The organism is Halorubrum xinjiangense (assembly GCF_049604745.1).
GTDB classification, from domain to species: Archaea; Halobacteriota; Halobacteria; order Halobacteriales; family Haloferacaceae; genus Halorubrum; species Halorubrum xinjiangense_A.
This window is the reverse complement of record NZ_CP187140.1, coordinates 2373994-2598033: the sequence shown is the minus strand read 5'-3', so window position 1 is coordinate 2598033 and position 224040 is coordinate 2373994. Positions and strand designations below refer to the sequence as shown.

At 65.1% G+C, this 224040-nt stretch carries 222 protein-coding genes, 1 tRNA gene and 5 pseudogenes (2 of these 228 cut by a window edge); 119 read left to right on the top strand and 109 right to left on the bottom strand.

Annotated elements, in window-relative coordinates:
- On the bottom strand, positions 1-486 hold the start of the coding sequence (locus ACOZ35_RS14260; protein ID WP_424014189.1) for a hypothetical protein. The gene continues 771 nt to the left of window position 1, outside the view; the window shows 486 of its 1257 coding nt (coding positions 1-486); it begins with the start codon at positions 484-486; its stop codon lies beyond the left edge, outside the window.
- Positions 487-723: 237 nt separating this feature from the next.
- Here ACOZ35_RS14260 and ACOZ35_RS14255 point away from each other — a divergent pair, with 237 nt between their 5' ends.
- Entirely contained in the window at positions 724-1647 is a 924-nt protein-coding gene (locus tag ACOZ35_RS14255) for a DUF7260 family protein (RefSeq protein ID WP_424014188.1), read from the top strand.
- 57 nt (positions 1648-1704) lie between these two features.
- Here ACOZ35_RS14255 and ACOZ35_RS14250 read toward each other — a convergent pair whose 3' ends face one another.
- The 3 genes from ACOZ35_RS14250 to ACOZ35_RS14240 form a co-directional block, all read right to left on the bottom strand.
- The gene (locus tag ACOZ35_RS14250; protein WP_424014187.1) at positions 1705-2334 is read right to left on the bottom strand and encodes a TetR/AcrR family transcriptional regulator; all 630 of its coding nucleotides are present in this window, start codon (positions 2332-2334) and stop codon (positions 1705-1707) included.
- The gene (locus ACOZ35_RS14245) at positions 2331-3737 is read right to left on the bottom strand and encodes a tubulin/FtsZ family protein (RefSeq protein WP_424014186.1); all 1407 of its coding nucleotides are present in this window, start codon (positions 3735-3737) and stop codon (positions 2331-2333) included. Before ACOZ35_RS14245 ends, ACOZ35_RS14250 begins: the two co-directional genes overlap by 4 nt.
- 84 nt (positions 3738-3821) lie before the next feature.
- A complete protein-coding gene (locus ACOZ35_RS14240; RefSeq protein WP_424014185.1) occupies positions 3822-4994 on the bottom strand; it encodes a tubulin/FtsZ family protein in 1173 nt (390 codons plus the stop codon).
- Positions 4995-5379: 385 nt separating this feature from the next.
- Between ACOZ35_RS14240 and ACOZ35_RS14235 the strand changes: the two genes are divergently transcribed.
- A complete protein-coding gene (locus ACOZ35_RS14235; RefSeq protein ID WP_424014184.1) occupies positions 5380-7455 on the top strand; it encodes a PGF-CTERM-anchored ABC transporter substrate-binding protein in 2076 nt (691 codons plus the stop codon).
- Positions 7456-7500: 45 nt separating this feature from the next.
- Here ACOZ35_RS14235 and ACOZ35_RS14230 read toward each other — a convergent pair whose 3' ends face one another.
- Complete coding sequence (locus tag ACOZ35_RS14230; protein ID WP_424014183.1) at positions 7501-10059, bottom strand: hypothetical protein; 2559 nt, start codon at positions 10057-10059, stop codon at positions 7501-7503.
- 156 nt (positions 10060-10215) lie between these two features.
- Between ACOZ35_RS14230 and ACOZ35_RS14225 the strand changes: the two genes are divergently transcribed.
- The 4 genes from ACOZ35_RS14225 to glmS all read left to right on the top strand — a co-directional run bounded on the left by ACOZ35_RS14225 (position 10216) and on the right by glmS (position 16457).
- Entirely contained in the window at positions 10216-11646 is a 1431-nt protein-coding gene (locus tag ACOZ35_RS14225) for a sugar transferase (protein ID WP_424014182.1), read from the top strand.
- 510 nt (positions 11647-12156) lie between these two features.
- The gene (glmU, locus tag ACOZ35_RS14220) at positions 12157-13365 is read left to right on the top strand and encodes a bifunctional sugar-1-phosphate nucleotidylyltransferase/acetyltransferase (RefSeq protein WP_424014181.1); all 1209 of its coding nucleotides are present in this window, start codon (positions 12157-12159) and stop codon (positions 13363-13365) included.
- 72 nt (positions 13366-13437) lie between these two features.
- Positions 13438-14613: a sugar phosphate nucleotidyltransferase gene (locus ACOZ35_RS14215; RefSeq protein ID WP_424014180.1), complete on the top strand. Its 1176-nt coding sequence runs from the start codon at positions 13438-13440 to the stop codon at positions 14611-14613.
- Positions 14614-14615: 2 nt separating this feature from the next.
- Positions 14616-16457 carry a glutamine--fructose-6-phosphate transaminase (isomerizing) gene (glmS, locus tag ACOZ35_RS14210; RefSeq protein ID WP_424014179.1) on the top strand — a complete coding sequence of 614 codons (1842 nt, stop codon included), beginning with the start codon at positions 14616-14618 and terminating at the stop codon, positions 16455-16457.
- 140 nt (positions 16458-16597) lie between these two features.
- On the opposite strand, the gene ACOZ35_RS14205 is transcribed toward glmS, so the two are convergent.
- The gene (locus ACOZ35_RS14205; RefSeq protein ID WP_424014178.1) at positions 16598-17002 is read right to left on the bottom strand and encodes a transcriptional regulator; all 405 of its coding nucleotides are present in this window, start codon (positions 17000-17002) and stop codon (positions 16598-16600) included.
- A complete protein-coding gene (locus tag ACOZ35_RS14200; RefSeq protein ID WP_424014177.1) occupies positions 16999-17319 on the bottom strand; it encodes a toxin-antitoxin system TumE family protein in 321 nt (106 codons plus the stop codon). The genes ACOZ35_RS14205 and ACOZ35_RS14200 overlap by 4 nt, the downstream gene beginning before the upstream one ends.
- A gap of 444 nt (positions 17320-17763) precedes the next feature.
- Here ACOZ35_RS14200 and ACOZ35_RS14195 point away from each other — a divergent pair, with 444 nt between their 5' ends.
- The 4 genes from ACOZ35_RS14195 (at position 17764) to ACOZ35_RS14180 (ending at position 19225) form a co-directional block, all read left to right on the top strand.
- The gene (locus tag ACOZ35_RS14195; RefSeq protein ID WP_004598900.1) at positions 17764-18012 is read left to right on the top strand and encodes a UPF0175 family protein; all 249 of its coding nucleotides are present in this window, start codon (positions 17764-17766) and stop codon (positions 18010-18012) included.
- Positions 18013-18188: 176 nt separating this feature from the next.
- A complete protein-coding gene (locus tag ACOZ35_RS14190) occupies positions 18189-18488 on the top strand; it encodes a DUF3368 domain-containing protein (protein WP_424014176.1) in 300 nt (99 codons plus the stop codon).
- 76 nt (positions 18489-18564) lie between these two features.
- Positions 18565-18831 (top strand): NTP transferase domain-containing protein, encoded by a 267-nt coding sequence (locus ACOZ35_RS14185; RefSeq protein ID WP_424014175.1) that lies wholly within the window; start codon positions 18565-18567, stop codon positions 18829-18831.
- Between the two features lie 100 nt (positions 18832-18931).
- The gene (locus ACOZ35_RS14180) at positions 18932-19225 is read left to right on the top strand and encodes a hypothetical protein (protein ID WP_424014174.1); all 294 of its coding nucleotides are present in this window, start codon (positions 18932-18934) and stop codon (positions 19223-19225) included.
- Between the two features lie 29 nt (positions 19226-19254).
- On the opposite strand, the gene ACOZ35_RS14175 is transcribed toward ACOZ35_RS14180, so the two are convergent.
- The gene (locus ACOZ35_RS14175; protein WP_424014172.1) at positions 19255-19935 is read right to left on the bottom strand and encodes a winged helix-turn-helix domain-containing protein; all 681 of its coding nucleotides are present in this window, start codon (positions 19933-19935) and stop codon (positions 19255-19257) included.
- Between the two features lie 246 nt (positions 19936-20181).
- Between ACOZ35_RS14175 and ACOZ35_RS14170 the strand changes: the two genes are divergently transcribed.
- The 3 genes from ACOZ35_RS14170 to ACOZ35_RS14160 are packed head-to-tail and all read left to right on the top strand — an operon-like array spanning position 20182 to position 22582.
- Positions 20182-21177: a hypothetical protein gene (locus tag ACOZ35_RS14170; protein WP_424014171.1), complete on the top strand. Its 996-nt coding sequence runs from the start codon at positions 20182-20184 to the stop codon at positions 21175-21177.
- Between the two features lie 47 nt (positions 21178-21224).
- Complete coding sequence (locus tag ACOZ35_RS14165; protein WP_424014170.1) at positions 21225-22226, top strand: hypothetical protein; 1002 nt, start codon at positions 21225-21227, stop codon at positions 22224-22226.
- Positions 22223-22582 carry a hypothetical protein gene (locus ACOZ35_RS14160; RefSeq protein WP_094583595.1) on the top strand — a complete coding sequence of 120 codons (360 nt, stop codon included), beginning with the start codon at positions 22223-22225 and terminating at the stop codon, positions 22580-22582. Before ACOZ35_RS14165 ends, ACOZ35_RS14160 begins: the two co-directional genes overlap by 4 nt.
- Positions 22583-22892: 310 nt before the next feature.
- Here the strand turns inward: ACOZ35_RS14160 and ACOZ35_RS14155 are convergent, their stop codons facing one another.
- Positions 22893-23423: a hypothetical protein gene (locus ACOZ35_RS14155; RefSeq protein ID WP_424014169.1), complete on the bottom strand. Its 531-nt coding sequence runs from the start codon at positions 23421-23423 to the stop codon at positions 22893-22895.
- Positions 23424-23432: 9 nt separating this feature from the next.
- Positions 23433-24140 (bottom strand): DUF7437 domain-containing protein, encoded by a 708-nt coding sequence (locus ACOZ35_RS14150; protein ID WP_424014168.1) that lies wholly within the window; start codon positions 24138-24140, stop codon positions 23433-23435.
- 461 nt (positions 24141-24601) lie between these two features.
- On the opposite strand from ACOZ35_RS14150, the gene ACOZ35_RS14145 reads away from it, so the two are divergent.
- Positions 24602-25171 carry a DUF7342 family protein gene (locus ACOZ35_RS14145; RefSeq protein ID WP_004598876.1) on the top strand — a complete coding sequence of 190 codons (570 nt, stop codon included), beginning with the start codon at positions 24602-24604 and terminating at the stop codon, positions 25169-25171.
- Positions 25168-25614: a hypothetical protein gene (locus ACOZ35_RS14140; RefSeq protein ID WP_007994977.1), complete on the top strand. Its 447-nt coding sequence runs from the start codon at positions 25168-25170 to the stop codon at positions 25612-25614. The genes ACOZ35_RS14145 and ACOZ35_RS14140 overlap by 4 nt, the downstream gene beginning before the upstream one ends.
- Before the next feature lie 54 nt (positions 25615-25668).
- Here ACOZ35_RS14140 and ACOZ35_RS14135 read toward each other — a convergent pair whose 3' ends face one another.
- Complete coding sequence (locus tag ACOZ35_RS14135) at positions 25669-25881, bottom strand: hypothetical protein (RefSeq protein ID WP_424014167.1); 213 nt, start codon at positions 25879-25881, stop codon at positions 25669-25671.
- Between the two features lie 675 nt (positions 25882-26556).
- Here ACOZ35_RS14135 and ACOZ35_RS14130 point away from each other — a divergent pair.
- The 4 genes from ACOZ35_RS14130 to ACOZ35_RS14115 all read left to right on the top strand — a co-directional run bounded on the left by ACOZ35_RS14130 (position 26557) and on the right by ACOZ35_RS14115 (position 35244).
- Complete coding sequence (locus ACOZ35_RS14130; protein ID WP_424014166.1) at positions 26557-27111, top strand: helix-turn-helix domain-containing protein; 555 nt, start codon at positions 26557-26559, stop codon at positions 27109-27111.
- A gap of 2393 nt (positions 27112-29504) precedes the next feature.
- Positions 29505-30857: an RNA-guided endonuclease InsQ/TnpB family protein gene (locus ACOZ35_RS14125; protein ID WP_424014165.1), complete on the top strand. Its 1353-nt coding sequence runs from the start codon at positions 29505-29507 to the stop codon at positions 30855-30857.
- 952 nt (positions 30858-31809) lie between these two features.
- The gene (locus ACOZ35_RS14120) at positions 31810-32808 is read left to right on the top strand and encodes a hypothetical protein (protein WP_424014164.1); all 999 of its coding nucleotides are present in this window, start codon (positions 31810-31812) and stop codon (positions 32806-32808) included.
- Between the two features lie 72 nt (positions 32809-32880).
- The gene (locus tag ACOZ35_RS14115; protein WP_424014163.1) at positions 32881-35244 is read left to right on the top strand and encodes a hypothetical protein; all 2364 of its coding nucleotides are present in this window, start codon (positions 32881-32883) and stop codon (positions 35242-35244) included.
- 655 nt (positions 35245-35899) lie between these two features.
- On the opposite strand, the gene ACOZ35_RS14110 is transcribed toward ACOZ35_RS14115, so the two are convergent.
- On the bottom strand, positions 35900-36397 hold the full coding sequence (locus ACOZ35_RS14110; RefSeq protein ID WP_424014162.1) for a type II toxin-antitoxin system VapC family toxin: 498 nt from the start codon (positions 36395-36397) through the stop codon (positions 35900-35902).
- Entirely contained in the window at positions 36397-36708 is a 312-nt protein-coding gene (locus tag ACOZ35_RS14105; protein WP_424014161.1) for a hypothetical protein, read from the bottom strand. The genes ACOZ35_RS14110 and ACOZ35_RS14105 overlap by 1 nt, the downstream gene beginning before the upstream one ends.
- 403 nt (positions 36709-37111) lie before the next feature.
- Between ACOZ35_RS14105 and tnpA (ACOZ35_RS14100) the strand changes: the two genes are divergently transcribed.
- The 10 genes from tnpA (ACOZ35_RS14100) to ACOZ35_RS14055 all read left to right on the top strand — a co-directional run bounded on the left by tnpA (ACOZ35_RS14100) (position 37112) and on the right by ACOZ35_RS14055 (position 44485).
- The gene (gene tnpA / locus ACOZ35_RS14100; RefSeq protein WP_424014160.1) at positions 37112-37504 is read left to right on the top strand and encodes an IS200/IS605 family transposase; all 393 of its coding nucleotides are present in this window, start codon (positions 37112-37114) and stop codon (positions 37502-37504) included.
- A gap of 2 nt (positions 37505-37506) precedes the next feature.
- Positions 37507-38817: an RNA-guided endonuclease TnpB family protein gene (locus tag ACOZ35_RS14095; protein ID WP_424014159.1), complete on the top strand. Its 1311-nt coding sequence runs from the start codon at positions 37507-37509 to the stop codon at positions 38815-38817.
- A 78-nt stretch (positions 38818-38895) separates the two neighbouring features.
- Positions 38896-39306: a hypothetical protein gene (locus ACOZ35_RS14090; RefSeq protein WP_424014158.1), complete on the top strand. Its 411-nt coding sequence runs from the start codon at positions 38896-38898 to the stop codon at positions 39304-39306.
- 142 nt (positions 39307-39448) lie between these two features.
- A complete protein-coding gene (locus ACOZ35_RS14085; protein WP_424014157.1) occupies positions 39449-40702 on the top strand; it encodes an RNA-guided endonuclease InsQ/TnpB family protein in 1254 nt (417 codons plus the stop codon).
- A gap of 110 nt (positions 40703-40812) precedes the next feature.
- On the top strand, positions 40813-41025 hold the full coding sequence (locus tag ACOZ35_RS14080) for a hypothetical protein (RefSeq protein ID WP_424014156.1): 213 nt from the start codon (positions 40813-40815) through the stop codon (positions 41023-41025).
- 12 nt (positions 41026-41037) lie between these two features.
- On the top strand, positions 41038-41616 hold the full coding sequence (locus ACOZ35_RS14075; protein ID WP_424014155.1) for a hypothetical protein: 579 nt from the start codon (positions 41038-41040) through the stop codon (positions 41614-41616).
- 207 nt (positions 41617-41823) lie between these two features.
- Positions 41824-42081: a sugar phosphate nucleotidyltransferase gene (locus tag ACOZ35_RS14070; protein ID WP_424014154.1), complete on the top strand. Its 258-nt coding sequence runs from the start codon at positions 41824-41826 to the stop codon at positions 42079-42081.
- A 136-nt stretch (positions 42082-42217) separates the two neighbouring features.
- Positions 42218-42751: a DUF7342 family protein gene (locus ACOZ35_RS14065; RefSeq protein ID WP_424014153.1), complete on the top strand. Its 534-nt coding sequence runs from the start codon at positions 42218-42220 to the stop codon at positions 42749-42751.
- Between the two features lie 77 nt (positions 42752-42828).
- Entirely contained in the window at positions 42829-44184 is a 1356-nt protein-coding gene (locus ACOZ35_RS14060) for an RNA-guided endonuclease TnpB family protein (protein WP_424014152.1), read from the top strand.
- A 37-nt stretch (positions 44185-44221) separates the two neighbouring features.
- Positions 44222-44485 (top strand): hypothetical protein, encoded by a 264-nt coding sequence (locus ACOZ35_RS14055; RefSeq protein ID WP_424014151.1) that lies wholly within the window; start codon positions 44222-44224, stop codon positions 44483-44485.
- A 206-nt stretch (positions 44486-44691) separates the two neighbouring features.
- Here ACOZ35_RS14055 and ACOZ35_RS14050 read toward each other — a convergent pair whose 3' ends face one another.
- The 3 genes from ACOZ35_RS14050 to ACOZ35_RS14040 all read right to left on the bottom strand — a co-directional run bounded on the left by ACOZ35_RS14050 (position 44692) and on the right by ACOZ35_RS14040 (position 46114).
- Positions 44692-45198 carry a twitching motility protein PilT gene (locus tag ACOZ35_RS14050; RefSeq protein ID WP_424014150.1) on the bottom strand — a complete coding sequence of 169 codons (507 nt, stop codon included), beginning with the start codon at positions 45196-45198 and terminating at the stop codon, positions 44692-44694.
- A complete protein-coding gene (locus ACOZ35_RS14045) occupies positions 45195-45563 on the bottom strand; it encodes a UPF0175 family protein (protein ID WP_424014149.1) in 369 nt (122 codons plus the stop codon). The genes ACOZ35_RS14050 and ACOZ35_RS14045 overlap by 4 nt, the downstream gene beginning before the upstream one ends.
- 314 nt (positions 45564-45877) lie before the next feature.
- Positions 45878-46114 (bottom strand): hypothetical protein, encoded by a 237-nt coding sequence (locus tag ACOZ35_RS14040; protein ID WP_424016101.1) that lies wholly within the window; start codon positions 46112-46114, stop codon positions 45878-45880.
- A gap of 385 nt (positions 46115-46499) precedes the next feature.
- On the opposite strand from ACOZ35_RS14040, the gene ACOZ35_RS14035 reads away from it, so the two are divergent.
- Together ACOZ35_RS14035 and ACOZ35_RS14030 are read left to right on the top strand one after the other, a co-directional pair.
- Positions 46500-46838: a hypothetical protein gene (locus tag ACOZ35_RS14035; protein ID WP_424014148.1), complete on the top strand. Its 339-nt coding sequence runs from the start codon at positions 46500-46502 to the stop codon at positions 46836-46838.
- Positions 46839-46928: 90 nt separating this feature from the next.
- Positions 46929-47098, top strand: a pseudogene (locus tag ACOZ35_RS14030) (cell division control protein Cdc6); the annotation flags it as partial.
- A 383-nt stretch (positions 47099-47481) separates the two neighbouring features.
- On the opposite strand, the gene ACOZ35_RS14025 reads toward ACOZ35_RS14030, so the two are convergent.
- From ACOZ35_RS14025 to ACOZ35_RS14005, 5 genes are all read right to left on the bottom strand, one after another.
- Positions 47482-47895, bottom strand: a complete 414-nt coding sequence (locus tag ACOZ35_RS14025) for a type II toxin-antitoxin system VapC family toxin (RefSeq protein WP_424014147.1) — start codon at positions 47893-47895, stop codon at positions 47482-47484.
- The gene (locus ACOZ35_RS14020) at positions 47882-48109 is read right to left on the bottom strand and encodes an antitoxin VapB family protein (RefSeq protein ID WP_424014146.1); all 228 of its coding nucleotides are present in this window, start codon (positions 48107-48109) and stop codon (positions 47882-47884) included. Before ACOZ35_RS14020 ends, ACOZ35_RS14025 begins: the two co-directional genes overlap by 14 nt.
- A 726-nt stretch (positions 48110-48835) precedes the next feature.
- Entirely contained in the window at positions 48836-50092 is a 1257-nt protein-coding gene (locus ACOZ35_RS14015) for a glycosyltransferase family 87 protein (protein ID WP_424014145.1), read from the bottom strand.
- On the bottom strand, positions 50089-50505 hold the full coding sequence (locus tag ACOZ35_RS14010) for a GtrA family protein (RefSeq protein WP_424014144.1): 417 nt from the start codon (positions 50503-50505) through the stop codon (positions 50089-50091). Before ACOZ35_RS14010 ends, ACOZ35_RS14015 begins: the two co-directional genes overlap by 4 nt.
- A 38-nt stretch (positions 50506-50543) precedes the next feature.
- Positions 50544-51305, bottom strand: coding sequence for a glycosyltransferase (locus ACOZ35_RS14005; RefSeq protein WP_424014143.1), 762 nt, complete (start codon positions 51303-51305; stop codon positions 50544-50546).
- Positions 51306-51429: 124 nt separating this feature from the next.
- On the opposite strand from ACOZ35_RS14005, the gene ACOZ35_RS14000 reads away from it, so the two are divergent.
- Entirely contained in the window at positions 51430-52314 is an 885-nt protein-coding gene (locus ACOZ35_RS14000) for an IS1595 family transposase (RefSeq protein WP_424013737.1), read from the top strand.
- A 938-nt stretch (positions 52315-53252) separates the two neighbouring features.
- Here ACOZ35_RS14000 and ACOZ35_RS13995 read toward each other — a convergent pair.
- Positions 53253-54185 carry an NAD-dependent epimerase/dehydratase family protein gene (locus ACOZ35_RS13995; RefSeq protein ID WP_424014142.1) on the bottom strand — a complete coding sequence of 311 codons (933 nt, stop codon included), beginning with the start codon at positions 54183-54185 and terminating at the stop codon, positions 53253-53255.
- Positions 54186-54347: 162 nt separating this feature from the next.
- Here ACOZ35_RS13995 and ACOZ35_RS13990 point away from each other — a divergent pair, with 162 nt between their 5' ends.
- On the top strand, positions 54348-55793 hold the full coding sequence (locus tag ACOZ35_RS13990) for a lipopolysaccharide biosynthesis protein (protein ID WP_424014141.1): 1446 nt from the start codon (positions 54348-54350) through the stop codon (positions 55791-55793).
- 35 nt (positions 55794-55828) lie between these two features.
- Here the strand turns inward: ACOZ35_RS13990 and ACOZ35_RS13985 are convergent, their stop codons facing one another.
- Genes ACOZ35_RS13985 through ACOZ35_RS13975 form a run of 3 tightly spaced genes read right to left on the bottom strand, consistent with a single transcriptional unit; the run spans position 55829 to position 59446 of the window.
- Entirely contained in the window at positions 55829-57028 is a 1200-nt protein-coding gene (locus ACOZ35_RS13985; protein ID WP_424014140.1) for a glycosyltransferase, read from the bottom strand.
- 1 nt (position 57029) lies between these two features.
- Positions 57030-58286 (bottom strand): oligosaccharide repeat unit polymerase, encoded by a 1257-nt coding sequence (locus ACOZ35_RS13980; RefSeq protein WP_424014139.1) that lies wholly within the window; start codon positions 58284-58286, stop codon positions 57030-57032.
- On the bottom strand, positions 58283-59446 hold the full coding sequence (locus tag ACOZ35_RS13975) for a glycosyltransferase (RefSeq protein ID WP_424014138.1): 1164 nt from the start codon (positions 59444-59446) through the stop codon (positions 58283-58285). Before ACOZ35_RS13975 ends, ACOZ35_RS13980 begins: the two co-directional genes overlap by 4 nt.
- A 413-nt stretch (positions 59447-59859) precedes the next feature.
- Between ACOZ35_RS13975 and ACOZ35_RS13970 the strand changes: the two are divergent.
- Positions 59860-60210 (top strand): annotated as a pseudogene (locus ACOZ35_RS13970) (UTP--glucose-1-phosphate uridylyltransferase); the annotation flags it as partial.
- A 189-nt stretch (positions 60211-60399) separates the two neighbouring features.
- Here the strand turns inward: ACOZ35_RS13970 and ACOZ35_RS13965 are convergent.
- Positions 60400-60699, bottom strand: a complete 300-nt coding sequence (locus tag ACOZ35_RS13965) for a winged helix-turn-helix domain-containing protein (RefSeq protein ID WP_424014137.1) — start codon at positions 60697-60699, stop codon at positions 60400-60402.
- A 742-nt stretch (positions 60700-61441) separates the two neighbouring features.
- Here ACOZ35_RS13965 and ACOZ35_RS13960 point away from each other — a divergent pair.
- From ACOZ35_RS13960 to ACOZ35_RS13940, 5 genes are all read left to right on the top strand, one after another.
- Positions 61442-61918, top strand: a complete 477-nt coding sequence (locus ACOZ35_RS13960; protein WP_424014136.1) for a hypothetical protein — start codon at positions 61442-61444, stop codon at positions 61916-61918.
- 47 nt (positions 61919-61965) lie between these two features.
- Entirely contained in the window at positions 61966-64824 is a 2859-nt protein-coding gene (locus ACOZ35_RS13955; RefSeq protein ID WP_424014135.1) for a plasmid replication protein RepH, read from the top strand.
- Positions 64824-65081, top strand: a complete 258-nt coding sequence (locus ACOZ35_RS13950) for a hypothetical protein (RefSeq protein WP_424014134.1) — start codon at positions 64824-64826, stop codon at positions 65079-65081. The genes ACOZ35_RS13955 and ACOZ35_RS13950 overlap by 1 nt, the downstream gene beginning before the upstream one ends.
- Entirely contained in the window at positions 65074-65724 is a 651-nt protein-coding gene (locus ACOZ35_RS13945; RefSeq protein WP_424014133.1) for a restriction endonuclease, read from the top strand. Before ACOZ35_RS13950 ends, ACOZ35_RS13945 begins: the two co-directional genes overlap by 8 nt.
- 128 nt (positions 65725-65852) lie before the next feature.
- Positions 65853-66353 carry a PaaX domain-containing protein gene (locus ACOZ35_RS13940; protein ID WP_424014132.1) on the top strand — a complete coding sequence of 167 codons (501 nt, stop codon included), beginning with the start codon at positions 65853-65855 and terminating at the stop codon, positions 66351-66353.
- 122 nt (positions 66354-66475) lie between these two features.
- Here the strand turns inward: ACOZ35_RS13940 and ACOZ35_RS13935 are convergent, their stop codons facing one another.
- From ACOZ35_RS13935 to ACOZ35_RS13925, 3 genes are all read right to left on the bottom strand, one after another.
- On the bottom strand, positions 66476-67630 hold the full coding sequence (locus ACOZ35_RS13935; RefSeq protein ID WP_424014131.1) for an RNA-guided endonuclease TnpB family protein: 1155 nt from the start codon (positions 67628-67630) through the stop codon (positions 66476-66478).
- 1 nt (position 67631) lies between these two features.
- Positions 67632-68021, bottom strand: a complete 390-nt coding sequence (gene tnpA, locus ACOZ35_RS13930) for an IS200/IS605 family transposase (RefSeq protein ID WP_424014130.1) — start codon at positions 68019-68021, stop codon at positions 67632-67634.
- A gap of 435 nt (positions 68022-68456) precedes the next feature.
- Positions 68457-69704: an RNA-guided endonuclease InsQ/TnpB family protein gene (locus tag ACOZ35_RS13925; protein WP_424014129.1), complete on the bottom strand. Its 1248-nt coding sequence runs from the start codon at positions 69702-69704 to the stop codon at positions 68457-68459.
- Between the two features lie 55 nt (positions 69705-69759).
- Between ACOZ35_RS13925 and ACOZ35_RS13920 the strand changes: the two genes are divergently transcribed.
- The 4 genes from ACOZ35_RS13920 (at position 69760) to ACOZ35_RS13905 (ending at position 71688) form a co-directional block, all read left to right on the top strand.
- Complete coding sequence (locus ACOZ35_RS13920) at positions 69760-70083, top strand: hypothetical protein (protein ID WP_424014128.1); 324 nt, start codon at positions 69760-69762, stop codon at positions 70081-70083.
- Between the two features lie 67 nt (positions 70084-70150).
- Entirely contained in the window at positions 70151-70639 is a 489-nt protein-coding gene (gene mntA / locus ACOZ35_RS13915) for a type VII toxin-antitoxin system MntA family adenylyltransferase antitoxin (protein ID WP_424014127.1), read from the top strand.
- The gene (gene hepT, locus ACOZ35_RS13910; protein ID WP_424014126.1) at positions 70636-71094 is read left to right on the top strand and encodes a type VII toxin-antitoxin system HepT family RNase toxin; all 459 of its coding nucleotides are present in this window, start codon (positions 70636-70638) and stop codon (positions 71092-71094) included. The genes mntA and hepT overlap by 4 nt, the downstream gene beginning before the upstream one ends.
- 123 nt (positions 71095-71217) lie before the next feature.
- Positions 71218-71688: a restriction endonuclease gene (locus tag ACOZ35_RS13905; RefSeq protein ID WP_424014125.1), complete on the top strand. Its 471-nt coding sequence runs from the start codon at positions 71218-71220 to the stop codon at positions 71686-71688.
- 587 nt (positions 71689-72275) lie between these two features.
- Here the strand turns inward: ACOZ35_RS13905 and ACOZ35_RS13900 are convergent.
- Positions 72276-72818 carry a DUF7342 family protein gene (locus ACOZ35_RS13900; RefSeq protein WP_424014124.1) on the bottom strand — a complete coding sequence of 181 codons (543 nt, stop codon included), beginning with the start codon at positions 72816-72818 and terminating at the stop codon, positions 72276-72278.
- Between the two features lie 383 nt (positions 72819-73201).
- Between ACOZ35_RS13900 and ACOZ35_RS13895 the strand changes: the two genes are divergently transcribed.
- Positions 73202-73741, top strand: a complete 540-nt coding sequence (locus ACOZ35_RS13895; RefSeq protein ID WP_424014123.1) for a DUF7342 family protein — start codon at positions 73202-73204, stop codon at positions 73739-73741.
- Positions 73742-74107: 366 nt separating this feature from the next.
- Here the strand turns inward: ACOZ35_RS13895 and ACOZ35_RS13890 are convergent, their stop codons facing one another.
- Together ACOZ35_RS13890 and ACOZ35_RS13885 are read right to left on the bottom strand one after the other, a co-directional pair.
- Positions 74108-74428, bottom strand: coding sequence for a hypothetical protein (locus ACOZ35_RS13890; protein WP_424014122.1), 321 nt, complete (start codon positions 74426-74428; stop codon positions 74108-74110).
- A gap of 514 nt (positions 74429-74942) precedes the next feature.
- Positions 74943-75416 (bottom strand): ArsR family transcriptional regulator, encoded by a 474-nt coding sequence (locus ACOZ35_RS13885; RefSeq protein WP_424014121.1) that lies wholly within the window; start codon positions 75414-75416, stop codon positions 74943-74945.
- A 115-nt stretch (positions 75417-75531) separates the two neighbouring features.
- On the opposite strand from ACOZ35_RS13885, the gene ACOZ35_RS13880 reads away from it, so the two are divergent.
- Complete coding sequence (locus ACOZ35_RS13880) at positions 75532-76326, top strand: hypothetical protein (RefSeq protein WP_424014120.1); 795 nt, start codon at positions 75532-75534, stop codon at positions 76324-76326.
- 62 nt (positions 76327-76388) lie between these two features.
- Here ACOZ35_RS13880 and ACOZ35_RS13875 read toward each other — a convergent pair.
- From ACOZ35_RS13875 to ACOZ35_RS13865, 3 genes and pseudogenes are all read right to left on the bottom strand, one after another.
- Positions 76389-76565 (bottom strand): annotated as a pseudogene (locus ACOZ35_RS13875) (nucleotidyltransferase family protein); the annotation flags it as partial.
- A gap of 81 nt (positions 76566-76646) precedes the next feature.
- Positions 76647-77147, bottom strand: coding sequence for a DUF7529 family protein (locus ACOZ35_RS13870; RefSeq protein WP_424014119.1), 501 nt, complete (start codon positions 77145-77147; stop codon positions 76647-76649).
- Positions 77148-77242: 95 nt separating this feature from the next.
- The gene (locus ACOZ35_RS13865; RefSeq protein WP_424014118.1) at positions 77243-77413 is read right to left on the bottom strand and encodes an HVO_0758 family zinc finger protein; all 171 of its coding nucleotides are present in this window, start codon (positions 77411-77413) and stop codon (positions 77243-77245) included.
- Positions 77414-77530: 117 nt separating this feature from the next.
- Here ACOZ35_RS13865 and ACOZ35_RS13860 point away from each other — a divergent pair, with 117 nt between their 5' ends.
- The 5 genes from ACOZ35_RS13860 to ACOZ35_RS13840 all read left to right on the top strand — a co-directional run bounded on the left by ACOZ35_RS13860 (position 77531) and on the right by ACOZ35_RS13840 (position 84824).
- Positions 77531-80242, top strand: a complete 2712-nt coding sequence (locus ACOZ35_RS13860) for a dipeptide ABC transporter ATP-binding protein (protein ID WP_424014117.1) — start codon at positions 77531-77533, stop codon at positions 80240-80242.
- A 565-nt stretch (positions 80243-80807) separates the two neighbouring features.
- On the top strand, positions 80808-82496 hold the full coding sequence (locus tag ACOZ35_RS13855) for an ABC transporter substrate-binding protein (protein WP_424014116.1): 1689 nt from the start codon (positions 80808-80810) through the stop codon (positions 82494-82496).
- A gap of 28 nt (positions 82497-82524) precedes the next feature.
- On the top strand, positions 82525-83544 hold the full coding sequence (locus ACOZ35_RS13850) for an ABC transporter permease (protein WP_424014115.1): 1020 nt from the start codon (positions 82525-82527) through the stop codon (positions 83542-83544).
- Entirely contained in the window at positions 83541-84470 is a 930-nt protein-coding gene (locus ACOZ35_RS13845; protein WP_004598842.1) for an ABC transporter permease, read from the top strand. The genes ACOZ35_RS13850 and ACOZ35_RS13845 overlap by 4 nt, the downstream gene beginning before the upstream one ends.
- A 3-nt stretch (positions 84471-84473) precedes the next feature.
- Positions 84474-84824, top strand: a complete 351-nt coding sequence (locus tag ACOZ35_RS13840; RefSeq protein ID WP_424014114.1) for a DUF7268 family protein — start codon at positions 84474-84476, stop codon at positions 84822-84824.
- A 23-nt stretch (positions 84825-84847) separates the two neighbouring features.
- On the opposite strand, the gene ACOZ35_RS13835 is transcribed toward ACOZ35_RS13840, so the two are convergent.
- A complete protein-coding gene (locus ACOZ35_RS13835; protein ID WP_424014113.1) occupies positions 84848-85291 on the bottom strand; it encodes a VanZ family protein in 444 nt (147 codons plus the stop codon).
- 115 nt (positions 85292-85406) lie between these two features.
- Between ACOZ35_RS13835 and ACOZ35_RS13830 the strand changes: the two genes are divergently transcribed.
- The 4 genes from ACOZ35_RS13830 (at position 85407) to ACOZ35_RS13815 (ending at position 88614) form a co-directional block, all read left to right on the top strand.
- Entirely contained in the window at positions 85407-86507 is a 1101-nt protein-coding gene (locus ACOZ35_RS13830) for a DUF4330 family protein (protein ID WP_424014112.1), read from the top strand.
- A gap of 125 nt (positions 86508-86632) precedes the next feature.
- Positions 86633-87277, top strand: a complete 645-nt coding sequence (locus ACOZ35_RS13825; protein ID WP_424014111.1) for a hypothetical protein — start codon at positions 86633-86635, stop codon at positions 87275-87277.
- A gap of 47 nt (positions 87278-87324) precedes the next feature.
- Positions 87325-88152 (top strand): undecaprenyl-diphosphate phosphatase, encoded by an 828-nt coding sequence (locus tag ACOZ35_RS13820; RefSeq protein ID WP_424014110.1) that lies wholly within the window; start codon positions 87325-87327, stop codon positions 88150-88152.
- 213 nt (positions 88153-88365) lie between these two features.
- Positions 88366-88614: a UPF0175 family protein gene (locus tag ACOZ35_RS13815; protein WP_424014109.1), complete on the top strand. Its 249-nt coding sequence runs from the start codon at positions 88366-88368 to the stop codon at positions 88612-88614.
- Between the two features lie 475 nt (positions 88615-89089).
- Here ACOZ35_RS13815 and ACOZ35_RS13810 read toward each other — a convergent pair whose 3' ends face one another.
- A complete protein-coding gene (locus ACOZ35_RS13810; protein ID WP_424014108.1) occupies positions 89090-90334 on the bottom strand; it encodes an RNA-guided endonuclease InsQ/TnpB family protein in 1245 nt (414 codons plus the stop codon).
- 254 nt (positions 90335-90588) lie between these two features.
- Entirely contained in the window at positions 90589-90744 is a 156-nt protein-coding gene (locus tag ACOZ35_RS13805) for a hypothetical protein (RefSeq protein WP_424014107.1), read from the bottom strand.
- A gap of 98 nt (positions 90745-90842) precedes the next feature.
- Here ACOZ35_RS13805 and ACOZ35_RS13800 point away from each other — a divergent pair, with 98 nt between their 5' ends.
- From ACOZ35_RS13800 to ACOZ35_RS13780, 5 genes are all read left to right on the top strand, one after another.
- Positions 90843-91250, top strand: a complete 408-nt coding sequence (locus ACOZ35_RS13800; RefSeq protein ID WP_424014106.1) for a helix-turn-helix domain-containing protein — start codon at positions 90843-90845, stop codon at positions 91248-91250.
- Positions 91251-91530: 280 nt separating this feature from the next.
- Positions 91531-91761 (top strand): DUF433 domain-containing protein, encoded by a 231-nt coding sequence (locus ACOZ35_RS13795; RefSeq protein WP_424014105.1) that lies wholly within the window; start codon positions 91531-91533, stop codon positions 91759-91761.
- 180 nt (positions 91762-91941) lie between these two features.
- Positions 91942-92307, top strand: a complete 366-nt coding sequence (locus ACOZ35_RS13790; protein WP_424014104.1) for a MarR family transcriptional regulator — start codon at positions 91942-91944, stop codon at positions 92305-92307.
- Positions 92300-92641, top strand: a complete 342-nt coding sequence (locus ACOZ35_RS13785; protein WP_424014103.1) for a hypothetical protein — start codon at positions 92300-92302, stop codon at positions 92639-92641. Before ACOZ35_RS13790 ends, ACOZ35_RS13785 begins: the two co-directional genes overlap by 8 nt.
- Before the next feature lie 205 nt (positions 92642-92846).
- Positions 92847-94229: an ATP-binding protein gene (locus ACOZ35_RS13780; RefSeq protein ID WP_424014102.1), complete on the top strand. Its 1383-nt coding sequence runs from the start codon at positions 92847-92849 to the stop codon at positions 94227-94229.
- A 115-nt stretch (positions 94230-94344) separates the two neighbouring features.
- Here ACOZ35_RS13780 and ACOZ35_RS13775 read toward each other — a convergent pair whose 3' ends face one another.
- The 11 genes from ACOZ35_RS13775 to ACOZ35_RS13725 form a co-directional block, all read right to left on the bottom strand.
- A complete protein-coding gene (locus ACOZ35_RS13775) occupies positions 94345-94641 on the bottom strand; it encodes a UPF0175 family protein (protein ID WP_424014101.1) in 297 nt (98 codons plus the stop codon).
- 284 nt (positions 94642-94925) lie between these two features.
- Positions 94926-95348 (bottom strand): hypothetical protein, encoded by a 423-nt coding sequence (locus tag ACOZ35_RS13770; RefSeq protein ID WP_424014100.1) that lies wholly within the window; start codon positions 95346-95348, stop codon positions 94926-94928.
- 1 nt (position 95349) lies between these two features.
- Positions 95350-95610, bottom strand: a complete 261-nt coding sequence (locus ACOZ35_RS13765) for an AbrB/MazE/SpoVT family DNA-binding domain-containing protein (RefSeq protein WP_004598831.1) — start codon at positions 95608-95610, stop codon at positions 95350-95352.
- A gap of 109 nt (positions 95611-95719) precedes the next feature.
- Positions 95720-95938 carry a hypothetical protein gene (locus ACOZ35_RS13760; RefSeq protein WP_004598830.1) on the bottom strand — a complete coding sequence of 73 codons (219 nt, stop codon included), beginning with the start codon at positions 95936-95938 and terminating at the stop codon, positions 95720-95722.
- 22 nt (positions 95939-95960) lie between these two features.
- Complete coding sequence (locus tag ACOZ35_RS13755; protein ID WP_424014099.1) at positions 95961-96374, bottom strand: hypothetical protein; 414 nt, start codon at positions 96372-96374, stop codon at positions 95961-95963.
- A 233-nt stretch (positions 96375-96607) separates the two neighbouring features.
- Positions 96608-97081: a hypothetical protein gene (locus tag ACOZ35_RS13750; RefSeq protein ID WP_424014098.1), complete on the bottom strand. Its 474-nt coding sequence runs from the start codon at positions 97079-97081 to the stop codon at positions 96608-96610.
- The gene (locus ACOZ35_RS13745; RefSeq protein ID WP_424014097.1) at positions 97081-97761 is read right to left on the bottom strand and encodes a winged helix-turn-helix domain-containing protein; all 681 of its coding nucleotides are present in this window, start codon (positions 97759-97761) and stop codon (positions 97081-97083) included. Before ACOZ35_RS13745 ends, ACOZ35_RS13750 begins: the two co-directional genes overlap by 1 nt.
- A 238-nt stretch (positions 97762-97999) precedes the next feature.
- Complete coding sequence (locus ACOZ35_RS13740; protein WP_424014096.1) at positions 98000-98296, bottom strand: UPF0175 family protein; 297 nt, start codon at positions 98294-98296, stop codon at positions 98000-98002.
- Positions 98297-98442: 146 nt separating this feature from the next.
- Positions 98443-98586, bottom strand: coding sequence for a hypothetical protein (locus ACOZ35_RS13735; RefSeq protein WP_424014095.1), 144 nt, complete (start codon positions 98584-98586; stop codon positions 98443-98445).
- A gap of 254 nt (positions 98587-98840) precedes the next feature.
- A complete protein-coding gene (locus ACOZ35_RS13730) occupies positions 98841-99581 on the bottom strand; it encodes a hypothetical protein (protein WP_424014094.1) in 741 nt (246 codons plus the stop codon).
- The gene (locus ACOZ35_RS13725; protein ID WP_424014093.1) at positions 99574-101163 is read right to left on the bottom strand and encodes a methyl-accepting chemotaxis protein; all 1590 of its coding nucleotides are present in this window, start codon (positions 101161-101163) and stop codon (positions 99574-99576) included. The genes ACOZ35_RS13730 and ACOZ35_RS13725 overlap by 8 nt, the downstream gene beginning before the upstream one ends.
- Before the next feature lie 171 nt (positions 101164-101334).
- Between ACOZ35_RS13725 and ACOZ35_RS13720 the strand changes: the two genes are divergently transcribed.
- Complete coding sequence (locus ACOZ35_RS13720; RefSeq protein WP_424014092.1) at positions 101335-101784, top strand: acyl-CoA thioesterase; 450 nt, start codon at positions 101335-101337, stop codon at positions 101782-101784.
- Between the two features lie 120 nt (positions 101785-101904).
- Positions 101905-102090: a hypothetical protein gene (locus ACOZ35_RS13715; protein ID WP_007995066.1), complete on the top strand. Its 186-nt coding sequence runs from the start codon at positions 101905-101907 to the stop codon at positions 102088-102090.
- Between the two features lie 85 nt (positions 102091-102175).
- Here the strand turns inward: ACOZ35_RS13715 and ACOZ35_RS13710 are convergent, their stop codons facing one another.
- Positions 102176-103003: an ABC transporter permease gene (locus ACOZ35_RS13710; RefSeq protein WP_424014091.1), complete on the bottom strand. Its 828-nt coding sequence runs from the start codon at positions 103001-103003 to the stop codon at positions 102176-102178.
- Complete coding sequence (locus tag ACOZ35_RS13705) at positions 103000-104055, bottom strand: ABC transporter ATP-binding protein (protein WP_424014090.1); 1056 nt, start codon at positions 104053-104055, stop codon at positions 103000-103002. Before ACOZ35_RS13705 ends, ACOZ35_RS13710 begins: the two co-directional genes overlap by 4 nt.
- 56 nt (positions 104056-104111) lie before the next feature.
- Between ACOZ35_RS13705 and ACOZ35_RS13700 the strand changes: the two are divergent.
- Positions 104112-104569 (top strand): annotated as a pseudogene (locus ACOZ35_RS13700) (hypothetical protein).
- Between the two features lie 18 nt (positions 104570-104587).
- Here ACOZ35_RS13700 and ACOZ35_RS13695 read toward each other — a convergent pair.
- The 4 genes from ACOZ35_RS13695 to ACOZ35_RS13680 form a co-directional block, all read right to left on the bottom strand.
- Entirely contained in the window at positions 104588-105532 is a 945-nt protein-coding gene (locus ACOZ35_RS13695; protein WP_424014089.1) for an ABC transporter substrate-binding protein, read from the bottom strand.
- Between the two features lie 51 nt (positions 105533-105583).
- The gene (locus tag ACOZ35_RS13690; protein ID WP_007995076.1) at positions 105584-105769 is read right to left on the bottom strand and encodes a hypothetical protein; all 186 of its coding nucleotides are present in this window, start codon (positions 105767-105769) and stop codon (positions 105584-105586) included.
- 67 nt (positions 105770-105836) lie between these two features.
- Entirely contained in the window at positions 105837-106103 is a 267-nt protein-coding gene (locus ACOZ35_RS13685) for a hypothetical protein (RefSeq protein ID WP_007995078.1), read from the bottom strand.
- Positions 106100-106750, bottom strand: a complete 651-nt coding sequence (locus ACOZ35_RS13680; RefSeq protein ID WP_007995080.1) for a class I SAM-dependent methyltransferase — start codon at positions 106748-106750, stop codon at positions 106100-106102. Before ACOZ35_RS13680 ends, ACOZ35_RS13685 begins: the two co-directional genes overlap by 4 nt.
- A 125-nt stretch (positions 106751-106875) precedes the next feature.
- Between ACOZ35_RS13680 and ACOZ35_RS13675 the strand changes: the two genes are divergently transcribed.
- Positions 106876-107244: a VOC family protein gene (locus ACOZ35_RS13675; protein WP_424014088.1), complete on the top strand. Its 369-nt coding sequence runs from the start codon at positions 106876-106878 to the stop codon at positions 107242-107244.
- A gap of 58 nt (positions 107245-107302) precedes the next feature.
- On the opposite strand, the gene ACOZ35_RS13670 is transcribed toward ACOZ35_RS13675, so the two are convergent.
- The 6 genes from ACOZ35_RS13670 to ACOZ35_RS13645 all read right to left on the bottom strand — a co-directional run bounded on the left by ACOZ35_RS13670 (position 107303) and on the right by ACOZ35_RS13645 (position 113071).
- On the bottom strand, positions 107303-107584 hold the full coding sequence (locus ACOZ35_RS13670; protein WP_424014087.1) for a hypothetical protein: 282 nt from the start codon (positions 107582-107584) through the stop codon (positions 107303-107305).
- Positions 107585-107814: 230 nt separating this feature from the next.
- A complete protein-coding gene (locus ACOZ35_RS13665; RefSeq protein WP_424014086.1) occupies positions 107815-108849 on the bottom strand; it encodes a hypothetical protein in 1035 nt (344 codons plus the stop codon).
- Between the two features lie 132 nt (positions 108850-108981).
- Positions 108982-109170 (bottom strand): hypothetical protein, encoded by a 189-nt coding sequence (locus tag ACOZ35_RS13660; RefSeq protein ID WP_424014085.1) that lies wholly within the window; start codon positions 109168-109170, stop codon positions 108982-108984.
- A 545-nt stretch (positions 109171-109715) separates the two neighbouring features.
- A complete protein-coding gene (locus ACOZ35_RS13655; RefSeq protein WP_424014084.1) occupies positions 109716-110768 on the bottom strand; it encodes a zinc-dependent alcohol dehydrogenase family protein in 1053 nt (350 codons plus the stop codon).
- Positions 110769-110845: 77 nt separating this feature from the next.
- Positions 110846-111850, bottom strand: a complete 1005-nt coding sequence (locus ACOZ35_RS13650) for an alcohol dehydrogenase (RefSeq protein ID WP_424016075.1) — start codon at positions 111848-111850, stop codon at positions 110846-110848.
- 135 nt (positions 111851-111985) lie between these two features.
- Positions 111986-113071: a TSUP family transporter gene (locus tag ACOZ35_RS13645; protein WP_424014083.1), complete on the bottom strand. Its 1086-nt coding sequence runs from the start codon at positions 113069-113071 to the stop codon at positions 111986-111988.
- 334 nt (positions 113072-113405) lie between these two features.
- Between ACOZ35_RS13645 and ACOZ35_RS13640 the strand changes: the two are divergent.
- The 4 genes and pseudogenes from ACOZ35_RS13640 to ACOZ35_RS13625 all read left to right on the top strand — a co-directional run bounded on the left by ACOZ35_RS13640 (position 113406) and on the right by ACOZ35_RS13625 (position 119687).
- A pseudogene (locus ACOZ35_RS13640) lies at positions 113406-115828 on the top strand (type II/IV secretion system ATPase subunit).
- Positions 115825-117870 (top strand): type II secretion system F family protein, encoded by a 2046-nt coding sequence (locus ACOZ35_RS13635; protein ID WP_424014082.1) that lies wholly within the window; start codon positions 115825-115827, stop codon positions 117868-117870. Before ACOZ35_RS13640 ends, ACOZ35_RS13635 begins: the two are co-directional and overlap by 4 nt.
- 73 nt (positions 117871-117943) lie before the next feature.
- On the top strand, positions 117944-118672 hold the full coding sequence (locus ACOZ35_RS13630) for a hypothetical protein (RefSeq protein WP_424014081.1): 729 nt from the start codon (positions 117944-117946) through the stop codon (positions 118670-118672).
- A 319-nt stretch (positions 118673-118991) separates the two neighbouring features.
- A complete protein-coding gene (locus ACOZ35_RS13625) occupies positions 118992-119687 on the top strand; it encodes a CRISPR-associated protein Cas4 (protein ID WP_424014080.1) in 696 nt (231 codons plus the stop codon).
- Between the two features lie 40 nt (positions 119688-119727).
- Here the strand turns inward: ACOZ35_RS13625 and ACOZ35_RS13620 are convergent, their stop codons facing one another.
- Entirely contained in the window at positions 119728-120216 is a 489-nt protein-coding gene (locus tag ACOZ35_RS13620; RefSeq protein WP_424014079.1) for a cupin domain-containing protein, read from the bottom strand.
- A 323-nt stretch (positions 120217-120539) separates the two neighbouring features.
- Between ACOZ35_RS13620 and ACOZ35_RS13615 the strand changes: the two genes are divergently transcribed.
- Both ACOZ35_RS13615 and ACOZ35_RS13610 read left to right on the top strand, forming a co-directional pair.
- Positions 120540-122111 (top strand): (R)-citramalate synthase, encoded by a 1572-nt coding sequence (locus tag ACOZ35_RS13615; RefSeq protein WP_424014078.1) that lies wholly within the window; start codon positions 120540-120542, stop codon positions 122109-122111.
- A 62-nt stretch (positions 122112-122173) separates the two neighbouring features.
- Entirely contained in the window at positions 122174-122485 is a 312-nt protein-coding gene (locus ACOZ35_RS13610; protein ID WP_121595368.1) for a hypothetical protein, read from the top strand.
- A 30-nt stretch (positions 122486-122515) separates the two neighbouring features.
- Here the strand turns inward: ACOZ35_RS13610 and ACOZ35_RS13605 are convergent, their stop codons facing one another.
- Together ACOZ35_RS13605 and ACOZ35_RS13600 are read right to left on the bottom strand one after the other, a co-directional pair.
- The gene (locus ACOZ35_RS13605) at positions 122516-122893 is read right to left on the bottom strand and encodes a group I truncated hemoglobin (RefSeq protein WP_424014077.1); all 378 of its coding nucleotides are present in this window, start codon (positions 122891-122893) and stop codon (positions 122516-122518) included.
- Between the two features lie 73 nt (positions 122894-122966).
- Positions 122967-124403 (bottom strand): MATE family efflux transporter, encoded by a 1437-nt coding sequence (locus ACOZ35_RS13600; RefSeq protein WP_424014076.1) that lies wholly within the window; start codon positions 124401-124403, stop codon positions 122967-122969.
- Between the two features lie 154 nt (positions 124404-124557).
- Here ACOZ35_RS13600 and ACOZ35_RS13595 point away from each other — a divergent pair, with 154 nt between their 5' ends.
- On the top strand, positions 124558-124965 hold the full coding sequence (locus ACOZ35_RS13595; protein WP_424014075.1) for a gamma-glutamylcyclotransferase family protein: 408 nt from the start codon (positions 124558-124560) through the stop codon (positions 124963-124965).
- Positions 124966-125240: 275 nt separating this feature from the next.
- Positions 125241-126452 carry a threonine ammonia-lyase gene (gene ilvA, locus ACOZ35_RS13590; RefSeq protein WP_424014074.1) on the top strand — a complete coding sequence of 404 codons (1212 nt, stop codon included), beginning with the start codon at positions 125241-125243 and terminating at the stop codon, positions 126450-126452.
- Positions 126453-126861: 409 nt separating this feature from the next.
- On the opposite strand, the gene ACOZ35_RS13585 is transcribed toward ilvA, so the two are convergent.
- From ACOZ35_RS13585 to folP, 3 genes are all read right to left on the bottom strand, one after another.
- On the bottom strand, positions 126862-127932 hold the full coding sequence (locus tag ACOZ35_RS13585) for an NAD(P)/FAD-dependent oxidoreductase (RefSeq protein ID WP_424014073.1): 1071 nt from the start codon (positions 127930-127932) through the stop codon (positions 126862-126864).
- A gap of 122 nt (positions 127933-128054) precedes the next feature.
- Positions 128055-129551 (bottom strand): DHH family phosphoesterase, encoded by a 1497-nt coding sequence (locus tag ACOZ35_RS13580; protein WP_424014072.1) that lies wholly within the window; start codon positions 129549-129551, stop codon positions 128055-128057.
- Positions 129552-129627: 76 nt separating this feature from the next.
- Positions 129628-132243 carry a dihydropteroate synthase gene (gene folP / locus ACOZ35_RS13575; RefSeq protein ID WP_424014071.1) on the bottom strand — a complete coding sequence of 872 codons (2616 nt, stop codon included), beginning with the start codon at positions 132241-132243 and terminating at the stop codon, positions 129628-129630.
- 490 nt (positions 132244-132733) lie between these two features.
- Between folP and ACOZ35_RS13570 the strand changes: the two genes are divergently transcribed.
- From ACOZ35_RS13570 to ACOZ35_RS13555, 4 genes are all read left to right on the top strand, one after another.
- A complete protein-coding gene (locus ACOZ35_RS13570; RefSeq protein ID WP_424014070.1) occupies positions 132734-133777 on the top strand; it encodes an ABC transporter ATP-binding protein in 1044 nt (347 codons plus the stop codon).
- On the top strand, positions 133774-134529 hold the full coding sequence (locus ACOZ35_RS13565) for an ABC transporter permease (protein WP_424014069.1): 756 nt from the start codon (positions 133774-133776) through the stop codon (positions 134527-134529). The genes ACOZ35_RS13570 and ACOZ35_RS13565 overlap by 4 nt, the downstream gene beginning before the upstream one ends.
- Before the next feature lie 88 nt (positions 134530-134617).
- A complete protein-coding gene (locus tag ACOZ35_RS13560; RefSeq protein ID WP_424014068.1) occupies positions 134618-134761 on the top strand; it encodes a DUF7560 family zinc ribbon protein in 144 nt (47 codons plus the stop codon).
- A gap of 97 nt (positions 134762-134858) precedes the next feature.
- Positions 134859-135872: an aldo/keto reductase gene (locus ACOZ35_RS13555; RefSeq protein ID WP_424014067.1), complete on the top strand. Its 1014-nt coding sequence runs from the start codon at positions 134859-134861 to the stop codon at positions 135870-135872.
- A gap of 22 nt (positions 135873-135894) precedes the next feature.
- Here ACOZ35_RS13555 and hisH read toward each other — a convergent pair whose 3' ends face one another.
- Positions 135895-136548 carry an imidazole glycerol phosphate synthase subunit HisH gene (hisH, locus tag ACOZ35_RS13550; protein ID WP_424014066.1) on the bottom strand — a complete coding sequence of 218 codons (654 nt, stop codon included), beginning with the start codon at positions 136546-136548 and terminating at the stop codon, positions 135895-135897.
- Positions 136549-136677: 129 nt separating this feature from the next.
- Here hisH and phnD point away from each other — a divergent pair, with 129 nt between their 5' ends.
- From phnD to ACOZ35_RS13535, 3 genes are all read left to right on the top strand, one after another.
- Positions 136678-137730 (top strand): phosphate/phosphite/phosphonate ABC transporter substrate-binding protein, encoded by a 1053-nt coding sequence (gene phnD, locus ACOZ35_RS13545; protein ID WP_424014065.1) that lies wholly within the window; start codon positions 136678-136680, stop codon positions 137728-137730.
- Positions 137731-137799: 69 nt separating this feature from the next.
- On the top strand, positions 137800-138606 hold the full coding sequence (gene phnC, locus ACOZ35_RS13540; protein ID WP_424014064.1) for a phosphonate ABC transporter ATP-binding protein: 807 nt from the start codon (positions 137800-137802) through the stop codon (positions 138604-138606).
- Positions 138603-139616 carry a PhnE/PtxC family ABC transporter permease gene (locus ACOZ35_RS13535; RefSeq protein ID WP_424014063.1) on the top strand — a complete coding sequence of 338 codons (1014 nt, stop codon included), beginning with the start codon at positions 138603-138605 and terminating at the stop codon, positions 139614-139616. Before phnC ends, ACOZ35_RS13535 begins: the two co-directional genes overlap by 4 nt.
- Positions 139617-139622: 6 nt before the next feature.
- Here ACOZ35_RS13535 and ACOZ35_RS13530 read toward each other — a convergent pair whose 3' ends face one another.
- The 3 genes from ACOZ35_RS13530 to ACOZ35_RS13520 are packed head-to-tail and all read right to left on the bottom strand — an operon-like array spanning position 139623 to position 141057.
- The gene (locus ACOZ35_RS13530; protein ID WP_424014062.1) at positions 139623-140255 is read right to left on the bottom strand and encodes a uracil-DNA glycosylase; all 633 of its coding nucleotides are present in this window, start codon (positions 140253-140255) and stop codon (positions 139623-139625) included.
- A gap of 52 nt (positions 140256-140307) precedes the next feature.
- Positions 140308-140874 carry a DUF99 family protein gene (locus ACOZ35_RS13525; RefSeq protein ID WP_424014061.1) on the bottom strand — a complete coding sequence of 189 codons (567 nt, stop codon included), beginning with the start codon at positions 140872-140874 and terminating at the stop codon, positions 140308-140310.
- A complete protein-coding gene (locus ACOZ35_RS13520; protein WP_424014060.1) occupies positions 140875-141057 on the bottom strand; it encodes a DUF5786 family protein in 183 nt (60 codons plus the stop codon).
- A gap of 132 nt (positions 141058-141189) precedes the next feature.
- On the opposite strand from ACOZ35_RS13520, the gene ACOZ35_RS13515 reads away from it, so the two are divergent.
- Complete coding sequence (locus ACOZ35_RS13515) at positions 141190-141831, top strand: MBL fold metallo-hydrolase (RefSeq protein WP_424014059.1); 642 nt, start codon at positions 141190-141192, stop codon at positions 141829-141831.
- 231 nt (positions 141832-142062) lie between these two features.
- On the opposite strand, the gene ACOZ35_RS13510 is transcribed toward ACOZ35_RS13515, so the two are convergent.
- Positions 142063-142212: a 50S ribosomal protein L40e gene (locus ACOZ35_RS13510; protein ID WP_006629440.1), complete on the bottom strand. Its 150-nt coding sequence runs from the start codon at positions 142210-142212 to the stop codon at positions 142063-142065.
- A 98-nt stretch (positions 142213-142310) separates the two neighbouring features.
- Complete coding sequence (locus tag ACOZ35_RS13505; protein ID WP_004598787.1) at positions 142311-142580, bottom strand: thioredoxin family protein; 270 nt, start codon at positions 142578-142580, stop codon at positions 142311-142313.
- 190 nt (positions 142581-142770) lie between these two features.
- On the opposite strand from ACOZ35_RS13505, the gene ACOZ35_RS13500 reads away from it, so the two are divergent.
- The 3 genes from ACOZ35_RS13500 to hisE all read left to right on the top strand — a co-directional run bounded on the left by ACOZ35_RS13500 (position 142771) and on the right by hisE (position 143965).
- Positions 142771-142932 carry a preprotein translocase subunit Sec61beta gene (locus ACOZ35_RS13500; protein WP_004598786.1) on the top strand — a complete coding sequence of 54 codons (162 nt, stop codon included), beginning with the start codon at positions 142771-142773 and terminating at the stop codon, positions 142930-142932.
- Positions 142933-143018: 86 nt separating this feature from the next.
- Positions 143019-143612, top strand: a complete 594-nt coding sequence (gene pdxT, locus ACOZ35_RS13495) for a pyridoxal 5'-phosphate synthase glutaminase subunit PdxT (protein ID WP_424014058.1) — start codon at positions 143019-143021, stop codon at positions 143610-143612.
- Complete coding sequence (gene hisE / locus ACOZ35_RS13490) at positions 143609-143965, top strand: phosphoribosyl-ATP diphosphatase (protein WP_424014057.1); 357 nt, start codon at positions 143609-143611, stop codon at positions 143963-143965. Before pdxT ends, hisE begins: the two co-directional genes overlap by 4 nt.
- A 6-nt stretch (positions 143966-143971) precedes the next feature.
- Here the strand turns inward: hisE and ACOZ35_RS13485 are convergent, their stop codons facing one another.
- Positions 143972-144361 (bottom strand): hypothetical protein, encoded by a 390-nt coding sequence (locus tag ACOZ35_RS13485; protein WP_424014056.1) that lies wholly within the window; start codon positions 144359-144361, stop codon positions 143972-143974.
- A 602-nt stretch (positions 144362-144963) separates the two neighbouring features.
- Between ACOZ35_RS13485 and ACOZ35_RS13480 the strand changes: the two genes are divergently transcribed.
- The 8 genes from ACOZ35_RS13480 (at position 144964) to ACOZ35_RS13445 (ending at position 160420) form a co-directional block, all read left to right on the top strand.
- Complete coding sequence (locus ACOZ35_RS13480; protein WP_424014055.1) at positions 144964-145899, top strand: glycerophosphodiester phosphodiesterase; 936 nt, start codon at positions 144964-144966, stop codon at positions 145897-145899.
- A 69-nt stretch (positions 145900-145968) separates the two neighbouring features.
- Positions 145969-148299, top strand: coding sequence for a hypothetical protein (locus ACOZ35_RS13475; RefSeq protein WP_424014054.1), 2331 nt, complete (start codon positions 145969-145971; stop codon positions 148297-148299).
- Positions 148300-148411: 112 nt separating this feature from the next.
- Complete coding sequence (gene leuS, locus ACOZ35_RS13470) at positions 148412-151111, top strand: leucine--tRNA ligase (protein WP_424014053.1); 2700 nt, start codon at positions 148412-148414, stop codon at positions 151109-151111.
- A 71-nt stretch (positions 151112-151182) separates the two neighbouring features.
- Positions 151183-152604, top strand: coding sequence for a kynureninase (gene kynU / locus ACOZ35_RS13465; protein WP_424014052.1), 1422 nt, complete (start codon positions 151183-151185; stop codon positions 152602-152604).
- Positions 152605-152711: 107 nt separating this feature from the next.
- The gene (locus ACOZ35_RS13460) at positions 152712-155351 is read left to right on the top strand and encodes a PAS domain-containing protein (RefSeq protein ID WP_424016074.1); all 2640 of its coding nucleotides are present in this window, start codon (positions 152712-152714) and stop codon (positions 155349-155351) included.
- Positions 155352-155463: 112 nt separating this feature from the next.
- A complete protein-coding gene (locus ACOZ35_RS13455) occupies positions 155464-158421 on the top strand; it encodes a DEAD/DEAH box helicase (protein WP_424014051.1) in 2958 nt (985 codons plus the stop codon).
- A gap of 48 nt (positions 158422-158469) precedes the next feature.
- Complete coding sequence (locus tag ACOZ35_RS13450) at positions 158470-159975, top strand: stage II sporulation protein M (protein WP_424014050.1); 1506 nt, start codon at positions 158470-158472, stop codon at positions 159973-159975.
- Positions 159976-160060: 85 nt separating this feature from the next.
- A complete protein-coding gene (locus ACOZ35_RS13445) occupies positions 160061-160420 on the top strand; it encodes a hypothetical protein (protein ID WP_424014049.1) in 360 nt (119 codons plus the stop codon).
- A 602-nt stretch (positions 160421-161022) separates the two neighbouring features.
- Here the strand turns inward: ACOZ35_RS13445 and ACOZ35_RS13440 are convergent.
- The 4 genes from ACOZ35_RS13440 to ACOZ35_RS13425 form a co-directional block, all read right to left on the bottom strand.
- Positions 161023-161412, bottom strand: coding sequence for a DUF6276 family protein (locus ACOZ35_RS13440; RefSeq protein WP_424014048.1), 390 nt, complete (start codon positions 161410-161412; stop codon positions 161023-161025).
- Between the two features lie 124 nt (positions 161413-161536).
- Positions 161537-162235, bottom strand: coding sequence for a V-type ATP synthase subunit D (locus ACOZ35_RS13435; protein ID WP_424014047.1), 699 nt, complete (start codon positions 162233-162235; stop codon positions 161537-161539).
- A gap of 231 nt (positions 162236-162466) precedes the next feature.
- Positions 162467-163195, bottom strand: a complete 729-nt coding sequence (locus tag ACOZ35_RS13430) for a DUF7345 domain-containing protein (protein ID WP_424014046.1) — start codon at positions 163193-163195, stop codon at positions 162467-162469.
- The gene (locus ACOZ35_RS13425) at positions 163192-165279 is read right to left on the bottom strand and encodes a DUF7096 domain-containing protein (protein ID WP_424014045.1); all 2088 of its coding nucleotides are present in this window, start codon (positions 165277-165279) and stop codon (positions 163192-163194) included. Before ACOZ35_RS13425 ends, ACOZ35_RS13430 begins: the two co-directional genes overlap by 4 nt.
- 179 nt (positions 165280-165458) lie before the next feature.
- Here ACOZ35_RS13425 and ACOZ35_RS13420 point away from each other — a divergent pair, with 179 nt between their 5' ends.
- The gene (locus ACOZ35_RS13420) at positions 165459-166610 is read left to right on the top strand and encodes a helix-turn-helix transcriptional regulator (RefSeq protein WP_424014044.1); all 1152 of its coding nucleotides are present in this window, start codon (positions 165459-165461) and stop codon (positions 166608-166610) included.
- A 51-nt stretch (positions 166611-166661) separates the two neighbouring features.
- Here the strand turns inward: ACOZ35_RS13420 and ACOZ35_RS13415 are convergent, their stop codons facing one another.
- The 8 genes from ACOZ35_RS13415 to ahaH form a co-directional block, all read right to left on the bottom strand.
- Entirely contained in the window at positions 166662-168086 is a 1425-nt protein-coding gene (locus ACOZ35_RS13415; protein WP_424014043.1) for a V-type ATP synthase subunit B, read from the bottom strand.
- Positions 168087-168088: 2 nt separating this feature from the next.
- Positions 168089-169852: an ATP synthase subunit A gene (locus ACOZ35_RS13410; protein WP_424014042.1), complete on the bottom strand. Its 1764-nt coding sequence runs from the start codon at positions 169850-169852 to the stop codon at positions 168089-168091.
- Position 169853: 1 nt separating this feature from the next.
- A complete protein-coding gene (locus ACOZ35_RS13405) occupies positions 169854-170183 on the bottom strand; it encodes a V-type ATP synthase subunit F (RefSeq protein WP_006629423.1) in 330 nt (109 codons plus the stop codon).
- Complete coding sequence (locus ACOZ35_RS13400; RefSeq protein ID WP_424014041.1) at positions 170180-171226, bottom strand: V-type ATP synthase subunit C; 1047 nt, start codon at positions 171224-171226, stop codon at positions 170180-170182. The genes ACOZ35_RS13405 and ACOZ35_RS13400 overlap by 4 nt, the downstream gene beginning before the upstream one ends.
- The gene (locus tag ACOZ35_RS13395; protein WP_424014040.1) at positions 171223-171801 is read right to left on the bottom strand and encodes a V-type ATP synthase subunit E; all 579 of its coding nucleotides are present in this window, start codon (positions 171799-171801) and stop codon (positions 171223-171225) included. The genes ACOZ35_RS13400 and ACOZ35_RS13395 overlap by 4 nt, the downstream gene beginning before the upstream one ends.
- A 20-nt stretch (positions 171802-171821) precedes the next feature.
- Positions 171822-172073, bottom strand: a complete 252-nt coding sequence (locus ACOZ35_RS13390; protein ID WP_149799710.1) for a hypothetical protein — start codon at positions 172071-172073, stop codon at positions 171822-171824.
- A 194-nt stretch (positions 172074-172267) separates the two neighbouring features.
- The gene (locus tag ACOZ35_RS13385; protein WP_424016073.1) at positions 172268-174499 is read right to left on the bottom strand and encodes a V-type ATP synthase subunit I; all 2232 of its coding nucleotides are present in this window, start codon (positions 174497-174499) and stop codon (positions 172268-172270) included.
- Positions 174500-174503: 4 nt separating this feature from the next.
- A complete protein-coding gene (ahaH, locus tag ACOZ35_RS13380; RefSeq protein ID WP_424014039.1) occupies positions 174504-174860 on the bottom strand; it encodes an ATP synthase archaeal subunit H in 357 nt (118 codons plus the stop codon).
- Between the two features lie 177 nt (positions 174861-175037).
- Here ahaH and ACOZ35_RS13375 point away from each other — a divergent pair, with 177 nt between their 5' ends.
- On the top strand, positions 175038-176753 hold the full coding sequence (locus ACOZ35_RS13375) for a P-loop NTPase (RefSeq protein ID WP_424014038.1): 1716 nt from the start codon (positions 175038-175040) through the stop codon (positions 176751-176753).
- A gap of 19 nt (positions 176754-176772) precedes the next feature.
- Here the strand turns inward: ACOZ35_RS13375 and ACOZ35_RS13370 are convergent, their stop codons facing one another.
- Positions 176773-177744, bottom strand: a complete 972-nt coding sequence (locus ACOZ35_RS13370; protein ID WP_424014037.1) for a transcriptional regulator — start codon at positions 177742-177744, stop codon at positions 176773-176775.
- A 197-nt stretch (positions 177745-177941) separates the two neighbouring features.
- Here ACOZ35_RS13370 and ACOZ35_RS13365 point away from each other — a divergent pair, with 197 nt between their 5' ends.
- On the top strand, positions 177942-179432 hold the full coding sequence (locus ACOZ35_RS13365) for a TiaS agmantine-binding domain-containing protein (RefSeq protein WP_424014036.1): 1491 nt from the start codon (positions 177942-177944) through the stop codon (positions 179430-179432).
- Between the two features lie 111 nt (positions 179433-179543).
- Entirely contained in the window at positions 179544-179897 is a 354-nt protein-coding gene (locus ACOZ35_RS13360; RefSeq protein ID WP_424014035.1) for a VOC family protein, read from the top strand.
- 9 nt (positions 179898-179906) lie between these two features.
- Here ACOZ35_RS13360 and ACOZ35_RS13355 read toward each other — a convergent pair whose 3' ends face one another.
- Together ACOZ35_RS13355 and ACOZ35_RS13350 are read right to left on the bottom strand one after the other, a co-directional pair.
- A complete protein-coding gene (locus tag ACOZ35_RS13355) occupies positions 179907-180137 on the bottom strand; it encodes a DUF7543 family protein (RefSeq protein WP_424014034.1) in 231 nt (76 codons plus the stop codon).
- A gap of 88 nt (positions 180138-180225) precedes the next feature.
- The gene (locus tag ACOZ35_RS13350) at positions 180226-180420 is read right to left on the bottom strand and encodes a hypothetical protein (RefSeq protein ID WP_424014033.1); all 195 of its coding nucleotides are present in this window, start codon (positions 180418-180420) and stop codon (positions 180226-180228) included.
- A 93-nt stretch (positions 180421-180513) separates the two neighbouring features.
- On the opposite strand from ACOZ35_RS13350, the gene ACOZ35_RS13345 reads away from it, so the two are divergent.
- Entirely contained in the window at positions 180514-181674 is a 1161-nt protein-coding gene (locus ACOZ35_RS13345; RefSeq protein ID WP_424014032.1) for a M24 family metallopeptidase, read from the top strand.
- A gap of 358 nt (positions 181675-182032) precedes the next feature.
- The gene (locus ACOZ35_RS13340; RefSeq protein ID WP_424014031.1) at positions 182033-182335 is read left to right on the top strand and encodes a DUF5789 family protein; all 303 of its coding nucleotides are present in this window, start codon (positions 182033-182035) and stop codon (positions 182333-182335) included.
- Positions 182336-182816: 481 nt separating this feature from the next.
- Here the strand turns inward: ACOZ35_RS13340 and ACOZ35_RS13335 are convergent, their stop codons facing one another.
- The gene (locus tag ACOZ35_RS13335; protein WP_424014030.1) at positions 182817-184052 is read right to left on the bottom strand and encodes a cation:proton antiporter; all 1236 of its coding nucleotides are present in this window, start codon (positions 184050-184052) and stop codon (positions 182817-182819) included.
- Positions 184053-184128: 76 nt separating this feature from the next.
- Positions 184129-184611, bottom strand: a complete 483-nt coding sequence (locus ACOZ35_RS13330) for a cation:proton antiporter regulatory subunit (protein ID WP_424014029.1) — start codon at positions 184609-184611, stop codon at positions 184129-184131.
- Between the two features lie 137 nt (positions 184612-184748).
- Here ACOZ35_RS13330 and ACOZ35_RS13325 point away from each other — a divergent pair, with 137 nt between their 5' ends.
- From ACOZ35_RS13325 to ACOZ35_RS13310, 4 genes are all read left to right on the top strand, one after another.
- Positions 184749-185099 carry a DUF7562 family protein gene (locus ACOZ35_RS13325; protein ID WP_424014028.1) on the top strand — a complete coding sequence of 117 codons (351 nt, stop codon included), beginning with the start codon at positions 184749-184751 and terminating at the stop codon, positions 185097-185099.
- 36 nt (positions 185100-185135) lie between these two features.
- Positions 185136-185972: a hypothetical protein gene (locus ACOZ35_RS13320; RefSeq protein ID WP_424014027.1), complete on the top strand. Its 837-nt coding sequence runs from the start codon at positions 185136-185138 to the stop codon at positions 185970-185972.
- Positions 185973-186070: 98 nt separating this feature from the next.
- Positions 186071-187372, top strand: a complete 1302-nt coding sequence (locus ACOZ35_RS13315; RefSeq protein WP_424014026.1) for a ribonuclease catalytic domain-containing protein — start codon at positions 186071-186073, stop codon at positions 187370-187372.
- An 83-nt stretch (positions 187373-187455) separates the two neighbouring features.
- A complete protein-coding gene (locus ACOZ35_RS13310) occupies positions 187456-188853 on the top strand; it encodes an MmgE/PrpD family protein (protein WP_424014025.1) in 1398 nt (465 codons plus the stop codon).
- Positions 188854-188890: 37 nt separating this feature from the next.
- Here ACOZ35_RS13310 and ACOZ35_RS13305 read toward each other — a convergent pair whose 3' ends face one another.
- The 3 genes from ACOZ35_RS13305 to ACOZ35_RS13295 all read right to left on the bottom strand — a co-directional run bounded on the left by ACOZ35_RS13305 (position 188891) and on the right by ACOZ35_RS13295 (position 192118).
- Entirely contained in the window at positions 188891-189340 is a 450-nt protein-coding gene (locus ACOZ35_RS13305; RefSeq protein WP_424014024.1) for a universal stress protein, read from the bottom strand.
- 182 nt (positions 189341-189522) lie between these two features.
- Entirely contained in the window at positions 189523-190782 is a 1260-nt protein-coding gene (locus ACOZ35_RS13300) for an MFS transporter (protein WP_424016072.1), read from the bottom strand.
- 142 nt (positions 190783-190924) lie between these two features.
- A complete protein-coding gene (locus ACOZ35_RS13295; protein ID WP_424014023.1) occupies positions 190925-192118 on the bottom strand; it encodes an MFS transporter in 1194 nt (397 codons plus the stop codon).
- A gap of 156 nt (positions 192119-192274) precedes the next feature.
- Between ACOZ35_RS13295 and ACOZ35_RS13290 the strand changes: the two genes are divergently transcribed.
- Positions 192275-193477 (top strand): acyl-CoA dehydrogenase family protein, encoded by a 1203-nt coding sequence (locus ACOZ35_RS13290; RefSeq protein WP_424014022.1) that lies wholly within the window; start codon positions 192275-192277, stop codon positions 193475-193477.
- 539 nt (positions 193478-194016) lie between these two features.
- Here ACOZ35_RS13290 and ACOZ35_RS13285 read toward each other — a convergent pair.
- From ACOZ35_RS13285 to ACOZ35_RS13260, 6 genes are all read right to left on the bottom strand, one after another.
- The gene (locus ACOZ35_RS13285) at positions 194017-196284 is read right to left on the bottom strand and encodes a TRAP transporter permease (RefSeq protein WP_424014021.1); all 2268 of its coding nucleotides are present in this window, start codon (positions 196282-196284) and stop codon (positions 194017-194019) included.
- 52 nt (positions 196285-196336) lie between these two features.
- Positions 196337-197401, bottom strand: coding sequence for a TAXI family TRAP transporter solute-binding subunit (locus ACOZ35_RS13280; protein WP_424016071.1), 1065 nt, complete (start codon positions 197399-197401; stop codon positions 196337-196339).
- 190 nt (positions 197402-197591) lie between these two features.
- A complete protein-coding gene (locus ACOZ35_RS13275) occupies positions 197592-199106 on the bottom strand; it encodes an acetyl-CoA hydrolase/transferase C-terminal domain-containing protein (RefSeq protein ID WP_424014020.1) in 1515 nt (504 codons plus the stop codon).
- Positions 199103-199762, bottom strand: a complete 660-nt coding sequence (locus ACOZ35_RS13270; RefSeq protein ID WP_424014019.1) for a MaoC family dehydratase — start codon at positions 199760-199762, stop codon at positions 199103-199105. Before ACOZ35_RS13270 ends, ACOZ35_RS13275 begins: the two co-directional genes overlap by 4 nt.
- 101 nt (positions 199763-199863) lie before the next feature.
- Positions 199864-199992, bottom strand: coding sequence for a hypothetical protein (locus ACOZ35_RS13265; protein ID WP_424014018.1), 129 nt, complete (start codon positions 199990-199992; stop codon positions 199864-199866).
- A 351-nt stretch (positions 199993-200343) separates the two neighbouring features.
- Positions 200344-200415 (bottom strand) — tRNA-Ala (locus tag ACOZ35_RS13260).
- Positions 200416-200674: 259 nt separating this feature from the next.
- On the opposite strand from ACOZ35_RS13260, the gene ACOZ35_RS13255 reads away from it, so the two are divergent.
- Positions 200675-201433, top strand: coding sequence for a DUF120 domain-containing protein (locus ACOZ35_RS13255; protein ID WP_424014017.1), 759 nt, complete (start codon positions 200675-200677; stop codon positions 201431-201433).
- On the top strand, positions 201433-202176 hold the full coding sequence (ribB, locus tag ACOZ35_RS13250) for a 3,4-dihydroxy-2-butanone-4-phosphate synthase (protein WP_424014016.1): 744 nt from the start codon (positions 201433-201435) through the stop codon (positions 202174-202176). The genes ACOZ35_RS13255 and ribB overlap by 1 nt, the downstream gene beginning before the upstream one ends.
- A gap of 305 nt (positions 202177-202481) precedes the next feature.
- Here the strand turns inward: ribB and ACOZ35_RS13245 are convergent, their stop codons facing one another.
- The gene (locus tag ACOZ35_RS13245; RefSeq protein ID WP_424013737.1) at positions 202482-203366 is read right to left on the bottom strand and encodes an IS1595 family transposase; all 885 of its coding nucleotides are present in this window, start codon (positions 203364-203366) and stop codon (positions 202482-202484) included.
- A 307-nt stretch (positions 203367-203673) separates the two neighbouring features.
- Here ACOZ35_RS13245 and ACOZ35_RS13240 point away from each other — a divergent pair, with 307 nt between their 5' ends.
- Positions 203674-204603, top strand: coding sequence for a branched-chain amino acid transaminase (locus ACOZ35_RS13240; protein WP_424014015.1), 930 nt, complete (start codon positions 203674-203676; stop codon positions 204601-204603).
- 91 nt (positions 204604-204694) lie between these two features.
- Here ACOZ35_RS13240 and ACOZ35_RS13235 read toward each other — a convergent pair whose 3' ends face one another.
- Both ACOZ35_RS13235 and ACOZ35_RS13230 read right to left on the bottom strand, forming a co-directional pair.
- Positions 204695-205423 (bottom strand): DUF502 domain-containing protein, encoded by a 729-nt coding sequence (locus tag ACOZ35_RS13235; protein WP_424014014.1) that lies wholly within the window; start codon positions 205421-205423, stop codon positions 204695-204697.
- A gap of 80 nt (positions 205424-205503) precedes the next feature.
- Complete coding sequence (locus tag ACOZ35_RS13230; protein ID WP_424014013.1) at positions 205504-206343, bottom strand: proline dehydrogenase family protein; 840 nt, start codon at positions 206341-206343, stop codon at positions 205504-205506.
- A 135-nt stretch (positions 206344-206478) separates the two neighbouring features.
- Here ACOZ35_RS13230 and ACOZ35_RS13225 point away from each other — a divergent pair, with 135 nt between their 5' ends.
- Positions 206479-207021, top strand: coding sequence for a CDP-2,3-bis-(O-geranylgeranyl)-sn-glycerol synthase (locus ACOZ35_RS13225; RefSeq protein ID WP_424014012.1), 543 nt, complete (start codon positions 206479-206481; stop codon positions 207019-207021).
- Positions 207022-207041: 20 nt separating this feature from the next.
- Here the strand turns inward: ACOZ35_RS13225 and ACOZ35_RS13220 are convergent, their stop codons facing one another.
- Genes ACOZ35_RS13220 through ACOZ35_RS13210 form a run of 3 tightly spaced genes read right to left on the bottom strand, consistent with a single transcriptional unit; the run spans position 207042 to position 207966 of the window.
- Positions 207042-207317 (bottom strand): DUF7521 family protein, encoded by a 276-nt coding sequence (locus ACOZ35_RS13220; RefSeq protein WP_007345831.1) that lies wholly within the window; start codon positions 207315-207317, stop codon positions 207042-207044.
- A complete protein-coding gene (locus ACOZ35_RS13215; RefSeq protein WP_007345830.1) occupies positions 207314-207613 on the bottom strand; it encodes a DUF7521 family protein in 300 nt (99 codons plus the stop codon). The genes ACOZ35_RS13220 and ACOZ35_RS13215 overlap by 4 nt, the downstream gene beginning before the upstream one ends.
- A gap of 2 nt (positions 207614-207615) precedes the next feature.
- Entirely contained in the window at positions 207616-207966 is a 351-nt protein-coding gene (locus ACOZ35_RS13210; RefSeq protein WP_007345829.1) for a winged helix-turn-helix domain-containing protein, read from the bottom strand.
- Between the two features lie 128 nt (positions 207967-208094).
- Here ACOZ35_RS13210 and ACOZ35_RS13205 point away from each other — a divergent pair, with 128 nt between their 5' ends.
- The 5 genes from ACOZ35_RS13205 to ACOZ35_RS13185 all read left to right on the top strand — a co-directional run bounded on the left by ACOZ35_RS13205 (position 208095) and on the right by ACOZ35_RS13185 (position 212624).
- Positions 208095-208778 (top strand): plastocyanin/azurin family copper-binding protein, encoded by a 684-nt coding sequence (locus ACOZ35_RS13205; RefSeq protein ID WP_424014011.1) that lies wholly within the window; start codon positions 208095-208097, stop codon positions 208776-208778.
- A gap of 109 nt (positions 208779-208887) precedes the next feature.
- On the top strand, positions 208888-209070 hold the full coding sequence (locus ACOZ35_RS13200) for an HVO_0416 family zinc finger protein (RefSeq protein ID WP_049905922.1): 183 nt from the start codon (positions 208888-208890) through the stop codon (positions 209068-209070).
- 86 nt (positions 209071-209156) lie between these two features.
- Positions 209157-209315: a DUF7563 family protein gene (locus tag ACOZ35_RS13195; protein WP_004598729.1), complete on the top strand. Its 159-nt coding sequence runs from the start codon at positions 209157-209159 to the stop codon at positions 209313-209315.
- A gap of 106 nt (positions 209316-209421) precedes the next feature.
- Positions 209422-211266: a UvrD-helicase domain-containing protein gene (locus ACOZ35_RS13190; protein ID WP_424014010.1), complete on the top strand. Its 1845-nt coding sequence runs from the start codon at positions 209422-209424 to the stop codon at positions 211264-211266.
- A complete protein-coding gene (locus ACOZ35_RS13185) occupies positions 211263-212624 on the top strand; it encodes a M24 family metallopeptidase (RefSeq protein WP_424014009.1) in 1362 nt (453 codons plus the stop codon). The genes ACOZ35_RS13190 and ACOZ35_RS13185 overlap by 4 nt, the downstream gene beginning before the upstream one ends.
- 155 nt (positions 212625-212779) lie before the next feature.
- Here the strand turns inward: ACOZ35_RS13185 and ACOZ35_RS13180 are convergent, their stop codons facing one another.
- Positions 212780-213100, bottom strand: coding sequence for a DUF7533 family protein (locus ACOZ35_RS13180; protein WP_424014008.1), 321 nt, complete (start codon positions 213098-213100; stop codon positions 212780-212782).
- Between the two features lie 118 nt (positions 213101-213218).
- Here ACOZ35_RS13180 and ACOZ35_RS13175 point away from each other — a divergent pair, with 118 nt between their 5' ends.
- Positions 213219-213845, top strand: a complete 627-nt coding sequence (locus tag ACOZ35_RS13175; RefSeq protein WP_424014007.1) for a riboflavin synthase — start codon at positions 213219-213221, stop codon at positions 213843-213845.
- 619 nt (positions 213846-214464) lie between these two features.
- On the opposite strand, the gene ACOZ35_RS13170 is transcribed toward ACOZ35_RS13175, so the two are convergent.
- Both ACOZ35_RS13170 and ACOZ35_RS13165 read right to left on the bottom strand, forming a co-directional pair.
- Positions 214465-215163, bottom strand: coding sequence for a phosphoglycerol geranylgeranyltransferase (locus ACOZ35_RS13170; RefSeq protein WP_424014006.1), 699 nt, complete (start codon positions 215161-215163; stop codon positions 214465-214467).
- A 52-nt stretch (positions 215164-215215) separates the two neighbouring features.
- Positions 215216-216295: a tubulin/FtsZ family protein gene (locus ACOZ35_RS13165; protein WP_424014005.1), complete on the bottom strand. Its 1080-nt coding sequence runs from the start codon at positions 216293-216295 to the stop codon at positions 215216-215218.
- 74 nt (positions 216296-216369) lie between these two features.
- Here ACOZ35_RS13165 and ACOZ35_RS13160 point away from each other — a divergent pair, with 74 nt between their 5' ends.
- The 8 genes from ACOZ35_RS13160 to ACOZ35_RS13125 all read left to right on the top strand — a co-directional run.
- Positions 216370-217047 carry a DUF7310 family coiled-coil domain-containing protein gene (locus tag ACOZ35_RS13160; protein ID WP_424014004.1) on the top strand — a complete coding sequence of 226 codons (678 nt, stop codon included), beginning with the start codon at positions 216370-216372 and terminating at the stop codon, positions 217045-217047.
- A gap of 7 nt (positions 217048-217054) precedes the next feature.
- Positions 217055-217519, top strand: a complete 465-nt coding sequence (locus ACOZ35_RS13155) for a DUF7311 family protein (RefSeq protein WP_424014003.1) — start codon at positions 217055-217057, stop codon at positions 217517-217519.
- A 108-nt stretch (positions 217520-217627) separates the two neighbouring features.
- On the top strand, positions 217628-219568 hold the full coding sequence (locus tag ACOZ35_RS13150; protein ID WP_424014002.1) for an ATPase, T2SS/T4P/T4SS family: 1941 nt from the start codon (positions 217628-217630) through the stop codon (positions 219566-219568).
- The gene (locus tag ACOZ35_RS13145) at positions 219565-221397 is read left to right on the top strand and encodes a type II secretion system protein (protein ID WP_424014001.1); all 1833 of its coding nucleotides are present in this window, start codon (positions 219565-219567) and stop codon (positions 221395-221397) included. The genes ACOZ35_RS13150 and ACOZ35_RS13145 overlap by 4 nt, the downstream gene beginning before the upstream one ends.
- Before the next feature lie 83 nt (positions 221398-221480).
- Positions 221481-221981, top strand: a complete 501-nt coding sequence (locus ACOZ35_RS13140) for a DUF7283 family protein (RefSeq protein ID WP_424014000.1) — start codon at positions 221481-221483, stop codon at positions 221979-221981.
- A gap of 6 nt (positions 221982-221987) precedes the next feature.
- The gene (locus ACOZ35_RS13135; protein ID WP_424013999.1) at positions 221988-222461 is read left to right on the top strand and encodes a DUF7285 family protein; all 474 of its coding nucleotides are present in this window, start codon (positions 221988-221990) and stop codon (positions 222459-222461) included.
- Positions 222452-223117, top strand: coding sequence for a DUF7284 family protein (locus ACOZ35_RS13130; RefSeq protein ID WP_424013998.1), 666 nt, complete (start codon positions 222452-222454; stop codon positions 223115-223117). Before ACOZ35_RS13135 ends, ACOZ35_RS13130 begins: the two co-directional genes overlap by 10 nt.
- A protein-coding gene (locus tag ACOZ35_RS13125) for a DUF7286 family protein (protein WP_424013997.1) crosses the window boundary here: on the top strand, positions 223111-224040 show its beginning. The gene runs 2301 nt beyond the window's last position; the window shows 930 of its 3231 coding nt (coding positions 1-930); the start codon lies at positions 223111-223113; its stop codon lies off the right edge, out of view. Before ACOZ35_RS13130 ends, ACOZ35_RS13125 begins: the two co-directional genes overlap by 7 nt.

Genomic DNA, 224040 nt, shown 5'->3' with positions numbered 1-224040 from the left:
CAGTGCTGGGAGATGTTTCTCAGTCCGTGACCGGAGTAGGTCAGCAGGAGAAAAATGGGGTTCAAGCGCTTCCGTGGCGTGGTCGGCAGCGTTGTATCCCGCAGTTTCGAGCCGATCAACCATGGTTACTGTCGGCATCTTTGGCTGGTGGATAGTGTCACGAATCCCGGCTACAGTGTCAAGCACATCGTCAATAGCGCTTTTGTACGACTTGATTGCCTGTTGGTACGAGACAGCAAACCAGATCAGATCAGAAACAACTGCCTGAGTCGTCTCAGCTATGGGTTTCCGTGGGCCAGTCAACCCTCCGTTGTCGTCCGTTGAATTGTCAGTAGAGGGCTGATCGGTGCCAGGCTCTGTCGTAGTATTTGAGCCGTCCGTCGATTCTATTTCATCTGGATATCTCACTCCATCTACGCTTAAACAGCCAGCTAAGCTCGAAGCAGCGCCGAGACCAACAAGAACGTTACGGCGCGTTCGTTGCATGTCGCTATATCAGGAAGGCTAGGACTTAAATCACACAGGTAGAACTATAACCATTGTGAGACATAGGTCAGTGAACCCAATCGATGACGAAAACAACACGGTGCCAGATGTGGCACGGTGGGCGAGTTCCGACAGGCGACTCCGAGTGTCGGTAGTGGACTCACAGATAGCGGCTGACATGGAGGCGATCAGGGTAAAAGCGTCTACAACTGTTCAACACTGATCGTACAGGTAATCATGAGACTCCCCCTACCCATTGCTGACCAGCCCGAAGCGTGTGTCAACGTGTGGTATTGTGGGGTAGAACTGCTCACGTCACCACTTGTGGTTGGGATAATCGCAAGCATTGGAGCAGTACTGTTGCTCGTAATGGATGAACTCCAGACAGCGGTTGAAGCGTGTCGGACTGAACGAGAGTGCGTTGTTGCGGAGCGAGACGCATTTCAACAATTTCAGACGCGAATACGACGAGTTGATCCGGTGACAATCGATTCACCAAACGCCTCACAGACAAATATGGGTGACCGGTCACGAGCAATGGACGCACCCTCAAACCCAGGTGATGCGACGCTCAAGTATGTCCTCTCTACGTATGAGCAGACAGTACGGTCCGTTCCGCATTACAGTATTGAAAACGAAGAGACACTTGCTGAAAATCTTGCTGCTGAACTCGGAGAAGACATTGTAACATCATTAGCAACAAACAAGGTCCTCATTCCAGCGGTCCAGCAAGCGATTGTTGATCGAAGTCAAAATGCAATTGACGCACGCGAAGATCTTGTAGATGCAATTACTGATGAGATAGATCTACTCACACATTACCAAACAGAACTGACTACTATCGAGACTCGGCAGCACAACCTCCGGGAACATCTTGACACCGTCCAGACACGTCGTGGTGAAGCGGCATTCGACATCTGGTGTGCGCTTCAAGAACTTGAAACGGAACTGGATGAAATTGCCAAGCAACGACAAGCTGATCTCCGGGATCCGCCGATCGCTGAGCCACCAACTGAGAGCACGTCTGGTGAACAGTTGATGTTTTGTGAGTATCTGTATGCGGAAAGTGATGCGCCACAGTATCCAGTGCTATCAGCGATTGGAGATCTTGGAACAGCCATCCGAACCGATATCGAACAGATCAGAACGAAGTTTGGTTGACATCCTCCCCGAGCTAAAGCGCGAGGCTTTCTCCTCGATTCTCCGTCAGAGACAGGGCTAAAGGGGTGGGTTTCCGCCTCGGTCTGCGATAAGTTCTGAGTCAAGATACGAAATGAGCGATGTGTGCGCCGCCGCGATAGCGTCGCCTCGGTCTGTTGTGAGACGGCTGTACATAACACCGTTAATCGTTGCGAGAATATATTCAGCAACCTGTGAGGCGTTGACATCATGAAAAACATCTTCAGCAATACCACGGTCAATGAGTTCTTGAATAGTGGTCGCCAAATACTCATCAACCTGGGTGAACTGAGCGCGGATACGAGTGTTCGTGAGAGCCTGCGATCGGAAGCCAACAAGCACCGCTTGGAACTGGTGGCTATCCTCAAGTGGGTGCGGAGAGAGGAGCTTGTCAATCAGCTGTTTGAGATCTTGGGCCGGGTTCTGGCTTGCCTCAGTGTTAAGAGATGATTCAAACTGGTCAACAGTAAATTCAAGCAGCGTGACAAGCAAGTCGTCTTTCGAGTCATAGTAATGGTATATCAAGGCTTTTGATCGCTCAAACTCATCACCGATACGAGCAATAGAGAGGTCAGCGTAGCCATGTTTGAGCAATGCTGAGTATGTTGCTTCCATGATGTCTTCTTCTGCGGCGCTCCAGTTCGAATCCGATTGATCGCGTGTCGTCATTCGGTTGATTCTGTCGTCTCAGAGGCAGTATCAACCTCATCAAAGTCGAACTCAACAGAGTGTGAGTCACCATCCGATTGCGACTTACCAGACTGTGTTCGCACGCTATCACCTGTTTCAGTCTGTTCTGGACTGGACGATGTCGTCGCTGAAGTGGTCGTAGCAGAGTCTTGTGTTACAACTGCACGACGCTGAAGTTGGTCGATCTGCGGAACAGAGGTCACATTTGCGAGGACGACAGTTGCTGTGAGCTCTGTCGTGTTTTGGATCGGTTCGTCGCCAGCAAGTACCTCAACCGTCTCTGTTTCGTCTTCGAGAAGGTACCGGCCGGTCTCAAACCCTTTCCGAGAGATCGTATCTGGGGGCCCACTAAGGATGAGCAAAACCCGGTCTGCGGAGGTGATATCACATGGCAGCGTCAGTTTCGATTGTACTGCGCGGCTGATGAGTGTCTTTATTTTTGCTGCATCGACAGGAGTCGATCCAGATGGGGAGGACCGACCAAGCAACCGAAGAATCCGGGCCAAGAGTCCATGGGTTTCACTGTCAATTTCAATCGTGGCACGACCAACAGTCGTTACTCCACCAACAGCAAGGGTACGCGAGATATCAGCAGGATCAATCCGAAGTTCAGACTCAAATGTGGTGTTGGCTTCGCCAGCGCCGAAAACACTCAATAGCCGATCGACAGTCATTGAATTAATCGACTGATAACAGTCAGCAACGGCATCAGTCTCATGACACCAAGTGTTATTATCAACAAGAAACGTCGACTCAGCCTGAGGGACAAGTGTTCGAAGGCCACGGGCAGCAGTCAATGCTCGCTGGTCTGACTCTGTGTCAGCAGGGAGAACGCCAAGTGTGTAGACTGCCGTTTCATAAATGTCGGTGAGTTCATCAAGCAACACACTACCGACACCAGCACCAGTGCCGCCGCCAAGTCCAGCAACAACCATCGTTGCTGCGACTTCGGTTTCATCGATTTTATCGAGTGCCCGTCGAATTTCTGGCCGATCCGCTTTGGCGACTTGTGCGCCAACATCTGGATCGCCACCGACACCATACTCGTTGATATCATATCCACGCGTGCGCGAGTTACTGGAGGTACCTTGTTGACTCGTGGCTGTGGATGTCTCTGATTGTAGTTGGGAATCGTGGGACGAATTTGGGGAGTCAGTAGCAGGTGAGTTCGAGTCTCGTCGAAGTACTGCCGGGTGTGTATCACCGAGGAGAACGTGCTGGTCAGTACTGAGCGCTGTTGTTTGAGAGAGTGGTTGTGACTCAGTATGAAACGCGAGAACGTTTCCATCGGTTACCGGCCGGCCTGTGCGGCGTTCAGCTCGGACAAACTGATCAACGAGTCGGGTGCCACAACCACCAACGCCGAGAAGTGCGACCTTCATTCACACACCAACTGATGCGAGTGATGGTGGCGGCCAACAGAGTGGTGATGCGTCTGTCGGACAAGCGTTTGACGACGTGTTCGCTCAAACAATAGGGTCCAGATCATTGTCGTCATCGGTAATCAGCGACTGAATTTCCTCTTCGCGAACCGCATCCTGTTCTTGAATCTTGTTTTGTGCGTCAACAGCTTGATCTTGGATCTCACTAATTCGTGGTGTATCAGTCACATTGGAGAGTAACACTACTGCCGCAAGCGTTGATGAGTCAGGCCGAGGGTCATCACCAGCAAGCACGTCAACGGTGTCAGCCTCTTGTTCTAGCCATTCACGGGCAGATTCAACACCTTTGCGTGAGATTACATCTGGCGGTCCAGCAAAGACAATCAACGCACGGTCAGCACTCGAAACGTCACATGGAACGGTGAGCCGAGAGTTCGTCGCACGACGCACCAAGCCTTTGATTTTTGCAGCATCTGTTGATTCACCCTGCGAGTCGTCAGCCTCTTTGAAATTGGCCAACAGTCCTTCTTTTGCGGGAGTAACATCAGTAGATGCGTATCCAATCGAAGAGACACCACCAGTGTCGAGTGTTCGCATAATGTCACTCGAATCCATTGCGTTCTCACCCACCTCCGACTCATCAACTTCGCCGGCGGCGAGCAGAGTGACAATGCGTGTCGCAAGTTCTTCGTTCATCTCTTCGTAGCCCTGCTCAATAGTCTGCCCGCGAGAACGCCACGCATCGTTGTCGAACGCGATGAAGTTGTCAACCTTGTTGACGAATGACTGAAGCGAGCGGGCAGCGTTGAGGGCTGGTCGGCCGCCCTCGTATGTGCCAGGTAACACTCCAAGTCCGTACACTGGCTCATCGTACATCTTCTGTAGTTCGTCGATAACAACGGGAGCAGCGCCACTACCAGTGCCTCCACCAAGGCCGGCTGCGACTAAGACGGCATCAACCTCGTGAATTTCAACATCGTCGAAGACGCGCCTGATTTCATCAATGTCAGTTTGCGCAACCTCAGCACCAATTTCAGCATCACCTCCAACCCCGTGTCCACGCGCTTTCTGGTGGGTGTCGCCGATTAACACCCGGCGATCTTCATCGAGATGTTGTGGTTTAGCGAGGTCTGTCCGAGCCGTATTGATGACAAGTGCGTGACGGCACAGATTACGACCAGTCTCAAATTCAAACTCAATCATCTGGTCGATAAGCTTGCTGCCTGCGTTACCGACCCCGATCGTTGCGAGTTTCATTGATTGGTACTCCGTTGAGCCGTATGAAAGTGTGCTGGTTGCGGATGGACCTCATCGAACCCTGAGTACGTGGCTATGGAACAGGCCATTGAATACTGGACCGTATGGCTCGGGACGTATTAATCTGCGTCAGACGGGACTATCGATAGTTGGACTAGATACAAGACAAACATGCCAACGCAAGCAAGATTGGAATAATAAAAACTATATTTCACAAACCCGGCTGCCAACTGTGAAGAACTTGCGAGTGATTCTACTGGCGGTGATTGTGGTGACAGCAGTTGTTGGAGCCTCAGGAACCGCCGCTGGAGCACACCCGGCAGGAGCAGAGTTCGAACACTCAGAGAGTGAAAGTCTGTCTGCCGATTACAGCGGTCAGGAACCGATGCAGACAGCAGAAAATAACACCTGTGAGTTTCCGCTCAACGTGACTGATGCGACAGGGACAGAAATCACGCTTGATGAACAGCCGGATCGGATCACGACAACAAACCCGTCAGCAGCCCAAACGCTCTGGGAGATCGGTGCGCAAGACCGGGTTGTTGGTGTAACCGAATTTTCGGGGTACTTGAACGGGACTGACAGCAAAACGAATGTCTCCGCAGAATTCGGTGTCAGCGTCGAAAAAGTCGTCGCAACCGATCCCGATCTTGTGTTAGCACCTAACGCCTCAGCTGATCAAGTCGCAGATCTTCGTGCACAGAATCTCACGGTCTACCATTTCCCGGCCGCGACCGATACCGATGATATTGCGGCAAAAACAGAGCGCGCAGGCCGTCTTGTCGGGAACTGCGAGGCTGCAACGGAGGTGAATAATGAAATGAACCAGACTGTAGAGAATGTAGAAAGCCAGACCGCTGAGCTTGACCGTCCCGATGCACTGTATCCACTTGGAGGCGGGTATGTCGCTGCTGACAATACCTTCATCAACGAGATTATGCAGATTGGTGGGACTACGAACGTCGCAGCGTCAGAAGCAGATGGATATCCACAACTTTCTGATGAAGTCATCCTTAAAACAGATCCTGAGGTCGTACTTGTAACTGATACAGAGGGCGCAATTCTTGAGAAAGAACCCTACGCCAGCACAACTGCTGGGGCTGATGATAACTATGTAGTTATGAATAAAAGTTATCTAAACCAGCCGGCGCCCCGGAGCGTGATTGAGTCAACAAAAACGCTCGCAGCTGCTGTTGAAGACCTACAAGCCGACAAAACAGAAGATACGACCGATAGTAGTGATACATGTGGGTTCCCGCTTACTGTAACAGACGCGACAGGGACAGAAATTACGCTTGATGAACAGCCGGATCGGATCACGACAACAAACCCATCAGCCGCCCAGACGATCTGGGAGATCGGTGCGCAAGACCGGGTTGTCGGCGTAACCGGATTTGCTGGGTATCTGAATGGAACTGACAGCAAAACAAATGTCTCCGCAGAATTCGGTGTCAGCGTCGAAAAGGTCGTTGCGACTGATCCCGATCTTGTGTTAGCACCTAATGCCTCGGCTGGCCAAGTCGCAGATCTTCGTGCACAGAATCTCACGGTCTACCATTTCCCGGCTGCTACTGATACCGAGGATATTGCCTCGAAGACAGAACGCACAGGCCGTCTTGTCGGAAACTGCGAGGCGGCAACTGACATAAACACTGAGATGAATCAGACCGTGGAGAATGTTGAAAACCAGACCGCAGATCTTGACCGCCCCGATGCACTGTATCCACTTGGAGGCGGGTATGTCGCTGCTGACAATACCTTCATCAACGATATTATGCAGATTGGTGGGACTACGAACGTCGCAGCGTCAGAGGCAGATGGATATCCACAGCTCTCGGATGAGGTAATCCTCCAAACCAACCCTGAATTAATAGTTGTGACAGACTCTGAGGCGTCGATCCTTGAGCGGCAGCCGTATGCCAGCACAAGTGCGGGTGAAAACAATAATTACGTAGTGTTGAACAATAACTACCTCAATCAGCCTGCGCCTCGTAGCGTTATTGAATCAACAAAAACGCTCGCAAACGGTGTTGAAGATCTTCAATCAGAGGATGATAGAGACGAGACAAGTGGAACAGATGGATCCGGTGGCTCAGGTAATGACGAGGATGACGGGAATGACGAAAATGAGCAAGACGAAACAACAGTAGATGCGAATGAAACGGCTGTGGATACGAACGAAACGGCTGTGGATACGAACGAAACGGCTGTGGACGAAAATCAGACAACCACCGATACATCGAGTAAAGAGAATACTACCTCAGCGGAGTTCAATGGCACCTCTAACGATGAGGATGATAAGACTGGGACATCCAATGATGTTGCTAATCAAGAGACTGAGCAAGACGGTGGACCATCCAATACAACTGATGAGGGGACAGAGTCAGAGGTTCCTGGATTCGGAATTATCGTAACCGTGTTAGTGATTCTTGGCTTCGCATATCTGTCGCCACGGGAGTGAGCGAGTAGAGGAGGGGAGGGGAGGCTAGTTCACTGAGATTGCGCGCTACCCCGACTGAACGACTGTTTGATTGCCATTGTGAACAGCGTCATTGGTTACGGTCACAGACTGGGTTCCAACCTGATACTCCCCGGGGTGTGCGACCCGGATTGTTGCGGTTCCGTTCGAGACAGCAGCGTGACGTTCATACTCGAACGTTGTGCCAGTTGCTGTGACTTCACCGGACGAATTGGGTACAGTCACAGTTGTTGTTGCGGTCACCGTCCCGTTTTCGACGCCAACCGAACTGGGCTCTGGCACGGAGATCGTCGCGCCGGGGACAACCGCAAACGTCCGGATCTCCTCAGTGGCAGTGAGTAGCTGGTAATGGCCGGTTGCGGCGGTGTCGTTGACGCCGACGCCGAGCCCATCATAGAGGGTTGTGTAAGTAGACTCTGTTGGTGGTGCGTTTTCGCGTTCAGTAACGACGACGTACCCGACACGATCTTGAAAGCGGTTGTACCACTCGTCTGGGTGTGTAGCGGTAAGGAACTGATCGTAATTGCTTCGTGCGTAGCTGTAGCTGCGGGCTTCACCGTTTACGAAGTAGTTGTACATTCGATTGTCGCCCCACTGGCTCAACACGAAGTTTTGTGGGTACTCACGGTCGACATCCTCGGCGTGGGAATCGGCTGTGAGCGCGGCGTCGAACTGCGCGCGGTCGTGGGTCGTCTGCCCGACGAGCGACGGGACGAGGAGGAGGTTGAACAACAGCACGAGCGCGACCGTCGCGGCGAGGTACCCGCGTAGGCGAGTCCCCTCCGGCAGCGCAAGCGACGTGATCGCGGTCTCTCCACCCGGTTCGCTGTCCGCTCCAGTGCGGCTCGGTCGACCGCGGCTCGATCGGCCGCGAGTCGGCGGGGAGTCAGCGTCGTCGCCGCGACCGAGGGCGGCCACTGGACGCGCGATGTCGATCGCCGACAGGAGGTAGACAAGACCAATCCCCGCGAACGGCGCGATCATGATCGCCAACTGTCCGGCGAAGCGGACCTGAATCGTCGCAAGCAGCGTGTAGTACCACGCGAAGCAGACTAAGACGAGCCAGCCGGGCTCGTAGCGACGCGCGGTTGCCCACGTCGCGACCGCAAGGACTGCGATCGCGAAATAAAATCCGAGGCCGAGTTGGAGCAGCGGCCCGAACACCACCGCGAAGTCCGGACTGAATAGCGAAACCGTTTCGGTGATCCCCTCACGGAAGAACAGGTCGGCGGCGCGCGTCCGAATGCGGTCGATGTCGCCCGGGCGCAGGCGTGCGTAGGCGACGAGTCCGCCGACGGCGACGACCGCCTCGGCCGCGACGAGCGCAAGCGGCGGCAGCGAGACGCGGCGCCACAACTCCCCCAGCCCGACCACGACGAGCGCGCCGCCCGCGACGAGGACGGGCGTGACCGCGGCGATCGACTCATGCCACCCCAGCGCGAGGTGCGCGCCCAGCGCTCCCACGGCGCCCAGCCCGAGCCCGGCAAGCAGGGGGGCGTTGGCGTAGGTCGGAGAGAGGTCCCGCCGAACGTCGAGCGCGACGCGGAGCCCGACGACGGCCGCGACTGGGACGAACGTGAGCGGCGAGCCGCCGTAGGCGTGCGCGGAGGCGGCCACGGAGACAGCGAGCGCGATCGCGACGAGCCACATTCGCGCGTCGCGCGCGTGTGCCCGTGCGGCCGCCTGCGGGTCAGTATCTTCGATCCGTCGCGCGATGTCGACCCCGAGCGCGGTCAGCGTCGCGACGAGCAGCCCGAGCCACAGGTACTGGTGGGCCTGGTGGTCGAGGAATCCCACGGAGGTGTACACGACGTTCACGGGTGCGAGCCCGTAGAACAGCACCGCGGCGAGCGCGACGCGGACGTCGCCGGTGAGCAGGCGCGCGGTGCGGTAAACGAGGTACCCCAGACAGACGGACGCGACGACCGGGAGCCACGCGGCGACGGAGGGCGCGGCGTCGACGCCGCCGAGCAGGACTGTCACCCACCAGTTCGTCGCGTGGGCGAGCGGGCGCGTGCCCGCCGCCCCGCCCATCTCTGCGAACAGCCCCAGATCGAAGATTCCGTCGGCGCGGGCAGCGAGTCGCTCCTGCCAGTAACGGAAGAAGTACGTGTCGTTGGCCGGCGAGACGACGAACCCCTGCTGGAACACCGCGGGCGCGGCCACGAGACGCGCGCCGGCAACCGCGAACAGCGTTCCGACGAGGCCGAGCAGCGTGAGGGCGTCGACGTCGGCCGTCGTGGGGAACCGCGACGATACAGCGTCGCCGCCATCGGCAGTTCCGCCCGTGTCGACGTCGCTCCCCTCGGCGGCTACGGCCGAGTCTTCGCCTGCGGCAGCCGGGCCCGCCTCGATCGCGGCGCGGATCGCGTCCGGATTTGCGAGGCGATAGCCGTCGTCGACGGACGTCGCGAGGTCCCGGGCGACGAGTTCGCCGAACTGGCCGGAGTCGAGGGAGATATCGGCGAACGTCCACGGCTCCCCCTGGGCGTCGCGCTCGACGAGGGTCGCGAGCGCGTCCTCGGCCTCGGGGTGGTCGGCGAGGAACTCGCGTGCGGCCGCCGTCGTCTCCTCAGGCGCGGGCATTGGCTGTCATCTGTCGGGGGCGCCGATTAGCGGTTTCGGTCGCGGGCGGGACGCGGCCGTCGTGGCGGGGGTGTCGTCGCGGGTACTCACTGTCAATTCCCGTTTCCAGGGCGGGAAACATAGTGTTTAACCCGATACATGTGACAGTAGTCGATAATGGATACGGGATGGCGGTACCGCGCCGCAAGCGTGGGGGGCGTCGCCGGGCTGGTCGCGCTCGCGGTGATGCTCGCCAACAACGGGACAGTCCAAGCGACCGCGGCGATGGTCCCGGTCTTCGGTCGCCTGCCCGTGGACCCGCCCGCCGGCGCGGAGTTCGTCATCGAGGTCGCGTTGACCGTCGTGGTGGTAACGGCCGCGTTCGTTCCCCTGTACAAGCCGCGCCCGCGGCGAATCCTCGACATCGTCGCGCTCGCGCACAAGCGCACCTTCGTGGCCGTGTTTGCCCTCGCGACCATCGGCTACTTCGATTACACCTACAAGATGCCGCGGCTCACACTGGTGTTGATCACGCCGCTGCTGGTGGTCGTGTTGCCGGCGTGGTTTATCTGGCTGCGCCGCCCCGAAGCGCGCAGCGAGCGGGCGATCATCGTCGGGGACGACCCCGCACAGATCGCGGAGATCGCGCGTGGCGCCGACCTTCCGCTGCTCGGCTATCTCTGTCCGACGACGGTCCACGCGTTGACCGGCGCGCAGTCGGCAGCCGAGGATCCCGGCGTCGAATCCGCCGGCGTCGCACACGCCGTAGACGGCGGCCGCCAATCGGCCGGACTGGCGCGGTTGGGCGGCCTCTCGCGGCTTGAAGATATCCTCGTGGAGCAGGATATCGACACGGTGGTGCTGGCGTTCGACGAGCCCGACCGCGCAGAGTTCTTCGGCGCACTCGACGCGTGCTACGAACACGGCGTCGCCGCGAAGGTCCATCCGGCCCACGCGGACACGGTACTGACTGACACGCCGGACCCGAACGCGTCGCTCGTCGACGTCGAGATCGAGCCGTGGGACATTCAGGACTACATGTTCAAACGCGGCTTCGACATCGCCTTCTCGGTGATGGGGCTCCTCGTGTTGACGCCAATCATCACGAGTATCGCGGTCGCGATCAAACTCGAAGACGGTGGCCCAGTGTTGTACCGACAGGAGCGGACCGCCGTGTTCGGCGAGACGTTCCCCATCTTCAAGTTCCGGTCGATGACGCCCGAGGGCGAGTCGGCGACGCCGATCGACGACGCGGAGAACGACCGCATCACACGGGTTGGTCGCGTACTCCGCCAGACGCACCTGGACGAGATCCCGCAGCTATGGTCGATTCTGCGCGGCGATATGAGCGTCGTCGGGCCACGAGCGGTCTGGACCGAGGAGGAACACCTGCTGGAAGACGAAGCCGAGACCTGGCGCAAGCGGTGGTTCGTCAAGCCCGGGCTGACCGGGCTCGCGCAGATCAACGACGCGAGCAGCGTCGACCCGCGGGCGAAGCTCCGATACGATCTCCAGTACGTGCGCGAGCAGTCGTTCGCGTACGATCTGAAGATCGTGGCGCGGCAGCTGTGGAAGGTCGGCGAGGACGTGGTGACGGCAGTATTGTGACAGAGGATGAGAGCTTACTGGGAGGGACAAGACCAGCTGTGAGGATGGCGATGGGGTCTGCGAGAATGGAGACAGCAGTTTGTCCGTGAGAACTACACAGGAAAAGATGAGTGTCCTGTGGATCGATCGAACCCTCACACCACGGGGAGTACACTACTCCCGATCGAGCGCCTCAACGACGACCGCAGGAGACCGGAGCAGCCGGTGGACCCGATCGTACCTCAGCGGTGAGGGCTCTGTTTGGGTGACAACCTTCTTGTAGGCATCGCACACCTCCGCACTACGAAACTACGTATCTGTTCCATTTCTTCTGTGAGCACCGCGAGTACACAGAGAACGTGTTTCACGGCGGTGTCTGTCCGCTTACTGCCGGGGCACGCGACGAGGACGACGCCACCGCGCTGTTCGAGGCCGCGCGAAACATCGTCGACCGGGCCGCTACGGATCGGGACTGACGACTCCTGCCGCCGACCGCAGCCGATAAGCCCCGGCCCTTCGTCGGTCTCGGACATGTACGGAGTCGTGCTCGCGGCCGGCCGCGGGACTCGGATGCGACCGCTGACGGACCGCCGCCCGAAACCGCTCCTCCCGGTCGGTGATCGCTCGCTACTCGAACGCGTGTTCGACGCCGCCCGCGACGTCGTCGACGAGTTCGTCGTCGTGACGGGGTACCGCGGTGACGCGATCCGGGAGGCGATCGGCGCGTCGTACCGCGACCGCCCGGTCCACTACGTCGAACAGGCGGAGGCGCTGGGCACGGCCCACGCCGTGGCGCAGGCCGAACCAGTCGTCGACGACGACTTCCTCGTGCTCAACGGCGACGTGGTCGTGGACGCGTCGCTCCCCCTGGCGCTCGCCAACGCGGGCGCGCCGGCCGTCGCGGCCACCGAGGTCCCGGACCCGCGGGCGTACGGCGTGCTCTCGACTGCCGAAGACGGCTCGCTCGCGGACATCGTCGAGAAGCCGGCGGACCCGCCGACGAACCTCGCGAACGTCGGCTGCTACGCGTTCGAGCCGGAGGTGTTCGAGTACATCGACCGCACCCCCGAGAGCGAGCGCGGCGAGTACGAGATCACGACGACGATCGATCTCCTGCTCGGCGACGACCGCCGGATCGACGTGGCGCGATATGATGGGACTTGGCTCGACGTTGGGCGTCCGTGGGAGCTGTTGGAGGCGAACGAGCTGGCGCTCGCGGAGCTCAGCGACGAACGCGAGATCGCCGGCACCGTCGAGGAGGACGTCCACCTCCACGGGCCGGTCATCGTTGAGGAGGGCGCGCGAGTGCGCTCGGGGGCCTACGTCGAGGGACCGGCGCTGATCCGCGAGGGCGCTGACGTTGGGCCGAACGCGTATGTCCGCGGGGCGACCGTGCTCGGTCCCGACGTCCACGTCGGCCACTCGGTCGAGGTGAAGAACTCGCTGCTGATGGCGGACGCCTCTGTCGGTCACCTCTCGTACGTCGGCGACTCGGTACTCGGCCGCCAGGTGAACTTCGGCGCGGGGACGAACGTCGCCAACCTCCGCCACGACGGTGAGAACGTCCGCCTCGGCGTGAAGGGCGAACGCGTCGACACCGGGCGCCGGAAGCTCGGCGTCATCATCGGCGACGGCGCGAAGACGGGGATCAACACCTCGCTGAACGCCGGCGTGAAGCTCGGCGCCAACGAGGCGACCGGGCCCGGAGAGGCCTTGACGCGCGATCGCCCCTCGGAGTAACGTCGCTGTCGGCCGGCGGGGCGCCGCCGCGCCCGCGAGCGATTTAACACCCGGGCGGATGAACGTCGATCCATGAGCGACGACTCCGTGACCGCGGTGATCCTCGCCGCGGGTGAGGGACGGCGGTTAGCCCCGCTGACGAACCGGCGGCCGAAGCCGATGGTCCCCGTGGCGAACCGACCACTGCTCGAACACGTGGTCGAGGCCATTACGGCGACTGACATCGACCGGATCGTCCTCGTCGTCGGCTACCGACAGGAGCGCATCCGGAACCACTTCGGCGACGGCGACGACTGGGACGTGACGATCGAGTACGTCGAACAGACCACCCAGCTCGGCACCGGCCACGCCGTCTTACAGGCCGAACCGGTCGTCGACGGCCCCTTCGTTGTGCTCAACGGCGACCGGATCGTCGACCCCGTGGCCGTCTCGAGGATCCGCGACCGAGTCCGCGAAGGGACTTATCCGACGATGACGGTGACGACCGCCGAACACCCGCGCGAGTACGGGGTCGTGAGCCTCGACGGCGACCGCGTAACGGCCATCGACGAGAAGCCGGAGGGGCTGGTCGAGACGAACCGGATCAACGCTGGCGTGTACGGGTTCTCGACCGACGTGTTCGACGCGATCCGTGAGACGGACGCGCCCGGCGAGCTGGCGATCACAGCGACGCTGAACGACCTCGCCGCGAGTGAGTCGTTGTCGGCCGTCCGATACGACGGCCGCTGGCTCGACGTGTCGAACCTGTGGGACCTGCTCACCGTCAACGCCGGGCTGATCGGCGAGTCTGGAGGGTCGGATCCGGACGGCCCCGCCCTCGGTGACTCAGTAACCGTCGCAGACGACGTGGCGCTCGCGGGCAACGTCCGCGTCGGGCCGAACGTGACGATCGGCGGCAGCACGGCGATCGGGAGCAACGCGACGGTCGAGGCTGGCGCGGTTGTCGAAAACGCCGTGATATTCCCCGACGCGGTGATCGGCGCCGGGGCCGTGGTCCGGGACGCGATCGTCGCCGGCAACGCGCGAATCGGCCCGAACGCGACGATCGCGGGCGGGCCGGCGACGGTCGTCGTCGACGACGCGGTCCACCACGGCGTGGACCTCGCCGGCGTGGTCGGCGACAACGCGACAGTCGGCGCCGGATCAACGCTCACCGACGGCGCGGTCGTCGGCGACGACGTCGACGCCGACGCGGGGGTCGTCATCGACGGTCGCGTCGAATCGGGCGCGGTTGTGCGGAGGGGGTAACCATGTGTGGGATCACCGGCTACATCGGCGACGAGATCGCGTTGGACGACAGCAATGAGGTCGCCCGCGTGGGCGACGTCGTCCACGAGGGGCTCCGGAACCTGGAGTACCGCGGCTACGACTCGGCCGGGGTCGCGCTCGTCAGCGCGTCGAGCGGGCTCACCGTCGCGAAGCGGTCGGGCGAGGTCGACAACCTCACCGTCCCGGACGTCCCGGACGCGACGCTCGGGGTCGGACACACGCGCTGGAGCACGCACGGCCCGCCGACCGACGCCAACGCCCACCCGCACACGGACTGCGCCGGCGACGTCGCGGTCGTCCACAACGGGATCGTCGAGAACCACGAGGAACTCAAGGCGGAGCTGGCCGCCCACGAGTTCACGAGCGACACCGACACCGAGGTCATCCCGCACCTGATCGAGGAGGAACTCGCCGCCGATTCCGAAATAGATCTCTTGGAGGCGGTTCAGGCCGTCGAGGACCGCTTGGAAGGGAGCTACGCCATCTGTGCGGTCCGCGAGGGCGACGACCGGATCGTCGTCGCGCGCCGCGGGAGCCCGCTCGTGTTGGGGCGCGACGACGACGCCACCTTCGTCGCCAGCGACGTGACGGCCTTCTTGGAGCACACGCGCGACGTGACCTACCTCGAAGACGGCGACGTGGCGGCGCTGTCGGCCGACAGCGTCGAGATCTACGCCGACGGCGAGCGCGTCGACCGCGGCGTGGAGACGGTCACCTGGGAGGCCGACGCCGCCGAGAAAGGCGGCTACGAGCACTACATGCGCAAAGAGATCCACGAACAGCCCGAGTCACTTCGGCAGACCATCGCGGGGCGGCTCGACGTCGACGGCGGCGACGTCGACCTCGACGTCTCGTTCCCGCCGGGCTTCCTCGCCGATCTTGAGGAGATCCAGATCGTCGCCTGCGGTACCTCTAACTACGCGGGCCGCTACGCCGCGCAGCTGTTCGAGGAGCTCTCGGAGGTGCGCGCGACGGTCGAAATCGCCAGCGAGTACGAGTTTGGCGCGGGCAGGAGCCCGGACCGAACGCTGGTCGTCGCCGTGACACAGAGCGGCGAGACCGCAGACACGCTCGGCGCGGTCCGCCGCGCGAACGCCGCCGGCGCGCGGACGTTCGCCGTGACAAACACCCTCGGTAGCACCGTCACGCGCGAGGTGGACGACACTGCGTTCATCCGCGCCGGCCCCGAGATCGGCGTCGCCGCGACGAAGACGTTCGCCTCGCAGGTGGCGACGCTGACGATGCTCGCGGTGGCGATCGGCCGCGAGCGCGGCGCGCTGGCCGCCGCCGACGCGCGGCCGGTGGTGGAGGGGCTCCGCGACCTCCCCGGCACGGTCCAGCAGGTCCTCGACGCGGAACCGACAGTGCGCGAGGCCGCGAGCGAGTACGGCGACAGCGAGGCGTTCTTCTTCGTCGGCCGGCAGCTCGGCGTTCCAGTCGCCTTGGAGGGCGCGCTGAAGCTCAAAGAGATCTCCTACGACCACGCGGAGGGGTTCGCCGCCGGCGAACTGAAACACGGCCCACTCGCGCTGGTGACGCCCGACACGCCCGTGCTTGCGGTGCTGACCGACGGCGCGCGCGCCGACGAAACGATGAACAACGTGACCGAGGCGCAGACGCGCGGCGCGCCCGCCATCGGCTGCGTCTCTGCGGGCGAGGAGTACGGCACGCTCGATGTGTCGCTGCCGGTTCCAAACGTGGGAATCGTCGAACCGCTGGTCGCGAACGTTTACCTCCAGCTGTTCGCGTACCACGTGGCGAACGACAAGGGTCGATCGATCGATAAGCCAAGGAACTTGGCGAAGAGCGTGACGGTCGAGTAGCAGCGAGAGCCCACGGTACGTGCGATGAACCGGACCGTGAGAGCTCGCGACGCTGTTCAAATCCGGGCGGTGAGCGGGCGGTGCTATCGCCGGCATCTGCCACGTTCGTCTCCATGAATCGAGGATTCATGCGTTTTGAATCACACCGGGGCAGCATCCCGCTCTGCGGCCTCCCGAAGCGGGAGTTGGATGTCAATTTCATCGTAGGGGACGACGGGACGCTTGGCTCGCCCCTCAGCAACGAACTCGACGACATCATATCTTTCGAGCCGTTCGAGGTTTTCCGAAACTTGTTTGATGTCTCGATCGACGACCCGAGCGGCTTCGCGGATGCTCGCGGGCTCTTCTTGTGCGATCGCCTGAAGGAGGTCGATCGCGCGCGGCGTGAAGACCTGTGCCAGCTGGTCGGTGGTTTCGAAACTCAGGCGGTGGGGAGCGTCCTCTCCAACTGCGTCGCTAGTGAGTGCCTGCTTGAATGCCTCGGCGGTGCGTTGCTGGACAGCACCGATCGATTCAACGGTCACAATGAGTGTGTTCTGTGTCATGGGTTATTGGTATCCTGTGATGGCTTTTCATCGCGCAACTGTTCGACCTCGGTCCAGAAGCGCTCTTGGACCGCCCCGTAGCCGGGAAATCGGTAGTCGTCGTCAAGTCCATCGGACGTGTGTCGTTCGTGGACGCCGTGGGAGTTGTCATACCGTATTAGCGTCGTCTCGTCTTCAGTACCGTAGTGAAGCCGGTACTTGACACCATCCGGGAATTTCTCCGACTCCGGCACGCTCAGCACGCGGACACGGAGAACGGTGCCATCCGCAAAGCGCCGTTCCGTGTCTTCCAACACACCCACGTCGTCGGCTGCCATCGATGTCTGATGTTACTCACCACATCATAGTAAGCGTTGTGGTCTGTGACACCAGATTAGGGTTTCAGGAGGGATGCCATGACACGGCCGCTGTAGTGTGACAAAAGCATCTGAATCCCTGTCGCCGATGGTCTCAGTTCGTGCGTGGAGCGTTCACACCGCCAGAGACGAGGGGCGCCAGGAGAGTCCAACCGAGAACAGCTCCGGTACGCGCGGGTGAAACGGCCACGTGTTGCGTCTCGCGTATGGACGCGGTCATCCCTGCTGCCGGGCACGGCAGTCGCCTCGGCGAGCTGACGGCGGACCGACCGAAGGGACTCGTCGACGTTTGGGGGCGGCCGCTGCTCGTGTGTGTGGTTGGGACACCGTCAAGGCGACAAACACCGTGGTCCAGACGAGTGGACAGACGGCGCTACTAAGTACTATGCCGCTGAATCTAACGACATGAGCAGTATCGATCTCCCGTCGGACGTGCTGGACGCGATCGCGGCACCGCCGGAGGATCGCGAACCGATCGTCCGGCAGGAACTCGCGGTGTCGTTGTACCGGGAGGAGTATCTGTCCTTTGGGAAGGCACGAGAGCTGGCCGGTCTCTCGAAGGCGGAGTTCCACCGGCTCCTCGGAGAACGTGGGGTGGAGCGACACTACACCGAAGAGGATCTCGCGCTCGACGTCAAGTACGCGCGAGAATGACGGTCGTCTCGAACACCTCACCGCTGTTGAATCTGGCACTCATCGAACGCCTTCACCTGATCGACGCCCAGTTCGGTGAGGTGGTCGTTCCGACGGCGGTCTGAAACGAGCTCACAGCCGGGTTCGACGGCCGCGACCGCATCGAAGCGTTCCGCGATCAGGGTGGGATTCGAGTCGTGTCACCGGAGCCGACGGAGCTGCGGACCGAGTTCGAGCGGGAACTCGATCGCGGAGAGGCCGCGGCCATCGCGTACGCCATCGACGTCGATGCGGACAGAGTACTCATCGACGAGCGTGAAGGCCGGGCGACCGCAACGCGTCACGACGTTCCGGTGACCGGCGTCGTGGGGATTCTCCTCCGTGCGTCCGACCGGGGAGAAGTCGACCTCGAAACGGAACTCGACGCGCTCCGCGAGGCGGGCTTTTGGATCTCGGACGCGCTGTACGAACGCGCGCTCGAGATGGACACAGAGTGAGCACCGTCGCTTCCGGCTAGAATACGGGTTTGACGCCAGGGGCAACGTTGAAACGGCCACGCGTGGCGTCTCGCGTATGGACGCGATCATTCCCGCCGCCGGACGAGGCAGTCGGCTCGGTGAGTTGACGGTGAATCGACCGAAGGGGCTCGTCGACGTGGCGGGGCGGCCCCTCCTCGCGTGCGCCTTCGAGACGGTGGTCGACGCCGGGGCCGACGAGCTGATCGTGATCGTCGGGGACGAGGCGCCCCAGATCCTCGACCGGTTCGGTCACGCCTTCGAGGGGATTCCGATTACGGCAAGCCGTTTTGCGCGTTCACCAAACTCTCATCACCGCGCCTGACTGCTGCCCACCACGTCTTCAGGACAGCAATTGTGACAAGTGTCGGTGGTCGTTCGATCCCGATACAGGATTGCCTGTGTGCGTCGAGATCGCTTGGCGGATGAAAGTGCCGTACCGGCTTACTGGTGGTTTCATTCGCCCCTTCGCACCCGAACCTGAATTCCAGTCCGTCCTCCCGGTAATGGTATTTGTAGTCTCCATTCTCCCACCACTGGATATCGAAGTACCCACCTCGCTCGTGGATTCCAGGGGTAACAGTGACCCGTGCCGCTCTGATATCTTCTCCTTCCCGCTGTTTGAACGGGTGACCTTTTTGATACCGGTATCGGACCTTGACGACTCCGTTACCGAGTTGGTGGCGTATCTGCTCTACGCTCTCATCAATTGCTTCTGAATCAATTGGAGAGCCGTTCCCCATCCCCATTATTGGAGTTGGGGCTGATCGCCAGCGGGGGCCGTTGTCTGATTCCCCGTCTGTCTGTCTCTTGGTTCAGTTACGGTGGTTGCCTGTTCTTTTGCTTCTTTGAGGCGGTATGCCGCTCTGAGGTGGCTGAGTTCTCGTTCTGCTGTCCGCCAGTGAGAGACGTCGTCGAGTTCGTTCTGGGTGAGTTCCTTGTCTGAAATCAGGAGTTCCTCTGGATCGGCTGCGTCATATTTGGCTTTGTACGCTGCGAGCTCCTGTTTCACTCGGTGGATTTGATCGACGAGCGTTTCACTCCCGGCGAGTCGCCTGATCTGCTTGAGAAGGTACCACTCCGGGTCTCGACTGTACAGTTTTCCGGAGTCCGTCTGCTGACTTTTGACAATACCTTCGTCAGCAAGCTTGTTGAGTGTGGCTCTGGCTTTTGTTTCTGAGACTAGCGCTGTCTCTGCGATGTCGCCCGCCGATCTCGGAGTCGTCGTTCTATCGATTACCGTGCGAATTCTCTCGTTCGCAGTGGTCTCGTTTTTCCACTCTGCGGCCGCGAAGTCATCGATATCCTCGAAGCCATCGTCAGTAACGGCGAACGGGTCAATATCAGCCACGGTTACCGGATCGTCCGGTAGTTCCGCTTCGGTGGGAAACTCGTCGGGGCCGTCAGGAGGCAGTGGCTCGTCAGGCATACGCTACGCTACGCCCTAAGCACACATATATTTTGCTGGCACAGATATCTGTGCTTTGGGGTTTGGTCTCGATGGTCTCGAGAGCGAGGCCGTGGGGTTGTTGGTGCGAGCGGGGTACGAGGTGACGACGGCTCGGCTGGGTGAACTACCCCACCCTACTCAGCCACTGGCGTGGCTTCGTTGAGGGTGGGGTATTTCACTGATCAAAGAAGGAACGCATTTTGCCCACATACCTGTAGTAGGACTATGACTCACGAGTGCGACGATTGCGGAGCGTCGTTCGAGACACTCACGCGTCTCCGCCTCCACGACTGTGGCGATGTCCAATCAGAGACAACCGTTGGCTCGGCTGATCTCGAGCAGTCACAATCCACAGGTTCATCGCCAGCCGACGAACGAAACGCGTCCATCGCCGAACTTGATACTCTACTCGACCGGTTCTCGGACGGTGACAGAGACGGCCTTCACGACGCAGTCGTCGAGTTCGAGGCGGCGCTCTCGGCTGCACTCGAGGAAGACACCAGTGGCGACACATATCGGGACGTGTTCTGGCCGTACCACGAGCGGGTTAGTGGCGCCCTTGACGAGGCGGCGCGATCAGCGGGCTGGAAATTCCTCGAGAATGTGATCGATACACACGATCCGACTGCGGATGACAAGATTCCGCTTGTGACGCCCACGATCGCGAATGCCGTGGGACGGAATCTGATCCGCACGCGGTTGACCGACGGCGTGTCGGCGATTCCAGTTGCGGCACTCGAATACCTCGATACCATCGCAGTCACTGCCGCCGATACGGCCGATACTGCGCGGGAGGAAGTCCACGCGTACGGGTGGGGAATCGGCCATCCCGACCACTCGGTGGCCGACCATCTCCGCGCCCGCGCCTCAGAAGACATTTTCTCCGTCAACCCGACGCTCGAACACGCGTTCTACGCCGACCAGTACGCGGCGGTCGATCTGCTCGAAACGTTAGTGAGAGATCAGTCGATCGACGGGACGCTCCCTCGCATCACCCGTGACGATATGCCGTATCGTCGCTACCTTCTCGATTGCGTCTACGGGCTGAAGACGGACGACCACTGGCCGGGGATGCCGCGGTACTACGACTGGGACGAGGAATTCGATTACACGTTCGAGCTGGACGAAACAGTCGAACAGCGCATCCGTGATCTCGTCGAAGAGGCCGGCTTCGACGCAAACCTGCCGAACGACTGGACGTTCCGCGATCTCGGTATCTGAGCGAACCACCCTCACGCTTTACCTGTCTCCCGACGATACACCCGGTAATGCCGTTCAGCGTCACATGGCACACGCTTCTTGACGAGTGCAAGGGTCTCGCCGAGGATGCGACTCTGCTCACACCACTCTCTCAGGATCGTTTCCAGATCACCGACGTGCAGGAACACCGAATCGTCGTCGAATTTCTCGACCGTGACGTGGACGAGACACGGCCGCTCCAGCGCGACCAGTTCGAGACGCTCTACGAGCGCATCAGTGACGCTCCCGATGGATTCGATCTTTCGCGGCTCCCGCTCGATGCCGATCCGTATCCCGGCGTATTGAGTCTGCATCCCCGATTCGAGGTCGACGAGAGTGCGGGTGTGATCCGCGAAACCGATGAACCGGCCGGAAGCCAGATCATCAGGGGAGCAGACGACACCGAATCAGCGGAGGAAGTCACCGAGCGCACGGAGCCCGACGTGGATGTCTACAGCGATGCGCTCCTTCTCATCGACGCGCTAGAGCGGAACGATCTCTCCTCGCTCGAGGCGCTCGATACGCCCGCCCTCATCAATCTCTACACCTTGCTCTCGGACATCCAGCGTGATGCCAACGACCTGCGCCAGAACGTGACCAACGTGTTGTTGGATCGGCTGCACCACGACCAGCCCGTTCACGGCCAGTTCGGCTCCGTACAACGAACGGCGCGTCGTAACCGAGACCTCAGAGACGACGAGGAGGTACTGGCTACGCTGGAGGACGCAGGCATCGACCGCGAGCGCGTGTTGAGCGTCGACCGCGACAAGGTCGACGACGCTCTCGACGTGACGGAACTCTCCGAATCGGACGTGTACGACATCGAGGAGACAGAGTATGTCCGGAAGGCGGAAGTGGATGAGGAACAGCGGGAAACTCGATTGCAGGGACTGAAAGACCGGCTCGCCACGAGCGACGACCCCGAGGCCACGGAACTTCGCGAGGAGATCGAAGAACTGGAGAGCCGGATCGAAGAGTTGACACAGTTTAAGACCGGACGAGAGTATCACACCCAGTCGAGAGCAGAATGATCAGCGGACTCCCCGACCGGCCGCTCTTGGCTAGCGAGACACTCACAGTGTCCCACGAGCGTGACGACTTACTTGTGATGCCGGCGACTCCGGACAGTCTTGTCGGAGACGACGGAACGCTTGGCGGTATTCGGGACATCCTCGTGTTCACGGCGAACGTCGTGGCGTCTCTTGCATACACCGACCCGGACGGCTGGACAGTCGTGGCAAAGGCTACTGATCCATCAAAATTTGAAGTCGTCCTCGATTCGCTCATCGAATTTCGGGGCGATAGCCTCGCAGACGAAGACAAAGCCGAAATTGTCGAGACGATCGCCAAAGCCTACGAGACGTTCACGGAACGGACGCCCCGGTGACCACGTCCATCCGGGAACGGACGCACCGACACCCGGAGACGATACGGCACACCCGACCGGCTGGCGAGACATCCTCTCAACGGTGCGTTCGGAGATCGAAGCCGGCCAGCGTGGCTTCTGGACCCGATAGTCCCCGTCGATGGGGTTCGGCGATCGGCGTGTGGCGTCTCGCGTATGGACGCGGTCAGCTAGGACGAGGCCGCCTCGATCGTCCCCTGACCGCGCCAAGCACCGCAGGAACGAGGCGCGCAGCTGTGGTCGCGGGTTCTTAAGTGGCCGAGGGATTTCCGCACAACGGCCATCTCCTGACCTAGATCAGCCGCATCGAGTCGCCCGAATCGTCACCGATGATGTCTTCCAATCCGTGAACCGCGATCGTGTCCGTGTATCCTTGCGCCCGGACGGCGTTCTCGATGCCCTTCTTGGCAGGCTTATCGTCTGTGAGGACGATAACACCCGCCGTTGAACGGTCTCTGACGTACTGGATTGCTAACCCGGCCAGAATCGCATCCGTTTTTTCGACCTCGTGTTCGGGCTGATCGGTTTCGTTCGCAATGGTTCGTTTGGCGATATCGCTCGCGGCGACAGCGTCACCATCCGTCGGTGAGGGTACATCAATAATTGTAGCCCAGCCCTCGTCGAGTGCCGTTCGGACACGGTCTGTCTCTGGCCCTCCAAGTTCACCGATCACGCGCTGAGGGAGTTTACAGACCACGCCAGCACTTTGGACTACACTCCGGAATCTCCGATACTGAGAGTTCGAAGGATCACCTATTGCGTAGAAAATATTCGCGTCGACAAGAACATCCTGGTTAGCAGAGAATGGTGTGTCGGCATTCATTCGACCGACTCACCTATCGAGATCCGACGAGCGGGTCGGGGCATCAGATATTTCGTCAAGGTCGGGGAGATCCATTTCGTCATCCACATCCGGGAACAGATACTCGAAGAACGGATCGTGGTCTCGGCCAACAACCAGTGCCGGTTTGAGTGCGTAGATGATCATCATTGCTTCCGTTTCGCGAACGTCGATATCAGCGGCGACCATCCGCTGGGTTGTCTTGCCTGCGAAATGGAGTCCAGCCCCCCGTAGCGCAGCGATGAGCTTCCCAATACCGTAGCGGTCGATGAAGTATGCGACGTCCTCGTCGACCTCTTGGAGCGCGAGGGCGTGGAGGACGGTTGGTGTGATGACGATCGGGGCGTACTGCTCGACGATGACGATCGGATCGGCAGTCAGTTGCTGGGGGCGCGTCGAGTCATCACGGTCGACGAGGCCGAGGTCGACCAGCCGATCGACGTACTCGTAGGTCGTCGATTTCGAGATATCGAGTGCCTCCATGATCTCCGGCGGGGCAACCGGCCCCCAGTAACAGACGTAGACGTAGACGCGGGCCAGCGCTGGGTTGTTGAGCAGCTGAACGACTGTCTCGAGTCGCGGAGCGTTCCGGGCCAGCGTCTCTGGCTTGAGCGCCTCTTCGTCCATCACGTCTCTCGGTGGCGAGTCCAGCGCGTCGATCCCGCCGTCCGAACGAACGCGATCGTGATCGGAGGTCATACTTGTTAGTCCGAAGTCTATGTACTTCAGACTATCGCCGCAAACGACTGTCACACCGCCCGTGACCACGTCCACCCGGAACCAGAGGTCCCAATTTCCGGCGACGGTACGACACACCCGACCGACTGGCGTGACGTCCTCTCGACGGTGCGTTCGGAGATCGAAGCCCGCCAACGTAGCTTCTGGACCCGGTAGTCCCGGCGATGGGGTTAGGTGACCAGCGTGTGATGTCTCGCGTATGGACGCGGTCATCCCCGCCGCAGACCGAGGGAGTCGACTCGGCGAACTGACGGCGGCCCGACCGAAGGGGTTCGTGGACGTCGCGGGGTAACCCCTGCTCGCGCATGTGTTTGAGACGGCGGTCGAGGCGGGGGCCGACGGGCTGGTCGTGGTCTCCCGCATTTGAAGCGGGATAATCCGTCCAAGAAAGTTTTATCACGCTTTGAGCCGCATGGTGGGATATGGAGGATCCGGGTTCGGATATCCAAGCCGACACCGACGAACGGGCGCCGAACTTCGACGCGCTGACCCCGCCGGAGGAGGTCGTTCGTGGTGATCGAACACGGGACGACTTTTTCGATGCCGTGCTCGGACTCGACGATCCGGCGACAGCAGGCGAAGTTGCCGAGCGTGCAGGACACGGGGTCGACGCCGCACGTGAATACTTGGACTGGTTCGAACGGATGGGCATCGTCACGAAGGTTACGGATTCGCCAGCCACCTACGAACGGAATCAAGAGTACCTGAACTGGCGACGCGTCCAGACGCTCCGAAGCGAATACACAACTGAAGAGTTACTCGACCTGCTACAGTCGGAATCAGAGCGGGCGGACGCACTCGCAGCTGAATTTGACGCCGAGTCCCCGACGGGCATCTCGATCACACAGTATGCCGCAGCAAGCGACCAGTCCATCGAGGACGTCTGGGAGCAGCTCTCGTCGTGGGAAACCGCTCGGCGTCGTGTGTTTCTCCTCGAACGAGCACTCACCCCCGCGTCCGGCGAGGCTACAGATCGCGAATCCGTGGCATGACTGCCGGTGGGGAGGACGAGACGGGGGGTTCAATTTCCGGTGGGCCGATCGATTTCGACCGGCTAGCGGTCATTCGAGAGCGTTTCGCGACGGACGATCGGTTCACCGAAGTTGATGACCAGCCTGGCTTCGCGCCCGAACGGCTGGTCTGTCAGTACAATCGGCAACTCTACCCTGACCAGGTTCGGAGTGCCCGTCTAGAGATTGTCTGGTTCGAAAACGGGGATTTCTCGCTCCACTATCACGAAACCCACGAGACGGGGGCGTTCGATCATCGGTGGGACAGACATCCGTCTGGGCACAACACTCGTGACCACGTCCATCCGGGACCGGACGCACCGACGCCGGGTGACGATACGACACACCCGACCGACTGGCGTGACGTCCTCTCGACGGTGCTTTCGGAAATCGAAGCCCGCCAACGTGGCTTCTGGACCCGATAGTCCCCGTCGATGGGGTTAGGTAACCGGCGTGTAGAGTCTCGCGTATGGACGCGGTTATCCCCGTTGCCGGGCGTGGCAGTCGCCTCGGCGAGCTGACGGCGGAAGGGACTCGTCGACGTTGCGGGGCGCCCCCTGCTCGCGCACGTCTTTGAGACGGCGGTCAAGGCTGGGGCCGACGGGCTGGTCGTGATCGTCGGCTACGAGGCGGTCCAGACCGTCGACCGGTTCGTCGGTGTCTTTGACGACGTTCCGATCACCTACGTCCACCAGCTAGCTGTTTCCCTTCGCAAGTCGATCGGCGAACACTCGAGCGTCTCGTTCCCGGTCGATGCTAGTTCGATCGCACTCAGCGCCTCATTCACAAACCGAGCGCGCGAAAATTCACTGGGGGCGGTCGACAAAACTCACAGACCGCCCCCGGCGGGAACTCACAGACCGCCCCCGGCGGGAACTCACAGACCGCCCCCGGCGGGAACTCACAGACCGCCCCCGGCGAGAACTCACAGACCACCCCGGCGGGAACTCACAGACCACCTCTGATGGAGGCCGGTGCGATCTCCATGTCGGACCGCTGCGAAGCACGGTGTGGGGCATCAATATGACTGTGGGGCTATGATGCTGAAAACCGCAAGAAGGCGGCGACTTCAGGGCATCAGACACCGACTGATATAATACTAATAACGATACGTATCACCCCTGCCGAGAGAACGTGAGTACTGATTCAGGAGGGACCCAAGAGGGGCATAGTAGTTTCCCGACCATTCTAGGCGAACCGGCAGGTGGCGGCCACCGCTAGGGCCCCACCGCTCTATAGCGCTCGCACGGAGCGACACTACCTTTCGACGACCACTTGGAACCCAACGCTGACCCAGCAGACTAGTCAGGCACAGAAACAGTCCTCAACCAACATACTTTAGAAAACAACTGGGAATATCGATGGTAATGAGCGACTCAGGACCCGTCCAACGACACCTCTCCGAGACAGCACTGGATCAGGCACTGAAAGCGGCCGAGAGCGGGGAACGCGCTCGGCGACTCGGATTTATTAAGAGTCTGTATCAGGGAGACTCCGTGTCGGACGCAATTGCTCGAGAGGGACACACAACATCAACGGGGTATCGGTGGCGCAAAAGGTGGAACGAGGGCGGCGTTGACGGCTTACTCCCGGACTATGGCGGCGGACGACCGCCAAAACTGTCACCGGCAGCAGAGACAGCGTTTCTTGACGAGATCGCCCAGCGACAACCAGTCTCGACAGCCACAATCGAAGACATCCTCAAAACCGAGTTTGACGTTGAGTATGCGGCCGACTATCTCCCCCGAAAACTCGAATCGATCGGGCTCACCTATCAACCACCCGCCCGCGAGCACGTCGACCGACAGGAGATTCTTGAGGCGGTTGAATGGGATGACAAAGCCCCTGTTGAAAACACAGGTCGACACCCATACAACGAGCAGTCAAGCCGGACCGAAGCAGGCTGGGCCATCGCGGAGTAATCGGCATTTGGCGGCGTCTCATGGCTCAATTCAGTGTTGAGATGGATCGTTCGAAGGCGCACAGCAAGACCCACGAATACGGTCTGTTGTTCCCAATAGTTTTCTCTCAAATGTACTTCAATCGATTGGAATATAACTATTCTGATATACTCGTACTGATCTACCATGCTCTCCGTTTGGTGCGTCCATAGTGAGAGGGTACTTACATATCGTGTTACTAGTTCGCATTAGGTGGTGGATCCACCACCGGTGGGTCCGCCAACAGAGATTGGTGCCCAGTACTGGTACGGTGTCTTGCTCACGGCCACGTTGATCTGCGACGGGGACGCTTCGATCTGCGATACTGACGTGAGAGCCAATCGGATGGTATCTTCTCACACGATCGGGACCGGCCGATCCGAATCGATTCCACCCGGGCAGCGAGGAGTCACGCAACGACTCGAACCGCGATCCGTTTGCGTGCGGTCGCCCTTGTTGGTCAGTTTCGCGGATCGATTGTGGATCGAGTTCCACTGTGACTCGTCAATGTAGCAGTCGCAGTCATCTGCCGTACCATGAGGAGGTGTCACAACCCTTTGGGTCGGGAGTTCTTCGCGACCACTCCGGCGACGAGTCGGGTGTGTCAGTTACACCTCGTTGAGTGTGTCATTTAGTGGCATACAAGACCCGGAGATCCGATTCCAATTTTCCGACTCGCTGTTGGGATCGGTTTGTGGAGAGCGTGATCGGTTCGGCGGTGGACGTAGTTCGGCGTCGAATAGTGGAGACCGTTTCGGCGGGAGTGCTCTCAGTCTGGGATCGGTGCTGGCTGTCGTGGCAGGCGTGATTCGTCATCGTGGGGGTTCCGATCGTGGCTCGATTGGCGTTGACGTTGGATGTCGCAACTGACGGTCGACAGTACGTCGTCGGGATTGGGTTGGTCGGCCCGATACACATTCCGGCCCGATTGGTGGGTCGTCGATCGACTGCGACCGTATTACCGATTCTTGCTACGGGGATCGTTTCGACTGGAGTTGGCTACTGACAGCGACGCAGTAGTCAGGATCTGTTGGGTATGATACAACAGAGCGTACCCAACTCGAATTTGGTTGGTGGATTGGCAGCGACGTGGCCTGAAGTGTGTTGCGAGCGGTTGGGTTGGTTGCTATCTTGGGTCCCTCCTGAGATGGCTGCCGTCGGCTCCTGGTCACTCCGCAGTGATGGGTCCATATTAGTATTATATCAGTCGGTGTTTGGTGCCCTGAAGTTGCTCTCGTCATGCGATTTTGGTGGTGGCTCCCTCACAGCTCAGTCGGTGCCCTCCAGCGTGCCGTCCAGTTGGGATCGATGGTGTCTCAGTCCGGGGGGCCGGGTCGTATCACAGGCTGTTGTCGACGAGAGATTGACTCAAGAGTTGGGTGTCACTGTCTCAGTATGCGTTGTATTGGTATCGAGAGCATCCTGGCAACCAGTATCGATCCGAACTCATCGGCGTCGTCGCACCAATCCATTCCCACGACTGCTCTCCCAATATCCCAGCGATCCTCAACGGATTCTTCGTCGATCCTCCGGCGATTCTCCGTCCATCCTCCGTCGATCCTCCAGCGATTCTCTGTCGATCCTCCGTCGATTCTCTGTCGATCCTCCGTCGATTCTCTGTCGATCCTCCAGCGATTCTTCGTCGATCCTCTAGCGATCCTCCAACGATTCTCCGTCGGTCCTCCAGCGATCTTCCAACAATCTTCCGACGATCCTCCAATGATCCTCAAGCGATCTTCACGCAAACCACCCGTACTCTCGACGCAAACTCCTGACACACTAGCAGCAATCTGACAGAGATCACGTGTGCTCTCTTGACGAGTCCAGTACAGCTCACGTCACCACGCTAGCAGCACGCACCGGAAGAAGCCCACCTACCAGAGGCCACAGTTTGAATCGCTCACAGACTAACGCTGGACCGTTCATACACTACCCTGAACGCACAGCCAACAGCGCACAACGAGCGCCCACGCAGAGACATGACCAGACGCGAGCCAGGAGCGAGCCCAGCTGAACGATCGGTCTGGACAGCTTCAAAAGAAACTCACGGAGAGCCCATTGCGTCCGTACGAACTGGCGACTGTCAACGCACTCTCTCAACGGATCGCAGCGACTATCTTGATACAGCGAGAGAATCCCGCCGTTCACGGCGGGCGTGAATCGCGTGCGCTCCGGTAAGAAACCGCCACGTTACAACTGGTCCTGAGTCTCCAACGCTTCAAGACCTGCTTCTAGCACCTCTGTATAGGCTCCCGAGAGGTCCAAATCGTTTGCTTCTGCGTAGTCTTTGACTCGGCCACCGAGCGTGTGTGAAATGTCGATGTTTGGGCGCATACGAAAAGACTTTAAGACTAAAAGTATAATAATCTGTTGTCGTGAAGCGTGCCAACACGTTCGTTGTGCGACCGCTCACCGACGACGATGAGCAGGTGCTACGGGACTTGTTGGACGCTTCTGCCGCTCTCTGGAACGAGATCAATTACCAGCGCCTCATGCGCTACAACGACGAAGACGGCTTCGAGGGCGACGTGTGGGACGCCGATACCGGCAAACTCGAAGGGAAATACAAAGCCGTTCTCGGCGCGTCCACCGCCCAGACTGTCCGACGAGCAAACACCGAAGCATGGCGGTCGTTCTTCGAGAACAAGAAAGCGTATCACGACGAATCGAACACGTCGGTTACGGAACACCCGGAACCTCCGGGTTTCCGTGGCAACGAAGACGACGGACGTGTTCTCAAAGGCGTCGTCCGAAAGGACGCCTACACTGTCGAATGGGGCGACCGTTCCCGGCTTGAGATGGTCGTTGGCAAAGAACTCCGAGACAGGCACAACAGCCCGAAAAGTCGTCTTCGGCTCGAAATCGTTGGCGACCCGAACTGGCCCGACTACGAAGACCAAGGCCGACTAGAACTGTGGTACGACGAGACTAATAGCACCTTCCGAGCTTCGCAACCCGTGACTGTTTCTGACGAGACACGGGACACTCCACTGGCCAATGAGAAGGCCGCTCTGGATATTGGCGCAAACAATCTCGTCGCCTGTACCACCACAACCGGCCAGCAGTATCTCTACGAAGGCCGTGAGTTGTTCCAGCGATTCCGCGAGACGACGCGAGAAATCGCCCGGTTGCAGTCGAAACTTAAAGAAGGCCGATACAGTAGCAGACGTATCCGGCGGCTGTACCGGAAACGGACTCGTCGCCGCGACCACGCTCAAGAGGCACTGTGTCGTGGCCTGCTGGAACGGCTGTACGCCGAAGGTGTCGATACCGTGTATATCGGTGGCCTGACCGACGTGTTGGATACACACTGGTCAGTCGAGGCGAACGCCAAGACCCACAACTTCTGGGCGTTCAAACAATTCACCGAGCGACTGGCGTGTACTGCCGAGGAATACGGCATCTCGGTGGAAGTCCGGTCAGAGGCTTGGACCAGTCAGGAGTGCCCGCAGTGTGGTTCGACAGAGCGAACGACACGGCATCAGGACACGCTCACCTGCCCGTGTGGGTTCGAAGGGCACGCTGACCTCACGGCGTCAGAAACGTTCCTAAAGCGGCACACAGAGAAGGCAGTCAGGCCGATGGCACGGCCCGTGCGGTTCAAGTGGGACAGTCACGAATGGCTGGAGTCACCACGCCCTCACGAAAGTCCCAAAGAACAGCGCACAGACCCGAGTACCGTCCACCGTGACGGGAATGTTGCCTCCGGGGATTCTCAAACAGTCTGAGACCCCCACGCCGGCGAGGAAACCCCGTCGTTCACGACGGGGAGGATGTCATCGCATCTTGAAACACCCAACCGCCACCGACAAAGAACGCGATACACACGCAAGCGATCCGAACGGCTGCTACCAGCATACGGTTCCACCCACTCAGACGATCAGCGACGGACGTGCTTGGAACCCAGATCAACCTCAATGAATTCACGACTACGTATCAGAAGATCGTCCAGCGAACACCACAAGTAGTCCACCGCAAGGTACCTCGCACGTTTCGAGACCATGCGCAGTGCGTTCTCCAGTCTAAGTGAGACACCACGCTCCCCCGACGATGTCTCAACAAAACTTCACCGACGACCCTCCGACACTACAACGAAACCTCACCGACGACCCTCCGACACTACAACGAAACCTCACCGACGACCCCCCGACACTACAACGATTTAACCTCTACAACAAACTCACACCTCGACGACCAACCCTCTACGACAAACTCACACCTCGACGACCAACCCTCTACAACAAACTCACACCTCGACGACCAACCCTCTACAACAAACTCACACCTCGACGACCAAACCTCTACAACAAACTCACACCTCGACGACCAAACCTCTACAACAAACTCACACCTCGACGACCAAACCTCTACAACAAACTCACACCTCGACGACCAAACCTCTACAACAAACTCACACCTCGACGACCAAACCTCTACAACAAACTCACACCTCGACGACCAAACCTCTACAACAAACTCACACCTCGACGACCAAACCGCTACAACAAAAAGAGACATCCGCAAGTTCTCGGTGTTTTCTACAGAGATTGTTGGCTGCCTACGTGAGCTATTTATAAGTATCAGTAACCCCCCCTGACTCTAACAGCGATTTTTACATTCCCTATTGATGGTGGTCGTAGGGGGTCGACCCCCAAGACAACGATGAGCAAACACCAACCGATGTCGACGATGGCCGCCGATGTGCTGGCGGAAACCCCAGCCATCGACGATGTCACGCACGCACGTGAGAGCGGCCGCCCGGGCGTACAACTACGCTGCCGGATTAACGGCGAACCGACGGATGTAACCATTGTCACGTCTTCACAGACGCCTCAACGAGCAGTTCGCGCGGCGTCTGCGGCTACCCAGCGTGATGCCCGTCACGTGATCGTGGCCCGAAATAAGCGGCTCGGAGTTCTCGTCACCCACTGGCTCCGATCTCCCGTTGCCGAAGCGACTGGCGACAGTCTTCAGTTCTATACTGGAACGGCAGTACTCGAACGCGACGACGCGGTGGTCGTCACCGCGAGCGAAACTGCTGCGCCAGCGTGGTGGGTCTGCGGGACTACCGCCGACGCGGACCGCGATCGTCGCTACGAGCTGCGGTCTGCTGGGGACGTTCTCGCAACCGCCGTCCTCGAAGATGAGAGTCTCACCCTCAAGCATGGGAGCTGGACCGACGTCGAACAGGAGCGGAGTCCAACGGATCGACCCGCCGTGACACCGACGACAGACTACCAGGCGGCCTCAGAGACAACGACGTGGACGCCGGTGAAACGGCCGCTTACCGTCGAGCCGACAGCACCGCTCACGGAGAGTGCCGTGTATGCGCTCCCGGACGGAGCTGATGACGGCGTCACGACGGTCGCGGGGCCGTCCGAACGCGGCGACGGTGCTGACACCGAAACGAATCGGGAGATAGCTGCGCTCGTCGACCGGGTACTTGCGCAGTACACGGTCGCATCGCCGGGCGCGGGAATCGACTATGACGAGTTTGTTGCGGTGGTTTCGCGCCATCTTGAGGCAGAAGGCTGCTCTCCATTGAATAAGAGTCTGCTCGGTCAGGCACTGGGTGCTAAACCGAGTCTTACAATCGAACGCGTAATGAAAGCTGGCGAACCCCACCGACAGCTCCGAGGGTGCGCGTGGGCTGTCCCTCCGTCGACAGTAGGCGAGTAACGCTGCCGACGGTCGGCTCTCTCGGACGCGAAGACACCGCAAACCGGTATTACAGTATTCAAAACGTATCCAATGGCAACAACCCAATCGACACTAGACGAGGAAACCGAATCAGCGTCGGCTGAGTCGGACTCAGAGCACGACTCGTCCGACTATCACCACAGTATCGGCGTTCAACCAACACTCACTGAAGGCTCCGACAAAGACCGTGAAAATGTCGTCTTCGTGAAAGTTGACGCCTCAATGGCCGAGACGTTCGAGACTGGGCCGGAACGGGGTGCGACGGCGATTTCCGATCTATTCGATGACAGAGAGGTTACAATCGACCAAGCCGAACAGTTCGCCTGGGCCGTCACCGATGGGATGATGTACGCGTTTCGGGCAGATACCCCATCTCGAGAGTCAACGACCCAAGTAACAGTTACAAACCAGCCAGAGAGCGCTGATGCGCTCCCGGAACCGCTCCATACAACGTATCAGAAACTGACCAGCGAACTCCCGGAGTCACTCGATATCCGTATCGGGACACTCCCTTTGGAACTGTTCGGACCGTCGCCGGCGCTTGGAACGCGACTCGTGATGGAGGAGGAAAATCTGAAGCCTGCGCGTCGTGGGAGCGTGTCCGGGGCGGACGCGAACGCCCTCTTCGAGGACCTCGCCGGCGAACCGTTCCTCTATTACGCGCTGTACCGTCGGTCCAGCGGGCTCCCCGAAAGCTACGAATATCAGGTCACGGTCCGGATCTTCCTGTTTAATCCAGCATATAAAATCAGCACTGAAAGTGAGTACGCCGACTGTCTTCGATACGGTCGAAAATGTGACCCTGCGGATTCGTTTGCTGACCTTGGAGTCTCGTCGAGTCTCGCCGTCATTGACGACGGGTACAATGTCTCGCTGTACGATGGGTCGGTGGTGCCCAGTCGAGAGACTGAGCTTCCGGATTTTAGTTCGGGACAAGACCGTATCACCGGGAAAACAGAGTTCACACAGATGCGGCGGGCGCAGTACGGAGCGTTTGATATCCTTGAGGATCGCTGTGCGTATACGAGTCTTCTTGCTCGAAAGATCGATCTTGAACACTACGTCGGGCTGGGCACGGTCGATCCCGGCGTTGATCCCTGGCAGAAAGCCCCACAGGCGACGGGGCTTGATATTGATGCTGTCGGTGTTGACCCCGAGAAACTGCTCCCGGATGAGGTCACAATTGGCGTTACAGAGCCGATTGAAGACGGCGAATTCGATCCTGACCGGACGACGGCCAACGACGGCACTGATGAGCACTGGGAGCGAATTAAACGCGTCGCTGTCGCCTTCGACAACAACGGGTACGACGTGGAAATCGTCACCCAAGACACGGGATCGCGTCCGGATATCTGGATCCGGCGTGACGATGGCGAAATCTTCGCCGTCGAAGTCGAGTACCGAACACGGTCGAAGCCGGGAAGCTTCTATACGAATCTCATCCGGCAGGCAGTCTGGGGGTATAAAACAATCACCGTAATGATACCTCAAACGGACGACGACGGGCGTACCGAGTCACTCGACACGCTCAGCTCGTGGGCGCTGGACAAGCTCATGGCTCCGATGAAACAGCGTGATCCAACGAAAACACAGCTTCACAACTGCTCGGAGACGATTACTGTCGACGGCAAAACAATGCTGTTGCCGGAAGGGGTCTCTGAGTCTCGGTGGTGGTTGACTTGGGACGCGGAATATCTACTCGTTCATGACGGTGAAATACTCGCTCGCGGGGACGCAACAGCGCCGTTTGAGGCGTTTGAGTTCAATCTCCCGCGATACTACAAGGACGACGGCCAGTGGGTTGTCGAAAACAAGTACGGCAAGCCCGTCCAGACATACGACGATGAAGGAGACATCGAACACACCAAAGTCCGTCAGTGCCATCGGCCGGTTGATCTAAGCTATGTCCGATTCGTGGAAGCACTCTACTGTTATGATCCGGACACCGAAGAACTCGTCCAACAAGAAATGACGGCCGAGTGGGACGTCGAGCAAGCCTCAAGCCGAAACGAACGGAGCCATCAACAGGCGTTTGAGACGTTCCTCGTCGAACACGAAACCGACGACCCGATCCTCGAGCGGGACTGCCGGCCGTTCATTAAAGACTGGATCGGACGGCTCAGCACTCACGACCATCCGGGGAATAATATCTACGGAAACTACAGAACAGCCTACTACCCGCGTAAGCGGATCTCAACGGAGTTTGGCATGGAACCGAGCTATCCTGGTGTCTCGTTCCGCTATCCCCGCGGGCTTGTCTCCCCAGACCTGCCTGGGCTCGACACGACGCCACACTTCCCTGGTCACTGGAACATTGCTGCTGAAGACGTGCTCCGGGAGCCGCTCATCTATGGGCTCGATGATCGGAGCGACGTTGAAGCGAAAGCGGAAGACAACCCGGAGACGGATAGCTAGCACTGATAATAAACGAGCTATTGTACTGCTCCTTCCAATGAACAATCACACTACGCCTACCGGTTCGGCGGGCGAGACGGTTGCCATCTCTCAGGACGATGAGCTCCGGTTAAACACAGACGTGTATCACCCTCATTTTACCAGTAGAGAGTACGTTCGGCTCGGAACACATCCGACCGTGGATCTGATTTTCGTGCGCCCGGTTGCCGTCGATACTGTGGACCCATCAGAGGAGGATATTGCGTCCGCCTACAAGATTGATCATACCAGCTACACCGGTGAAGTGACGTGTCGGCGATTTCTCCAGCATCATAACTACCATCATACGGCTACGACGCAGTACGTTGCGGAGTGGTGGCCTGATCACGGTGTCTTATGTGTTGATCTTACTGACCCGGTGCCGATGTCTGAGCAGTCTTGATTTTGTCTCTTTGGCTTTGTTGGTGTCTTCTGTTAACGACGTTCTCGTCGGGAACAGCTGGTTGGCACAGCCATCGACGTTCCTGTTTGACAAGGAAACTGGCGGATTCGCGCCTCAATAACGGGTTACGTCGTAAACTACAATATCCCAACCCAGCGGTGTGGTGCCGTGGGAATCCTCGCGCTTTAGCGCGGGGAGGATGTCAAATCCCGTGCGGCCATCGACGCGCTCGTCTCATACCTGACTGCGATACGGGAGCGTGGTGACGTCGAAAGCATCGTAGTGACGATCGAACGTGAGCACGTGATCGACGTCCAGTTCGTCCATGTGTGCGGCGACGACGAAATCAGTGAACGACGCGTCCAGATCTGTCCACTCGATGAACGTCGCTTTAGCGTCGGCGAAGACGCTCTCGGAGACGGTTTCGAACCGATAGAGGGAACTCTCGTCGAGCGTCGTCAGAAACGAGACGGCGTTCGTCATCGACGCCTGTTTTTTCAGCCGGGTGGCCGCCTCATCGACGATGTGGTCGTTGACGATGAGTCGTCGATACGGGAGATCACCGTCACGAAGGAAGGTCATGAACGCCCGCGAGACGGCGTGCATCCGATCGCGAGGATTGAACAGCGCGTAGAGAAACTTCGGGCCGACGACGACCCGATGTCGGACGTGCCCCGGCCGGAAGTGTTCGGCCGTCACGGTACCGATGGGCGTCTCGACTGGCTCTGCCATTATCGAGACTGCCCAGGAGCGTCGGCGAGCGTGAACGACTCATCGCGTCCGTCCCACTCGTCGATGAGATCCGTTTCAGTGCGGGCGTCGGTCTCAGCCGACTCCGGCAAGGAGTTCTCCTCGAGGGTCTCGAGAACGGTGAACGCCTGATCGTTTGGGTCCGCTCGCTGCTGTCGATCGATCCATTCGACCAGCGCCTCGCGTCCGGCCTCCTTGAGTGACAGTCCGTGTTCGTCCGCGAACGCTCGGAATCGTTCGTATTCGTCCGCGTCCAGCTCGGTTTGAACATGCTTGGTGTCGTTACGGCTCATGAGAGTCGATCGCCGCTCTCAGATAGCGTCTCATGAGATATATAATGATCGCATGAATAGATACATGACATCGGTCGGCGGAGTTCGAGTCAATCGAGTCGAGGTCGGGCTCGACGACGAGCGATCCCGACGCATCGCCGGCAGCTAGCAATGTTTGAGATCGAGGGGCTGGATCTGGCCGGTGCGATCGACGACTGGCGAGCGGAACTCGTCCAGTACGGACTAGACCAGTTGACCGACAATTCCTCGGACCCAGACTATCTTTTTTCAAGGCGAGAATCCCGCCGTTTACCGCGGGCGTGAAGCCGACAACTCCTACACGTTCCACCGTCGGTTACAGGCCGAATACCCCACGACTGCAAATATTTATTAGAATTGGGTATATAGAGATCAGCATGGCCAAATGAAGTACAACCTCGAAACCGGGTCGCACACGGTCCACGCGCTCCAATATCACTTTGTGACCGTCACGAAGTACCGCACAGACCTCCTCACCGACGAAATCGCAGAACGGGTCGGTGAGATTGCCAGCGACATCTCAGAAGACTTCGGCGTGAACATCCAGAACGTCAACGGCGGAAGCGACCACGTTCATATCCTCTTCACAGCGAAGCCAACGACCGACCTCACCAAATTCATCAACTCGCTCAAGGGCGTCACGTCCCGCAAAATCCGTGACGAGAATCCCGAGGTTCGGCAGGCGCTCGACAAGGCGTTCTGGCAACCGGGTTACTTCCTCGCCACCACCGGGCAAGTGAGCATCGACGTACTCATGAAGTACGTGGAGGAGCAGTAGCGATGTCCCCGACCGTCACGAAAACGTTGCAGGCGACGTTCGCGCCACCCACCGCGCACAAGCAGTCGAAACTCAACGACCTGCTCAAAACCTACCGTGACGGTCTGCAGGAAGCGTTCGACGCCGGAGCGAGTACCATGTCGGCGGTGAGCGACATCGTGACGCCCTACGACCTCCCGTATCAGGCCAAGGCCGCTCTCTGCAACTACGTTCCGAAACTCCGCAAGACGTACAATGCCAAGGAGTTGGACGACGGCCACCCGATACGGCTCACGAATCAAGCCGCGAAGTTCGACCACTCTGAAGAACGCGACTACGCGTTCACGTGGTGGGTTCCGCGTCCCGGCCGGGGTACGAACTTCTGGATACCGCTCCGCATCAACCCTGAACAGGAAGATCTCTGGCACGACCTCGTATCGGAGGACGCGAAGGCGGGCGAAATACGGCTTCAACAGCACCGGAAGAACTGGGTACTACACGTCACCGTCGAGTACCCGGTCGAAGAACCAGCGACAAACGGTGACGCCACGCACATCGGCTTAGACATCGGAGAAACCGCCCTCATCACGGGCTGTGCCCTCAAGGATGGTTCTCCGACTGACCCGTTCGTGTGTAGCGGAAGCAGAGCGAAGCATCTCCGCAAAGAGATGCACACGACCCTGAAACGACTCCAAGAGCGTGACGCATCTGAGTGGCGTATCGAAGACCGCTTCTCGCACTACCAGAACGCGCTCACCGACATCGTGGAGAAAGCGTCTCGGCAAGCCGTCGAGTACGCAAAGCAGTACGAGAATCCCGTGTTGGTGATGGAGGACTTGACGTCCATCCGTGAGCGTCTCGACTACGGGAAGTACATGAACCGTCGGCTTCACTCGTGGGCGTTCGCCCGACTGCAAGGGCGCATCGAGGACAAGGCGACGGAAGCAGGCATCCCAGTCGAGTACGTGAATCCGGCGTACACCTCGCAGACGTGTCACTCGTGCCACCGTATCGGTCGGCGGGACTCCCAAGCCGAGTTTCGGTGTCCGAACGGCGACTGCCACGTTTCGACGTTTCAGGCCGACATCAACGCTTCCGCGAATATCGCACGACGGGTTGACCCGTGGGGAGAGAGCGTCCCGCTTGACAAGGCGGAGCGCGATGACTCGCCTCAGGATGGGAGCGGTTGTGACACCGCCACGACTCACCGTGAGAAGAGCGTACCAGCGCAGATGACGCTCACGGCCTACGAAGAGTCGGAACCCTCTGCCAGCGTTCACGAGACGGAGTCTCGTGAGCCAACCAGAACCGACGGTTCTGGTGACGACGACTAACTGGTATTCCCCATGCGTGGGAAGCCTCGCCGTTTACGGCGAGGAGGATGTCACAAGGAGTACTACGAGGGGCCACGTTTGACCAGTGAGGAGGCAGAACGGCTGTTCGGCGACGACGACGGCACGCCAGAAAGCGAGAAGTATCGCCAGCACGAGCCCTCACCGGCTGCCGACGGCGACGAGCCTGTGGAGGCTACATCGGACGCTGCGAGCGATCAGGGAGATGTCGTAGACTCGTCATCTCGTGACGACGAACCGAACACTGCGACTGAGACGGATGGTGGTCCGGAGTCTGCTCCTGATACAGAATCGATCAGCATCACGTTCGTTCCCGCGAGGTGGTCACGTCGTCGGATCCGGTTCGTCGAACGCGACGACGGACCCGGCTGGTGGCGGATTGACGACGAGTGGACCGGCTGTCGCTGGCGGCCAGTTGGTCGTGAACCGGTCACTGAAGTGGAGATTCTAGATATTTTTGCCGGAGAGTAGCTCAGAGAACTTCAACTGAAGCGGTAGCGCGGAGTCCCCTTCCTCAAGGAGCGACCGGAGGGAGCGAGTAGGGAGGGGAAGAGCGCCTTCGTGTTGGTCGCAAGCACGAATCTATAAGTAGCCTATTGATCACATTGAACACGTGGTAGACGCCTACGTACGTCGGACGGCAATCACTCGTCTTGAAGTGACGGACGAGCAACGCGACCTCCTCGAAGAGACGATCTCCGAGTGGAAGCGTGGTTGCCAACTCGCCACGGACATGGCGTGGGGGAAGTGTAACGCCAAGAGCGACGTACAACCTCTCGCCTACGACGACGTCCGCGAACACACCGACCTCGGGAGTCAGCACGCGATTCTCGCCACCCACCAAGCCGCACAAGCCATCACCGGCTGTATCGAACGGAAGGCGAACGACAAGAAAGTGAGTAAGCCCACCTTCACCGCACCCACGGTGAAATACGACACCCGAACCATGACGGTATTTGATGATGATACGGTGTCGCTCTCCACCACAGAGAGTCGCGTCCGGTGTCCGCTTGCCCTCCCCGACGCCGACGATGGCTACCAACGGCAGTACCTCGACTCCGACAACTGGAGCGTCACGGAAAGCACACTCACCGCCCGTGACGGCGACTACTTCTTACACATCGGCTTCCGCCGACCCAAGACCGACACTGAACGGAACACCGCCGAGGACGGAACGGTCCTCGGGGTTGACCTCGGTATCGAAAACCTCGCCGTCACAAGCACCGCCTCTTTTGTCAGCGGGCGGGAGTTAACCCACAATCTCCGAGAGTTTGAGAAAGTACGCGCTGGCCTGCAACAGACCGGTACGCGAAGTGCCCACCGAACGCTCGAACGATCGAGCGGCCGTGAACTTCGCTACGTCCGCGACGTGTTACACCGAGCATCCAACGCTATCGTCTCGGAAGCGCTCCGGTACGAGTGCGACGTGATAGTCTTCGAGAACCTAACTCACATCCGCGACCGCACGGGAGCGTCGTGGGGTCACAGGTGGGCGTTCCGAACGCTGTACGAGCAAGTGGAGTACAAGGCCGAAGCGGAAGGTATCTCGGTGAAGCAAGTCGGGTCGGCGTACACGTCGACGCGGTGTGCCGAGTGTGGGTTCACAGCCGACGAGAACCGCCCGAATCGAACCGATTTCCAGTGTGTGAAGTGCGAGTCGGAAGCGAACGCAGACTACAACGCGGCGAAGAACATCGGGATGCGGTACGTCCGCCGAGGCCAACAGTCGTCTCGGCGGACGGGCGACAGTCAACTCGCCCTGAAGTCTGGAACGGTGACGCCAAGTGGCGGATTCACCGCCCACCCGGACGGGTTCGAGGCCGAGTTCATGGACAAGCCCCACCCTCAAAACACCGAAGGCGTTTAGGGTGGGGTAGTTGACCTGACAAGCCACCGGCCATCACGCCTGTAGCAATTGACACGTGAGGACGCTGCTTGGCCAGAACCTATTTATATTGGGCGATATTCAATTAAGATATGTCACTTCACGGTCCTGACCGGCACTTCGAGGACCACCGCGAGGCTCTCCAAGCCCTAACAAACGGAGAGGTGGATGCGGCGACCGTTCGACGCGAGTTTAGTAACGTCGAAGATATCGAGCGCCTCATTGGCGTCGCCCTCTCGAAGCAGACGGAGCGAAAGTCCCCATCTGAGCTTTCGGACGTAGTTTCTATCGGGTCTGAGGTCTAGCTTTTTGCCTCGATGAGCGGAGTTTTCCTCGTCGACACAGACGCAACGTTAGCGCTCACACATTCTTCAATCGGGCAGCAATTCCTCAGACACTCGCAGAATCTGCGTGTCGCAGAGGGAGTCCACGACGAGATCACTGGCCCTCGCCAGGATGACCCAGACACACAAGATATGGCAGAAAAAGCCGAGGATTGCCTCGAAGCCAACTCCAATGTCGAAGTCGTCTCGACACGGTTCGATGCGTCAATGGGCGCTCACGATTATGGGGAGCAATCGATCAGTGACGTGATCCGATTCGGCGACCCAGATGTTTCGGCAGTATTCTGGTTCGACGATGACGTCACGGGAATTATCAAAAATTCCCCGGATAGTGTCGACTTCTACATTTTCTCGAAAGTCTTCCAACTTCCTCACTGGGGCCTCTCTACGAAACGGCAGGTCACGGAGGTCCTTCGGGTCGCACAAGCCCGTGACTGGACGAGTCGAAACAATCTTCGAGCACTCCTCGTCGAAGAAGGGATCCTCACTGAGTCTCAGTTCCACTATCAAAGACTTCGGAGAGCGATGAAGAGAATATCTTCGGATCTTTGAGAATCGTTGCCTTGTTGGACCCTTACAGGCCGAGCCGGACGTCGACGGGGCCTTTCTCCTTTTGGACGCCGACAACGCCTTCGCAGAGAGCGTCGAACCCGCGGTCGCGGCTGCTGAGGGGGGCCGACACCACGGTCGCTGTCGAGGATGTCTCGCCCGAAGTCGCGACGACGAGGAGTGATCGAGATGGACGAGTAGAGACGGGTGATGGGACTCGTCGAGAAGCCGACCAATCCGTCGTCGACGCTCGTCACGACCGGATGGTACATGCTGCCCGAGGACGTCTTTCACGTCTGTGCGTTGCTCCGGCCGTCGGCTGAGGGTGAGTACCAGCTGAGCGAGGCCGTGGGGTTATTGATGCGGGCGGGCCACGAGGTGGCGACGGTTCGGGTGGGTGAGCACGTGAACGTGAACAGGCCGGAGGACGTTGAGCGGGCGAGCAAGTTGGTGCGTAGGGAGTGGTGAACCTCGGGAGTTCGGAGGATATCCTCGTTCGGGAGCCGAAGTGGAACCACCCAGTTCGTCCGTTCGTCGTGGGCACGTTCTCGCATATAGGAGAGCCGTCCAAAGAAATAATAGATGCCACTCCCTACGACTGGAGATGACTGAACGAGGCCTTGCGTCATGGAGTGACGGGCAGACCGCCCGTGAGCGGGTCAGGGCGATCGCCACGACGCTCACGCAGCCGCGGTCCGTCGACTGGGTACGCGACGAGGCGCAGGTGTCCTCGTGGCAGACAGCCAAAGACGAACTGGAGATGCTCGCCGAGTTCGGACAGGTACAGATCGTCGACGGTGACGACGGGAGTCCCAAGTACGCGCCGAACTACCAGCAGCGGTATTTCACCGAGCTCACCGAGTTGATCAACGACCACACCCGCGAGGAACTCCGTGAGGAGGTCGCGACCGTCCAAGCGCAGATCGACGACTGGAAGACGGCGTTCGATGTCGAGTCACGCGACGAACTCGAAGTGACACTCACCGACGACGCGCTTTCGAGCGACGAGATTCGGGAGCGAAACCGCGTACTCCGTCGGTGGGAACACACCGAGGAGAACAAACGGCTGCTTAAACACGCGCTCGAACTTTACAAAGATAGCAGGCAGAGTGCCCCGGGCCACCGTTCCCGGGGGTGAATGCCGTCGGCTTACTGAGCAAACCACGTGACTGGTGGGGGTTTTAATTTGGAATCGTATGATATAGTAGGTGTACGATGGATGAGCTTGTTGAGACGCTATGCTTCCGCCTTCATATCGAAGACGGGGAACGCTGGCGTCTGAAACAAGCCCGAATGGACGCCCGAGCGTTCGCTAATCACGCGTGGGCGATGCGAGAACTCGGATACTCTGAAGGCGAAATTGTTGACGCAGTCACGCCTACAGAACAATCATTCATCAAAAACAGCGCACAAGCCGTCGTCCGCAAAGCCTGCGACGCCTACGACGCCTACCAAAGCGCACTCTACACGTGGCATAACAGCAGTGATCAAAGCGAGCTGCCGAAGCCACAACCCCCCGCGACCAATTCTCTCGGTGCATTCCCACTCGTTATGCACCACGGTGAAGGGTACGAACTACACGTTCGTGACGACGATCGCGTTGGCTATCGTATCAGCACGCAGCCGTACCAAGAGAAAGTGCGTGGGTTCCTTCGCGGTGCAAACGAGGATCTTGCTCGCGTCAAAACTGCGCTTGATTCGTCGAGTGAGTCAGCAGTGGGCCGGGCTGAGGTTGTGTATCGAGAGGGCGTGTACTACCTACACGTCCCGATACGACAACCAGTCGAACTAGATGTTGCAGAGGATGCAGAGTCTGTCATCGCCATCGACATCAACGAACGCAACATCACCACCACCGTTCTCGATCGACAATCGCGCGACACACTTGCACAACTCACCATCGATTACGGGCAAGTCAAGCAGAAACGCCAGCGGTACTACGACATCAAACGCCGCTGCGAAGAACACGACAAACACAGCGTCGTGGACAATATCGGGAACCACGTGGAGAATTTCACCGAGTGGACTCTCCACCGACTCTCAAAGGTGATCGAACACTACGTAGAATGGTTCCCGAAGCCGGTGGTGGTGTTTGAGTCGCTCGAAGGCATCCGCAACGACATCGAGTACGGGAGTTATATGAACCGACGCTTGCACAAACTCCCGTTCCATGAGTTCAAACGACAAGTCACGTACAAAGCTCACCGACACGGGGCTCCAGTTGCGCATGTTGGTTCTGAGTATAATTCACAGCGGTGTGCGTGCTGTGGAAAGCTCGGAACTCGCAACAGCGGGCGGTTCACGTGCTCGAATAATGCGTGTGCGCTGGAGCAGGATCATTCGGATCGGAACGCGAGTGTAAATACTGCGGTGCGATGGATTGCGAAGACAGAGACTGGCGATGATAGTCATCACAGTGCGGATAACTACCGACCTCGCAAAACCCCGCCTGAAGTGCGGATGCGCCGGGTCGGGTCGGGACGCCACAACATCGATTCTGGTCGCGTGGATGTAAATCGTCCAACCTCATCCCACGAGATTGCCTCGCAGGGAGTGCTTCACACGCCGTGATTTGAGGGAATTACAAAAGCCACGGGCCACCGCGCCCGTGGCCGTTTACCGGATCCAGTGGGTCGACTCCGACCGGGAGCTCATGTTGGGATGGCACCAGGATGAAATCCACATGGACCTCGGCGAGTGTCACTTTCAGCTTGATTACCGTGGTGACACCATCCACCGAACGGAGGCGGCGTTTCTCGACCGGCATCCACGGAATGTGTTTGACCACCGAATCGCCCAGCTCGTGGATGTCGTCGATGGGCTCACATGGACCGACGGTCAACCTGCGGTCCCGAGCGATACTATCGGGTGACCACTGAGGACCCTGAAGGCTTCCGCCGCGATCAGGGTGTGATTTCGTCTGTCTCGAGGACGGCCTCGGTAGGACTCTCTCGATTCTCACTCGCTCACCTGTCTCCGGTTTCTCATGGAGAGAGTCGCTTGGAGAGCAGAGCAAGGAGTCCGGAAGTCGTTTGGCTGCGATAACGTCACCAACCCACCCCTAAAGGATGGGTTAGCTTACCGATACTCCGAAATCGTCCGGTACGGGACGTAGTAGTCCATCTCGTCGATCCACGTCGACAGCCACTCGTCAGCCGTCGACTCATCGATCTTCCCGGCCTCAATAGCGGCCAACAGGACGCCGACCGACCCGACGACGGTCACTCCTTGATCTTTCGCAAACGACCGAGCATCTCCGTCGTCGGTCAGGAGGCGACCGTCATATGCGTCGGCGAGGGCGAACGCCTGCGCTTCGCCAGGGTCGAGGTGGCCTCTGACGACCGCCTCCCTGTTCGCGACCGCGTCCGGGATCGTCGCGACCGGGATCTCGTCGTCGAGTGTATCGAGTGCCGGCCGAAGATACGGATGAGTATCGACGCCGGTTTCGAGTTCCTCGCGAACGACCGGAACGGCACAGATTCCGGAGAGCCCTGTAACCACCCACAGCTGGTCAATATACGAAAAATTCGAGAGGACAGTCGTGTTCAGGACGCTCGGATTCGCCGGAACGCCGTCGCTCGTCATTTCTCCGGGGTGTCCTCGTCATCCAAGTCGGTATCATCGAACTCGAGTTCTGTCGCCGCTTCCACCTCGTAGGCCGCGTCGTCCTCGGTAGCGAGACCGACGCGAAGCGCGACACCGTGTTCGCGGAGGATGTCTCGCATCGTCCACCGGTCGACGGCAGCGAGTCTCGCAGCGTCACCGAGCGTGATCCGCTCGCGCTCGTAGAGGGCGACCGCAGCCGCGATACGTTCGTTCTCGTGATCCTCGAAGTATTCGCGCACGAACTCTCGCAACGCGTCGCTCTTGCCCCCGAACACACCGGCCTCGACGGCACCCTCGATCAGGAGGTCGAGGTCGTCCGGATACGAGCCAGTGATTCGTGCCATCGCTCCACCTCACACCACGTGTTCATACTATTTATGAACTGCGCTAGAACCAGCCACACACGATGTCGCCGCCAATCTCGTACGGGGGAGATTCACCTCTCGCCGTACAACGCTCCGGAACTGCGTGTCATCCTCGAAGAGCGAGTGGCCGGTGGTATGTACGATGACGCAGTGGACGACGACGTGATCGCGCTGTGTGCCGCCATTGCGGCGTAGGAAACCGGGAGTGCTCGTCAGGCGTTGGATGTTCCTTATAAACCCGCTTATATGGCACGGACGAACGGTGAAGAGCGACTGACGGAGGACCACGTTCATCAGGCTCGCGAGAAGCTCGAAGGGAGCCAAGTCACGCGCTCGTACCGGGTTTTGATCGTCTTCGACCGGGCCGGCGTCGCGCCTCGTTGTTCGAGGGACGCGAGCGTTTTGAGCAGCAGGTGGGCGTGCTGGGTCTGGTCGCGAATCCGGTTGCGTAATCGGCCGCACTGGACGAGGTCCTGGGCCTCGACGATATGCGAATCGTCGATGCCGTCATCGCCGCGCTTCTTCGTCACTTCGTCGCCGGCCCTGAAGAGTGAGTAAGTGGATGGGTTGGTGGGATGGGTGCTCGACACCCCGCTGATCGAGTGCTTATCTCATTGGAGTGGCAGTCGGATATCCCACCCCACCGTGTCAAGTGTTCTTGTATAGAATCGAGGATAAATCTCGGAACACACCCCACTATGTCAAGTGTTCGATGTGGGTAACTGAATGTCTCCATGTCCCACCTCACCTCGGGAAGAACACCTGACATGGTGGGATGGGGGTGGCGATGAACACGATGGGAGCACAGTCGGTCTTCAGCATAGCGGGGAGATAAGTCCACTCACACATAAAGACCGTTAATAGCTGTTAACGGTGGTGGGAACACTTATACACACACAGATGGTGTCTCTCTGTATGAGCAGTATGGAGCACGCGGATGACCGCGGGGCGACAAAGGAACTCCGGAAGGAACACCCGAGCGGGTGGCTCTACCTCACACAGCACGATGCGATCCCGATTCTCGTCGACGCGTTGCTCGATCTTCCGCCGAACCGCGAGTTCAACAAAACCGAACTCGCAGCACACGCCGGCGTCACGCGCCAAACTGTTGGCAACTACACGGACCTCATGTGTGAGGTCGAACTCATCGAGGACGTTCCGAACACGTCACCATGCCGGTATCGGGTCGCGGACAGCGATGTCGTCCGCGAGCTCTTCGAGTTGAACAGCGCGCTCAACAGCGTCGGCGAGTAGTCGCTGCCCACGAGGCGTTCTTCAGTACTTTCGTCGGTGTTTGGAATCGGGGGTCGCGGCCTCGTCGACGGGCGGCTTTTCGTGCGCACCAGCCGGTTCCCGGGGCGAGAACTCGGGACCGGCGACGCGTTCGACGAGCTGTCCCGACAGTTCGATCGCATCGGCGGGACGCATCGCGTCGTGTGCGACGAGACCGACCACCTGGAGACGGGAACGCGCTGCTGTACGAACTACCACGCGCGAGAGCAAACGGTCACATCATACCCCACTGCGCCAATTGTTCGACCGGAGTGACGCTCGCGTTCGAGCAGGACACCCCGACGGGGGTCCGCAATATGTACCCACCGTATCGACGTATTGCGGTCGCTTCCGAATCATTTCGGCAGATGCCCGCAGCGACACTGAGATCGTCGCGACCGGACTCCCGTCGTCGAGTGTATCGAGTGCCGGCCGAAGATGCGGATGCGTATCGACGCCAGTTTCGAGTTTCTCGCGTACGACCGGAACGGCACAGATTCCGGAGAGCCATATGACGACAATGACGTCACAAGATATCGGTGACCGGGTCCCAGGGGGTCTTCCCTGCGTCTCCTCGCGGTACGGATTCGCTGCTCGCTCTGTCTGTGCCCGCGATCGGACCACCTTAGAACGTCTCCCAGTCGACGACGCGGAGGTCGTCGATCCGGTCGAAGTGATCGACGTTCGCGGTCAACACCGGGAGGTCCCGTGTTCGGGCAGTTGCGGCGATATACACGTCGTGGAGATCATCGAGCGGCCGACCGGCTTGTCGCAGCGTCGCGATGATCGTCGCGGCTGTCGTCGCGACCGGTCGCGATATCGGGAGCACGTCGAACCGCGAGAGGAGGCGATCGAGATCGTCGATCGCCTGTTGATGTCGGTCTGTCCCTCGTTCGTACTGGAGGTCCACGCCGAGCCGGAGTTCGGTCACCGTCACGATGCTGATCGCGTGTCGGCCCGCTTCGTCTAGAGCAGCGACTTTTCCGTCGACCCCGCCGCGGTCGATATCGACGAGGACGGACGTGTCACAGATCTTCATCGGTGACTCGATCCATCGTTCCCTCGCTCAACCGCTCGATCTCGTCGGCAACCTTGTCAGGCGTTTCGGCGTCGAAGATGCCTTGGCCGGTGACGTCCGAGATCTCACCGCCGTCATCGAGTTTTTCGGCGATCACCTCGCTGAAACTCCGGTCTCCCTTCTCGCGTTTCAGTCGACGGTACACGTCGTCGCTGATCGCGATGTTCTTGCTCATACGTTGGGTATGGGTACCTACAAATAAATTGATAGCGGCGCGGAAGACGTCGCCGAAGTCGACGCGAGCGGGTCGATCGACGAGACTTCAGCGGACGACCTCGCCAGTAATCAATCGCTGAACTGCGAGCAGGCGGGCGAGCAGGTCACTCGCGTCATCGAAGTCTGCGCGCAGTCAGGTATCCCGGCGGACGACGTCGCGGACCTATTACGCGATCGCGCCGAGGCGACCGAGTACCTGTATGAAGGGATGCAACGCTACGCGAGTCGACCGGGCGTCGACGACGCCTGACGGTATGGCGGTCGAATCTACTCTGCTGAGGGGCGTTGCCGTCGCGTTCGGATCGCTCGGGACAGCGATCTACCTGAACCGCCGGCGAATCGCGAGTATCGAATCGTGGGCGTGGGGACGGGAGAGAGAGAGACGAAACCGATGACGGCGTCTCGGGGAAGGCGCAGTCGCTCGACGGGAAGATCGACCAGATCGACACAAAGATTGAGGAACAGCACGGCGAGGTACGGACCGAGGTGCGGATGAACCGGCGGTATTTCGGTATCGCGATGGACAACCTAACCGACGAACTTGACGATCAGCTTCCCGATATTGACCTGGATGTCGACGATGTTGAACCGGACTGGGTTGAAGCCGATTGCAACCACGATGACCGCTTTTACTCCGGTTGAGAGCACCCCTCAACCGATGACTGACGTGCAGAATATTTTTTACTCAGCGACTATAGGGGCGTCTATTGGATTTTACGAGATTGAGTGACTTCTGTTGAGACCTCCAAAGAATCAATAGAGACCCGGTTAGGATTATGAAACCAGCATAGAGGCCTGGTTGGAGGAACACTGCTATCTTCGTAGAAATCCCCGACTGGCCTAAGTAATACATAGTCCATGCATGCCAGTGGCTGAGGGCTATTGCAACAGAAATCCACGGCCACCAATCTAGCCGAGCGGCGAGTAAAACAACTGCAGCTGGTACATAGAATACAAACGCCAACGAATACCCCTCCGGTGCTGTGAGAGGCACCAAGGCTGCCCCCGCCGCAAATGCGGCGCGATCTGCCGATATCGTATTTGATCGGTTGAGACTGAGTAGCGCCACGATCACCAATAGCAGTATTCGTGGAATCCACGACCAGAGACCAAGTATATCAAATGGTTCAAACCAGCCCGCGTGATAAGTGTTGATTGATAGAAGGCTTGTTGCTTGCCCTGTTTTAGATGTCATGAGTACGTGAATGTATTCAATGTGTGATGACACTCCGAAGAATACGACCCCAATTCCAACCAAGAATAATCCAGTAACAATTGCACCGACAAGCCTACGACGAAATGGCAAGAGAACAGCACCAGAGGGGGCTACTGTGGGCTTAATGAACGTAGCAATTGTAACACCCACCCCTACCCAAAACGATCCTTGACCCCGATGAGTTCTTTCCATTGCAACTGCAGAGAGGGTGACTAATCCTGCGAGCAGTGGAGTGATTTGTCCCAGAGCGAACGCATACCAGATTGGTTGGTAAAAGAGGACTAGCGGGAACAGTAGCAATCTTCGAACCCATGTCATTTTTACATATTCTTCAAGCAGTATGATGAGCGCGAGCCAAAATATCCCTGAAGTTGTCACTCCCCAGAGCGTTCCTGCGACAGTGAACGGAACAAATTGATAAATGTTGAAAAGAAGAACGGGTGCTGGTGGATATAAATAAGGCCAGAAGTGTCGGATCTGGTGTGATTGTATAAATCCGAAATCTTGACTCCCATATAATGAAGCTCCATGTTGCCACCTTTCAGCTGCCATCCAGTAGGCTGAGAAATCTGCATAGTGGCCGAGACCGGCGGCAACCCCGTTCAGCTTCATCATTATGGTGCTCACAGGGACAAGTATAATCCCTAAAATTGCTACCAATCCAATAATGAGGGATACTTTACTTTTATCTCGAATTTCAACTACCTCTGGTATATTTCGGATCATAACTCTCTTTTAGCCACGTTCCACGTAATGACGCTCTCAGCGACGTAGTTGATGGTAAGAGCAGCACCAATACCGATAACGTTCGCGATCGTCGGCCAGACATCGGCTCCCAGAATGTAGAAGCGAATCTCTGTACGAGCGGTGAGATACCAGAGAATGACGAATGCGACAGTGAGACCAGTCGCACGGACGGCGTGGGACTTCACCCAGCGCCGGACTACGTTACGGGTACCAAGCGCACCTTCACCGGCAAATGTGTAGCGGTCGTTGAGTGCGAACATCGTCGAAATGGATACTTCTGCACCGATCGCCTTTGCCAAGAGTGGTTGGAAGGCAACGGTTGTGGTCAACACGGCGACGATGATCGTCTCGAGGACCGCACCGACCGCGCCGACCGACACGAACTGTGTCATTCGTCTCGGCGCGTAGAGGGCAGCAGCAGTTCGCTTCATTAGTCGTCACCCAATAGGGGAGACGGCGAACTCCTCTGTACTCGATCCAGTGTCGTATGGATCGGGTGCCCGTCCATCGCTTTCACTCGATGTCGAATCGAGACAAGGGCTGAAGCCATATTGACGGCGGCCGAAAACGGATCGACCGTTGACTCTGGATCGTCACGCCATGTGACTGGTATTTCCTCAATCCGCAGGCCCTTCGCGCCAGCCATCGCGATAAGCTCGAGATCCCACGCGAATCCGGACTCGTATAGGTGCGGTCGAAGTTGCTGCCACGCCTCTGCTGTCAACCCTTTCGCTCCACACTGGTAGTCGTAGGCCGACGTCGGCAGGAGGTGGCGTGCCGTCCAAGCGAAAACATCACCCATACTACGCCGAAGATGTGTTTGGTGAGCTTCGATATTTGCGTCGGGATGGCGCCGTGACCCGATAGCAAGGTCAGTCTGCCTACTTCGGACAGACTCGACTACGTCGGCGACAGAGGCTGCCGGCGTTGCGGCATCCGCATCGGCAAACGCAAGAATATCTGTTGAGAGGAATTCGAACCCTTCTGTAATTGCCCGCCCCTTACCCCGTCGCCCCGAGCACGTATTGATCGAATCTGGTTCGGAAAGCCTATCAAGGGTCTCCTGTGTAGGTGCGTCAAATTCGACGTGGACCGTTCCGCCAATAGTCTCGTGAAGGAGGGTGGTGAAATTGTTGACTGTTTCTGGATCGGCACGATATGCCGGAATGACGATACCAACGGATGCAGGCACTACTTGAAATCTATAGCTAATCATAATAAACCTACGCTCTTCTGTAGGAGATTGTTGATACTGCTGAGCTGTCGCTGTGGAGTCGAAGAGGACAAGGACACCGCGTCAGCGGTGTCCGACACGAATGATTCCGCTGGATGTGTTTGGGTCGGAATCGGTCGCAGCGGACCTGTTACAGCAGGTTCGCTGGCGTGACGGCGTTTCCTGTCCTCGCTGCCGTTCTGACCGAACGGTCAGAAACGGCAGCTATGGGCAGTTTCAGCGGTATCTCTGTAAGGATTGCGGCCGCACGTTCAACGACAAGACCGGCACGATCTTCGCTCACTCGAAGATCGCACTCCGCAAGTGGCTGTTTTCGATCTACGCGTTTTTGCGGTTTAACACGAGTCTCAGGCAGTTACAATGCGAAATCGAGGTCGCCTACAAAACGATTCACAGGCGTGTCGAGCGCTTCGCTGAAGCGCTCGACGCGCCGTCACTCGATCTCCGCGGCCCGGTTGAAATTGACGAGTTCTACGTCTCTGCCGGCTTGAAAGGCCGCGAGCGCGACCAGTGGTCGCGCTCTCGCGGCCTCTCTCGACGCGGGCGCGGAACGTATGATCAAGACAAACCGCCCGTGTTCGTTCTCGTGGATCGTGGCACCGAGCAACGGTACGTTGTGCCGGCGAAATCCGCAGACGAATCGACGATCCGGCTCCTGCTGGCAGACCGCCAGCAGGAGCCTCTCACTGTCTATACAGACGGATTTCGTGCGTACGATCCGCTTACTGAAGACGAGCAATTCGACCGCGAATACGTCGTTCACGGAGACGGTGAGTACGCCGACGAGACGGTCCACGTGAACACCTGCGAGAGCCACGCGTCGCTGGCGCGACGGTGGCTCTCGCCGCATCGAGGCATCTCAAAAGATCGCCTCACACAGTATCTCCGAGCGTTCCAACTCAGACGAGAACTCTACCGCAAACCCGGACGAAAAGCGCTCAAACACGCCGTCAAAGCAACTCTCTGAAATCAACAATGTGCTACACAAGAGCGATAAACCTAACTATCGTCCGAGAATCTACATATGTATTCTTCCAAAGGGAGACACAAAACTCGCGCGGTTCGTCGAACACCTCTCCGGTCCCAAGTTCCCGTTCCGCGAATCAACTGGTGCGTTCCAGAAAACCCGTCGACGAGCCTACAAAGGACGATTCCGAACACCGACAAAAGCACCGAAGTACGCCTCGTGGGCAGCGACCACGTCCCGACGCTGTTAAGCGCGCTGTTTAACTCGAAGAGCTCACCGACGACATCGCTGTCCGCGACCCGATACCGGCGTGGTGACGTGTTCGGAGCTTCCTTGATGAGATCAATCACACACATGAGCGTGACACGCAGCAACAGCGGCACCAATATTCGGTCATCAGTCTGGTTGCTCTAACAATATGACGACGGCGATCAGCAATAGATACAGAACGACAACAGGTATACTTCCGGTGCGACGAATGGGAGTACAGCGACACCAGCCGCAAGTGCTCCACAGTCGGCACGTAACGAGGGTGCTCACGAGATCGCCAATTCAGCAATCACTGTCAGCAGCGCGATCCGAACTATCCATGACACTGATCCCAAAATATCCATAATCTCAAAACACCTATAGCGGTACTCCAAGATTGGCAGGAGCACAGATGATCGCTCAGTTTTGGCCGTTAATATCACTGTGAGATACCTTTTGTTCGGGATTATCCCGATGAGAACCATCCCGGCAGCGATCGCGCCCGTACCGGTCAGCACGGCGCTTCGCAATCGCTGAAGCCGGGGCAGAAGTGCTGCTCCAACTGGAGCTAACACCGATTTTAATAAGGTTATAACAGTTTATTTGTAATATGTCCAAATCTTAATTCTATGTAAAATAAATTTTTGGGTGGCATTAATTATGGCTGCTTATGTCCAGTGTATCTAGTACTAATTTGTGCTAGTGGTGTCGTTAATATACGATTCACAGACCATTTCGATGCCCTCCTCAAAGGAGACCTGCGGCTTCCAGCCGGTGGCCTCGTGGAATGTCGAGTAGTCGGCCATCGTGTCGTGGACGTAGCCGTCGAAGGGGCACTCGACGTACTCCGGGTCGATATCGGTACCGAGCGCGTCGTTGATCATCGCGACCATCTCGTTGAATGAGTACGCCTCCTCGGTGCCGACGTTGTACACCCCCGTCAGCTCGTGGTCGGCCGCAAGCTCGCAGGCGCGGGCGACGTCGGAGACGTACGTGAAGTCGCGCGTCTGCGTGCCGTCACCGAACAGTTCGGGAGCCTCACCTGAAGCGATGGCGTCGGCAAACTGTGCGACCGTGTTCGCGTACTCCCCTTTGTGTTCTTCGTTGCCGCCGAAGCCCTGGTAGACGGAGAAGAAGCGGAGCCCGGCTACGTTCATCTCGTGGTGATTGGCGTAGTACTCGCCGTACCGCTCGCGGGCGAGCTTGGAGGCTTCGTAGGCGGTGTGGGCCTCCACGTCCATGTCGACGGGGGAGGGCTCGGTGCGGCTCCCGTAGATGGAGGAGGTCGAGGCGTAGACGACCGTCTCGCAACCATTCTTGCGGGCGCGCTCGACGGCATTGACGAACCCCTCAACGTTGACGCGACAGCCGCGCTGGGGGTTCTCCTCGTGCATGTTCCGCGAGGAGAGCGCGGCGAGATGAAAGAGGACATCGACGTCGACGGGGAAATCGTTGTCGAGGACGGAGGCCTCGACGAACTCAACCTCGGGATCGAGGTTCTCGGGGGTGCCGAGGTAGGTATCGTCGACCGCGATCACGTCGTTGTCGCTTGCGAGGCGGTTCGCGAGGTTCGAGCCGATGAACCCGGCCCCGCCCGTGACGAGGACGCGTTTTTCTTGCATATGGGTGCGATATTGTGGCAAATATATCATGGCTTTGATTCCGATATCAAAACACCGCTGATTCCATGCCGGCAGATGCCTAATCGATTGGGCGTAGAATCAACCAACATCTCTAATCAGAATCTACGTATTTATTGCCAAGGCACTATCAGAGAAAAACGAATGAAAGAGAGGTCTGACCAGAGTTTTCTCACGCTCTTCGGTAGAGACTTTGGATTATACACACTAGCTAATGCCCTCCCAGCGATCCTTGGATTAATTGGTGTAATGGTTTTTTCGAGGGTTTTTGATCCCGCACCATACGGACGATATTCGCTTGTTCTGGTAGTAGTTATGACAGTTTCAACTGGCGTATATAGCTGGCTGGAACAGTCTGTTCTCCGATTTGAATCAGAAGACGTGGAAATACTTCCAACGGTTGAGGCGATTCTACTATACCTCACAATATTTGTATCGGTTATATCTCTTCTTGTGTTCACAATTATAGAGCCAGCGATTGGGCAATATCGCCGATACTATCTTGTGGCAGTAGTGTCCGTGGTGGGGGTAGGCACGTTTGACGTGCTTCGAGCTTTTTTCCAAGCAAATCTCAATCCAAGATATATTACATATTTTCAGGGGATTAATTCTCTTCTCAAACTACTGGTTGGGGTTGTTATCTCCCTGCTTGTTCTAGAAAATATCGTTGGCTGGATGTGGGGGACCGCTCTCGGTAGCATATTTACTATTGGCGTAATGCTCCACATGCTAGATGTCGAACTGCCATCATTGGATACAGAGATTGCTAAACAGTTATTCCGATATGGGGCACCAATGGTAGGGTGGTTGTTTGGTCTGACTCTCTTGAATTTTATTGATAGAGTTATTCTGGAGTGGCTGAGTGGTGCGTCAGCTGTTGGGATCTACTCATCAAACTATTCGCTTGTCCATACGGGGCTCCCACTGGTACTGAATCCAGTCATTCAATCATCACATCCGGTAATAATGGATCGGTGGAATGGAGAGAATTCAGAGGAGGTCTCCGAGTTAATCACCAAGTATAGTCGGTACTTTCTGTTAATCGGTGTCGGTGCGACAATATTTACTGCAATAATAAGTAAACCCCTGAGTAGCGTAGTCCTTGGGCAATCATTCCATGAAGGCTATATAATAATTCCAATAATCGGATTGTCTCTGTTTTTTTGGAATATTGCAATGCTTGGCCACAAAGGGTTAGAGCTTAAATCTATGACAGAGTTTATGACAGCAGGAATTCTAATATCAGTGATATTAAATATACTGCTCAATTATTTGCTAATTCCGCAATTCGGATACGTAGGTGCTTCATTTGCAACTTTGATTAGCTCTCTTTCATATCTCATATTCTCCATTGGGTCTTCTAAGTATACCGTCGCTTGGAGAGTACCTAATAGTACAATTAAAAATATACTGGTCTCAGGCACACCCGCAGTGGCACTAGGGGGGGCAGTTTATTTAATCCAAGGCTCACAACTTCTGTGGATTGTTTTTGCCGGGTTTGGCGCATGTGGCTTATACATTCTCTCACTAATCAGTTTGAGAGAGGTGAAGATTGGAGACATTAAGCAGTTAGTTTCCAGGGACAGATAGTCTAACGTTGATACAATAAGGAATACACAGACGTATTAATCAAAACTAGTTTGAGAGATACACGATTCAATAATAGATCTCAGTTCGCTTCCAACTTTATTCCAAGTATATCTGCTCTCGATAAGCACTCGGGCATTTTTTCCAATTAACTCCCGTTTTTCACGATCCGAAATGAGATCTAAAACCGCTTGTTGGAATTCGGATGATGAGCCGACAACAAGCAGGTGGTGGCCATCAATAGCTTCAATTCCCTCTCCAGCTACTTCAGACGCGACAACAGGCTTCCCGAGAGCCATCGCTTCTAAGACCTTATTTTGTAGGCCAGCCCCATGGCGCATCGGGGCAACTACAATATCTGCACGGTTAAGATACGTTACAGGATCTTCTACAAATCCAGTAACAGTGATGCCCTCCCTACTGTCCAACTCCCAAATTTCTTTTTCAGGGCTAGATCCGACAATAAAGAATTGAGCGGACTGTTCAGATTCTCGTATTTTTGGGAAAATTTCAGTTGCGAAATATTTAGCAGCGTCCTTGTTGGGGAAGTAGTCCATCTTCCCGAGAAAAACAATTACTGGTTGGTTCCTCAAGTAATAATCGGGTAGATCGTACGTTAATAGGTCTGGTTTTACACCGTTTGGAAGAGTAGAAATTTCCTGATTACTTTCTCCATTAGTTATATGTAGAAGATCCTCTTGTGTAGTAATAATTGAGTGGTCAAAAGTATCGACAATTGATTTTTCATACCGCTTCAATCGACGCCATTCGATAGGATAGATCATCCGCCACAGTCCAGTTGCGTCCGATGTAGCCTGTTGATAGTTTCGGGAGATTGCATCAACGAGATCAACGATCCGAGTCGTATCTCTATTTTTTACATATTCAGTTGTCCGAACATGATTACAATATAGAAGGTCAAATAGATTTTCATTCTTATTTAACCAATTGTTAACCTCATTAAACATGTAGTAATGAGTCTGTAGAGGCTGAGTCGAAAGGATTCCACGGGCCGCATTTGTATAGAATTCGGATTTTGGATATTCGAACAAGTGTACAGCGTCAAATACCTCTTCAAGTTGAGAGAGTGCTGACTGATCAGTCGGAGATTCCTCAATAACTAAGAGCTCCACCTGATGTGATTTTAACATCTCCTTCGCGGTGTAAAACATTCGTAACTTGGCACCGCCCGTAAGCGGATATGGAAGCCTGGAGCAGAGAGATAGTACGCGTGCCATACTATAGTTTATTTATTATTATTAATGCGGCTACTGTGGTGATAAATACTGGCCCAATTGTAAATACAAACACGCGAGTTCCCCAAGTAATGGCAGTCGGTAGGATAACTAGTAAGATGTAGAGTAGGACGGGGTAAGAACCAGCAGTTAATCCAGTAGTATTTTTAATTTTATATACCTGTTTAATTATCACCCCAAAAACAGTAGAGAATATGAACAGACCCGCTGTTCCAAAGTTGAGGTAGATCTCTGCGAGTACTGTACCAGATACTGCGAAGTTTTCTCTGTCAGTACCAACAACAATTTTTTCTAGAATATCACCGACTGGCTTGGACTTACCAGGATAGTTGAACCAGACAGCAGTAGAGAATGTTTCACCCCAGTAGAACGAAGTGGATTCAGGTACCTGCTGGAGAAGGATGAGGAATGCTTCGAATCGATATGTATATATTACTTCACTAACAGGTAGTGAAGAAAAGTTCCCAGTCAAGTACTCAAACAGAGGTACAGCAAGAATTAGGAAAAAGCCGACAATGCCGGTACTAATGAAGGTCAGGCCGCGTATCTTGTAGACGTTCTCATGAAAGTATATCACTAAACACCCAAGTACAAATCCGATCAATAGACGCTCCCGAAACGAAATGGTATACGCAAAAACGACCAATGAAGCGATATAAATAAGTCTCCGAACCACCTGATTTCGAGGCAATTCACCAACAGCAGATCCTCCAAGCATCAAGGCATATCCACCGAAGACAAGTCCCCAACTCAGAACACGGTACCGTGCAGTATTGGGAACCACCTGAAACTGTAGTCGAGCATCAATTAGCAACATACGAACAAAACCGCCGTTAACGGTTACGTAATAATAGTAGGGAAGAAGCCCAAGAAGTAGCAAAAAGAATCCAGATAGAATATAGTGTTGTGGCGGAACTTCAGAAATGAGTCTATTAAACCGAGATCTTATGCGGATATCTGGAGCCTTAATAAATGACACACATATGACTGTGAAACTAAGAGATGATAAGAATAGAGCCTGTGACAAGGTTGTTTGCGGTGTTGTAGTAGTAAGACGGAATTGTTGAGTGACCAGTAAATACATTCCGGGAATTACGAGGAAAAATGAGAATATAACAGATGTTATAATAAGTGGGTGAAGGAGGTCGTCTTTTGAATAACCAATATGTAAGGCTAAAAGAAGTGTGGTGGTGAATAATACAAGAGAAGTAGCTGATACCGCTAGTGGGAAGAAATTCATCTTAGGGTATTCGAGACAGCCGTCTGTATCTCCTGTTGAAATCTCGCCTTGCTGAATTTTTCACTCTTTGAGGAAAGCTCTGATTGAATAGTATAAGTATCGACATTGTTTAATGTATTGTCAATAGTTTGAACCGCACTATCCAAGTCATCGTACACCAACCGGGGATCCTCACCAACGATCTCTGTTTGGCCTCCAGAATTGTGAACAAAAGGAACAGCACCGCCCGCCACTAACTCCGCGACGGCCATTCCGAAGTGTTCGAACTTCTTTGCGTGGAGCCCATATCTATGCTCCTCAACCAGTTTTACAAGTTTATTTCGGGGTAGACGGCCCTCAACCGATATGTATTCACGAGAATGTGCCGCAGACATCACCTTTTCACCATACTCCTTGTCAGATATCCCGCCGATAATGTGTAAATGGATGTCATGTCCCAGCTCTATGAGCCTATCAAACACATGTATCATGAACAATTGCCTCTTTAGCGGATGTACCCGACCAATTGAAACAAACCCAGATTCCTTCTCGTCCCACACTAACGGTTCAAACGCGGATACATCAATCGGAGGATACACAACAGACACATCAGTGTTATAATGCTCGCTCACTAAGTCGGCGGTCCATTGTGAGTTTGTTATTGTATGTGTATTCGGACCAAACTGTTCACTTGACCCGATTATGCGCCGGCAGAGGTCGTGGTACGAACGGTATTTCCAATCAGCAGAACGTGGATCAAATTTGCGATATACCTTCGGATGGTATCCGGGAAAGTGTATGTATTGTAGTGTTCTATCAGGGTGAAAAATTTCATTCCATGTGCTAAATAATAGATCAAAGTCTTTTGAAATAGAATCTAAGTGTCGTTGTGCCAAAGAGTGTTTTAATAGACCTAACTCAGTATTTGGAACTATCTTGCCTACGATGTTTGATACTCGGTCAATGGTAGGCTCTAATCGAGGGAGAGGATTCTTAATGTTTATTTCGGACTGGTTGAGACTGGTCCCATGAAATTTATTGAGTGCCTCGATATCCACCTCATCAGTAGTAAACAGGGTAATGTCGTGGTTAGAAGATAAAGCCTCAAGCGCCTGGGTACAGACACCTTCCCCACCGCCGTCCAACATAATTGTTGGATGAAAGACCGCTAGGCGTGCCATTTGAATGTTAATTCTGGTAGTACCGTGTAAGTGCTTCGGCTTGGTTTTCTTATTGCCTTTCATATTAATTACGTGTCTTAGAATTGTTATTATACAGATCAAAGTAATCTCTTGCGACTAGCACGAAGGTTGGGACTCGTCAATGTCTACGGCGAGTAAGAAGCTGGTGACGATTAATAACGACTGCTCTATTGAATCTAGTGACGGCACACGAATCACGATCCCTGAGGGCACGATTATTTTGCTCTTCAGTTTTGATGATTTAGATTGATCCATCCAATGATTTCGATTTCATGCTCAATCTCAGCGACAACATCTTCGAGACAAACCCCAAGACGTTGTTCGTAGTCAGCGCAAGGATCGCGCAGAGGCCGCCTTCCTCGTCGAGGGGGGTTTAGTGGGAAGACGCCTCTAGATACGGTGTCTGTGACACCAACCAGTACGGCGAGATCATAGACTTCGTGGAAAATCCCAGCGGATCCGCCAAGCAACCTCGTAATCACCGGATTTGTGCCTTCACGCTGGCAATTATCCACGCGTATCATCTCGTTCACTCCTTGAACCTGGACGAGTACGGGATTAGCGACGCGGTGGGTCTGTTCATCCAGTCGGGCTCCACGACCGACGCCATCGGACTAGGCGGCTGGCGTATCGACATAGGGTACCGCGACGATTACTACGAGGCCGAAGGTCGCATCCCCAGCGACGATGCCATCGGGAACACTGACGACGACGCTGAAACGGTCGTCGGATCCGACGGGTAGGCACTAGAGACGAGAGGAACCGTGACCTGTTCGTAAGACTTGCCGGTATGTGTGTTGTCGGTACCTATCGCTCAATGATCGTCGGGAATAGAACGTTATTAACCAACAACTAGCATCAAATAGATACTGTGTTGGTTAAACAATACACACCGATTTGGAAGATGTCGCCGGTAACTAGGAAGCTACTATTTAGTGGTCAGAAGCAGCGTCTTCAGTTGAATCACTATGGGCGCCTCTACCAGCTTCTTTGTCGATATACCGCCAGTCTTCAGTATCTAGATGTCCTTTTAGATACTCCTCACCGTCTTCCGTAATTACATACGTTGCATCACTAATCTCTCGGATTAAGCCCTCTTCTTGCAGTTTTCTACATCTTCTACCGATGTATGCTCGACTGAATTTGATTGGGCCACCTTTCATCATTTCTGTGGGCGACGCGGCTTCATTTTCATGAAGATACTCTAAAATTCGATCATCAACCAAAGTCATCCAATTTCCCGAGTGCCGTAGCATGGTGACCATTTCTATCGTAGTGTGTGTAATTAGTTCGGATAGTATTATTCAGAACATTCTCTTCTGTTAAACACGATCCGAACTTATAAGTTACAAGCGGTATTATTGGAAACCACAGAGCCCAGTGACGAACCCTCGGCTCGTGAGAAAGTGTAGAAACCCCGGCCGCGGTGTACTAGCACCCAGCCGGGACGGGTTCTGTGCCGCAACACAGAACCATGCTAATGCTGGCAACTGCGGGGCTTAAGCCCTGCGAGACGGCTGACGGATCGAACAGTAACAGCTCCGACTGTAGTTTGTGTGAAAACCCAGCTGACGGTACGACGCTGCCTTCGACAGCCAACTCTGTACAACGTGCGCTGCGACACGCAGCGTCGACGAGGACACCGTAGGGGGCCACAATGTCTATCCCTAACACCGAGAATGACCCCATCTCGCTTGCCGATCTCTCAGCCACCCACCGCGACCTACTCTGGGTGCTCTCACAGACTGGCCCCAGCGAGAGCGGCCCACTTTACCACGCACTCACCGACTACTACGCCAACGAAATCGACCAAGCCCGAGTCTGCGACACACTCGAGGAGCTCATCGAATACGACCTCGTTACCAAACAAACCCACAACACGACCGAGTACCGACTGACCGAGTCGGGCCGTCGCGCACTCTCTGCGCGCCAAGCGTGGGAAGCTGGCACTCGCAACGCTGCGGGAGGACACGAATGACGCGACCCGACGACCCACAAGCCGCAGATCTCTCCCAGCTCACGCGCATCGGACTCGACACCAACCACCCGACCTGCCAAGTCTGCGGCCAACCCCTCAACGAAGGCGACGACATCACCGCCTACGCCTACCGCGCGGCCGGCGAACCCGCGTACGCGATCGGCTACATCATGTGCGGATCAGATATCCACGAACACCCGACCGTCTTCACCCGCGGTGTTCGCGAGTACGTCCTTACGGGTCACATCGGGACATGTTCAAACACCCGAACGCAATCCACAACGTTCGTCCTCCTTGATCCGACCCCGGTCGTCACGAGTCCCACGACGACCACAGAACCACACGTCCACCCGGACGCCCCAACACCACGAACCCCGACCCAGCCAAGACAGCAGGAGCCTACCCCCCTTCTCACGGCGGTTCGAGAACACGCCCGCTCTGATGGTGGCTCCCCACGCGAGGGGTCAGAGTAATGCTGGCCGATCTGCCCCACCAGCCCATCACCAGCAGGTGATCGCCTGTGGGACCACGCCAGCCCTCGGCCCGCGAGCGAGGGGTCCGGCTCGTCAGCCACAGCACGGACATCTCCACTGAGGGGATCACTTGTCCAGCAGTCTCGCCCCGGCTGACCGAGTGGGTACCAGCCCTCCTCGCCAAACTCAGGCCATACACCGAGCGGACCATCCGCGAGCACGCCACCACGGATCCGTGGCGGACGAGCTCCCAGCTCCTCGCCAAAATCCTGCCAGCGTGGCACCACACGGACAACTCATGGACCGACGACGTCGCCGAAGCCGTCGCGTACACTCGCGCGATCACGACACTCGCGCTCACCTACGGAGACGAACCCACCGGTACACGCAGTCCGTACCACCAACAGCGACACGCCAACCTCACCGACACGGTCACCAGCATCGGCACGGGGCGCGGGCCAGTCAACGCCGATCTGGGCGCGCTCGCGAAAGGACCAGTCGCACTCCATCGCGAACTCGATGACCACCCTACCGCCCTCACACTCCTGTTGGACGGCGACGCGTGGACCAGCCTCACCGACCGCCGCACGGGCGTCCGCGCACTCGCGGCGATTGCGGTGCTCGCCGACGGGTTCGACGTCAGACTCGTCGCCTCCCCCAGAGTCCACCGACATCTCTCGAAGCGGTATCCCAACTGGACCGAGTGTCACCTCGATCTTACTGCTAGCCGGGATCGGTCCCCCCACATCGACCACGTCCAGATTGTCGAAGCCGCGTGGGAGGCTATCCGTGATCTCGACACCGAACCTGGAAAACGCCGCCTTCTCGGGAACCTCAAGACAAAATACACCCGGAGCTACCGGGATCTCACCACCGATCACGCGATCGATGTCGCTGAGGGCACCATTAGCAGATACGTCCTCGATCTCGAAAATCGTGACTTGGTCACTATCGACCGCCGTGGCCAGCACAACACCGTCCAGCTCACCGACCTCGGAGATCTAGCCGTCCAGCAGTGTCTCGACGACAACAACGACCTCCTCCACCCGGATCAGCGCCGGCTCGATGGGTGTCTTACTGCGACCCCTCAGCAATCCACAAGTACAGTGTCGCCCCGCCGGGGAGGTAGGGAGACACCCACAACCGACGAGTGGGTGGCAGCAACCGGTGATCCAGATGAAGACGCCGACTACGTTCAGTGGCTCACTGGCCCTGCGAACACCCAAAACCACCGCCACGAACGATTCACCACCGTCGCCCACGACGAGACCATCACGCTCGTCGACGACCAACCCCACTCGTTCGATGACGGCCGCGTCGCGTACCTGAGCCACACCAACGACGAAACCCACATCGTGCTCCAGTGGGGTGGGCCCCTCGCGACGTTGGGACGTCTCGCGGGCGCCTTACTCAGCGAGAAAGCCCCCTCGAAAATCCTCTCCCCATCACGACTCGGTCACGAATTCGAAGCGATCGCTGACGACACCCAAGTGTATCCAACAGACCGCATCCTCCGCCGTGGCCACCAAGTCGGCTGGTACAGCAACGCCGAAACCACCTACGAAGCGTGGCGCGAGCGAATCACAACGGTTCGAGACCGCCTCCTCGCGCAAGTCGCCGAACTCACAACAAGCGACGACACGGCAGCCCGCACCAACCTCTTCGAAGATCTCCACGGGCTGATCGCCTCAGCCACCCAGCTGTATCACGCAGCCGGCATCGATCTCACGACCACCCTTAGAGTGCCCGATACCGACGCCCTCGCACGCAACCCTACCCACCTCCAGGACCTCTGTGCATTCCTCGCCAAAACTGCCCCCAAACAGTCCGTTTACGGGATTCATTCAGGCTATCGGATGCTGTTCGAAGACCGGCCCGCAAAGCTGTGCCGGCGACTCCCCGCCGAAACGGCCCACGACGCGACGATGGATCTCACCATGTCGTGGGTGGTTGCCGGCCCGACGATCACGGAACTCCGCGACGAGATCACCGATACCCTCGCTACAGAACTCACGACGGTCCGAGAAGCAATCGCCGACGGTACCGAACAAGCACCGCCGCTCGAAATCCCGGTCGTCGACGGGACGACCTATCCCGCCATCCGGCGGGTGATCGACGAGATCGCGATGACCCACGACGCCCAGTGGACACCCCGCGAGCGCCAGCGACTCGTGCGGCTGTGTCTGCGCTCGTTCGGCCCGGCGGACACCGACCAAGCGTGTCCGTACGACGTCGTGGAGAGCCTCCTACAAGCGCTGAACGAGTCTCGAACGCCGACGCTGGCCGCGGTCGAGCGCGCAGCGGCCACACTCCCACCGGAGCGCTTCCGGCCCGAGCTCACGCCGACGGCGACGAAGCTGTACGCCACTCTACTGCGAGCCGACGGCCCACTCGGCCGCTCGGAGCTGATCGAGCAAGCAGACATCTCCGCGAGCAGCTATGACCGTCGCCTGAGCAATGTCCGCGATCTCGACCGCGTCACGCCCGTCCAGCAAGGGGGCCACCGCCGGTGGACCACGACGACGCCGACGCCACACCCGAAGACACCCCCAGTGACGGCGTGGCTCCCAGAAAGAAGCGATCTGACCGCGCCGACGCTGGTGACGCATCGACAGTCAACCACACCCACTGGGCCGAACAGCCCGGCTCCCGACCACACGGGGAGAGACGATTGCGGTGGATGGGACAGACAGCCACCGATCTCGATCCTCACTGAACCCGGCGGCGACGCCGATGACACCACGCATCCGATGACGACCACCAACCAGAGCCGACAGCTGAACAGCCACGCCCACCAGCTCCCAGCCACCCGAGACCACCCACACGACACCATGACACCGACACCACATCCGACGACAGCAGTCGCAACGCCACAAACAGAACTCCCGAATGGGGGTGATCAGTAATGAGCGACCAAACACTCGATCTCGAAACCACCATCAGACGCGATCGCCCGACAGCGACGGACGGACGTATCCAGGTCAGCACCGACAGCACCGACATCACAGAGGGATCGCGTGTCCTCCTCGGCTTCGGCGATGACCGCGAGGTCACCTTCGCCGTCCTCACGCCGAGCGAGGCCCAAACGATCGCCACAGCTCTCGAAGACGCAGCCCAGCAGGCAGACGCCGCAGACACACTCGAGGACCCAACCGATGAGTAACGACAGCCCTGATTTCACGGACGAAATTGACACCGTGGGAACCCCCGACGGCGAGGATCCGGACCACGATCCGACCAACGGTCGCTGGCTCGAGACCCGGGTCGCCGAGACACTCGAGCAGTGGGGGTACAGGACAGCCCGCAACGAGTACTGTTTCGGGCTCGAAACCGACGTGATCGCCCGCCGGGACAGACTGCGTGGTGATCCTGACGATTTCCTCGTCGTTGAGTGTAAAGACTGGCACCAAGTCCCGGTTCAGCGGGACGCCGTCGAAGCAGTCGCGCTGCGGGCCGCCCTCGCGCGAGCAATGCCCGTCCTCGCTGTCTCCCGCCGCGTCAGTGCGAGTGCGTGGCGGTTAGCCCAACTCCTCGACGTGCGGATCGTCACCGAACAGGATCTCCACAAAGGCCAACTCCCACCGCTGACTGAACGCCGGCCGCCGAGCGGAACGCTCCACGTACGGCGGGAACCGTTCATCCACGACTTGCGTGACCGATTACCACTCCTAGTCCACCGTCGAAGCGGTCTCGATATCGAAGCCCCTGTCTTCCACATCGCGGATCACGGTCCGTGTTACGTGCCGGACCGAACGGGTAACGACGCGTACGTTAAGGCCGCCGACAGCGACTACGAGTTCGGATAAGTACGGTGGTAGAGGGGGTAGACGACCTTTCGTAGGGTATCCTGAATATGCCTCCTTACAGTCACACAAATCTGACCACCATGATACTTATACATTACAAGCGCATACAAACACATACAGTTAGACTCATGCCCATCGATCTTCGAAGACACGACCCGGACGACGCGATCAATATCCGCCCGGGCACAAACAAAGCCGCAATCGTCAAACTCCTCTATCGGAATACGAACCTTGCGTACACGCCGGCAGAGATACAAAACGCACTTGATCTGCCGCGCGGCACCACGTCGACGACGCTATCTCGCCTCCATGATGACGGACTGATCGGCAAAACGAATGATGGTCTCTACCACGGACTTGAGCGACGGGATGACGTGAGGCGGTTCGCACGGAGCCTCGTTCAACTTGCCGAGATGGCGGATCGGTACCCAGAGCCGGGCCTCACTCCAGATGACGTTGAACAAACTGGTGCGGGCGCACGAAGAGAGATCCCACGTGATCGCGCTGACACCGAAGAGGATCAGTCCGGGGAGGAACCAGCGCCCGCGGACTGGGTCAACAGCACCGCTGCTCCTTCAACAACGGAGAGTAACACTGACGCTGACTCAGCGTCGAGTGAAAGAGAGTAACACGGTGGGATTAGACCGCATACCCCTCACATGACGTACTACTACCCGCAGGGCAGTCTCGTGTTTGCTGCGGATCCAACCGGGGCACATAGCAATCCGCGCCCACTGACATCCTCCCACGGCTAAAGCCGTGAGGTTCCCTCACTGGGGGTTGAATCCACACGTAGCGGGAGGTTCGCAGGTTCGTCGTCACGGGGGACGATGACCTGCGTTTCGGGCTGTGCCAGTACAGCCCCCGCCTCGGACAGCGGTTTCGAGAACTTGCCCAAGGCTCGTTTGCCGATGTTCAGCGCACCGTTCTTGTCGGCGTTGTCGTCCAGCCCACACTCGGGACACTCGAAGCGTCCCTGCGTCTCACGGACACCTTCGCAGGCACAGCGGTTACACGTCTTCGATGTGTCGTATTCCTCAACTAACTGTACGTCGATGCCCGCGTCGTGGGCCTTGTACTCGATGTAGTTCAGCAGGCGGGCGAACGGCATTTTGTGGGTCTTGTCGTTGACGTACCGCCCTTTGTCGTTGTCCGTGCGAATCCCACCGAGATCGCCCACAACGATAACCGCATTCCGTTCTTCAGCATCTTCAACGACGGAACGAGCAATCTTATGGAGGCGGTCGTCCACCTTCCGTGCTTCCGCGTCACCGATCCGCTCGACCACCTGCTGTCCCTGTTGGGGTTTGGCTTTCCCGATGGACTTCCGCAGTTGCTTGTAGTGTTCGCGGATACGACGAACTTCCTCACCGTAGAAGGTGGTCTTGCGGTCGGAGAGGAACGCGCAGGTAGCGACCCAGCGTGCGCCCATGTCGATAGCCAGCACGTCGTCGTACTCGTCTTGGATGGTCACAGACCGCTTCACGACGAGATGCACATACCAGTCACCGTCACGGTACACCAGTTCGCTGTCTCGAAGGTCCCCCTCATGGACGAGTTGTTCGTCCTTGTGCGGAACGTGGGCGGGGCACCAGATGGAGTTACCCCGTCCACGCTCGGGGTCGTAGACGGGGACTTTCACCCACCACGACGAGAGAACGGTGTCCTCGTCGTAGGACACGTCGAACACGTCGTTGCGGAGAACGACAGGCTGTTCAGTGTCGGGGTTCGGATCTTTCTGTCGCTGGACTTTCGACGCCTGCTGGTCGGTCGCGGAATAGAGGTTTCCGTTTCCGCCGTGTACCTCGGTCTGGAACGCCTCGTACTCACGGGCGAGCAGGTCAGCCTTCCTGTTGGTCAGCGAGTGGAGTTTGACCCGCACCGTGGTTGAGACGCTCCGTTCCATACTACTCACCTGCTTGGGCGTCGATGTACTCCTCGATGACTTCGCTGGATACGTCGCCCGCACTTGAGACGAAGTACGAGCGCGTCCACAGCGACGGCAGGCCGAAATCAAACTCATCGCGGAGTTGGTGCGAAGAGTAGCCCTTGACCTGTTGCATGATCTTGTTCGGGGCAAGTGTTGGGTCGCCCGTGATGAATAGGTGTACGTGGTCAGGGCGGATCGCCAGTTCCAGTATCTCCAAACCGAGTTCGTCGGCTTTCTCCTCGATGAGTTCTTTGAGACGGTCGCGTACCTCGCCCTCAAGCACCGATTTGCGGTACTTCGGACACCAGATGAAGTGGTACTGGAGTTTGTGGACGTTGGTACGTTCCCTGTCGAACCCACGAGGCATCGCCAGTATATAGAAATTTCTCACCTAAAGATGTTATGTAGGCATCCAACCCCAACCGTGCCTACGAGTGTGGAAAGACTCCCAGTTGTCGGCTTCATCCCACCCCGTGAACGGGTGGGCTTTCGCCTCGCTACCGCTGTAATCGTGATATCCGATGCTGATCGGCCGTACGTTGAGCAAGAAGCCACGGTTGTATGTCTGACCACACAGGCTGAGTACTCATACGAAGTCACACAGTTGCCCGACGGCGTACTTGAAGGGGTGGAGCTGCGGAAGACAAGTTATGTGATGCCGTGGGCGATTTATACGATTCCACTATCGTCGATCCGAGATAATCTCTCGTCTGGGACCCTCAGTAAACTACCCCACCCTACTCCCTCGGCGCATACGCGCCTCGGTCCTTGAGGGTGGGGCTTTGATGTGAACTCCCGGCAATCAGTCACCAGCAATAGGCCGGTGACTCTCGCCGTTCAACGTCCCACCATTCACACGCAGGTCTACTTCTGCGTCTCCGCTCCCCGACTTGGGCGAGGAACGGAGTCTGTGTGTCCGCTTTCGGGCGTACCGTAGCCCGATATTCTTCGCACCGTTGTAATCCGCGTTCACCTCGTAGCCACACTTCTGGCAACAGAACTGTTCTCCGTGGCGGTTGTCCTCGTGCGTGAACCCACAATCCGTCCGAGAACAGCGTTGAGATGTGTGGTTCGGCTCGACCTGCTCCACGGAAACCCCCTGTTCAGGGCCTTTGTAGGAGACGTACTCGTAGAGGCGTCGGAACGCCCAAACGTGGTGCCACTTCGCCTGCGGAAGCCGCTCTCGAATGTCGGTCAACTCCTCGAACACAATAACGTCGCAGTCGTGTTCGACAGCTTCCGCGACAAGTTCGTTAGCGACCGTGTGGATGTATTGTTTCCGCCACGCTTCTTCGCGCTTCCCGAGGCGAAGCAAGGCGTTGTGCGCGGCTTGTGTGCCACGCTGTTGCATCTCACCACGCCGCTTCTCAAACTCACGGCACCAGTGGTCGTAGTCGTCTCCCTGCCAGAATGTACCGGTCGAGGAGACTGCCAACGAGTTGACGCCGAGGTCGATACCGAGGACCGTTTGGTCGGGGTGCCCGGTATCTTCCGAAACCTCTACGTCACCGTCTATCCGCCGCGTCGAGAGTTGGATGTAGAACTCGTCGTCCACCGCATCGTATCGAACCGTACTTTCGCGGAACTCGTAGTCCTCGGAGAGAACGTACCGCTCGTAGGGCGTCGGGCTGTCTGCCGGGAGAACGAACGATGGTTCTACCCGCCCCTCGACGGTTGCCAGCGATACCTTGTTGCGGTAGAAGGTCGCGCTCCGTGCGTCGTAGTCCATCGTTTCAGCGGTAAACGTCGGGCAAGAGACACGCTGCCCTTTCTTCCACCGTTCGACACACGCTTTGACGGCTTCGACGGCGCGTTTGATGGCGGCTTGGACGAGTTGTGCCTGTAGGTCTGTCCCCTCTCGAAGTTCGGAGTAGAGTGCGTCACGAACCTGTCTCTTGTTGGTTCTACACTCAGTGTAGGTGGTGTTGGACCAACAGTAGTCGGTGGTTCGGTTCGCGCAATACAGGTATTGCTCGGCAGTTCGGTGGAGTGCATCACGTTGCTCGTCGGAAAGGTCGAGTTTCACGACGGCAGTTCGACGCACGTCCATAACTTCAGAGAGTACCAGACGGTACTTATACCCTTGGGAGTCAGTCAGTCGCAGTATGCCGGTTGTGTCGTACCATGTCGGTTTCTTCTCCGGCCTACTCACCCCCTTTGCTACGCTTCGGTCGCTCCTTGAGGCCGGAGGCTCCACCTCGAAAACGCTGACTGAGCGCCGGCCTCCGAGTGGAACGCTCAACGCGCAGCGAGAACCGCTCATCCAAGACGTGCGTGACCGGCTCCCGCTTCTGGTTCACCGTCGAAGCGGTCTCGATATCGAAGCCCCTGTCTTCCACATCGCGGATCACGGTCCGTGTTACGTGCCGGACCGAACGGGCAACGACGAGTACGTCAAGGCCGCCGACAGCGACTACGAGTTCGGCTAGGAACGGGAGAGCTGGGTAGCGGGGGTTCCACCTGCGTTTTATATCATCTGAGAATGTACCTTGGAGTATGAGAACCGTTGAATCGACCACTCTCGAGAGCCACTTCGATGTTGGGACTGTTCAAGCTGTGCTCCGAGAGCATCCGGTCCGGCTCGCGATTCTGTTCGGTTCGCACGCCACTGGGACGACCCACGATGCGAGCGACATCGATCTTGCGGTCGAGTTTGATGAACACGAGCCGGCAGATCGAGGATACAACGAGGTGTTCCTTGGGCTAAGCGTCGATCTTAGTGATGAATTGAACACAGATGACGTCGATCTCGTTGATCTCAACACAGTCTCTCAACCACTCGCAACTGCGATATTCGAGAATGGGATCCTCTTGGTCGGAAACAGCGACCACGTCGCCGAGCTACGCCGTGAACTTACAGCGAGCGGGAACGACCAGCAAACGCCTCGTGATCGGCTCGAGACGGCCCTCGACAGAATTAACGACCATCTGGATACTGATGATTCTGGACCCCCTGCTACTGGTGAGGTAGAGAGCGACGGATGACAGACGAGGGCCTCCCGGCAGATCGGCTCAATAAGATACTTACTGCCATCGAAACAATCGAAGAAAGTCTCGGTGTTCTTGCTCGCAAACAGCGCGTCGATCGTGCAGAGTACAAGATGGACTCGGACACACGCGATATCGTCGAACGCCGGTTTGTGAAGATGACCGAGGCAGCGATCGATATTGCCGAAGAAATCGTCAAACACGAACAGGGCCATCCACCAGCAAGCAACCCGGCATCAATGCGGGAACTCGGTGAAATAGGCATTCTGTCGGGATCGCTGGCCGAAAAGATGGCACAGGGCGCTCGATTTCGGAACGTGCTGTCTCACACGTATGGGAACATCATCAATCATGACGTGGTGTACAATGCGCTACAAGACCTGGAGCGATATCGAAGCTTCGTGGAGGCAGTTCAAGTATATCTTGAATCCAGCGACGTACTCGATAGCTGACGCTGTGTCGCGACGCGACTCACGATCGCTCAAACAAAGGCCGAACCCCACGCTGGCTCTTCGAGAGAAATAGTATTTTGACTATGTTTTCCCAATACGCGGCTATTCGGCCTCGAAACCGACGTGATCGCCCGCCGGGACGATCTCCGTGGTGACCCTGATGATTTCCTCGTCATCGAGTGTAAAGACTGGCACCAAGTGCCGGTCCAGCGGGACGCCGTCGAAGCAGTCGCGCTGCGGGCCGCGCTCATGCGGGCAATGCCCGTCCTCGCTGTCGCGCGCCGCGTAACTGAGAGCGCGTGGCGGTTAGCCCAACTGCTCGACGTCTGGATCGTCACCGAACAAGATCTTGACAAAGGCCAGGTCCCACCGCTGGCTGAACGCCGGCCTCCGAGTGGAACGCTCAACGCGCGGCGAGAACCGCTCATCCAAGACGTGCGTGACCGTCTCCCGCTTCTAGTCCACCGTCGAAGCAGCCTCGATATCGAAGCCCCTGTCTTCCACATAGCGGATCACGGTCCGTGTTACGTGCCGGATCGGACGGGTAACGACAAGTACGTCAATGCTCGCGATACTGACTACGAGTTTGGCTAGGAACGAACACTAGGGGGATCACGGACCGTCCCGCATGGTGAGGCGAGTAGCGAGGGCGTCCAACATCTCCCACAGAAGTCCAGACACCGAACCTGCGTCGAATGAGACTGGTTCGTACGTGTATGGCTCATTCACGTCTTCGCGTTCCTGAAAGTGAAGCAGGCCGTCGATATGGGGATTCGGTTCACAGTGGAAGCCACAATCGAAGCCGGACGATTCGCTGTAATGAAGTGTATAGTATGCCTGAATCGGCGTTCGCATCCACGTATCACTCGTGCGATCAGTGTCCTCTGGCCCGGGTGACGGGTCTGGAAGCCACGTGAGTCGGAGGGAGGCAGTCGATCCCGAACGACCAAACCAGGACGGATCAAGCGCAGCCTGTAGTTCTCGATATTCACTCGGTGGCTCACCTGTAACCGACAGCACGGCGGGATGTCGCGCCAACTCGCCACGCAACTCGCGAAGGATACGATGTCGATCCCGTCCTGATGTGGTCCCGCCATCGGAACGGACACCGTCTGCCTGGGACTGAGAATCAGCAGATTGGTGACGTGGAGACTGGATGTCCGGCGCCTCCGACTCATCAGTCATACGGTGAGCGACGACTGGTCAGAGGACCACGTATCGTAGTTTGTGATCGCATCTTGGACGAGAGAGAGGTGATACCGGGCGAGTTCCCAGTCGCTTGCGACCTGCGTGAGTTCATGCGCGTGCTCGGCAGAGACAGTCTCTGCAACCGCTCGTTCCCGGAGTATGTCCGGCGTGTTAGCATCGTATTCTGATTTCCAAACCGCGATATCGTCTTTTAATGCTGCGGCCTGCTCCGAAAGCTCTTGTTTCGTCGTCCCTTCAAGTAATTCACGAATATCGCGGAGTCGAGTGTACAGTGGATCCGGATAGTAGTGCCGGGCCCCACTATCGTCGCTTTCCGCCACGACACCGAGGTCAACGAGTCGGCGGAGGTGATCCCGTGCCGTATTCGGGGACACGGCTGCTTGCTCTGCGATCCACGGTGCAGATCGGGGCTCCGAGAGCGTCATCGTCACCGACTTGACTCGATCAAACGCCGATGCGTGTTCTTTCCAGGTCTCCATCCAGCCAGCGTCGTTGGGCGGGTCTGAAGGTGACATACGTGGTTGTACCGCCTCGACAGTAATAGTTCTACCCCCACGCAAAATATTGCGTTATATTTGTGACCACAAGAGTACTGATGGTGTGGGTCGAACACAACAGTGACAAGCCAACCGATTTCCCCGTCGTCGAGTGGAAAGACTGGCACAAAACGCCCGTCCAGCGTGACGCTGTCGAAGCGATCGTACTGTGGGCCACTCGTGTGGGATACCCGTGCTCGCTGTCGTACGCCACAATCCGTGTTACATGCCGGATCGGACGGGTAACGACGAGTACGTCGACGCCCGCGACACTGACTACGACTTCCGGGTAGAAGTGGTACTAGAGGGGATCTAAGAAACACACAATTATTTGTGTCTGTCGCATATAGATAAGACCAGTAATGAATAACGCAAATAGAGAGGCGTGGAAAGACAGGTATAGCGGGCGTGAGCGGGTTCGAATGGTCGTTGAGACACTCGATGAACCTGCGACAGTCTCCGATATTGCAGAGGAAGCGGATGTCGCGTGGGGAACAGCAGATAGTGAACTAGAGGCCCTTGTGGCAGGAAATAAAGCAGAAGAACACACCGTCGACGGACAGACGAGATATGCGCCAAACCCAGTACAGACGCTCATTGAGGAGGTACTTGACCTCATTAGCGAGAACTCTCGTGATGAACTCGAATCGACCCTTGTTGAACACACCGCTCAAGTCGAATCACTAGCGGAAAAATACGAAGTCGAGACCGCCTCCGAGCTGCGCAACAAGCTGGTTGAAGAAGACCTCACGACAGCGGAAATGCGTGCCATTCGGAATGCTGCTTCGACGTGGGAGGCTCTGGAGACAGAGACCCGTCTATTGAAACATGCACTACAACTCTACACAGATGTCACTCAGCTCTCTGATTCCGATAGCGACGGACACAGTGCGATCGCCTGATATCGATGATCTTTCTCGCCAATAGAGACGGACTCGATAACAAACGAATCCATCGGCGAATCAAGAACCGGCTCCAAAGTGATTCAGTATTCAGCTCCGTCCAACTTCGTGTCTCAACTCCTCGAGAGCTGGGGCCCTATCGAGTCACTGCGGAAACGGATCCAAAAGATTTCCTTGGAGACTCTAGGTACCCAATCAAACGTGTCCGACTTGAGATCGGCTTTGATGTAGAGCTCGATACTGACGCTGACTACTACTGGATCAGCTGGATCGAACCCGAACGAAGTCTTCTGCTCGGCTGGCATCAAGATGACGACCATCCAGAACATGGAGAAGTCCACTTCCAACTGAACAAATCAGACAGCGTTACGCTTCGGGAAAGCGCAGAATACATCGATAAGCATCCAATGGCAGTCGTCGAAGCACGATTGGACCAATTGCCAGATGTGATACATGCGGTAGTGTGGGAAAATGGAACGGCCACTGACATAAAATAGTATTGACATTCTTCTCCGCATAACTGAACAGGATCTCGACAAAGGCCAGGTCCCACCGCTGACCGAACGCCGGCCGCCGAGTGGAACGCTCCACGTACGGCGGGAACCGTTCATCCAAGACTTGCGTGACCGGGTGCTGCTTCTGCTGTGCCGCCGAAGCGGACTGGATATTGAAGCCCCTGTCTTCCATCAGGTTGATGATGACCCCTGTTACGGAGAATCGAGGAGAAAGCCTCGCGCTTCAGCGCGGGGATGAATCCGACAGTTCTCTACACTAACGACGAACTCCTGTCCGGATGGTTTAAATGAGTAGTTGTCCGACTACCAGTTAGCCGAGGCGGTCTATCCGCCCCACTAATCGGACAATATCGGGATTCCCTACTTCAAACGGAAGAAACCCTCTTCCGTGCCGAAATAGGGTATAGGCGATAAGAAGTACCTCCAAATCCTATGCCGAGATAGGAGTAACAGCTGATTGGCACAGCCAGTAGCCGTCATCGGGGCAGCTACAAACCGTAACCATCCCAAACCAGCGGTGCGGGGCCGTGGGAATCTTCGCCCTTCAGGGCGGAGAGGATGTCAAGTGCCGAACCGAACGGGAAACGACGCGTACGTCGACGCTCGCGACAGCGACTACGAGTTCGGCTAGGAGCGGTACTAGAGGAGAGATCTCAGCTTTCGAGGGATACTCTCACTACGTCTCTTCAGTTTCTGGCGGTGAGGTCGGGTTCATCGAACGTGAGTGCCTCCGCGACGGCATCCGGAAGCTCCGGGCGGGGTGCCGATTCGTGGCGTCCGATTTTCTCGGTCTTGCGCGTGTTTTCGTAGAGAGCGCGTGCGACCGGGAGCCCACGGAGATACTTGTAGTCGTGGAGAACCTCAACGCCTCGCTCCGTGAACCCGTAGAACTGGGACGGGAGATCACGCTTCCCTTCGCTCGGTTCGTATGTGTAGCGTGCGAGAAGCCCGGCGTCAATCAGCGTCTCCAGCTGGTCTTTGATGGCCGCCTGGCTTTTCCCCGTCATATACTCGAGTTCGGCGAGCGACATCAGATGGGTTGGGTGGCCCAGCAGCTCCTGGATGATGAGATGGCGCGTATCCTGAGACAACAACTTGAACAGCCGCCGCTGTTCCGCAAACGGCCCTGCATCGGCTGCGCTAATGTCGGTTCCGCTCATGCGAGATGATACGAGGAGGGGCAATATAACAGTTAGGGTGATCCAAGTTAGTTAATATAGAAAAAGCCAAACTGGTTCAAAAGCGATAAGATGTTGTGGTTTGAATCGACAGCTAATGAGCGATCCAAGTCCTCCACCGGATGCTGCGGATATTATGGCTGTCGTTGACGAGGCCGTCGGCGGCATCGAACTTGACCCAGCGGAGAAACGAGCGATCTGGCGGTTCACGCGGCGCGAATTGCCATATCTCTGGAGCCAGCGGACATCGTATTTTATCTTGGGGAGCTATCGCGACCCCTATCTCCGCCGGCTTCGTGCTGTCCAAAACGAGCTCACGAAGCAGCTCGGTGCCTATCCGTTTATCATGGGTGACCTTCTCGAACTTCCGACTGACCGGCTCAATACGTTCGATATTATGTTTTCGTTGCTTGCGACTTACAGTGACTATATCGTCGGTGTCTTCGAGAAAGAGAGTGGTGGTGAGGCGCCTGAATTGGGTGAGATCGATGGCCCACCGTACTTCGATAAATCGTACGTGTTCCCACGTGACTACGCGTGGGTGACTGATTCGAATCTTGAATCGACACAGCACGTCAGTCAGGCCGCCCTTGAGATTGTGTTCGCAGACGATTTGTCGGAAGATGAGGTCAAATCAAAGGTCGACTCGCTTGTTGACCGCGCACAAGAGAGCGGTCTCGATATCGACGAACAGAATGTTTGGGATCTGATCGACGAGCGGACAGATGAGCAAACAGAGCCAGCAACGTACAGTTGGGTCCATCTCAACAAGTTCCGCAAATTCGAACTCCACGATCGATGCGTCCCGTGGACGACAGAGGACGAGCTTCGAACCGCGGTTGACGAACTCCCGTCTCCGACACCACGTCCAGAGTGGGAATCGAATGAGTAGGTCACTCGAGGGTATTCTCAAGCACTGCGGCTGAGTCACCAACAAAGGGTAAATCGGGCGACATAGCCAGCGACGACAACGAATTCGCCGACAACCCCAACCGCAGTGTCAAAGGCGCGTTCAAGTAGTGAGCGGTCCCCCACTGGAAGCAGCGGTTTCGGGCGGCGATCCGTCAGCGGCCGCATGCGAGTCCCACGGCCGGCCGCAAGCACGACTCCGTACCTGTCTGATGTCGACAAGAGGACAGGGTTTATTGGCTGCGGTCGTCGTCTGCCTGCTCAACAAGAAGCGGCTCCAGTTAGGAGATAGCGACCGCGACGTTACGCGTCTCCAGTGTCCTGAGGCGGAAACAGTGGGGTCGGATCGTCATGGTCGAACTCAATCCGCTCGTCTCCAGAGAGAGCGTGACAGTAGGTCGTCATCGCGTCACCAGCCCGGACGCGATCAAGCATGCGATCCGCTTCGGTAACTCGGTAGTACAGGGGAAGACAAAACACGGTTTGAGTTGTCGTTGCCCGAAACACCAGCGTCAAATAGACAATTCCGTTCTCATGGGCACGAAACGCTTCGAACTCATCAAACTCATCCATCTCAACTAACTCCACTAACCGTTCAAATTCCGCACCAGACAATAGCACGTCAAGCCCGACCTTCTCATCTGCGGAGTCACCGGGTGCGGGGACCGGGACGACGTCACCGGGGACCGGGGCAAACACTGTCCAGCCACGGTCTCGGTACTCTTCAGCGGTCGCACGACACTCCTCAATAACCGTGTTCCAAGTATCGTCGTCGTCGGCGAGTGGATGCTCTTCAAAGTCCATACACGGCGTAGGCAGTCGACGGCCGGTAAAACTTCCCTCCTATCTATCGATGTATTGGTGATATCCGGCCACACCACAAGACCCGCAACGGCCAGTCACGGCAGATCTTTGTATTGTGTGCCGCACTCTGGACAGGTGCGGAGATCAAACACAGTGTTCGAATCAGTCGTCGTCTTTAATACTTTCTCACAGTCTGTACAAGTAAGGCGCTGATAGGTGTCCTTGTATAGGTCATCATCACGGAGTCCCTTTCGTGTCGACTTCATGTGATCCTGTGCTCCATCGATCCGGATATAGCCTCCGTAATAATGACAAAAAAGACAGTGACCCTGATATAGAACGGAAGCCAAAACTATATCCATTGACAGTCGGATAATCGCCATATGCCTCCGCTGCTTTCACTTTCTGATCTCCACACCCAGTTCTCGACAGAACGGGGACAGGTAAAGGCAGTCGACGGAATCGATCTCGAAGTTCGCGAGGGCGAAACAGTCGGTCTTGTCGGCGAATCAGGCTCCGGAAAAAGCGTCACGGCGCTATCAACAATGGGCCTTGTTGATGACCCTGGTGAGATCGTCAGCGGGAGCGTCGAGCTGACCGACGCGCGACTCGCTGACGAACTCCGTAGCCGGTACGACGCTACCGGGTTTATTTCTGGTGACACAATCGACCTCACCGCCGCCCCTGAAGAGGCACTCCGGTTCGTCCGTGGCCGGGAAGTGAGTATGATCTTCCAAGACCCGATGACATCACTAAATCCATCGGTAACTGTCGGTGAGCAGGTCGCCGAGAGCCTCCGTCTCCACCAGTACGGGGGGCGTCGCAAAGACTCCTGGCTCAATGCGGTGCGGGAGATCATTCCGAAGATCAGCCGTGACATAGACGAAGAGATTCGTGAAGAGACTATCGAAGTACTCGAGGAAGTGGGTATCCCAGAACCCGGCGCGCGGGTTGACGAGTACCCGCACGAGTTCTCCGGCGGGATGCGCCAGCGAGTACTCATCGCGATCGCATTGGCCTGTCAGCCAGGGTTGCTCGTGGCGGACGAGCCAACGACCGCGCTTGACGTCACCATCCAAGCACAGATCCTTGATTTGATTGATGACCTCCAAGCCGAGTTGGGGATGTCTGTGTTGATGATCACCCATGACCTTGGGGTCGTTGCCGAAACCTGTGATCGCGTCGCAGTCATGTATGCGGGCGAGATTGTCGAGGAAGGACCAGTTGAGGAGATATTCGGGAATCCGTCGCATCCGTACACGTACACTCTCTTGGAGTCGCTCCCCACCGAAGAGAAAGAACGACTCACACCGATCGAGGGAAACGTCCCTGATCTCATTGATATGCCGACCGGATGCCACTTCGCGCCGCGGTGTCCGTGGGCAACCGAGGAGTGTACGGACGGCGAGATCCCGTACCTCCAACATGGGGGAGAAGACATTGACCACCGCTCAAAGTGTGTCATGGAGTCGTTCGACACAGGTGACTACGGCGACGGCGCGGTCTCTCCTGGACGTTCTCGTTCGATCGGCGAGCCGCTCGTTGAAATCGACGGACTCAGGAAGTACTATGAGCAGGCCGACAGCGTGCTTGACCGGGTTCTTGGTGCTGACGATCGGAGCGTGAAGGCAGTTGACGGGATCGACTTTACAATAAATCGCGGGGAGACGCTGGGGCTCGTTGGCGAATCCGGCTGCGGGAAGTCAACTGCCGGTCGAGCGCTGTTACACCTTACCGAACCCACCGACGGACGAGTAGTATTCGCTGGGACTGATCTCACGGATCTCGACGGGTCGGAACTACGAAAGACCCGGAAAGATCTCCAGATGATCTTCCAAGATCCGCTCTCATCGCTTGATCCGAGACAAACCGTCGGCCAAACAATCCGTGAACCACTATCGATTCACGACCTACCTGAGAGCGACCCGAAGGTCACGACTGAGGCCGCAGTGACAGTCTCTGGGATCGCTCGCGACCGGGTCGACGTGACAGTTGACAATGATATCGACGCTATCGTTGGCTCTGGTGACGGTGTGGCAACTGCTCACATCGACGTAACGGTCACGGGCGACACGGTTGACGTCGATGTCCGTGAACACCTCGGCGTCGAGGGGACTGTCGAGCGCACTGACGCCGGCGACATCAAACGGATCTCAGTGAAAGTTTCTGCCGGCGACAGCGACCGGCTTCGCCGGCAGCGGCGGGTCCGACAGCTACTAGAGGCAGTCGGGCTTGAGGTGGGACAATACGATCGGTATCCCCACGAACTATCTGGGGGGCAGCGCCAGCGTGTTGGCATCGCACGGGCGCTCGCAGTTGACCCAGAGTTCATCGTCGCCGATGAGCCTGTTTCCGCACTCGACGTGAGCGTCCAAGCGCAGATCCTCAACCTGATGGAAGACCTTCAGGATCGGTTCGATCTAACGTACCTGTTCATCGCACACGACCTCTCGGTGGTACGGCACATCAGCGATCGGGTCGCCGTTATGTACCTCGGAGAAATCGTCGAGGTGGCCGCCACCAACGAGCTGTTCGCGGATCCACAGCATCCGTACACAAGGGCACTGCTCTCTGCGATCCCTGAGCCGGATCCGACGGCAGATACAGATGATCGAGTTATACTCGAAGGCGACGTACCGTCGCCGATCGACCCACCTTCGGGATGTCATTTCCGGACCCGGTGTCCCTCAGTAATCCCACCAGATGATCTTGATATCGAACAGGAGATGTACCGAGCAATAATGGACTACCGTCAACGCGTCGAGCGAGAGGCGATCGATGTCGAGACAATTCTCGAGACGGCCGACACCACACCTGAACAGGCGGCAACCGACGGCGGTTCCGCGCCTACCGCTCAAGCTACCGGCGACTCGGTCCCGCTCGAGGCAGTTGAGGCGGTTCGTAATGCCCAGTTCGATCGACCCCCAGAGGGACGAGCTGGAGAGGTCGTCGATCGCTCTCTCAAGCTGGTGATCGGCGGGCAGTGGGAAGAAGCAGCAGAGATCTTAGCGGAAACGTTCGCAAGCGTCTGCGAGCGCAAGGATCCAACGCTTTCAGACGGTGACCACCCGGCAGCGTGTCACCTGATCGACTGAACGGCTCTCTCGTTGGAGCTGTCGTGTTACGGAGAATCGAGGAGAAAGCCTCGCGCTTCAGCGCGGGGATGAATCCGACAGTTCTCTACACTAACGACGAACTCCTGTCCGGATGGTTTAAATGAGTAGTTGTCCGACTACCAGTTAGCCGAGGCGGTCTATCCGCCCCACTAATCGGACAATATCGGGATTCCCTACTTCAAACGGAAGACACCCTCTTCCGTGCCGAAATAGGGTATAGGCGATAAGAAGTACCTCCAAATCCCATGCCGGGATAGGAGTAACGGCTGATTGGCACAGCCAGTAGCCGTCATCGGGGCAGCTACAAACCGTAACCATCCCAAACCAGCGGTGCGGGGCCGTGGGAATCTTCGCCCTTCAGGGCGGAGAGGATGTCAAGCAACTGATCGGGTGCTATGCCGCGACAGCTACACAAGCACAGACCAGCAGGGTGAGAGAAAATAAGATGGAGAGACAGACTTCGAAAGCAAACAGTTAGGTGGATCAGAACAATCTATCCGATTCGTTCGGTAGGTTTATACTAGTAAATGCTCAGATACTATCTATGTCATCCGGCGACACGGACGTTTCACGGCGAAAGTTCCTTGGAGCTGCTGGCGGCGCCGCAGTGACGGTTGGGCTCGCTGGTTGTTCCGGTAACGACTCAAACGGTTCCGATGGTTCAGACGGAGCGGACGGCTCCGATGGCGGAGACTCCAGCCTCCTCCGGTATGGCCGCGGAAGCCATTCCGCGACGCTGGACTTCCAGAACAGCACAAGCGGCGAGGTCGCAAAAGTCACCGAACAGATCTACGACACGCTCGTTAATTTCGAGCCGGGCGAGTCAACGCTCACCGACGGGCTCGCCTCGGATTACACGCTTGAAGGCGAGACGGCGTCGCTCACACTGAAGGAGGGAGTTACGTTCCACAACGGCGAAGAGTTCACCGCACAGGACTTCGTGGCGACGTATCGCCGCTTCGTCGATTCTGAGTACGAGAACTACGCCGGAGACGACTATGTCTCGGCGTACGGTCCGTTCACGCTTGGCAGCTGGATTGATGAGATTCAGGTTGACGGCGACTACGAGCTGACAATTCAGCTCACACAAACGTACGCGCCGTTCCTGCGTAACCTAGCGATGTTCGCAGCCGCGGTACACTCTGAGGCCGCCATTGAGGAGTATGGAACCGATCTGTCAGAGAACGCAGTCGGGACGGGTGCGTTTGAACTCGACACCCTCGACGACTCTAACGAACAGGTTCGACTCACCGCATACGACGATTACTGGGGCGACGGCCCGGAAGTCGATGAAGTCGTATTTGTCACGGTCGGTGAGAACTCCACCCGTGCGCAGTCGCTCGCGAGTGGTGAACTCGACATCATCGACGGACTCGGCGCACAATCTTCCCAGCAGATAGAAGGCACTGACGGCGTCGAACTGGTACGCACCGAGGGTATCAACATCGGCTACATGGCGTTCAACATCGCGGAGGTTGAGGAGTTCCAAGACCGCCGCGTCCGGCAGGCGGTTAGCCACGCGATCAACACCGAAGCAATCGTCAACCAAATCTACTCCGGCTTCGCGACGGAGGCCAGCCAGCCCCTGCCGCCAAACGTGATGGGTCACAATGACGACCTCGATCCATACGCATACGACCCAGAGCAAGCACAGACCTTGCTTGAGGAAGCTGGCTATGGTGACGGATTCTCTTTCGAGCTGGCGACGTTCCAGAACCCCCGCGGATACAACCCCTCGCCGATCCAGACGGCCGAGACTGTCGCCTCCAACCTCAGTGAAGTCGGCATCGAGGTGGAGATCAATCAGCAGTCGTTCGCTCCATTCCTCGAGTACACCGCACAGGGTCGCCACGACGCCTGCTTCCTCGGATGGTACACTGACAACGCGGACCCAGATAACTTCGCGTACGTTCTCCTTCATCCGCAGGTCGAGGACAGCGAACTCACCGATGGCCAAGACTGGGTCAGCTTTGACGCTGAGGGGTACAACACAAGTAACCGCTCGGCGTGGGCGAACAGCGAGTACATGTCACTCGTCGAGGAAGCTCAGCAGACAAGCACCGAGAGTGACCGCGTAGAGTTGTACAACGAGGCGATGGAAATCGCTCACGACGAGGCACCGTGGGTGTACCTAGACTACGCTGAAGAGTTACGGGGAGTGGCCGACAGAGTCAGTGGATTCCAGATTGCCGCGATCAGCGGCCCGTACCTGAACCTGGTCTCGCTGGAGTAGTCAAACACTCCACCTCACCTATCCGTTGATGTTTCCAAAACGATTCGTACTGAAGCGGCTGCTGTTGCTCGTTCCGGTGTTAATTGGAGTGGCGACGCTAGTTTTCTCTATCCTTCATATTTCGCCGGGCGATCCAGCACTCACAATCGCCGGGGAGCGCGCAAGCCAAGAGTTTGTCGAGCGCATTCGCGCTGACTTAGGGCTCAACGATCCGATCTGGGTCCAATATATTGATTTCCTCGGGAACGTCGCGCAGTTCGACTTCGGGGAGTCGTATGTCATTAACCGGAACACCAGCGTGCGGGAAGTACTCACCGACACCCTCCCGGTGACACTTGAGCTGGCGCTGTACGGTCAATTATTCGGCATCCTGTTTGGGATCCCGCTTGGCGTGTTGAGCGCGGTGAAACAGGACACGATTACCGATCACGCCACGCGGGTCGGCGCGCTTACCGGCATCAGCGTGCCGATCTTCTGGAGCGGCCCATTGCTGATCCTGTTGTTTGCGCAGGTACTCGGTGTCCTCCCAACCAGCGGGCGGATCTCATCAGTGTACAGTGTTGCCGATATCCGCGTTACAGGAATGGTAACAATAGACACTCTTCTGGCCGGTAATTGGGAGATGTTCCGTTCAGCGGTCAGACACATGCTCTTACCGGCGCTTGTGATCGGCGTGTACTCGATGGCGCTTATTTCACGAATGATGCGCTCATCGATGCTAGAAGTCGTCAGGCAAGATTACATGCGTACGGCCCGCGCAAAGGGCCAAGGTGCGAAGATCACCGTGTTGAAACATGGATTTCGTAACGCCCTGATCCCGGTTGTCACGATTATCGGCATCCAGTTCGGGGGCCTCCTCGGTGGCGCAGTGCTGACCGAGACTGTGTTCGCGATCGGTGGGATCGGAACCCTCCTTGTTGAGGCGATCAGGGTCGGCGATTATCCGATTGTCCAAGGAACCGTCCTGACGTTCGCGCTCCTGTTTACGCTGGTGAATCTCATCGTCGACGTAACCTACTCGTACCTCGATCCGAGGATCCAACAATGAGCACCGAAACACTCACCGACGGAGAGACAGAGACGAAGAGTCGTGGGTTCATCGACCGGGTTCGCGCCTCGCCGTTCCTCTCACAACTGTTGTCGAATCGGCTCGCGCTGGCTGGACTCGGTATCATTGTTGCGATGCTCGTGGTCGCGATCTATGCGCGATTAACGCTTGACTTGGAAGTCATCTCTCGATCACAACTCGGTACGAATCCGAACCGCGCCGCTCCGAGTTTGGAGTACCCATTCGGGACCGACGGGCAGGCGCGAGCCCTACTTCCGCGTGTTGGGTACGGCGCGTGGTACGCGATGCTGTTTGGTACGGTGACCGTCGGCGCATCAACGGTGCTGGGAGTTGGCCTTGGGATTATCGCCGCCTACTACGGTGACATCACCGACAACGTGATCATGCGGACAATGGACGTGCTGTTAGCGTTCCCCTCGCTGCTCTTAGCGCTCGCACTCGTCTCTATTTTCCCGGACGAACTCGGACTCTGGCGGGCAGTTGCGGCACTCACACTAGTGTACACGCCGCGGTTTGCCCGTGTCGTCCGTGGAGCCGCACTCACGGTGTTGGAAAATGAATATGTCGACGCGACTGTTGCCCTAGGTGCCGCAGATCCCCGGGTACTCGTCCGGCACGTGTTACCGAATTGCCTCGCGCCGATTACTGTTCAATCAACACTGAATTTCGGGCTGGCAATAATCGACTTAGCCGCGCTCTCATTCCTCGGGTTCGGTGCCTCTGCCGGCACACCTTCATGGGGGCTAATGCTCTCAAACGGTGTGAGTCAAGGGCTACTCACCGGCGTCTGGTGGTGGTCGTTCTTCCCCGGACTGTTCCTCGCACTGACCGTCCTCGGGTTCAATCTGCTTGGCGACGGGATGCGGGACGCGCTTGACCCCCGGATGCGAGAAGCAGTCGACTGATCAATGTTATTGCCACCGGCTCTTTGGGAGCGGAGCCGACTCGTTGCTGGCGGTGCTGTCGTCGGGGCCGCTGCCACGCCGGTTTTTGTCGTCGGAACGAACATAATTGGAGGTATTGGGCCACTGGCTGCCGCCGAAACGGCGTTCGCATTCGGCGGCCTCTGGTTTGGGTTCGCTCTTCTTGGCTGGGCCGGATCTGTGGCGTCCGGCGAAGCTATCGAGGCCACACAGGAGTTCCTCGACGCAGACACCGGCTGGACCGAGCAGCGATCACGACGTGCGATGGCGCGAATTGCCGGATTTGGTGCTGGGATGATGTTTGTTGCGCCAGTTATCGGAACAGCCGTCGGTTAACCGAGCTGTTTCCGCACAGCCGGTCAAACAGGCGCTTCAAGTTCGTCTACCCGCCGCACCCGGTAGAAACGCACCCATCGCGTTACCACCCGCCAGCACATGACCGCGACGGCCGCTCCGACTGCATTCACGAGTAAGTCACCGAAATCGGCGGTGCGCGCGTCCAGTGTCGACTGAAGTAGCTCAATACTGCCCCCGTACCCGACGGCAACAAAGAACACGACAACCAATACGGTCCAGTCGCGCCATGACCGGTCTTGGAGCGCGTACGCGAGCGTCACTGCGAGGCCGGCGTACGCCAGCCCGTGGAGCCACGTGCTGTACGGGAGGATACCGAACGGTCCCGTCCGAATTACTCCACTACCCGGCGGGGTGACCACTGAAAAGTAGAGAATCGTCGCCGCAACCGCGACGACGCCCGCTAGTCGGAAGGAACGCGGCACAAGCGGGAGCCGCAAACGACTCATTGTGTCCACACTCCTGAACGACCGACAAAAGCCTACGGGTTCGGGGCGTCGAACGGGTACGCTTTTTACCCGCGCGCCGGTCATCGATGGTAATGCTGCGCTCGGAGGTACCTCCATGGAGTTGATCGACGACGAGGGGCGGTTGTTCGGCCGCGTTAACGTCATCGACGCGCTCGTCGTGTTGCTGATTGTCGCCGTCGTCGTTGCGGGTGCTGCGTTCATGTTAACCGACGATTCGGCTCCGGCACCGGAGACAAACACCACCTATGCGACGCTCGATGTCGGCACTGTCTCACCATACGTCGTCGACGCAATCGAGGAGGGTGATTCCTATGAACCCGACGGCGCGTCGGCGCTCCGGATAACAGATGTTCATCTCACGCCACAGGGCGAGGACACCCGTGTTGTCCTCCGCGTGGCACTTGAAGGCGAACGCAACAATCAGGACAGTCTCACGTACGCAGGGGCCCCGCCGCGGCTCGGGCGGACGCTCGACATCACCACCGACCGCTACCAGATCGACGGGCAGATCCGTTCTGTGGGCGACAGCGACGCATTGGCCACCGAAAAACAGCGCGTACTCCTGTCCAGTCAGGTCGACACGGGCACCGCAGCGGACGTAACTCCCGGCGATGAGATCCGCCTGAGTGGCCGCACCGTCGCCCATATCGAAGACGTGACCACCTACGCGACCAACCGGCCGACCCAACGACAGCTCCTCGTCGAGGCGACACTCACAGCCCACCACCAGCAGGATCGGCTCCGTTTCGGCGACAGTACGGTCAGACGCGGCCAGACAATTACCCTCCCGACGAGCGATTACACGCTCGAAGGACAGATCGAACAGGTCGGTGGCGACATCAATGTGGGTGCGACGACGACGCGGACCGTTACCCTCCGGATGGAAGAGGTCCGCGAGGACTTCGCGGACGCGATCGAGCCGGGGATGGTCGAGCGCACCGGCGACACCACTGTCGCACGCGTCACCGGCGTGGAAACAGAGCCCTCGCTCATCATCGCCACCGGGGACGACGGCAGCGTCAACGTGGTCGATCATCCGGTCAACCGCGAGGTGACGATCACGGCGGACCTCCAGCTCCGGGAAACGCCGAGCGGGCTCGCGTTCAAAGGCGACCAAATTCGCCAAGGATCGACCGTCACGCTCGATCTCGGCACGGCTACCGTGGAGGCGACGGTCGTCTCCGTGAACCGGTAACGCGCCCAGCGGAGACGGTGGCCACGGCCACAATACACGCGGCGCGATACCTCCTGTGAGTGTTGCCGGCCAACTCCCAGACACAGACGCAACACACATGAGGCCGGACGCGAAGGTCCAAACAGATGGGTGACGAGAGGGGGACGGGCACACAGGCCGGAAGCGTGCTCCGGCGAGCAGCCCACCAGTCACGTCTGGGTCAATTGTGGCGTCGAGCGGCCACCGCCGTGCGCAGTTCATACCTGTACCGCTGGCTCACCGCAGAGCCAGATCCGGAAGTGATCGTGATCGACCTCCGTGAGACGTGGACGGTCGGCCCGGTCATCCTCCTCCTCGATGCGATCCTCGATCGACTGCTCCCCGCGCTCGACGACTCGCGGGTCGCAGCGGCGGCCCGCACCGGCGCAGCGTCCACGTTGGCAGCGCCGGCGGTGGTGGGCGGGCTGGCAGTCCTCGTGGCAGGCCTCGCCCTCGTGCTGGTGAGCATCGCGGCCGGAACCCTCGGCACGACACGGCTCGGCCTCGCGGCCGCCCTCACCGTTGTAGGCGTGAGCGCAACGCGTGAGCGCCGGAGTTGGGCCGAGCTCCGCGAGACGCGCCCGGTCAAACTCCTGGTTGCCGCCCTCGAACCCCCGGCGCCGCCAGACGAGTCGGAGCCAAGCGCAGCCCCAACTGAAGACACAGGCGATCCCACGGCAACGGATACTGACGACCCCAACCCACCTGAGCAGGACGCGAACACAGACGGCCAGACACCCGCCGAGCGGTAACCCACAATCGTCGCCTTTTACCTGTCCACCCGCCTCCAACTCCGATAGTGACCACCACGGAGCTGCTCGTTGCGATACTCGCTGGGATCGTTCAGGGTGTTGTCGAGTGGCTCCCCGTCTCGAGTCAGGGGAACCTCTCGCTCGTACTCACGTTTGTCGGCACGGATCCCGCCGTCGCCGTCCAGCTCGCCTTGTTCCTCCAGTTGGGAACGACGCTGTCGGCCGCGACCTACTACCGTGCCGAGATAGCGACCATCCTCAAAACACTCCCCGGGTGGCGTCCCACGAGAGCGTACGACGCCGACCACGCGATCGCGACGTACGTCGTCGTCGCGTCGCTGTTCACCGGGCTCGTCGGCATCCCGCTGTACGTCCTCGCCGTCGACCTCGTCAGCGACCTCACGGGGGGTGTCTTCATCGCCGTCATCGGCGTCCTTCTCGTAATCACCGGTCTCCTCCAGCGCGCCTCAGACAGCGTCAGCATGGGCGGCCGCGAGATCCCCTCCCTCGTCGATTCGATCCTCGTCGGCAGCGCGCAGGGGTTCGCCATTCTCCCCGGGATCTCCCGGTCGGGCGTGACCGCGAGTACGCTGTTGTTCCGAAGCTACGACCCGCCGACCGCGTTTCGGCTCTCCTTTCTGCTGTCAATTCCCGCATCCGTTGGCGCGGCCGCGCTCACCGTCGCCAGCGCGGGCGGGCTCCCCGGAATCGCCCCGGTGCCCGCGGCGGTCGCGCTCGGCGTGAGCGCCGTCGTTGGCTACCTGACGATCGACGCGCTCATGCGCGTCGTCGAGCGCGTGCCGTTCGCAACGGTGTGTTTCGCGCTCGGTGCGCTCGCGATCGTCGGCGGGGGCGGGATCGCGCTCGTCGTGTGATCTGTGGGTCCCGGCTACGCCCCGATCGGCCAACAATACGTTTCAATACACCGTTTACTCAGTGCGGGAAAACTACGAATCGCGGTCTCGAAGCCACCCTGCGACGTCCCGCTGGAAGCGCTCGAACCAGTGGCGATCCTCGTGGAGCCCCCGACCTCGTGGTCGGACCCCCTGAGCGGCGATAGTACGTTCCGCGGCGTCGAACCGGTCGGTATGAGCAGTATCGATCTGCCGTCCGGGGTGCTGGACGCGATCGCGGCACCGCCGGCGGACCGCGAGCCCATCGTTCGGCAGGAGCTCGCCGTCTCGCTGTACAGAGCGGAGTACCGCTCCTTTGGGACGGCACGGGAGCTCGCCGGCCTCTCGAAGGCGGAGTTCCATCGGCTGCTCGGCGAGCGTGAGGTCGAGCGTCACTACACCGAAGACGACCTCGCGCTCGACGTCGAGTACGCTCGGGAATGACGGTCGTCGCGTTCTGGAGTTGCGTGAGTGGGGAGAAGGGGTGCGGCTCGCGACCGACGGAGACGCAACTCTGGTGAGATGCGGTCGGGACCGACTCAGGCGACGCTTCTGCCGAGGGAGACGGCCCGATCGGCACCGAGGGCGGCAGCGCGCCCGGAACGCCGGCTCAATCCAACGGATCGAGGTCACCGCGACGCTCCCGATGCGTAAGCTAACCCACGGCTAAAGCCCTGTCTTTTACCCACAAGTTCACTGAGTCCCAAACAGACGTTTCAGACGCTGTCGAACCCAATCTATTCTCGGAAGATCGAGGTGAGGAATAATTCGGGCGGTGATATCGACAGTGGGGGGTTGCTGAATGTGGTAAGCGAGATCAGCAAAATCGTCTCATAGGAGTGTTAAATCTGTAGATATCGAGTCTTTGGTCGGATTTATTGACCGCAACAACGACTCGATTTGTGGGTAAGAGACAGGGCTAAAGCCGTGGGCTTTCAGCGTGGACTCCCGCTCTGGCCGAATCATCGGCAGGAGGTTCATACTCTCCATTCGCATTCAACATCCCGCTGTTTAAGCGCACGCCTACGGGTGCGCCTCCACCGGAGCCAGTTTGGTTCCGGCGGAGATACCGCAAACCGATGTTCTTCGCGGCGTTGTAGTCGGCGTGGTTCTCGTAGCCGCATTTCTGACACTTGAACGACTCATTCTCGCGGTTGTCGGGGTGGGTGAACCCACACGTCGAACACCGACGCGACGTGTTTTCCGGGTCAACCTGTTCCACGTCGATACCGTATTCGGCGGCCTTGTATTCAACGTATTCGTACAAGCGGTTGAACGCCCATTTGTGACCCCACGACGCGCCGGTTCGCTCACGAATGTCGGTTAAATCCTCAAACGCTATCACCGAACACTCGTGGTCGCGGGCTTCAGCCACCAACTTGTTCGCTATCCGGTGAATCGTCATTTTGAACCGACCTTCTTCTTTGCGTCCGACAGCCTGTATATTCTCGTGTGCCCACCGTGTTCCGCACTCTTGTAGGTCGCCACGTCGGTTCTCGTATTCCTGCCGCCAGTGGTCGAACTCGTCCCCCGTCCAGAACGTGCCAGTTGAGGCAACTGCGAGATTATTCACGCCGAGGTCAACCCCGAGAACCGTTCCGTTCTCGGTGGCATCTTGTTCCGGCGTGTCAGACTCCGCGTCCTTCTTACAGTGAATGTGGAGCATCCAGTTGCCGTTCGTGTAGTGCAGTTCTGCTCCCGTGGTTTCGTACTCGTCTGAAAAGAAGTATTCAGCGTGGGGCGTGTCTCGTTCTTTGCCGGGAAGCACGTAGTCGGCTTCAATCCGCCCGTCAACTGTTGCCAACGACACGTACTCGTCGTGGAAGGTGGCGGTACGGTGGTCGTAGACGAGGTGTGGGCTGGTAAAGTGGGGCATCGACGCCTTCTTGCCTTGCTTCCACTTCTCGACCACGCTTTTACAGGCTTCAGCAGCCTTGTTTCGGGCGGCTTGGACGTGATTGCTGTGCAACGCGGTTCCCTCGCGCACGTCCTCGTAGGTGTCGTCGTTGAGCGTGGTTTTGCTGGTCGTGACGTACTCACCCTCGAAAGCGTGGCGTGTGACGTAGTTAGCCGCCCACAGGAATTCGTCCACGGTGTCTTCGAGGAGTGCGGCGTCGTCACTGCCCACGTCAAGTTTCACTGGGACAGTACGCCGCTTCTCCATATGTCATATGTAGGGCCAATAATTCAAAAATATTGGGAGTTGGCCCTGCCGTAGTCGGTGGATTTTTGCACAGAGTGTACGCGCTTCCTCCCACCCGTGAACGGCTGTCTCTTACCCACAAATCGAGTCGTTGTTGCGGTCAATAAATCCGACCGAAGCCTCGATATCTACAGACTTAACACTTCTATGGGACGATTTTGCTGATCTCACTTACCACATTCAGCAACCCCCCACTGTCGATATCACCGCCCGAATCACTCCTCACCTCGATCTTCCGAGAATAGATTGGGCTCGACAGCGTCTGAAACGTCTGTTTGGGACTCAGTGAACTTGTGGGTAAGAGACAGCCGTGAACGGGTGGGTTTCCGCGCTGTATCCGCCATGAGATCCCGCGTGATCTCGACGGTCATACGCCGCTGTCCAGCCGCAAGTATATAAAAAAATAGTGTTTTTAAGAGATGCTGGCTTGAGAACGACTAAGAGCCTCTCGTCCGTAGGTTGCGACGAGATGGCGACGAACCATACGGTCGAGGGAAACGCTCCGGAGGACCCGGAGGATCTCCTCCCGGACGAGAGCGTCCTCACGCTCGACGAGTACCTCGCGATGCATGCCGCCGTCGGACACCGCACGCGATACGAGATCCTCTACCGACTCGTCCACGGCGGGGACATGAGTCCGAAGGAACTCGAAACAGCGATCGATATCGACGACAGCACCCTCCACTATCATCTCAACGAACTCGTCGACGTCGGGCTCGTCGAAAAACGGCAGCGTACCGACCGTGGGCAAGACGGTCTGTACACGTACTACCGGGCGACGGTCTTCGGAGCGGTGACGCTCACGAGCGGCGTCGACGAACTGATCCGCGGCGAGCGGGAGTTCGAGGCCATGTACGACAATTCGGCCGAAGCGTGAGAGCACGTCGAATGTAGTAGAAGCGGTACCCAAGTTGGAGCCGCGACTCGCGAGCCGAACAGGACCGCGAAGCGGACGTCCGCCTCCGCGAGATACCGCCGGATCGCGGCCACGTCCACGCCCTCGACGGGCGGTTCCCCGTGGTTCGCTCCCGCCATGTCGTCCACCAGTACGGCGGGGGACAAAGCCGTTTGGTGGTCGGCGGAGCGGTCCGAGATGAGCCCTCGACGAGGATCCGCTGGACCATGCGTTTCACGTCGGTACGTGTCGATTCTCCGGCATGAGAATCGTTCGGGACAGCGACCACAGCGACGGGGCGCCGACCGTCGAGGAGACGGGAATCCGCGTGAAAGACGTCGCGTCGGCGTCCGAACACAGCGGGTACAGTCCCGACGAGATCACGCAGCTGTACCCCGACCTCACGCTCGGCGACGTCCACCGAGCGCTCGCGTACTACTACGACCACATCGACGACTTCCGGTCGTCGTCCTCCGGGCCGGCCTCAGCATGACTCGGCCGCTGTACTGCGACGAGAGTATATGAATTTGTGCTCCGGGTCGGCTCCCTGAGCGGCGATAGTACGTCCCGCGACGTCGAGCAGTCGGTGACGGCTCGGTACGAGGAGCCGTCAGCTACCGCGATCTCGATTACAGTCGTTACAGCTATTACGTCCGCGGGCGTACCGGTGTGCGTGCCCATCGACATCGACCGGTTCGAAGATGGTTCGAGTCGCGACCTCCGGGCGGACGGGCGGACGAACGCGGAGACGATTCTCTCCTTCCTGGCCGGGTCGCCCGAGAAGGCGTACACGCCGAAGGAGATCCACGAGGCGACGGGCGTCGCGCGCGGCAGCGTCGGCGTCGTCCTCTCCCGACTGGAGGACCGGGAACTCGTCCGCCACCGCGGCGAGTACTGGGCCGTCGGCGACGCCGAAGACGTCGAGACGACGCTCACCGCGCTCGCCGGGTCGCGCGCGCTGTCGGAGCGTCTCGGTCCGGAGGACCCCGACGAATGGGGGCACGGCGTCGAGTCCGAGGCCGAGCAAGCCGATGAGTGACCGGCAGGGCGAGGTCTGGTGGGGACCGGCGCCGCACAAGTCCGATCCGGCGTATCGACCGTGGCTGATCGTCAGCGGAGACGCCCACCCGTTCTCGGCCGTCGAGTGTCTCGTCGTGGGGATGACCACGACCGAGCACCCGGACGGTATCGCCGTCACCGACGAGGACTGGATTCGAGGCGGATCGGACGTGGCCGCGTACGTCTCGCCGTGGTACGCGACCACGATCAAGTATCGCGACTTCGACGACCAGCAGGGCGAACTGGCTCCGGAAGTGGTTCGGAAGACCGTCGACGCGCTCCACCGATACACGCCGCGTCCCACCGAGGCGTGACCGGACGGAGCTTCTTGAGTTCGGTGGTGCCGACCTCGGAGACCGTCGCCGACGGACACCACCGTCGCTCGTCGGAACGGGCGACACTCGGAAGGACGGCAGACGGCCGTCACTTCGGCGGGTGTCCCCGGGTGGAAATAAGAACACGAATGTCATCGCTGACCCGAACATCTATTATGAGCGCGATAATATTATCGCCCGCATAATGATAAACCGGGAGGCGGAGCTCGAGTGGCTCACGTCGCATCTCGCGCGCGCGGAGCGACAGCTGCTCGTCGTGTACGGCCGACGGCGGGTCGGGAAGACGACGCTGGTGACGACGGCGCTCGAGACGCTCGACGACGCGTCGGTCTACTACCTCTGTGACGAGCGGGGCGCGACGCACAACGCCCGCCGGTTCGCGGCGCAGTGCGCCGAAACGTTCGACGACGTCACGCCGGACGTCGACGGGTTCGTCGACGCGTTTCGGTACCTCACGGCCCGCGTCGACGGGCCGTGCGTCGTGGCGTTAGACGAGTTCTCGTATCTCGTCGCCGAAGACGACACCGTCCCGTCGGTGTTTCAGACCGTCGTCGACGACGTGCTCGCGGGGACGGACGTCTCGCTCGTGTTGTTGGGCTCGTCGGTTTCGCTGATGAAGGAGGGCGTGTTGAGCTACGAGAGCCCGTTATACGGACGCCGGACCGGACAGTGGGAGCTCGCTCCGCTCTCGTTCGCGGACGTTCGCGGGTTCTTCCCGGACGAGGACCTGGAGACGCAGATCCAAGTGTACAGCGTCCTCGGCGGCGTCCCCGCGTATCTCGAACAGTTCGACCCGGAGCGGAGCCTCCTCGAGAACGTCGAGCGGGCCGTCCTCTCGAAAGGCGAGTTCCTATACGAGGAGCCGGAGTTTCTGTTACGGCAGGAGCTTCGTGAGCCTGCGACGTACATGGCGATCCTCGAGGCCATCGCCGGTGGCGCCACGCGTGTCACCGAGATCGCCAACGAGATCGGCCGCGACGCGAGCAGTCTCTCCCGGTATCTCCAGAACCTCACGCAGCTGGCGATCCTCGAGCGAGAACACCCGGTAACGGATCCTGACGGCCGGGGACTGTATCGATTGACGGACGATTTCCTTCGATTCTGGTTTCGGTACGTGGCACCCAATCGAGGAACGCTCGAACAGGGGCGCACGGAACCGGTCCGGTCGGCGATCGCCGAGACGCTGCCGACGCACACGAGTCGGACCTTCGAGACCGTGTGCCAGCAGGCGGTTCGGACGTCGGCGTTTCCCGTCTCCTGCTCGCGAGTCGGCCGGTGGTGGTACGACGGCGAGGAGATAGACGTCGTCGGGATCAATCAAGAAACCGAGACCCTGTTGCTCGGCGAATGCAAGTGGACCACAGATCCCGTCGGGCGAGCGGTGTTCGACGATCTCACGGCGCTCGAACCGGAGGTCCGATGGCGGGGACGCGACCGGGATGTACGGTACGCGGTCTTTTCCCGAGCCGGCTTCACCGACGAGTTACGGACCGCCGTCGACGAGCGATCCGACGCGTCGCTGTACGGAATCCGAGAACTCACGTCGCTGTTCGACGCCGAACAGTAGCAAGCGATTTCACCGCTACCCGACGACGGTCACGGACATCCCAGACAGCAGTTTCAACCGATCGACCGCTCCGATCGAACTTGAGACGGTGGTATCGACGAGCGCCATCCGCCGATTACTCGAGGAACGTCTCCAGGTGATCCTCGCGGACGGACTCGCTCAGGAATCCGGCCTCCCGGTCGATCCCCCGATCCGCGAGTTCGCGTTTGAAGGGCTCCGTCGAGACGCCGGCCAGTTCTGCCCCTCGGTTGAGACTCACCGCCCCGGTGCGGTACTTCTCGACCGCGAGCGAGAGCCGAAGCTCCGGACGCCAACGCAACAGCTCGCGGACGGCCTCCTCGACCACGGCGTCGGTGTCGTCGACGCCGCCGGCGGCCGCGATGGCATCGAGATCTGCTCCGAGCCCGGACATACGAGCCAATACGTCGGAACCACGGATAAATATGCTGTCGCGTCCGATCGAGCACCTGTTACGCACGGGGACGAGAGATGCGTCCCGCTTCGATTGTCTCGGAGCGTGACACCGACGGACCCGGGATCGACGCTCGGTCGCCACCGACGCGAGAGCGTGCGTGTCGCTGTTTGCGAAGCGGACAGTTTGGCCGCCAGTTCGAGTTCGGTGCCAGTCGGAGCGACGATGTCGAGCCGGCCGTCGTCGGACGATTTGACGGCGTCGATACGAGCGAATCTACGGCTTCAGTCGCGGGCCACTGACTCCCAGATCGTGTCGTACCCGGCGTCGCGGATGACACCGTCGGTCGTGAGGATCGCGTCCGTCTCCCGTGCGCGGTGGCTGGCGACGATCAGCCCGTCGTGGATGCTGAACTCGTCCAGCAGTTGCGCGTACGTCGCCAGCTCCGGCTCGTCGACGGGGGCGACCGAGACCGGCCCGTTTCCGACCAACGCCTGCCGGGCATCCTCGGGCGTCCCGGTGAGTGTGATCCCTCGGACGTCCTTGTCGCGGGAGACCGAGTACAGTACCTCGGCGAGAGCCGTACTCGGTGCCTCGATGACCGTTTCCCCGGCTTCTGCCTCGGCGAACACCTGGTCGGCCCCGTGCGGGAGCGCATCGACGAGATACGCCAGTAGCGAGACGGCGTCGGCGGTGTACGTCGCCATCTCAAGCGTCCTCGTAGTTACGGTCGCGGCGGTCGCGGACGCGCTGACCCAGTTCCGCTGCGATCTCCTCACGCTTCTCCGCGGAGGTGCCCTCGGGAACGAGCATCCCACGGCCACCAGTGCGGGTGCGCTTCTTTACAACGATCCCCTCGTCGGTGTCCATCCAGACGACCTCGTCACCGGGCTGTAAGTCGTACTTTTCGCGGAGTTCGTGAGGGATCGTCGCTTGGCCCTTCTCAGTGACACGCGTGGACTTGCTCATATCTAGTAATACTTCTCGTAATACCTTAGTCTTGTGGAGGTCGGACTGTCGCCGTTCAAGCGGTTACAACGGGGTAGAAGCAAGCAACACCGACAACCGCGTCGACCATCTATATGTCTCCCGTCGCGAGCCGACCGACGAACTCCCGGCGGTCCTGCTCCCGCTCGGTGGCGGTCTCCTCGTACTCGGCCTCGACCCGTTCGCGATAGGCGTCGACCTCCCGGTCGTCCTCGGCCAGCCCCGCGAAACGTTCCGGAGATGGTGTTTGCCGTCGGCACGGTCTCGCGTTCGGTGACGACGACGTGCCCGACGCGATGTCCGACCTCACAATCCACGTTCGTTTGGTTTAGTCACGAAAACTCGACGCGGACAGGCGCTTCGGGCCGGTAGTCATCGAGGGAGCCACCCCCTCGCTCGCCGAGAAAGACGATCGCGTCGAGTTCCCCGCGCGTGAACCGTGCTTCGTACGACCAGTGGAGTCCGTCTTCGATGTCGTCGCTCCGCCCATGGAATTCGAAGCTGCCGTGTATATTGTGGTCGAGCCAGAGTTCCTCGTCGACGGTCTGGGCGTTCGGTGCTCCAAGACCGATTCCACGTTGGATGCGGTCATCTGGGGGTGCGTCCTCACAAAATGAGACGTACTCCTCCCACGAGCCGAAGCCGTTATCGGCGGCTGCCGTCTGTTTTTCCTCAGACGTTTTTTCACGAAACTCTCGTTCGCGTCGGAGGAGCCGTCCGTCTGCGGTCAGCTTGTACGCTTGCATGGCTGGCCGGCCGATATCTTTCGTCTGCCACTCGATATCGGACGGACTGGCGTTGGCCGGGAATTCGGCAGCCTGACGCCGTCAGCGACCAGCAAGTCGTCGTACAGGCCCATGAACGGATACCGGTGAACGCCGACAATAAACATTCACCCGGATTGACAGTGACTGGGTTGGTGATCGGTGCCAATACCGGCAGCCCAGAAAAGCCGACTGACTCCATGGGCTCGTCGAGCCTACGGCAAGCCGTCCTGCGCGTTCACGAGGGTCTCGTCACCGTTCTCAACGGCCGTCCACCACGTCTTCAGCACGGCGATCGTGACGAGTTCGGGCGGTCGTTCAATTCCGATACGGGATCGCCGATGTGCGTCGAGATCGCGTGGCGGATGAAAATGCCGTACCGGCTTCGGGGTGGCTTCGTTCGCCGCTTCCCGCCCGAATCTGAACTCCAGTCCCGCCTCCCGATAGTGATATTTGTAGTCGCCGTTCTCCCACCACTGAATATCGAAGTACCCGCCTCGCTCGTGGATACCGGGGGTAACGGTGACTCGTGCCGCTCTGACGTCCGCTCCGTCCCGCCGCGTGAACGGTTGGCCCTTCCCATACCGGAATCGGACGTCGACGACGCCGTCACCGAGTTGTCGGCGTACCTGTTCCACACTCTCGTCGATCGCGTCCGAATCGATCGGCGCGCCGTTCCCCATCCCCATTACTCGAGTGGGAGCTGATCGCCGGCGGGGGTCGTCGTCTGCGTCCCCGTCCGCCCGTCTCCCGGTTCGGTTACGGTGGGCGCCCGCTCCTTCGCTTCTCTGAAGCGGTACGCCGCTCGAAGGTGGCTGAGTTCTCGTTCCGCCGTCCGCCAGTGAGAGACGTCGTCGAGTTCGTCCTGATCGAGGTCCCTGTCCGAAACCAGGAGTTCCTCCGGATCGGACGCGTCGTATTTGGCTTTGTACGCCGCGAGTTCCCCTTTTACTCGCTGGATTTGGTCGACGAGCGTGTCGCTCCCGGCGAGTCGCCCGATCTGTTTGAGCAGATGCCACTCCGGGTCGCGACTGTACAACTTCCCGGATCCCGTCTGCTGACTGCTGACGATGCCCTCCTCGGCGAGCTTGTTGAGCGTGGTCCTAGCTTTCGTCTCCGAGACGAGCGCCGTCTCTGCGATGTCGCCCGCCGATTTCGGCGTCGTCGTTCGGTCGATCACCGCGCGAATTCGCTCGTCCGCAGTTGTCTCGTGTTTCCACTCTGCGGCCGCGAAGTCGTCGATGCTCTCGAAATCGTCGTCGTCGACAGCGAACGGGTCGACGTCGGCCGCAGTCACCGGTTCGTCCGGCAGCTCCTCCTCGGTGGGGAACTCGTCGGGGCCGTCAGGGGACGGTGGCTCGTCTGTCATACGCGACACTACGCCGCAGACACACATATATTTTGCTAGCACAGATATATGCGCCGTGAGTTTCGTTCTTGAGAGTCTTGCGAGCGAGGCAGTGGATCGTCGCTACGGGCGAACGAGGAGGAAGCGACGGCGCGACTCAGCGAGCGCGTGACGTCGTCCTCACCGTAAACCGCGAGGCCTTCCCACGCATGGGGAACCCCAGTCCACTCTTGCGCGGTAGGCGTCCGCTCGTTGCGTCTCACTCGGAAAACGTCTCCAGGTGATCCTCGCGGACGGACTCGCTCAGGAATCCGGCCTCCCGGTTGATCCCCCGATCCGCGAGTTCGCGTTTGAAGGGCTCCGTCGAGACGCCGGCCAGTTCTGCCCCTCGGTTGAGACTCACCGCCCCGGTGCGGTACTTCTCGACCGCGAGCGAGAGCCGAAGCTCCGGACGCCGACGCAACAGCTCGCGGACGGCCTCCTCAACCACGGCGTCGGTGTCGTCGTCGCCGCCGGCGGCCTCGATGGCATCGAGGTCCGCTTCGAGCCCGGACATACGCCCCACTACGTCGGAACCACGGCTAAATACTCTGCCGCGTACGATCGGCACCTCGTTGCGGGCGGAGACGTCAGTGAGATCGGTCTCGAAACGGGCTTCGATGGGCGCTGTGAGAGAGGACGTTTCGTCTGTCTTTGCGCCGCTCACCGGTCCCGTTCGGCTTCGATCACGCCTCTGATGTCGAGGACGATGTCGGAGTCGAGGTCGAGACCGTACTCGTAGCCCGCCAGAACGGCTCTCGGTTCGCCCTCGGCGTCGATACACCCGTCGAGACAGACGAAATTCACTCTCCGAACCACCGCAGCGTCGAGTGATCGCGGCCGATTACCCATCGGCCGACCGAAGACAGACGAAACGTACTTTCTCTCCACCCGTCGAAGCCGAGAGCGCGGAACCGCGAGACAGACGAAACGGACTCTCACACCGGGGCGTCGGTTTCGCGGGAACGGACGAAAACACGGACAGGGGCCGTCCGTGACCCGAGTAGACCGAACGCTGCCGAATCGATCGAGTCCGCGAGAAGAGGCGACCGCGCCGAACTTCAGTCGGCGCTCGACGCCGAAATCGTCGCGCTCGCGTCCGGCTCGGAATCGCCGCCGTCCCCGCCGACATCGGACCCCGCCTCGGCCGCCAGCGTCTCCACGTTCGCGAACACGAAGCCGGCGAACCCGACCCGGAGGAGGAGGTCGAGGTACTCCAAGGTCACCGTCGCGGTGAACTGATCGAACAGCCCGGCGATCTGGAGCATCGCCCACGCGATCAACACGCCGAAGGCGAACAGCGCGAGGTTCCGCGTCTTTTTGAAGAACAGCTCGCGTTCGGGCGCCTGCCGCGCCGCCGCGCTCGCCACCGGCCCGAAGAACAGCCCGACGAGCGTCGCGTAGCCGACGAGGATCCCGAGGGTGCCCGCCGTCGCGAGCGGGCCCGCGAACACCTCCGCGAAGTCATAGCCGAGCCGCATCGCGACGGTGATGGCGACGATCCCCCCGACGTACCGCCGGCCCGCCCCCGAGACGAACGCCGCGAACCCGAACAGGAACGGGTACGCCACGTAGTCGCTGAGCAGTTGCCCGGCCTCCAGCGTGCCGGCCCCGACGTCGAACGTCCCGATCCCGGCGCCCCAGCTCGCGATCCCGACGCCCGCGAACGCGACGACCGCGACGAACGGGTAGCAGTACCGCCGCAGGTCGGCGGGCTTGCGCCGCGCCAGCGCGAGCAGCACGACCGCGGAGACCGCGTACACGGCCGCGGAGGCGAACCGCACCGTCGACGGCTCAATCATCGGCGCTCACCTCCGCGTCGCCGGCGGTCGGAGCGGGGGCGGCCGCGGCCCCGCTCCCGGCGCCGGCACCGCCCGCCTCCGTGCGCGTCTCGAACTGCGCGAGCCGTTCGGTGAGCGACGCGGTGCGCTCGGCGAGCGCCGTCGCCGTCTCCGCGAGGTCGCCGACCGTCTCGGCCGTCTCGTCCGCGGTCTCCGCGAGCGACCGCGCGCGGTCCGCGGCGTCCGTCGCCGAGCCGTGGACCGCCTCGACGCGCGCCGCGACCGACTCGATCCCCTCGGCGCCCTCGTCGGTCGCCCGCGCGATGTCGCCCATCGCGACGTCGACGTCCTCGACGGTGCCGGTGAGCTCCTCGATCGCGTCGCCCGCGGCCTCGACCGCCGCGGTCGTCTCGTCGAGCTCCGTCATCGTGCGGTCCATCTCGCCGGCGACCGCCGACACGTCCTCCGTCACCTCGCCGATCGTCGCCTCGATCTCGGTCGTCGACTCGCGCGTCTCCTCGGCGAGCCCCTTCACCTCGTCGGCGACGACCGCGAATCCGTCGCCGTCGCCGCCCGCCCGCGACGCCTCGATGGAGGCGTTCAACGCGAGGATGTTGGTCTGTTCGGCGATGTCGGCGATCACGTCGGTCGTCTCCGCGACGCCGTCCATCCGGTCGTCGAGCCCGGCCACGAGGTCGTCGAGCTCCTCGAGCAGGTCGCCGATCGCGACGATCGCCTCGACCGCCTCGGTCGCCCGGCGCTCGCCCTCCTCGCCGAGGTCGGCCGCGGCGCTCGCGTCGCCGGCCACCTCGTCCGTCGTCGAGGCGATCTCCTCGACGGTCGCCGAGAAGTCGTCGGTGTCGGCGGCCGTCTCGCGCAGCCGGTCGGTCTGCTCGTCCAGCTCGTCGGCCAGCTCGCGCATCTCGTCGGCCACCTCCGCGTTCATCGCGGCCACGTCGTCTGCCTCCGCGGCCATCTCCTCGCTCGTCGCCTCCACGTCGCCCGCGAACGACTGGATGTCCTCGATCGTCGTCGAGAGCCCGCCGGTCATCTCGTTGTACGCCGTCGTAATGCGTTCGATCGCGTCGACCTCGCCGTCCGCGTCGAGCCGGCGCGTGAGGTCGCCCTCGGCGGCATCCTCCATGGCGCCGCCGATCTCCTCGGCGCGCTCGAGGAGGGTGTCGGACAGCTCCTCGGCCTCCTCGCGGGCCGCTTCCGCCTCGCTCTGCGCCCGCTCGGACTCGGCGACCGCGTCCCGGAGCGACCGCCGCGTCTCGTCGAAGGCGTCGAACAGCCGCCCGATCTCGTCGCGGCGGTCGGACGTGGCGCGCGCGTCGAACTCGCCGCGCCCGACCGCCTCGGCCGTCTCCGTCAGCCGCCGCAGCTCGACCGCAACGTTGCCGATCAGCACGATTCCCAGCAGTCCGAGGTTCAGCGTGACGACGACGCCGACCGACACCAGCGCCGCCGTCGCGGCCGCCGTGGTCCCGACCGTTGCCACGTGCCCCGCGAAGAGCGCGATGAACCCGAGCGTCACGGCGAGTGTCAGGAGGACGGCCGCCCCGACCCGGCGGCCGTACCGCGCGGTGATTGCGTCCAACATCTGTTGTTTGCCCGATGAAAACTGCCCTATTTAGGAGTAAAGACCGAGTTACAGGACCTGATAACTGGCAGGAGTCAGCGGGAGGAAAGTGACACCGGGCGCCTCCGGCTGGCCGTCGGCGACGCGACGGGCGGGGCCGGTGTTTTTCCCGCGGCCGCGCCACCGGCGAGTATGCCCAGCGTCAGCGACACGTACATCGAGAACCGCCAGCGCGTCCAGCCGACCCACACCAACAACTACGAGTCGGCCCACGGGGGCAACGTCGTCAAGTGGATGGACGAGATCGGCGCGATGTCGGCGATGCGCGCGGCCGGCGAGACGTGCGTCACGGCCAAGATCAACGGGCTCGACTTCAAGCGCCCGGTGCCGCAGGGCGACACCTGCGTCATCGAGTCGTACGTGTACGCGGTCGGGCGGACGAGCCTCCGGACGCGGATCCGCGCGTACCGCGAGTCGCCGCGCACGGGCGAGCGCGAGCTCACCACGGAGTCGTACTTCGTGTTCGTCGCCGTCGACGCCGACGGGACCCCGACGCCTGTCCCGGAGCTGGAGGTCACGGGCGAGCGCTGCCGCGAGCTCCGCGACGAGGCGCTCGCCGCGGAGCCGGACGAGGACCGGTGAAGCCGCACTCGTCGGTACCGGCGACCCGCGCCGCTGTCGGCGCCGACGTCGCGGCGCTCGGTCCGTGAGTCCGGCGGCGAGACCGACGCGTACATACGTTCTCGGCGTCGTCGGCCGCGTATGCGAAGAACCGGTGAAGTCCTCCTCGCCGGCGTCGCAGCGGCCGGCGTCGCCGTCGGGCTGTTGGTCCTGGTCGAGGCGTCGACGCTGCTGATTCCGACCGGCGCGCTCGGGGCGGCCATCCCGGTGTCGCTGATCTACGCCGTGGTGACGGCGGACGGCACCGACGCCGACGGGTCGCGGTAGCGCCGACCGATCGCGTTACCGCCCCGCCGCGGTCCGCGAGCGGGTCGCCCGTCGAACGGCGTCAAATCGGTTGCTGTCCCCGCGTTCAGTAGTCGCCGAGCACGCCGAGCCGCCGCGCGCGCTGCGTGGCGAGCTGGAAGACGAGGTAGCCGCCGAGCAGGTAGCCGACCGCGACCGCGACGAGCAGCGCCAGGTCGGCGAGCGGGAACTCCCACAGCCGGATCCCGTCGACCATTGCGCGCTGGAGCATGGCGCTGCCGTGCGCCAGAGGGAGCACGCGCGTCCACGGCAGGTCGAAGACGGGCGCCGAGATCAGCGCGACGAACCCGAACTGGAGGAGGTTGAGCCAGTTACCGATCCGCTTGTACAGCACCGTCACGCCGCCCGCGGCGAAGCCGAGCCCGAGCACCGAGACGATCGACAGCCCCGCGACGACGACCACCGTCACCGGCGCGAGGCTGAGCCGCGTCCCGGTCGCGAGGAGCATGACCGCGAGGATCACCGCGCTCGTGAGGAACGTCCGCACCACCTTCGCGACCCCCTTCAGCAGCGCGACCGGCGCGAAGCCGAACGGCGTGGTGATGTGCCGCTCTAAGGTCCCCCACTGGACCTCGCTGCCGATGTCGTTCGACACCGACGAGTACGCGCCCACCGATAGCGTCCACAGGAAGTAGCCGACGACGATCCCCTCGATCGAGTCCGTCAGCGCCTGGCTCGCGAGCAGCTGGCCGCCGAGAAACAGCATCGCGAAGAAGAACAGCGAGATCACGATCCCCCCGATCGCGTTGGCCGGGTACCGCACGAAGATGAGGAACTCGCGGTACAACACGGCGCGGGCCAAGTGGTAGTAGGTGGCCGGACGGGGGTTGTCGTCGAGCGCCGTGGTATCCCCGGCCGACGCGTCCGCGCTCACGAACGCTCACCTCCGGGCGCCGTCCCGGTGCGTTCGAGGAACACGTCCTCGAGGTCGGGCTGGACCGTCCGGATGTCCGAGACGGTGACCCCGGCCGCGCGGAGCGCGTCGGTCAGGTCGTACAGCCGGTCGCCGCCTGCCGCGACCGTCACCGCGGGCGGGCGCGCGTCGCGATCGACCCCGACGACCTCGACCGCCTCGCGGAGCCCCTCGACCGTCTCCGGAGTGAGGTCCGGGCTCGCCACACGGACCGCGTCGCTCGCGGCCGCGCCGAGCAGCGCCTCGACGGTGTCGTCGGCGACGATCCGGCCGTTCGACAGCATGACGACGCGGTCGCACACCGCTTCGATCGTCGTCATGTCGTGGCTGCTGACGACGATAGTGAGCCCCTCCTCGACCGCGAGCCGGCGCAGCTCCGCCCGGAGCGTCCGGGCGCTCTCGACGTCAAGGCCAAGGGTCGGCTCGTCGAGGAACACAAGTTCGGCGCCGCCCGCCAGCACGCTCGCGAGCGACACCTTCTGTTTCATCCCCCGGGAGAGGTCCCGCACCGGCGTGTCCGCCTTGTCGGCGAGGTCGAGCCGGTCGAGCAGCCGATCGTGGCGCGCCGCCACGGAGTCGGGGTCGACGCCGCTGATCGTCGCGAAGTACCGGAGGTTCTCGCGGACCGTGAGCCGCCAGTAGTCGTTGCGCGCGCCCTCCAGCATCGCGTCCACGTCGGCGTATGCGGCCCGCCGGCCGTCGCGCACGTCGTTGCCGAACACCCGCACCGACCCCGCGTCGGGGATGACGATGCCTAAGGCGCACTTGATCAGCGTCGTCTTGCCCGCGCCGTTCGGCCCGAGCAGGCCGACGACCGACCCGCGCTCGACGGTGAGGCTCACGTCGTCGACCGCCACCACCGCGTCGTCGCCGTCGCCGAACCGCTTCGTGAGCCCCTCAACCGCGAGGGCCGGCGGGCCGGTCTCGTCGTCGGGCGCTTTCGCGCCGCGTGCCGCGTCCGTCTCGTCGCGCTCGCGGGGACCACCGCGCGCGCTCGTCGCGCTCCGTGCCATCGCCACACGGTACGCGCTGACGGCGGATATATCCGCGCTCGGCGGTGAACCCGGACGTGGACCTCGACCGCTTCGCCGCGGACGCCCCCAGCGACGACGCGCCCGGGGACGCTCGCGTCTGCGTCGTTGCGACCCAACCCGAGACCTTCGAGCGCTGCCGCGCCAGCTTCTACCCCGCGCCGCGCTCCTACGACCGCACCCGCGCCGAGTTCGAGTACATGGCGTTTTACCGGACCGCGCCGGTGTCGGCGGTCACGCACTACGCTCGCGTCGTCGACCGGACCGAGCAGACCGAGGCGAGCCGGGACCGATGGAGGAGGCCGACTGGGCGGCGCTCATCGATCCCTTCTCCGAGGAGCGGGTCGTCGTCGTCTTCGAGTTCGACGACCTCGTGCCGCTGGAACGTCCGGTCGAGAACGACCAGAACGGCGTTCGCGGCGCGTGGTACTGTACGGTCGCGGACCTGCGCGGCGCCGAGACGCTCTCCGCGCTCCGGGAGTCGGCCGAGACCTGACGCGGCGACCGAGAGCGCTCACCCGCCGTCGGCGCGCACCGAAGGCGTCGACGCGCGGGCGACCCGTGCGACCCGGTCGTGCGCGGCGGGCGGCGTCGCGGCGTGGTCGGGGTGGAGACAGGCGAACAGCGCCTCCAGCGAGTCGACGAGCCGGTGGCTCGGCCGGTTGAACAGCCCGTTGCCGTCGACGGCGTAGGCGCGGTCGGCCGCGACGGCGGAGAGGTCGTCGAAGCCCGAACGAGAGGAGAGGTCGTCGACCGCGTCGAGAGCGCGGTTGCGGTCGAACCCGCAGGGCGCGACGACCAGCGCCTCGGGGTCGGCGTCGACGACGTCGTCCCACGCGACCGGCTCGGAGGGGCCGTCCGGCTGGAACGACGGGTCTCCGCCCGCGAGTTCGACCATGTCGCGCACCCAATGGCCCGCCCGGATCGGCGGATCGGTCCAGTCGAGGACGGCGGTCCGGGGGCGCCCCTCGTCCGCGACCGCGTGCTCGGCGCGCTCGCGGACCGCGTCGACGCGCTCGCGGAGGTCCGCCCGGAGCGCGCTCGCGGCCGCTTCCTCGCCGACCGCCTCGCCGATCCGCACCACGGCGTCGAGGGCGTCCGCGAAGGAGTGGGGGTCGCAGGCGAGTACGTCGGGCGCGGGGTCGAGGCGCGCGGCGGCCGCGCGGACCTCGCTCGCGTCGACCGCGCAGACGTCGCAGGTGGCCTGCGTGACGAGGAGGTCGGGTTCGAGGGCCGCGAGCCGTGCCTCGTCGAGGTCGTAGACCGCGCCGTCGACCGCGCGCATCTGCTCGTCGATGTCGGCGGCCGAGCGGTCCGCGTGGTCGACGACCGTGCTCGTCAGCGTCGGCAGCTCGCGGGCGGCCGGCGGGTGGTCACAGCTGTGCGACACGCCGACCGGCTCGACGCCGAGCGCGAACAGCGTTTCCGTGGCGGAGGGCAGCAGGGAGGCGACGCGCATGGAGGGGACGAGTCGCTCGGCCGACTAAAGTGAGGGGTCCGAAGCCGGCCGCTACCGGACGGGGAGCCACGTGAGGACGGGGCGCGCGATCACGTAGCCGACGTAGAGCAGCACCCCGTACGCCAGCGCGAACGACGCCGTCCGGAACCACTCCGCGGTCGGGGCGTCGAGCGAGTTCAGCAGTGTGACCGCGAGCAGCGTGCTCACGAGGAGGAAGCGGGCGTCTCGGCGTTCCATGGTCGCCCGCAGCACGCGTCACGTGAAAAAAGTCTCGCGCTCCCGGGTTCGGCGCCGTCGGAGGCCGTCACTCGTCGACGGCGTCCGTGGTCGCCGTCACGTACGCGGCCGCGAGGTCGCCGTTCGGGAGCGCGTCGAGCGCGGCCGCGCAGCCCCACCGGACACGTTCGCGGCGCTCGCCGGTCGGCAGCTTGTTCGTTGCGACCGTCTCGGCCGTGTCGAGGGCTGCCCGCGCGGTGGGCTCGTCGCCCGCGGCCGCCGCGTCGGCGGCCGCCGCGAGCAGCTGTTCGAGACTCGCGCGCACGTCGTGGGGCACCCCGTCGGGGTCGGTCACGGCTGCGACGGGGGGTCGTCGGCTCGGTCGCCAGCCAGCGTCGCGAACGCGAACTCGGTGCTGCTGCCGAGCGGATCGGTTGCGGTCGTCGTCTCGATGTCGACGAACCCCGCCGCTCGCAGGTGGTCGAGCGTGCGCTCGCGGCCGGGGGCAGAGAAGAACATCCGGCCGCCCATCCAGCCGCGCCGGACCGTCTCGAAGCGGCCGCTCGGCAGCGTCAGCAGGAGCCGGCCGCCGGGCCGGATGACGCGGGCAAACTCCTCGTAGACGGCGGGGTGGCGCTCGCGCTCGACGTGAAACACCGCGTGGTACGCCGTTATCGCGTCGAATCGGTCGGCCGCGAACGGGAGCGCCGACATCTCGCCGTGGACGAGCCGGGCGTCGGGCACCGTCTCGGCCGCGAGGTCCAGCCCGCGCCGGGAGACGTCGAGTCCGACGCTCTCCGGCGGGAGGTTCGCGAGTGTCCGCGCGCCGTCGCCACAGCCTACGTCGAGGACGAGGGGGTCGCCGTCGGCGCCTCGCGGATCGTCCGACAGCGAGTCGAGCAGGTCGTCGATGAGCGCCGCGTCCGAGCCGTCGGGGTCGCGGCGGGCGGCATACGTCTCGGCGACCTCGTCCCACGCGCGACGCACCGCCTTGCGGTCCATACGAGACGTATGAGCGCGACCGGCATGATTGCTCGGGGGGCGCGCCGCGGTTGGGTGTCGCGCTCGCGGCGACCGCGCGAGGGTCGGCGGTCGGGATTTATGCCGCTGCCGTCCGACGCCGACGCATGGAGATTCTCCACACCTGTCTGAACGTGGCGGACGCGGATCGGACCGCCGACTGGTACGTCGACGAGCTCGGGTTCGAGCGGTCGTGGGAGTTCACGACTGCGGACGGCGACACCCGCAACGTCTACGTCGCGGACGGGAACGGCGTCGAGTTCCAGCTGTCGGAGACGGCCGGCGAGGAGCCGAGCGCGGACGGCGACCGCTACGACCACGTCGCCGTCGGCGTCGACGACGTTGACGCGGCGTTCGAGGAAATCGACCACCACGGCGTCAGGGAGGCGCCGACCGACCATCCGGAGGCCGGCGCGCGCGTCGCCTTCGTGAAGGACCCCGACGGGCACGTCGTCGAGCTGATCGAACCGCTGTAGGCGGGCACGAGGAGAAGGTAACGCCGGCGACGGACGCGCCCGGTGCGCGAAACCGAGCTTAGCTGTCGGCGCGGCGGACCGCGGCGACGACGAGCAGCGCGACGGCGACCGCGAGCGCGACCGCGCCGAGCGTGCCAGGCGAGACCAGCGCCGGCTCGGTGGTCGTAGCGTCACCGTCGATCGACTGGTCGCCGTCGATCGGGTCGCCGCTCTCGTCGAGGAACGCTCCGGTCCCGTCGACGTCGTCCTGTGCGAGCGGGCTTCCCGCGACCCCCATGCCGACAGCGAGCAGCAGCGCGACGATCGCGGCGAGCGTCGAGACGCGGACCGAGCCCCTCATCCGGCGATCACTACCGTGCCTGCGTCGTCGGTCCGGGTGCGGCGGCGTATTGAACTCATGCGTGGAATCCAGTGGCGAAGCTATCGGAATGAGTACCGCGGCGGTGATAGTATTTCGCCGACAGAACGACTTCGGTGTGATCCAGAGGACGTTCAGGACGGTCCTGAAACCCGGATCGAACGCGTCGACCGCGTCGCTCGGGACCTCGGATCGGCCGATCGTCTCCCGCGCTACCCAGCCGACGCCTCCGGCCCGGGCCGCGCGAACCAGTAGCCGTAGCCGAAGGGAACCAGGCCGGCGGCGATCCCGAAGCAGACGGCGAGCGGCCCGAAAATGAGCCCGACGACCCCGAGCGCGACCGCGATCGCCGCCGTGGCGAGGAGCCCGATCCCGACCGTCGCGCCGGCGAGCAGGGCCCAGCGCCGCTGCGCGGCGAGCACGCCGGCGAGGGCGCCCGACGCGACGACAGTCGCGCTCGCGGGGCCGGTGACGAATCGGGAGATCGAGCCGCTCTCGAAGACGGCGGTGCCGGCGAGCGCGACCGGGAGCGCGAGCGCGGCGACCGCGGCGGCACGGCGGGGTGTGAGGAGGCGGTCGTGCGTCGGCTCTCGGTAGCGGTACGCCAGGAGACCGAGCGCGACCGCGACGTAGCCGCGGCCGACCGGCGTGAGGACGAAGCCGACGACGGCGCTCGCGAACCCGGCGAGGGCCGCGGCCTCGTCTTCGAGCGCGACGGCGTAGTACGCCCCGTCCTGTCGGTACAGTCCCGGTCGGACGCCAGAGCCGTTCGCGGTCCCCTCGTCGACGGCCGTCCGGACGCCGGCCGGCGCGTCGGCGACGGGGCGCGCGACGGCGTCGAAGATCGGTTCGGGGTCCGTCTGTCGCATCTCGATCGTCGCGTTCGTCGTCTCGCCGCGGGTCGAGAGCGACCACTCGTAGTAGCCACCGTCGTACGCGACGTACGGCGTTTCCACGTCACTGATCGCGGTGTGTAACTCCGGCGAGAGCGACCCCTTGAACGAGCCGTTGGCGGCGGCGGTCCGAATCGGCTCCTGCTGTGCTTCGGAGATGCCGGCGAGGCGCTCGTCGAGGTCGGTGACGTTCGGCGACGCGCTCGCGATCAGCTCCGGATTCTCGCCGGGTTCGAGGGCCGTCGCCTCGTAGGTGAGTTGCGTGTCGCCCGCGGCGGCGTGGAAGGCGAAACTGAGGCCGACGCCGACGACGAGCAGGGCGAGGATCGCGAGGGTTCGAGTGGAGGGCGGCACGGACGGCGATAGATGAAAAGTGGTTGTAAAGTTGTGGTCTGCGGGTCGAGAGCCCGAGACGGCGGCGCCGCTCTTCGGCGCGGAGCGAGCGATAGAAAATCGGGGTTCGAGGCGGAGTCGTCCCCGACCGCGTCAGTCGTCGGCCGGGGCGCGCGGCTCCGCCGGGGGCTCGGAATCCTCCGTCTCGCCCGCCGGCTCGTCGACTACCGACTCGTCGACCGCTTCGACGTCGGGTACCTCGTCGAGTTCGTCCGCCTCCTTGGACCGGTGACGCGCCTGAATCTCCGTCCACGTGCGCGCCTCGTCGTAATGGTGGCACATGACAACAGTTAACAAGGAATTGGATAAAATAAAGATTACGCCAATACAGCCAAAATCGAACGTTTGAGAGGTTCTCTCCTCGGTGCGTCCGACTATTTATAAACGGCTGCTGGTCCAGCAAAGTCTCCTGGGCCCCAGCCGCCCACTGATAAATAGTCGCTGGTGGATCGACAGTAGATACCGCCAAAGCCCCAGCCGCTCGTTTATAAATAACCAACCGTGGATCGGCGGTGGACACCTCCAAAGCCCCAGCCGGGAGGCGGCCGCACGCTCGCTGCGCGCTTCAGTCGCTCGTGGTACTCGCTCCTTCCAGTGCTTGCGTCGCCTGCGGCCGCCTCCCGGCTGCCCCTTTGAGTCCCGCCCCGCACAGCACCGCAGCCTCACACCTCCCCAGCCTCGTCGGCCTCCCTCCGCTTCGCTCCGGTCGGCCGACTCCCTCGCGCGTGCTGACTCGCGGCCGCCGAGGGCGGCCGCTCGCAGGCACGCGCCACCGTTTAAAAATCGAGTCGAGCAGACGTAGATCGGAAAACCGGTTTCGCGGCAGATTACGCGTCGCCGTGCGGCTTCACCAGCACCTTGATCGCCTCGCGCTCGTCCATCATGCGGTACCCCTCGGCGACGTCGTCGAGGCCGACCGTCTCGGTGAAGATGGGCGCGGGGTCGAGCGTTCCCTGAAGCACGTCGTCCATCAGCTCCTCGGCGTACGCGCGGACGGGGGCGACCCCGCCCGAGAGCGTGACGTTCTGGCCGAACATCCCGAACACGTCGAGGCCCTCGTCCTCGACGCCGTAGGGGACCCCGACGTACCCGATCGTGCCCCCGGGGCGGACGGCGTCGATGGCGGTGTTCATCGCGCTCGCGGCGCCGACGCACTCCATCACGTGGTTCGGCCCGCCGTAGGTGAGCTCTTGGATGCGCTCGACCGCGGCCTCGCCGCGCTCCGAGACGGTCTCCGTGGCGCCGAACTCCGCCGCGAGTTCGAGGCGGTCCTCGTGGTGGCCGACCGCGATGATGCGCTCCGCGCCGAGGCGCCGGGCCGCGAGGACGCCGCAGAGCCCGACCGCGCCGTCACCGATGACGGCCACGGTCGACCCCGCCTCGACGCCCGCGCTGACGGCCGCGTGGTGGCCGGTTCCCATCACGTCCGTGAGGGGAAGCAACGAGCGGAGCGTGTCCTCGTCGTCGGCGTATCGGTCGGGCACCCGGATGAGGGTTCCGTCGGCGTGGGTCGAGCGGACGTACTCGCCCTGGCCGCCGCCGTTGTCGCCGCCCCACGAGTCGCCGTTCTCGCAGGAGGTGTGGAGTCCCTTCCGGCAGAACTCGCACTCACCACAGGAGATGGCGAAGGGAGCGAGCACGCGGTCGCCGGGGTCGACGCTCGTGACGTCGTCGCCGACCTCCTCGACGATGCCCATCGGCTCGTGGCCGACCGGGGAGCCCGCGTCGCGGTCGCTGTCGCCGCGGTAGAACCAGAGGTCGGAGCCGCAGACCGCGGTGTGGGTCACGCGGACGATCGCGTCCGTCGGCGCCTCGATCTCGGGGCGGGGTCGCTCTTCCACGTCGATCTCGCCGGGTCCGTTGAAGACGGCTGCGCGCATACCGACACTCCGCCGGCCGACGACTAAAGCGCGGCGGGCGCGACCGCGTGAGGCGGACCGCCGGGACTGACCGAGGGCTACGGCTCTAAGACCACTCGGAACCGCGCCTCGTTCTCGGCCATGCGCTCGTACGCGTCGGCGACGTCGTCGAGCGCGTACGTCTCGACCTCGGGCGTGATGTCGCGGAGCGCGCTGAACTCGAGGGTGTCCTGCGAGTCGCGGGCGTGGCCCGACCCCCACCCCTCGACGGCGCCGCGCGTCCCGACCAGCTGCTGGGCGTCGACCGACACCGGCTCGCCGGGGATGCCGGCGATTATCACCGAGCCGTCGACCCCCAGCCCGCCCACGACGGACTCGATGGCGTCGCTCGCGGGCGCAGTCGTGAGAACGACGCTCGCGCCACCCAGCTCGGTGAGCCGCGCGGCCGGGTCCGCCTCGGCGGCGTTGACGAAGTGGTCGGCGCCGAGATCCCTCGCGAGCGACTCCTTGTCGGGGCTGCGCGAGATCGCGACGGTCTCGTAGCCGGCCGCGTGCGCGTACTGGATCGCGAGGTGGCCGAGCCCGCCGACGCCGACGACGGCGACGAGGTCGCCGGCGCGGGCGTCCGAGTTGCGCAGCGCGTTGTAGGTGGTGATTCCGGCGCAGAGCAGCGGCGCGGCGTCGACCGCGTCGAGGCCGTCCGGGACCGCCGCCAGCGCCTCGGCGGGGACCGTCGCGTACTCTGCGTACCCGCCGTCGAAGCTCACCCCGGTGATCTCGGCGTTCTCGCACTGGAGGAACTGCCCGCGACGACACGGCTCGCAGGTGAAGCAGTGACCGCCGTGCCAGCCGGCGCCGACGCGCTCGCCCGCCTCCCAGGCGTCGACGTCGTCGCCCACCGCGTCGACCGTCCCGGCGATCTCGTGGCCGGGGATCCGCGGGTAGCTCACGCCCGGGTACGTCCCCTCGACCACGAACTCGTCGCTGCGGCAGATCCCGCACGCCTCGACCGCGACCCGGACCTCCTCGGGGCCCGGCTCGGGGACGTCGCGTTCCACGAGTTCGAACTCGGCCCCTGGCTCCGGAACGACCGCGGCTCGCATGGTGTCCGTCATCGGATCACGGTCCGGGAGAGACGGGAAAGAACCTGACGCCGGCGGCGAGACGGGCGCTCGCCCGAGCCGCGGAAACGGTCGGTCGGCGGCGGTGAGGGCCGGGCGGAACGGGTCCCGGCGCCCTCAGAGCCCGCCGCCGGCCATCGCGAACAGCGCGACGGCGATGACCGCGAACAGCCCGCCCACGCCCGCCTTGATCGTCTGGGTGTTCAGCGCCGTCGAGACGTACGGCGCGATCTGGCCGCCGAGCGTCGTCGCCGGGACCGTCCAGACGACCATGTTCCACGGCGTCGTCGCCAGATCGATGGAGTGGCCGCCGACCAGCCCGCCGCCGAACACGTGGACGACGGAGGCGAGCACGGCGGTCGTCGCGACAACGATGTGGTTCGTGCCGATCGCCACGCGCACCGGGACCTGCGTGCGGAGCATCGAGATGATCCCGAGTTCGCCGATCCCGAAGCCGGCGAGCCCCTGGAACACCCCGCCCACGCTGTAGTTGAGGAACCGTTCGAGGTAGCCGCCCCGCGAGTAGGTGTAGTCGTCGCCGTCGCGGTCGACCCGGGTGACCGTGCCGGAGTCGTCCGTCGCGACGCCCGCAGGTCCGAGCTTGTTGTCGTCGTCGGGGAGGTCGGGCGCCGATCCGCCGTCGGTCGCGACCTCTTCGTCGCCCGCACCCTCGGTCGGGTCGCCGTGACCCAAGTTGGCTTTGAACAACAGGTACGCGGCCGCCAGCAGCGCGATCCCCAACAGCGCGTGGAACAGCGGTTCGGGGATGACAAAGGAGAGGAGGGCACCGCCGACCACGAAGGGGATACCCCCCAACACGAGCGACAGCGAGAGCCGCCGGTCGACGAGCCCGTACTGGATGAACGCGAGCGACGAGCTCGACAGGCCGAACGACTCGCTGATGAGCCCGATCTTCACCAGCGTCGTCGGCTCCAGTGGATACGCGACGAGCGGGAACACGAAGATGAGGAACGGCACGAACAGCGCCGACCCGCTGATCCCGACGGTGTTGACGATGGTGGCGCCGATGGCGAACGCGATGAACAGCCACCAGTACTCGGTCCAGTAGCCGACGCCGGCGTCAGCCGGGGTCGGCGCGAAGGCGTACACCCCCGCGATGAACAGAAGCGGGGCGAGGAACACGAAGACGTGTTGATAGCGCAGAAAGGCGCGCTGTACGCCGCTCGACAGTGAACGACTCATTGAGCGTGGAACGCGAGTTACGTGAGGGATAATAAATGCGTTTTCACACGTCACGATGAGTATGAACGATCGTCAACGTTTCTGAGCGGTCACAGGGGACGCGACGCCGCGAAATTCGAGTCGGAGATCGAACGTTTCCGAACCCCGAAATGAACGCGCTGTGACAAAAAGAAACGGTTAAACGGAGCCGTCGGTCACCCGCGGATCGAACGATGACGCGGGAGCTCGGGACCGCGGCGCGCGGCAACTCGGGAACAATGGCGTCGGATCGGCGAACGCGGAAGACGCAACGGCGAACGCGGAAGACGCAACGGCGAACGCGGGGGGCGGCGCGGTGAGCGACGGCGCGACCCTCCGGATCGTCGACGAGCCCGACGACGACCCGGGCGGCGCGGTCCCCGCGCCGGTGCCGCCGGGCGACCCCGAAGCGTGGTACGCGCCGGACGTCCGGGCGCAGTACGAGGCGGCGCCGGGCGTGGTAGCGACCGTCCGCGAGCGCGACGGCGGGCGGTTCGGCTATGACGTCCGCGAGCCGCCGCTGTCGCCCGCCGACGAGCGCGCGCTTGACCGCGTCCGCGACCGCTTCTCCGCCGTGCGACACCGCCGCCCGCTCACCCGGGTCGGGGTCGTCGAGCGCGCCGAGCAGGGGTTCGAGCCGAAGTACGCGACGGCGATCGACCGGCTGGTCGACGCGAGCGCGGCCGCGCGCCGCCGGATCGACTACCACGCGCTGCGGGAGTTCCGGCTGCTCGGCGAACTCACGCCGATCGCCTTAGACGACCGGATCGAGGTCGCGGACGTGGGCGACGACCGCGAACTCGTCGTCCACACCGAGACGTTCGCGCCGCTGGAGACCGGGATCGACGCCGACGCGGACTACGTCGAGCGCGTGGCCGCCGAGCGGCTCGCGCAGTATGCCGTCGAGTTCGCCGGCATCCCGGTCGAGGTCGTCGTCTACCGCGAGCGGCTGCTCGGCTCCGACGCGTTCGAGACGAAGTACGCGGTGTTGGAACCTGACCTCCTGCCGGGCGACGAGGAACTCATCGAGGAGTGCAAGTCGCGGATCTGGGAGACGACCGTGAGCGACGTGATCGAGGACCGCGAGTCGTTCGTCGCCACCCGGGCGCGCCGGTTCCTCTCGCGGCGGCTCACCGCGCGCAACACCCGCGCGTGGCTCGACGCCGCGGTCCACCGGGCGCGGGCCGCGCTCGCGGACCGGGGGCTCGCCGCGCCGCCGGTCGACTCGCGGTTCGCCCGCGACCGGCTCGACGACCTCGCGTACTACGTGCTGCGAGACTTCGTCGGCGAGGGCATTCTCACGGTGCCGATCCGCGACCCGCACCTGGAGGACGTGGAGGCGAACCGCGTCGGCGAGCGCGTGAAGGTCGTCCCCCGCGCCTCGGTGCTTTCGGGGGCGGCGGGCGGGGAGGGGGGCGAGGCGGGCGGTTTCGACGGAGACGACGACGCCCCCGAAGCGGGCACCCGCGTCCCGACGAACCTCGCGTTCGAAGAGGAGACGACCTTCGTCGACGTCGTCACTGGGATCGCCGCCCGCGACGGCACGGAGCTCAACGCCTCGACGCCCTCCGCGAAGGTGAACCTCGAACTCGACGGCGTGCCCCAGACGATCCGGTGTGCGGTGGCGCTGCCCGTCATCTCCGAAGGCGGCCCGCACGTCTCGATCCGGAAGCAGCGCGCGGACGCGCTCACCCCGGTCGACCTGATCGAGCGCGACACGCTGTCGGTCGAACTGGTGACGCTGCTGTGGCTGCTGTACGAACACCGCGGCGTCGTCCTCTTCGCTGGCCCGACGGGCGTGGGGAAGACGACGCTGCTGAACGCCCACGCGCCCTTCATCCCCTTCGACGCCCGCCCGGTATCCGTCGACGAGGGCTCGCGCGAGGTCCGGCTCCCGCACGAGACGGGCGTCTCGCTCACCACCCGCGACCACGAGGACGCCTACAAGTCGGTCGGCATGGCGGAGCTGATGACCGAAGCGAACTACCTGAACCCGGATGTCGAGGTCATCGCCGAGATCAACACCCCCGAGAGCTTCGAGACCTTCGCGGAGAGCCTGAACACGGGCACGGCGTGATCGGCACGACGCACGCGGAGGACGTCGAGGCGCTCGCCAACCGCCTGCGCGAGCGGGACCTTCCCGCCCGCCTGCTGCGCGAGGTCGACCTCGTCGTCTTCCCCCGACAGGTCGACGGCGAGCGCTACGTTTCACGGGCGATCGAACCCCTCTCCGAGGCCGCCTACGACGACCTCGATCCGGAGGCGAAACGGAGCCCGACCGGCGACCCGAAGCGCGGCGGCGCGGGGGTCGTCGAGGCCGGCGGCGAGTCGGTCCGCTTCAACACGGTCGCCTGGCGAGACGGAGACGGGGAGTTCCGGTTCCCCGGCGCCCCGGGCGGCGACGCGGACGGCGGGGTGGCGAGGGCGGGCGTGGCCGGATCGGGCGACGCTCCGGGAGACGGCCGCGGCGGCCCGCGGTTCCGCGTCTTCGACCGGATCGCGAACCGGACCGACCGCGATCGCGAGGCCGTCGCCGCCGAGTTCGAGTCGAAGCGCCGGTACGTGGAGTACCTCGTGCGCGACGGCGTCGACGATCCGGACGCCCTCTTCGAGTTCCTTGCCGACCTCCGCACCGACGAGGCGGCGACCGTCGAGCGGGCGGCCCGGACGATGGACCGCGACGGCGACGATGGCGACGGCGCGGATCGTGACGAGTCCGCGGGCCGGGGGCGGCCGTGAGCCGGCGCCGCGCGACCGGAACGGTCGGTGCGGGCGCGGACGACGCCAGCGCGGCGGGTGCCGTCGAGGCGGACGCAGACGACGCGGACGCGACCGACGCGCTCGCGACGGGCGGCCGGTTCGCGGTCGTCGACCGCGTCTGTTACGCGCTGTTCGCGCGCCACGCGAGCGACCGGCGGCACGACGCCGACCGGAAGCGGTACCGCGGCACCGCGCTCGACACCGGCTTCGAGACGTACCTCGCTCGGGCGTACGGCCTCTCGTGGGTCGTCGCGGCCGCCGCCTTCTTTCCGGCGCTGGTGGTCGCAACGGGCGCGGCGCCGGCGGTCGCGGCCGCGGTCGAGGCGCGGTTCGGCGCGGCGCTGCTCTCCGCCGGGTCGACCGCGGCGCCCGCGCCGACGCCGGACTCCGTGGGGCCGCTCCGGACGGCCCACGCCGCGCTGCTCGTCGCGGTCGCGGTCGCGCTCCTCGCGAAGCGCGCGACCGTGGCGGCCGCGGGGCTCGGCCTCCGGTGGGTGGTCGCGACGCGGCGGACGGACATCGAGCGCACGCTCCCGGGGACGGTGCGGTACCTCGAACTGCTCTCCTCGGGGAGTGACGGGCCGCGGGCGATGCTCCGGAAGGCGGCCGACGGCGACGCGTACGGCGGCACCGCCACCTCACTGCGGAAGGCGCTCAACGCTGCTCGGCTCGCCGGGAGCCTCGACGAGGGGCTCCGGCGGGTCGCCCGCGACACGCCCTCGCGGGAGCTGCTCGCGCCGTTCCTCCTGAAGTTCCGGAAGCGCGCCGCGGCCGGGGACGAGGCGCTCTCCGAGTTCCTCGCGACCGAGCGCCGGATGCTCTCGCACCGGCAGGACCGCGCCCGGAAGCGGGCGCGGCGGTTCCTCGAACTGCTCACGGAGCTGTTCGTCGCCGTGCTGGTGTTGCCGGCGCTCGTCGTCATCGGCGCGACGGCGCTGTCGGTGGTGATCCCGGAGCTGCTCCCGCCCGTCGAGACCCCGGTCGGCGTGGTGCCGACCCGCGCCGTGGTGCTGTACGGCGCCGTCGCGTTCCTCGTCGCGTTCGGCCTCGCGGCCGCGGTCGCGGTCGGCACGCTCCGCCCGCCGAGCCAGCGCGCGAGCTACGAGCTTCCGACGAACCCACGGGGAATACTCGCGACCGCCGGGCGCAACCCCGCGAGCACGGCGGTCGTCGCCGCGGCGCCGGCCGTCGCGCTCGCAGCCTGGCTCGCGCTCGCGGGCTACACGCTCGTCAACGTGGTCCTCGTCGGGTACGCCGCCTTCGCGGTGCCGGTGGGGCTCGTCGCGGCGCGACGCACCCGGATCGACGACGCGAAGGACCGCGAGCTGGCCGACTTCGTCCACGCCGTCTCGGGCCACGTCGCGCAGGGGCGCCCGCTCGAAGCCGCGGTGGCGGCGGTCGCGCGCGACGTCGACCTCGGCGTCCTCGACGACGACGTGGCCGACCTCGCGTTCGCGCTGCGCTCGACGACGGCCCCCGAGGGGACGACTCGGGATGGGTCCGGCTCCGCAGGGGAGTCGGGCGCGGTCGACGTCCGCGCCGCCGCCATCGAGCGGTTCGTCGACCGCGTCGATACCCCGCTGGCGGCGCGGACGCTCGGGCTCGTCACGGGCGCGCTCGACGCCGGCAGCGACGCAGACGCCGTCTTCGAGACGCTCCGGATCGAGGTCGGGCGGCTGTACAGCGAGCAGCGCGCGCTCCGCTCGTCGATGCAGCCGTACATCGCGGTCGGCTGGGCCGCGGCGGTCCTCGTCGCCGGCGTCGTCGCGGTCGTGAACACGCAGGTGGTCGACGCCGCGCGGCTGGCGGAGATCGCCGCCGCGTCGGAGGCGGTGACGGAGCCGGAGGGCGTGTATCCAGAACTGGAGCGCTTCCGGCTGTATGTCGTCACGCAGGCGACGGTGCTCGCCTCCGGGTGGTTCGCTGGCACCGCCGCGCGCGGGCGGTACGCGGCGCTGCTCCACTCGGGCGCACTGGTGGCGTGCTGTTACGTTGTCTTCACCGTGGGTGGATTGGTGTGAGGTTCTTCGGAGAGGGGAGCGAGCGCCGCGCCGACACGAGGCTTTTCCGCCCTGCCCGCGTAGCTCGAACCCCATGGACGAGAAGACCGCCGAACTCCGCGACCTGTTCGTCGACGCCACCGGCTCGGAGACGGTCACCGAGCGCCAGGACGCGGAGCGGGGGACCCTCTCGGACCCCGACGACGAGGCCACGGACGAGCGGCTCCGCGAGCTCGTCGCCGCGATGCGCGAGCGGTACGGCTTCTCGACGCCGCTCGGCGACGACGCCTACGCGCTGGTCGCCCGCGGCCGATTCGACGGCGCGGACGACGCCGCGATCGCGGCGGCGATCCGAGATGCGCTCGTGGAGCGAGAAGACGGCGACGACGACAGAACCGACAACGAGGTCGGCCCCGACGACGTCGACGCCGAGACCGTCCGCAAGGCGCGCCTCGACCTCCACCTCGTGCGGGACTCTGATCGGGAGGTCGACGCGGGCGAGGGCGAGAGTGGCGAGCCCCGCGGCGAGAGCGACGAGAACGCCGATCCGCCCTTCGAGTACGCCGACCTGAAGCGGCTCACTGCCGCCGGGAACTCCATCGTCGAGTGCGCCGAGGAGTTGGGCGCCGCGCCGGACGACGTCGCGAAGTATGCCGCCGTCGCGCGCGCCGATCTCACCTCCACGCGGGCGAACGACCGCTTCCGCGACACATTCCGCGACCTTCTCACCGACGCGGACATCGAGGGGTCGCTCGCGAGCGACGCCCGCGAGGACGGCCTCCGCGAGGCGACCGAGGACATCGAGACGGACGTTTCTTTATAAATAGCTGACTGGGGATCGACCACGAACACCTCCAAAGCCCCAGCCGCGAGGCGGGCGCACGCTCGCTGCGGTCCTCAGTCGCTCGCTTCGCTCGCTCCTTGCGGTCCTTGCTTCGCCTGCGCCCGCCTCGCGGCTGCCCCTTTGAGTCCCGCCCCGCACAGCACCGCAGCCTCACGCCTCCCCAGCCTCGTCAGTCGCCTCCGCTTCGCTTCGGCGACTGACTCCCTCGCGCGTGCTCCTCGCGGCCGCCGGGGGCGGCCGCTCGCAGGCACGCGCCCCGCGGTTCTATTTATAAGTGAAGCCGCGGCCAGTCCGTCGCGTGACTCTCGTCCCGTTCAGCGATCTGGCTCGCGCGGCGTACTGCCCCCGACAGCTCTACTACGTTCGGCGCGACGACGAGCGAAGCATCCCGCCGAAGGCGCGCGAGCGCATCGATCTGGCGTTTCGGTACGACGAACTGGCCGAGGCGCCAGATCGGATCCTCCGCGAGCTTCCGCTCCACCGGTCGCCGGCCGCGTACCGCAGAAATCTAGACCGACTGCGCGAGCGCGACGAGTACGAGAGTCTCGTCGACCCCGCGAGTGAGCGCGGGTTCCTCTCGGGGAAGGACTGCCACGGCACCGTTCACAAGGTGTTGGAGCCGGCCGAGGGGACGGAGGAGCCGGACAGTTCGGAGTCGTCACCGCCCCCGATACCGACCCTCGTCTCGTCGGGCGAGCCGCCGGAGAACGGCGTGTGGGAGCCGCAGGCGGTCCGCGCGGTCGGGCTCGCGAAGGCGCTCTCGTGGGAGCGCGAACGCGAGATCGAGCGCGCGTTGGTCGAGTACCCCGCGGTGGGCGTCGTGCGCGAGGTCCGACTGACGCTCCGGAAGAAGGCGGCGTACCGCGAGGCGCTCCGCGCGGCCCGGTCGATCGACGGCCCGCCGCCGCGCGTCGACGACGACCGCTGTAACACCTGCGACTACGCCGCCGAGTGCGGCACCCGGCGGCGGTCGCTGCGGTCGCTGCTTGGGTAAGGCGGCGCGTCGAGGTCGTCATCGCGCGCTGCGAGAATCCCTACGGCGAAAACGAGGTCCCGCACTCCGTACAGGTGAACCGGAACCGCCCCTCGTCGGTGAGTTCGGTGTCGTGGACCTGTTCTTCGCCGCAGTCGCGGCACTCGACGATCGATTCGATCTGGTCCCAGTCGTGGTGGGCGCCGGGCGCGCCGACCGCCCACGCGACCACCTCCTCGTCGGCGTCCTCGGCCACGAACCCGGACTGGAACTCGCCGGGCGCGAATCGGATCAGCTCGTCTGGGCCGACCTCGACCTCGTCGCGCTCGCGCCCGACCTCGAACGTGGCGGTGCCGGAGAGCACGTAGAAGATTTCCTCCTGGTCGCCGTGGGTGTGGAGGCCGCCGGAGAAGCCGTCCCCGGGCGCGAGCTCGAAGTAGTTCATCGCGACGTGGTCGGTGCCGAGCGCGCGCGAGACCGGCTTTCGAATGTCGTGAACGCCCATGGGGTTCGTGACGACGTCGACGTCGTCGATCGCGACTCGCTCCATGCTGGTCGGTCGCAGGGGACTCCCCTAACGCTGTCGGCAGCCGCGACGAGCGATCGTCGATGAACCGCGTCGAAGATTCCTCGACGAAACCCGGGCCACAGCGAGGATCGCTCGGCCATACCTGACGCGACCCGGCAGTTTATACGTGTGTACACTGTTCGCACGGGTACGAATGACGCGAGACACTCGCGATCGTTCGGAGGATAGAGGAAGTCGCCTCGCGGCGGCTGGCCGCGAAATTCTCCGACGATAACGACTCCGGGGCACGACCGCCCCGCGGCGGCACCGACCCCGAGACCACCGCAGAGCCGACGGACCACCTTTTGACCCGAACACCGCTCACCAACCTCGACGAGGTACAGCTGTTAGACACCACCCTGCGCGACGGCGAACAGATGCCGGGCGTCTCCTTATCGCCCGGCGAGAAAGTCGACGTCGCCCGCGAGCTCGACGCCGCCGGCGTCCACCTGATCGAGGCCGGCTCGGCGTGCACCTCGGAAGGCGAGCGCGAGGCGATCCGCCGCGTCGCCGACGAGGGGCTCGACGCGACCGTGACGAGCTTCGCTCGCGGCGTGAAGCGCGACGTGGACCACGCGCTCGACTGCGGCGTCGACGGCGTGAACCTCGTCGTCCCCGCCTCCGACAAGCACGTCGAGACGAAGGTCGGCTCGACCCGCGACGAGGTCGTCGAGACGACCGTCGAGCTCGTCGAGTACGCCAAAGACCACGGCCTGTGGGTGGAGGTGCTCGGCGAGGACGGCTCGCGGGCCGACCTCGACTACCTCGAACGCCTGCTCGGCGCGGGCCTCGACGCGGGCGCGGACCGGATCTGCTACTGCGACACGGTGGGCGCGGCCGACCCCGAGCGCACCGCCGAAGTCGTCTCGCGGCTCGCAGACCTGGGCCCGACGAGCCTCCACACCCACGACGACCTCGGCTTCGGGCTGGCGAACGTCCACGCGGGGCTGAAGGCCGGCGCCGACACCGTCCACGGTACCGTCCTCGGCGTGGGCGAGCGCGCGGGCAACGTCGCCCTCGAAGAGGTCGCGATCGCGCTGGGCGAGTCGTACGACGTCGACACCGTCGAGCTCTCGCGGCTCTACCGGCTCTGTCGGACCGTCTCGGAGGCGACCGGCGTCGCGCTCCCGCCGAACAAGGCCGTCTGCGGGGCCAACGCCTTCGCCCACGAGTCCGGCATCCACACCGACGGCACGCTCAAGGACGGGACGATGTACGAGCCGTACCCGCCGGAGACGGTCGGGCGGGAGCGCCGGCTCGTCTTGGGCAAGCACGCCGGCCGCGCCGGGGTGAAGGCCGCGCTCGCCGAACACGACGTGGCGGTCGACGACGACGAGCTTCGCGAGGTCGTCGCCCGCGTGAAGGAGCTCGGTGAACGCGGCAAGCGCGTCACGGACGCCGACCTGCTCGCCATCGCCGACGACGTTCGCGGCCGCGAGCGCGAGCGCCACGTCGAGCTCGTCGACCTCTCGGCGACCTCCGGCGGCAACCTCCCGACCGCCTCGGTCAGGCTGCGCGTCGGCGACGACGAGCGCGTCGCCTCCGGCACCGGCGCCGGCCCTGTCGACGCCGGCTTAGAGGCGGTCCGCGCGGCGCTCGCGGGCGACGGGGACGGCGAGCGCGGGAGCGACGACGAGCGCGATGGCGTCGCCTTCGAGCTCGACTCCTACCACGTCGACGCGATCACGGGCGGCACGGACGCGGTCGTCACCGTCGAGGTCGACCTCTCGCGGGGCGACCGCTCCGTGAGCGTCTCGGCGTCGGACGCGGACATCACCCGGGCGAGCGTCGTCGGGATGGTCGACGGGCTCGACCGCCTGCTCGCGGCGGAGGCGGACGCGGCGAACGCCGAGCCGGGCGCCGTCGCCGATGACTGAGCGACGGGCGGGCGCGCCGGCGTCTGACGAGGTTTTTACCTGATGGCGTCCGACCTCGGGGTGTGAGCGTCGTCGTCGCGATCAAACCGTCCGCGCGCAAGCGGAACGCGAAGGTGGGACGGCTCGTCTTCGAGGACGGGACCCGCCACGCGTTCGAGAGCCGCGCGGCCGCCGAGCGGTGGGCCGACGACCTCTCGGCCGGCGACGGCCACGTCTGGGTCGCGAGCGCGCACCCCCGCGACGACGGCGACGCCGACTGTTACCTCGTCTCGCGGGCGACGAACGCGAAGCTGGAGGCTGCCTACGACAAGCGCCGCCGCCGGCTCAGGGGCGACGCGGGATCAGAACAGGAGTCGCTCGGCGGCGAGCCCTGACCGGGATCACTCGTCCGCGGGCGGGCCGCGCTACTCGTCCACGGGCGTACCGCCGACGACGTCGTCCTCGAACCCCGCGACCGCCTCCATCACCGCCTCGCGGTCGGCCTCGTCGACGTCGAAGGCCCGCAGCGCCTCGTCGAGGTGCGTCGCGACGACCTCGAACTCGACGGCGGTTATCGCCAGCTCCTCGTGAGCGGCCGCCATCTCCTCGCCCTCGTACCGGATCGGGCCGCCGGTGACGGCGCTCAGGAACTTGGTCTGATGGGAGCGCTGTTTCGCCATGTCCACGTCGTCGAAGTGGTGGTTCACCCGGTCGTCGGCGAGCACCCGGTCGTAGAACTCGTTGACGATCGCGCCGATGGCCGGTTCGCCGCCGAGGCGTTCGTACAGCGTCTCGTTCGACATACGCCGGTGACGGACGCCGGCCGTATCATTGTTCTCCTCCCCGAATTGAGGCGCCGTCCGCGCCCGCGCCGCGTCACGGCGAGTCGTCCGCGCGCGAGCCGTCGCCGGACGCCGCGTCGGACTCGGCGCCGGGCCCGGACCCGCGCGCGTCCATCATGTCCGCGGCGCGGGTCGCCCAGTCCGTGTAGCGGAAGCCGGCGGCGACGACGAGCGCCATCCAGACGTAGGCGGCGAACACCCCCACGTACGCGCCTTCGGGGCCGAACCCGGCGGTGCGGCCGAGCAGCCACGAGAGCCCCAGGAAGAGCCCGAACATCCCGGAAACGCGCGCGACGAGGGGGATCCGCGTCTCGCTGGCGCCCTGGAGCGAGCCGGAGAGCGCGGAGAAGCAGGCGAGGGCGGCGCCCGCGACGCCGTACACCCGCGCGAAGTCGACCGCGGACGAAACCGTCGCCGCGTCGTCGGTGAAGATCGGGACGATCCGGGGAGCGGCGACGACGAGCCCGAGCCCGATCGCGCCGACCGTGAGCACGCCGAGGCTCGCGACCGCCCAGCCGTTGAACCGCGCGGCCTCCGGGTCGCCCTCGCCGAGCGCCTGGCCGACGAGGATCGACGCCGCGACGTTGTACCCCCGCGAGAGCGGCCCGGTCACCTGCTGGTAGACGCGGCGGCCGATCTGGAAGCCGGCGTTGACCGTCTCGCCGAAGCCTAAGAGGAGCGCGTTGAAGGGGAACTCCGCGATCTCGGAGCCGAACCCCTCCAGCACGCGCGGGGCGCTCACGACCAGGAGCTGTTTGGCGATCGTGAGGTCGCGCGGCCACGCGAAGTCCGCGTCGGTCCACGATCCCCAGATGGCGAAACAGAGCAGCCCGGCCGTGAGGACGTTTGCGCCCGCGGTCGCGAGGCCGACGCCGACGACCTCCAGCCTCGGGAGGCCGAACAGGCCCAGCCCGAGGACGACCGATCCGGCGATGTTGACGGAGTTGGCGGCGATGTTGACGTACATCGGCGTCCGGGTGTCGCCGGTTCCCTGGAGCGCGCGGGCGCCGACTAAGGCGACGTGGCGGGCGGGAGCGGTCGCGAACACGATCGCGAGGTACGTCGAACCGAGGTCGACGACAGCCGGCGAGGTCCGCTCATCCACGAGCCGGCCGAACACGTCGATCGCGAGCTCGCCGAAGAGGAACCCGAAGAGGACGAACGGGACCCCCGCGAGCGCGCCGAGCAGGATCGCCTGCGTCACCGCCTCGTCGCGGTTCTCCGCGGCGCCCGCGCCGGTGTCCTGCGAGGAAAGCGCGATGGCGCCACCACCGAGGCCGAGCCCGATCCGCAGCGGGAAGCGTGCGTACAGGTCCGCGAGGCCGATGGCGACGACCGCAGCCGGCGAGAACAGCGCGGTGACGAGGATGTCGGTCGTCCGCATCGCGGTCCGGAACGTCTGCTCGGCCATGACGGGCCACGCGAGCGCGAAGACGCGCTTCCAGACGCGCCGCAGCCGCGGGAAGTCCATGCGTCGCGTTCGACGGACCCCCGCGGTATTGATATATCGGAGCCGGACGCTCCCGCCGGAAGTCGGGGGTGACGGGAGCCGATCGCACCTCCGGCCGACCGCGTCGAGCCGCGAGCGCCCGAACGTTGAAGCCCGCGAGCGACGCACGGCCCCCATGGACGTCTTCGTGTACGGCACCCTGACCGAGCCGGAGCGGGTCGCCGAGGTGCTCGACTCGTACGTCTTCGTCGGCCCCGCGACGCTCGACGGGCTCCGGCTCGTCGAGGGGCGGTACCCGACGCTCGCGCCGGGCGGCGAGACGGCGGGGCGGCTCCTCCGGACGGACGAGGTCGACGCGCTCGACGCGTACGAGGACGTCGACGGCGGCCTGTACGTCCGCGAGACCGTGCCGCTCGACGCCCCAAGCGAGTATCCCGACGCTACCGCGGTGTACGTCGGCGACCCCGACCGCCTCGACGCGGACGCGACGTGGCCCGGGTCCGGCTCGTTCGCCGACCGGGTTCGATCGGTCCTCGACGAGCGCGACGTGCGGGTGCGGCTGACCCCCCGCGATCCCGTCTGACGGAACGATGACGGCGCCGCAGTCGTGCGGTTTCACTTTCGCTCTGGTAGCCTCACCTTTTTGTATTCCCGTCGCCTCGTTTTACCCGCACGTCACACGCGTGCATTCCCCCCTTACCCACCGCGAGCGGCTCGCTCGTCGATCCGGATCGGCGCGGCAGCCGATGTGGTGACCGCGATACGGTGACCGCGATACGGCGACCGCGACCGCTCGCCGTCTTTCCTCGGTCAAGTCCGACCGGAACCGATTAGCGGTCGGCGCGGCGACGAGGTGGCATGCTCACTCTTGCCGACATCCGCGAGGCGCGCGAGCGGGTCTCGGGCGTCGCCCGGCACACGCCCCTCGAGCGGTCGCGCTCCTTCTCCGAGATGAGTGGCGCCGACCTACACCTCAAGCTGGAGAACTTCCAGCGGACCGGCGCGTTCAAGATCCGCGGCGCGATGAACCGGATTCAGACGCTCTCGGACGCGGAACGCGAGGCGGGCGTCGTCACTGCGAGCGCCGGGAACCACGCGCAGGGCGTCGCGCTGGCGGCCAGCCGCGCGGGCGTCGACGCCACCGTCGTGATGCCGAAGTTCGCGCCCGTCTCGAAGGTGAAGGCCACCCGCGGGTACGGGGCGAGCGTCCGCCTGGAGGGCGTCGACTACGACGAGGCGCAGGCGTACGCGCACCAACTGGAGCGCGAGGAGGGCCGCACCTACGTCCACGCGTTCGACGACCCGGTCGTGATGGCCGGGCAGGGAACGCTCGGCCTCGAAATCGTCGATGACTGCCCCGACCTCGACACCGTCGTCGTCCCCATCGGCGGCGGCGGGCTGATCTCGGGCGTCGCGGTCGCGATCAAAGAGCAGCTCCCCGACGTGCGCGTCGTCGGCGTACAGGCGGAGGGCGCGGCCTCGGCCGCGAAGTCGCTCGAAGCCGGCGAGGTCACGGAGATCGACAGCGTCGACACGATCGCCGACGGGATCGCGACGCGGTCGGTCGGCGGCCAGGCGCTCGACGTCATGGAAGAGTACGTCGACGAGGTCGTCACCGTCGACGACCGCGAGATCGCCTTAGCCCTCACGCTCCTCTTGGAGCGCGCGAAGACGCTCGTCGAGGGCGCGGGGGCGGTCGCGCTCGCCGCCGTCCTCTCGGAGGCGTTCGAGTACGACGACGGCGAGACGATCGTCGCCGCGCTCTGCGGCGGCAACATCGACCTCAACCGCCTCGGCACCGTGATCCGGCGCGGGCTCGTCCAGATGGGCCGGTACCTCAAGATCACGATCGACCTGAAGGACCGCCCCGGCGAACTGGAGCGCGTCTCCAGCATCGTCGCGCGCACCGGCGCGAACGTGTACGCGGTCCACCACGACCGCACGTCGCGGGACGTGGCCGTCAACGCCGCCGAACTCGAACTCGAATTAGAGACCGACGACGCCGAACACGCCGCCGACATCGTCGACGCACTCGAGGCCGACGGGTACGAGGTCGAGATTCTGTCCTAGTCGGTCAACGACGGCGACTATTTATAAATAGAACTGCGGTGGCGCGTGCCTGCGAGCGGCCGACAGGCCGCGAGCCAGCACGCGCGAGGGACGCGGCGAGCGCTCGAAGAGCGCGAGCCGCGAGGCTGGGGAGGCGTGAGGCTGCGGTGCTGTGCGGTTGGGTGGGACTCAAAGGGGCAGCCGCAAGAGCGGCGCAGGCGACGTAAGGACCGCAGGGAACGAGCGAAGCGAGTGACCGAGGACCGCAGCGAGCGTGCGCCGCTCTTGCGGCTGGGGCTTTGGAGGTTTTCACCGTCGATCTACACCCGATTATTTATAAGTAAATAGTCGGTCCGCGGTCATTCAGTCCTCACGCTCCGAAAGCGGAACCGAACGCTACCTTATAAGTAGCCGCCGGATGTCTCGATTATTAGTCGTCCGCGGCCGCGGCGTCGACCTCGGCCTCGTACAGCTCGCCGGCGCGCTCGCGCTCGGAGAGGTACTCGTCGGCGTCGAGCGCGGCCTTCACGCCCATCCCGCTCGCCGTGGCCGCCTGCTGGTAGTGGAAGTCGACCACGTCGCCGGCGCCGAAGAGGCCCTCGACGCCGGTTCGGGTCTGCCCGCCACCACGCCCACCTTCCGTGATCAGGTAGCCGTCGTCGTCGGTCTCGATCCCCGTGCCTTCGAGGAAGTCCGTGTTCGGCGTGTGGCCGATGGCGTAGAAGACGGCGCCGACGTCGAACTCGTACTCGTCGACCTCGTCGGCGGTCGCCGGGTCGTCGAGCTTCTCGGTCGGGTGACCGTCCGGGTGCTCGACGAGCGTGACGTGATCGATCCCGTCCTCGGGAGTGCCGTGGATCTCGGTAAGTTCCGTGTTGAGGAGCAGCTCGATCTCGCCGTCGTCGACCTTGTCCATCACGCGCTCGATCCACACGTCCTCGGCGCGGAACTCTTCGCGGCGGTGCGCGATGTAGACGGTGTCCGCGAACTTCGTCAGGAAGTTCGCCTCCTCCATCGCGGCGTCGCCGCCGCCGACGACGAGCATGTCCTCGTCGCGGAAGAACGCGCCGTCACAGGTGGCACAGGTCGAGAGGCCGTATCCCATCAGTTCGTCCTCGCCGGGGACGCCGAGCGTCCGCGCGCTGGCGCCCGACGCGGCGATGACGGCGTCCGCAGTGTAGACGTCACCGTCGGAGAGCGCGACGCGGAAGTGGCCCGCGGGCTCCTTCGAGACGTCCTCGATGACGCCGTTGCGGGCCTCGGCGCCGAACTTCTTCGCCTGCTCTTTCATGTCGTTGATCAGGCTCGGCCCGGAGATCCCCTCGGGGAAGCCGGGGTAGTTCTCTACGTCGGTCGTCAGCGTCAGCTGGCCACCCGGCTCGTCGCCCTCGATGAGCAGCGGGTCGTTGTTCGACCGGGCGGCGTAGATCGCCGCTGAGAGCCCCGAGATACCGGTGCCGGCGATTATCAGTCGACGGTGTTCGACGATGTCGTCGGTCATGAAAGTAGGTTCGCCGGCGCGCCGTATGTACGTTGCGACTGTTGTGCGATCCCCGCACAACCACCCTCTCGCGCTTCGACGACCACCCTCTCGCGCTTCGACGACCACCCTCTCGCACACGCTCAGTCTGTCGGGAACTCGGGCGGGAGACCGATCGGCTGGGCGGGCGCGTCGTCGAGCGCCTCGAAGAACCGCTCGGCGACGAACGCCTCAACGACGTCGGGGAGCGACTCCGACTCGGAGACCTCCGAGAGGATGCCGAGCGGGACCTGCGCGCCGGCCATCGAGGCGTGCCCCCCGGCCGAGCCCACGGGGTCGAGCGCGTCGCGAAGCAGCTCGCCCGCGTCGAGGTCGGCGCCCCGGGCGCGGGCGGAGCCGTAGATCACCCCGTCCATGTAGCCGTAGACGAACGTCACCGTCACGTCCTCCAGATCGAGGAGCCGCTCGGCCGCCTGCGAGAGCGCGTCGCGGTCGGAGATCTCGCCGACGCAGGAGGCGGCAACCGAGCCGCGGACGTCGCGGTTCTCGATGGCGGCCGCGAGGACGCGCAGCGTCTCTGGGCTCACGCTCGGGCTCTCGACGCGTTCGAGCGTCGACTCGTCGGCGTGCGCGAGCAGCGCGGCGGCCGCCTCGAAGTCGTCGATAGCGGTCGCGCGCGTGAAGTCCTTCGTGTCGATCCGGATGCCGTACAGGAGCGCCGTGGCGAGGTCCCGCTCCGGCGCGATCCCGTACCGCGAGAGGTACTCTTCGATTAGCGTGCTCGTCGCGCCGACCGCGGGGCGGATGTCGAGGAACGACCCCGCGACCGGCCCCCGCGGCGGGTGGTGATCGATGACGACGTCGACCGGGTGGCCCTCGGGGAGGCTGTCGTTGATCCCCGCGCGGGAGTGGTCGACTAAGGCGACGCCGCCGTACGCGTCGAGGTCGATCTCGTCGAACGACCGCAGCCCGATGTCGAGGAGGTTCACCAGCGCGCGGTTCTCCTGGTGGGCGATCTCGCCGCCGTAGCAGGCGTCCGCCTCGACGCCGATCGACTCCGCGATCCGCACCAGCCCGAGCGCGCTCGCGATGGCGTCCGGGTCGGGGTTGTCGTGCGCGACGACCAGCAGCGGTCCCGAGAGCGCGCGAAGCGTCCCGAACAGTCGAGCGGGCTTCTCGTCGCCCTCGGCATCGGCGCGAGAGAACTCCGCGTCGGCGTCGGCGCCGCGGCCCTCGTCGAGCCCGACCGCCTCGAAGACGCGCCCGGCGACCGCCTCGACGGGGTCGACCACGCGGTCGGCGACCGCCTCGACGGCCGCCCGCTGCTCGTCGGTCGGCGCCGTCCCGAGGTGGGCGATAATCATTGCGTCCGGGTACCGCTCTCGGGCCGCGCGCGCGGCGGCGACGTTGCGCTCGGCGTCGTCGCTCGCGATCAGCACGACGGCCGCGCTGTCGGGGTAGGTCCCGGGGTCGGTCGGGTCGGCCTCGACGGTCGCGACGTTGCGGTCGCGCAGCGTCGACACCCAGCCGGTGTCGTCGGTGATCGCCACCAGGTCGTCGCGTCCGCCGCGCTCGTCGTGCGCGTACTCGACGAGCGCGTTCCCGACCGCGCTACAGCCGAGCAGCAGGCGCCGGGTCATACGGACGCGACGGGACCGCGAGGCAAAACGCTGCCGTCGGCGCGGCGCGAGGCCGGGACCGGACACCGGTTCCGGGTCACTCCGCGTCCCCCGCGGAGTCGGCCCCGTCGCGGAGCGCGCCGTGGCGGAGCGACCCGTTCACCGCGGCGGCGACGTCGACCGCCGCGCGGTTCTCGGCGACGTCGTGGACCCGGACGATGTCCGCGCCGCGGTCGGCTGCGAGCGCGGTGCCCGCGACCGTCGCGTGCTCGCGGTCGTCGGCGTCGCGCCCGACCGCGCCGTACAGCGACTTGTGCGAGTGGCCGACGAGGACGGGACAGCCGAGCGCCGCGAACTCCCCGCAGCGCGCGAGCAGCTCGAAGTCCTCCGCCGGGGACTTCCCGAAGCCGAGGCCGGGGTCGACGATGACGCGGTCGCGGTCGATGCCGGCCGTGTCCGCCAGCGCGAGCCGCTCGCGAAGCTCGTCGACGACCTCGCCGACCACGTCGTCGTACTCGGGTTCGGCGTCCGGGTCGACCGGCGCGTCGAGGCTGTGCATCACTATCACCGGGCAGTCGGCGTCGGCGACGACCGAGCGCATCTCGGGGTCCTCCAGCCCCGTCACGTCGTTGATGACGTCCGCGCCCGCGTCGAGCGCCGCCTCGGCGACAGCCGGCTTCCGCGTGTCGACGGAGACCAGCACGTCCCCAGCGTCGACCGCCGGAACCGACTGGATCGCCTCGATAGTGGGGACGACGCGCTCGATTTCTGCCTCGACCGGGACCGGCTCCGCGCCCGGCCGGGTCGATTCGCCGCCGACATCGACGATGTCGACCCCGGCCTCGACCATCCGCTCGACGCCCGCGACCGCGTCGTCGAGGTCGGCGTGGCGCCCGCCGTCGTGGAAGGAGTCCGGCGTGACGTTGAGCACGCCCATCACGGCGGTGCGGTCGGTCCACGGGAAATCGGGGGCTGCGTCGTCCGCGTCGTCGCCCGTGTCGTCCGCGTCCTCCCGCTCTTCGATTCCGACCGCCGCCGCGAGGTCGGCCGCCACGCCGCCGAGGCCGCCGGCGTCGGCCGCCGCGAGCCGGTCGACGAGCGCGCGCAGTTCGGCGACCGTCCCCGCGACGGTGACCGGGACCTGCTCGCCGCCGGCCCCGCGGTCCTCGTCCGCGCCGAGGCCGCCGAGGGCCGCGTCGCCGCCGACCGCCCGGGCCTCGCTCGCGACGCGCTCGGCGCGGTCGCCGCGCAGCCGAAGCGTGAGGACGCGGTGGTCGACGCCGTCGCGGTGGGCCGCGACGCCCTCGGGCGGAACGCCGGCCGTGTCAAGCGCGTGCGTCGCGTCGTCGGCGTCCTGAACGGTCCGCTCCCGGACCGTTCGGGTCCGGGCCGCCCGGGCCTCCGCGACCGCGAACAGCGAGCCGACGAGCAGCACGCAGTCGCCGTCGTCGGCGCGGTCGACGGCGTCGGCGAGCGCGTCGGCCACGTCATCGCCGGCCGTCACGCGGTCAATACCCGCGGTACGCAGCGCCGCCGCGAGCACGTCGGGATCCTCGGCGCGGTCGATGGCGGGCCGACAGGTGACCGCCGTCGCCGCGTCGGGGAGTGCCGCGGCCGTCTCCGCGTGGTCCTTGTCGTGCATCGCGGCGTACACGAGGTGGAGGTCGCCGTAGTCGTACTCGGCGAGCGTCGCCGCGAGCGTGCGAGCGGCCGCGGGGTTGTGCGCGCCGTCCAGCACGGTCAGCGGCGCCGTGTCGACCACCTCGAATCGGCCGGGCCACGTCGCCCGCGCGAGGCCGTCGCGCACGGCGCAGTCGGGGAGGTTGATTCCCAGCGTCTCCGCGGTCCGGTCCGCGAGCGCGACGGCGACCGCCGCGTTCGTCGCCTGGTGGCGGCCGACGAGCGGGATCCGGTAGGTCCCTGCGCGCTCGCCGATGAGCGAGATTTCGGCGTCGGTGGCGCTGACCCGGCCCTCGTAGGTCGCCGCGAACGCGGGCGGGTCGTCGGCCTCGTCGGCCTCGTCGGGGTTCGGGTCTGCGGAGCCTCCGTCGCCAGTCACCCGCGTCACCGGCGCGCCGGCCTCGCCCGCCACCTCGCGGACGACGTCCAGCGCCTCACCCTCGCAGGCGGTGACGAAGGGGGCGTCCGGGCGGGCGATCCGAGACTTGGTGCGGGCGATCTCTTCTATCGTGTCGCCGAGGACCGCGGTGTGTTCGAGCGAGACGTTCGTCACGGCGGTCGCGGCGGGGTCGACCGCGCTCGTCGCGTCGTACTCGCCGCCGAGGCCGACCTCAAGGACTGCGACGTCGACCTCGCGCCGCGCAAACTCGCGGATCGCCATCGCCGTCACGACCTCGAAGAACGTGAGCGGCTCGCCGGCGGCCGCCCGGTCGATCAGCCACGGACGGACCTCCTCGACGAAGTCGGCGATCGCGGCCTCGGTCATCTGCCGGCCGTCGACGCGGACGCGCTCCGCGAGCGCGGAGAGGTGCGGCGAGGTGTACAGCCCGACCGACAGCCCCGCCTCCCGCAGGACCGACTCCGTCATCCGCGCCGCGCTGCCCTTCCCGTTCGAGCCGGCTATCTGGACGAACGGAACGCCCTCTTGGGGATCCCCGAGGTGCGCCAACAGCGCCTCAACCCGCTCCGTGCCGGGCTTGACCGAGAAGCGGCGGAGGTCGAAGAGGAACGCCGCCGCCTCGTGGTAGTGCATACGCCGTGAGTCGGGAGCGCGTCGCTTAGGGGTAACGGACCGGGACGGGGTGGCCGATCGCGTGGTGGGCCGACGGGACTCGGTCGGCGTGGAAAGCACAGTTGTCGGCGCTCCGGCCGCAGGACCGGACCAGATCGGCCTCGGAACCACGACGACCGCCGAAGTCCCAGTCATTCGCTTATAAATGGTTGAAAATAGATCGGCAGCGAACACCGCCAAAGCCCCAGTCGCGAGGACGACGCACGCTCGCTGCGCTCCTCGTCGCTCGTTTCACTCGCTCCTGCGGTGCTTGCGTCGCCTGCGTCGTCCTCGCGACTGCCCCTTTGAGTCCCGCCCCGCACCGCACAGCACCTCACGCCTCCCCAGCCTCGTCGCTCGCGCTCGGTTCGCGGCCTGACGGCCGCTCACCGGGGCGCGCCGAACGCCAGTTGATCGGTGTGTCGCCGACGGAAAAGCAACCCTTACGCGCGCGGCGACCGGACGCGGTTCCATGGACGAGACAGCGACCGACGCCGCGGTCGACGCCCCCGCCGCCGGGGCGAATCCGGGCGGCCCCGCGGCCGATCCCGTCGTCGTCGGCGAGGGGGTCCGGAAGTCGTACGGCGACGTCGCCGCGCTCGACGGGGTCGACCTCGATGTCGCGGCCGGCGAGGTGTTCGGGCTCATCGGCCCGAACGGCGCCGGGAAGACGACGCTGGTGCGCGCGCTCACGGGGACAACCGAGGCGGAAGGCGACCTGCGCGTCTTCGGCGCGCCGCCGCGGGACGTCGACCCGGCCCGGATCGGGCTGCTCCCGCAGTCGTTCGACCCGCCCGCGCGGCTCACGGCCCGCGAGCTGGTCGACTACTACGGCGGGCTCTACGACGAGGCGCGCGACACGGAGGCGGTCCTCGATGACGTGGGGATGGCCGACGACGCCGACGCCTGGTACGAGACGCTCTCGGGCGGCCAGAAGCGCCGGACCTGCGTCGCGACCGCCGTCGTCAACGACCCCGACCTCCTCTTCCTCGACGAGCCCACGACCGGGATCGACCCCGCCGGGCGCCGGGCGATCCACCGGCTGATCGAGCGGCTCGCGGCCGGCGGGACGACCGTCTTCCTCACGAGCCACGCGATGGACGAGGTCGAGCGGCTCGCCGACCGGGTGGCCATGCTCCGCGACGGACAGGTGGTCGCGAGCGGGGCGCCCGACCGGCTGGTCGCCGAGCACGGCGGCGCCCCGCGGCTCGACGCGGCGACGGCGGAACCGGCGACCGACGAGGTCGTGGAGGCGGTCGCGGCCGGCGTCCGCGATCGCCTCGGCGGCGATCCGACGGTCGAGGCGAGCGACGACGGCCTCCGGGTGCGCGGCGTCCGACCGGAAGCGATCGGCGCCGCGGTCGACGCGCTCGACGACGCCGGCGTCGCCTTCGACTCGCTGTCGTGGTCGGAGCCGTCGCTGGAGGACGTGTACCTGCGGCTCACCGGCGAGGAGTACGCGCGCCGGGGAGACGGTGGACTGCCGGCCGAGCCGGCCGAGGAGGGCGACCGATGACCCGCCTCGGCCGGATCCGGACGGAGGCGGTGGCGGCGGGACGTTCGTTCCTGCGCCGCCGGACGGCGGTGTTCTTCACCTTCTTCTTCCCGGTCATCCTCGTCGTCATCTTCGGCGCGCTGGTGCGGACCCAGCCGACCGGGGGCGGCCTCTTCGCCGAGCCCGCGGGCTACTACATCCCGGGCTACCTCGCGGTCGTGGTCCTGTTCACGCCGCTGTCGCGGGTCGGCTCCGAGATCGCGCGCCACCGCGACGGCGGGCGGTTCGAGAAGCTGGCGACGACGCCGCTCTCCCGCGCCGAGTGGCTGCTCGCGCACACGCTCGTCAACGTCGGGATCATCGGCGCCGCGAGCCTGCTCATCCTCGGGCTCGTGCTGGCGGTGACCGACGCGACCCTGATCGTCTCGCCGGCGCTGGCGGCGCTGCCGGTCTTCGTCGCGGTCGCAGTCGCGCTGTTCTGCGGACTCGGGGCGGTCCTCGGCGCGCTCGCGGACTCGCAGGACGGCGTGATCGCCGCGAGCAACACGGTCGCGCTCCCCCTACTCTTCCTCTCCGAGACGTTCGTCACGCCGTCGCTGCTGCCGGAGTGGTTCCTGCCCGCGGTCGCGGCCTCGCCGCTGACGTACTTCGCGCGCGGGACCCGGGCGATCACCTTCGAGGGCGGCGCGTGGGCGGGCGACCTGTTCGTGTTGTCCGCGCTCGCGGCCGTCTTCCTCGCGGTCGGCGCGTACGCGGTGCCGCGCACGGAGTGACCGGGCCGCCGCTCGGCGACCGGCCGCAGTCCGGGAACCGGCCATTTATATTCGCCGCCCGCGTCCGAGAGGAACGAGAGGAAAGCCGTTGACCACCGTTCACTTCACCTGTCCGGACTGCGAGCAGACCATCGAGGTCAACGACGCGATGCGGGAGACGATACTCGAGTCCGGCTGTCCGGTGTGCACCGCGACCGCGGCGGAGGAGGACTTCGCCGCGACCTGCGAGTAGCCGCCGCCCCCTGGCCCGTCCTCGGCGATAGGCACGCGTTCGCACACCGCATCCGGTTGCTGAGGCTTTTTGCGTCGACCGCGACAACCGTTCGACCATGACGCCCGAACTCGACGAGATCGACTTGGGAACCGTGCCGCTCGGCCGAACCGGCCTGCGGACGAGCGAACTCCAGTTCGGCACGTGGCGCTTTGGCCGCGTGACCGAGGCGGGGAACGTCGAAATCGACGAGGAGCGCGCCCACGAGCTGCTCGACGCCTACGAGACCGCCGGCGGGCGCTACATCGACACCGCCGACGTGTACGGCGGCGGCGACTGCGAGCGCTGGATCGGCGACTGGCTCGCCGAGCGCGACCGCGAGCGGTACACGGTCGCCTCGAAGGTGTACTGGCAGATCCGCGACGGCGACCCGAACAGCCGCGGCACGAACCGCAAGAACGTCCGCCACCGCGTCGACGCCCTGCTCGATCGGCTCGACACCGACTACATCGACGTCCTCTACATCCACCGCTGGGACGACGAGACCCCCGCTCGCGAGCTGATGAAGACGCTGAACGGGCTCGTCGAGTCCGGCAAGGTCCACTACCTCGGCGCCTCCACGCTCCGCCCGAACGCGTGGAAGGTCGCCCGCGCGAACGAGATCGCGCGGAGCGAAGGGTGGGAGCCGTTCAAGGTGCTCCAGCCGCGCTACAACCTCGTCGACCGCGAGGTCGAGGGCGACTACCTAGAGTTCGCACGCCAGCGCGACCTCGCCGTCTCCCCGTGGAGCCCGCTCGGACAGGGGTTCCTGACCGGGAAGTACGACCGCGACGCCGACCTGCCCGACGACTCGAAGGCCGCCGAGTCGAGCCGGTTCCAGGAGGCGTACCTCACCGAGGAGAACTTCGACGTCCACGACGAGCTCGACGCCGTGGCCGACGAGGTCGACGCCTCGCCCGCGCAGACGGCGCTCGCGTGGCTCGCGCACCGCGACGGCGTCACCGCTCCCATCGTCGGCGCCCGGACCGTCGACCAGCTCCGCGAGAACCTCGCGGCCGCGACGATCGACCTCTCCGACGAGCAGGTCGAGCGCCTGACCGCGGCCAAGCCCGGCCCGTACGACGAGCTCTGAGAAAATCGGGCGCGGTCGCCGACTACTGCTCCGCGCAGTAGTCGACGAAGTTCCGCAGGATCTTCAGCCCCGTCTCGCCGCTCTTCTCGGGGTGGAACTGCGTGCCGAACACGTTGCCGGCTTCGTTGGCGACGACCGCCGGGAAGTCGACGCCGTAGTCCGCGGTGGCGACGACCGCGTTCGGGTCGTCCGGCTCCGCGTAGTAGGAGTGGACGAAGTAGGCGTGCTCCCCGTCAACCCCGTCGACGATCGGGTGGTCGCGCGTGACGTCGAGCTCGTTCCACCCCATGTGGGGCACCTTCCGGTCCACGTCGAACCGGACGTTGGTGCCGGGGACTAAATCGAGACCCGTCACCTCGCCTTCACCCTCGTGGTCCGCCTCCTCGCTCGTGGTGAGGAGCATCTGCATCCCGAGGCAGATCCCGAAGAGGGGGCGCCCCGCCTCGGCGTGGTCGGTCAGCGCCTCGCGTAGCGGCCCGGCGTTCTCCATCCCCTCGCGGAACGCGCCGACGCCCGGGAGGACGACGCCGTCGGCGGCCGCGAACGCCGCAGGGTCGTCCGTTATCTCGACGGAGGCGCCCGCGCGTTCCAGCCCGCGGGTCGCGGACCGGAGGTTTCCGAGCCCGTAGTCGACGAGGGCGACGGACACCTCTCGATCGGTTGGTGATTCGTCCATGTCTCCGATATATCATCTGCGTGGAAGTCAGTTTCTATCCGGGATCCATTACAGAGCAGTATATACCTGTCCGTATATTTGAACAGCAACACTTTTGATAGATCAGTAAAACGCCAATATGTACTCCTCATGGAGCGACGACGCCAATTCCTCAAGGTCGCGGGCGCAGCAAGCATCGTTGGACTCGCAGGCTGTAGCGGCGGCGGCGGTGACGGCGGCGACGGGTCCGATGGGTCCGACGGTTCCGACGGGTCCGATGGGTCCGACGGCAGCGACGGTTCGGACAGCGAACCGGAGATGACGTTCGGCGGGGACGGCACGATCGACTTCGGCATCTCGCCGTCCGTGCCGCAGGAGGACCTCAACGTACAGTACTCCCCGCTCGAAGAGCACATCGGGAGCTACCTCCGGGAGAACTACGACGTCCCCAGCGACCTCAGCGTTGAGGGGACCATCGGAAGCAACTACAGCGCCATCATCCAGTCGCTCGGTCAGGGTACGCTGGACATCGCCGAGACAGGACCGTTCGCGGCCGGCCTCGGCGTGATGACCGACAATGCGGAAGTCATCCTCCAGCGGTACGGCTACGGCGGGTGGACGTACAAGAGCATCATCGCGACGCCGAACGACAGCGACATCACCGAGCTGTCGGACCTCTCCGGCAAGACGGTCGCGTTCTCCGACCGGCTCTCCACCAGCGGCGCGCTGTATCCGCTGTACAGCATGTCGAACCAGGGCGACCTCGACGTCGGTGAGCTCCCCGAGGGCAACGGCTCGCAGGCCGAGTTCGACGCCCGGTTCGCCGGCGGTCACGTGGGCTCGTACACCCTGCTCGAACAGGGCCAGGTCGACGCGGCGGCGATGGGCGGGTTCGTCCGCGACACGAAGACCGGCCCCGCACCGGAGGAGTGGCAGGAGGTCGCGACCACCCTCCACGAGGACGAGGGGCTCCCGCGCGCACCGATCGTGGTCTCGCCCGAGCTCGACGACGACGTGAAAAGCGCCATTCAGGAGGCGTTCCTGGAGGGCCCGGACAGCATCTACTACGGTGCCGACGGCGAGGACGGCACCGAAGACGACCTCTGGTTCAGCCGCGTCCGCGAGGCGAGCCAGGAGGACTACCAGTCCGTCATCGACGTCGCCGACGAGCTCGGCGTCGGGACTGACATCTTCAACCAGTAGGACCCCGACGGTCCCCACTTCGGATCGTTTTTCACACGATCGGTCCGTTCTCGGACAACCTCACACCTCATGCCAACGATCGAATTCGAAGACGTCAGCAAGATATACGACGAGGACACCGTCGCCCTCGACGACGTGTCGTTCACCATCGACGAGGGGGAGTTCGTCATCCTCCTCGGTCCCTCCGGTGCCGGCAAGTCGACGATGCTGCGGGTGTTGAACGGGCTCACGCAACCCACCGATGGGTCCGTTCGCATCGGCGGTGAGGAGCTCCAAGGGAACCGCAGCGGGGTCGGAATGGTGTTCCAGGAACACTACCTCATCGAGAGCAAGACCGCGTTCGGCAACGCCCTGTCGGGGGCGCTTTCGCGGAACGGGCTTCTCAAGAGCGCCCTCGGGATGCACGACGACGCGGACAAGCGGACCGCCCTGGAGGCCCTCCAGACGGTCGGCCTCCTCGACGAGGCCGGCCAGCGCGCCGAGTCGATGAGCGGGGGCCAGAAACAGCGCGTCGGGATCGCCCGCGCGCTCGTCCAGAACCCCGAGATCGTCCTCGCCGACGAGCCGGTCGCCAGCCTCGACCCGAAGGCCGCCCGCGACGTGATGCGCTACCTCAAGAAGGCGGCGACCGAGCAGGACCTCACCACGATCACCAGCCTCCACCAGGTGAACATCGCGCGCGAGTTCGGGGACCGGTTCCTCGGCATCCGCGACGGCGAGGTGATCTTCGACGGCGACGCCGACGACCTCACCATGGACGAGATGGACCGGATCTACTACGGGAGCGCGCAGGACGGCCAGACGGTCCCGACCGGAACGAGCGGCGACGAGCTCGGCGAGACCGATGTCGCCGCCGACGGAGGTGAACGGGCGTGAGCTCGCCGGACTCGGCGATCGACGACCAGTTCCGCACGCTCGAACGGCTCCGCCGGCTCAAATACCTGCTGTGGGGCGTGCTGCTCGCCGCGGTCCTCGGCGTCACCTACTGGGGACTCGGCTTCATCGGCTTCCAGTCGAGCGTCGTCGCCGGGCGGCTCCCGGGGATGTACGAGTTCATCTCGACCGGCTTCTTCCCGCCGGACTTCCAGAACTTCACGATCTACACCAAAGATGAGGGGATCACGGGGTTACAGGCGATCCCCGCGAGCTTCGGCGACGGCGGCGCCCACATCGTCGAGAGCTTCCAGTCGTCGCGGCAGTCGCTGGTGAAGGCGAGCCTCGTGACGCTCCTCTTAGGCTTCATGGGCACCGTGTTCGCCTTCCCGTTCGCGCTCGTCCTCGGCGTCCTCGGGAGCGAGCGCGTCACGCCGTTCCCCTTCAACTTCATCTTCCGGGGCACCCTCAGCGGCATCCGCGCCATCCCCGCCATCGTCTGGATCTTCCTGTACATTCCCATCGGGCCGCCGGGACAGGTCACGGCGGTGCTCGCGATCGCGACCGACAGCATCGGGAACCTCGGCCGCCTGTTCACCGACGACCTCGAGGAGATCGAGGAGGGGCCGATCGAGGCGATCCGGTCGACGGGCGCGTCGGGCACCCAGACCGTGAGCTTCGGCATGCTGAGTCAGGTGTCGCGCTCCTTCATCGCGTGGACGCTGTACATCCTCGAGATCAACACCCGGATCGCCATCTCGCTGGGCGTCGTCGGCGCCGGCGGGCTCGGGCTGATGATCCGGAACAGCCAGGACCTCTTCGAGTTCCAGCAGACCGCCGCGGGGCTGGTGATGGTGTTCATCGTCGTCCTCGGCATCGAGCTCATCTCCTCGCGTATCCGCGCCCGGCTCCGGCCGGGCGAGCACGAGGGGAAGGGGCTCGTCGAGGCGATCCGCGGCCTGTTCGACGCGAAGAAGTGGCTCGGCGTCGGCGACCGGCGCGACCGCGACTGACGCCGCTCAGAACTCGCCGAGCCGCGACTGCCCGTCCCCGCCTTCTTCGCTCCGTTCGCCGACCCCGCTCAGTTCGGCCGCCCGGGCTATCGTCTCGAAGAAGCCGTCGCGCTGACTCCGGTCGTACAGCGTCGCCGCCGGATGGACGGAGAGTAAGAGTCGTCGCGACTCGCCGGCGAGCCGCGCGTCGACGACGTCGCCAGACTCCGAGGTGATCGCCACCGAGCGGTCGAGGAGGTGTTCGCTGGGCACCTTCCCGAGCGTCACGATCAGCTCGGGGTCGAGCCGGTCGATTTCCGTTTCGAGATACCCGCGGCAGTTCGCCAGCTCCTCGGTCGTCGGGTCGCGGTTGTCGGGCGGCCGACACCGCACACAGTTCGTGATCCGCACGTCGGCGCGGGCGAGCCCCGCGTCGCGCAGCGCCTCGTCGAGCACGTCGCCCGACCGTCCGACGAACGGCTCGCCCTCCTCGTCCTCTGTGGCGCCCGGGCCCTCGCCGACGAACAGCAGGTCCGCGTCGGTCGGGCCGACCCCGTCGACGATCCGGCTCCGGGACTCGACCAGTTCCGGGCACCGCTCGCAGGACGGCACGCACAGGTTCTCGTCGAGGCCGGCGCCGTCGCCGCCGTGTTCGCTCATACCGACGGCTCCGGGCGCGGGTGTCTAAGTAGCGTCGGTCGCCCCGGAACGGTCACTCGCCCGTCGCCGCCTCGCGGTGCGCGCTCGCGGCGAGCGCCGCGATCCGGAGCGGCTCGCAGCGCCGTTCGCCGTCGCGGGTGAGCCCCCTGACGGCCGCGGCAGCGTCCTCGGGGTCGAGGCCGACCGCGCGGACGAAGCGGGGGTCGCCGGACTCCGGAGCATCGACCGGAACCCGCGACGGCAGCGACCGGTACGTCGCGAGGCGGTCGGCGAGCGCGTCGCCGTCGAATGCGTCGCGGAGCGCCGGTTCGAGCCCGGGGCTCGCCTCGTAGCTCACGGCGTAGACGGGGCGATCGAGCGACTCGCGGAGTCGGTCGAGGTCGAGGAGGTTGAACCACGCGGGCGCGACGCCCGCGCAGGCGACGTGGCGGACATCCTCGCGGTCGAGCGCGCGCCAACAGTCGATAACCGCGTCTGTCGCGTCCGTCCCGCCGACGGTACACCGCGCGAACGCGAAACCGTCCGGCGTCCCGTCGGCGCGGACGACGACGCCGGCCGCGTGGCTCACGTCGCGGGCGTCAGAGAAGGCGACGCCGAGCGTGCGGCTCGGCGGGTCCACTCACGCGTCCTCGGACTTGATCTCCTGGAGCCGGTCGAGAAGCTCGTCGTTCGAGGCGCCGGGCTCGTAGTCGACGGACCCCTGGTGGGTCTCCTCGGCAGCCCGGACGCCGTCGTCGTCGTCGAAGTCCGCGTCCAGGTCCTGATTCTCCTGTTCGGACTCGTCGTAGCTGCCGAAGCCCATATGTGTGTGAAGCTAACAGGGCGCGACGGATAAATCCACGGCCGCCACCGGGTCCGAGCGCCGCCGAGAGCCGGGAGGGCGCCGGCGCGACCGCGGCTGTACCCTTTTGTCGCTCCGCGAGCGAGTACGGGCATGGAGCCGATCACCGTCACCGCGGACGCGGAGGAGTTCACCTGCAACGCGTACCTCGTCGTCGGGGACGCGACGACGCTCGTCGACGCCGGAACGATGCCCGGCGTGGACGAGGTGATAGCCGACGCGCTCGACGACGCCGGCGTCGACGGCCTCGACCGCCTCGTCGTGACCCATCAACACCACGACCACGTGGGCGAACTCGACGCGGTGGTCGACCGCTTCGACCCGCGGGTGCTCGCGTACGCCGACCACCCGCGCCGCGACGTGGCGCTCGAAGACGGCGACGAGATACTCGTCGGGAGCGAGGCCTGCGAGGTCGTCTACACGCCGGGCCACGCCGACGACCACGTCTCGCTCGTCGGCGAGGAGCGGCTCTACTCCGGCGACGTGGTCGTCTACAACGACGGCGCCTTCGACGACGGCTCGTTCGGCCGCACCGACATGACCGGCCAGTCGCGCGAGCGCCTGATCGAGAGCCTTCACGAGATCCTCGACCGCATGCCCGACAGCGTTGCGGCGATGTTCCCCGGCCACGGCGATGTCTACCGCGCCGCCGACGGCCCGGACACCGTCCGCGAGGTGATCGAGCGCGCGACGGAGCGCGCCGAGCGCCGCGAGCCGAAGTATCCCGAGGAGTGAGCGGGATCCGGGTTTAAAAGCGAACGACGACGCCGACCGCCCACATCGGCGCGCCCCCGAGCGGCCGTTTTTAAACGGCCGCGAGGGGTCCGCGAGGGAGGTGGCGGTCCGGCGCGGCCCCGCCCGCGCCGGGCCGCCCGCCGAGGCTGGGGAGGCGTGAGGCACACGCGCGGCTGGCCGTCGAACGGAGAACTCGCGAGAAGGGCCGAAACCGGCCCGGAGCCGACCGAATTACGCCGCGCGGCGCTCGGTCGCCTTCGGGCGGAGCTTGGTGTAGCCGCACTTGCGGCAGCGCTCGGCCTCGGAGGCGTTGCGGGCGTTACAGCGCATACAGATCTGTCGGTCGAGCATGCGACGTTCGGCGGCGTCGAAACTGGCCATACGACTACTGGACGGGCGGTGCTGTAAAAGGTTGCGAGACGCCGCGGCGGCCGCGGGAAGAACGGGTACTGAGCGAAAGCCGGTATCAGGCGCCCGCGTTAGGCGCCCGCTTCGGTGAGGGCGGCCTCGATGTCCTCGCGCTGCGTGACGCCGACGAAGCGGTCGACGACGCCGTCGTCGTTCTCGACGATAAGCGTCGGGAGCGAGCGGACCTGGTACTGGTTCGCGACGTCCTGCTCCTCGTCGACGTCGACCTTCTGGAGCTCGAACGCGTCGCCGAGGTCCTCCTGAATCTCCTCCAGGATGGGGTCTTGGGTCTTACACGGGCCGCACCACTCGGCGTGGAAATCCAGCAGTCGAACGGTCATAGTCGGCGCTAACTATCGCCGGCCCGCGCATAAGGGTTTCCCACTCGTGTGTGCGCGCGGTCATCGCGGTCCATCGCGGCGGGCAGGAACCACGGGAAGTCCGCGCTCGGCGGACCGCGCGGCGGGGGCGACCCCTGCGACCGGCGCAGCGAACGAAACGTTTAGAACCCGGCGCCGCCCAGAACCCGACATGAGTGGTTCCAACTCCGGCGGGCTGATGTCCAGCGCGGGACTGGTCCGCTACTTCGAGAACGAGGACCGGAACGCCATCGCGATCGACCCCAAGACGGTCGTCGCGTTCTGCGTCCTCTTCGGCGTGTTCGTCCAGATCCTGTCGCTGACCGTCGCGTAGGTTCGCGCCGTATCGCTCCGTTTTGGCGGTGACCCGACCGACCGCGTAGCGCGCCCTTTTTCCACGCGCCCGCCCCACCGATCCGTATGAAAGCAGGCGTCATCGCCGTTCAGGGCGACGTGGCCGAACACGCGGCCGCCGTCCGCAACGCCGCGGCCGCCCACGACGAGACGGCCGAGGTGGTCGAGGTCCGGGATTCGGGGATCGTCCCCGACTGCGACGTCCTCCTCATGCCGGGCGGGGAGTCGACGACCATCTCGCGGCTGATCCACCGCGAGGGGATCGCCGACGAGATCGAAGCACACGTCGCGGCCGGAAAGCCCGTGCTCGCCACCTGCGCCGGGCTCATCGTCTGCTCGACCGACGCGAAAGACGATCGGGTCGAGCCGCTGGGGCTGGTCGACGTCTCCGTCGACCGCAACGCGTTCGGGCGACAGAAGGACTCCTTCGAGGCGAAGGTCCCGATCGCCGGGCTCGACGACCCCTTCCACGCCGTGTTCATCCGCGCGCCCGCCATCGACGACGTGGGCGCGGGCGTCGAAACGCTCGCGACGGTCGACGGGCGCCCGGTCGCGGTCCGCGACGGCCCGATCGTCGCCACCGCGTTCCACCCGGAGCTCACCAACGACCCGCGGATCCACGACCTCGCCTTCTTCCCCGAGCGGGAGGTGGTCGCGTGAGCGATCCGACCGAGGGCGACCGCGGGGGCGCGGCCGACCCCGAGAGCGACGAGGACCCGGACGTCCCGTCCGAGGCCGTCCTCGACGAGCTGTTCGCCACCATCGAGTCGCGGCAGGAAGAGCTGCCGGAGGGGTCGTACACCGCATCCCTGTTCACCCACGAGAAGGGAGAGAATGCCGTCTTAGAGAAGATCGGCGAGGAGACGACGGAGGCAATCCTCGCGGCGAAAGACGACGACCGCGAGGAGCTCACCTACGAGAGCGCGGACCTCGTCTACCACCTGCTCGTGTTGTTCGCGATGAAGGACCTCGACGTCGACGACCTCCGCGAGGAGCTTCGCGACCGGTTTTAAATTCCCTCAGCGCTCGCGTTCGAGTTCGCGGTCGATGTCGTCGAGCTCCTCGGTCTCTAACTCCTCGGCGATTCGCTGCTCGAACTCCGCCTCGCTGATCTGCCCCTCGACGTACTGCTGGCGGAGGCGGTCCTGCCGGCTGGCCCCGGCGTCGGCCGAGGTCGACGACGATCCGATCGAGTCGAGCGACGCGGCGTCGTCATCGTCGCGCAGCAGCCACGATCCGGCCTTGTACGCGACGTAGACGATTCCAGCGAGGACCGCGAGCGAGACGATCCCGGAGACGATCGCCCACGCGAGGCTCAGGAGGGCCGAGACCACGCTCACGACGATGCTGACCCCGATCAGTATCGCAATCGCGATCGCCGCGTAGTAGAGGGCCTTCTTTCCGTCCATACCGCGGCGTCGGGCTGCCGGGCGCAAATACCTTCTCCCGTGGATCCATTGAAACCCGATTTCAGAGAGACTGGAGTCGGAACAGCCGGTCGCTACAGGGACCTTCGTGAGCGATCCCGGGAGTAGGTGTATCAGATCGGCTGAGTGGTTGTTTATAAATGACTGAGTAGTGTTGCTGTCGATTGTTTATAAGCGATCGACGGATCTGCGGCGAAGGCTTTCAAAGCCCCAGCCGCGACGACTCGCGCGGCTTGTTGCGCTCCTCGCTCAGTCACTAACGCTCCTTCGCTGCGGTGCTTACTGCGCCGTGCTTCGTCCTCACGGCTGCCCCTTTGAGTCCCACCCCCGCACCGCACAGCAACGCACCTCACGCCCCCCCAGCCTCGTCGGTCGCCGTCGCTCCGCTCGGCGACCGACTCCAGCGAGGGACCGAAGGTCCCTCTGGCAGCCGGCGCTACGCGCCGGCGACCTCGCGCGTGCTGACTCGCGGCCGCCTTCGGCGACCGCTCGCAGGCACGCGCCACCGCAGATCGGTTTATAAGCGATCCCCGGCGACCGCGAACTTTTGTCCGCGCGGCCGAACACCCCACGAGAACGACGCCGTGAGCGACACCGACTCGGTCGAATCCGACGAGAGAGCCCGCCCGACCCGCAGAGCGGTGCTCCGGCGGAGCGGGTCACTCGCTGCCGGGGCGGTCGCGGCGGGATCGACCTCGCTCGCCGGCTGTGCCGGGCGCGGTACTACGGATGCCGACGAACACGACGCCGACGCCGCCAACCCGCCACTCATCGCGCATCGCGGCTTCGCGGCCGAGAACCCGGAGAACACGGTCGCGGCGGTCGAGGCGGCGACGGATCTCGTCGACCGTGTCGAACTCGACGTGCGCCGGTGCGGGACCGGCGAACTCGTCGCCTTCCACGACGCGACACTCGGGCGGGTGACGGACGCGACCGGGCGCGTGGACGAGACGCCCTTGGATCGGCTCTCCGAGCTCTCGGTCGAAGGCTCCGGCGAGCCGGTTCCGACGCTCGCCGCGGCGCTCGACGCCGTGCCGGCTGACGCGCGGGTCATGCTCGACCTGAAAGAGCGGGGGCTCGCGGCGGACGCGGTGGCGGTCGCGGCCGGCGCAAACCGCGACCACGGCCTCGCCGTCATCGCTGACGACCCGGCGACCATCGAGGCGGTGAACGCGACCGATTCCGGGGTACAGACCGTTTACGCCGTCCGCGAGTCGATTCCGGCGCGGGCGCTCCGACCGCTGATTCCCGAGATCCGTGTCGGGCTGGAGGTTCCGAGGTGGGCGTATCCGTCTCAGGACGTGGCTGGCATGGTCGAGACGGCCACCCAGTTGGGGTGTGCGGCGCTGTCGCCGCGGTACGAGCTGTGTCTCCGGACAGACCTCGTCTCGCGTGCGCGGGACGCCGACCTCCGGGTGCTGCCGTGGACGGTCGCCTCGGCCCGGGAGTACGAGGCCGTCGCGGGCGCCGGGGTCGACGCGGTCGTCTCGGACGTCTCCCGCGAACGCCGCGAGACGTGACAGCCGAGCGGATAGAACGGCCCGCAGGCGGCAGAAGGGTTATTCCTCCGGCTCTCATCGCCTCAGAGGATGACCCGGGGCCCCGACGAGCACGACGACGAGATCGAGACCGATCCGGAGGGCGCGTCCGATGGAGCGAACGCGGACCGCGTCGGCCGCCGGACTCGCGTCGACCGTCGGACGGTCCTCGGCGCGCTCGCGGGCGCCGGGAGCGCCGCGGTCGCCGGCTGCTCCGGATCGCAGCCGGACGACGCCGCGACGACCGACCTCGACGCCGACCGGCTCGACGAGCTCGCGGCACGGTTCGCCCCGACGCTGTTCTTCGATTCCGCGGAGCCGTGGTTCCCGACCGACCCGCGCCCGTACACGGTCGAGGAGGACGGCGAGACGGTCGTCGACGGCTTCGAGGCGTTCGACGGCTACCACGAGCGGTACGACGAGGCGGGCGAGCCGCCGAACCCGACCGTGTTCTACAACGGGCTGCGGTACGAGGACTCCCCGCTCGCGGTCGTCCAGTTCTGGTTCTACTCCGCGTTCGACCAGTTCACCGCGAACTTCCACTGGCACGACTGGGAGGTGCTCCACGTCTTCGTCGACCTCGACACGGGCGACCCGCAGCTGTACGTCGCCAGCTCCCACTCCCGGAGCGTCCCAAACAACGAGTTCCTCGACCCGGAACCGGACGTGGTCCCGCGAATCTTACCCGAGCTCGGCTCGCACTCCAGCACGCTCTCGGTCAACGAGGACGCCGACAGCTTCCAACGCGTCGGCGAGGAGGGACTGCTCGCGGATATCACGAACACGACGATCGACACGGTCGAGGACCTCCTCGGGATCCCGATCGCGTACGGCCTGCCCCGCGACGAGGGGGCGCGGCTCCCCTTCGTCGTCCCCGAGTACGAGGGCGAGCCGCTCTACGAACACTCCGACCTCCCCTCGGTCACCGAGGAGTCGCTGGTCGACGGCGCCCTCACGATCCGGTCGCTCGACGCGCTGCGGTCGCCGCCGACCGACCTCCCACTCCGGGAGACGGGGATCGCCTACCGATACGGCGAGCGGTCGGGCGAAGACGGGACCGCCGGCGGCGACGACGCCGCGCTCGCCGACGAGGTCGCCGAGTCCGTCGTCGGGTACGAGCTCGTCGAGAGCGCCGAGCTGGAGGATATCTCGGCGTTCACCGGCCCGCAGCTCAGCTTCGAGTTCGCGGTCCCCCAGGCCGTCGAGGACGCCGTCGCGGGCCACATCACGACCACCGGCGTGCCGTGGGAGCAGCCCCGCTACGAGAACCCCGCCCTCGACGTCACCGCCGGGAACCATCGCTCCGAACTGGCGGCCCGGTACGACGCGATCGCCGCCGACCCGTCGTTCGGCGACGACGCTGCCGGGGCGCTCGACTCCGTCGTCGCGCGCGTCACGCAGGCGACGGAGACCGACGAGGCGCCCGACGGCGAGGGGCTGACGACGACCGACGCCGGCGTCGAGTCGTTCGTCCTGATCGAGAGCGACCCCGAGGCGGTCCCGACGTTCGCCGGCGGCGTCGCGGTCGCGAACGGCGTCCCCGAGGGCGACCACCGCTTCACGGTGAACGGCGCCGGGCGGACGCCCCACAGCGAGACCCTGACCGTCTCGGCGGACGAGCCGGTGACGAGGGCCGGCGCCGACGGTGAGGTCCCGCTCGTCGCCCGCGAGGACGCGCGGAAGGTGGAACTCGACGACGCAGAGAGCGACGTCGACCTGACCCGGACCGCGATCGAGGACGACTTCGCCGGGCGGATCTACGACTCCGCGGTAGACGGCAGCGACGCGGTGTACGTCCACGCCGGCGGCGCGTACACGACCGAGGTCCGCGACGCCGACGACGAGATCGGCGCGTATCGGGTCAACCCGGACCCGTCGTCGGGAGGTAGCGAGGACTCGGACGACGGCGACGACGGGGGCGAGGACGGGACTCCCGGGAACGGGCCGATCCGGATCGAGCGCCCGGAGACCGGGGCGGCCCCGCTCGCCGGCTACGTCGCGGACGTGGCCGAGGAGACGCGCGCCGCGGTCGCGGCCGCGGCGGCGGAGAGCGACGACGGCGACGACGATGACGACTCTGGCGGCTCCGGCGGCGACACCGGCGGCTCCGGTGGCGGTGCCGAAAACGCGGTCAACGGGCTCAAAAAGGCACTCGCGGCCGCGGTCGACCAGGCGAAGCGGGCCGAGGAGCGCGCTCGCGAGGGAGATAGGGAAGGAACGAACCGCCAGCTGGAGAACGTCGTCGACCGGATCGCCCGGATCGAAGAGCGGCTCGCGGCCGCGCGAGAGGGGCTCCCGCCCGGGCTCGCGAACGCGACCGGAAAGCGGATCGAGCAGGCGACCAAGCGCGTCGAGCAGGCGCAAAACGCCGAGAAGCTGTAGTCCCGGATCGGCCGTCGTCGCCGGCGTCACCCTCACCTCCCGAGCGTGTGCCACCGCTCACCAACGGATGGAAAGCTATACGACGCCGACCCGACCACGAGTATATAAGCAGATGTCTCAGGAGGGATACGACCACGCGACGGTCGAGGAACGCTGGCAGGAGGCGTGGGACGACGCCGCCGTCTACCACGTCCCGGACGAGGCCTCGGACCCGACGTACGTCCTCGGGATGTACCCGTACCCGTCCGGGAAGCTCCACATGGGCCACGTCCGCAACTACACCATCACGGACGCGTACGCCCGCTACCGGCGGATGCGCGGCGACGACGTGCTCCACCCGATGGGGTGGGACGCGTTCGGCCTGCCCGCCGAGAACGCCGCCAAGGAGCGCGACACCAACCCCCGCGACTGGACCTTCGACTGCATCGACACGATGCGCGGGCAGATGAAGTCGATGGGATTCGGCTACGACTGGGACCGCGAGGTCACCACCTGTACCCCCGAGTACTACCGGTGGAACCAGTGGCTGTTCCGCCGCTTCCACGAGGCCGGCCTCGTCGAGCGCCGCGACGCCGAGGTGAACTGGTGTCCCTCCTGTGAGACCGTCCTCGCCGACGAGCAGGTCGAGGGCGACGACGAGCTGTGCTGGCGCTGTGACACCCCCGTCGAGACCCGGGAGCTCGACCAGTGGTTCCTGAAGATCACTGAGTACGCCGACGAGCTGCTGGAGGCCATCGACGACCTGGAGGGATGGCCCGACTCCGTCCGCCAGATGCAGCGCAACTGGATCGGCCGGCAGTACGGGAGCGAGGTCGACTTCGAGATTGAGGGCCACGGCGCAGTCACGGCGTTCACGACCCGGATCGACACGATCCACGGCGCGACGTTCTTCGCGATCGCGCCCGACCACCCGATCGCGGAGGAGCTGGCCGCGGAGGACGACGCGGTCCGCGAGTTCGTCGAGGAGGAGGCCGACCCCGACGGCGACGAGCCGAACGGCGTCGCGGCCGGCCTCACGGCCACGAACCCCGTCACGGGCGAGGAGATCCCCGTCTACGTCGCCGACTTCGTCCTCTCGGACGTGGGGACGGGCGCGCTGATGGCGGTCCCCGCCCACGACGAGCGCGACCACGCGTTCGCGACGAAGAAGGACGTCGAGATCCGCCCGGTCATCGCGCCGGAGCCGGACGACTGGGACGGCGAGACGGTCCCCGACGCCCCCGACGTGGAGGCGGAAGCGTTCACCGACGACGGCGTCGTCATCAATTCGGGCGAGTACACCGGCCTCGACAGCGAGACCGCGCGGGAGAAAATTACGGCCGACACCGAGGGCGCGAGCGAGGCGACCCAGTACCGCCTGCGCGACTGGGGCATCTCCCGGCAGCGCTACTGGGGGACGCCGATCCCGATCGTGAACTGCGACGACTGCGGGGCGGTGCCGGTGCCCGACGAGGACCTGCCCGTCGAGCTGCCGGAGTTCATCAACACGACCGGGAATCCTCTCGATGCGGCCGACGAGTGGCAGGAGACGACCTGCCCGGAGTGCGGCGGGCCCGCGACCCGCGAGACCGACACGATGGACACGTTCGTCGACTCCTCGTGGTACTTCCTGCGGTACGTCTCGCCGGACCTGGAAGACGCCCCCTTCGACCTCGACCGCGCGAACGACTGGATGCCGGTCGACCAGTACGTCGGCGGCATCGAGCACGCCGTGATGCACCTGCTGTACTCGCGGTTCTTCACCAAGGTGCTGGCCGACGAGGAGGACTTAGAGCACCGCGAGCCGTTCACGAACCTGCTGGCGCAGGGGATGGTCCAGCTGGAGGGTGAGAAGATGTCCAAATCAGTGGGGAACGTCGTCTCGCCCCAGCGCATCGTCGACGAGTACGGCGCCGACACCGCGCGGCTGTTCATGATGGAGGCCGCCCAGCCCGAGCGTGACTTCGACTGGTCCGAGGAGGGCGTCAGGTCCACCCACCGATTCCTGACCCGCCTCAACGACCTCGTCGAGGACTACGCCGCGGGCGACGTGGCGACGGCCGGGGACGGTGACGCCGGGGATGGCGACGCCGAGGCCGCCGACCGGGACACCATCGACGACTACGTCGCCGACGAGACGGACGCCGCGGTCGCCATCGCCGGCGCGGAGTACGACGACCTCACCTTCAACGTCGCGCTCCGCGAGGCGCAGGAGCTCGTCCGCACCCTCCGGAGCTACCGCGAGTACGCCGACCCGCACCCCGACGTCTTCGAGCGCGGCGTCGACGTCGCGGTCCGCCTGCTCGCGCCGGTCGCGCCCCACCTCGCCGAGGAGCTGTGGGAGACGCTCGGCCGCGACGGCTTCGTCGCGGAGGCCGAGTGGCCGACCGCGAGCGTCGACCGCGACACCGTCGAACGCCGGCGCCGGCTGGTCGCCAACACCCGCGAGGACGTGCGCGACATCATCGACGTCGCCGGCATCGAGGACCCCGAGCGGATCGACGTCGTCGTCGCGCCCGACTGGAAGTACGACGCGCTGGAGATCGCGATCGACAGCGACGCCGACAACCTCATCTCCGAGCTGATGGGCGAGAGCCACATCCGCGAGCAGGGGGACGCCGCCGCCTCGTACGGCCAGGACCTCCAGGCGAACCGCGAGGCGTTGCAGGAGACGCTCGGCGGCGACGCCGAGTACGACGCGCTGCGCGCCGCCGCGTGGCTGATCGAGCGGGAGTTCGACGCGCCGGTCAGCGTCGAGCGCGCCGCGGATGCCGACGAGAGCGTGGTCAGCAAGGCCGAGCCGGGGCGACCCGCCATCGACATCGTCGAGTAGCGCTCGGTCAGCTCTTTTAAATCACCGCCCGCCCCCGGAAACGCTTAGTCGACGGCGCGGCGCCCTCGTGTATGGACGATCCGTACGCCCCCGCGCGAGACGCGCTCGCGGGCGAGGGGCTCGGCTCCGCGGACGACGGCGACGCAGCCGGCGCCGACCCCGCCCGTCTCGCCGCGCGCCTCGACGACAACGATCCGCTCTCCGAGTTCGGCGACCGGTACCGGATCCCCGACGACCTGCTCTACATGGACGGCAACTCGCTCGGGCCCGCGAGCGACGCCGCCCTCGAGAGCCTCGACCGCGTCGTCGACGAGTGGCGCGACCTGCTCATCGCGGGGTGGACCGACGCCGACCCGCCGTGGTTCGAGGTCGGCGAGCGGCTCGGCGACGCGCTCGCGCCGCTCGTGGGCGCCGAGCCCGAGGAGGTGGTCGTCGGCAACTCGATCACCGTCAACATCCACACGCTGGTCGGCACCTTCCTCGACGAGCTGCTGGCCGGGAACGGCCCGGAGCGCGAGGGGTTCGAGCGCGCGGACGGGGAGTGGGCGCCGGACGGCGACCCCGACGCCGACCCCGCCGTCCTCGTCAACGAGCTCGATTTCCCCTCCGACCACTACGCGATCCGGGCGCAGTTGCGCCAGCGCGGGATCGACCCGGACGAGAAACTCCGGGTCGTTCCGAGCCGCGACGGACGGACCATCGACCCCCGCGATATCGAGGCCGCGCTGGCGGCCCACGACGACGTGGGGATCGTCTGGATGCCGACCGCGCTGTACCGCTCCGGCCAGCTGTTCGACGTCGAGCGGATCACGGAGGCGGCCCACGAGGCGGGCGCGTACGCGGGCTTCGACGCGGCCCACTCAGCGGGCGCCGTCCCCCACGAGTTCGACGCGGCCGGCGTCGACTTCGCGGTCTGGTGCACGTACAAGTACCTCAACGCCGGCCCGGGCTCGATCGGCGCGCTGTTCGTCGCGGAGCGTCACCACGGGCTCACGCCGGCGCTGGCGGGCTGGTGGGGCCACGAGAAGGCGACCCAGTTCGAGATGAACACCGAGTACACCCCGGCCGACTCCGCGGGCGCGTGGCAGATCGGGACGCCGCCGCTGCTGTCGGCCGCGCCCCTCGAAGGCTCCGCGGAACTCCTCCGGGAGGCGGGAATCGAGCGCCTGCGGGAGAAGTCGCTCGCGCTCACGGACTTCCTCATCGCGCTCGTCGACGACCGACTCCCCGAGGTGTCGGTCGGGACCCCCCGCGAACACGCGTCCCGAGGCGGTCACGTTGCTCTCGAACATCCGGACGCAGAGCGGCTGAGCGAGGCGCTCAGGGACCGCGGCGTCGTCGTCGACTTTCGGCCGCCGAACGTGGTCCGCGTCTGTCCCGCGGCCCCCTACACCTCCTTCGCCGACGTGTTGGAAGTCGTCGACGAGATCGAGGCGATCCTCGACTCGGGGGCGCACGAGACGTACGCAACGAGCGAGGGCGGCGTGACGTAGCGGGCGCGGCCGGTGCGGCCGCGAGGCGGGGGGGCAGGCGGTTGTTCCTCGCGTTGATATCCGCAATGTTATGGGTCGAACCGGCCTAGATAGTGGCAAGAGAGATCATGGGCGAAAACTCACAGTCAACCAACGATACCGATCGGTCCAGAACGAACGGTGACGACGTGAGCAACGCCTACGAGGCGATGTTCCGTGAGGCGGACGACGCGATATTTCTCGTTGACGTGGCGCGGACGGACGGCGAGTACGAGTTCACGTTCAAGCAGAACAACACCGCACACCAGCAGCAGACCGGGCTGACCGAGGACGCGATGTACGGGCAGACCCCGCGAGAGCTCCTCGGCGAGGAACAGGGGGCCGCGGTCGAGGCGAACTACCGCCGATGCGTCGAACGGGGCACGACGATCGAGTACGAGGAGCGGCTCGATTTCCCGGGCGGGACGAGCGACTGGCAGACGAAGCTGACGCCGGTCACGGAGGACGGAGCGGTGACACAGATCATCGGCGTCGCTCGCGACATCACGGAGCAGAAGGAACGCGAGCGGGAGCACCAGCGGACGTACCGCCGATTCCAAACGGTGTTGGAGACGATGTCCGCGGCGGTGTTCCTGAAAGACACCGAGGGGCGGTACCTCCTCATGAACCAGGCGTGCCGCGACGTGTTCGACATCGACGAGGACCCCGTTGGGATGACCGACGAGGACCTCTTCCCGGAGGCCGTCGCAGCGCAGGCCCGAGCGGACGACCGCAGGGTGATCGAGGACGGCGAGCGGATCGAAATCGAGGAGACGCTTCCGACGCCCGCCGGAGAGAGCATCCGACTGACGCGGAAGTCTCCCGTGTACGACGAATCGGGTTCGATCCGCGGAGTATGCGGCGTCTCGACCGATATCACCGAACAGACGGAGCGGGAGCGCGCGCTCCAGCAGATCAAAGACCGGCTCGAGCTCGCGGTCGAGGGCGCACAGATCGGCGTCTGGGACTGGGACATGACCACCGACGAGGTCGAATTCAACGATCAGTGGGCGCAGATGCTGGGCCACTCGCTCGATGAAATCGAGCCGCATCTCGACGCGTGGGAGCGGCGCGTCCACCCCGACGACCTCGCGGCGGTCGAAGACGCCCTGTCAGAACACATGGCGGGCGAGACGGAGTACTACGACACAGAACACCGGATGCGAACTGCGTCGGGCGAGTGGAAGTGGATCCGCGACATCGGAAGGGTCGTGGAGCAGGACGATACCGGGGAACCGGTCCGGGCCGTCGGAATCCACCTCGACATCGACGACCGGAAGCGGCGAGAGGCGGAGCTGGAGCGCACGCGAGCCCTCATCGAGCGCACCCAAGAGAGCGCGTCGATCGGCTGGTGGGAGGTCGACCTGGTCGAGGAGTCGCTCACGTGGAGCGACGAGGTGTACCGGATCCACGAGGTGCCGACCGACGAGACGGTCGAACTGGAAGACGGAATAGAGTTTTATCACCCGGACGACCGGGACGCGATCGAACAGGCGTTCGAGCGGCTGACGGAGGAGGGCGAGTCGTACGACCTCGAACTGCGGATCGTCACGGAGACCGGACGGACCCGGTGGGTCAGGGCAATCGGCGATCCGCAGTTCGACGACGCGGGGGAGGTCGTCGGGGCGCTCGGACTGTTTCAAGACATCACCGAGCGGAAGCGGTACGAGCTGGCCCTCGAGTCGACGCGCGAGGAGCTGCGGACGGTCATCGACCTCGTGCCGGACCTCGTGTTCGTGAAGAACCGCGAGGGCGAGTACCTCCTGGCCAACGAGGCGACCGCAGCGGCGTACGGGCTGTCGCCCGAGGAGGTCGAGGGGAAGTCCGAAGGCGAAATCATCCCGGACGTCGACGACTCCGACGAGTTCCGACAGGACGACTTGGAGGTGATCGAGTCCGGGGAACCGAAGAACGTCGGCGAGGAGACGTTGACGACGGCGGCCGGCGAAACGCGGATCCTCCAGACGGTGAAGATCCCCTACAAGGTGCCGGAAACGGGTGAAGACGCCGTTCTGGGATACGCCCGCGACGTCACCGACCTCAAGCGGTACGAACAGACGCTCGAAGAGCAGCGGGACACCCTCATGCTGCTCAACCAAGTCGTGCGCCACGACATCCGGAATCAGCTGATGGTCGTCCAGTCGTACACCGAACTGCTCGAGGACTCGCTACCGGACGACCAGAGCCGGACGTACGCGCGGACGGTCATCGGTGCGGCGAAGCAGGCGGCCGACATCACGGAGACCGCCAGAGACGTCACCGACGTGTTGCTACAGGTCGGAACCGACCAAGAGCCGGTCGATCTCCGCGCCGAACTCAACCAGCAGATCGAACGGATCCGGTCCGAGAAAGACCGCGCGACGGTCACGGTGAACGGAGCGATCCCGGACGTGACGGTGTTGGCCGACGGCCTGCTGGAGGCGGTGTTCCGGAACCTGCTGACGAACGCGGTCGTCCACAACGACAAGCAGGTGGCCGAGATCACGGTTTCGACCAGTTTGTCGGACGACGCGGTGTGCGTCTCGATCGCCGACAACGGGCCCGGCATCCCGGACGATCACAAAGAGCAGATCTTTCAGGAGGGCGAGAAGGGACTGGAGAGCGGTGGAACGGGGATCGGCCTGTACCTCGTCAAGACCCTCGTCAACAGGTACGACGGCGACGTGTGGATCGAGGACAACGAGCCGACCGGGAGCGTGTTCGTCGTCGAGCTGCCGCTCGCCGAGTAATCGGTGCGCGAAGCCTCCGGCGACGGCAGCGCTCGGCCGCGCGGTCGACCGTCCGAACCTCGCGGGGCGACGGGCTTAATCCTCCGAGCACCCAACGTTCGACGATCACGTAATGCCGGAATCGTCGGGGATGGACGCGTTCGCGCACCTCGGGAGCGAGATCCGCGAGGCGCTCTCGGATCGGGGGTTCACCACGCCAACGGAGCCCCAACGCGAGGCGATCCCGCCGCTCGCCGACGGGAAAAACGCCCTCGTCTTGGCCCCGACCGGCACCGGGAAGACGGAGACCGCGATGCTCCCCGTCTTCGACGCGATCGTCGAGGCCCGAAATTCACCGGGTGACCAGCCCCGCGACGGCATCTCCGCCCTCTACATCACCCCGCTCCGCGCGCTCAACCGCGACATGATGGACAGACTGGAGTGGTGGGGCGACCGCCTCGACGTCGAGGTCGCGGTGCGCCACGGCGACACCACGCAGTACGAGCGCAGCAAACAGGCCGACGACCCGCCGGACGTGCTCATCACGACGCCGGAGAGCCTTCAGGCGATCCTGACCGGCTCGAAGATGCGCGTCGCGCTCGAAGACGTCGCGCACGTCGTCATCGACGAGGTCCACGAGCTGGCCTCGGCGAAACGCGGCGCCCAGCTCACGGTCGGGCTCGAACGCCTCCGCCGCGTCGCGGGCCCGTTCCAGCGCGTCGGCCTCTCCGCGACGGTCGGCGACCCCGAGGAGGTGGGGCGCTTCCTCGTCGGAACCGGAAAACGCGACCCGGATCGAGAGGGCGACCGCGACTTCGAAACCGTCGAGGTCGCGGCCGGGACGCGGACCGACGTGCGCGTGCTCGACCCCGAGATCACCGACCGCGACACGACCCTCGCAGGCGAGCTCGCGGTCGACGAAACGACCGCGAGCCACGTGCGGACGATCCGCGAGATCGTCGCCGAAAAGGAGTCGACGCTGATCTTCGTCAACACGCGACAGACCGCGGAGGCGCTCGGCTCGCGGTTCAAGACGCTCGCGGAGACGGAGCGGGAGGCGGCGAGCGGAAACAGTGGCGACGAGGACGACGCCGACCCCACCGAGATCGAACTCCACCACGGCTCGCTCTCGAAGGAAGTCCGGATCGACGTGGAAGATCGGTTCAAGTCGGGCGAGCTCGACGGGCTCGTCTGTACCTCCTCGATGGAGCTCGGCATCGACGTGGGCCGCGTCGACCACGTGGTCCAGTACGGGAGCCCGCGCGAGGTCGCCCGCCTGCTCCAGCGCGTCGGGCGCGCGGGCCACCGCCGCGACCTCGTCTCCGAGGGGACCGTCGTGACGCAGGGGGGCGACGACACGCTCGAAGCGCTGGCTATCGCGCGCCGCGCCGGCGAGGAGCTCGTCGAGCCCGCGAACATCCACCACGGCAGCCTCGACACGGTCGCCAACCAGGTCGTCGGCCTCGTGATGGACGAAGGGGAGGTTCACGCCCGCGAGGCGTACGAGACCGTCACGAACGCCTACCCGTTCAGGGGCCTCTCGGAGCCCGAGTTCCAAGAGGTCGTCCGCGAACTCGACGGGAACCGGCTGCTGTGGCTCGACGAGGAGACGGACACCTTAGAGAAATCGGGCGGCACCTGGCAGTACTTCTACGCGAACCTCTCAATGATCCCCGACGAGTCCACCTACGAGGTGTACGACATGTCCTCCAGACGGCAGATTGGGACCCTCGACGAGCAGTTCGTCGTCAACTTCGCCGGGCCGGGGGAGACGTTCGTCCAGCGCGGCGAGATGTGGCGGATTACGGAGATCGACGAGGAGGAGGAGCGCGTGAACGTGACGCCGATCCCGGACCCGACCGGCGAGGTGCCCTCGTGGGTGGGCCAGGAGATCCCCGTCCCGAAGCCCGTCGCGGAGGAGGTGGGCAGAATACGCGGCGAGGCCGCGGCCGCCCTGGAGGCCGGCTCGACGCCGGAAGCCGTCGCGGCCGACCTCGCAGAGCGGTACCCGACCGACGAGGAGACGGTCGCGGCCGCCCTGAAACCGGTCGTCGACCACGTCGAGGCCGGCCACCCGGTCCCCACGGACGAACGGATCGTGATCGAGGGGAGCGCGCGCACCGTCGCGGTCAACGCCGCGTTCGGCCACGAGGTCAACGAGACGCTCGCGCGCCTGCTCGCGGCGCTCGTCGGCCAGCGCGCCGGCTCGTCGGTCGGGATGGACGTCGACCCGTACCGGATCGAGTTCGAGGTGCCCGGCGGGGTCGACCCCGGAACCTTCCGCGAGGTGTTAGAGACGACCGACCCCGACCGGCTGGAGGCGTACCTCGAACTCGCCGTCAAGAAGTCGGACGCGCTGAAGTTCACGCTCGCGCAGGTCGCCGCGAAGTTCGGCGCCGTCAAGCGGTACAAGGAGGGACGCGGGCGATTCGGCGGCGACCGCCTGCTCGCCGCCCTCGAAGACACGCCCGTCTACGACGAGGCGCTGCGCGAGGTGTTCCACGCCGACCTCGCGGTGCCGGAGACTGCCGACCTGCTCAGAGGGATCCAGTCGGGAGGCGGCGACCGCGACGGCTCGCTCGACCTCGCGATCGCCCGCGAGCGCACCCCGCTCGGCACCGCGGGCCGTTCCGCCGGCACGGAGTTCCTCGTCCCCGACAACGCCGACGCCGACGTGATTCAGACGGTCAGAGAGCGGATTCAGGACGACCGCGTCATCCTCTTCTGTCTCCACTGTACCGATTGGAAACACACGACGAAGGTCCGGCGCGTCCGCGACCAGCCCGAATGTCCGGAGTGCGGGTCCACCCGGATCGCGGCGCTCAACCCGTGGGACGAGGAGACAGTCGCCGCGGTGCGCGCGACCGAGAAGGACGACGAGCAGGAGCGGCGCACCGAGCGTGCCCACCGCGCCGCGAGCCTCGTCCAGACGCACGGGAAGCGGGCGGTGATCGCCCTCGCGGCCCGCGGCGTCGGCCCCCACAACGCCGCGCGGATCATCAACAAGCTCCGCGAGGACGAAGACGAGTTCTACCGCGACGTGCTCCGCCAAGAGCGGGAGTACGCGCGCACCCAGTCGTTCTGGGACTGAACTACTCGACACGACCGTTTTTAAGTATCGGACAGCCGATCGGAGGACATGGACCTCTCCGCCGCCGTCACGGCAACGACAGCGACCCTCCGCCGACGCCCCGCAGACGTCCTCCCCTTCTACCTGCTCGGGACCGCGGTCCCGGTGATCGCCCGCCTCGGCACGTTCGCCGCGCTCGCGGGTATCTACCTCCACCTCGAACTCACCGGGAGACTCGCGGCCGCCGGCGACGCGCTCGCCGGGGTCGAGTCACCGCCGGACCCGCAGGACGCCGAGGCGTTTCAGGCGTGGGCCGAGGGAGTGGCGCCCGCGTTCGAACCCCTCCTCACGCCGACCGTCGGGGTCCTCTTCGCCGCCGGCGTGCTCGTCACAACCGTCCTCGCGATCGTCGCGTACGCTGTCGTCTCGGCCGGCCAGCTCTCGGCGGTCATCGCGAGCCTCCGCGACGAGCGGGGGCTCGTCGGGGGAGTCGCGGGCGCCCGCTCCCGCTGGCTCACGTTCCTCGGCCTGTACGTCGCCGAACTGCTCCTCTGGATCGCCGTCGTCGCGCTCGGGTCGATCGCGGTTGGCGCGGCGTTCCTCGCGAACCCGTTCCTCGGCGCGGCGGTCGCGGTCGGCGCACTCCTCGTCGGCTTCGTCGCCTTAGCGCTCGTCCGGATCCTCTTCGCGTTCGCGCCGGTGGCCGTCGTCGTCGACGACGCCGGCGTGGTCGGGGGCGTCGAGGGCGCAGGCGGCTTCGTGCGCTCGAACCCCGTCGACGCCGCCGCCTACCTCGTGGTCGCGATCGGCGCGTTGGTCGCCGTCGCCTCTGTCGCCTCCGGGGTCGCGTTCCTCGGCGGCGGCCCCGTCGTCGCGCTCGCCAGCGCGGTCGTCGTCGCGCCCGCGCTCGACCTGTTGAAGACCGTCCTCTACGGTGACTACCGCGGGACGGTCGACCCCGTTTCGCCGCCCGAGGCCGGCGTCAGGGCGCAGTTCGTCGGCGGCCTCCGCCGCGGGTGGCGGGAGCTGGCCGGGTTCGTCCGCTCGACGCCCGGCCACCACTTCCTCGCGCTCGCGGTCGCCGTCGGGTTCGGCGCGGTCGGGTGGTACGCCGCCGCGCCGTTCGCCGAGACGGTCCCGACCTCGATCGAGGGACGGATCGCTGGACAGATCCCGCCCGTGGCGACGCTGACGTACTTCGGGAACAACTGGGGGGTCGCGATCGCGACGGCCTTCTCCGGGGCGGGGTTCGTTCTTCCCGCACTCTCGTCGCTCGCGTTCAACGGCCTCGCGCTCGGCGCCACCGCGGCCTTAGAGGAGAACCTCCTCGCGCTCGTCGCGTTCGTGGCCCCGCACGGAATCTTCGAGATCCCCGCGCTCGTCGTCTCGGGCGCGCTCGGCGTCCACCTCGGCGCCGTCTCGTGGCGGACGTTCCGCGGCCGCGCGAGCCGCGAGCGGCTCGCCGACGCCCTGCGGACCGCGTTCTGGGTGACCGTCGGGCTCGGAATCTTATTTGCCGTCGCCGGCGTCATCGAGGGGTTCGTCAGCCCGTACTACTGGCGGCCGTTCCTGTGAACGGCGTCCGGTGACGCGCCACCCGCGGCCGCGACCGACCGCCCGGCCGCCCGCAGCCTTATTACCGCGCACTCGAAGCGTCGGTATGCAGCCGCTCGTCGCCGTCATCCTCGTCGGCGTCCCGCTCGCGTGGCTCGTCGGCTTCGCCGCCTACGCGTACGTCGACGCGCCCAAGTACGGCATGAACCCGCGCAAGTGGGCGCTGATCGCCTTCGTCGTCCCGCTGTTCGGCTTCCTCGCGTACATCTTCGAGCGTGACGAACTCGACTACGACCCCGAGGAGGACCCGTACGCCGGCGGCGACGACAGCCGGACAGGCGGCTTCGCGGTCCACGAATCGCGCCAAGGCGAGAAGCGCCTCGGACCGGCGGGGACAGAGGCGGACGGCGAGGACGCAGACGACGAGGACGACGAGTGGAACGACCCGGACGGCGTCGACCTCTGACGAGACAATTGGGACGGATCCAGGTCAGCACGGAGACGCCGGCGACCGATGCGATATTTAAACACCCGAGAGCGGGAGGCGTCGATGTTTATAAATAACAGTGCGGTCGGCGCGTGCCTGCGAGGCCGCCTCGCGGCCGAGCAGCACGCGCGAGGGACGCCGCGAGCGACCGGAGGGAGCGAGCGGCAGCGAGGCGCGACGCGCCTCTGGCAGCCGGCGGCGCAGCCGCCGGCGACGAGGCTGGGGAGGCGTGAAGTGCGGTCGCTGTGCGTTCCCGCGAGCGAAGCGAGCGGGAGCACGGAAGTCGCAGCCCGCGCAGCGAAGCGAGCAGGAACGTCTTCCGGAGGGGCGGGACTCAAAGGGGCAGCCGCGAGGCCGCCGTAGGCGACGCAAGTACCGCAGGAACGAACGAAGTGAGTGACGAGGAACGCAGCGAGCGTACGGCGGCCTCGCGGCTGGGGCTTTGGAGGTGTTCACCGCCGATCTACTGTCGTTAGTTTATAAGTGAGTCGCTGGGATTTGGCAGTATCGTCTGTCAGTCCGCAATCAGCTGTTTATAAACGGCCACCGGCAACGTCGCATTTGTCGAAAACTGATGTGTTCTAAATAGCGTCGCGAAGCGCCTTCCGCCGCCTCTCTAAGTCGAACGCGGCCTCCGGCGCGTCAAGCCGGTCGAAGAAGGCGAACGCGTCGGCGCCCGCCCGCTCCGCGTGGTCGATCAGGGCCTCGATCGACGCGCGGTTGAGCGCGAACGACTCCAGCTTCCCACAGCAGAGCGCCAGCGCGACGCCGGCCTCGCCGGTCGGAAACGCGGGGTCGACCGCCGACAGGTCGGGATCCTCGGACACGCCACCCACGATCCCGGCCTCGTCCGCGGCGACGACCCGCAGACATCGGGTACAGATCGCGGCCGCGTCGGCCGGGGCGTGCTCGCGGAGCGCGGGCGGCACGGCGAACGCGACGACGTCGGCGTCGCAGTGTGGACAGGGCACGCTCGTCGGTACGGGCGGGTCCGAGTAAAAGTCGACGGGAGAGAGAAGCGACGACCGATGGCAGAGAGAGAAGCGACGACCGACGCGAAAGCGGTGATGGCGATTCGGGAGCCGACGCGCGGCGTCAGTCGGCGGGCTCGGGCTCTTCGGTCTCCGCGGCCGCGACCGCCGCGGCTTCCTCGGCCTCTTCCTTCTCCTCTTCCTCCTTTTTCGCCTTGATCTTCTTCATGCGGAAGATCTCCTCGCGCTCCTGTTCTTCGAGCTTCTGCTCGATGTACTCCTGGTTCTCGTAGAGCGTCGGGAGCAGGGTGAACTCCAAGGCGTTGACGCGGCGCTTCGTGGTCTCGATCTCCGTGAGCATCTTCTTCATCGCCGTCTCGACCTCGGCCGCGAGGATCACCTTCTCTAGGAGCTCCTCGTAGGCGTCGGCCGCCTCGTCGATGCGCGCCGAGGAGCCGAGCAGGCCGTAGCCGCGCTCGTCGAGGCTCTTCCGCACCTTCGAGGACTCGATCTGCGGGACCACGACGCCCATGATGTTCTTCGACTGGGTCGTGATCTCGGGGTGTTCCTTCAGCGCCGCGGCCGCGCCGCGGACGGCGACGTCGCCCTCCATCGCCCGGGCCATGTCGATCTTGCGCTGGGCCGTCTCGTAGTTCTCGGAGACCTCGGACCGGACGTCCTGCGCCTGGTCGAGGATGTCCATGAACTCCATGATGAGCCCGTCGCGCTTCTGTTCGAGCGTGTCGTGACCGCGCTCGGAGAGCTCGATGCGGTCCTCGATCGCCATCAGGTTCTTCCGCGTCGGTTTGACGTCCTTGGCCATCTTGGGGGAAGGTTCCGCTCCGAGGCGGTTAATTCTTTTCAGTCGTGGCGTGTTCGCGGAAGAGATCGCCGCCCACGGGGCGACGGAGCCGCCAGCTGTGAGAGATAGCTGAAAAATTCCGGAAGGGATCGTGTGCCTCTGACGGCCGCGGGCAGTCGCTTCCGATGGTCGGATTCGGAACGGCGACTCCCCGCGCGAATCGCCCCGCGAGACTCGCTTCGCTCGCTCCGATTACGCCCGTCGCCAGCCGGCGTAGCCGAGCAGGCCGGCGACGAGGAGCGCCAGCGTCGGAGCCAGCGGCGTCGGCAGCGAGCCGTCGGTGACGCCGCCTTCCGCAGGCGCGAGCGTAACCGAAAAGCCCGACAGATCCGTGCCGGGACGCCACTCGGCGCTCGCGGCGCCGGTCTCGGACGCCGGGGTCGTCGCGTCCGCCTCTACCGTGGCGTCGGCGAGCGCGTAGCCGTCGGGCGCGACGAGCACGAACGGGCGGTCCGGCCGGAACGCGCTTGCGAACGGCTCGCTCACGACCAGCCGATCCCCGTCGACCGCGGCGAGATTCGTCCAGGTCGCCGAGATCCGGACGGCGCCAGTCTCATTCGTCGACTCGAACTCGGTCCGCGCGTCGGCGACGCGCATCTCGCGGTCCGTCTCGGTCGCGGTCCGCTCGGCGATCCGCGTCAGCCGGTCACCGAACCGGGCCGTGACGTTCTCGGGACGCTCGCGAAGCTCCTCGAACGCCGCCTCGTCGTCGGCGTCGGCGAGGTCGTACGTCAACACGAGCGTGACCGTCGCGTCGCCGTCAGCGTCGAGCGCGACGACGAACGACGACCCCTCCTCGACCGCGGGCTCCGTTCCCGGCCCGTCGAGCGCCGCGACGCCCGGCGCGAGGAACGCGCCGATCACCGCGACCGACGCGACGGCTGCGGCGAGGGCGACGACTCGACCGCGGGAGCGAATCACTCGTCGTCCTCCGCGTCGTCATCGTCGTCCTCGTCATCCTCGTCTTCCTCATCCTCGTCGTCCTCGTCATCGTCGTCATCTTCGCCGTCGTCGTCTTCGTCATCGTCCGCACCATCAGCATCGTCCGCGTCGTCTGCGTCCTCCGCGTCCTCGTCGTCCGCGTCGAACTCGATCTCGAGTTCGCCCTCGCGGTCGCCATCTTCGACCTCGATGTCGACCTCGTCGCCGTCGGCCGGGAGCGTCACCGCGGTCCGTCCGTCCGCGTCGGTCGTTCCGGCGGACTCGCCGTCGACCTCGACGGTCGCGCCCTCGACGGGCTCACCGTCGGCGTCGGTCACTTCGACCGTCACGGTCGCACCGGGAGCAGGGTCGCCGGAGACGACGGCGACGGAGAGGTCGTCCGCGTCGTCTGCGTCGTCTCCATCTTCCTCGTCCGCGTCGTCTGCGTCGTCTCCATCTTCCTCGTCCACGTCGTCCGCGTCGTCCTCATCTTCGTCGTCCGCGTCGCGCTCGTCGACGTCGATGTCGCCGGCCGCGAGCGTGCCGTCCGCACCGACCTCGAACTCGAGTTCGGCCTCGAACGCGCCCTTCACCAGCGTGACCTCGAACTCGTCGGCGTCAGCCGGCGCGTCGAACGTGATGGCCCCGTCCGCGTCGGTCGTCCCGACCGGCTCGTCGTCGACGAAGACGGAGACGCCCTCCACGCCCTCGCCGTCGTAGGTCACCGAGACGTCGACGGTCCCGTTCTCGACGGAACCGTCCACGGAGAGCCGGTCGCCGAGATCGTCGTCGCCGTCGTCGCCGTCGTCAGACCGGAGCGCAAGCTCCAGTTCGCCTTCGCGGTCGCCGTCCTCGACCTCGATGTCGACCTCGTCGTCGTCGGGCAGCGTCACCGTGATCCGCCCGTCGGCGTCGGTCGTCCCCGCGTCCTGGTCGTTCAGTTCGACCGTCGCGCCCTCGACGGGCTCGCCGGCGGCGGTCACGCGGAGCGTCACCGTCGCGCCCGGCTCGGCCGTGCCGTTGACGATCGAGACCGAGAGGGGGACCTCGTCGGCGTCATCGTCGTCCGCCTCGCGCGGCTCCGTCTCCTCCTCGAACTCGAACACCTCGCCAGTCTGTCCGTCGACGCTCACCTCGGCCTCGCCGACGGTCTCCGGGCCGAAGAAGGTGAACTCGAACTCGTAGTAGCCGTCCTCGTCGCGGTCGGCGGACCGGAGCGTCCACTCGCCGTCGGCGTCGGTCGACAGCTGTGCGGTGGCAGCGGTGAGCGCCTCGCTCTGCGTCACGTTGAAGCTCCCGTCACCGGGCTGGTCGCGCTCGATCTCGCGCGACCGCTCGCCGTCGTCGCTCTCGACCTCGATGGAGACGCCGCCGTCGACCTCCAGCGAGAACTCGCCGTCGTGCTCACCGGTGTACTGCGCGAGGAGCGCGCTCGCCCCGGTTCCCGTCACGCGAGTGAGCCGCTCTCTGGCGTCCGCGTTCGCGCCCCGGTCGTAGCCCGCCGCGCGGAGCTCGATCCCGGAGGTGTCGTCGGCGCCGTCAGCGACCCGCTCGAAGCCACGGTCGACCGTCTGGGCCTGTCCGGCGAGGACCGCGAGCCGCTGGGCGAACTCGCCGCGGGTTATCTCGCCGTCCTCGTAGGCGACGCGGGCCTCACGCTGGTCGGCGACGATCTCGTCGGCGCGCTCGCGGAGCGTCGCGGACCGCTCCGCGAGGAGCGCCGCGCGCTCAGACTCGTTCGCGTCCTCGAGCGCCCCGTCGAGCGACGACGCCGCCACGTCGCCCGACACCTCGTCGTCGGTGACGGCGATGACCGTCGCGAGCTGCTGTCCGACCGTCGCCCGCGACGCGCCGTCACCGGCGTCGCTGTCGTTCGCCTTCCCGTCGTCCGTCGCGTTCTCGTCGTCCGTCGAGTTCTCGTCCGTCTGTGCGGAGACGGCCGACGCGTCGAGACGTTCGGTCGTCGCGTCGGACGCGCCGACATCCGTCGCGTCGACGGCGGTCGCCCCGAGCGCACCGCCCGGAACAGAGCCCAGGATGAGCCCCAGCGCCACCAGAACCGTCAGGAATCGTGTGCCGTTCATTACGGATGCGTCGACGAGCGCCGCCCACATATACCGGGCAGACAGTGGCGGTCGATTGCGCTCCGTTTCGCCGCGTTTCGCGTCTGCGGCCGACCGTTGCGCCGATTTGCGTCGGGTTTCACGGCCTCGCCGCGAGACGATCTGTGGGTTTAACCTCGGCGGCGGAAAACCGTACGTCAATGAGTCGACGCGATCGGACGACCGGATCGATCGCCGTCCTCCTCGTCGTCGCCTGCTGTCTGGCGGCCGTCGGGTTCGCCGCTCCCGCGGGCGCACAGTCCGCCGCGGTCCCGCAGACGGACGACCAGCCCGCCCCGGACAACACGATCACGCGGATCGATCTGGCGGCGAACGGTTCGGCGACGTGGGAAATAACGCTCCGGACGCGACTCGAAAACGACTCCGACGTCGCGGAGTACGAACGGTTTCAAGAGGAGTTCAGATCGAACACCAGCCGATACGTCGATCCGTTCGCCGACCGGATGAGCGGAGTCGTCGCGGCGGCGAACGACTCGTCGGACCGCGAGATGCGCGCCGGCGGTTTCGACGCCGAGACGTCGATCCAAGAGGTGCCCCGTCGGTGGGGCGTCGTCAGCTTCCGGTTCACGTGGACCGGCTTCGCCGCGGTCGAGGGCGACGCCGTCGTCGCCGGCGACGTGTTCGCCGGCGGCTTCTTTATCGACGAGGACGACGCGCTGGCGATCGCCGCGCCCGACGGCTACGTCGTCGAGTCGGCCGCGCCCGCCCCGGACGAGACCGCGGACGGCGTCGTCGAGTGGCTCGGCCGAGAGGACTTCGATGACGGTCGTCCGCGGGTTCGAGCCGTGCCGACGACCGGCGACGGCGGCTCGCCGGCTGACGGCGACGGCGGCCCGGGAACCGGGGTCGACGAGGGCGGCCTCCCCGCCGGTCTGCTCGTCCTCGCCGGTGTCCTGCTCGTCGCGCTCGCCGGCGCGGCGTATGCGATGCGGACCGGACGCCTATCGTCGGACCGAGAGGCCGCCGCCGGAGGCGCGTCGGGAAGGCCGGGCGGGGACGACGCGACCGACCCGACGGCGGACGGCGAAAGCGTCGAACGCGCTGCCGCCGACGGTGACGACGCGGTCGGCGGAGCCGCGGCCGACCCGGACCTCCTCACCGACGAGGACCGCGTTCGGCGCCTCCTGCGCGAGCGAGACGGCCGGATGAAGCAGTCGGCGATCGTCGACGAGCTCGGGTGGTCGAAATCGAAGGCTTCCCGCGTGCTCTCGGGGATGGCCGACGAGGGCGAGGTGGAGAAGCTTCGGATCGGCCGCGAGAACGTGATCGATCTGGTCGCAGACGAAGAGTAAGTCGCCGGCGCGGCCGCTGAGAGCGGGCAAAAAGTGGAAGGAAACGCCGACTCAGTCGGCCGCTTCGAGCACTTCGCGCTCGGAGTCGTCCTCGCGGTAGTGCTCCTCGATGAACTCCTCGTCGATCCGGTTGAGGGCGTCCTTCGGCAGCATCGAGAGGAGGTCCCAGCCGATCGAGAGCGTCTCGTCGATGTCGCGGTTCGTCTCGAAGCCCTGGTCGATGAACTCGGACTCGAAGGCGTCCGCGAAGTCGAGGTACTTGTTGTCCAGCTCGGAGAGCGCCTCGCGGCCGACGATGTTCACGAGGTCGCGGAGGTCCTCACCTTCCGCGTACGCCGCGAACATCTGGTCTTTCACGTCGGCGTGGTCGGCGCGGGTGAGCCCCTCGCCGATCCCGTCGTCCATCAGCCGCGAGAGGCTGGGGAGGACGTTAATCGGCGGCTGCAGGCCCTGACTGTTGAGGTCGGGGTCGACGTAGATCTGCCCCTCAGTGATGTACCCGGTCAGGTCCGGGATCGGGTGGGTGTCGTCGTCGCCCGGCATCGTGAGGATCGGGATCTGCGTGACCGAGCCGTCGCGGCCCTTGATCCGGCCGGCGCGCTCGTACAGCTGCGCCAGGTCGGTGTACATGTACCCGGGGTACCCGCGTCGACCGGGCACCTCCTCGCGGGCCGCCCCGATCTCGCGGAGCGCCTCGCAGTAGTTGGTCATGTCCGTCAGGATGACGAGGACGTGGTAGTCCTTCTCGAAGGCGAGGTACTCGGCCGTGGTGAGTACCATCCGCGGCGTGACCGTCCGCTCGACGGCGGGGTCGTCCGCGAGGTTCATGAAGACCACGGAGCGCTCCAGCGCGCCGGTGCGCTCGAAGTCCTCCATGAACTCGTTGGCCTCCTCCTGGGTGATCCCCATCGCGCCGAAGATGACGGCGAACTCGGAGCCCTCCTCGTCGTCGCCGCTCTCCTCCTCTTCGGGCACGCTGGCCTGCCGCGCGATCTGCATCGCGAGCTCGCTGTGCGGCTGGCCGGAGCTGGAGAAGATCGGGAGCTTCTGACCGCGGACGAGCGTGTTCATGCCGTCGATGGCCGAGACGCCCGTCTCGATGAACTCCTCGGGGTACTCCCGGGAGTAGGGGTTGATCGCCGCGCCGACGATGTCCTGGCGCTCCTCGGGGACGATCTCCGGGCCGTCGTCGATCGGCCGGCCGGAGCCGTCAAGCACCCGCCCGAGGAGGTCCTCGGTGACGGGCATCTTCATCGTCTCGCCCAAGAAGCGGACGGACGCGTCTCTGTCGATGCCTGAGGTGCCCTCGAAGACCTGGATCGCGACCACGTCCTCCGAGGATTCGAGCACCTGTCCGCGCAGCGTCTCCCCCTGTGCCGTCTCGATCTCGACGATCTCGTCGTAGCCGATCGCCTCGTCGACCTCGGCGTACACGAGGGGGCCGCTGATCTCGGTGATGGTTTGATACTCTTTCATGGTCAGTAGAGGCTCCGGAGCTCCTCGCTGATCTCGGCTTTGAGATCCTCGACGTACTCCTCGTAGTCCTCTTGGACGCCGATGCGGTTAATCTGCGGGGCCGAGTCGATGTCGATGATCTCCTCGACCGGGACGCCGGCGTCGAGCGCGTCGAACGCCTCGTCGTTGAACTTCTGGATCGTCGTCAGCATGAGGTACGTCTTCTCCGGCGGACAGAACGTGTCGACCGGGTGGAACGCGTTCTGCTGGAGGTACGCCTCGCGCAGGTAGCGCGCGACCTCCAGGGTGAGCTGCTGGTCGTCGGGCAGGGCGTCCTTCCCGACGAGCTGGACGATCTCTTGCAGCTCCGTCTCCTCGTCGAGCACGTCGACCGCCCACTGGCGCCGCTCGGCCCAGTCGTCGGCGACCTCGTCTTCGAACCAAGGGTCGAGCTGATCCTTGTACAGCGAGTAGGACTCGTTCCAGTTGATCGACGGGAAGTGGCGGCGTTCCGCCAGGTCCGCGTCGAGCGCCCAGAACGTCTTCACGATACGCAGCGTGTTCTGGGTGACCGGCTCGGAGAAGTCGCCGCCGGGCGGCGACACCGCGCCGATCGCCGAGACGGAGCCCTCCGTCCCGTTGATGTTCTCGAAGTAGCCGGCGCGCTCGTAGAACTGCGCGAGCCGGGCGGCGAGGTACGCGGGGTACCCCTCCTCGCCGGGCATCTCCTCCAGCCGGGAGGAGATCTCGCGCATCGCCTCCGCCCACCGCGAGGTGGAGTCGGCCATGAGCGCGACGTCGTACCCCATGTCACGGTAGTACTCGGCGATCGTGATCCCGGTGTAGATACAGGACTCACGCGCCGCGACGGGCATGTTCGAGGTGTTCGCAATGAGCGAGGTGCGGGCCATCAGCGGGTTGCCGTTGGCCGGGTCCTCGAGCTCGGGGAAGTCCTCGATGACCTCCGTCATCTCGTTGCCGCGCTCGCCGCAGCCGACGTAGACGATGATGTCCGCGTCGGCGTACTTCGCGAGCTGGTGCTGGGTGACCGTCTTCCCGGAGCCGAACGGCCCCGGAATCGCGGCCGTCCCGCCCTTCGCGATGGGGAACAGCCCGTCGAGGATGCGCTGGCCGGACACCAGCGGCGTCCGGGGCGTCTTCTTGTCGTTGGCGGGGCGGGCCTCGCGCACCGGCCACTCCTGGTGCATCGAGACCTCCTCGCCGTTGTCGAGCTCGACGACCGTCTCGGTGACGTCGAAGCTGCCGGCCTCCGCGGCGACGACCTCGCCGCCCTCGTAGTCCGGCGGCACCATGACCTTGTGGTCGATGGTGACCGTCTCCTCGACGACGCCGACGATGTCGCCGGGCTCGACGACGTCGCCCTCCTCGACCTCGGGCTCGAACTCCCACTTCTCCTCGAGGTCGATACCGGGCGCGTCGACCCCGCGGTCGAGGTACGGACTGCCCATCTTGCCCTCCAGCACGTCCAGGGGGCGCTGAACGCCGTCGTAGATGGCGTCCAGCATCCCCGGGCCGAGGTCGACCGACAGCGGCTCGCCCGTGTTCTCGACGGGTTCGCCGGGGCCGACGCCGGAGGTCTCCTCGTACACCTGAACGGTCGTGAGGTCGCCCTCGATCTCGATCACTTCCCCCATGAGCCCTTCGTCGCCGACGTAGACGACGTCGTTCATGCGGGCGTTGAGATCGCGGGCGGTCACGACCGGACCGCTCACGCTCTGAATGACGCCGTTGTCCGCCTCGGCGTCGGTTGTGTCTGCTTTGCTCATATTAGTCGTCTTCCTCCATCAGGTCGATGCCGATGGCGCGTTTGATCTGGTCGCGCAGCCCGCCGCTGCCGGCGCCGGAGCCGCCGAGGGTCACGAGGACCGGCTCGATACTCCCCTCGACCGCCTCGCGGGTCCCCCGCGAGAGGTGGTCGAGGTCGTCGTCGTGCATCACGATGATGCCGACGCCCTCGTCGTCGAGCGTCCGCTCGACGGCGTCGTCGAGCTTCTCGTCTTTCTCGTCGTCCGGCACGTTCTCGAACGCCCGGACGCCGGCGAGGCGGAATCCGGTCGTGAACTCCGGGCTGCCGACGACCGCTATCTCCTGGCTCATGTTATCACCAGCTCCGATTCGATCTCGTCCGGCGAGAGGCCGGCCTCCTTCCCGCGGGCGATCGCCCGGATGTTCTCCGTCTCGCGCTCCTTCGCGAGGATGTAGGAGATCACCGGGGTGACCGACACCGGGTGGATCGTGCCGAGCCGGTCGCCGTAGGCTAAGAGTGCGGCGTCGATCGCGTGTTCGAACGCGATGAGGCTGTCCGCCTCCTCGAGGTCACGCAGCGCGGGCCCGAGCTCCTCGCCGTACTGGCTGTCGCCGATGAACTCGACCAGCTCGTCGAGGTTCTGCGCCAGCCGCGCGAGCGACGACCGGGTGAACAGGTCGCCGCCCTCGATGAAGTACGCCGCGGGGTCGATGTCCGCGCCCGAACGGGCGAGCCGGAGCGCGTTCGTCGCGTTCCGGAAGTCGACCTCCGCCTTGAGGAACGCCTCGTACTGCCGGGTCGGCTCGTCGCCGCCGAGCCCGGAGAGGAGCCGCTCGTAGAACGCGCGGTCGACCGCGTTCTCCAAGGGCACCAGCACGTCCGTCTCCTCGTACTCCGCGTACGCCTCTCGCAGCGGCTCCCCGTAGATCGTGTCTTCGAGGACCTCGATCACGGCGTCGATCGAGTCCGCCTCCAGCAGCCGCCGGATCCGGCGGTCGTCGAACTCGCCGGCGCGGATCAGGTCGACCTCGACGGCCGACTGGTCAGCGTCGGTGTAGGCGCCGCGGATGACCGTCTTCACGTTCCAGGCGTCGAACTTCCGGAGGTACCGGGCGATGAGGTCGTACAGCGACCCCTCGCTCCAGTCGAGGATCGCGTCGAACTGCTCGGCGAGGTTCCGGTTCAACGCGTACTCGATCAGGTCCACGCCGCCGTGGCGGCTGCCGAGCGCGTTGATCTCCGCGCCGTAGCTCGACTCCTCCATGAACCGGGCGATCTCGGCGGGGCCCATCCGGGTGAGCTTGCGGTACTCTTCGTCCCCGAAGAGACTGCCGCGGCGGGCACGAACCCGCGCGACGACGTACTCGGGGTTCGAGCTACCGGCGGCGCTCATTGGTCGAACAGCCGCTCCGAGATGTTCTTCAACTCGTCGTCCCAGACGGACTCCAGGACCGAGTCGAACGTGTTGTTCACGCGAACGCGGGAGGTGTCGCTTTCGGCGACGACGCCGCCGAGGCAGTCGAGTTCGCCGTCGACCTCGGCGTTGCGGTCCGCGACGAGCTCCTCGAGCAGCTCGACGTCCTCGGCGCGGGTGTAGACGGCGACGTCCTCGTCGTCGTCGAACTCCGCGAGGCTCGCGTCGAGTAGGGCCTCGGTGAGCTCGCGGCGGTCGCCGCCGTCGAGGGCGGCGATCGCCGCCTCGACGTCGTCGCGGACGTCCTCTAAGACGTCGCGGCGGGCGCCCAGCCGCTCCTGTTTGGCCTCGAGCTTCGCCGAGGAGAGCGTCTGTTCGCGCTCCTGGTCGATCTGACTCTCGACCTCGGCGAGCCGCTCCTCGCGGATGCGATCCGCGTCGTCCTCGGCGTCGCCGACGATCTCGTCGGCCTCCGCCTCGGCCTGTTCGCGGATCTCCTCCGCACGCGCGCGGGCCTCATCTTCAACGTCCTCAACGACGGTTTCCAAACTCATTGGTGTGAAAGGGAGACCGCTCAGACGATGAAGACGACGACGAGCGCGAGGATGACGATCGTCTCGGGAAGGACCGTCAGGATGAGCCCGTTGACGAAGAGGTCGTCGTCCTCGGCCATTGCGCCGACGGCGGCCGAACCGATACCCCGCTCCGCGTAGCCCGCACCGAGCGCCGCCAGGCCGACGGCGAGGGCCGCTGCGGCGCTGGGATCAGTCAGTGTTCCACCGGTCGACAGTGCGACGTTCCCGAGTTCGTTGGTAGCTTCAAGCATTGGTAGTAGTTGCGGTTGCTCGTCTCCGAACGGTTGCTAGTTGCCCCTAGAGGAGTCATAAAGCTTCCCAAAACGACCGAGTGAAACGCGAGAGAACGCCGAGGAGAGACGCGGCTACGGAGGTTCAGAACCCGACTACGTTGCCGGGTTCGACGGGCAAAACGGGGGGCACCGCCCCCGAGACGCGTCGCGGGTCAGTCCTCGCGGGTGTACCGACGGTCGCGGCCGAAGGGCAGGTACGCTCGACCCCCGCCCTGATAGAACTTCCCGAAGAACTCGACGTACTCGAGACGCACGGCCTGAATGCCGGCGGAGGTGACGCCGAGCAGCAAGACGACGAGGTGACCGACGATGGCCACAACGACCCCGCCCACGAGCGCGAGGATTCCCACCCCGCTCGGCTCGAAGGCGGTCGTCAGTCCTGCGAAGACGAGTTCGTACTCGCCGCCGTTCGCGACGGAGTGCTCCTGAACGTACGAGAGGTACTCCGGCGTGAAGATGAAGTGGAAGCTTCCGTCGCCGCTGCTGTCGATGTACGCGCCGAACGCGAGCAGGTTGACTGCGAGAGCCATCCCACCCTTCGCGAGCAGGACGGCCATGATCCGGGCGTAGGAGATGACGTTGACGAGCGGAGAGAGCACCTCAGCCAGCTCTGCCGGCTCGCCGATCCCGAGCAGGACCGCCCCAAGGGCGGCGGCGGCGAGCCCGGCGAACCCGACAACGACCGGGAACCCGCTGAATGAGACCGCCCCGAGCGTGAGCAGGGAGATCGAATCGAACAGGAAATCGGGCTTCGGGCCGAGAACGTGCCGGCTGAAGATCCAGACCCAGATACCGTTGAGCAGGAGCAGCCACGAGGCGCTCTCGTAGACCGCGTGCTTCAGGTCGTGGAGCTGGTAGTTGTTCACGAACGAGAGGGCGTACCCGACGTTCAGGTGGATCATCCCGAACAGCACGCTGACGACGAGGAACGCCAGCGCCCAGTCGATGTCGGCCGGCGAGAGCCCCTTCCCGGCGATCGGCCAGTGGACGTCACCGGGCAGCAGCTGGTAGGCGTGGTAGCCGAACACGTCGATCCCGAAGTAGATCCCGAACAGGATCGTGAAGGCGCCGGCCCACATCGCGACGGAGCCGAGCTCGCGGAACGCGCCGTCGAACTTCGAGTACATCACGTAGCCGATCAGCGCGTATAAGACACCGTAGCCGACGTCGCCGATCATGAACCCGAACATCGCCGGGAACGTGAGGAAGACGAGGAGCGTCGGGTCGAACTCCGAGTACTTCGGCCGGCCGAACCCCTGTACGAGCAGCTCGAAGGGGCCGGCGGCGCCGCCGTTGTCTTGGACGACCGGCGGGTCGTCGGAGCCGTGCCCAGCGTGGCCGCCGTCGGTGGCGGCCTCGCGCTCGGCCGTCGCGTCCTCCGCGTCGCCCGCAGCGGTCGAGGCGTCGGACTCTCCCGCGCCGCCGGTCCCGTCGTCGACCGGCTCGGCGTGGTGGTCGCCGTCGGGGGTGAAGGAGGCGCGTTCGAGCTCCTCGACCTCGACGTGGTCGCCGACGGCGTCGACGACCGCCGCCTCGAAGTCGGGGTACGTCTCGGTCGGCACCCAGCCCTCGGCGACGAAGGCGTTCTCGGTGGTCGCAAAGGAGAGCGGCGCCTCCTTCTTTTCGGCCTCGATGGTGAGCTGCTCCTCGGCGCGCAACAGGAAGCCCGCCGCCTCCTCTTTCACGTCCGCGAGCTCGCTCTCGACGGCGTCGAGCTCGTCGCGGAGGTCGGCCTGCTCGGCCTCCAGCTCCCCGACGTACTCATCGGGGCTCGCGTCCGCGTCGGGGACGTCGAGCAGCGCGATGTCGACGCCGACGAGCGCGTCCTGAACGACGCCCTCGGCGTCCGGGTCGGTCGGCCGCGCGACGATGGCGACCACGTCGCCGCCGACGAACACGTCGAAGACGTCGATCGAGTCGGCGTCTTCGAGCGCGGCCTCGACGGCCGCGGGCTTGGCCTCGCCGACGACGACCTCGACCGAGTCGTAGCCGCGCAGGTACGCCAAGTCGATCCCGAGCTCGGCGAACGGCTCCATCCGGTCGATCTCCTCCTGCCGGTCGCGGATCGCGGCCTGGAGCTCGTCGCGCTCGTCGTTGAGCTCGTTGACCCGCTCGCGGACGCGGTCGAGCTCGTCGACGAGCTCGTCGTCGTCCAGCGAGCGAGCGACGTCGGCGTCCTCGGCGTCGACGTCGAGGATACTCTCCAGCGAGCGGACGGTCACGAGGCGCTCGTTAACGGTCTCGGCGCCCTCAAGGGACGTGCCGGGTTCGAACCCCTCGTACCGGTCGTCGTAGTCCGTAACGTGCAGGGAGTGGTGGGCGTACGCCGCCTCGATGACGTCGTCGATGACGCGCTTCGAGCCCGTCACCGACACCCGGCTCATCTGCTCAGGCCTGAGCATCCACCGCCTCCTCGGCCTGGTCGTGAACCGCCGCCTCGAACTGCTCGACGGCGTAGTCGACGGCCGATTCCACGCGGTCTCGGGCCTCGCGTTCGAGCTCGTCGCGGTCGTCGCGCCCCGATTCGAGGATCTCCTCGCGCCGCTCCTCGATCTCCTCGCGGGCCGCTTCGAGCCGCTCTTGGGCCTCGGCCTCCGCCTCCTCCTCGGCCTCGGCGCGGATCTCGTCCGCGCGCTCTCGAGCTTCGGCGAGGCGCTCCTCGGCGTCCGACTCCGCGTTCGCGATGATCTCGTCCGCCTTCCGTTCGGCCTCCTTGATCGAGTTGAGCACCTCTGGTCTCGCCATGCTACTAATCGCCTGAAACTCTAGAAGCGACGTATAAGGTGTTTGCGAAAGCCCGCGGGGGTGCGCGACGATTCCGGACGGATTCCGGGCGGATTTCACGTCGAACGCGGTGGACGCGGCGTCCGGATCCGGTCGCCGCCGCCTACATTTAAGTAGCAGTCGCCGGACCCTCACCGTATGGCAACGGTGTATGCGATCGCGTCGGCGAAGGGTGGCGTCGGGAAGACCACCACGACCGCCGCGCTGGCGACGATCCTGGCGGACTCGGGCGCCGACGTCGTCGCGATCGACGCCGACCTCGGCATGGCGAACCTCGCGGGCGCCGTCGGGGTGACCCCCGGCGAGACCACCCTCCACGACGTGCTCGCCGGCGAGGCGGAGCCCGAGGCGGCGGTCCGCGAGGGGCCCTCCGGGCTCCGGGTCGTCCCGGGGGCGACCGACCTCGACGCGTACGCGGCCGCGGACCCCTCGGGGCTCCGGGGGGTCGTCGAGGCGTTCGACGGCGCCGACTTCGTGTTCGTCGACGCGGGCGCCGGCCTGTCGCACGACTCCACGCTCCCCCTCGCGATCGCCGACGAGACGCTCCTCGTCTCGACTCCGGAGCGGAGCGCCCTCGGCGACACCGAGAAGACGCGACAGCTAACCGAGCGCCTCGGCGGAACCGTCGCGGGCGCCGCGATCACCCGCGTGAGCGACGACACGGACGAGGTCGTCACGGCCCTGCTGGACGCCCCGATTCTCGGTCGGATCCCGGAGGACGAGGCGGTGGCTCGGGCCGCGGCGGCGAACCGCCCGCTGCTTTCCGACGCGCCCGACGCGCCGGCGACGCGGGCGTACCGCGGCCTGACTCGCGCCCTGACCGGAGCGGACGTCGACGGCGCGGGACTGGCCGAGCCGGCGGCCGACGCCGCGGGCGGAGCCGGGGCGGACAGCGCGGAGGCCAGCGACGCGGGAGCCGACGACGGGCCGACCGCGGCGGACGACGACGACGCCGTGATCGTCGACGACGGACCGGCCGCGGACGACGCGGACGACGCGGACGACGGTGACCCCGAAGCGGCGAGCGAGCGGGACGACGCCGACGAGGAGACGGGCGAGGCCGCGGCCGCCGAGGCCGGTCAGGAAGCGGGCGCGGACCCCGAGTCGGACGAGGACATCATCGTCGCGGACCCCGACGCGAGCGGCGTGGCCGAACCGGGCGACGGCGACGACATCATCGTCGCGAGCGAGAGCGAACCGGCGGGCGACGTTACTGACGAGGACACGGAGGATGACCTGGGCGACGAGACAGACGAAGGCGGAGACGACGATACGGACGGAGACGTGGGCGGCGACACGGACGAGATCGGAGACGACGTCGCGGACGAGGATACGGACGAAGGCGGAGACGACGACACGGACGAAGACCTGGGTGACGATACCGACGAGGGCGCACGCAACGCCGGCGGCGAGCCGGAAGAGTCCGTCGAGAGCGACGACCCGACTCAGGAGACCGGCGGCGACGCGGCGAGCGGCGACGAGGCCGGTGACGAGTCCATGGCGGGAGGGAGAGCGGCCGCCGAGCTCGAGGCCACCGGCCCGGACGCCGCGACGGAGGAGGAGTCGGACGCGATCCCCGACGCGGACGAGACGGCGCGCGAAGCGGCCACCGGACGCGACGAGGGGGCCGCGGGCGCTGACTCGGGGGCGGGAGACGACATCGACGACGAGCTCGCGGGGAGCATCCCGTTCCGCGACGACGACACCGGGACGATGAACACCGTCCTGTCGGAGGAGGACGAGGAGGACGGCGACGGCGAAGAGACGACGGACGACGCCGGCTCGTCGTCCGCCGACGACGAAGACGAGGAAGAGGGCGGCAGCGGGTTCTTCAGTCGGTTACTCGGTCGCTGATCGGACCGCGGCGGCGCGGTCAGGCCTCGGAGGGGGCGCGGGCGCGGTCGCGGATCAGCTCGCGGATCTCCTCAGGGTCGGTGACCGCGGCGAGCTCCTCGCAGGAGACGAGGGCGGTGCCGTCGACGGACTCGCGCTTCTCGTCCTCCTCGGTGAAGTACACCGAGCGGGTCTGGGCCACCTCGCCGATGGAGGACATGATCCGGGCGCGCTTCTCGGCCGCGGCGGTGAACGCCGAGTGGCCGGTGAGCACGCGCGTCGCCGGGCTGTCCTCGTCCTCCGAGACGGCCTTGAACGGGGCGCGGGCGGTCGGGTGGACGGTGAAGCCGGCGCTCGTGAGCACGTGGAGGACGTGCTCGTCGTCGGGGTCCGCCTCGGGTGCCGAGGGCGTCGGCTCGGAGTCGCGGACCTCGTCCGCGCCGTCGAGGACGTCGACCGGGCTGGAGAACGGCTGGTCGAACAGCTCCTCCAGCTGGATCGCCACCTCGATGGAGGCGTTCATCCCGTCCTCGTACTTCGAGACGGTGCGGCGGGAGACGCCCAGCTCGGTCGCGAGGCGGCCGAGCGACCAGCCGCGCTCCTCGCGCTCGTCGGCGAGCAGGTCGCCGTCGAGGCTGACGTACAGGCCGCCGGGGGCCGCGTAGATGAGCGGGGGCATCCCCTCGACGAACAGATCGTACGCGGTGTCAGGGTTGATCACCGGGACGCCGTGTCGGAAGTAGACGACGCCGGGCTTCAGCTCCTCGTCGCGGGTGCGGATCCCGATAACCATCGGCGTCCCCCTGAGGTACTCGCCGAGCCGGCGCATCTCCGCGCCGGTCTCCGCGTCGAGGGCGTCGACGTTGCCGAGGATCTTTAAGAGGAGGAGGTCCTCGTCGCGGCGGGCCGCCACGTCGAAGCTCTTGGGCCGGACCGCACACCGGTCGCTGACGAGGAACCCTGCGTCCTCCAGCATCGCGGTGACGTTCCCGATGAGCGCAGTCCGGGACATAGCCGAAACAAGCGGCTCGGCGTATATATGCGTTGTGTCGTCGCGCTCCCGACGAAACTGCCGCCCGCCTGCGATTTTCCGCGTTCGGCACGGGAAACGGTTAAATACTCGACCGACGCTGCGAGCGGGTCGACCGACCGGAGAGCGACCGGACCGCCCTCGAAAGGGGCTTGACGCGCCGCCACGAACCGCGTCGCATGCCGATCGTCGCCGTCGACGACACCGACTCCCGCGAGCGCGGGATGTGCACGACGTACGTGGCGACGCGGATCGCGGAGCGGCTCGCGGACGAGGGCGCCCAAGTCCGCCGACGGCTGCTCGTCCGCCTGAATCCGGCCGTGAAACACAAGACGCGGGGGAACGCCGCGGTTGCGCTCCACGTCTCCGGCGTCGACGCCGAGCGGGCCGCGACCGTCGCCGTCGAGACGGTCGAGACGTTCGCCGTGGCCGCCGATCCCCGGACCTCCCCCGGCGTCGTCGTTGCCGACCGCGACGTCGACGGCGACCCTTTCGATCCGACGGTATCGCCGATTCCCGACGAGGTCGCCGGGTTCGCCCGCCGCGCGCTCCGCGAGCGGCTCTCCGTCGCTGAGGCGGTCGAGTTGGCCGAGGAACACGGATTCCGACACGCCGCGGTCGGCTCGGCCGGCGGAGCGGGCGGGGCGAACGGAGCGGACGGAGCGGGCGGGGCGAACGGAGCGGGCGGGGCGGACGGAGCGGGCGGGGCGAACGGAGCGGACGGAGCGGATAGAGCAGACGAGGCCGACGCCGTCGCGGGCCGGGGCCGAATCGGCGCGCTCGCGGCGGTCGGCGCGCCGGCCGCGTTCGACGACTGGACCTTCGAGCGGATCTCCTACCGCAAGCTCGACCGCTGCGGGACGCCCCGCGAGGTCGACGTCGAGAGCGTCTTCGCCGCCGCGGAAGCGGGGTACCCGACCGTCTGGGACACCGTCGACCGCGAGACGGGCGCGGCCGTCTGTGTCCCGAACGCCCCCGGCCCGATCCTCCACGGGATCCGGGGCGACGACCCGGCGGCGTGCCGAGACGTCGCAGCCGCGATCGACGCCGAGACGGTCGACCGCGCGGCGACGTTCCTGACGAATCAGGGAACCGACGCCCACCTCGCGCCCGGGCGGATCGGCGACCTCCGCGACGGCGCCGGCTACCGGGTCGCGGGCGTGGTCGCGGGTGCGCCGGAGACGAAACAGGGGGGACACGTCCACGTCGACGTCGCGAGCGACCGCGACGCGATCGATTCGGACGACGCGGTCGATCCCGGTGACACCCTCCGCGCCGTCGCGTTCGCGCCAACCGGACGGTTCCGAGACCACGTCCGGGCGCTCCGGCCGGGCGACCGCGTCACGCTCTGCGGCGAACACGAGGTGCGGGACGACGCGGACGGTCCCGAGAGCACCCTGAAACTGGAGAAGTTCGCCATCCGCGACCTCGTCCGGACCACGCCCGCGGTGCCGACCTGCCCGGACTGCGGTCGCTCGATGTCGTCGGCGGGGAAGGATCAAGGATACCGGTGTCGCGACTGCGGGACGAGCGCGCCGGGGAAGGTCGCGGAGCCGATCGAGCGCGACCTCGACACGGGGTGGTACGAGGTGCCGCCGAGCGCCCGTCGCCACGTCGCGAAACCCCTCGTCCGCGGCGGGTTCGACGCGCCGACCCATCCGGAGCGGTAAACGCCCGCCCGGAGCGGTGACGCGGGCCCGCCCGGAGCGATGAGATCCGCCCGGAGCGGTGACGCGGATCCGCCCGGAGCGATGAAGTGTTCCGGGCGCGAGCGGACGGACGTGACCGGAATCGTCTTCCATGCGACGGAGCAGCGCGACGCGGTCGTCGAGTTCTACCGCGAGCGACTGAACGCGACCGTGCGCCTCGAACAGCCGGACTGTACGATCCTGGAGTTCGACGGGTTCCTGTTCGGGTTCTGCGAGCGCGACGCGGCCGACGACTGCGGCATCCTGACGTTCGTCTACCCGGATCGTGAGGGGGTCGACGCCGCCGCCGATCGACTGGGCGACGCGATCGTAACGGAGCCGCAAGAGAACGAGACGTACGACATCTACCAGTCCTTCGCGAAAGACCCTGAGGGCCGGACCGTCGAGTGTCAGGTCTTCCTCGACGACGGCGTCGACATCGAATAGCCGTACGCGCTACTCGTCCAGCTCGCGTTCTTCGCGCCACTCGGCGGCCCGCGCTTCGGCGGCCTCGCGGTCGTCGAATCGCACGCGTTCGTAGGCCGACTCGTCGGCCGCCTGCTCCATCACGTCGAGGCGGACGACGAAGCCGCCCGCCGCGCGCTCGCGGAGCCTGACGGTCGCGTACCCGTCCGATCGCTCCCACTCGGTGATCGTGCCGTCGTCGCGCTCCAGCGACCAGCTCATACCCGAGCGGACGCGCCCCGCGGCTAAAGCGGTGCGGTTCCGCGGCGGCGGCGCGGCGCCGAGTTCGGTGAGGCGAGTCGCGGCCGAGTCAGTCGTCCGCGCTCGGTGACCCCTCAGTGCCCGGCGACCACTCGAAGCTCGTCGACCGCTCCGGGTCCGGCGTGGCGGCGTAGCCGCACACCGGACAGACGACGTAGCCGAGCGAGTCGTACGGCACCGACGTCGAGGGGGCGCTCACGTCGCACTCCGGGCAGTCGAACGTCGCGGCGTTCTCGGTTGACATGCTACCACATAGCGACCAGTCACCCGTAGTTATGCGCCGATTGCGGCCCGGTCAACGCCACCCTACTTATATACCGCGTCCGAACCCCGGCGCGTGACCGACGACGCACACGCGGATGGGTCGGGGCGAGAGCGACCGACCGGACCGCACGAGCGACGACGCGAGCGGGCCGTGCGACGGCTCGACGAGGGCGACGCGGCAGGGCTGGTCGCGTTCCCGAGCCGCAACCTCCAGTACCTCACCGGCTTCGCCGAGGAGCCCGGCGAGCGCCACTTCTTCCTCGTCGTGCCGGCGGCGAGCGCGCCCGACTCGGAGCCGGCGCTGCTCGTGCCGGCGCTGTACGAGACGCAGGTCCGAGAGGCGACCGGCGTCACAGAGATTCGGACGTGGAGCGACGGCGACGACCCGGTCGCGGCGACCCGCGAACTGCTCGCGGACCGGGGGCTCGACGCGGGGCGGCTCCTCGTCGACGACACGATGTGGGCGCGGTTCACGCAGGACCTCTGCGCGGCGGCGCCCGAGGCGACGTGGGGGCTCGCGAGCGAGGCGCTTGCCGGCCTCCGGGTCCGGAAGGACGAGGCCGAGCTGGCGGCGCTCCGCGAGGCGGCCGGGGTGGCAGACGCCGTCGTCGACGACCTCCGTGAGCTGGGCGCGGACGCGGTCGGCATGACCGAGGCGGCCCTCGCCGACTGGATCGCCGAGCGGCTGGCCGACCGCGGGGGCCGCGGCGTGAGCTTCGAGACGGTCGTCGCGGCGGGCGAGAACGGCGCGAAGCCCCACCACGGCCACGCTAACCGTGAGATCCGCGGGGGCGAGCCGGTCGTCCTCGACTTCGGGACGCGCGTCGACGGCTACCCCTCCGACCAGACGCGGACGCTCGTCTTCGGCGGCGAGCCGAGCGAGGCGTACGCCGAGGTCCACGAGGTCGTGCGGGAGGCGCAGGCGGCCGGCGCCGAGGCGGTCGAACCGGGCGTCCCAGCGTCCGCCGTCGACCGCGCCGCGCGCGAGGTCATCGAGGCGGCGGGGTACGGCGACGCGTTCGTCCACCGGACCGGCCACGGCGTCGGCTTGGAGGTCCACGAGGAGCCGTACCTCGTCGCGGGCAACGACCGCGAGCTGGAGCCGGGGATGGTCTGCTCCGTCGAGCCCGGAATCTACCTCGACGGGCGCTTCGGCTGTCGGATCGAGGACCTCGTGGTCGTCACCGAGGACGGCTGCGAGCGGCTGAACCGGACGGACCGCGGCTGGGCGTGACGTGCCGCGGCCCGACGTGCCGTGGCCGGGCGTGACGACCGCGGCGGACGACCGACGCGACGGCCGACGAGCGCGGGGCTCGTCGATGAACGCGCCGCTCGTCGCCGGAGTCTTGAGACCGGAAAACGCGGAGACCGGCGTGCCGACGCGCGACACGCGTGAACGGGAGTCGTGTGCCTGCCCCCAACCGGAAATTACCGCCGGATAATATAACAGTATTACCGAATTATTTCGGGTGTATTCTCCGAGTCGGACCGGGCCGACGGTCGGCCTCGCGGGTGCGGTCTCGCAGGCGCGGCCCCGCGAACCCCCGAACGGCATCGAAACCATTAGTGTCGCCCGAGCGGAACCGCGGGGCATGAGCGACACCGATGCGGACGAGGGAGACGAGGAGGCGGAAGCCGAGCCGGCCGTCGAACTCGGCGACGGGCCGGACGTGGCCGGCGAGCCGGTCGCCCGCGTCGCGTCGCGGCTCACCTGGCCCGCGACGCGCAGCGACGTCCGCGAACAGGAGGGCGATGCCGAACTCCGGACGCCCGACGGCCCCCGCACGCTCGACGACGTGCTCGCAGAGAGCGAGGTCCCCCTCTTCGAGAGCCGGAGCGACTTCGTCCAGGAAGTCGAAGCGGTCGTCGGCCGCGGCCCGGTCGCGACGGAATAGGCGCCGAGCGCGACAGTTTTACTTATAAACAGCCACCGAGACGACGAGAGACATATAAATCGGCGGTGGCGCGTGCCTGCGAGCGGCCGCCATCGGCGGCCGCGAGTCAGCACGCGCGAGGGAGTCGCGAACGTAGTGAGCGACGAGGCTGGGGAGGTGTGAGGCTGCGGTGCGGTGCTGTGCGGGGCGGGACTCAAAGGGGCAGCCGCGAGGACGGCGCAGACGACGTAAGCACCGTAGTGAGTGAGCGGAGCGAACGAGCGAGGAGCGCAGCGAGTGTGCGCCGTCCTCGCGGCTGGGGCTTTGGAGTGGTTCGTCGTCGATCTGTGGACTACCACTTATAAACGAGCGGCTGGGGCTTTGGAGTGGTTCGTCGCCGATCCGCCATCAACTATTTATAAGCGAGCAACCGGATCTTGGCGGTGCTCGCCCCCGACCCGCTGACATCTACTTATATATAAACGACCGCTGCGACGAACGCCTACCCACTCGCCCCGCTGCCGTCCGCGCCACCACGATCCAGCCACGAGGTCGCGATCGACTCGAACGGCGCGGAGTAGCTCATCAGCGTCGTCCCCAGCACCGCCATCACGAGGACGTAGCCGACCGCGAACGCGTTGATCGTCCCCGCCAGCGCCGGGTCGAACGTGCCGGCGTTCGCGCCGGTGACCGCGACCGTCGCGATGATCAGCGAGAACTCGCCGCGGGTGGTCATCCCGAGGCCGACCCGCGTCGACCGGCGGACGTCGAGGTCGAACGCGCGCCCGGCGAGGTAACCGGTGACGACCTTCGTCGGCGTGGTGACGACGACGGCGAGCGCGACGAGCGCGGCGACGTCCGCGAACAGCGCGGGGTCCGTCACGAGCCCGATCCAGAAGAAGAACACCGCGGCGAACAGATCCCGGACCGGCTCCAGAATTGTCTCGATCGTGTGCGCCTGCTCGGTCGGGGCGAACGCCATCCCGACGAAGAACGCGGCGACCGCCTCGCTGACGCCGAGCGCGAGCGCCGCGCCGGCGACGAACACGACCGTCGCCACCGAGCGCAGCGCCACGAACTCCCGGTTGTCCGTCGCGACGAGCCGGTCGAAGAGCGGCGTGCCGAACCGGACGACCGCGAACAGCCCGGCGATGAACGCAAGCGCTACCCCCACGTCGACCGCGGCCGCGGCGACGTCGCCGCTCCCGAGGACCAAGGCGGACGCGACCGAGAGGTACACCGCGATGAACAAGTCCTCGTACACCAGCGTGCCGAGCATCGGCTCCGCCTCGTCGTTGGCGATCCAGCCGAGGTCGATGAGCGACTTCGTGATCACCGCCGACGAGGAGATGTAGACGATCCCCGCGACGAGGAACGCCGGGAGGAACGCGCCGAAGACGAGCCAGCCGAGGACGAGCCCGACCCCGAAGTTCGCGAGGTCGATCGTCCCCGCCGTCCCGATCGGCCCCCGCCGAGCGAGCAGCCGGTCGAGGTTGAACTCCAATCCGAGGAAGAAGAGGAGGAAGACGATCCCCAGCTCCGCGCCGAGCGAGATGAACTCCGTCTCGGGGACGTAGGCCGTCCCGATCACCGGGAGCGCGAACCGGCCGAGGACGAACTCCCCGAGCAGCATCCCGACGAGGATGTACGCGGGGATCACGGACTGCCCGAGGCGGTTCGCGACCGCGCCGGCGACCGCGACCGCGACGAACATGACGCCGACGTCGAGCAGCGCCACTACCGACCACCGCCGGGACGGCCGACCGTACCGCCGCGCCTCGACGCGCCGAACCCCGCGGCGCCGTGCCGACAGCTCATCCGGTGAGGATCTCCTCGAACGCCGCGCAGTTCTCGGGCGTGCCGACCCCGATGAGGGTGTCGCCCTCGCGGAGGGTGGTCTCGGCGCCCGGACTGTCGAGCACCTCGTCGCCGCGCTGGATGGCGACGACCGCGAGCCCGGTGCGGTTGCCGATGTCGGCGCTCTCCAGCGTCTCGCCGACGAGCGGCGACCCGGGCGGGAGCTCGTACCACTCCAGGAGGATCCCGCCCGGCAGCGTCGTCTCCTGCGTCTCCGGTTCCACCGGCTGGAAGTACGCTCCCTCGATGATCGACCCGATCGTCCGCGCGAGGTCGTCGGAGAACTCGAACGCCTTCTCGGAGTCGGCGTCGGGGTCGCGCCGCCGGAACACCTCGCGTTTCCCGGTGTTGTGGATGACGACGATCATCTCCTCGTCGCCGCCCAGTTCGATCTCGAACTTCTTGCCGACCCCCGGGAGGTCGGACTCGGTGATCGTCATACGGGCACCAGCGCGCCCACCGTAATATGTCTGTACGTCGTCCGCGGACGGCGCGTCCCGGGTCGGCGTGAAACCCCGTCCGACGGGCGTCAGCCACCGCACCAAACGCTAAGTGGAGCGGGACCGAGGGGATCCGTATGTGGCGCTCCCGGGGGAGTCGGGACCGGCGGACGGTCGTGTGCATCGCGTGCGGGGACTCGGTGTTGCGGGAGGACGCCCGCGAGTACGACAAGGAGGGCGACCGCTGGAACCGGCGCGACAAGGAGTTCGAGTACCTCTGTGCCGACTGTGACGACGAGATCTCCCACCAGCCCCGCGACGGCCTCGAGTCGCTGATCCTCTCGATCGAGTCGGACGGCCTCACCACCGAGGAGTTCCTCGACCGCTACGCCGACGCGGTCGCCGACGACGCCGACGACCGAACCGACGAGGGCGGCGCGGGGAGCCGCTCGGACCGCACGCGCTCCGACCGCGACCGCGACCGATAATCCTACCCGGCGCGGCTCGGTACCGCGACCGTACGCATGCGCGCCCTCCACGTCACAGCCGCAGCTTCGAACCCCCTTTCAATCGCAATCGACGCCGCCGACCCAGTGCCGACCGCAATCGGCGTCGCCGCGCTGGCACTCGGGGTCGTCTTCCTCGCGCGCGGCGCGAGCGGCACCGTCGACGCGGTCCGAGTCCTCCGAACGACGGCGACGAGTCCGGCCGGACTCGACGGCGCTGAGCGGCAGATACGGGTCACGGGCCGCGCCGCCGCGGTCGACGAAGAAGAGACGCTCCCCGCGCCGTTCGGCGGCGACCCGGCCCTCTGCGTCGAGTACGACGTCTCCGAGCTCCGCAGCCAGGGGAAAGGGCAGTCGTGGGTCACGATCGACGGTGGCGAGGCTGGCGTCCCGTTTCGCGTCGACGACGGCGGGACCGGCGTCCGGGTCGACCCCGCGGCGGCGACCTTCTCGCTCGACGTCGACGAGAAGATCAAGCTCGACGCCGGCGAGGAGCCGCCCGAACGCGTCCGGGGATTCATCGACGCGGTCGACGAGGTCGACGACACGGAGACGGGGTACGAGGTCGGGCCGCTCACGATCGGCGACGACCCGCGGCGCCGGTACGTCCAGCGGACCCTCCGCCCGGGCGACGAGGTGACGGTCGTCGGCGACAGCGAGGCGTTCCCGGACGCGCCGGTCGGCGAGGTGAAATCCCGGATCGCGGACGGCTCGCCGTTCGTCGTCTCGGACGCGAGCGCGCGCTCGACCGCGCTCCGACTGGTCGGCGGGTCGGCGATCCCGATCCTCCTCGGCGCGGCCGCGCTCGGCATCGCGGCCCTGCTGCTGTCGCCGATCGTCACGACGCTCGTCTAAGCGCGGAGCGCTCGGACGGGATGACGCGCTCGACGCGCGGCCGAGCGCTCGTCTCCCCGCCCGACAGGCCTTTCTAACGGACCCGCGTTGGTGGAGGTATGTCAGACGACGAGCCGAAGCAAGGGTCCGCCGAGGACCAGGGCCCCGTGACGATCACGCCGGCGCTCGCGGACCGACTCGCCGAGAAGCGCGAGGAGTTGTTCGAGGAGTTCGAGATCCGCGACGAGTTCCCGAGCGAGGTCCTCCGCGAGGCGGAGGCCCGGACCGAGGGCGTCTACGAGGAGATCGAAGACGAGATCGACGAGCGCGAGGACCTCCGCGATCTCACCACGTGGACCACCGACCCGGTCGACGCGCAGGACTTCGACGACGCCATCTCGATCAAGCGCGAGGAGGGCGCCTACCGGCTGTGGGTCCACATCGCCGACGTCACCCACTACGTCACCCCGGACACCGCGATGTGGGAGGAGGCGGTCGAGCGCGCCAACACCGTCTACCTGCCCGACTACACGATCCACATGCTCCCGCCGGTGCTGGCCGAGACCGTCTGCTCGCTCGTCCCGAACGAGGACCGCCTCGCACACACCGTCGAGATGGAGATCGACGACGAGACCCTCTCCTTCGAGGACATCGACATCTACAAGTCCGTCATCAACTCCGACGAGCGGCTCACCTACTCCGAGTGCGAAGAGCGGCTCGACGATCCCGACATGCCGCTCGGCGAGGAGAACGCGCTCGCCTTCGAGCTCGCCGACCGCATGCACGAGCAGCGCAAGGCTGACGGCTCGCTCGTTCTCAACCCGCGGCGCGACCGCGCGCACACCATCATCGAGGAGTCGATGCTGAAGGCGAACAAGGCGGTGACGCACACGCTGATGTGGGACCGCGGCGTCGAGGCGATGTACCGCGTCCACCCGCAGCCGACCCCCGACCAGTGGAACGAGGCCTTAAAAGAAATTCAGGAGCTCGACGGCGTCTCGATCCCCGGCGACGCGTGGGGCGACGATCCCCGAAAAGCCGTCAACGCCGCCCTCGAAGAGTCCCCCGAGCGCCAGCTCAACAAGATCCAGCGCGCCGTGCTGAAGGTGATGCCCCGGGCGAAGTATATGAACGACCCGTTCGGCGGCCACCACGCGCTCAACTTCGACATCTACGGCCACTTCACCTCGCCCATCCGCCGCCTGTCGGACACGATCAACCACTGGATCGTCCACGAGAACGACGTGCCGGAGACCCTCCTCGAACTCTGCGACCACGCCAGCGACAAGCAGAAGGACGGCGAGACCGCGGAGCGCCTTTATAAGCAGTTCCTCCAGGAGCAGGGGCTCGACCCGTACGCGGTCAACAACCGCGGCGTCGAGGTCGTCGAGGACCCCGAAGAGGCGAAACACACCGCCTGACGGCCGTCGGCGCTCGGTCGACTTCAACGGCCGACGCCTGCCGCGGAGCGAACCTTGATTGCCGGCGGCGACGAGCCGCCGACATGGTAACTGACCGCATCGTTGACCACTGCGTGTCGGTCGACGCCGACCGACCGGACCTCCCGGCGCACCTCCTCGACTGGTTCGCGGTCGCGATCGGCGGCGCGACCCACGCCGACTCCACGCCGGCGATCCTGGAGGGCGTCCGGCAAATTGCGGGCCCGACGCCCGATCCCGACACCGACCAGACCGCGACGCTCCTGCCGAGCGGCGAGCGGCTGACCCCCGCGGACGCCGCGCTCGCGAACGGGGCGCTCGCGCACAGCCTCGACTTCGACGACACCCACCTCGCCTCCTCGCTCCACCCGGGCGCCCCCGTGATCGCGGCCGCGCTCGCCGCCGCGGAGGGTGAGGCGACGGGGGGCGAGGAGATACCCGCCGAACTGTTCCGCGCGGGCGTCGCGGCCGGCTACGACGTCGCCTGCACGGTCGGCGAGGCGGTCGGGCCGGACGCCCACTACGACCGCGGCTTCCACGTCACCGCGACCTGCGGGACCTTCGGGGCCGTCGCGGCCGCGGGCGTGGTCCGCGGCCTCGACGCCGACGAGCTCCGGAACGCCTTCGGGATCGCCGGGAGTCAGGCGGCCGGCTCGCTTCAGTTCCTCGCGAACGGCGCGTGGAACAAGCGGCTCCACCCCGGGCTCGCCGCGCGCCGCGGGATCGAGGCAACCGACCTCGCCGCCGCCGGGTTCGTCGGCGCAGAAGAGCCCCTCGACGGCGAGCACGGCTTCTTCACCGCCTACTCCGACGAGCCGAATCCCGCGGCCGTCGACCGGATCGGCGAGCGCGACGCGATCGCGGAGACGGGCCGCAAGCCGTACCCCTGCTGTCGCTACCTCCACGCCGCGATCGACGCGCTCCGCGAGATCGCCCCCGAGGTCGACCCCGACGCGGTGGAGGCGATCGAGGTCGCGATCCCGAGCGCCGGCGTCCGGCTCACGGGCGACCCGATCGACGCGAAGCGGCGGCCCGACGGGTTCGTCGACTGCCAGTTCTCCGCGCCGTTCGCGGCCGCGCTGACGCTCACCGAGAGGACCGCCGACGCCGAGGCGTTCCTGCGCGCCGTCGGCCGGCTCGACGAGCCCCCGCGGTGGGACGACCCCGAGATCCGCCGGCTGATGGACGCGACGAGCGTCGGGACGGACCCGGCGATCGAAGCGCGGTTCCCCGAGGAGTGGGGCGCTCGCGTGACCGTGACCGCCGGCGGCGAGACGCGCGAGGCGTCGGTGAGCGTGCCCCTCGGCGAGCCGGAGAAGCCGATGTCGGCCGCGGAGACGGGAGAAAAGGCGGCCGGGCTGCTCGCTGGCAGCGGCGTCGACGCCGACCGCCTCGCGAGCGTTGTCGAGTCGCTCGACGGGCGGTCCGTGGCGGAGCTCGTCGACGCGGCGACCGCGGAGTAAGGGAGCGCAGTGACGGAGCGGAGACGGGGCGAGCCGCTCAGTTGTCGGACGGCTTCCCGACGATGACCGGGCGGTCCGCGTTGAGGATGATCGACTGGCTGACGCTGCCGAACAGCGCCTTGCCGACCGGCGAGCGCTTGCGCATCCCGAGCACGATTGAGTCAACGTCGCGGTCGGCCGCGACCGCGAGGATCGCGTCCGAAGCGTCGCCGACGTGGAGCTCGCGGTCGTGGGCGATCCCGAGCTCGTCGAGCCGCGCCTCGACGGCCTCCAGCGAGTCGGGGATCCCGCGGAGGTCCTCGATGGACTCGTTGATGTCGTCGATGACGGACGAGCCCGCCTCGTCGGCGGGCGCGTCGACGGACTCGTACACGTGCAACAGCGTGACCTCGATCTCGGCCGCGTCGGCCGGGAGCGATTCGAGGATGTCGACCTGCGAGAGCGCGCGGTCCGTCTCGATGTCGACCGGCATCAGGACGTGGTACATGCGACGGAGTTGAACGGCGCCCCTCTTAAATACCCCCGCCGGATCCGAGCGCCCGCGAACGCCGCGCAGTCTGCGGGTCGAGCGCGGTTCGGTCGCGTGGCGGAGCCGCCCGCTCCTCGGTCGCTTCGCGGGGGCGGCGGGCCGGGCTCAGCGGCGTCGCGTCCCGCGGCCGGCGGGCCGGCTCAGTCCCGTCGCGTCGCGAACCGCGCGACCGCGGTCGCCGACAGCGCGCCGAGCGCCGCGATGACCGCCAGGACGACGAACAGCTCCCGGGGGCCGGCGCGGGTGAGGACCGTCCCGGCCAGCGTGGAGCCGAGCGCGCCGATCCCGAAGATCCCGACGTACGTGTAGCCAAAGGAGAGGCCGCGCGCCTCGCTCGGCGAGTAGGCCGCGACCGTCGCCTGCGAGAGCGGCTGGACCGTGAACAGCGCGACGCCGAGCGCGAGCGACACCGCGACGAAGGTGGCGACCGCGCCCGTCGCGGGGATGAAGAGGAGCGCGAGCGCCGACAGGACGCCCATCACCGCGATCAGGCCCCGCTCCGGCGGCACGCGGTCGGCGATCCGGCCGCCGAGGTACTGGCCGAACACGCCGACCGTGAGGACCGCGACGTACAGGTACCGGCCCACGTCGAACTGGTCGGCGTACGGGCTCGACGGGTCGACGAGCTGGACGTCGACGAGGCCGCCGAGCACGTCGCCGAGGAGGTCCGGGAGGAACGTGAGGAACGTCCGGTAGTAGAGCCCGCTGAACGTGACGAACGCGAACACGATGAGGAAGCCGCCGGCGATCAGGAGCCGCGTGTCCGCCGCGATCGACGACAGCGAGACCTCGCCTTTCGTGCCGCCGGACGGGCCTCCGTCGTCCGAAGTTCCGGCTTCGTCCGGGCCGGCTTCGTCGACGTCGACGGTGACCCCGTACGCGGCGACGACGACCGCGGGGAGCGCGAGCACCGCCGTCACCAGCCGCCAGTCGAACGCCAAGAGCAGCAGCGCGGTCGCCAGCGGCCCGAGCGCGATTCCGAGGTTGCCGCCGATCCCGTGATAGCCGAGCGCGGTCCCGCGCTGGTCGACCGACTTCGAGAGCAGCGACAGCCCCGCGGGGTGGTAGACGCTGGCGGTGAGCCCCCATATCGCGATCGCCGCGGCGAGGACGGGCAGCGTCGGCGCGAGGCTCACGAGGAGGAACGACCCGCCCATTCCCGCGAGGCAGGCGAAGATGAGCGGCTTCGACCCGAAGCGGTCGACCAGGATCCCGCCCGGCAGCGCGCCGACGCCGAACAGCCCGTAGCCGAGCGTGACGACGACGCCGAGCGCGGCCGCGGTCGTCGAGAACTCCCCGACCCACACCGTCAGCAGGATCGGGATCGACAGCTCGTAGGTGTGGACGAGCCCGTGTGACCCCGCAGTGAATTTCACTATCCGGCGCTCGGCGGCGTCCATGTGCGTCGACGGTTCGGCTGGTCCGCCCATAACCTCGGGGATAGCCGCCGGGGTTGCCGAGAATCGGGGGCGGCGACTCGGGCCGTCGCTCAGAGGCGGCGCCGCGCCGACCGGCGTCGCGACCGCGGAAGCGCAGCGCCCGCTACTCCGCCATCGCCGTCTCGCCGACCGGCGGCTCGGCGCGGATGACGGCGACGACGAGGACGGCGGCGACGACGCAGATCCCCGCGAGCAGCGTCCAGCTCGCGCGATAGGTCGCCGTGTCCGCGAGGTAGCCGAACGCGGGCGGGGCGAACAGCGCCCCGGAGGTCAAGGCGACCTGACAGCCGGCGGTCGCGCTCCCCATCTGGTCGGCCGGGACGAGCGTCGCCATCACGGAGTAGTAGACGCCCGTAAATCCGAGGACGAAGAAGCCGAGCGCGGCGAACGCGACCGCGGCGGTCGCCGCCGTCGAGGTCCGCGCGACCACGAGGAACAGCCCCGCGCTCGCGACCGTCTGGACGAGGAGGATGGCGCCGATCCGGGTCTGGGGGTCGCCGGGGAGGTGGTCGGAGAGCCACCCGCCGAGGAGCCGCCCGCCGCTGCCGAACAGCTGGACGATCGCCAGCACGGTGCCGGCGAACGCGACCGACGCGCCGACGGACTCCTCGACGTAGAGGACGGTGTAGCCGGTCGTTGTGAAAAGCGCCGCGCCGAGGAACAGCCCGGCGACGACGAGCAGGACGTACGGGCGATTGCCCGCCAGCCCGCGGAGGTCCGGCCGGCTCGTCGACCCGCCGCCCGCGCCGCGGTAGAGGACGCCGAAGGCGACCGCGACGACGAAGCCGAGCCCCGCGGCGATCAGGAAGCCGGCCTGCCAGAAGAGGTAGCCAGCGAGCCCGGTGACGAGCAGGGCGCTGATCCCGCTGCCGCCGGTGACGCCGACCTGTTTGATCCCCATTGCGGTGTTCTGTCGGCCGGGGGGGATGCTGTCGTACACCGCCTTGTTCGTCCCCGGCATGGCGGTGCTGTACACCGAGCCGAGCAGGAAGACGGCGACGAGGAGAAGCGCGTAGGAGGGGGCACCGGCAACCAGCACCATCCCCGCGGCGAGGCCCACGAGGCCGAGCGAAAGCGTCTTTCGCTCGCCGACGCGGTCCGTTATCGCCCCCACCGGCAGCAGGAACAGCGCGTAGCCGAGGGTGAGCGTCGTGACGACGAGCCCGACCTGAAACCGGGAGAGCCCGAACTCGTCGCGGAAGAACGTCGTCGCGGCGAAGACGGTGTAGTAACAGATGCTGGCGGACACCTGCCACAACGTCACCAGCGAGACGGTGCGCCAGTAGGAGCGGTCCATTCACCAGCAGCCACCACGTCCCCGTTCATAAGCGGTGCCGTCGCGGCAACCGGGCCGGTGCCGTCCCGGCAATCCGACGCCGTGTCGACCGCCGATTCAGCCGGCGCGAACTGCCCGGTCACGAATCCTTATGGGCCGCGACCGGGAGGGAAAACCATGACACAGGACTGGCGTGACTCCGTCGAGCTCACCCAACAGCAGTCGCTCGTGCGGCGCAGCATCCGCGATCTGTGCGCGGACTTCGGCGACGAGTACTGGCGCGAGCGCGACCGGACCGCGACGTATCCGACCGAGTTCGTCGACGCGCTCGCCGACGACGGCTGGCTCGGCATGCTCGTGCCCGAGGAGTACGGCGGCGTGGGGATGTCGACGAGCGAGGCCGTGGTGATGATGGAGGAGATCGCCGCGAGCGGCGGCGGGTTCGCCGGGCCCCAGTCGATCCACGGCGGCATCTACAACTCCGTCCCGATCGTGAAGTACGCCGACGAGGAATTGAAAGAAGACCTCCTGCCGCGCGTCGCCGACGGCGACGCCCGGATCCAAGCGTTCGGCCTCACCGAGCCGAACGCCGGGTCGGACTCGACGGCGATGGAGACGTCGGCGGAGCGCGACGGCGACGAGTACGTGGTTAACGGCGAGAAGGTGTGGATCTCCCGCGTCGAGGACAGCGACTACCTCGTGTTGATGGCGCGGACGACCCCCCGCGAGGAGGTCGAGAAGCGCACCCGCGGCATCTCGATGATCCTCGTCGACCTCGAGGACGCCTACGGTAACGGCCTCGAGATCGAGCGGATCCCGAAGAGCGCCAGCCGCGCGGTCCACTCCTACCAGCTGTACTTCGACGATCTGCGCGTCCCCGCGCGCAACCTGATCGGCGAGGAGGGGCGCGGCTTCTACCAAGTCCTCGACGGGCTCAACGAGGAGCGGCTCGTGATCGCCGCCGAGTGTCTCGGGCTCGGCGAGGTCGCCCTCGAACGCGGCATCGAGTACGCGAACGAGCGCGAGGTGTTCGGCGGCCCCATCGGCGCCAATCAGGCGGTCCAACACCCGCTCGCGGAGGCGTACGCCGACCTGCTCGCGGCCAAGAAGGTGATCTACAGCGCCGCGGACCGCCTCGACGACTTCGAGCGCACCGAGGCGGGCGCGGAGGCGAACGTCGCGAAGTACCTCGCCGCCGAGGCCGCGTTCGAAGCGGCCGACGCCGCGGTCCAGACCCACGGCGGCTTCGGCGTCGCCCGCGAGTACGACGTGGAGCGCTACTTCCGTGAGGCCCGCCTGACGCGGCTCGTCCCCGTCACCCAGCAGCTCGCCCTGAACTACCTCGGCGAGCGCGTTCTCGACCTCCCGCGGTCGTACTGACCGAGCCCAAGGCGAGCCCCGGAGGCGACCGATGTCGGTGACGTGCGGTTTTTAAATGGTAGCCGGTGGAGAGCGACGGTGGCTTATAAATAAACGAGGCGGTGGCGCGTGCCGACGAGCGCCCGCAGGGCGCGAGTCGCACGCGCGAGGGAGTCGGGCGCGACGAGGGCGACCGAAGGGAGCCCGAAGACGCGCCCGACGAGGCTGGGGAGGCGTGAGGTGCGGTCGCGGTGCGGGGCGGGGCGGGACTCAAAGGGGCAGCCGCGAGGCGGGCGCAGACGACGCAAGCACCGCAGGGAGTGAGCGAAGCGAACGACCGAGGAGCGCAGCGAGTGTGCGCCCGCCTCGCGGCTGGGGCTTTGGAGGCGTTCGTCGCGGAGTCACCGGCAACGAGTTATAAATAAGCGGCTTGGGCTTTGGAGGTATTCTCCACCGATCTACTGTCAGCCATTTATAAATGAGCGACTGGAGAGAGGGAGTGAACGAAGTCGACGTCGTCGCTTCAGCCGACCGAAAAAGAACCAGCCGACGACTCGCCCCTACCGCTTCCGGCCGGGAATCATGCCCGCCGCGCCGCGTAGGGTGCCCATCGGGTTCGGCCGACCGATCATCGTCTGGAGCACGTACAGCGCGAGGACGGCCGCCAGTGCGCCCACCTGAACGATCTGCATCGGATGGACCATCGCCACCACGCCGGCGACGAAGAAGGCGATCCGCAGCCCGAAGGTCTGTCCGCGACCGAACACGAACCGGTAGTTGATCCCGTGGATGATCGCGAGCGAGCCGAGCATCGCGAGCGCTCCCGCCGACAGCGAGGCGTAGTTGAACGTCCCCGAGACGAGTTCGGGGTGGTAGGCGAACGCGAACGGCAGGACGAACAGCGGCGCGGAGATGCGCAGCGCCTCCTTACAGCTCCCCCAGAAGCCGCCGCCGGAGATGCCGCAGGTGACCGCCACGCAGGTCGCAATCGGTGGCGTCAGCCCCGCCAAGATAGCGGCGTAGAACACGAAGAAGTGACCCGCGAACTCGGGCACGTTGAACTGGCTGATCAGCGTCGGCGCGACGAGCAGCGCCACGACGGTGTACGCGGCCGTCGTCGGCATGCCGAGCCCAAGAATGATACAGATGATCATTGCGAGCATGAAGGCGAGGATCGCGATACCGCCCGACAGGTCGAGCAGCGTGAGCGAGATGGCTGTCGGGACGCCGGTCGCCATCAGGATGTCGACCACGCCGTTGATCGCCGCGAGGATGATCGTCACCGGCGCGACGACGAGGATGCCCTCGCGGAAGCCGTCCACCGTCTGTTCGAGCGTTCCGACGAACGCCTCGCGGTTGCTCTCGCCGTCGAGCAGCGCCTGGACCTGCGGGATAGCGATCCCGAAGACGATCATCGACAGCGCGGTGTACAGCGCCGCCGTCATCACCGTGAACTGGAGCACGCCCAGCACGTAGATCAGGATGACGAGCGGGACGCCGTACTTCACCGCCTCCAGCACCATCGTCCGACGCTTCATGTTGTCGCCGATGAGGCCGTCCATTTCGGGGTCGTCGATCTGCGGCGCCGCCACGTAGTGGACGGCCATCGCGATCGAGACCACGAGGACCGCCGCCGGGATCAGTCCAGAGATGATGACGTCCACGTAGGTGGCGCCGCTGATGAGTTGCGCCATGATGAACGCGCCGGCGCCCATCACTGGCGGCAACACCTGCCCGGCGGTCGAGGCGACTGCCTCGATCCCGCCGGCGGTCTCCGGTTTGATCCCGTTCTTCTTCATCAGCGGGATGGTGAACGAGCCGGTCATCCCGGCGTTGGCGGTCTGGCTGCCGTTGACGGAGCCGATGATCGCGCTCGAGATGACGGCGGTCTGAGCGATCCCCGAGTCGACGTACTTCGCCGAGCGGACCGCCAGCCGGAGGATGAGATCGAACGCCCCGTACGCCTTCAGCAGGCCCGCGTACAGCAGGAACAGCGCGATCCACGCCGCGACGAGCCGGGTGAGGAAGCCGAAGAAGCCGTCGACGCTCACTACGAGGATCCGGAGGATCCGCGAGGGGCTAAGTCCGCCGTGGCTCAGGGGGCCGGGCATGTACGGCCCCGTGAGCCCGTAGCCGATGCCGATGAGCACGACCGCGAGGAACGTGATCCCGAACGAGCGCCACGTCAGGTAGATCAGCGCGAGCGTGAACACGAACGCCAGCATGATCTGCGGCTCCGTCGCGCGCCCGACCGAGTTGATCGCGACCTCCTGGTAGTTCAAGAAGAGGTAGCCGCTCGTCCCAAGCGAGATCAGCCCGGAGACGATGAGCAGCGCCGTCTCGATCCAGTTACCCTCGATCAGCGGCTCGTCGAGTTCCGAGATGACGTACAGCCCGAGAATGCCGCCGAGGAACGCGACCGCGTACTGCCCGCGCGGCATCTGCTGGGTGTACGAGTACCACATGACGATCATCCAGAACGGGATCGAGTAGGAGATGAGCGCCATGCGGAGCCGCTCTTCGATGCCGGAGCCGAGCCAGAGGATCAGCCCGGCGATCCCGGCGACGCCGATCACGCCAATGACGCCGACGATCGTCGCCGAGCCGTCGATTTCGGCGCCGGTAATCGCTGGCGCGATCACCGTGGGGCCGAAGACGGCGAGCACCCAAAACGGCAGCGAGAGGAGATACAGCCAGAGCTGTTTCCTCCCGCGGTCGCCCGGCGCGAGGTCGAGCGATTCCTCGTCGCCGAGCAAGCTGTTTTCTTCTACCTCAGGGTCAATCGGCGGATCGGTCGGATCAGGTGGTGTGTCGGGGTTTGTGGCCATCCGTCAAGGGGTGAAAGGGGGTGGTCAGGTGGTTGTACGCGCGTCGTCGAGACTACTCGTCGCCGCGGCTCCAGGAGTCGTCCCAGACGTCGTTGTCCTCGAAGAAGTTCGCCACGCCGGCGTGGATGTCGATGTCAGGGATCACCGTCTGGGTCATCGCTTCGGGCGAGTACTCCAGCGTCGTCGGGTCGGATTCACGGAGCGTGTCCTCGTGTTCGATGGCGAGCCGGCAGATCTCCTCGGTCGCGCGGGCCGGGATGTCGGGGCTGAACGCCCACTGGCCGGCGAGCGACCAGGTCGTCATCGTGTCGGTGTACGCCGTCACGTCCTGCTCGTACCCGTACGGCTCGATCTCCTCGAGAATTGCGCCGGGGTGGTCTTCGATGACCGAGCGGAACTCGTCGTCGACTTCCAGCAGGTTCAGGCCGCCGCCGGAGCGGACGTCGACGTTCTGACACCAGCCGGAGAGGTTGACGCCGTTCGCCCCGTACAGACACAGCGCGTCGACGCGGCCCTCCTCAACGGCGCCCGGAACGTCGCCGGTGTTGACATTGAGGATCTCGTTCGGCTCCCACATGCCGGCCTCCTTGAGGATCTCCTCGGTGAGCAGCCGCGTCCCGAAGCCGGGCTGAATCGGGTAGATCGTGTAGCCGCCCTCGCGGAGGTCGGAGACGGACTCAACGCCGCTACCCTCCAGACCGACCCAGTGGATCTGTAGCGACGTGAACAGGAAGCCCTGATTCGGCAGCGTGTCGACGGGGTCCTCCGCGAACGGCCCCTCCTCGTTGAGCGCCTTCGACAGTGAGTTGTTGTCGACGCCCATCGCCGGGATGTCGCCGTTGTTGTACGCGTAGAGGTTCGCCGTCCAGCCCTGCGTCTCCTGGACCGAGATGTTGAGGAAGTCGCTGTGCTGGGAGGCGGCGCGGGCGAGCGCCTGCCCCGCTGCCTGCGTCGAACTGCCGGTCGACGTCCCGCCGATGGTAACGGTCACGTCGCCGCCGCCGTCGCCACCGTCGCCACCGTCGCCACCGTCTCCGCCGTCGCCACCGTCGCCGCCGTCGCCGCCGCCGGAACAGCCGGCGAGTCCGACGGCGCCCATCGCGGCCGCTCCTTTCACAACGTCGCGTCGAGTCGTCTTGTCACTATCTACCATGTAGGTTCAGCAATATCGTGGACTGGTAAAAGGGTATCGTCGCGTCCGAGAATTGACGGAAAGCGAGGGGATCGATCGGGAAACGATACTACGGAGCGAGTTACTTTCCGGGTTTTTTCACCGCTTACAAGTTGGAAAAACGAGTCGTCCTCGCTCACGTATCAGTCGAATTCCACGAGAACGCCGAGGGGAGGTGATGCGGCGTGTTCCCGCCGCCATCGTCCGCTCGCGCGCGGTACGCCTCGAGGTCCTCGCGGAACGAGGGGTCGGCCACCGCGATCAGTTCCGCCGCGCGCTCGCGCGGCGAGAGCCCGCGGAGGTCGGCGACGCCGTGTTCGGTGACGACCACGCTCGCGTCGTGTTCGGAGTGGTCGACGTGCGGCGTCAGCGGGACGACCCGTGAGACGTCGCCGCCGACCGCCGTCGAGGGGAGCGCGACGACGCCGAGTCGGCAGTTGCGCGCGAAGTCGCCGCCGCCGCCGATGCCGTTGACGACGCGGGTGCCGCCGATGTGGGTCGCGTTCACGTTGCCGTACAGGTCGACCTCCACGGCGCTGTTGACGCCGACGACCCCGAACCGGTCGATGAGTTCGGGGGCGTTCGAGATATCGGCCGGCCGCAACACCACGTCCTCGGCGTAGCGTTCGACGTCCGCGAACAGGCGCTCTTGGCCCTCGCTCGACAGCGCCAGCGAGGTGGCGCTCGCGCCCCGGAGGTCGCCCGCGTCGAGCATGTCGAGGAGGCCGTCCTGGACGACCTCGCCGACGTACGCCACGTCGCGGTCGCCGAAGTCGACGTCCGCGAGCGCGCCCATCAGGGCGTTGCCGAGGCTGCCGACGCCGAACTGGAGGTTCACGGCGTCGGCGAGCAGGGGGTTGCGGTCGAGCTCGGCCTCTAAGAACTCGCCGAGGTTCGCCGCGATCGCCTCGTCGGTGGCGGAGACCTCGCGGAACTCGTAGGGGTCGTCCGGCCGGTCCGTCTCGACGACGGCGGCGAGCTTCTCGGGGTCGAACCGGACCGCCGGCCCGCCCGTCTCGCCGAGGGGGTCGTCAAGCGGGATCGGCGCCCGGTTCGGCGGATCTTCGCGGACGTGGACGTCGTGGACGCGGGCGAGGTCGATCGGCTGCGCGCGGTTCACCTCGACGACGATCCGGTCGGCCGCGCCCACGTACGCGGGCGTGTGTCCGATGGACGTCGACGGGACGAGCCAGTCGGGGCCGACCGCGACCGCCTCGACGACCGCTATCGTCTCGCCGCGCATCCCCGCGCGAAGCCCGCCGAACCGCACCTCGTCGGCGAGCCGCGAGATGTGGCGGTCGTGGAACTGGAGCCGGCCCTCGTTGGCCGCCTCGCGGGAGGTCTCGTTGGGAACGAACGGGTAGCGCCGAGCCATGTCGCCGGACTCGACGAGGTCGCGGTCGATCTCGTCGCCGACGCCGCCGCCGGAGATGACGGTAAGCTCGCGCTCCCCGTCGGCCGCAGCGATCGCTTCGGGGACGAGCTTCGGGTAGCCGACGCCGCCGAAGCCGGACACGAGCAGCGTCGCGGTCTCCGGGACGAGCGCGGCCGCCTCCTCGGGGCTGGCGAAGGGAAGATCGCCGCCGAGCCGGGTCGCCGGGACCGGGTCGTCGAGCGTCGGCGCCGCGGGGCCGGACGGCGCGGGCGTCACTCCAGGTCCTCCGGCTGGGTGCCGATCCCCTCGGGCCAGCCCGTCGGTTGCGCGGCGCTTGGCTGGGCGTGTGAGCGCTTCAGCACCATCGGCGTGCGTTCTAAGGAGAGCACGAGCTCGTCGTTCTGGTTGTACGCGCGCAGCTCCGTGGTGACGATGCCGACGTGGTCCCGGGAGGAGGACTCCCGCTTCTCGAGGACTTCGGACTCCGCGAACAGCGTGTCGCCGTGGAAGACGGGCGCGTGGTGGCGGATCTTGTCGTAGCCGAGATTCGCGGTCGCGTTCGCCGACACGTCGATGACACTCATCCCGACCGCCAGCGCGATGACGAAGGTGCCGTCGACGAGGCGCTCGCCGAACTCCGTCTCGGCGGCGTACGCTTCGTTGAAGTGCATCGGGTTGAGGTTCATCGAGAGGTTGGTGAACCAGACGTTGTCCGTCTCGGTCACCGTCCGCCCGTAGGGGTGTTTGTACACGTCCCCCACCTCGAAGTCCTCGTAGTAGCGCCCCTCCCAGCCGCCGACGAGGCGGCGGTCGGCGCCTCCGTCGGTCGCCGCGTCGCCGTCGGTCGCCGCCGCGTCGCCGTCGGCCGCCGCCGCTCCGCCAGTCGCCGCGTCCCCGCCGGTCCCGTCGTGTGCGTCGCTGTCGCGTGCCATACCGACCCCGACAACGAACGACTAAAAGAGGGTTGCGCTCGCGGCCCCGTCCGCCGGATCGGTCGCGCCGGTCGCGTCGCTCGGACCGGCCGCACCGGGGCCTACAACGACGACGTGTACAGCAACATCGCGACGGCGGCGATCGAGACCAACAGGATCCACGCGACCATGATGATCCCCATCTGCCGGTGCGTGAGGTTCGTGCCCTCGAGTATCTCGGAGACGCCCATACGCCGAGGGATTCGCCGAGAGTATTTAATGGCTTCCAACGGCAGAAGTGGACTCGCGGGGGTCCCGCGAGCGAACGGAGTGAGCGAGTGGGACCAAGCGAGGGAACGACTGAACGACCGAAGGGAGTGAAGGAGTGGACTCGCGGGGATTTTGAACCAGAACCAGACGTGCTCGCTCGCTTCGCTCGCTGTGCGCGTCTGGTAGGGTTCAAATCCCGCTCGTTACAGATTTGCGCCGCTCGCGACGCCTGCGGCGCAAAAACATGGACTCGCGGGGGTCCCGCGAGCGAACGGAGTGAGCGAGTGGGACCAAGCGAGGGAACGACTAAGCGAACGAAGTGAGCGCAGGAGTGGACTCGCGGGGATTTGAACCCCGGGCCTCTTCCTTGCGAAGGAAGCGATCTGCCACTGATCTACGAGCCCTCATCACGAATCAATCCCCGTTCGTATTTGTACCTTACCTTTCGCTGACCGGTGCGGGAGACGCTCACATCCGAGAACCGAACCGATTCGGGGGATCACCGAAGACGCCGCGAAGGCGACCGGCACCGACGGGATTACATATCCAGCGCGGGAACTGTCAGTTCCAGCAGCCTCCAGTCGGTTCCGCCGACCGATTAACGTTTCTGAGACGCGTTCCACATTCGTTACTCTTTTGCCCGCGGACCACCGAGTCTATTACATGTCAGACGCGACGGCGACGAACGCGGACACCGACGTGGACCCGGCCGCGCTCGCGGCCCTCAAACACGTCGGGCTCGTCGGCGGCCTCTCCGAGACGAAGGTGTCGTGCGCGGCGCTCGGCGACCGGCTCGACGCCTCCACGCAGACCGCCTCCCGACGCCTCCAGACGCTCGAATCCGCGGGCTACGTCGAGCGCGACGTGGTCAGCGACGGGCAATGGGTCCGCGTGACGGACGCGGGCGAGGCCGCGCTCCGCGCGGAATACGCCGACTACCGCCGCCTGTTCGAGTCGGACGTCGAGCTCTCGCTCCGCGGCTCGGTCACCGGCGGGATGGGCGAGGGTCGCCACTACATCACGCTGCCGGGGTACGCCGAGCAGTTCCGCGAGCGCCTCGGCTACGACCCGTTCCCGGGCACGCTGAACGTGAACCTCACCGAGGAGAGCGTCCGCCGCCGCGGCGAGATGGCGGGCATCGACGCCGTCCCAATCGACGCGTGGGAGGGCGAGGACCGGACCTACGGCGCCGCCACCTGCTACGGAGTCACCCTCGTCGCGGACGGCGAGCGCTACGACGAGGTCCACGCCATCGTCCCCGACCGGACTCACCACGACGACGACCAGCTCGAGCTGATCGCGCCGGACCGCCTGCGCGACGCACTCGACCTCGCGGACGGCGACAGCGTGGAGGTCCGCGTCGAGCCGACGACGCGCGCGGACGAGCCGGGAGCGACTGCGGTCGGGACGGAGGCCGCCTGATGCGCGCCGACGTCGACGCCGATCCGGAGGCGAGCGCAGGCGCGGCCGACGCCACCGAGGCCGCCGAATCCGCGGACACGACCGACCCCGTCGAGCGCGCGCTCGACGCGTTCCGCGCGGGCGACCCCGTCTGCGTCCACGACTTCGCGGACCGCGAGGGCGAGACGGACATCGTCTACCCGGCCGGCGCGGTCGACGAGGCCGCGGTCGCGCACATGCGCAACGACGCGGGCGGCCTGATCTGCGTGGCCGTGAGCGACGCGGTCGGCGACGCGTTCGACCTGCCGTTCCTCGCGGACGCGCTCGACCACCCCGCGGTCGACGACGACCCCGACTACGACGACCGCTCCTCGTTCTCCCTCCCCGTGAACCACCGCGAGACGTTCACTGGGATCACGGACGCGGACCGCGCGAAGACCATCGTCGAGGTGGCGAACGCGGCCGGCCGAGTCCGCGACGACCCGACCGGCTACGGCCCGGAGGACTTCGCAGCGGAGTTCCGCGCGCCCGGCCACGTCCACGTCCTGCGCGGCGACCGCGACGGCCTCGCCGGGCGGACCGGCCACACCGAACTCGGCCTCGCGATGGCCGAGGCCGTGGGCGCCGCGCCCGCCGCCGTGGTCTGCGAGATGCTCGACGACGAGACCGGCGACGCGCTCGCGCCCGCGGACGCCGCCGCCTACGCGGCCCGCCGCGACATCCCCTACGTCGAGGGCGCGGCGCTCGTCGAGGCGCTGAAGTAGGACCTCTCACGCTGCTGTCGGCGCGCGCCTGCGAGCGGTCGCCACCGGCGACCGCGAGCCAGCGCGTGCGAGGGAGTCGGGCGGCCGGAGTGAAACGGAGGCCGGCCGACGAGGCTGGGGAGGCGTGAGGTGCTGTGCGGAGCGGTGCGGGGCAGGACTCAAAGGGGCAGCCGGGAGGACGAAGCACGACGATGTAAGCACCGCAAGGAAGGAGCGGTAGCGACTGACTGAGGAGCGCAACGAGTCGCGCGAGTCCTCCCGGCTGGGACTTTGGAGGTGCGCTCTTGTGTAGCACATTGTTGATTTCAGAGAGTTGCTTTGACGGCGTGTTTGAGCGCTTTTCGTCCGGGTTTGCGGTAGAGTTCTCGTCTGAGTTGGAACGCTCGGAGATACTGTGTGAGGCGATCTTTTGAGATGCCTCGATGCGGCGAGAGCCACCGTCGCGCCAGCGACGCGTGGCTCTCGCAGGTGTTCACGTGGACCGTCTCGTCGGCGTACTCACCGTCTCCGTGAACGACGTATTCGCGGTCGAATTGCTCGTCTTCAGTAAGCGGATCGTACGCACGAAATCCGTCTGTATAGACAGTGAGAGGCTCCTGCTGGCGGTCTGCCAGCAGGAGCCGGATCGTCGATTCGTCTGCGGATTTCGCCGGCACAACGTACCGTTGCTCGGTGCCACGATCCACGAGAACGAACACGGGCGGTTTGTCTTGATCATACGTTCCGCGCCCGCGTCGAGAGAGGCCGCGAGAGCGCGACCACTGGTCGCGCTCGCGGCCTTTCAAGCCGGCAGAGACGTAGAACTCGTCAATTTCAACCGGGCCGCGGAGATCGAGTGACGGCGCGTCGAGCGCTTCAGCGAAGCGCTCGACACGCCTGTGAATCGTTTTGTAGGCGACCTCGATTTCGCATTGTAACTGCCTGAGACTCGTGTTAAACCGCAAAAACGCGTAGATCGAAAACAGCCACTTGCGGAGTGCGATCTTCGAGTGAGCGAAGATCGTGCCGGTCTTGTCGTTGAACGTGCGGCCGCAATCCTTACAGAGATACCGCTGAAACTGCCCATAGCTGCCGTTTCTGACCGTTCGGTCAGAACGGCAGCGAGGACAGGAAACGCCGTCACGCCAGCGAACCTGCTGTAACAGGTCCGCTGCGACCGATTCCGACCCAAACACATCCAGCGGAATCATTCGTGTCGGACACCGCTGACGCGGTGTCCTTGTCCTCTTCGACTCCACAGCGACAGCTCAGCAGTATCAACAATCTCCTACAGAAGAGCGTTGGAGGTGTTCACCGTGGAATCGTCGATCACGTATCGCAGCGCGACTGGGGCTTTGGAGGCCCTCACCGCCGATCCGCGGTCTGTTATTTATAAATGAGCGGCCGGACCTTCGGAGCGGTTCGCCGTCGCTCCGTCACCAGAGTCCGACCTCACTTCCTCGCGACAGCCTCGGCCGGTTGTCACAGTTTTAAGCCCGCCGGCCGCAACCGGGTACTATGGGATTCGACGAGATGGACGTCGACACGATCTGGAAGAACGGGGAGTTCCTCGACTGGGAGGACGCGACGACCCACGTTCTGACCCACGCGCTCCACTACGGGAGCGGCGTGTTCGAGGGCGTCCGCTGTTACGACACGGAGCAGGGGCCCGCGATCTTCCGCTGGGAGGAGCACCTCGACCGGCTGTTCGACTCAGCGAAGATGTACGACATGGAGATCGAGCACTCTCGGGAGGAGATCACCGAGGCGACGCTCGAACTCCTCGAACGGCAGGACCTCGACTCCGCGTACGTCCGACCGATCGCCTACTACGGCTACGACTCGCTCGGCGTCTCGCCGAAGGACTGCCCGACCGACCTCGTCCTCGCCGCGTGGCCGTGGGGCGCGTACCTCGGCGAGGAGGCCCTCGAAGACGGCGTCGACGTGATGGTCTCCTCCTGGCGGAAACACGCCTCCTCGCAGGTGCCGACGAACGTGAAGACGACCGGGCTCTACGTCAACTCCATGCTGGCGGGTGAGGAGGCGCGCCGGAACGGCTACGTCGAGGCCATCGTCCTCAACAAGGAGGGCAACGTCGCGGAGGGGCCCGGCGAGAACATCTTCATGGTGAACGACGGCGAGATCTACACCACCGGGCCTGCCCAGTCAATCCTCGAAGGGATCACGCGCGACACCGTGATCACCCTCGCCGAGGAGCGCGGCTACGAGGTCCACGACGAGGCCGTCATCTCCCGCGGGCAGCTGTACACCGCCGACGAACTGTTCTTCACCGGCTCCGCCGCCGAGGTCACCCCGATCCGCTCGGTCGACGACACCGAGATCGGCGCGGGCACCCGCGGGCCGGTGACTGAAGAGCTCCAGACAGCATTCTTCGACCTAGTCGAGCGGCGGACCGACGACCACGACGAGTGGTTCACCTACCTCTAACTCGCCGCACCAGCTTTTCGCTGAATTAGTTTTTTCCGAACCGCTACTCGCCAGAACCGCTACTCACCCGAATCGTAACTCGCCAGAACCGCTACTCGCCAGAACCGCTACTCGCCGACCCCCGTCCCTCGGCCGCCGAGCCGTCCCCGTCGCCGGGGGTCCCGTCGGTCCGGACGTGTCCGAACCCGTCGGCGGTGTCCGCGCCGTCGCCCTCGCCCGGGTTCTCCTCGTGGACGGGGACCTGATGAGCCGACTCCGCGAACCCGGCGGAGAGGACCCGCGTCATCCCTTCCTCGACGGTCTCGCCGGTCTCCTCGATCCGCTCCGGCTCGACCTCGATGACGAAGCCGGTGGTGATGTTCGGCGCGGTCGGCATGAATAAGACGATCTTGCCGTCGCGAGTCTTCTTCCCGGTGCGGAAGGCGGTCATCCGGATCCCGGGCCACGTCTCGATGTACACCGGGCTCTGGAGTTCATCGGTCCCCGAAATAGCGGTCTCGATCGCGAGCTTCGAGGCGTTGTACACCACCCGGAGCGCCGGGATCCGGTTTATCGTGTCGTCCACGGCCGACTCCGCCAAGCGACCGAGCGTGGTCCGCATGAAGTACCCGACCGCGAGGACGACGGTCGCGAACACCGCGAACGCGATCACCACCCGGGAGACGGGCTCTAACGGCGCCGGGATGACCTCGGGCTGGAGCCCCTCGATGAGCGGGATTGAGGCGATGTACTGGTAGATCCAGCGGAGGACGAGCAGTAAAACGAGGAGCGGCGCCAGCACGATGAGGCCGCTGGCGAAGTCGCGTTTCCACGTGGACATCTATCGCGTGGGTATCTGTCGGCAATCCTTAAGAGCGCTTCCACGCGGCGGCGACGAGGAGATGTCCGGCACCCCCACGATCACTGGCCTAAGACCGCCCGGGCCGCGAACGTCAGGTTCTCCTTGCGCTCGCGGACGCGACGGTAGAAGTACGAGAGCCACTTGTCGCCGTACGGCGCGTACTGGTAGACGTCGACACCCTGCGCGGCGAGGTCGCGCTGGGCGTCCTCGCGGACCCCCATCAGCATCTGGACCTCGTAGTCGGCGCCGTGCTCGCGCGCGAGCCGGTCCGCGAGCGAGATCATCTCGGGATCGTGGCTGCCGACCGCGATCCCGCGGTCGCGCCGCTCGAAGAGGAACCGGAGGTCGTCGCGGTACGCCTCGTCGACGCGCGCCTTGTCCGTGTACGCGATCGACGACGGCTCGTCGTAGGCGCCCTTCACGAGCCGTATCTTGCCGGGAACGTCGATCAGACGGTCGAGGTCGTCCGCGGTCCGTTTCAGGTTCGACTGGATACACTGGCCGACGCTCCACGGGTAGTCGGCGGCGATGGACTCGAAGGCGTCGAGGGTGGCGTCGGTGGTGTCGGCGTCCTCCATGTCGCACCAGACGAACGCGTCGAGCTCGTCGGCGCGCGCGACGATCTCGCGGTAGTGCTCCTCGAACAGGTCCGCCGAGACGTCCATCCCGATCTGGGAGGGTTTCACCGAGACGCAGGCGTCCAGGCCGCTGTCGGCGATATCGTCGAGCAGCTGGAGGTAGGCGTCCGTGTCCGAGCGGGCGCCCGCGGCATCGTCGTAGTGTTCGCCGAGCAGGTTCAGGATTACCGCGACGCCATCCTCGTTCGCGGCGCGCGCGTGGTCGAGGGCCGCCGGAACGCTCTCGCCGGCGACGAACCGCCGGGCGATAGGGGGGATCATATCGTAGCTTCCGGACGGGGCGAACTTTACCTTTGCCGACCCGGCGGCGGTGACCGGGAGACTGATCGGGATTTATAAGCGTGACCGAGAGCCCGATCCGGGGTTTATAACACGCCGCGCGCCGCCCGTGGAGGTATGATCGGTACACTTGTCGCGACCGCGTTCTGGGCGATGCTCCCGGCGTACGTCCCGAACAACGCCGCGGTGTTGGCCGGCGGGGGGCGCCCCATCGACGGGGGCCGCGAGTGGCGCGGCGCGCGGCTGCTCGGCGACGGAAAGACGTGGCGCGGCACCGCGGTCGGGACGCTGGTTGGCGTCCTGCTCGCGCTCGGACTCAACGCGCTCGCCGACTCCGCGGGCGCCGCGCTCGGCGCCGAGCTTCCGACGTTCGCGCTCCCGGCCGCGTTCGCGCTCGCGTTCGGCGCGATGTGCGGCGACATCGGCGCCTCGTTCCTCAAGCGCCGGTCCGGGCGCGAGCGCGGCGCCGCGTTCCCGGGGCTCGACCAGCTGGACTTCGTCGTCGGCGCGCTGGGGCTCGTCTTCCTCGTCGACACCGACTGGGCACTGGCGACGTTCACGCCAAGCGTCCTCGCCGTCGTCCTCGTGATGACCCCCGTCCTCCACGTCGTCACGAACGTCGGCGCGTACGCGCTCGGCGTTAAGAACGAGCCGTGGTAGGCGCGACTCGGGAGCCGGGATCAGCGGAGAAAGGACCGAAGGAGGACGAGAAACCCGCAAGCCAGTGCGACGGACTCCGCGACGTGGACCTGGGTGAGCGTCAGGGCGGTGAGCTGGTAGAGGAACCCCTCAATGAGAACGCCGAAGGTGATGAACGCGAACCCGATCGTCGCGTCGCGGAGATAGCGTGTCCGCTCGCGGAGATAGGCACGGAAACTGACAGCGGTAGTGGCGAGTCCCAACAGGAGGAGGACGGCACGGGTGAGCGTCAAGACGACCGCCCAGTCGCCGGTCACGGTGTATCACCCCCGCTCGACGGTTCGGAGAACTGGCCGTGTAACGAGTACAGGATCACGAGCATCCCCACGGCGACGAGACCGGTCTGGATCGTCCCCGCGACGAAGATCGATAGCCCGACCACGTCGAAGAGGATCCCTTCGAGCACCGAGCCGACGGTGATAAAGAGGAATCCGATGGCCACGTACAGCATCGGTTCGCTCCGGTAGGATCTGTAGCCTTTGTACGCCTGTTTCGTTATTAACAGCCCTAATCCGACCGTAATGAGCTTCGCGATGACGAGTTCGATGTGCATGGTTATAGCTCCCTGATGTCGCTCCAGATGCGCGAAAAACGCTGTGCAGCGTCCTCGCGGACGTGGACGGAGACGTCGATCTTACCGTCGTCGATGTCGACGTCGAGGTGGTCGATGTTCGCCACGAAAACGCTGTGGTGACTCCCGTCCGGCTCGATCTGTGTCCGTTCGACCAAGAGGTCGTGGGCGACCATCTCCTCCGCTCGCCGATAGATGGTCGAGAGTGCGACATCGCACTCATCGCTGAGCTCCTTGGCAGACAGCGGCCCGCGACTCGTCGCGGCCAGAACCTGTCGAACGCGCTCTTGGCCGAGGAGTTCGAGGAGCTCATCGTTGCTACCGTCTGTTGACACAGGGATCCCTCCGGATACCGATAATTCCTGTCGAGTTGTAATATATGAGCCGTTTTGCGCGCGGCGCAAAACAGGATAGCCGTCTATGATACTCCCCCGTGTACTCTCAGGTGCAGAGGTATCCGACGATGACAAACCGGGCACACTACACGCGTCGACGGGTGGTACAGCTGTCAAGCGCTGCTGCGGCCGTCGGTCTCGCGGGCTGTTCGAGCGCGAGCAGCAGTGAGTCGGGCTCGGGATCGACCGATACGTCTGAAGGAGAGGATCACAGCGACGAGGACGACGGCCACGACGACGGCGGGGACGAACAGAGCGACGACGGCCACGACGACGGCGGACACGGTGACGACGGGCACGGGGGCGTCGGTGACATGACGCCGACCGCCGGGGTCGAGATGGTGACGACCGACGACGGCGGGACCCACTTCGAACCACACGTCGCCAGGGTCGAGACCGGCGGGACCGTCACGTGGACCCTCGGAAGCGGCAGTCACAACGCGGCGGCGTACCACCCGGACAACGACCAACCACGCCTCGTTCCGGAGGGGGCCGAGGCTTGGGACAGTGGAATGCTCTCGGAGGATGGAGCGACGTTCGAGCACACGTTCGAGACCGAAGGCGTCTACCACTACTACTGCGCTCCCCACGAGACCGGCGGGATGATCGGCAGCGTCATCGTCGGCGAGCCGGACGCACACGGGCAACCCGCGCTCGAGGACCCGCCGGCGGACAAGCCGGACGCCGTCCGCGAGAAGATTGCGGAACTCAACGAGATGTGTAACGAGGCCCTCGGACACGGGCACGACTGATCGGAATCACCCATTTTTCGCCGAGGGTATCGATCGTTCGTCCGCGTCTCGACGGCGAGATGGGAACGGTGAGAAGATATTTATACTCGCGTGTCATTCACTCACACGCATGTCCAGTAGTGCACCCAGCTCGGACGACGACGTGTTCGACGAGTTCCTCTCCGACCACGGCCACGAGACAGAGATCGTCGACTGGGAGCGATCCTATAACAAGCTTCAGTGTCCCGAGTGCGGTGCGCTCCACGAGGAAGGATCCGCGCGGTGTTCCGTCTGCGACTGGCGGCCAAACTGACGCCCGCGGCGCCGCCGCGGTCCGCGGATTTTCTTTCCGTCATACTCCCCGGTAGTATTATGTGGAATTACCCGATAGTTGGTACCATGCCGACCTGTCAGAACTGCGGTTCGTTCGTCACGACAGATTACGTTCGGGTGTTCACCCCGAACGAGGTCGATCGGCCCCGCGTCTGTCCGGCCTGCGAGGACATGGTCCGCGACGGCGCCGACGTTCGCGAAGCGCGCGCGACGCGGAGCAGCTGACGACCGAGCGAGCGATGAGACGCCGCGCCGGCGGGACCGAACCGGGGACGGAGTCGACGATCGCCGAGCCACGGCGTTTAAGGAGAGCGGGAATCAGGGAGTAACAATGACTGATACCACGGTGACGCGGCTGTTCGGGGGGCCCGGGAGCGGGAAGACGACCGCGCTCCTGGACCGCGTCGAAGAGATCCTCGAGGCGGAGGACGCCGAGGTCCGCGATGTGCTCGTCGTCTCGTACACACGCGCGGCCGCCGCGGAGATCCGCGAACGGCTCGCCGAGCGGCTCGACGTCTCGCCGCGCAGCCTCCAGGGGAACGTGAGCACGATGCACGCGAAGGCGTACGAGCTGCTCGACCTCTCGCGCGGCGACGTGGTCGGCGAGGACGACAAGGAGTCGTTCTGCGAGGAGTACGGCATCGAGTTCGAGGACCAGCACGGCGGCGCCGGCCGCCGGACCGCCCGGTCGACGACCATCGGCAACAAGATCATCGCCACCTCGCAGTGGCTCCAGCGCACCGAGCGCGACGTGGCCGACTGGTACGACGTCCCCTTCCAGTGGAACGTCGAGGAGGTCCGGCTCCCGCCCGAGGAGGACCCCAACGCCCAGCAGGGGAACAAGTACACCCCGACGTGGCCCTCGGACGACGACCGGATCGACATCCCCGAGACGATCCGCGCGTGGCGAGCGTACAAGGGCGATAACGACCTCGTCGGCTTCGCTGACATGCTCGAACGGGTCGCGCAGCGCTCGCTCGTCCCCAGCGTCGACTACCTGATCATCGACGAGTTCCAGGACATCACGACGCTCCAGTACAACGTCTTCGAGGAGTGGCGCCCGCACATGGATCGGGTGCTCATCGCCGGCGACGACGACCAGGTCGTCTACGCGTGGCAGGGCGCCGACCCCGACCTCCTCTTAGACACCGACGTCGACGAGGACGTGGTCCTCCCGAACTCCTACCGGCTCCCCTCGGAGATCCTCAACGTCGTCAACGCGGAGATCCGCCACATCGACAAGCGCCAGGAGAAGGACCTCCACCCGCGCAAGGAGGGCGGCACCGTCGAGGCGATCGAGTCGCCCTCGATGATCGAGCTCGTCCGGAACGTCCGGTACACCGTCGAGGACGACGAGGGCGACATCATGTGCCTGTTCCGGGCGCGCTACCAGATGTTCGACTTCATCGACGAGTTCATCGACCACGGCATCCCGTTCACGATGCTCACCGACGGGCGGATGTGGACCGACCGGGTCCAAGACTACGTCAGCGCCATCGAGAAGGCCGAGGCGGACGAGCCCGTCACCGGCCTAGAGGCGCGCCGGCTGGCCGACATGCTCCAGGAGTCGGCGTTCGGCACCCACGACCGCGAGGAGTTCTACGACTTCCTCGACGACCGCGAGGAGGCGGCCGACGCCGACGACATCGCCGACATCGACATCGCGGCCGACACGCTGAGCGAGTACATCCCGTTCATGCCGGACACCGCCAGCGCGGACGACATGGTCCGGAAGGTGACGAGCTTCCAGCGCAAGTCGATGGGCGCGTACTTCGAGGGCGAGTATCAGGGCGCCGACCCCACCCGCGTCCGCGTCGGCACCATCCACTCCGCGAAGGGCCGCGAGGCCGACCACGTGTTCGTCGCGACCGACCTCACGGAGAAGGTGGTCGAGCAGATGGCGGCATCCATCGACGACCCGACCGACGTCGACGGCGTCGAGGAGTTCACGAAGGCGACGAGCCCCGTCCCGGTCCTCACCGACAACGAGCGCCGCGTCTTCTACGTCGGGATGTCCCGCGCCCGCGAGCGGCTCGTGATCATGGAGAGCCTCATCAGCGGCGCGCCGACGCTCCCGATCAGCGTCCTCCTGTTCAACGAGCTCCGCGAGGAGCCGGCCCAGGAGCTCGTCGAGGAGGTTCAAGCGGAGCTGGCCGTCCCCGAGCCCGAGCCGTGAACGGGGAGGACGCGGCGCCGGAAGCCGCCGAAGGGGACCGCCGCCCCCTCCGGACCGACCTCCGCCCGATCGTCGAGGCGGTCCGCGAGGCCGACGCGGCCGCGTTCGTCGCCGTCGGCGACCGCTTCAACGACGACCTGCGCTACCTGACGCGCTTTTCGGGACCCGACCGGCCGTACGCGCTGGTCGTCGTTCCGGACGAGCCCGTCGGGCGCGCCGTCCTCTGTGCCCCCGCGCTCTTCCGCGAACAGGCGGAGCAGGAGTTCGTCGCGGCTGCCCGCGACGCGGCCGCAGATGCGACTGAGGACGCGGGCGCAGAGCTGACCGACGACACTGATGCGGAGTTTCACGACGACGTCGTCCGCGAAGTCCGGACGGAGGACGTCGGCGATCACGCCGGCGAGCGCGCGGCCGCGGTCGTGGACGGACTCACCGACGGATCCGACGAGAGCGGCGATCCGACCGTCCTCGTACCCGCCTCGATCCCCCACGACGCCGCGGTGTACCTAGAACGCGCGGGAAACGACCTGACGTCGACGGACGCGGTCGCGGTCGCTCGAGCCCAGAAGACCTCAGCCGAGGTCGACCGGCTCCGACGGGTTCAGCGCGCTGCGGTCGCCGGGATGGCCCGCGCCGAGGCGGTCCTCGCAGAGAGCGGGGTTGTCGCGGCCGACGACGAGAGCGCGGCCGACGACCGGTCCAGCGATGACCGCCGACCCCCGCTCCGCTGGGAGGGCGAGCCGCTGACGACCGAACGGCTCCGCCGCGAGGTGAATCAGGCCCTCGCCGCTCGCGGCGTCCGCGACGCCGGCAACACGGTGATCGGCGCCGGGCCCTCGGCGGCCGACCTCCACTACGTCGGCGACGACCCGATCCGGCCCGGCGAGACGGTCCTGCTCGATATCTCTCCGCGCGGCCCGGACGGGTACTACGGCGACGTGACGCGGACGTTCGTCGTCGACGGCGACGGCGGGTGGGAGCGCCGCGCGTACGTCGCGGTCGAGGCCGCCCGCGAGGCCGCGCTCGACGAGGTCGAACCGGGCGTCCCGGCGAAGACCGTCCACGGCGAGGCGGCCGCGGAGCTCACCGCGTACGGCTTCGAGCCGAACGCGGGCGAGGGCGAGGCGGGCTTCACCCACGGCACCGGCCACGGCGTCGGGGTGAGCCTCCACGAGGGGCCGTCGCTGTCGGGTGCGGGCGAACTCCGACCGGGCCACGTCGTGACCGTCGAACCCGGCGTCTACGACCCTGACGTCGGCGGCGTCAGGCTGGAAGACCTGATCCTGGTCACCGACGACGGGTACGAGATACTGGCCGAGTACCCGTTCGGTATCGTTCCAGAATCGGACTCGGCCTGACTCGGCGGCGCGGTACTTCGGCGCGGTGCTTCGGCGCGGTGCTTCGGCGCGGTGCTTCGGCGCGGGACCTCGGCGCGGTGCTTCGGCGCGGGACCTCGGCGCGGTGCTTCGGCGCGGGACCTCGGCGCGGTGCTTCGGCGCGGGACCTCGGCGCGTTACTTCGGCGCGTCGCCGCCGTCGACCGCGGCGGCGTCGGCCGCCTCGGACTCGTCGTCATCGCTTTTCCGACCGGCGCTCGTACCGTCCGAATCAGCGCGGAGCTGCCGGGGTAACAGCCCTGAGAGGAGTCTGCGGGCGATCCGGGCCGGGTCGAGAAAGTACTGCGGGAGGACGACCATCGCGACCGCGACGACCAGCAGCCCGGCGCCGAGCGCGACCTCGCCGGCGACCAGCCGGATCACGGCGTAGTTCGCGAGCGGCAGCGCAAAGACGAGCGATGCCGCCAGCCCGATCATGTCCAGCAGTCCGAGTCGCATCGAGCGTCCGTTGATCCCCGGGGGGCAAAAGGGACGCGGCGTCGACGACGGAGGGTCGACCGGGAGCGAGTCCGCCCGGACCCAGAACCGATAACCGTCGTCCGCCCCCAGTTCCGGTATGTTCACCGGCATCGTCGAAGACACCGGCACGGTCCGCGAGCGGACCGAGACGGACGACGGACTCCGGCTGCGGATCGGCGTCGACGGGTTCGACGACCTCCACCACGGTCAGTCGATAAGCGTGAGCGGCGTCTGCCTGACCGTCGAGGAGTACGGGGAATCGAGCGACGCGGGCGGCGACGACAGCGACGGCGGCGACTGGTTCTCGGTGTTCCTCGCGAGCGAGACGGTCGCGAAGACGTACCTCGGGAGGGTCGAGGAGGGCGACGCGGTCAACGTCGAGCGCGCGATGCCCGCGGACGGGCGGTTCGACGGCCACGTCGTCCAGGGCCACGTCGACACTGTCGCCGAGGTCCGAGGGATCGAGCGCGTCGGCGAAGACTGGCGATTCACCTTCGCGATCCCCGAGGGCCACGCCGAGTACCTCGTCGACAAGGGCTCCGTGACGCTCGACGGCATCTCGCTGACGGTCGCCGAGAAGCGCGACGGGGAGTTCGACGTGGCGATCATCCCGACGACCTACGACCTGACGACGCTCTCGGAGAAGTCGGTCGGGGATCCGGTTCACTTGGAGGTGGACGTGATCGCGAAGTACGTCGAGAACATGCTAGACGGGTACGCGTGAACGCTGTTGCGGCGAGGCGGCGTCTCGAAATTTCTGGTTGCTCGGCTTTGTGACTCCGGAGACGAGACTACGGAGATCATTTTTAAATTTCGGCTGCTCGTTTATAAATAGTCAAATCCGGATCAGGGGAGAACACCACCAAAACCCCAGCTGCTCGTTTATAAATAGTCGAGTACGGATCCACCGCGAACATCTCCAAAGCCCCAGCCGGGAGGCGGGCGCACGCTCGCTGCGGTCCTCGGTCGCTCGTTTCACTCGCTCCCTGTGGTCCTTACGTCGCCTGCGCCCGCCTCCCAGCTGCCCCTTTGAGTCCCGCCCCGCACCGCACAGCACCGCAGCCTCACACCTCCCCAGCCTCGCGGCTCCCTTCGGTCGCCGCGTCCCTCGCGCGTGCTCCTCGCGCCCGGTAGGCGCTCGGAGGCACGCGCCGACCGCATCGCCGGTCCACTCGGTCCAGCAAATCGACTGTCTCTCCCGCACAGAGCATCCGCGAGCGAAGCGAGCGGTTCACCGACGGCGAGGCGAACGCCGAGCCGTCGGCTTTTTCCCACCAGGTTTTTCGAGGAGCGGTTCCCGAAGCGAACGAAGTGAGCGAGGGAACCCGACGAGAAAAAGGTGGTTAGGCGTCCTTCGCGCCCTTCACCGTCTCGCGGACCGCGTCGACGCCCTCGTCGTGGAGCAGGTCGCCGACGACGATCACGTCGCTGTGGGCGGCCATCTCGTTGGCCGACTCGTAGTCGTGAATGCCGCCGCCGTAGAAGAGGGTGGCGTCGTCTAAGGCGTCGTGGGCGGCCCCGACCTTCTCCGTGTCGCCGAAGGTGCCCGAGTACTCGACGTAGACGATCTCCTGGCCGAACATGCGCTCTGCCACCTTCGCGTACGCCGCCACGTCGTCCGCGGTGAGGTCGCAGTCCGCCTCCGTCAGTTGGGCGACCGACGCCTTGGGGTTCATCACGATGTACGCCTCGGTGTGGGTCCGGCTCCAGTCGAGGTCGTCGATGCGGACCCACTCCTTGTGCGCGCCGGTGATCCAGAAGGGGCCGCCCGCGTTGAACACGGTCGGAATCAGGTAGCCGTCGAGCGCCGGGGAGTCGATCACGACGCCCGGGTTCGACGGCTCCTGATACAGCGGCACGTCGTACTCCGCGGCGGCGTCGACGACGCGCGTCATCTTCTCCGCGGTGACGTCGAGGGTCCCGCCGATCTCGATCGCGTCCGTCCCGGTCCGGCAGACGTCCTCGAAGGTCTCGCCCGCCCGGAGGTCCTTGTCGGGGTCGACCTTCAGCACGTGGTCCCAGTCGTCCCACGGGTTGGTCATCGGGCGAGACTCCACCGGGCGAGAACAAAAAGGTGCGGAACCTACGCCGCGCTCAGAGCAGGTCGTCGAGCGCGTCGTTCTCGAACGCGGCCGCCGGGTCGGGCTTCTCCTCGCGCTCGTCGCGGACCGCCTGCCTAGCGCGCTCCAGGAACGCCTCCACGCGCTGTGAGCGCTCGACGCCCGCGAGGAGGACGAGCGCGGCGATCCGGTCGGACTGAAGCGGGAAGTCGCCGCCGCGGACCTGCATCGACCCCGTCTCCTCTTGGAGCCACTTCCGGGCCTTCTCCGCGCCCTTCCGGGAGATCCGGTCCGGGTCGCCTGCGACCGCAACGAGGGCGGCGTCGGCGTCGGTGGCGCTCGGCAGCGAGAGCCCGGTCATCACCGCGCTACGAACCGCGCTCGTCACCGTGGTAACGTTCTCTTCCGGGTCCTCGGCCGCGGGCGCCGACGCGAACCCGACCGCGGCCATCCCGCCCGCGCGGAGCGTGTTGATCACCTCGCTCGTGTCGACGACGGACTCGCCGACGCCCTCGACCGCCTCGCCGGCGGCCAGGATGAGCCCGATCCGCTTCGCCATCGAGGCGTTGATCGCCTCGTAGCCGCCCTCCATGGACTCCCCCGAGGAGCGCCACGCGTCGTTGTCGAGGAGGATCGTCGCGTCCGCTTCGCGGACCAGGGTCTTCAGCGACCGCCCCGCGTTCACCTGGTACATCGTCCCCTCGTCGCGACCGGGGAGGATGCCGACCGCGTAGACCGGAACGTCGTACACCCGGTTCAGCTCGCGGACGAGGACCGGCGCACCGCCGGAGCCCGTCCCGCCGCCGAGCCCGGCGACGACGAGGATCGCCTCGGCCTCCGCGGTGACCTTCGGCGCGAGCGCGTCCAACACCTCGACGGCGTCTTCGTCCATCACTTCCGCGCCCAGTTCGTTGTCGCCGCCGACGCCGTGGCCGTTGACGCGCGACTGCCCGACGAGGACCGTTTCGAGCGGGAGCGGGTCGAGGTCGGCCGCGGCCGTGTTGACGGCGAGCGCGTCGATGACCGCGCCGTAGCCGGCGTCGGCGTCGAACTCCGCGAGGGCGGTCGCCAGCTTGCCGCCCGCCTGTCCGACGCCGAGGAGGACTGCCTTCATGCGGGGACGTACCAGCCCCCACGACAATACCCTTTCCCCGAGGTTTAAGAGTGAAACCGCGGGCAACGGGTCGCATGACCGATCACGCGCGGGGCGCCGAGCCGTCGAGAACGGGAACGGAGACGGCGCCGACGGGGATGGAAACCGAGGCGACGGCGGGAGCGAACGAAGCGGACGATCCGAGCGATCGGATCGAGGCACGGCTCAGCGCGGTCGAGCGCGCAGTGACCGGGACCGACGCGCGCCCGGCGGACGCTGCCGCGGAGGCGGAGGCGACCGCCGAGCGCGAGCGGCTCGAATCGCGGCTCGACGACCTCGAGGAGCGCGTCGCGGAGCTGGAGGCGGCGACGCAGGCAGTTCGGGGATACGCGGGGGCGGTCAGGGCCGTCAACCGCGAGGTCGAGCGCCGAGCCGACCTGGCGCTCGCGCGGGCGACCGAGGCCGGGCGAGAGAGCGGCCGAGACGGCCAGGGCGACAGGGCCAGTCGGGGCGCCAGCGACGGGGCGGGTCAAATCGCCAGCGACGGGACGGGTCAAGACGGCGGGAGCCGCGAGCCCGATCGAGGCGCGAGAGACGGGGACGGTCCCGGCGGTGCGGTTCCGTCGGAGAGTGCCCTCGACGCCGCCCTGCCGGACGACCGGCCGACCTCCGGACCGCGAACCGGCAACGGCGAGCGCGACGAGGACGACGGAGACGGCGACGACGGCGCGTGGGCGACGGACGCGCTGGACCGGCTCCGGGAGTCGCTGTGAGCGCACCGTGATCCGCGTGGTCCTCACCGTCCTCGTGGCGGTCGCGCTGCTAGCGGCATCGATGCCCGCGGTCGAGACGGCCCGGACCGCGACGACGGGTGAGCGGATCGGCGCCGAGGCGGACCGGCTGGAGCGGGCGATCGGCGGCGTCGTCGCCGGGTCGACGCCCGTGAGCGACCCCGCGATGGCGGCGCAGACGACGGTCCTCCTGCGAGTTCCGACGGGATTCGCCGCGGCGGATGTCGACCGCGTCGCGCTCGTCGAGCCGCCGGACCGGCCCGGCGGCGTCGCACTCGCGTATCGGATCGACGACCGGCCGGAACGCACGCTCCGCGTCGGCACTGGGCCCGCGGAGACGGCCGTCGACCTCGTCGGCGGACCGATCGAGCTCTGGCCGGGCGGGGCGAACCGGATCCGGATCCGGTACGTCGACGACGAGGGGCCGACGGTCCGGATCCGTCGGGTTGGGTAGCACCGGTCGATCGGAACCCGTCGCGTCGGAGAGTTCCGGTCAACAGAGGGGAACCGGGAGGGCACGCCCAAGCGATCGTTTATATATCAAACCGCGACCACGCCCGCCATGAACCTCGGTCTCACCGAGCGGATCGCCGGCGACGACGGCGAGACGCCGCTCCGGCGGCTTCCGTGGGTCGACGACGACGCCGGCGGGTGCCGATGCGAACCGACGTTCCTCGAGCCTGTGGGGACGGGCGTCGAGGACCGGGTCGTGCTCGACGTCGACGCCGACGGCTGTCCCGGACGCGGCGACCTGGCCGCGAGCCCGGACTGCCTCGCGACCGTTATCGCGGCGCTCACCGACCGGGACGCGAACGTGATCAGGACTCGACACCGTGGGCGAGAGCGCTCCTACGCCGACCGCGCGGCCGATCTTCTCATCGCCGCGGGACGCTTTCGGGAGCGGATCGGGTTCCACGAGGAGCGGCTCGCCGACCGGGTGGCCCACGACCCGCTCGGCGCGGCGGCGGAAGCGGCCGGACGCGCGGGTCCCGCGAGGCGGATCGCGACCGAGACGGGGCTGCTGTCGGCCGCCAAGGAGCTCACGGGTGACGTGGAGGGAGCGGAGATCGACCGCGACCTGAACGAGTACCTGCGGGCGCACGTCGGACCGACGGCCGCGACCGCGCGTGTCGCGGCCGCGCCGCCGCCGGGCGCGACGCTGGTCGACCGCTGGACGGTCTCGACCGGAGCGACCGTCCGCCTCTACGAGGGCGACGCCTCCCTCAGGACGTACCACCTCACGCCGCCGAGCGCCGACCTCGACGCCGACAGCGTGGCGACGCTGGCCGCCGCACGCGACCGGCTGCTCGACGACCCCCGCGGCGGCGACAGGGCGCCCGGGCGAGCGGTACGGTCCGTGGCGGACGACGACGACCCGGTCGCGGACCTGACCGAGGTCCTACGACGACACACCCACGGCTACGGCGCGTTCGAACACGTCTTCGCGGACGATCGGGTGAGCGACGCAACGGTGACGGCGCCGGTCGCGGAGAACCCCCTCCGTGTGGTCCTCGACGGCGAACGGTGTCGGACGAACGTGCGGCTCCCGCCGGAGGGGGCCGCCACCCTCGCGTCGCGGCTCCGGCGAGAGAGCGGGCGGGCGTTCTCGCGGGCGACGCCGACGCTCGACGCGACGATCGGATCCGAGACCGGTCGCGTCAGGGTCGCCGCGGCCACGGCCCCGGCGAGCGACGGCCTCACGTTCACCTTCCGCCGCGGCGACCCGGAGGCGTGGACGCTCGCTCGGCTGGTGTCCGTCGACACGCTCACGCCCGCGGCGGCGGGGCTGTTGTCGGTCGCCGTCGAGCGCGGCGTGACCGGGCTGGTCGCTGGGGGCCGATCGGCCGGCAAGACGACCGCGCTCGGGGCGCTGCTGTGGGAACTTCCCGCCGAAACCCGGACGATCGTCATCGAAGACACGCCGGAACTCCCCGTGGACGCGCTCGCCGACGTCGGGCGGGACGCCCAGCGGCTCCGGGTCGGGGACGGCGCCGAGCTCGCGCCGGCGGACGCCGTGCGAACCGCGCTCCGCATGGGCGGCGGCGCGATAAGCGTCGGCGAGGTTCGCGGCGAAGAGGCGCGGGCGCTGTACGAGGCGATGCGCGTCGGAGCCGCCGGCGAGACAGTCCTCGGGACGATCCACGGCGAGGACCCGGCGGCCGTCGAGGAGCGCGTCGTCACCGATCTCGGGGTCGCCCGCTCGTCGTTCGCCGCGACCGACCTGATCGCGGTCCTCGACGATCACCGCGTCGAATCGATCGTCGAAGTCGGCGACCACGACGACGGGGTGAGCTTCGATCCGCTCTTCGAGCGGACCGAGCAGGGGCTCGTCGCGACAGGGCGGATCGATCGCGGCGAGAGCCGACTGATCGAAGATCTCGCCGCGTCGGACGAATCGTACGCCGCGGTTCGGGAGGCCGTCGGCCAGCGGAGCGACCGCGTCCGCGAGGCGGTTCGAACGGGGCAGATCGCGCCGGCGCGGTACGTCGGAGGCGACCGATGACTGAGCCCCGGTCGACCGTGTCCGACGGACCCCTCCGCTCTGGCGGCGACGACGAATCGGATGTCTCGGAGGAGCTGCGCCGAGCGGTCGCGTTCCTCGGGTGGGGCGTCTCCGCCGAGCGCGTCGTGGCCGTCGGCTATCGAGTGGGCGCAGTCGCCGGCGCGGTCGTCACCGTCGGCGCAGCGCTCGTCGCCGGCGCGGTCGCCGCCGCACCGGCCGGGCTGGCCGCCTTCGTCGGCGGGGTACACGCGGTTCACCGAGCGCCGGTGTGGCTCGCGTCGCTCCGGCGGACGCGTGCGCTCGGCGCGGCGCCGGGGCTCGTCGGACGGCTCGTGTTGCGGATGCGGCTGGACCCCTCGACCGAGCGGGCGGTTCGGTTCGCCGGGCGGACGGGGGACGGACCGCTGGCCGCGGCGCTCGCCCGCCACGAGCGGGGGAGTGCGGACGGGCCGACGAGCGGGCTTCGGGCGTTCGCCCGCGAGTGGCGCCCCTGGTTCCCGGCGATCGACCGCGCCGCGGCGCTCGTTCGGACGGCGGCGACCGCGCCGCCGGAGCGCCGCGGCCGGTGTCTGGACCGCGCGCTCGACGCGACGCTCTCGGGGACGACCGACCGGCTCGCGTCGTTCGTCGGCGCGGTCCGGGGACCGGTCTCCGCGCTGTACGCGTTCGGCGTGCTGCTCCCGCTGGCGCTCATCGCGCTGCTTCCCGCGGGCGCCGCAGCCGGCGTCGCGATCGGTCCCGGCCTCGTCGCCGGGCTGTACCTCGTCGCACTTCCCGCCGGACTGCTGGCCGCCTCGGCGTGGCTGCTCTTCCGCCGCCCGGTCGCGTTCCCGCCGCCGGAGATCAGCGGTGACCACCCGGACGTGCCGGACCGGGGCGGACACGCGCTCCTCGTCGGGTGCGCCCTCGGAGCGGCGGCGGCCGTCGTCGCCGCGCGGGCAGTCGCGCCGTGGGCGTGGCCGGTCGCGGGGGTCGGCGTCGGCGTCGGGAGCGCGCTGTTCGTCGTCGCGCGACCTCGACGGGCGGTGCTCTCGGACGTCCGCGACGTCGAGCGCGGACTGCCGGACGCGATGACTGTGATCGGTGGGGACGTGGCGGAGGGCGTCGCGGTCGAGACCGCAGTCGCGAACGCCGGCGAGCGGCTGGACGGCGCGACCGGCGAGCTGTTCGAGCGCGCCGGACGGCGGAGCGACACACTTCGGGTCGGCGTCCGCGAGGCGTTCCTCGGACAGGGCGGGCCGGCGGCCGCCGTCCCGTCGCCCCGGCTCCAGGGCGCGATCGCACTCCTCGCTGTCGCCGCGCGTGAGGGCCGGCCGGCCGGCGACGTCCTGCTGGAGCTCGCGGATCAGCTGGAGTCCCTGCGCGACCTCGAACGCGACGCGCGCCGCCAGCTGGCGACCGTCACGGGGACGCTCTCGAACACCGCCGCGGTGTTCGCTCCGCTCGTCGGCGGGGCGACGGTCGCGCTCGCGACGGGGATCGACGCGGTCGACGTCGGCGGTCTCGGCGCCGGGGCGGCCGCGGGGGCGGACGCGCTCGGCGGCGGCGGGCTGAGCGGCGGAGGCGGAGCGACCGCCGGCACCGGCGGTGCGGCCGGCGGGAGCAGCGCGGCCGGGGCGAACGGCGGCGCGGGAACCCTGTCGGTGCCGGTGCTCGGACGGATCGTCGGGACGTACGTGCTGCTACTCGCCGCCCTCCTCACCGGGCTTGCGACCGGCCTGGAGCGGGGGTTCGACCGGACACTGGTGGCGTATCGGATCGGTATCGCGCTGCCGACGGCCACCGCGACGTTCCTCGTCGCGTTCGCCGGCGCCGGGCTCCTATTCTGAGACCGGACGGCGGGAGAACGGGGGCGCGATCGAACCCGACCCCGCGCCGATCATTTATATACCAAGCCGCGGCCAGCCGCGCCATGTTCGAGACGCACCTCGACGCCACGTACGCGTGGCTCGGCCTGGCCGTCGTGAGCGTCGCGGCCGTCGGCGTGGCCGCGTCGTTTCCCGCCTCGCCGCCGCCGGACGCCGACGGCGTGGCGCGCACGATCGATTCGGTCGCGGACGGAGAGTACCCGGCGACGGCCGAACACGGGATCGCCGCGGAGCGGCTCCGGCTCTCGGAGGGGTCTGTCTCGCTCGGCGACGATCGGGGGACTGCGCGGGCGACGCTCGACGCTCCGCGGATCACGCCGGTGATCCGGCCGGCGGCGGGGGTGACGCCGGAGGCGACGACGGACGCGCGGCTTCGGCGCGTCCTCGCCGGCGCGCCCCCGGACGCCGCGTTCGACGATCCGGCGGCGCTCGCGGCGGCGGCCGAGCGCGCGCGAGCGGCGGACGCGACGTGGACGCCCGCCCCGGAGCGGATCACGGTTCGACGTGTCCACTACGGCGACGTCCGCGTCACGCTCGTGGGGTGATCTTGCGTGCCACGTGACCCCGTGAGGTCGGACAGATCGGAGACATCGAGGGCGTCGAAGCGAGCTGTCGCGACGTTCTCGACCGCCGACCGCGCCGCCGTGGAACCGACTGCCGCGCTCGTCGCGGTGGTGGCCGTCGGACTCGGGCTGGGGCTGTACGCCGGCGCGTTCGCGGACGCAGCGCCGGACGACGGTCGGTCGGACGCGAGGGCGGCGCTCTACCGCGTCGAGGAGACGGTTACCGTCGGCGGCGTCGTCGACCCCGCGCGGATGCGGCGGGTCGAAGCGCCGGGGACCGCGACCGCGATCGAACTGGAGGCAGGCGGCGAGCGGTGGCTGGCCGCATCGGGGCCTGACGCGCCGGGACCGCCGGAGGTCCGGCCGCCGGACGCGGTCGCGGTCGCCGAGCGGCGGGTGACGGTCCGCGTGGCGCCGGGTCGAAACGTGCGCGGAACGCTCCGGGCGGTGGTGTGGCGGTGACCAGCACCGTCCTCGACGTGACCGTGCTGCTGCTGTGCGTCTCCGCGAGCGTCGTCGCGCTCGGCGCGGCCGATACCGGCGGTCCCGACGGCCCGATCACGACCGACGCCGCGGACCGACTCGTCACCGAGACCGCGACCGTGTCGTACCGCGACGAGAGCGCGCCGAACGACACGCGGCGCGTCCACGCGACCCGCGCGGAGCTGCTCGCTCTGGTCGCCGTCCGCGACGCGGACGGGGCGTTTGACCGCAGCGCCGTCGAGTCGGTCCGCGCGGGAGTCGGTCCGCGGACGCGGGTCGACGTAACGGTCCGACGCGGCCGCGGGAGCGACGCGGACGACGCCGTCGACGCAGCAGTAGACAGCGAATCGCTGGGGGCGGTCAGCATGGCGACGGCCCGGGGCGGAGCGGCGGCGTCTCCGCACTCGATCGCCGGCGAGGCAGTTCCGACGCGGGGGGTCGACGGCGGCGGGCGGGACCGAGCGGACGACGCGAGCGATCCCGAGGTGTCAGTCATCGTCGGCCCCGAACCGCCGCGAAACGCCGGCGTCGCCGTCGCCGTGGTCCGACAGCCGATCCCCGACCGGCTCGGCGGCGAAGGCGACCAGCGCCGGTCGTCTGAGGGCGTCGTTCGGATCGTCGTCCGGAGGTGGTGAGCGTGGGGAACCGAGACCGCGGTCGATCCGCGGACACGGGTCGCGCGCGGACGTTCACCGTCGACGAGCGGGCACGAGTCCCTTTCGCGCTCGTCGGCGTGCTCTTGCTCGTGACGAGCTCGGCGTACGCCGCGGGGCTCGCCGAGCAGGGACTGGTCGGCGAGGACCGCCGCGTCGAACGTGCCGTCGAGCGCGTCGACACCGACGCCACCGCCGCGCTCAGGAGCGCGGCCCGGGAGGCCGCTCACGACACGGCAGCGGAGCCGGTAACGCGCGCACCGGAGGGCTCTGGACCGGCTACCGAAGCGGTCCGCGAGGAGTCCGCCTTCGAGGACGCCTTCCGGGTCCGGCTCGCGATCGCCGGAGCGGAGGCGCTGCGCGCGGTCGAGAGCGACGTCGGCGGCGTCGAGGCGAACGCCTCGCTCCCGGCGGTCGACTCGGCCGACGACCTCGTCGCGGCGCGCGAGCGGGTCAGCGTCGAACCGGCCGCGAACGGGACCGCGACGCGGGTCACCTTCGCGGGCGTCGCGACGACCGCGACGCGGGACGGTCGGACCGTCGTGAACCGGACGCGATCGCGGACGGTCACGGTCGCCGTGCCGACGCTGGCCGCCCACGAGCGGACCGAGCAGTTCGAACGGCGGCTCAACCGAGGTGCCGTCGAGGGGCCCGGACTCGGGCGACAGGTCACTGCCAGCCTCTACGCGATTGCGTGGGCTCGAGGGTACGGCCAGTACGCCGGGGCTCCCGTCGAGAACGTCGTCGCGAACCGCCACGTCGAGCTGTCGACGAACGCCGGCATCGTCCGCGTCCAACGGGACGTGTTCGGGACCAGCGACCCCGACGCGCGCGGCGGCGTCGCGCGAGCGACCGCCCGAACCGGCGTGACCGACCTGCTGTCGCCGACCGGCGTCCGCGAAGCC

What these genes read in the sequence shown, in the direction of transcription:
- ACOZ35_RS13785 (WP_424014103.1), top strand. Translation starts at nt 92,300, where the DNA reads ATGAGTGACCGGCAGGGCGAGGTCTGGTGGGGACCGGCGCCGCACAAG.
- ACOZ35_RS13475 (WP_424014054.1), top strand. Translation starts at nt 145,969, where the DNA reads ATGACCCGGGGCCCCGACGAGCACGACGACGAGATCGAGACCGATCCG.
- ACOZ35_RS13900 (WP_424014124.1), bottom strand. Translation starts at nt 72,818, where the DNA reads ATGTCACCTTCAGACCCGCCCAACGACGCTGGCTGGATGGAGACCTGG.
- ribB (WP_424014016.1), top strand. Translation starts at nt 201,433, where the DNA reads ATGCGCGCCGACGTCGACGCCGATCCGGAGGCGAGCGCAGGCGCGGCC.
- ACOZ35_RS14020 (WP_424014146.1), bottom strand. Translation starts at nt 48,109, where the DNA reads ATGAGCAAGAACATCGCGATCAGCGACGACGTGTACCGTCGACTGAAA.
- ACOZ35_RS14140 (WP_007994977.1), top strand. Translation starts at nt 25,168, where the DNA reads ATGACTGCCGGTGGGGAGGACGAGACGGGGGGTTCAATTTCCGGTGGG.
- ACOZ35_RS13510 (WP_006629440.1), bottom strand. Translation starts at nt 142,212, where the DNA reads ATGGCCAGTTTCGACGCCGCCGAACGTCGCATGCTCGACCGACAGATC.
- ACOZ35_RS13230 (WP_424014013.1), bottom strand. Translation starts at nt 206,343, where the DNA reads ATGATCCCCCCTATCGCCCGGCGGTTCGTCGCCGGCGAGAGCGTTCCG.
- ACOZ35_RS13800 (WP_424014106.1), top strand. Translation starts at nt 90,843, where the DNA reads ATGGCGACGAACCATACGGTCGAGGGAAACGCTCCGGAGGACCCGGAG.
- ACOZ35_RS13265 (WP_424014018.1), bottom strand. Translation starts at nt 199,992, where the DNA reads ATGGGCGTCTCCGAGATACTCGAGGGCACGAACCTCACGCACCGGCAG.
- ACOZ35_RS13950 (WP_424014134.1), top strand. Translation starts at nt 64,824, where the DNA reads ATGAGCGACCAAACACTCGATCTCGAAACCACCATCAGACGCGATCGC.
- kynU (WP_424014052.1), top strand. Translation starts at nt 151,183, where the DNA reads ATGGACGATCCGTACGCCCCCGCGCGAGACGCGCTCGCGGGCGAGGGG.
- ACOZ35_RS13140 (WP_424014000.1), top strand. Translation starts at nt 221,481, where the DNA reads ATGTTCGAGACGCACCTCGACGCCACGTACGCGTGGCTCGGCCTGGCC.
- ACOZ35_RS14170 (WP_424014171.1), top strand. Translation starts at nt 20,182, where the DNA reads ATGACTCACGAGTGCGACGATTGCGGAGCGTCGTTCGAGACACTCACG.
- ACOZ35_RS13770 (WP_424014100.1), bottom strand. Translation starts at nt 95,348, where the DNA reads ATGGCGACGTACACCGCCGACGCCGTCTCGCTACTGGCGTATCTCGTC.
- ahaH (WP_424014039.1), bottom strand. Translation starts at nt 174,860, where the DNA reads ATGGCGAGACCAGAGGTGCTCAACTCGATCAAGGAGGCCGAACGGAAG.
- ACOZ35_RS13340 (WP_424014031.1), top strand. Translation starts at nt 182,033, where the DNA reads ATGAGCGACACCGATGCGGACGAGGGAGACGAGGAGGCGGAAGCCGAG.
- ACOZ35_RS13595 (WP_424014075.1), top strand. Translation starts at nt 124,558, where the DNA reads ATGGACGTCTTCGTGTACGGCACCCTGACCGAGCCGGAGCGGGTCGCC.
- ACOZ35_RS13195 (WP_004598729.1), top strand. Translation starts at nt 209,157, where the DNA reads ATGCCGACCTGTCAGAACTGCGGTTCGTTCGTCACGACAGATTACGTT.
- ACOZ35_RS13405 (WP_006629423.1), bottom strand. Translation starts at nt 170,183, where the DNA reads ATGAGCCAGGAGATAGCGGTCGTCGGCAGCCCGGAGTTCACGACCGGA.
- ACOZ35_RS14045 (WP_424014149.1), bottom strand. Translation starts at nt 45,563, where the DNA reads ATGGCACGAATCACTGGCTCGTATCCGGACGACCTCGACCTCCTGATC.
- tnpA (WP_424014130.1), bottom strand. Translation starts at nt 68,021, where the DNA reads ATGCCTCGTGGGTTCGACAGGGAACGTACCAACGTCCACAAACTCCAG.
- ACOZ35_RS13410 (WP_424014042.1), bottom strand. Translation starts at nt 169,852, where the DNA reads ATGAGCAAAGCAGACACAACCGACGCCGAGGCGGACAACGGCGTCATT.
- ACOZ35_RS14105 (WP_424014161.1), bottom strand. Translation starts at nt 36,708, where the DNA reads ATGAGCCGTAACGACACCAAGCATGTTCAAACCGAGCTGGACGCGGAC.
- ACOZ35_RS13895 (WP_424014123.1), top strand. Translation starts at nt 73,202, where the DNA reads ATGAATAACGCAAATAGAGAGGCGTGGAAAGACAGGTATAGCGGGCGT.
- glmS (WP_424014179.1), top strand. Translation starts at nt 14,616, where the DNA reads ATGTGTGGGATCACCGGCTACATCGGCGACGAGATCGCGTTGGACGAC.
- ACOZ35_RS13515 (WP_424014059.1), top strand. Translation starts at nt 141,190, where the DNA reads ATGGAGCCGATCACCGTCACCGCGGACGCGGAGGAGTTCACCTGCAAC.
- ACOZ35_RS13300 (WP_424016072.1), bottom strand. Translation starts at nt 190,782, where the DNA reads ATGGACGCCGCCGAGCGCCGGATAGTGAAATTCACTGCGGGGTCACAC.
- ACOZ35_RS13940 (WP_424014132.1), top strand. Translation starts at nt 65,853, where the DNA reads ATGCCCATCGATCTTCGAAGACACGACCCGGACGACGCGATCAATATC.
- ACOZ35_RS13755 (WP_424014099.1), bottom strand. Translation starts at nt 96,374, where the DNA reads ATGCAAGCGTACAAGCTGACCGCAGACGGACGGCTCCTCCGACGCGAA.
- ACOZ35_RS13225 (WP_424014012.1), top strand. Translation starts at nt 206,479, where the DNA reads ATGATCGGTACACTTGTCGCGACCGCGTTCTGGGCGATGCTCCCGGCG.
- ACOZ35_RS13365 (WP_424014036.1), top strand. Translation starts at nt 177,942, where the DNA reads ATGCCGATCGTCGCCGTCGACGACACCGACTCCCGCGAGCGCGGGATG.
- ACOZ35_RS13845 (WP_004598842.1), top strand. Translation starts at nt 83,541, where the DNA reads ATGAGCACCGAAACACTCACCGACGGAGAGACAGAGACGAAGAGTCGT.
- ACOZ35_RS14240 (WP_424014185.1), bottom strand. Translation starts at nt 4,994, where the DNA reads ATGAAACTCGCAACGATCGGGGTCGGTAACGCAGGCAGCAAGCTTATC.
- ACOZ35_RS13725 (WP_424014093.1), bottom strand. Translation starts at nt 101,163, where the DNA reads ATGTTGGACGCAATCACCGCGCGGTACGGCCGCCGGGTCGGGGCGGCC.
- ACOZ35_RS14075 (WP_424014155.1), top strand. Translation starts at nt 41,038, where the DNA reads ATGAGCGGAGTTTTCCTCGTCGACACAGACGCAACGTTAGCGCTCACA.
- ACOZ35_RS13720 (WP_424014092.1), top strand. Translation starts at nt 101,335, where the DNA reads ATGCCCAGCGTCAGCGACACGTACATCGAGAACCGCCAGCGCGTCCAG.
- ACOZ35_RS13160 (WP_424014004.1), top strand. Translation starts at nt 216,370, where the DNA reads ATGACCGATCACGCGCGGGGCGCCGAGCCGTCGAGAACGGGAACGGAG.
- ACOZ35_RS13150 (WP_424014002.1), top strand. Translation starts at nt 217,628, where the DNA reads ATGAACCTCGGTCTCACCGAGCGGATCGCCGGCGACGACGGCGAGACG.
- ACOZ35_RS14050 (WP_424014150.1), bottom strand. Translation starts at nt 45,198, where the DNA reads ATGACGAGCGACGGCGTTCCGGCGAATCCGAGCGTCCTGAACACGACT.
- ACOZ35_RS13925 (WP_424014129.1), bottom strand. Translation starts at nt 69,704, where the DNA reads ATGGACGTGCGTCGAACTGCCGTCGTGAAACTCGACCTTTCCGACGAG.
- ACOZ35_RS14200 (WP_424014177.1), bottom strand. Translation starts at nt 17,319, where the DNA reads ATGGCAGCCGACGACGTGGGTGTGTTGGAAGACACGGAACGGCGCTTT.
- ACOZ35_RS14015 (WP_424014145.1), bottom strand. Translation starts at nt 50,092, where the DNA reads ATGATCCGAAATATACCAGAGGTAGTTGAAATTCGAGATAAAAGTAAA.
- ACOZ35_RS13295 (WP_424014023.1), bottom strand. Translation starts at nt 192,118, where the DNA reads ATGGACCGCTCCTACTGGCGCACCGTCTCGCTGGTGACGTTGTGGCAG.
- tnpA (WP_424014160.1), top strand. Translation starts at nt 37,112, where the DNA reads ATGAAGTACAACCTCGAAACCGGGTCGCACACGGTCCACGCGCTCCAA.
- ACOZ35_RS13995 (WP_424014142.1), bottom strand. Translation starts at nt 54,185, where the DNA reads ATGCAAGAAAAACGCGTCCTCGTCACGGGCGGGGCCGGGTTCATCGGC.
- ACOZ35_RS14035 (WP_424014148.1), top strand. Translation starts at nt 46,500, where the DNA reads ATGAGCAGTATGGAGCACGCGGATGACCGCGGGGCGACAAAGGAACTC.
- ACOZ35_RS13145 (WP_424014001.1), top strand. Translation starts at nt 219,565, where the DNA reads ATGACTGAGCCCCGGTCGACCGTGTCCGACGGACCCCTCCGCTCTGGC.
- ACOZ35_RS14245 (WP_424014186.1), bottom strand. Translation starts at nt 3,737, where the DNA reads ATGAAGGTCGCACTTCTCGGCGTTGGTGGTTGTGGCACCCGACTCGTT.
- ACOZ35_RS13980 (WP_424014139.1), bottom strand. Translation starts at nt 58,286, where the DNA reads ATGAATTTCTTCCCACTAGCGGTATCAGCTACTTCTCTTGTATTATTC.
- ACOZ35_RS13935 (WP_424014131.1), bottom strand. Translation starts at nt 67,630, where the DNA reads ATGGAACGGAGCGTCTCAACCACGGTGCGGGTCAAACTCCACTCGCTG.
- ACOZ35_RS14180 (WP_424014174.1), top strand. Translation starts at nt 18,932, where the DNA reads ATGAAAGTGCCGTACCGGCTTACTGGTGGTTTCATTCGCCCCTTCGCA.
- ACOZ35_RS13235 (WP_424014014.1), bottom strand. Translation starts at nt 205,423, where the DNA reads ATGTCCACGTGGAAACGCGACTTCGCCAGCGGCCTCATCGTGCTGGCG.
- ACOZ35_RS13290 (WP_424014022.1), top strand. Translation starts at nt 192,275, where the DNA reads ATGACACAGGACTGGCGTGACTCCGTCGAGCTCACCCAACAGCAGTCG.
- ACOZ35_RS13775 (WP_424014101.1), bottom strand. Translation starts at nt 94,641, where the DNA reads ATGTCCGGGCTCGGAGCAGATCTCGATGCCATCGCGGCCGCCGGCGGC.
- ilvA (WP_424014074.1), top strand. Translation starts at nt 125,241, where the DNA reads ATGCTCACTCTTGCCGACATCCGCGAGGCGCGCGAGCGGGTCTCGGGC.
- phnD (WP_424014065.1), top strand. Translation starts at nt 136,678, where the DNA reads ATGGAGCGACGACGCCAATTCCTCAAGGTCGCGGGCGCAGCAAGCATC.
- ACOZ35_RS13960 (WP_424014136.1), top strand. Translation starts at nt 61,442, where the DNA reads ATGACGCGACCCGACGACCCACAAGCCGCAGATCTCTCCCAGCTCACG.
- ACOZ35_RS13680 (WP_007995080.1), bottom strand. Translation starts at nt 106,750, where the DNA reads ATGGACCGCAAGGCGGTGCGTCGCGCGTGGGACGAGGTCGCCGAGACG.
- ACOZ35_RS13375 (WP_424014038.1), top strand. Translation starts at nt 175,038, where the DNA reads ATGGCAACGGTGTATGCGATCGCGTCGGCGAAGGGTGGCGTCGGGAAG.
- ACOZ35_RS13420 (WP_424014044.1), top strand. Translation starts at nt 165,459, where the DNA reads ATGAGTCGACGCGATCGGACGACCGGATCGATCGCCGTCCTCCTCGTC.
- ACOZ35_RS14070 (WP_424014154.1), top strand. Translation starts at nt 41,824, where the DNA reads ATGGGACTCGTCGAGAAGCCGACCAATCCGTCGTCGACGCTCGTCACG.
- ACOZ35_RS13765 (WP_004598831.1), bottom strand. Translation starts at nt 95,610, where the DNA reads ATGAGCAAGTCCACGCGTGTCACTGAGAAGGGCCAAGCGACGATCCCT.
- ACOZ35_RS14225 (WP_424014182.1), top strand. Translation starts at nt 10,216, where the DNA reads ATGGATACGGGATGGCGGTACCGCGCCGCAAGCGTGGGGGGCGTCGCC.
- ACOZ35_RS13655 (WP_424014084.1), bottom strand. Translation starts at nt 110,768, where the DNA reads ATGCGCGCAGCCGTCTTCAACGGACCCGGCGAGATCGACGTGGAAGAG.
- ACOZ35_RS13860 (WP_424014117.1), top strand. Translation starts at nt 77,531, where the DNA reads ATGCCTCCGCTGCTTTCACTTTCTGATCTCCACACCCAGTTCTCGACA.
- ACOZ35_RS13885 (WP_424014121.1), bottom strand. Translation starts at nt 75,416, where the DNA reads ATGAGCGGAACCGACATTAGCGCAGCCGATGCAGGGCCGTTTGCGGAA.
- ACOZ35_RS13240 (WP_424014015.1), top strand. Translation starts at nt 203,674, where the DNA reads ATGGGATTCGACGAGATGGACGTCGACACGATCTGGAAGAACGGGGAG.
- ACOZ35_RS13890 (WP_424014122.1), bottom strand. Translation starts at nt 74,428, where the DNA reads ATGGAAGACAGGGGCTTCAATATCCAGTCCGCTTCGGCGGCACAGCAG.
- ACOZ35_RS13670 (WP_424014087.1), bottom strand. Translation starts at nt 107,584, where the DNA reads ATGAGGGGCTCGGTCCGCGTCTCGACGCTCGCCGCGATCGTCGCGCTG.
- ACOZ35_RS13795 (WP_424014105.1), top strand. Translation starts at nt 91,531, where the DNA reads ATGAGAATCGTTCGGGACAGCGACCACAGCGACGGGGCGCCGACCGTC.
- ACOZ35_RS13450 (WP_424014050.1), top strand. Translation starts at nt 158,470, where the DNA reads ATGGACCTCTCCGCCGCCGTCACGGCAACGACAGCGACCCTCCGCCGA.
- ACOZ35_RS14230 (WP_424014183.1), bottom strand. Translation starts at nt 10,059, where the DNA reads ATGCCCGCGCCTGAGGAGACGACGGCGGCCGCACGCGAGTTCCTCGCC.
- ACOZ35_RS13835 (WP_424014113.1), bottom strand. Translation starts at nt 85,291, where the DNA reads ATGAGTCGTTTGCGGCTCCCGCTTGTGCCGCGTTCCTTCCGACTAGCG.
- ACOZ35_RS13815 (WP_424014109.1), top strand. Translation starts at nt 88,366, where the DNA reads ATGAGCAGTATCGATCTGCCGTCCGGGGTGCTGGACGCGATCGCGGCA.
- ACOZ35_RS14065 (WP_424014153.1), top strand. Translation starts at nt 42,218, where the DNA reads ATGACTGAACGAGGCCTTGCGTCATGGAGTGACGGGCAGACCGCCCGT.
- ACOZ35_RS14255 (WP_424014188.1), top strand. Translation starts at nt 724, where the DNA reads ATGAGACTCCCCCTACCCATTGCTGACCAGCCCGAAGCGTGTGTCAAC.
- ACOZ35_RS14235 (WP_424014184.1), top strand. Translation starts at nt 5,380, where the DNA reads ATGCAGACAGCAGAAAATAACACCTGTGAGTTTCCGCTCAACGTGACT.
- ACOZ35_RS13390 (WP_149799710.1), bottom strand. Translation starts at nt 172,073, where the DNA reads ATGCTTGAAGCTACCAACGAACTCGGGAACGTCGCACTGTCGACCGGT.
- ACOZ35_RS13180 (WP_424014008.1), bottom strand. Translation starts at nt 213,100, where the DNA reads ATGCGACTCGGACTGCTGGACATGATCGGGCTGGCGGCATCGCTCGTC.
- ACOZ35_RS13190 (WP_424014010.1), top strand. Translation starts at nt 209,422, where the DNA reads ATGACTGATACCACGGTGACGCGGCTGTTCGGGGGGCCCGGGAGCGGG.
- ACOZ35_RS13745 (WP_424014097.1), bottom strand. Translation starts at nt 97,761, where the DNA reads ATGACAGACGAGCCACCGTCCCCTGACGGCCCCGACGAGTTCCCCACC.
- ACOZ35_RS13170 (WP_424014006.1), bottom strand. Translation starts at nt 215,163, where the DNA reads ATGACCAACCCGTGGGACGACTGGGACCACGTGCTGAAGGTCGACCCC.
- ACOZ35_RS13455 (WP_424014051.1), top strand. Translation starts at nt 155,464, where the DNA reads ATGCCGGAATCGTCGGGGATGGACGCGTTCGCGCACCTCGGGAGCGAG.
- ACOZ35_RS13920 (WP_424014128.1), top strand. Translation starts at nt 69,760, where the DNA reads ATGCCGGTTGTGTCGTACCATGTCGGTTTCTTCTCCGGCCTACTCACC.
- ACOZ35_RS13370 (WP_424014037.1), bottom strand. Translation starts at nt 177,744, where the DNA reads ATGTCCCGGACTGCGCTCATCGGGAACGTCACCGCGATGCTGGAGGAC.
- ACOZ35_RS13880 (WP_424014120.1), top strand. Translation starts at nt 75,532, where the DNA reads ATGAGCGATCCAAGTCCTCCACCGGATGCTGCGGATATTATGGCTGTC.
- ACOZ35_RS13505 (WP_004598787.1), bottom strand. Translation starts at nt 142,580, where the DNA reads ATGACCGTTCGACTGCTGGATTTCCACGCCGAGTGGTGCGGCCCGTGT.
- ACOZ35_RS14160 (WP_094583595.1), top strand. Translation starts at nt 22,223, where the DNA reads ATGATCAGCGGACTCCCCGACCGGCCGCTCTTGGCTAGCGAGACACTC.
- ACOZ35_RS14155 (WP_424014169.1), bottom strand. Translation starts at nt 23,423, where the DNA reads ATGAATGCCGACACACCATTCTCTGCTAACCAGGATGTTCTTGTCGAC.
- ACOZ35_RS13675 (WP_424014088.1), top strand. Translation starts at nt 106,876, where the DNA reads ATGGAGATTCTCCACACCTGTCTGAACGTGGCGGACGCGGATCGGACC.
- ACOZ35_RS14130 (WP_424014166.1), top strand. Translation starts at nt 26,557, where the DNA reads ATGAGCGACTCAGGACCCGTCCAACGACACCTCTCCGAGACAGCACTG.
- ACOZ35_RS14175 (WP_424014172.1), bottom strand. Translation starts at nt 19,935, where the DNA reads ATGCCTGACGAGCCACTGCCTCCTGACGGCCCCGACGAGTTTCCCACC.
- ACOZ35_RS13310 (WP_424014025.1), top strand. Translation starts at nt 187,456, where the DNA reads ATGGTAACTGACCGCATCGTTGACCACTGCGTGTCGGTCGACGCCGAC.
- ACOZ35_RS13305 (WP_424014024.1), bottom strand. Translation starts at nt 189,340, where the DNA reads ATGTACCACGTCCTGATGCCGGTCGACATCGAGACGGACCGCGCGCTC.
- hisH (WP_424014066.1), bottom strand. Translation starts at nt 136,548, where the DNA reads ATGGACGAATCACCAACCGATCGAGAGGTGTCCGTCGCCCTCGTCGAC.
- ACOZ35_RS14185 (WP_424014175.1), top strand. Translation starts at nt 18,565, where the DNA reads ATGGACGCGATCATTCCCGCCGCCGGACGAGGCAGTCGGCTCGGTGAG.
- ACOZ35_RS13520 (WP_424014060.1), bottom strand. Translation starts at nt 141,057, where the DNA reads ATGGGCTTCGGCAGCTACGACGAGTCCGAACAGGAGAATCAGGACCTG.
- ACOZ35_RS13715 (WP_007995066.1), top strand. Translation starts at nt 101,905, where the DNA reads ATGCGAAGAACCGGTGAAGTCCTCCTCGCCGGCGTCGCAGCGGCCGGC.
- ACOZ35_RS13830 (WP_424014112.1), top strand. Translation starts at nt 85,407, where the DNA reads ATGGAGTTGATCGACGACGAGGGGCGGTTGTTCGGCCGCGTTAACGTC.
- ACOZ35_RS13855 (WP_424014116.1), top strand. Translation starts at nt 80,808, where the DNA reads ATGTCATCCGGCGACACGGACGTTTCACGGCGAAAGTTCCTTGGAGCT.
- ACOZ35_RS13325 (WP_424014028.1), top strand. Translation starts at nt 184,749, where the DNA reads ATGTGGCGCTCCCGGGGGAGTCGGGACCGGCGGACGGTCGTGTGCATC.
- ACOZ35_RS13660 (WP_424014085.1), bottom strand. Translation starts at nt 109,170, where the DNA reads ATGTGCCACCATTACGACGAGGCGCGCACGTGGACGGAGATTCAGGCG.
- ACOZ35_RS13850 (WP_424014115.1), top strand. Translation starts at nt 82,525, where the DNA reads ATGTTTCCAAAACGATTCGTACTGAAGCGGCTGCTGTTGCTCGTTCCG.
- ACOZ35_RS13600 (WP_424014076.1), bottom strand. Translation starts at nt 124,403, where the DNA reads ATGGACTTCCCGCGGCTGCGGCGCGTCTGGAAGCGCGTCTTCGCGCTC.
- ACOZ35_RS13810 (WP_424014108.1), bottom strand. Translation starts at nt 90,334, where the DNA reads ATGGAGAAGCGGCGTACTGTCCCAGTGAAACTTGACGTGGGCAGTGAC.
- ACOZ35_RS13245 (WP_424013737.1), bottom strand. Translation starts at nt 203,366, where the DNA reads ATGATTCCGCTGGATGTGTTTGGGTCGGAATCGGTCGCAGCGGACCTG.
- ACOZ35_RS14120 (WP_424014164.1), top strand. Translation starts at nt 31,810, where the DNA reads ATGTCGACGATGGCCGCCGATGTGCTGGCGGAAACCCCAGCCATCGAC.
- ACOZ35_RS13705 (WP_424014090.1), bottom strand. Translation starts at nt 104,055, where the DNA reads ATGGCACGGAGCGCGACGAGCGCGCGCGGTGGTCCCCGCGAGCGCGAC.
- ACOZ35_RS13255 (WP_424014017.1), top strand. Translation starts at nt 200,675, where the DNA reads ATGTCAGACGCGACGGCGACGAACGCGGACACCGACGTGGACCCGGCC.
- ACOZ35_RS13620 (WP_424014079.1), bottom strand. Translation starts at nt 120,216, where the DNA reads ATGGAGCGAGTCGCGATCGACGACGTCGACGTCGTCACGAACCCCATG.
- ACOZ35_RS13630 (WP_424014081.1), top strand. Translation starts at nt 117,944, where the DNA reads ATGGACGAGAAGACCGCCGAACTCCGCGACCTGTTCGTCGACGCCACC.
- leuS (WP_424014053.1), top strand. Translation starts at nt 148,412, where the DNA reads ATGTCTCAGGAGGGATACGACCACGCGACGGTCGAGGAACGCTGGCAG.
- ACOZ35_RS13215 (WP_007345830.1), bottom strand. Translation starts at nt 207,613, where the DNA reads ATGCACATCGAACTCGTCATCGCGAAGCTCATTACGGTCGGATTAGGG.
- ACOZ35_RS14115 (WP_424014163.1), top strand. Translation starts at nt 32,881, where the DNA reads ATGGCAACAACCCAATCGACACTAGACGAGGAAACCGAATCAGCGTCG.
- ACOZ35_RS13780 (WP_424014102.1), top strand. Translation starts at nt 92,847, where the DNA reads ATGATAAACCGGGAGGCGGAGCTCGAGTGGCTCACGTCGCATCTCGCG.
- mntA (WP_424014127.1), top strand. Translation starts at nt 70,151, where the DNA reads ATGAGAACCGTTGAATCGACCACTCTCGAGAGCCACTTCGATGTTGGG.
- ACOZ35_RS13200 (WP_049905922.1), top strand. Translation starts at nt 208,888, where the DNA reads ATGTCCAGTAGTGCACCCAGCTCGGACGACGACGTGTTCGACGAGTTC.
- ACOZ35_RS13690 (WP_007995076.1), bottom strand. Translation starts at nt 105,769, where the DNA reads ATGGAACGCCGAGACGCCCGCTTCCTCCTCGTGAGCACGCTGCTCGCG.
- ACOZ35_RS13570 (WP_424014070.1), top strand. Translation starts at nt 132,734, where the DNA reads ATGGACGAGACAGCGACCGACGCCGCGGTCGACGCCCCCGCCGCCGGG.
- ACOZ35_RS13965 (WP_424014137.1), bottom strand. Translation starts at nt 60,699, where the DNA reads ATGACTTTGGTTGATGATCGAATTTTAGAGTATCTTCATGAAAATGAA.
- ACOZ35_RS13865 (WP_424014118.1), bottom strand. Translation starts at nt 77,413, where the DNA reads ATGAAGTCGACACGAAAGGGACTCCGTGATGATGACCTATACAAGGAC.
- ACOZ35_RS13870 (WP_424014119.1), bottom strand. Translation starts at nt 77,147, where the DNA reads ATGGACTTTGAAGAGCATCCACTCGCCGACGACGACGATACTTGGAAC.
- ACOZ35_RS13945 (WP_424014133.1), top strand. Translation starts at nt 65,074, where the DNA reads ATGAGTAACGACAGCCCTGATTTCACGGACGAAATTGACACCGTGGGA.
- ACOZ35_RS14205 (WP_424014178.1), bottom strand. Translation starts at nt 17,002, where the DNA reads ATGACACAGAACACACTCATTGTGACCGTTGAATCGATCGGTGCTGTC.
- ACOZ35_RS13585 (WP_424014073.1), bottom strand. Translation starts at nt 127,932, where the DNA reads ATGACCGACGACATCGTCGAACACCGTCGACTGATAATCGCCGGCACC.
- ACOZ35_RS13205 (WP_424014011.1), top strand. Translation starts at nt 208,095, where the DNA reads ATGACAAACCGGGCACACTACACGCGTCGACGGGTGGTACAGCTGTCA.
- ACOZ35_RS13840 (WP_424014114.1), top strand. Translation starts at nt 84,474, where the DNA reads ATGTTATTGCCACCGGCTCTTTGGGAGCGGAGCCGACTCGTTGCTGGC.
- ACOZ35_RS13750 (WP_424014098.1), bottom strand. Translation starts at nt 97,081, where the DNA reads ATGGGGATGGGGAACGGCGCGCCGATCGATTCGGACGCGATCGACGAG.
- folP (WP_424014071.1), bottom strand. Translation starts at nt 132,243, where the DNA reads ATGCACTACCACGAGGCGGCGGCGTTCCTCTTCGACCTCCGCCGCTTC.
- ACOZ35_RS14000 (WP_424013737.1), top strand. Translation starts at nt 51,430, where the DNA reads ATGATTCCGCTGGATGTGTTTGGGTCGGAATCGGTCGCAGCGGACCTG.
- ACOZ35_RS13395 (WP_424014040.1), bottom strand. Translation starts at nt 171,801, where the DNA reads ATGAGTTTGGAAACCGTCGTTGAGGACGTTGAAGATGAGGCCCGCGCG.
- ACOZ35_RS13355 (WP_424014034.1), bottom strand. Translation starts at nt 180,137, where the DNA reads ATGAGCTGGTCGCTGGAGCGCGACGACGGCACGATCACCGAGTGGGAG.
- ACOZ35_RS13740 (WP_424014096.1), bottom strand. Translation starts at nt 98,296, where the DNA reads ATGTCCGGGCTCGAAGCGGACCTCGATGCCATCGAGGCCGCCGGCGGC.
- ACOZ35_RS13165 (WP_424014005.1), bottom strand. Translation starts at nt 216,295, where the DNA reads ATGAAGGCAGTCCTCCTCGGCGTCGGACAGGCGGGCGGCAAGCTGGCG.
- ACOZ35_RS13320 (WP_424014027.1), top strand. Translation starts at nt 185,136, where the DNA reads ATGCGCGCCCTCCACGTCACAGCCGCAGCTTCGAACCCCCTTTCAATC.
- ACOZ35_RS13400 (WP_424014041.1), bottom strand. Translation starts at nt 171,226, where the DNA reads ATGAGCGCCGCCGGTAGCTCGAACCCCGAGTACGTCGTCGCGCGGGTT.
- ACOZ35_RS14110 (WP_424014162.1), bottom strand. Translation starts at nt 36,397, where the DNA reads ATGGCAGAGCCAGTCGAGACGCCCATCGGTACCGTGACGGCCGAACAC.
- ACOZ35_RS13565 (WP_424014069.1), top strand. Translation starts at nt 133,774, where the DNA reads ATGACCCGCCTCGGCCGGATCCGGACGGAGGCGGTGGCGGCGGGACGT.
- ACOZ35_RS13270 (WP_424014019.1), bottom strand. Translation starts at nt 199,762, where the DNA reads ATGGCACGCGACAGCGACGCACACGACGGGACCGGCGGGGACGCGGCG.
- ACOZ35_RS14010 (WP_424014144.1), bottom strand. Translation starts at nt 50,505, where the DNA reads ATGACACAGTTCGTGTCGGTCGGCGCGGTCGGTGCGGTCCTCGAGACG.
- ACOZ35_RS13825 (WP_424014111.1), top strand. Translation starts at nt 86,633, where the DNA reads ATGGGTGACGAGAGGGGGACGGGCACACAGGCCGGAAGCGTGCTCCGG.
- ACOZ35_RS13580 (WP_424014072.1), bottom strand. Translation starts at nt 129,551, where the DNA reads ATGACCCGGCGCCTGCTGCTCGGCTGTAGCGCGGTCGGGAACGCGCTC.
- phnC (WP_424014064.1), top strand. Translation starts at nt 137,800, where the DNA reads ATGCCAACGATCGAATTCGAAGACGTCAGCAAGATATACGACGAGGAC.
- ACOZ35_RS13485 (WP_424014056.1), bottom strand. Translation starts at nt 144,361, where the DNA reads ATGGACGGAAAGAAGGCCCTCTACTACGCGGCGATCGCGATTGCGATA.
- ACOZ35_RS13285 (WP_424014021.1), bottom strand. Translation starts at nt 196,284, where the DNA reads ATGGCCACAAACCCCGACACACCACCTGATCCGACCGATCCGCCGATT.
- ACOZ35_RS13500 (WP_004598786.1), top strand. Translation starts at nt 142,771, where the DNA reads ATGAGTGGTTCCAACTCCGGCGGGCTGATGTCCAGCGCGGGACTGGTC.
- ACOZ35_RS13385 (WP_424016073.1), bottom strand. Translation starts at nt 174,499, where the DNA reads ATGAGCCGGGTGTCGGTGACGGGCTCGAAGCGCGTCATCGACGACGTC.
- ACOZ35_RS13805 (WP_424014107.1), bottom strand. Translation starts at nt 90,744, where the DNA reads ATGACCGTCGAGATCACGCGGGATCTCATGGCGGATACAGCGCGGAAA.
- ACOZ35_RS13315 (WP_424014026.1), top strand. Translation starts at nt 186,071, where the DNA reads ATGTCAGACGACGAGCCGAAGCAAGGGTCCGCCGAGGACCAGGGCCCC.
- ACOZ35_RS13555 (WP_424014067.1), top strand. Translation starts at nt 134,859, where the DNA reads ATGACGCCCGAACTCGACGAGATCGACTTGGGAACCGTGCCGCTCGGC.
- ACOZ35_RS14025 (WP_424014147.1), bottom strand. Translation starts at nt 47,895, where the DNA reads ATGAAGATCTGTGACACGTCCGTCCTCGTCGATATCGACCGCGGCGGG.
- ACOZ35_RS13975 (WP_424014138.1), bottom strand. Translation starts at nt 59,446, where the DNA reads ATGGCACGCCTAGCGGTCTTTCATCCAACAATTATGTTGGACGGCGGT.
- glmU (WP_424014181.1), top strand. Translation starts at nt 12,157, where the DNA reads ATGTACGGAGTCGTGCTCGCGGCCGGCCGCGGGACTCGGATGCGACCG.
- ACOZ35_RS13460 (WP_424016074.1), top strand. Translation starts at nt 152,712, where the DNA reads ATGGGCGAAAACTCACAGTCAACCAACGATACCGATCGGTCCAGAACG.
- ACOZ35_RS14095 (WP_424014159.1), top strand. Translation starts at nt 37,507, where the DNA reads ATGTCCCCGACCGTCACGAAAACGTTGCAGGCGACGTTCGCGCCACCC.
- ACOZ35_RS13530 (WP_424014062.1), bottom strand. Translation starts at nt 140,255, where the DNA reads ATGAGCGAACACGGCGGCGACGGCGCCGGCCTCGACGAGAACCTGTGC.
- ACOZ35_RS13650 (WP_424016075.1), bottom strand. Translation starts at nt 111,850, where the DNA reads ATGCGAGCCGCGGTCGTTCCGGAGCCAGGGGCCGAGTTCGAACTCGTG.
- ACOZ35_RS14165 (WP_424014170.1), top strand. Translation starts at nt 21,225, where the DNA reads ATGCCGTTCAGCGTCACATGGCACACGCTTCTTGACGAGTGCAAGGGT.
- ACOZ35_RS13985 (WP_424014140.1), bottom strand. Translation starts at nt 57,028, where the DNA reads ATGGCACGCGTACTATCTCTCTGCTCCAGGCTTCCATATCCGCTTACG.
- ACOZ35_RS13330 (WP_424014029.1), bottom strand. Translation starts at nt 184,611, where the DNA reads ATGACGATCACCGAGTCCGACCTCCCGGGGGTCGGCAAGAAGTTCGAG.
- ACOZ35_RS14195 (WP_004598900.1), top strand. Translation starts at nt 17,764, where the DNA reads ATGAGCAGTATCGATCTCCCGTCGGACGTGCTGGACGCGATCGCGGCA.
- ACOZ35_RS13445 (WP_424014049.1), top strand. Translation starts at nt 160,061, where the DNA reads ATGCAGCCGCTCGTCGCCGTCATCCTCGTCGGCGTCCCGCTCGCGTGG.
- ACOZ35_RS14215 (WP_424014180.1), top strand. Translation starts at nt 13,438, where the DNA reads ATGAGCGACGACTCCGTGACCGCGGTGATCCTCGCCGCGGGTGAGGGA.
- ACOZ35_RS14060 (WP_424014152.1), top strand. Translation starts at nt 42,829, where the DNA reads ATGGATGAGCTTGTTGAGACGCTATGCTTCCGCCTTCATATCGAAGAC.
- ACOZ35_RS13415 (WP_424014043.1), bottom strand. Translation starts at nt 168,086, where the DNA reads ATGAAAGAGTATCAAACCATCACCGAGATCAGCGGCCCCCTCGTGTAC.
- hepT (WP_424014126.1), top strand. Translation starts at nt 70,636, where the DNA reads ATGACAGACGAGGGCCTCCCGGCAGATCGGCTCAATAAGATACTTACT.
- ACOZ35_RS13605 (WP_424014077.1), bottom strand. Translation starts at nt 122,893, where the DNA reads ATGTCGAACGAGACGCTGTACGAACGCCTCGGCGGCGAACCGGCCATC.
- ACOZ35_RS14250 (WP_424014187.1), bottom strand. Translation starts at nt 2,334, where the DNA reads ATGACGACACGCGATCAATCGGATTCGAACTGGAGCGCCGCAGAAGAA.
- ACOZ35_RS13695 (WP_424014089.1), bottom strand. Translation starts at nt 105,532, where the DNA reads ATGCGCGTCGCCTCCCTGCTGCCCTCCGCCACGGAAACGCTGTTCGCG.
- ACOZ35_RS14145 (WP_004598876.1), top strand. Translation starts at nt 24,602, where the DNA reads ATGGAGGATCCGGGTTCGGATATCCAAGCCGACACCGACGAACGGGCG.
- ACOZ35_RS13645 (WP_424014083.1), bottom strand. Translation starts at nt 113,071, where the DNA reads ATGAGTCGTTCACTGTCGAGCGGCGTACAGCGCGCCTTTCTGCGCTAT.
- ACOZ35_RS13175 (WP_424014007.1), top strand. Translation starts at nt 213,219, where the DNA reads ATGTTCACCGGCATCGTCGAAGACACCGGCACGGTCCGCGAGCGGACC.
- ACOZ35_RS13990 (WP_424014141.1), top strand. Translation starts at nt 54,348, where the DNA reads ATGAAAGAGAGGTCTGACCAGAGTTTTCTCACGCTCTTCGGTAGAGAC.
- ACOZ35_RS13425 (WP_424014045.1), bottom strand. Translation starts at nt 165,279, where the DNA reads ATGAACGGCACACGATTCCTGACGGTTCTGGTGGCGCTGGGGCTCATC.
- ACOZ35_RS13730 (WP_424014094.1), bottom strand. Translation starts at nt 99,581, where the DNA reads ATGATTGAGCCGTCGACGGTGCGGTTCGCCTCCGCGGCCGTGTACGCG.
- ACOZ35_RS13350 (WP_424014033.1), bottom strand. Translation starts at nt 180,420, where the DNA reads ATGTCAACCGAGAACGCCGCGACGTTCGACTGCCCGGAGTGCGACGTG.
- ACOZ35_RS13435 (WP_424014047.1), bottom strand. Translation starts at nt 162,235, where the DNA reads ATGGCCAAGGACGTCAAACCGACGCGGAAGAACCTGATGGCGATCGAG.
- pdxT (WP_424014058.1), top strand. Translation starts at nt 143,019, where the DNA reads ATGAAAGCAGGCGTCATCGCCGTTCAGGGCGACGTGGCCGAACACGCG.
- ACOZ35_RS14150 (WP_424014168.1), bottom strand. Translation starts at nt 24,140, where the DNA reads ATGACCTCCGATCACGATCGCGTTCGTTCGGACGGCGGGATCGACGCG.
- ACOZ35_RS14080 (WP_424014156.1), top strand. Translation starts at nt 40,813, where the DNA reads ATGTCACTTCACGGTCCTGACCGGCACTTCGAGGACCACCGCGAGGCT.